The sequence below is a fragment of the Streptomyces sp. NPDC006261 genome, from assembly GCF_040613515.1.
GTDB lineage: Bacteria > Actinomycetota > Actinomycetes > Streptomycetales > Streptomycetaceae > Streptomyces.
Genome location: NZ_JBEXSI010000009.1, coordinates 1 through 169,804, shown reverse-complemented (window position 1 = coordinate 169,804; position 169,804 = coordinate 1). Strand labels below are relative to the sequence as shown.

Sequence of the window (169,804 nt, the reverse complement as noted above, 5' to 3'; positions counted from 1 at the left end):
AAGCAGGCCGGGGTATCAACATATCTGGCGTTGACTTTTGGCACGCTGTTGAGTTCTCAAGGAACGGACGCTTCCTTCGGTCCCGTTTCACCGGGGCCCTCCGGGCGCTTCCCTTCGTTCTTGCGTTTCCGACTCTATCAGACTCTTTCGTGTCCGATTCCCGGTCGAAGCGGGGTGCTTTCGAGGTTCTTCGCTTTCGCGTTTTCCCTTTCCGGCGGTTCCGACTTTACCAGACTCTTTTCCGTTCCGTTTCCGGTCCGAATTTGAATTCCGGTGGCCTGTGGAGTGGCCTTGCCTTTCGGCGGATCCGACTTTATCAGAAGAACACCGACTGAATGAACAGCCTGCGACTCAACACAAAGGGAATCATTTGGCTCTGCGGGATATTCCGAACTTCCCGGCACGAGCGAGATAGACACTATGCGCTTCACTCGAACTTGTCTAGTCCGAGGCAACCGTTTAAATCTACCTCCCCACATCTGCCGTGTCAACGGTTCTTGTGGGCGAAGAGGAGACTAGCAGCTCAGCGGGGGCGAACGCACACCGGTGGTCAGGCGGCGGAGGGAAGCTCGGCGCTGCGTTCGACCGCTGTGAGGTCGCCGGTGTCGCCGGCTCGCACAGCGCGGCGGCCCAGGATGTAGACGTACGCGAGAAAGGCCAGTTCAGCGGCGATGCCGATGGTGATCCGGGCCCAGGTCGGAAGGCCTGAGGGGGTCACGAAGCCTTCGATGAGGCCGGAGACGAACAGCACCAGGGCCAGGCCGATGGCCATGCCCAGTGCGGCGCGGCCTTGCTGGGCGAGGGCGGTTCGGCGTGAGAGGGGGCCGGGGTCGATCACCGTCCAGCCCAGGCGGAGCCCCGTACCGGCGGCGACGAACACCGCGGTCAGTTCGAGGAGGCCGTGCGGAAGGACCAGGCCGAGGAAGACGTCCAGGCGGCCTGCGGAGGACATCAGGCCGATGCCGACTCCGAGGTTGAGCATGTTGAGGAAGAGGATCCAGACCACCGGTATGCAGAGGAACGCGCCCAGGACCAGGCACATCGCGGCGGCCTGGGCGTTGTTCGTCCATACCTGCGCGGCGAAGGACGCGGCCGGGTGGCTGGAGTAGTAGGTCTCGTACTCCCCGCCCGGCCGGGTCATGGCGCGGAGGTCCTCCGGGGCGGCTATCGCCGCCTGGACCTCGGGGTGGGTACCGATCCACCAGCCCAGGAGCGCGGCCACCACCGTGGACAGCACCGCGGTGGGGACCCACCAGTGACGCGAGCGGTAGACCGCGGCGGGGAATCCCGTCGTGAGAAAGCGGGCCGCGTCGTGCCAGGAGGCCTTGCGGGTGCCCGTGACCGTCGCCCGGGCGCGGGCCACGAGCTGGGTCAGGCGGGTGGTGAGGATCGGGTCGGGGGTGGTCGACCGGAGCAGGGAGAGATGGGTGGCCGTGCGCTGGTAGAGGACGACGAGCTCGTCCGCCTCCGCGCCCGTCAGACGGCGCCCTCGGCGCAGGAGGTGGTCGAGGCGGTCCCACTCCGTGCGGTGGGCGGTGACGAAGACGTCGAGGTCCATGGGCGGCTGCTGCTCCAGGCATGGGTGCGTACGGGGCCGTACTACTGCGGCGCGCTGCAGGTCAGCTTGGCAGACTGGGGCCGACCGGGGCAGTGAAGGTCGGGAAGAGTGGGGGCGCGATGAGCGAGCTGGTGACCGGGGACGCCGTTGTCCTGGATCTGAGGCCGGCGAGGCTGCCGAGCCGGGCTCTGGCTGCGGCGATCGACCTGGCGGTGGTCTCCTGCGTCTTCGTGCTGGTCTCGGTCGTGGTGGGGATCGCCTCCGTGACCTTGGACGAGGCGGCCGTCGCCGCCGTCGGGGTCGCCTTGTTCCTGCTGGTGCTGATCGGGGGGCCGATCGCAGTGGAGACGCTGAGCCACGGCCGTTCCCTCGGGAAGCTGGCCTGCGGGCTGCGCGTGGTGCGGGACGACGGCGGGCCGATCCGGTTCCGGCACGCGCTCGTGCGGGGGGCGATGGGGGCCGTGGAGATCCTGATGACGTTCGGGGTCGTGGCCGCGATCGCGTCGCTGGTGTCGGCACGGGGGCGCCGGCTCGGTGATGTCTTCGCGGGGACGCTGGTCGTCCGGGAACGGGTGGCGGTCAAGCGATCGGTCGCCGTGCCGCCGCCTCCGCCGTGGCTGGTCGGCCGGTTCTCGCAACTGGATCTGTCCGCCGTGCCGGACGAACTCTGGCTCGCGGTACGGCAGTACCTCACCCGGATGCACCAGCTGGATCCCGGCGTCGGCCGGTCGATGGCTGTGCGGTTGGCCGACGAGTTGGTGACGCGGACAGGGATCGCTCCGCCGCAGGGAATCCCGGCTGCCGCGTTCCTGGCCGCGGTGGTTCATGAGCGGCAGGCGCGTGATGCCCGCCGGGTGTTCGCGGGAGCGCCGGGCGCGTCCTTTGCTGCACCGGCGCCTGCGGGCAGGGTGGCGGGGTCTACGGGCGGGACGGCCGGGCCTGCTGGGTCTGCCGGGTCCGTGGGATCTGCTGCGCCTGCCGGGCTTGTTGCACCTGCCCGTGTTGCTGGTCCTGGCGCGGAGGAGCAGAAGGGCGCGGGGGACTCCTCGGCGGGGTTCGCTCCGCCCGGTTAGTCGGAGGGCCCGGATGCTCGGGGGGACGGCGGGGTCTCCAGGTGCTCCAGCTCGATGCCCGGTGCAGCGAGGACGACGTCCCCGGCCATGTGAACGGTGTGCCGATCACCGGTGTCCAGGGCGCTGACCTGGTATTCGTCCACGATCAGGGGGCCGTTGTCAGTGGCGTGCGCTTCACTGTTCACCAGAGCCCAGGACTGGTCGTCGGTGCGCGGCGCGAGGACCGGGTCCGTGAAGGTGACCACGCGGACGCGGGTCTCGGGGGAATCGGAGGTGAGGCGCAGGAGTCGGGTCAGGGCGACGAGGAACGCCGGGGATGTTCCGGAGAAGGCGTGGGCTCGGACGTTGCCTTCGGTGGCGTGCGTGCCGGTCGGGTCGGTACGGACCCAGGTGACGCCTTCCAGGGCGGCTCCCCGTACCTGCCAGCTCGCGGAGTGGAGTTCGAGACGGATCGGCCGGCCGAGTTCGTCCAGGGCCAGGTCGACGGAGCCCAGGTGGTCGCCCGAGGGGGACGTGGTCTGGGAGACGTAGCGCCAGCCGGAGGGGCCTGGGGCGCAGTGGAAGTGTTCTTCGCCGAGGGGGGTGTGATCGTGGAGATCGTGGAGCGAATACCTGCCGCGGGGCATGGGGTCCTTCGGGTTCCTCGGGCTGTGCGGGGGCGGTAGCCAGGGCCGGTGACGGGACAAGCCCCCGACACGGGGGTGCGGGGGCCTGTCTCGTCACTGCCGGCCCCTGGCTGCTGCCGCTTGCGCTACGTGCTGCTGCTGAGGCCTGGTGCCGTGCGGCGGCCAGGGGGGATGGTGCCGGTCTCCCTGGCCGCCGACGGTGCCGGATCAGTAGCGGTAGTGGTCGGGCTTGTACGGGCCGTCGACCTCGACACCGATGTACGCCGCCTGCTCGGGGCGGAGCGTCGTGAGCCGGACTCCGAGGGCATCGAGGTGGAGGCGGGCGACCTTCTCGTCCAGGTGCTTGGGCAGCACGTAGACGTCGGTCGGGTACTCCTCGGGCTTCGTGAAGAGCTCGATCTGCGCGAGGGTCTGGTCGGCGAAGCTGTTGGACATCACGAACGACGGGTGGCCGGTCGCGTTGCCGAGGTTCAGCAGGCGGCCCTCGGAGAGCACGATGAGGACCTTGCCGTCGGGGAACTTCCAGGTGTGGACCTGGGGCTTGACCTCGTCCTTGACGATGCCGTCGATGGCGGCCAGGCCGGCCATGTCGATCTCGTTGTCGAAGTGGCCGATGTTCCCGACGATGGCCTGGTGCTTCATCTTGGCCATGTCCGAGGCCATGATGATGTCCTTGTTGCCCGTCGTGGTGATGAAGATGTCGGCCTGCTCCACCACGTCGTCGAGGGTGGCGACCTGGTAGCCGTCCATCGCCGCCTGCAGCGCACAGATCGGGTCGATCTCCGTGATGATCACGCGGGCGCCCTGGCCGCGGAGGGACTCCGCGCAGCCCTTGCCCACGTCGCCGTAGCCGCAGACGACGGCGGTCTTGCCGCCGATCAGGACGTCGGTCGCGCGGTTGATGCCGTCGATCAGGGAGTGGCGGCAGCCGTACTTGTTGTCGAACTTCGACTTGGTGACAGCGTCGTTCACATTGATCGCGGGGAACAGGAGGGTGCCGTCACGGTGCATCTCGTAGAGGCGGTGGACACCGGTGGTGGTCTCCTCCGTCACGCCGCGGATCTCGGACGCCAGCTGGGTCCACTTCTGCGGAGACTCGCCGAGGGTGCGGTTCAGCAGGGTGAGGATGTGGGCGTACTCCTCGCTGTCCGCCGTCGACGGGTCCGGGGCCGCGCCAGCCTTCTCGAACTCGACGCCCTTGTGGACGAGGAGGGTGGCGTCGCCACCGTCGTCCAGGATCATGTTCGGACCACCGGTGGGGGTGTTCGGCCAGGTCAGCGCCTGCTCCGTGCACCACCAGTACTCCTCCAGCGTCTCGCCCTTCCAGGCGAACACCGGGACGCCCGCGGGGGCCTCCGGGGTGCCGTTCGGGCCGACGGCGATGGCCGCGGCGGCGTGGTCCTGGGTGGAGAAGATGTTGCAGGAGGCCCAGCGGACCTCGGCACCGAGGGCCACGAGGGTCTCGATGAGCACGGCCGTCTGCACGGTCATGTGCAGCGAGCCGGTGACCCGCGCACCGGCCAGCGGCTGGGTGGCGGCGTACTCCTTGCGGATCGACATCAGGCCGGGCATCTCGTGCTCGGCGAGAGTGATCTCCTTGCGGCCGAAGGCGGCGAGGGAAAGGTCGGCGACCTTGAAGTCCTGGCGGTTGGTGACCGTCGTCATAACGGGGCTGCTCCTCGTGATGGGTCGAGGCGGGCTGTCTGGGCTGACTCTGCGGCGACGGACACACGAATGCCCGAGCGCGTTCGCAGTGCAGTCCGTCGGAGGCCCTCTGTCCCTCGCCCGGCTCGCGTCCGCGGACCGGTCGACCGCCATCAGCAGCGACGTCTGTTCCGTATCCGAATCTACACCGAACGGCCCAGTGACCCCCAGCCCGTTCGGTGAACCGGGCGTGTGTGAGGGGTCACCGGACTGATCGGGACCGGTGTGCGGTGGGTCAGTGGCCGAGATCCTTCGAGGTCCCGGGATCCGTCGGGGCCGGGGTATCGGGACCCGTCGGGGCTGGGGTGCCGGGCGTCTGGCCGGGGTTGGCGCCGGTCGCTGCGGCTTGCGCGTTGAAGATGTCCGGCTCCAGGTAGATGACCCGCGCGATCGGGACGGCCTCGCGGATCCGGTTCTCGGCGGCGTTGATCGCGTCGGCGATCTCGACCGCGGTGTCGTCGTGCTGGACCGCGATCTTCGCGGCGACCAGCAGTTCCTCGGGGCCGAGGTGGAGGGTGCGCATGTGGATGATGCCGGTGACGACGTCGCCGTCCACCACGGCCGCCTTGATCTTCTCGACCTCTTCGAGGCCGGCCGACTCACCGAGCAGCAGAGACTTCGTCTCGGCGGCCAGGATGATCGCGATGACGATCAGCAGGATGCCGATGCAGAGGGTGCCGATGCCGTCCCAGACGCCGTTGCCGGTGGCGAGGGCGAGGCCGACGCCTCCGAGGGCGAGGATCAGGCCGACGAGGGCGCCGAGGTCCTCCAGGAGGACGACCGGGAGTTCAGGGGCCTTGGAGCGGCGGACGAACTCGGTCCAGGAGCGGTCGCCGCGCGTCTGGTTCGACTCCTTGATCGCCATACGGAAGGAGAAGATCTCGGCGATGATCGCGAAGACCAGGACTCCGACCGGCCAGTACCAGGCCGTGATCTCGTGCGGGTCCTTGATCTTCTCGTAGCCCTCGTAGACCGCGAACATGCCACCGACCGAGAAGAGGACGATGGAGACGAGGAAGGCGTAGATGTAGCGCTCGCGCCCGTAGCCGAACGGGTGCTGCGGAGTGGCCTCGCGTTTGGCCTTCTTGCCGCCGAGCAGCAGAAGGCCCTGATTGCCCGAGTCGGCGAGCGAGTGGACGCTCTCCGCGAGCATCGACGAGGAACCACTGAAGAGGAACGCTACGAATTTGGCCACGGCGATCGAGAGGTTGGCGACAAGTGCCGCCACGATCGCCTTGGTTCCGCCGGACGCGCTCATGAGTGCGTGGTGTCCCTTCCTCGGTGTGCGGCGGGTGCTGCCGCGCTACGGCGGCACATTGTTGCAGCCACGGGGAGGGGCGGTGGATCAGGGCGCCACCGTGGCACGGAAGAGTGTGCCCGATCCGGCTGCTTCCACCGCCTCGGTGGCCGGTACGTAGACGGACTGCCCGGGGGCCAGGTCCAGTTCGCCGACTCGGACCGCGCCCGCGGTGCAGAGCAGGATCTGGGGTGTGGGGGCGGTCAGGTCGGCCGGTGCGGCCCCGGAGGCGAGGGTGTAGCGGGACAGGGCGAACTCGTCGACGGGGGTCTCGTACCGCTCTTCGCCGGAGGGTGACGCCTCGGGGCGCAGTACGCCGGGTTCGGTGGCCTCGAAGCGGACGATGCGCAGGAGTTCGGGGACGTCGATGTGCTTGGCGGTGAGGCCGCAGCGCAGCACGTTGTCCGAGTTCGCCATGATCTCGACGCCGAGGCCGTCGAGGTAGGCGTGCGGGACGCCGGCGCCGAGGAACAGGGCCTCGCCGGGCTGCAGCTGGACGTAGTTCAGCAGCATCGCCGCGAGGACGCCGGGGTCGCCGGGGTAGTTGTGGGCGATGCGGGCGTACGGGGCGTGGGCGCCGCCGAGGCGTTCCGCGGCGGTCGCCGCCTCGGCCACGGTGCCGGCCATCTCCGCCGGGTCGGCGCCGAGGATCGCCGTGAGCACCTCGCGGAGGGCGGCCTCCTCGGGGTGGGCGCGCAGGAGGTCCACGTACGGCTTCAGGGAGTCGACGCCGAGGGCCTCCATGGCGTCCGCCGCCTCGGTGGGCCTGCGGAAGCCGCAGAGCCCGTCGAAGGGGGAGAGGGCGCAGATGAGTTCGGGCTTGTGGTTGGCGTCCTTGTAGGTGCGGTGGGGGGCGTCGATCGGGACGCCCCGGGCCTCCTCGTCCGCGTATCCCTTGCGGGCCTGGTCCAGGTCGGGGTGGACCTGGAGGGAGAGGGGGGCGCCGGCCGCGAGCAGCTTGAGGAGGAAGGGGAGGCGGGGGCCGAACCTGGCGACGGTGGCGGCGCCGAGTTCCCCTTCGGGGTCGGCGGCGATGACGTCGGTGAGGGGCAGCTCTGTCTGCGCGGTGGCGGTCGTTGCCACTGTCGTTGTCGTGGGGCGGACTATGCGTGATGGGGCTCCGGGGTGCGCGCCCATCCACATCTCGGCCTGCGGTTCACCGGTGGGGGCGGTGCCGAGCAGGGCGGGGATGGCGGTGGTTGAGCCCCATGCGTAGGGGCGCACGGTGTTGGACAGCCGGTCCATGGAGTCGTCCTCGGGGTCGTGCGGGGGCGGGGAGCAGGGGGAGGGCGGTGCGCGGTGGGGTTGGGCCGTGGTCGGTGGGGCGAGGGGGTGGCGTGGTGGAGCCGTGCGGCGCGGTGGGGCCGTGCGGTGCCGTGCGGCGCGGTGGGCCCGTGCGGTGCCGTGCGGCGCGGTGGGCCCGTGCGGTGGCGCGCCTGTGTCAGGTGGGGGTTGCGGCCAGCGAGAGGTACACCGCTGCGAAGTCCGTGATCGCGAGCAGTTCGGCCAGGGTCTCCAGCTCGCTGCCCTCGTCCGGTTCCAGCTCGCTGACCGGGGTGTCGTGGCCGAGCGCCAGTTCCCTGGCCGCCGGGTAGGCGCTGAGGCCGCCCGTGGGGCGGTCCCGGAGGAGGACGACTCTGGCTCGCAAGGTCTCGCCCTCGTCCACCCGGTCCCGGAAGAAGTCGTCCGGGTCCGCGCCGGCCGCGAAGTCCCCCGCGAGCAGGGTGCCGTGCGAGGGCAGCGCCTCGGGGAGTTCCGCGGCGAGGGCGGGGCGGCCCGCGAGCTCGGACAGTATGGCGGCGAAGCGGCGGCCGACCGGGCCCGCTGCCTCACCCTCCGTCCACAGCAGCGGCAGGCTGTCGGCGAGCTCGGCGGCGAGTGTCTTGGCCGGGTTGCTGTACGTGGCGATGGCCGGGCCGCAGCGCTCCGCGGTGCGGTCCAGGCGGTCGGCCACCTTCTGCAGCTCCTCGGCGGGGGCGGTAACCAGTCCCACCCGGTCGAGCAGGGCCAGCAGCGGGGTGAGCAGCGCCCACAGGGTGCCGGGGCCGGCGGCCGAGGTCTCCGCGTCGTACTCGCCGTGGGGGGCGGCCGCCATCGGTGCCACCAGGCCGTGCACGCCGTCCACCGCTTCGCGCAGCGGGGAGCGGGTGGGGGCGACGGCGACCACGGTGCAGCCTCGGCGGTACGCCTGCTCGGCGAGGAGGGCGAGGCCCGGCTCCGAGCCGTCGGCGGTCGCGATGAGGAGGAGGTCCACGGAACCGGCCCAGCCGGGCAGGGTCCAGCGCAGGGCGCCCGGGGCGGGGGCGACGCCCGTGGGGTTGATCCGGGCCACGGGGGCGGCTGCGCCCGCCAGTGCGCCGATCAGGTCGGCGACGCCGGATGCGGCGGTGCCGGGACCGGCGACGAGGACGGCGCGGGGGCGGCCCTCCGGGTTCAGGCCGCCGATGCCGGCCTCGGCGGCGTGCCGGGCGGCGGTGCGGACCCGGGCGCCTGCCTCGGCTGCGCCGCGGAGCAGGTCGCGGCGGTCAGCCCTGGCCAGGGCTTCCGGGGCATCGAGCAAGGACTCGTCCAGCATGGCGGTGGGCCTCCGATCACCGGGTGGGGTGCGGGATGCGGGTGCGGGGTGGTGGCGGGGTGTGCCGGGGGTACGGGGGTGGGGTGCGGGGCCCTGTTCGGGGGTGCGCCCTGTCCGTCCGGGTCGGCGTGCCGCGGTTGCCCGTACGCGCTTCGCTCGCGGTCAGGCGGGGCGGCGGGCCTCGTCGACGAGGAGGACCGGGATGCCGTCCCGGACCGGGTAGGCCAGGCCGCAGTCGGCGCCGGTGCAGAGCAGCTCCGGGCTGTCGGCCGCGGTGCGGTCGTCGAGCGGGGAGTGGCAGGCCGGGCAGGCCAGGATCTCCAGGAGGCCGGCTTCGAGCGGCATGGGGTGGGTCCCTTCGAGCGGTGCGAGTTCTGATTCACGTGGATCAGGCGTCGTCAGCCTACCGCTGGGGGGACGGGGGCGCGGCCCGGCCGGGGTGGGGGGACCGGGGATGGGGCGGCGGGGCGGGGGGCGGGGGGCCGGGGGTGGGGTTGGCTGGGAGGGGTGCGGGCCGGGAGGGTGCGGGCCGGAAGGGGTGCGGCTGCGGATGGGGCGCCTGCGGCGGGCTGCTCCCCTACCCGCCCCTTCCCGAAACCGGGGCTGCGCCCCGGGCCCCCGTTGTCCTCAAGCGCCGGACGGGCTGAGGGGGCGGGGCTCCGCCCCGGACCCCGCTCCTCAAACGCCGGAGGGGCTGAGACAGCGAACCCCGGAAGGGCTGGGTGGCTGGTCCCACCAAGGCTGAGGCGGCCGGGCCCGGGAGGGCTGAGGCGGCCGGCGCCACCCGGCCTGGCTGGGGTGGCTGATCCGACCAAGGCTGGGATGGCCGGCCCCGCCCTGGCTGGGGTGGCTGGTCCCACCAAGGCTGGGAGGAGCCGACCGCGGGTGGCCTGGGGTGGCCTGCCCCGAGAGGCTCGAGGTCTCCCCCGGCCTGGCCGGGGTGGCCGGCCCCCGACTCGCCGCGGTAACCGGCCTCCGCCGGCTGGGGCCGCCGGGGCAGCTCGCTCAGGGCCTGATCAGGCTCAGTACCTCGTCCCGTACCGCCGTCATCGTCCGCTCGTCCCTCGCCTCCACATTCAGGCGCAGCAGGGGTTCCGTGTTCGAGGCGCGGAGGTTGAACCACCAGTCCGTGGACGTGACCGTCAGGCCGTCCAGGGTGTCGAAGGTGATGTCGTCGCGGGTGCTGTAGGCGGACCTGATGGCGGTCAGGCTGGCTTCCTGGTCGGCGACCGTGGAGTTGATCTCGCCGGAACCGGCGTAGCGGTCGTAGGCGGCCACCAGCTCCGAGAGGGGGGCGGTCTGGCCGCCCAGGGCGGCCAGGACGTGGAGGGCGGCGAGCATGCCCGTGTCGGCGTTCCAGAAGTCGCGGAAGTAGTAGTGCGCCGAGTGTTCGCCGCCGAAGATCGCGCCGTGCTCGGCCATCTCCGTCTTGATGAAGGAGTGGCCGACCCGGGTGCGGACCGGTGTGCCGCCGTTCTCGCGGACCACCTCGGGGACCGACCAGGAGGTGATCAGGTTGTGGATGACCGTGCCCTCGCCGCCGTTGCGGGCCAGTTCGCGGGCGGCGACCAGGGCCGTGATCGCGGAGGGGGAGACGCCGGCGCCCCGTTCGTCGACGACGAAGCAACGGTCCGCGTCGCCGTCGAAGGCGAGGCCGAGGTCGGCGCCCTCGGCGAGGACACGGGCCTGGAGGTCGACGATGTTCTTCGGGTCGAGGGGGTTGGCCTCGTGGTTGGGAAACGTGCCGTCGAGCTCGAAGTAGAGGGGGACCAGGTCGAGGGGGAGGCCCTTGAAGACCGTGGGGACCGTGTGGCCTCCCATGCCGTTGCCCGCGTCGACCACGACCTTCAGGGGGCGGATCGCCTTGAGGTCGACCAGGGCCAGGAGGTGGGCCGCGTAATCCGTGAGGGTGTCGCGTTCCGTGATCGTGCCGGGGGTGGGGGACGCGGAGGGCTGCGGGGCGCCTTCCGACCACTCCTCCACCAGCGTACGGATCTCCTTCAGGCCCGTGTCCTGCCCTACCGGGGCCGCTCCCGCCCGGCACATCTTGATGCCGTTGTACTGCGCGGGGTTGTGCGAGGCCGTGAACATCGCGCCCGGGAGGTGCAACGCCCCCGAGGCGTAGTACAGCTGGTCCGTCGAGCAGAGGCCGATGAGCGTGACGTCCGCGCCCCGGGCCGCCGCGCCCCGGGCGAAGGCGCCGGACAGCGCCGGCGACGTGGGGCGCATGTCGTGGCCGATCACGATCGCGTCGGCTGCCGTGACCTGGACGAACGCGGCTCCGAACAGCTCGGCCAGCGACTCGTCCCACTGGTCGGGCACCACGCCACGTACGTCGTACGCCTTCACGAGCTGCGACAGATCAGCAACCACGGCCGGTCCTCCTGGTGTTTACGGAGGGTCCAAACTACCCGGCCGGGTGGTTCCTCAAGAGGTGGCCTCAGGAGTCCGGGGAGCGCAGCACTCTCAGGTGGCCTCGGCGGGCGACCTCCACCGGGTCTGCGGCTCGGGGGCCCCTGCCTCCGCCGTCCGGCCCGCGGTCGTTCGGCCGGGCCGCTTCCCGTACCGCGTTGGCCAGGGCTTCGAGGTCGTCACCGCTGGGGTGCGCGGGTGCTGAGCCGTCGGAGAGGCGCACCACCTCCCAGCCGCGTGGCGCGGTCAGCCGCTCACTGTGCTCGGCGCAGAGGTCGTAGCAGTGGGGCTCGGCGTAGGTGGCGAGCGGGCCGAGGACCGCAGTCGAGTCGGCATAGACGTACGTCAGTGTCGCGACGGCAGGGCGGCCGCACGCGGTGCGCGAACAGCGACGTACAGGGCTCACGATGTTGGACGGTACCGCACTCTTGAGCGGGCTGCGACGACTCTCCCCCGGCTCACCCCGCCGTGTCGCCCTGTGGTCCTCGACCCGCTCCGCCTCCAGCGGCCCTCCTGACCTGCGTCGCGGCGGGCGCCTGGTGCTGGGCCGGTGGCCCCGACGGGCGCGCGCCGGGGCCGATACCTGCGTTCCGCTCACCGGCGATGATCGGATCAGGGGCCTGAAAACGGCTCAACCTTGGCCTGAATGTCCAACTCGGGACAGGTGGCCCACACCGGCGCGGGACGACCGGAATGTTCCGGCCGGGGGGAAACGGTCGCGGGCCGTGTCCTCGACATGATCGGGCCGTGCCGGGGAGCGTTACGCTGCGTCGGTGATGGACAGCTCCGTACCTTCCCCCCACCCGTTCGAGCCGCGGCCGCGGCGCCGTGACCGACATGGCCGCGGTATGCGGGGTCCGGTCGCGCCACCCCAGGTGCCGCTGTCGGCCAGCCGGGGCGAGGTCTTCCGCGATCTGGTCCAGGACTCGGTGGAGCGGCTGGAGCGGCGCTGGCCCCAGCTGGCCGAGGTGGACTTCGTCGTCATGGACGTGCCCACCGATCTGGAGGAGAGCGTTCCGCTCGGCGGCGCCGTACCGGCGGCCAAGGGCCGGCCCGCGCAGATCGTCGTCTACCGGCGGCCCGTCGAGATCCGCACCAAGAGCCGCGACGAGCGTGCCCTCCTGGTCCACGAGGTCGTCGTGGAGCAGGTCGCCGAGCTGTTGGGGCTGGCCCCGGAGTCCGTCGATCCGCGGTACGGACAGGACTGAGCCCCTCCCGTACCGGCGCCTGTGCCCGGGCCCGTGCCCGTCGGGCCCGTGCCGCTCAGTCGTCCAGTACCGACAGGTCCTGCCGCGCCGACGGCACCACCACCGTGCCGCCGTCGTCCGGCAGCGTCTGCACCGTGAACATCTGGACGCCGCCCTCCGGGAGGACCAGCGCCCGTGACGCGTGGACCGGGCCGCCCGACACCGTCTCCACGGTCAGCGCGTACGCGCCCTTGAATCCGGCCGGGGGCTTCGGGGTGACGGCCATCGTCGTACCGGCCTTGACCGTGTACGTCTCGACGGCCGCTTCGCCGCCCCCGCTCCCCGCCGACGTGGTCACCTTCACCTCGGCCGTGGCACCGGGTGCGGTCAGGGAGAGCGTGGAGCCCTTGGCCCGGTTGTCGGTGACGCTCGCCCGGGCGCCCACCGGGCCGGTGGCCGGGATGTAGGCGTACTCCTGCTTGGCGCCGGTGCCCCGGACCACCTGCAGGGCGGCGACGATGGGGGTCGCCCGGTTCTTCTCCACGGGGCTGAGGCGCAGGGAGCCCGGTTCGCCCCGGGTGATGTCCTTCAGGTCGACCGTCGCGGTCATCCCGGACTTGATGTGGAGGGTGTCGTTCCCCGCCGGGGCGAACGTCGTGTTCTGCCCCATCAGCTGGATCTTCACATCCGCGTCGTTCTCGCCGGGCGCGAATGCCACCAGCTGTACGGAGGTGGCGTCGGACGGGATGCCGGGCATCACCAGCGTGCCGGAGGGGTCCGCCGCCGCTGTGAGCCAGTCGGTGCCCGAGCCGTCGTCGGCGGTCAGGAGGACCGCTCCGACCCGGCCGGAGCGCGTGGTGACGTGGGCTGTCAGGTCGTTGACGGCCTCGTCGGTGAGGGTGGAGAGCAGGAGCGCGACGCTGGAGCGGGCAGGCACGGTGATGCCGTCGCCGACCTCGGAGGTGACCGCGCCCTTGGCGCCGTACAGCTCGATGTCGGCCACGGCCGCGCTGTCGTCGGGGTTCGTGAGGTGGAGGTAGTCCTGGCGGGAGCGCGCGGTGCTCGCGCCCGGGAACCAGAAGTCGGTGTCCGGGGCGGTGCAGCTGACCCCGAGGAGTCCCCGGGCGCCGCCCGCGGTGACCGTGGTCGTCTGCTGGGCTGCCCAGCCGGGGGCGAGCGTGCCGGTGGCCGTGCCGACGAGGGCCGGGGCGTCCGAACCGTTCGCCTCGGCGAGGACCGGCTTCCCGGGCTCCTTCACGGCGAGGACCGGCTTGTCGGCCTTCGCCCGTGCCTTCTTCGCCGCCTCCTCGATCTTCTTGGCCTTCTTGGGGTCCGTCTCGGCCTCGTCGTCGAGGACCGGCAGGGCCGGCTTCAGCTCGGCGCTGTCCTTCGCGCCCTCGCCCTTGCCGGTCTCCTTGCCCGTCTCTTGGCCGGACGGGGTGAACGAGGTGTACGTCGTCTCCGCGAGGTCGGAGGTGCTGGGCGCCGGGCAGACCAGACTGGAGCGTTCGACCGGCAGCGAGGACGCGGTCGCGGTCTCTTCGGCGGCCGGGCCCTCGGGTGCGTTGAGCGAGGCGAAGCCGGTGATGGCGGCCAGGGCGACGGTGCCCGCGATGAGGGACAGGTGGGTGGACTTCACTCGGACTCGCCTCGCGATGCGTTACGGGTCTGCCAGGGGGCCTGGCCCGGGGTGTCGGGGTCCTCGCCGTTCTCGGCGGGGCGCTGGGCGGGATCGGCGTACGGGGGCTGCTCCCCGGTGTACTGCCCGTACTGGTCGTACTGGCTGTACTGGTCGTACTGATCGGGGCTGCCGTACTGGTCGGAGCCGCCGTACTGGTCGGGGCTGCCGTACTGGTCGGGGCTGCCGTACTGGCCGCTGCCGTCGCCCTGCTCGCCGCCGTACTGCTGCTGCGGCTGCTGTTGCCGTCCGTACGGGTCCTGGTAGCCGGAGCCGGCGGAGTAGCCGGTGTCCTGCTGGGTGTACGGGTCCTGCTGGTACGCGGCGTAGTCCGACTGCCGGTAGGAGGTGGCGGCAGCCTGCTCGTCGGCGCCCTGGTACTGGGTGCCGTCCCACTCCCCGGGGCTCTGCTGCGGGAGCGCCGCGTAGCCGCCTGTGGTGTCCTGCTGGTCGTAGCCGCCACTCTCCGGGAACGGGCCGGCGCTCTGCTGGTCGGGGATGTACTCCCCCGCACCGGCTGTCCCTACGGGTGCCGAGGGCGGCGGGGGCGGGATCTCGCCGGTTCCGTCGGCCGGATGGCCGTCCCCGTCGGTCTCGGCCGCTGCCGCCTCCGCCTCGGCCGCCGCGCGGAGCCTGCGGGCCCGGCGGCCGTCGCCGTCGGCCGCGTCGGCGGGGACGGCGAGCGCCTCCTCGGGCAGGTCGTCGTCGATCTCCCGGCGGCGGCCCGGCAGGGCCATGACCACCAGGACCACGGCGAGCGCGCCCTGCGCCCAGAGCCAGACGGTGTGGGTGAAGGGGGCGTCGTAGGTGAGGTCGAGGCGGCCGCCGCCCGCGGGCAGTTCGAAGCCCTGGGCCCAGCCGTCGACGGTCACCCGGGTCAGCGCCCGGCCGTCGACCGTGGCCTGCCAGCCGGGTGCGGCCTCGTCGGCGATCCGCAGGATGCGGCCCTCGTCGCCCGCCGGGATCTCGGAGTGGGCCTCCACGGGCCCGGAGCCGACCGGAAGGCGCTCGCCCTCACCGCCTGCCGGGACCACCATGACCCGGGCGACCTGCCGGTCCACCCGCCACAGGGCGCTGCCGTCCAGCTGGCTGAGGCGGCTGATGCCGGGAGTCGTGTCGAGGACGCGGCTCATCTGGCGCGGTGCTCCGTCGCGTACGAGGACGTACCGGATGGCGAAGTTGCCGAGCTGGCCGCCCTGGTCGGCGCCGGAGCCCGCGACCAGGTTGGCGACGACCTTGTCGAGGTGGCTGTTGGAGCCCGCCGCCTCGGTCAGCTCGCCGTCGCCGAGGCGGGCGCCGGAGCCGCGGACCAGGCTGTACGAGACGGACCCGGGCGAGGTTCCGCCCAGGACCAGGGTGCGCGCCTGGTCCTGGGTCGAGCTCTCCTCGGCCACGAACGCAGGCACCTGGACGGGGTCGCGGCGCTCCAGGGGGCCGTCGGCGCCGCCGATCATCCAGCCGAGGGCGGCGAGCGCCGGGGCGAGTCCGGCGGCCAGGGCGATCAGGACCGCGACGGGCTGCCGCCAGCCGAAGCTCTGCTCGGCGACCCGGACCCGGGCACCGTCCGCACCGACGAGCGCGGCGGCGATCAGGGCGGCGCCGTAGACGAGGGTGGCGGGTCCGGCCCAGGTCGAGCCGTTGGCGAGCGCCGCGAAGAGCAGGCCGGTGAGCGCGGTGGCCCAGGCGGCCCGGACGGCGAACTGCCGCTCGCCGCGCAGCAGGGCGGCGAGCGCCGCCAGCACGATGCCGAGCAGCAGGATGCCGCCCGCCGCTTTGGGGCCGCCGGGGCTGATCCCGAGCAGGTCGAGCGCCGAAGCCGTGCCCGTACCGACGTCCAGGCCCGCTTCGCGCAGGAACGCGGACGGGTCGGTGAGGAGCGTGAGCGACCAGGGGGCCAGCGCCAGCATCGGGGTGCCGACGGCGGCGAGGAAGCGGAGCCCGTACGCCGCGATGTCGCGGCGGCGCAGCGCCAGCACGCCGAGGCCGAGCACCACGGCGAGCGGCCAGACGACCGGGGTGAACGCGGTCGTGACCGTGAGGAGTAGGGCGTACGCCCAGGTCGCGCGCCAGCTGCCGCGCGGCGCGTCCGGGTCGGTGCCGTCGCGGAACCCGTGGGCGGCGACGGCCGCGCGGGCGATCAACGGCAGCAGGACGAGCAGGACGGCGGTCCCGAGGCGGCCGGTGGCCAGGGCGCCGGTCGCGGCGGGCAGGAAGGCGTACGCGACGCTCGCCCAGGCCCGCAGCAGCCGCGACGGGAGCAGCGGCCGGGAGGCGAAGTACGCGGTGAGCCCGGCCAGGGGGACCGAGCAGACCAGCAGTACGGCGACGGCGAAGCCGGTGGAGCCGAGGAAGAGGGCCGACAGGGCGGCGAGGAGCGCGAGGTAGGGCGGCGCGGCCTCGGTGGAGCCGGTGGAGATCGTGTGCCAGGCGTCCGCGTACCGGCTCCAGAGCTCGCCGGCCTCCGCGGGGGCGGGCAGCAGGGCGCCGCCCGCGAGGGAGCCGCCGGTGAGCAGGTTGCGGCAGGCGATGAGGGAGACCACGAGCAGCAGCGCGAAGAGGACCGGGCCCGGCTTGCGGCCGATTCTCTTGAGCCGCGCGAACTGGTCGACCTCCAGGAAGTCGGCGTCGTCGCCGCCGGGGCCGGACTCGACGGCCCCGTGTCGCGAACCGCTCGACTCGGCCTCGCCCTTGCTGCCGAGGTTGCCCGCGATCTGTTCGACGGTGGCGCGGACGGTTGCGCCCGGCGGCGGGAAGAGGGCGCGCAGTTCGGCCGCGTCGACCACGCTCTTTCCGCGGTCGCGGCGGGCGGCCAGGATGCGGCCGGGCCGCAGCAGGGTTCCCAGGAGGCCGGTGACCTCGTCGAGTGCCTGGCCCGGGACCTTGCCGACGAGGTAGGCGAGGGTACGGAGGAGGGTGCCGACGACGAGCCGGAGCAGGACCCAGGGAAGGGCCTTGCCGCGCGCGTTGACGAGCATCGTGTAGGCCGCGCCGGCCTTGTCGACGCGGTGCGGGCCGGCGACCGAGCGGCCGGCGCAGTCGATGGGGCGGCGCTCGCGGGCGGATGCCTCGGCGTGGCGCAGGACGGCGTCGGGGGCGACGAGGACCCGGTGGCCGGCGAGGTGGGCCCGCCAGCACAGGTCCACGTCGTCGCGCATCAGCGGGAGGCTGCGGTCGAAGCCGCCGAGCTCCTCGTAGACGTCGCGGCGGATGAGCATGCCGGCGGAGGAGACGGAGAGGACGGTGCGGACCTGGTCGTGCTGGCCCTGGTCCTGCTCGCGGCGGTCCAGGCCGGTCCAGCGGCGGCCGCTGTTGGCGATGGAGACGCCGACCTCGAGGAGCTGCTTGCGGTCGTACCAGCCGCGGAGCTTGGGCCCGACGATGGCGGCGTGCCGGTCTGTGTCGACGACGCGCAGCATCTCGGCGAGCGCGTCCGGCTCGGGTGCGCAGTCGTCATGGAGCAGCCAGAGCCACTGGACCGGTTCGCCGTGCGGCAGCTCCGGCAGGTCGTAGTTCTCGTCGACCCAGGCCCGGGTGACCGGGTCCCAGCCGCCGGGGCGCTTGAGGTAGGGCAGGTCGTCGGGGGTCAGCGCCCCGGCGGTGCGGACCGCCTCGTCGACGGCCGTGCCGAAGCTCGTACGGCGGGCGAGGTGCAGGACGCGGTCGCCGCCGAGCGCCTCCGTGACCAGCCGGGCGGAGTCGTCGGCGCTGCCGGTGTCGGCGGCGACGGCGTTCTGTACGGGGCGTTCCTGCCCCAGCAGCCCGGCCAGCACGTCGGGCAGCCAGCGCGCGCCGTCGTGGGAGACGAGCACGGCGGTGACGACGTGCCGGGGGAACTCTGGGGCGGCGGCGGCCGCGTTCGGCGCCGCCGAGTGGCTGTGCACGGACATCGAGGTACGGGCCCTCCGGCCGGGTCCGGGGGCGTATCCCCGGGGGCTGCATCGGTGTACACGCGCGCCCCGGCGGGGCGTTGGCGCATCTCGGACGGGGCCCCACACTAACGGTACGGATCCGTCGGGGTGGTCCGGAGCGGGTGAACGCCCCTGGGGCGCGGGGGGCGCGTACATGCCGACGGCCCGTCGCCCGCTCCCCGGGGATGGGGGCGTTGGGCGACGGGCCGTCGGTCGTGGTCCTGGGGAGCCCTGCTCGGGAAAGGGCTGCCGGGGCCGGGCGGAGCGGTGGGAACGGATGAGATGCCTGCATCACGGCCGTCTTGAGGCGGCCGGACCGCAGCCCTTTCCAGGTGCCTGGACCGCAGCCCTCCGTGAGGGTGGCTAGATCGCTGCCTTCTTTAGGCGCCGTCGTTCACGTTCGGAAAGTCCGCCCCAGATGCCGAAGCGTTCGTCGTTGGCCAGCGCGTACTCGAGGCACTCCGACCGCACCTCGCAGGCGAGACAGACCTTCTTGGCCTCGCGGGTGGATCCGCCCTTTTCGGGAAAGAAGGACTCGGGATCGGTCTGGGCGCACAGTGCGCGCTCCTGCCAGCCGAGTTCCTCGTCCGCGTCCTCGACCAGCAGTTGCTGGAACAGCTCGGTCATGTGCGCCCCTCGTCTGTCTCTTGCGTCCCGTGATGCGGCCGTTACTGGTTGCGGCCGAACAACACGAGTGAAATTACAAGTGTGTATCTCCAAGCCAGTCAAGCGAGGATCTGCTATTGGCCCAGGGATTCACTCTGCGGAACCAAGCGTATGCGTTAAGTGTTCAAATCACCAAAAACCTGACATATGCCACAGACTTCACTCCATCACGCCTTCCCTCGGTCAAGACGATCAGGGGTCCCCTTGCGTTGCGATTCGATCACTGTAGCGATCAAGATCACAGTCAGGTCACGACCCCTCGGTCGTGTTTAGAGGTGCGGGTGATGCGCCATGTCTCCGCCCTTGGCAGTGAGCAAACCTTTCTCCTCACGCGACAACCGGAAGGGGTGAAACATCGCTCGCATATCGAGCATCGGGTTGACAGGGAGCGATTCAGCCGGTCTCCTTGATCTCATGTCAGCGATCGCAGCGATGCACGTCACCCACGTCCGTGGGTTCCGTAGCGCTGTCCAGGCTCGCTGTTGCTGTTCCAGCTGTCACAGCTGTTGATGCCTTAGTGCTCCAGCTCTGATCCAGCCTTCTTTCCGTTCTCCCGGATCCCCCCGCAGCTCTTCCGTGGCTGCGACGCTCCACGCGACTCCCCCGCACGCGCATCCCCCATGCCGAGGAATCACCGCATCCCATGAACAGCGACAGCGACCTTCAGATCGCCGGCGACATCCTTGAGGTCCAGCACCTCCTGCAGCCCGCCCGCGAGCATCCCTCCACCGTCTCCGAGTTCGTCGGACTCGCCCGCTCCATCGCGGCCGACCGCGCACGCTGGGCCGGACTCGTCCGGTACGACGCCACGACCCGTTGGTACCACCGGCTCCAGACCGGTCCCCAGGCTCCCGGCTCCACTCGAACGGGAAAGGCCCCGCCCGGTTACGAGGTGTGGCTGCTCAGCTGGGTCCCCGGACAGGGCAGCGGACGCCACGACCACGGCCGCTCCTCCGGGGTACTGACGGTCCTGGAAGGCGAGTTGACCGAGCACACCGAGCGCGGGAGCCGGGCTCTCGGCACCGGTGCGCAGCGCGCCTTCGCCTCCGGGTACGTCCACGAAGTGGTCAACGACTCGCTCGAACCGGCCGTCAGTCTGCACATCTACCACCCGGGTCTGACCGAGATGCCGATGCACGCCGCGCAATGCGCCCCGACGGCCGTGGATGTCGTACCCGCCTGACAAACTGCTGTGCATGCGCATTGTTGTTCTGGCCGGTGGTATCGGTGGTGCTCGTTTTCTGCGTGGCCTCAAGCAGGCCGCGCCCGACGCGGACATCACGGTCATCGGCAACACGGGTGATGACATCCATCTGTTCGGGCTGAAGGTCTGCCCCGACCTCGACACCGTGATGTACACCCTCGGCGGTGGCATCGACGAGGAGCAGGGCTGGGGGCGGACCGACGAGACCTTCCAGGTCAAGGAGGAGCTCGCGGCGTACGGGGTGGGGCCCGGGTGGTTCGGTCTCGGCGACCGCGACTTCGCGACCCACATCGTCCGTACGCAGATGCTCGGCGCGGGCTATCCGCTCAGTGCGGTCACCGAGGCGCTCTGCGCCCGCTGGCAGCCCGGGGTGCGGCTGCTGCCCATGTCCGACGACCGGGTCGAGACGCACGTCGCCGTCGAGATGGACGGTGAGAGCAAGGCCATCCACTTCCAGGAGTACTGGGTGAAGCTGCGCGCCTCCGTCGAGGCGCAGGCGATCGTGCCGGTCGGGGCGGAGCAGGCCAAGCCGGCGCCGGGCGTGCTCGAGGCCATCGGCTCCGCCGACGTCATCGTCTTCCCGCCGTCGAACCCGGTGGTCTCCATCGGCACCATCCTCGCCGTGCCCGGGATCCGGGAGGCCATCGCCGAGGCCGGGGTGCCGGTCGTCGGCCTCTCCCCCATCGTCGGGGACGCCCCCGTGCGGGGAATGGCGGACAAGGTGCTCGCGGCCGTGGGCGTCGAGTCGACGGCGGCCGCTGTGGCCCAGCACTACGGGTCGGGGCTGCTGGACGGGTGGCTGGTCGACACGGTGGACGCCGGTGCGGTCGGCGAGGTCGAGGCGGCGGGCATCCGCTGCCGGGCGGTGCCGCTGATGATGACGGACGTGGACGCGACCGCGGAGATGGCCCGACAGGCGCTGGAGCTGGCCGGAGAGGTGCGGGCGTGAGCGCGGACCCCGAGGCCGGTGGCGGGTCCGCGCCTTCCTTCCGCGTGTGGGCCCTGGACGGGATGCCCGAGGTGCGCGCCGGCGACGATCTCGCCAAGTTGATCGCCGGGGCCGAACCGGGGCTGGTCGACGGTGACGTCCTGCTCGTCACCTCGAAGATCGTCTCCAAGGCCGAGGGCCGGATCATCCAGGCCGCCGACCGCGAGGCCGCCATCGACGCCGAGACCGTACGGGTCGTGGCGCGGCGCGGTGCCCTGCGGATCGTGGAGAACCGGCAGGGTCTCGTCATGGCCGCCGCCGGGGTCGACGCCTCGAACACTCCGGCCGGGACCGTGCTCCTGCTGCCCGAGGACCCCGACGCCTCCGCCAGGGCCGTCCGGGACGGGCTGCGGGACACCCTCGGCGTCGAGGTCGGCGTCGTCGTCACGGACACCTTCGGGCGGCCCTGGCGCAACGGTCTGACCGATGTCGCGATCGGGGCGGCGGGGGTGCGCGTGCTGGACGATCTGCGCGGCGGGACGGACGCGTACGGCAATCCGCTCAGCGCCACGGTCGTGGCGACGGCGGACGAGCTGGCCGCCGCCGGGGACCTGGTCAAGGGCAAGGCGGCGGGGCTGCCGGTGGCTGTGGTGCGGGGGTTGCCTCATGTGGTGTCCCCTGACTCCGTGGGCGACTCCGGTGCGCGGGCGCTGGTGCGCGGTGCGGCCGACGACATGTTCCGGCTCGGGACGTCGGAGGCCGTGCGCGAGGCGGTGACCCAGCGGCGTACGGTGCGCGAGTTCAGCGACGAGCCGGTGGATCCGGGGTCCGTGCGGCGGGCGGTGGCGGCGGCGGTGACGGCACCCGCGCCTCATCACACGACGCCCTGGCGGTTCGTGCTGCTGGAGTCCGCCGAGTCGCGGACGCGGCTGCTGGACGCGATGCGGGACGCCTGGATCGCGGATCTGCGGCGTGACGGGAAGAGCGAGGAGTCGATCGCGAAGCGCGTGCGGCGCGGGGATGTGCTGCGCAACGCGCCGTATCTGGCGGTGCCGTGCCTGGTGATGGACGGCTCCCACGCGTACGGGGACGAGCGGCGGGACACGGCGGAGCGCGAGATGTTCGTGGTCGCGGCCGGGGCGGGGGTGCAGAACTTCCTGGTGGCGCTGGCCGGTGAGCGGTTGGGGTCGGCGTGGGTGTCCTCGACGATGTTCTGCCGAGAGGTGGTGCGGGAGGTGCTGTCGCTGCCGGACTCTTGGGATCCGTTGGGGGCGGTGGCTGTGGGGCATGCGGTGGGGGTGGCCCGGGAGCGGGCTGTCCGGGATGCGGAGGACTTTCTCACCGTGCGGTGAGGTGGGGGGGGCGCGGGGGCCCGGGTGCGGGGTGCGAGGTGCGGCCGCTGCGCGGGGCGTGTCCCCTACCCGCCCCTTCCCGAAACCGGGGCTCTGGCCCGGGCCCGCCTGTGTCCTCAGGCGCCGGAGGGGCTGGGGTTTCGTAGCTCCGCCCCGGACCCGCTGCTCAGGCGCCGGACGGGCTGGGGTTTCGTGGCTCCGCCCCGGACGCGCTGCTCAGGCGCCGGACGGGCTGAAAATGGGCGGAGGGGCTGGGAAGAGCAAGGGCTGCGATCGGCAGCCCTACAGCGCCGCGATGTTTCGCGGTGTCATCCTCGGGCCCCGGCGCTCCGGGATGCGGCCCGACAGCAGGATCAGGCGCGCCGCCCGGTGGCGCTGGCCCTCGTACGGGGTCAGCAGGGTCAGCATCTCCTCGTCGTCCGCGTGGCGGTTGTCCGCCAGGGCGTGGCCCACGATGCCGGGGAGGTGGTAGTCGCCCACCGTCACCGCGTCCGGGGCGCCGTTGGAGCGCTGGAGGGTTTCGGCGGAGGTCCAGGGGCCGATGCCGGGGATCAGTTCCAGGCGGGCCGTGGCCTCGGGGAGGGGCATCGAGGACGCCTCCTCCAGCCTGCGGGCCACCCGTACCGCCCGCAGGATCGTGGCGGAGCGCTTGGTGTCGACGCCCGCCTTGTGCCACTCCCAGGACGGGATCATCCCCCAGGTCCGCGCGTCCGGCATGACGTGGAGGCCCAGCTCGGCCGTGGGGCCGGGGGCGGGGGTGCCGTAGCGGCGGACCAGGAGGCGCCAGGCGCGGTACGCCTCGTCCGTGGTGACCTTCTGCTCCAGGATCGAGGGGATCAGCGACTCCATCACCAGGCCCGTGCGGAGCAGCCGCAGGCCGGGGCGGCGGTGCCGGGCCACGGCGAGCAGGCGGTGGTGCGGGGTGAAGGCGTCCGGGTCGTCATCGGCGCCCAGGAGCGTGGGGAGGCCGGCCAGCAGCCACTCCGCGCCCGGGCCCCAGGCCCGCGCCCCGATCCGGTCGCCGCGCGCCGCCACCCGCAGGGTCCCGGGGCCCTCCGGCGTGCGGGTGGCCCGCCAGAACGTGCCGCCCGCCGTCATCCGGAACGTGGGGTCGGCCGGGCCCCTGCGCAGCGGGCTCAGCACCAGACGCAGGTCCAGCGGGCCCGGCGGGGTCCACTCCCGGGTCAGGAACGTCTCATCGCCCCGCGCCGTCGGCGCTGCCTGGTGCGGCAGCGCCGGGCGCGCGGTGCGGGGGGCGAATCGTCCTGCCACGGGTGGGGCCTCGGGGGTTCTGGGTGCTGAAGGTGTCTTCTTGAGGGTACGGGGCCGAGCCGCCCTACTGGTCCGACGAGAAGCGGATCGCGGCGTCCGGGAGGACCGCCCCGCACCAGATCCTGACCCCGTCGCGCAGTTCGTTGTCCGCGCCCACCCGGGCGCCGTCCCCGATCACCGCGCCGCTCAGCACCGTACGGCTGCCGATCCTCGCACCCGCCCCGATGAGCGAGTCGGTGACGACCGCGCCCGCCTCGACCACCGCTCCGGCCAGGACCGCCGAGCCGTCGATCCTCGCGCCCGCGCCGATCACCGCGTCGGCGCCGATCACCGTGCCACCGGTGAGCTTGGCGTCGGGGGCGACGGTGGCCGTCTCCAGGACCAGGCGGTCACCGCAGCGGCCCGGAACGGCCGGGGAGGGGGCGCGGCCCAGGACCAGGTCGGCGGAACCGCGTACGAAGGCCTGCGGGGTGCCGAGGTCCAGCCAGTACGTGGAGTCGACCATGCCCTGGAGGTGGGCTCCGGAGGCGAGCAGACCGGGGAAGGTCTCGCGCTCGACGGAGACCGGGCGGCCCTCGGGGATGGTGTCGATGACCGAGCGCCGGAAGATGTACGCCCCGGCGTTGATCTGGTCGGTGACGATCTCCTCGGGCGTCTGCGGCTTCTCCAGGAAGGCCGTGACCCGGCCCGTCGCGTCCGTCGGTACGAGACCGAAGGCGCGCGGGTCCTCCACCCGGGTCAGGTGGAGCGATACGTCCGCCCCGGAGTCGTTGTGCGAGGTGACCAGGGCCCGGATGTCGAGCCCGGTCAGGATGTCGCCGTTGAAGATCAGGACGGGCTCGTCCGGTCCGGAGGACAGCTTGGCCGCGACGTTGCGTATGGCGCCGCCGGTGCCGAGCGGCTCCTGCTCGGTGACGTACTCGATGTGCAGGCCGAGCGAGGAACCGTCGCCGAAGTACGGCTCGAAGACCTCGGCCAGGTAGGACGTGGCGAGCACGATGTGCTCGACCCCGGCCGCCCTGGCCCGCGCCAGCTGGTGGGTCAGGAAGGGGACCCCCGCCGCCGGGACCATCGGCTTCGGGGTGTGCACCGTGAGCGGGCGCAGCCGGGTGCCTTTGCCACCGACCAGGAGGATCGCTTCTTTTGCCTCTGTCACAGCACCGTCTCTGCTTCCTGCTGGGGCCTGGCCTGGGTATATGGCTGGCCAGTCTAAGCAGACCGGTCCGACATGAACCGGTCAGCGGCCCTGCAGTTTGGCGGAGCTGGTCCTGGCCTTGCCGAGCTTCTTGTAAAGACGCGCTCCGGGGCATTCGGTTGCGAAACCGTCCCGATGGCCCGCGATCACGTTCATGCTCACCTTCACACCCGCCTTGTACTTGTTGCTCCCGCCGGAGACGAGGGTCACCTTTCCCTTGGGGTTGGCGCCGAACAGCCCGAGCTTCCAGGCCGTGAGCTTGGAGACGGCCGTGACAGCGGCGGCGGGCGGGTTGGTGGAGGCGTAGGAGCCGAGTACCGCGATGCCCATCGTGTTGGTGTTGAAGCCCAGGGTGTGCGCTCCGAGGACCGCCTTCGTGACGCCGCCGGCCCGGCCCTCGTAGATGTTTCCGCACTTGTCGACGGCGAAGTTGTAGCCGAAGTCACGCCAGCCCATGCTCTTGACGTGGTAGCGGTAGATGCTGCGGAGCACCGAGGGTGCCTGCTTGCAGCTGTAGTTGTTGCCGGTCGCACTGTGGTGCACGAAGGCCGCCTTGACCGTCTTCGTGTACCCGAAGTTCTTCTCGCGGAGCCTCTCGTCGGCGCCCCAGCCCTTGCGCGTCACGATCTTCGGCCGTGGGCCGATGTACGGCTTCGCGCCGGGCGCCAGGTTCACCGACTCCAGCGTCTCCGCCTGGGTGAGGGCGGGGATGACGGTCGCGCCGAGCTCCGCGAGTTCCGCGTTGACCGCCGAGGCCGCGGCGATCTCGGCCGTCAGGACCTCCGGCAGGGCGGCGGCGGTCGGCGGGGTGTCCGCGAAGACGGCGGGGACGGCAGCCCGGCCCGCCGGGCCGCCGCGGACGGGCTTGGGTGCGGAGGCCTCGCCGGCGTCCTCTCCGGGGTCGACGAGCTCCAGGCGCATCCCTTCCGGGAGCGGTGCGGGGGTGGCCGCGCGGTCCTGCGGGTCCGAAGACCCCGGGGCCTCCGGAGCTTCCGGACGTACGCGTACCTCCACGCCGTCCGAGTCGCCGACCCACAGCGGGGCCGTCGCACCCCGCACCGCACGCCCCTCGCGCTCGGCGCTGCCGAGGTCGGCGGCGTGGTCGGCGTTGTGCGTCTCGACGTCCTGCCAGTCGGACCAGCGCGTGGTGCCGGTGGCCCGGGTCCGGACCTGGACCGTGCCGTGCAGCTCGGCCTCGGCGTCGTCCCAGACCACGCCCACCAGGGAGAAGGGGCGGGCGTCGCGCTGGGGCACGCCCTGGGCCGCCGGTGCTCCCGCGACCCGGTTCGAGGGGACGGGGAGGGGCTCCAGGGGCAGCGACTGCGTCGAGCCCGCCGGTTCGGCCGCGGATGCGGCGGCGCGGGGTTCGGAGGTGTCGGTGGTGCCGGGGGCGTTCGTACGGGGCTCGGAGGTGCCGGACGTGTTGGTGCGGGGTTCTGTGGTGTCGGGGGCGGGTGTGTCGGGAGTGGGCGTGTCGGGGGCGGGAGCCTTCCTCGTCGTCGCTTCGGCCTGCACCGAAGGCGGTCCCGCACCCGGTGACGCCGGGGACGTGGAGGGGGGCGGGGCCGTGGCGGAGACGGAAGCGGGGGCGGATGCCGCTGAAGTGGCGAGCGGCAGAGTGAGGACCGCTGCGCAGGTGACGCCGACTGAGGTGACAACTAGTGCACGCATACGCATGATCCTGGCCACAACCAGACAACTCCGGCTACTCGTCCCGAAAGCCGCATCTGATGCCGTGTCCGCCGAACCGGTGTACGTGACACCCGTTCAGCCCGCCCCGCAGAGCCTCCCCGCGTACTCTTGCGCGGATGAACTCCAGCGACCGAACCGCCGCCGACCTGCTGCGATCCGCCCTCGCCGCGGACCCGGCCCGCCCCCTGGTCACCTTCTACGACGACGCCACCGGAGAACGCGTCGAACTGTCGGTGGCCACCTTCGCCAATTGGGTGGCCAAGACCGCCAATCTGCTCCAGAGCGACCTCGCCGCCGAGGCCGGCGACCGGCTCGCCCTGCTCCTCCCCGCGCACTGGCAGTCCGCGGTCTGGCTGCTCGCCTGCTCCTCGGCCGGGGTCGTCGCCGACGTCCAGGGTGACCCGGCCGCCGCCGACCTCGTCGTGAGCGGGCCGGACACACTGGAGCGGGCCCGCGCCTGCCGCGGTGAGCGGGTCGCGTTGGCCCTGCGCCCGCTGGGCGGCAGGTTCCCGCAGCCACCCGAGGGCTTCGCCGACTACGCGGTGGAGGTGCCGAGCCAGGGCGACCGCTTCGTCCCCTTCGTTCCGGTGGACCCGGACGCTCCGGCACTGGCCGTGGGCGGGGTGGAGCTGACCGGTGCGCAAGTCGTCGCGAAGGCCCGCGAGGATGCCGAGGCCCTCGGGCTCGTACCGGGGTCCCGGCTGCTGACCGGGCACACGTACGACACGTGGGAGGGGCTGAGCACCGGGCTCCTCGCGCCGCTGGCCTCCGGCGGCTCCGTGGTCCTCTGCCGCCACCTCGGGCAGCTCGGTGCGGAGGGCCTGGCGAAGCGCGTCGAGAGCGAACGGGTCACCAGCACGGCGGTATGACAAGCGCCCCGAGGTGCACTCGTCCGGCCCACAGCGGGCCGAGCCCCCGGTGACGATCGCCGAGGGGGGTAGATGATCGGCGGTACAGACCACTCTCTGGGCAGTGCACAACCAAGCGTGAGGTTCAGCCGTCTACTCCTGCGACCGGCGGCCCATCGCGCCGCCGAACGTGAAGGATGGACGCAGACGTGACCGACAGTGCTGGCACGCCGGCCGACCCGGACCTCCCGGCCGGGGACACGCCGCAGGACAGGTCGCAGGAAGAGCCGGAGGCCACGGACTCGAAGGCAGAGCCCGAACCCGGGAACGACGTGCCTCAGGGCGAGGCCACGAACGCCGGTGGCGGCGCCGGCCCCGACGCCTCGCAGGACTCCGGCGACGAGGGCAAGGCCGAAGCCGGCGAAGGCAGCAGCGAGGGCGACAGCGGGGACAGGGACACCCCCCAGGACCGCAGCGACAGCGACGGCGGCAGCGGGGACGGCGACCAGGGCGGCAGCGACGGTGAGAGCCGCGCCGCAGGCGTACAGACCTGGGCCGACCACCCCAAGGACGGCAGCGCCTCCCGGCGGAAGCGGCCCTGGCTGCGCTGGGCAGCCCTCGCCGCCTCGTTCCTCGTGCTGATCTCCGCGGGCGCGGGCTGGTGGCTGTACAAGAAGCTCGACGGCAACATCACCACCGACACCAGCGCCGCCGCAGAGCTGAAGGTGTACGAGAAGGAGCGGCCCACCCCGGTCGTCATGGATGCCCAGAACATCCTGCTCATCGGCTCGGACAGCCGGTCCGGCGACAACCGCGAGTACGGCCGTGACGACGGCGGCAGCCAGCGCTCGGACACCACGATCCTGCTGCACCTCGCGGCGGACCGGAAGAGCGCGACGGCGGTGTCCCTGCCGCGCGACCTGATGGTGGAGGTCCCCAACTGCCGCACCGGGGACGACAAGGAGACCCGGGAGCGGTTCGCCCAGTTCAACTCGGCGTTCGAGCTCGGCGGCACCGCCTGCACGATCCGTACGGTAGAACGGCTGACCGGCATCCGGATCGACCACCACATGGTCGTCGACTTCAACGGGTTCAAGGACATGGTCGACGCCGTGGACGGGGTCGAGATCTGCCTCAAGGAGCCGATCGACGACAAGGACGCGCGCCTGGAGCTTTCGGCCGGGCGCCAGACGCTCAACGGCGAGGAGGCGCTCGGCTACGTACGGGCGCGCAAGACACTCGGCGACGGCAGCGACACCGAACGGATGGAGCGCCAGCAGCGGTTCCTCGGCGCCCTCGTCAACAAGATGCAGAGCAACGGCGTCCTGCTCAACCCGACCCGGCTCTACCCGGTCCTGGACGCGGCGACCAAGTCGCTGACGACCGACTCAGGTCTCGACTCGCTGCGGGACCTGTACGACCTGGTGCGGAGCATGCGGGACGTGCCGACCGACCAGGTGCAGTTCCTGACCGTACCCCGGCAGCCGTACCGCCAGAACACGAATCGGGATGAACTCGTCGAACCGGACGCGAGCGAACTCTTCAAGCAGCTGCGCGAGGACAAGCCCGTCGCGGTGGTTCCGGCGGAAGAGCTCAAGGAGAAGGAAGAGGCCCGGGACGGAAAGCCGGACGACACCGGCTCCGGCTCCGTCTCCGAAAGCCCGACCCCAGCACCTACCTACTCGGGCTCGAGCGCCGCGGACGACCTGTGTGAGCAGTAAAGCAATCACCAAGACATAGAAGGCAATCGGCACTTAATGGGAAGAATGACCGGTTGTAAGGAGGGTGGTGTGGGTCACGCACGTCGCTCCTTTACGAACGGGGCGGATAGTGTGACGCGATCCGGTGCTTCCGGCCAACAGGTCGTGCACTGCCGGAGCGAAGGAACGAGCGCCTTGCCGGGGGAGGGCGCCTCGCGTGGCACCGACGGAGGACTCAGGCAACCGTGGATGCGCAAAGCCGTGGGCGGGCGGACGATATCGACCCCGCAGACCAGTGGGTGCTCAACCCGCACACCGGCAATTACGAACTGCGACTGGACCAATCCGCAGGGGAGTCGCCGGTCACCGCGCGTACGGCCACTGCCGAGGATTCCGGCCGCCGCGGCGATGCGCGGACCAGCGCTCCGCGTGACGGCCGTGAGGGTTCCGGCCGGCGCGGGACCAACTCCCCCGAGGTGCCCGGCCAGCGCAGCCGCCGGTCCTCCCAGAGTGGCGGGCGCGGCGCCGAGGCCACGGCCACCGCGGGGCGCCGCAAGCGCAAGGCTCCGAAGGCGCGCAAGAAGAAGGCACTGATGTGGACGGGCGGGGTGACGGCGTTCCTCGTCCTCTCTGCCGGGGTGGGCGCCTACATCCTGTACGAGAAGCTCAACGGGAACATCGACGCCATCGACATCGGCGACCAGGGCAACAAGAACGTCCTCAGCGACGGTCCGATGAACATCCTGATCATCGGCACCGACAAGCGCACCGGCAAGGGCAACGAGGGGTACGGCGACAAGGGCAGCGAGGGCCACGCCGACACCACCATCCTGTTCCACGTCTCCGAGGACCGGACCAACGCGACGGCGATGAGCATCCCGCGCGACCTGATGACCGAGATCCCCGAGTGCGAGACGAAGGAGCCGGACGGCACCTCCACGATCATCCCCGGCACCCCGAACGAACGCTTCAACACCAGCCTCGGCCAGAACGGCCGTAATCCCGGCTGCACCATGAAGACGGTCGAGAACGTCACCGGCGTCAAGCCCGACCACTTCATGATGGTCGACTTCAACGCGGTCAAGGAGCTGACCACCGCGGTCGGCGGCGTCGAGGTCTGCATGGCCAAGCCGGTCGACGACCCGAAGTCGCACCTGAAGCTGCCGCAGGGCAAATCGGAGGTACAGGGCGAGATGGCCCTGGCCCTGCTGCGCACCCGGCACAGCTTCGGCAACGAGAGCGACCTCGACCGGATCAAGGTGCAGCAGCAGTTCCTCGCCTCGATGATCCGCGAGATGAAGTCGAGCGACACCCTGACCAACCCGAAGAAGCTGTACACGCTGGCCGACGCGGCCACCAACGCGCTGACGGTCGACACGGGCATCGGCGACGCGAAGAGGCTGATGACGCTGGCCCAGGAGATCGGCAAGGTCGACACGAAGAACATCACCTTCCTGACGATGCCGGTCATAGACAACCCGGCCGAGCCGAAGCCCATCACCGTGGTCGTGGACCCGGTCAAGGGTGAGCAGCTCTTCGCGATGCTGCGCTCCGACACCTCGCTCACCGAGGTGAAGCAGAAGGAGAAGGCCGCCAAGGGCAAGCAGGCGGCCCTCCTCAAGGGCCCGAAGGCCGCGCCCGCCGACGTACGTGTGGATGTCCTCAACGGCGGTGAGATCTCCGGCGCCGCGGGCGCGACCGTCACCTGGCTGCAGAACCAGCAGGGCGTGCTGAAGTCCACGAACAAGGCCAACGCCCCCGAGAAGACCAGGAAGACGACCCTGGCCTACGCGCCCAACCAGGCCGACCAGGCCCGCGCGCTCGCCGAGATGATGGGCCTGCCCGCCGCGGCCATGAAACAGGGCACCGCCGACGCCGGGGAGCTGGAGGCGATGGTGCTGACGCTGGGGGCGGACTTCAAGGGCGCGGGCATGCCCATCACGGGACCGGCGAAGATGCCGGAGGACGTCGAGAAGTCGAGCGCGGACAAGGCGGTCTGCGCCAAGTGACACCGAGTCACCGCGTCACAGCGGAAATCTGAACAGCATGGGGGGGTCCGGTGGGACGGAGCAGTACGCACGGGGAGGGGACACGGTCACGCGTCCGTCACGCGGATCGGCCCGGTGGGGACGAGGGCGGGGACGGCGGGGGCCGTACGCGCCTCGAGAGCGGTGACGGCGGCGCGGGCGATCCGGCCGCGCAGGCGGCCGGCGACGGCCCGGGCCGTCGGGCCGGGTCGCGGGGCAGGAACACCCAGGGCCGGAGCAGCCGCCGCGCCCCGAAGAGCGGCAGACAGCGCGCCTTCCGCTGGATCTCCTCCGTACTCACCCTGCTGATACTCGGCACCGGTGGGGCCGGTTATCTCTACTACGAGCACCTCAACGGCAACATCAGGAAAGGGGACCTGACCCTCGGAGACCGGCAGATGGCCGACCACAAGGCCAACGCCGCCGGGCAGACCCCGCTCAACATCCTGCTCATCGGCTCCGACGCCCGGGACTCCGCGGAGAACCAGAAGCTGGGCGGCGCGAAGGAGACCTTCGGCTCCCCTCCGCTCGCCGATGTGCAGATGCTGCTCCACCTCTCCGCGGACCGCTCCAACCTCTCCGTGGTCAGCATGCCGCGCGACACCATGCTGAAGATGCCCAAGTGCACGGCCCCTGACGGTGAGGTCTTCCCGGCCAGCACGGTGGACGTACAGACCAACCAGAGCCTGCGCCGCGGTGGTCCGGGCTGCACGGTGGCCGCCTGGTACGAGCTGACCGGCATCCGGATCGACCACTTCATGATGATCGACTTCGCCGGTGTGGTCTCGATGGCCGACGCGATCGGCGGCGTCCCGGTCTGTGTGACCGCCAACATCCACTCACGCGGCGCCAACGGCCGCGGTGGTTCCGGGCTGAAGCTGGAGGCAGGCACCCACTCCGTCCAGGGCGAGCAGGCTCTCCAGTGGCTGCGCACCCGCTACGGCTTCGAGGACGGCAGCGACCTCGCGCGGGCCAAGGCCCAGCACCAGTACATGAACTCGATGGTGCGTCAACTGCGCAAGGGCACCAAGCTCACCGACCCGGCGAAGCTGATGAACCTGGCCGAGGCCGCGACCACCGCGCTGACGGTCGACAAGGGGCTCGACACGGTCAAGAAGCTCTACGACCTGGCCGAGGAGCTGAAGAAGGTCCCGACGAAACGCATCACGATGTCGACCATGCCGAACGTGTACGGAACCGGCGTCAACCGCGGCCGGGTCTACCCGAAGGCGGGCGACGCCGAGCAGCTGTTCCGGATGGTCCGCGAGGACATGCCGCTGGACGGCAAGGCGTCCAAGCGGAAGAAGGTGGAGCCGAAGGACCCGTCGGCGCCGGTCGGCGAGATCGCCGTGGCCGTACGGAACGGGACCGCCACCGACGCGCTCGGCCCGGTCTCGGGGCGTGCGGGTGACGTGGAGAAGCTGCTCAAGGAGTCGGGCTTCGCGAAGGCCACCATCGACCCCGACAACGTGGCGGGCTCGACACGGACGGCCATCCTGTATCCGAGCGCGGATCTGGAGGGCGACGCCCAGGCGGTCGCCAAGGCACTCGGCATCCCGGTCTCGCAGGTGAAGAGGTCGACCGACGTCTCCGGCATCTCGCTCGCCGTCGGCGCCGACTGGCGCGAGGGCGGGGCCTACCCCGTCTCCAAGGGCACGGAGAAGACCCCGGACTCGGCGGGGGCCCAGAACGGCGAGGAGGAGGGCTGCATGAAGGTCGACCCGAAGTACACATGGTGACCCGATAGCGGAACGTACGTATGCGAAGGGTCCCACCGGACGGCACCGGTGGGACCCTTCGCGTACGGAACCGGCCGGATCAGACCGTCTCGCTGCTGCTGCTACTGCTCGCCAGCGACGGGCGGCGGCTCGCGATGACCCGCTTCGCCAGGGAGCGCGGGCTGGTGAGGAAGCCGAAGCCCCAGCACATGTGCATGGTCGCCAGCGCCACGGGAATCTGCGCGCGGGCCTTCAGCGGGAGCCCCTTGCCGGCGGGCAGCGACCCGGCGACGATCGCGGCCACGTACCCGCCGGGGACGAGAAGCGCCCACGGGGTGACGGCCGCGCCGAGCACCAGGCCCGCCGCGATGGCGACGACGGCGGTCGGCGGGGCCAGGTAGCGCAGGTTGATGGAGCCGGAGTGGTAGCGGGCGACGACGTGGCGCCAGCGGCCGTAGTCCTTGTACTGCTTGGCGAGCGCCTTCACCGAGGGGCGCGGGCGGTACTGGACCTTCAGCTCGGGTGAGAACCAGATCAGCCCGCCGGCCTCGCGGATCCGGAAGTTCAGCTCCCAGTCCTGGGCGCGGATGAACTCCACGTTGTAGCCCTCCGCCTGCTCCAGCGCCTCGCGCCGGAAGACGCCCAGGTACACCGTCTCGGCCGGGCCGGCCTGGCCGCCGGTGTGGAAGGCCGCGTTGCCGACGCCGATCCTCGAGGTCATCGCGGCGGCGACGGCGTCCTCCCAGGCGTTCTCGCCCTCGGCGTGCATGATGCCGCCGACGTTCTGCGCGCCGGTCTCCTCCAGGAGGCGGACGGCGGTCGCGATGTAGTTCGGCGAGAGCATGCCGTGGCCGTCCACGCGTACGACGACGGGGTGGCGGGAGGCCTTGATCGCCGCGTTGAGGGCGGCGGGGGTGCGGCCCGTGGGGTTGGGGACCGTGTGGATCCGGGAGTCCTCGGCGACCAGCTCGGCGGCGATCTCGTCCGTGCGGTCGGTGGAGGGGCCGAGCGCGATCACGACCTCCATCTCACCGGCGTACTCCTGCTCCAGGATGTGCCGGACCGAGTTCCTGAGATGGCGTTCCTCGTTGAGCACCGGCATGATCACGGAGACGGCGGGGTACTGCGCGGCAGACATGTGGTCCTCAGGGGGTCCTCGGGGGCGCCAGGGGTTCCGCGCCCAGGAGGCGGGCACCCCGGGAGGGGGCGTTATTCGGCCGCCACGTTACCGCGAACGGGGGACACCGGTGCGCGCGCCGCAGGGTGGTGGGCCGGGGCGGAGATCGTATGGGCCTACCGTGCGATGGTCCCGTTGCACCGCAGGTGTCTACGTCGGTCGGCACACCGCAGCGGCGCCGCCGTCGACCGACACACCGCAGAGGTGTCTCCCCCCGTGCACCGCGGAGGTGTCTCCCCCCGTGACCGCCCCCCGCCCACCGCAGCACCCGCCCCGCCCCCGCGCCACTCCCCCGCGCCGCCGTCCACCGCAGGGTGCCCGGCCCGTCCGCTCACGGAAGCAGGACGAGCGGCCGCGCTGGGGCATGCGGGTGGCCACCGGGCTCTCGGTGCTCGTACTGGGCGCGGGTGGGATCGGTCACGCCGTGGTGAGCAGCCTGGAGGGCGGGATCAGCCGGGTCGACCCCTTCAAGGACATGAAGAACCGCCCCCAGTCCGGGCACGGGACCAATCTGCTGCTCGTGGGCACGGACGGCCGGGACACCATCACCGAGGCGGAGAAGCAGAAGTACAAGCTGGGCGGCGCGCCCTGCCACTGCACCGACACGATCATGCTGGTCCACCTCTCGGCCGACAAGCAGCGGGCGAGCGTCGTGAGCCTCCCCCGGGACAGTTACGCGGAGGTCCCCGCCCACACCGACCGCACCACCGGCAAGAAGCACGACAGCCACCCGGTGAAGCTGAACGCCGCCTACGCGGAGGGCGGGCCGACGCTGACCGTGCGGACGGTCGAGCACATGACAGGCGTCAAGGTCGACCACTATGTGGAGGTCGACTTCACCAGCTTCATGAAGACGGTCGACGCGGTGGGCGGGGTGCAGATCTGTACGGCCCGGCCGATGAAGGACTCGTACACCGGACTGGACCTGCCCGCCGGTACCCATCAGCTCGACGGCGGCAAGGCGCTCCAGTACGTACGCTCCCGCCACGTCGACGTGGCGTCCGACCTGGGCCGGATGCAGCGCCAGCAGAGGTTCATGGCGGCGCTGATCAAGCAGGCGACGAGCAACGGGGTGCTGCTGAACCCGGTGCGGTTCCAGCAGGTCTCCGCCTCCGTGCTGGGCTCGGTCCGGGCGGACAAGGGGTTCGGTACGGAGCAGATGCTGGCGCTCGGCAAGGCGATGAAGGACTTCAGCCCGGCCTCGTCCGAGTTCACCTCCGTGCCCATCGGCAACCCCAGCTTCCCGGTCAAGGGCATCGGCTCCACGGTCCAGTGGGACGCGGCGAAGGCGAAGAAGCTGTTCCAGGCGCTGCGCGAGGACAAGCCGCTGACCCCGTCCCCGCCCAAGCCCGCGGCAGGCGCGCCGAAGCCGGCCCAGGCCGTGCTGGTGGACGTGGCACCGGAGGAGATCCGGGTGCAGGTCTACAACGGCACCTCGAAGGACGGCCTCGGCAAGGACGTGGACTCCGGCCTGCGCGCGACCGGCTTCAACACCACGGAAGCCCCGCTCAACGGCAAGCTGCGTGACCTGGCACGGACGCTCGTGACGTACGACCCGCGCTGGGACCGGTCGGCGAAGTCGCTGGCCGCCGCGTTGCCGGGGAGCGAGCTGAAGGCCGTGCAGGGGCAGGGCCCCACGATGGAGGTGACGGCCGGATCGGACTTCACGAAGGTGCGGCCGGTGCGGGCGGAGAACAAGCAGACGGGCGACTTCGCCACGGTGACGGGCGACGAGGTGGTCTGCCCGTAGGGCGCTCCGGGAGCTGCGGTCTCAGTCGTCGATGCCGTCGGCGACGCGCTTCTCCCGCAGCTCCTTGATCGCCCGGCGGCGCGCGAGGCGGTGGGTGCGCCGGATCTGCGCCTCCTGGTAGCGCCGCTTGTCGCGCTCGGTCTCGGGGATCACCGGCGGTACGCGGCGCGGCTTGCCGTCCCCGTCGACGGCGGCGAAGACGAGGTAGGCGCTGCCGACCTGCTGGGCGGGGGTCGACTCGTTCCAGCGCTCGGCCATCACGCGGACGCCGACCTCCATCGAGGAGCGGCCGGTCCAGTTCACCTGGGCGCGTACGTGAACGAGGTCACCCACCCTGACCGGCTCCAGGAAGACCATCTCGTCCATCGACGCGGTCACCGCGGGCCCGCCGGAGTGCCGTCCGGCCACGGCGCCCGCCGCGTCGTCGACCAGCTTCATGATCACGCCACCGTGCACCGTACCCAGGAGGTTGGTGTCGCTGCCGGTCATGATGTGGCTGAGGGTCGTGCGGGACGCGGCGGTGGGCTTGCCCGGAATCTCTTCTTGCGAGCGCTCCGAGCGGGTGGCCTGATCTGTCATACAGTCCACCTTATGCGCGGGCCCGGATCCCGCAGAATGCATCAGCTTCGCAACAGCCCTGGTGCGATTTCCCTTACACCCTGTAATAGCCGTGGGTCGGGACGGCACACTGTTCGGATGAACGATTGGCCCGATCGACGGACCGGCGACCGCAGCGAGCGCTATGGGCGGGGCAGTGCCGGCCCCCAGCCCGAGAGCGCCCGGGCGATGCCCCACATCCAGCGCCGCCCGGCCCCGCCGCAGAGGCCGCAGGTTCCCCCGCAGAGCCAGGGGTACGACGACCGCTACCCGGCCGGCTCCCCCGGTTACGGCAACAGCCCCGAGCCCGGCTTCGACAGCGGTTACAACACCGGCCAGGTCTACGGCGGAGGCGCGGGCGGTGGCGGCGGTCGTGGTGGCGGGGACGCAGGTTACGTCCATGGCCGCCCGGCTCCGGACTGGCGCCGCCGGATCAAGCTCGGCGCGCTGACCCTGGTCGTCGTCCTCCTCGTGGTCTCGGTCTCCACGTACTTCTGGGCCGACTCCAAGCTGAAGCGCGAGGTCGACCTCGCCAAGGTCATCGAGCGACCGGAAGCGGGCGACGGGACGAACTACCTGATCGTCGGCTCCGACAGCCGTGAGGGCATGTCGGCCGAGGACAAGAAGCGGCTGCGCACCGGTTCCGCCGAGGGCAAGCGCACCGACTCGATGATGATCCTGCACGACGGCTCCAGCGGCCCGACGCTGGTCTCCCTGCCGCGCGACTCCCAGGTGGAGATCCCCTCCTTCAAGGGGTCCGAGTCCGGCAAGATGTTCCAGGGCACCGGCCGCCAGGTGAAGCTGAACGCCGCGTACGCCGAGGACGGACCCGAACTGCTCGTGCGCACGGTCGAGTTCAACACCGGGCTGCGCATCGACCACTACGTCGAGATCGGCTTCGGCGGCTTCGCGCAGATCGTGGACGCGATCGGCGGGGTCGAGATGGACATCCCGAAGGCCTTCAAGGACAAGAAGTCCGGCGCCGACTTCCAGGCCGGTAAGCAGACGCTGAACGGCGAGCAGTCCCTGGCCTTCGTCCGCACCCGGTACGCGTTCGCGGGCAGCGACCTGGACCGTACGAAGAACCAGCAGAAGTTCCTCGCGGCGCTGGCGAGCCAGACGGCGACCCCGTCCACGGTCCTCAACCCGTTCAAGCTGTACCCGACGATGGGCGCGGGCCTGGACACCCTGATCGTGGACAAGGACATGTCGCTCTGGTCGCTGGCCAACATGTTCTTCGCGATGAAGGGCGTCACGGGCGGCGACGGTACGTCGATGAACATGCCGATCTCCGGCAGCTCCGGCGGCAACCTGGTCTGGGACAAGGCCAAGGTGAAGCAGCTCGTGCAGCAGCTGAAGAACGACGAGAAGGTCACGGTCAAGGGCAACTGACGCCGGCCCCGCAGGGCCATCGCGGGGGGGGCGCCGCCTACTTGGGTCCCGTAGACGATGTTCCCCCTCCTCGTCCATGAGGGGACGGATCTGGGAGGGGCCGTAGTCGTCCGTGTCGGACGGGCGCGGCTTCTCCGGCCCCGTCGGGCCCGACGCGCTCCACGCGCTCCACCCGCACGACCCCGTACCGGCGCCCCCGCGCCGCCCTGCCGTGCGGTCTCCACCACCAGGCCGCCGCCAGGGCGGGAAGTCCTGGAAGCCCTTCCCCGGGACGCCGAGGACGTGCCAGAGCGTCTCACCGACCTTCTCGGTGTCGAAGAGCCGGGAACACGGGACGAGCGAGGTCACCTCCTCGGCCACCGCGTCACGCGGCAGGCCCCTTCGGCTCCAGGCCCGCGAAGTCCTCGTGGAGCGCGTCGAGATGTCGGCCCGTCGGTTCGCCGGCCGGGTCCAGCTCCGCCAGCCGCCAGCCCGGCAACTGCTCCTCCACCTCGGCGGGCAGCGATCCGTCCGCCGGGTCGGCCAGGGCGTACAGCACGCCGAACGCGGTCTCCCGAGCCACCTCGCGGGCCAGGTCGCCGAGGTCTTCGGGGGTGAGTCCGGCGGCGAGGGCGCGGTCGACGGCCCCGGCGGCCACGCCCTCGCTGCGATAGGCGGCCACCCAGCGGGACGCCTCCGTGCCCCAGGCGTCGACGTCCTGCCACACCGTCCGCAGGAACCGGTAGCGGGCGAGCTGCGGGAGCCCCTCCTCGGCCTCGGATTCGGCCCAGTCCGGCGCGTCGCCGTCCGCTCCCAGGGCGCGGAAGAGGGCGGTGAGCCTGTCGAGTTCGGTCATGAGGTGGGAGGGTACCGGCCGAGGTCCGGGCGGAGACCGAAGGAGCCGGACGGATGGGCCTGCCTGGACCGATGAGTTTCGGCGGGGTGCGCGGTCAGTACATCCGTAAGAGTTGGTGCCCCAAGGGCCGCCCGCCACGAGACACCCGTACAAGATTCCCAGGAGCCCCCGATGCGCACTCTGATCAGCACCGCCTTCGTCTCCCTCGACGGCGTCGTGGAAGCCCCGGGCGGCGAGCCCGGCTACCGGAACTCGGGGTGGACCTTCAAGGACGCGGAGTTCCTCCCGGAGGCGTACGAGATCAAGGGCCGGGAGCAGGAGGAGGCGGGCGCGCTGATGATGGGCCGGGCCAGCTACGAGGCGTTCAGTCCGGTGTGGCCGGCGATGGAGGAGTTCGCCCGGTACAGGGTGATGCCGAAGTACGTCGTCTCCACCACGCTCAAGGAGGACGACCTGGTCCCGGAGTGGGGCGACACCACGATCCTGCGCTCGCTCGACGAGGTCGCCGCCCTGAAGGAGACCGAGGGCGGACCGGTCATCATCCATGGCAGCGCCGCCCTGAACCACGGCCTGTCGGACGCCGGCCTGATCGACCGCTACCACCTGCTCGTCTTCCCGCTCCTGCTGGGCGCGGGCAAGCGTCTGTTCAGCGCGACGGACAAGGACGTCCAGAAGCTGAAGCTGGTCGAGTACGAGGCGTATGCGAACGGCATCCAGAAGAACGTGTTCGATGTCGTGCGCTGACGTCCGGGCCGGGGCACACCTGCGGCCCCCGGCATGGAGCCGGGGGCCGCAGGGACAGACAGCGAAAGGCCTTACGGCAGGTTGCGCGCCATCACGATGCGCTGGACCTGATTCGTGCCTTCATAAATCTGGGTGATCTTGGCGTCGCGCATCATGCGCTCCACCGGGTAGTCCCGCGTGTAGCCGTAGCCGCCCAGCAGCTGGACCGCGTCCGTCGTGACCTCCATGGCCACGTCGGAGGCGAAGCACTTGGCCGCCGCGCCGAAGAAGGTCAGGTCGCCGTCGACGCGCTGGGACTTGGCGGCGGCGGAGTAGGTGAGCTGGCGGGCCGCCTCCAGCTTCATCGCCATGTCGGCGAGCATGAACTGGATGCCCTGGAAGTCGGCGATCGGCTTGCCGAACTGCTTGCGCTCCTGGACGTACCCCTTGGCGTAGTCCAGCGCGCCCTGGGCGATGCCGAGGGCCTGGGCCGCGATGGTGATGCGGGTGTGGTCCAGGGTCTTCATCGCCGTGGCGAAGCCCGTACCCTCCTCGCCGATCATGCGGTCCGCGGGGATGCGGACGTTGTCGAGATAGACCTCGCGGGTCGGGGAGCCCTTGATGCCGAGCTTCTTCTCCGGGGCACCGAAGGAGACGCCCTCGTCGGACTTCTCGACGACGAACGCCGAGATGCCCTTGGAGCGCTTGGTCGGGTCGGTGACCGCCATGACCGTGTAGAACTCGGAGACGCCCGCGTTGGTGATCCAGCGCTTCACACCGTTGAGGACCCAGAAGTCACCGTCACGCACGGCCTTGGTCTTCATGCCCGCCGCGTCCGAGCCGGCGTCCGGCTCGGAGAGCGCGTACGAGAACATCGCGTCGCCCTTGGCCAGCGGGCCCAGGTACTTGCGCTTCAGCTCCTCGGAGCCGGAGAGGATCACCGGGAGCGAGCCGAGCTTGTTGACGGCCGGGATCAGGGAGGAGGAGGCGCAGGCGCGGGCCACCTCCTCGATCACGATGACCGTGGCGAGCGCGTCGGCGCCGGCGCCGCCGTACTCCTCCGGTACGTGGACGGCGTGCAGGTCCGAGGCGACCAGGGCGTCCAGCGCCTCCTGCGGGAAGCGGCTCTCCTCGTCGACCGCGGCGGCGAAGGGGGCGATCTTCGTCTCGGCGAGCGCGCGGATGGTCTCGCGGAGCATGTCGTGCTCCTCGGCCGGACGGTACAGGTCGAAATCGGTCGAACCCGCCAAGACGCTCACTCCCCAGATGCTAACTACCGTTAAGTAACCCAATTTTAGTGCGGAAGCCCCGGCACGGCATACGTGAGTGCCACGTGAGCTTCGTGACAGGGGTCGGGCAAAGAGGGCGGTAAGTGGCGGATCGGGTGGAGAGAGGTGGGGTCACCCGCCACGACTATGCTCGGTTCGCACGTCTATCCGCACCTCCCAGGAGCATCCATGGCCCTCAGGATCACTGTGATCGGCACCGGCTATCTCGGCGCCACCCATGCCGCCGCCATGGCCGAGCTGGGCTTCGAGGTCCTCGGGCTCGACGTCGTACCGGAGAAGATCGAGCTGCTGTCCGCCGGGCGCGTGCCGATGTACGAGCCGGGGCTCGAGGAGATCCTCCAGAAGCATGTCGCGGGCATCGAGGGCTCCACGGGGCGGCTGCGCTTCACCACCTCCTGGGAAGAGGTCGGGGACTTCGGTGACGTGCACTTCGTCTGTGTGAACACCCCGCAGAAGCACGGCGAGTACGCCTGCGACATGAGCTACGTCGACAGCGCCTTCGAGTCCCTCGCCCCGCACCTCACCCGACCCGCCCTGGTCGTCGGCAAGTCGACCGTCCCCGTCGGCTCCGCCGCCCGCCTCGCCGCCCGCCTCGCGGAGCTGGCCCCGGCCGGCACGGACGCCGAGCTGGCCTGGAACCCGGAGTTCCTGCGCGAGGGCTTCGCCGTCAACGACACCCTGCACCCCGACCGGATCGTCGTCGGCGTCGAGAGCGAGCGGGCCGAGAAGCTGCTGCGCGAGGTGTACGCCGTGCCGGTGGCCGAGGGCTCTCCCTTCGTCGTCACCGACTTTCCGACCGCCGAGCTCGTGAAGACTTCCGCCAACTCCTTCCTCGCCACCAAGATCTCGTTCATCAACGCCATGGCCGAGGTCTGCGAGGCCGCCGACGGGGACGTCGTGAAGCTCGCCGAGGCCATCGGGCACGACGAGCGGATCGGGAAGAAGTTCCTGCGGGCCGGGATCGGGTTCGGCGGCGGCTGCCTGCCCAAGGACATCCGGGCCTTCATGGCGCGCGCCGGTGAGCTGGGCGCGGACCAGGCGCTCACCTTCCTCCGCGAGGTCGACTCCATCAACATGCGACGCCGCGGCCACATGGTGGAGCTGGCCCGGGAGGCCGTGGGCGGCGGTTCGTTCCTCGGCACCCGGGTGGGCGTCCTGGGCGCCGCGTTCAAGCCGGACTCCGACGACGTACGCGACTCCCCCGCGCTCAACGTGGCCGGGCAGATCCACCTCCAGGGCGGCCAGGTGACCGTCTTCGACCCCAAGGGGATGGAGAACGCCCGCCGCCTGTTCCCGACGCTCGGTTACGCCGACTCCGCGCTGGAGGCCGTGCGCGGCGCGGACGTGGTGCTGCACCTGACGGAGTGGCGCGAGTTCCGCGAGCTGGACCCGGCGGAGCTGGGCGATGCGGTGTCCCGCCGGATCATCCTGGACGGGCGGAACGCCCTGGACAGCGCGGTGTGGCGCGAGGCCGGGTGGACGTACCGGGCGATGGGGCGACCGAAGGCCTGAGTGCCGCCACTCCCGCGCCGGATGTGCCCGCACTCCAGCGCCGGGATGGGGTAGGCGTTGTCCCATGCCGCAACAGGGCGGCGATCACCGGGAGGTATACGTCATGCCCATCGCCACACTCGGCGCCGTCGTGCTGGACTGCCCCGACCCCATCGCACTCGCCCGCTTCTACGCCGCCGTGATCGGCGGCACCATCAAGGAGGACGAGGGCCGCTGGGTCGACCTCGTCGACGCCCCGGGCACCCCGCTCGCGTTCCAGGCCGCGCCCGGTTTCGTACCGCCGCAGTGGCCCCGGCCCGACGGCGCCCAGCAGTTCCACCTGGACCTGACCGTGGAGGATCTGGACGCGGCGGAGCGGGAGGTGCTGGCGCTGGGGGCCCGGCCGCTGGACACGGAGGACCGGAAGCGGACCTTCCGTGTCTACGCCGACCCTGCCGGGCACCCGTTCTGCCTCTGCGCCTGCTAGATCGAGGGGAAGGGGCGTGCGGCGCGTGGTGATCGCGCGTCCGGTGGACAGGCTGGAACCATGGACGACTCTCCCTGCTGGATCACCACCCCCCTCACCGGCGCCCTCGTGCGCGGCGCGCTCGACCTGGAGCGCACCGCGCGCGGCGGCCTCCTCCCGCACCGGCTGCCCGCCCGGGCCCGGGCGCAGTTCGGCGGTGACGAGCAGGTGGCCCAGGCGGAGGCCCAGCCCTCCGGCGTACGGCTCGTGTTCCGCACCCGGGCCACCGCCGTCGAGCTGGACGTCCTGCGCACGGTCGTGGCCTACCGGGGTGTTCCGCCCCGCCCGGACGGCGCGTACGACCTGCACATCGACGGGGAGCCGGCCGGGCGGGCCACGGCGAGCGGGGGCGATCTGCTGATGGTGGACCTGGGTGACGGCTCGCGGGAGACGTTCCCCGGTCCGGTCGGCACCGTGCGGTTCGACGGACTGCCAGGGCGGGAGAAGGCCGTCGAGCTCTGGCTGCCGTACACCGAGATCACCGAGCTGACGGCCCTGCGCACCGACGCCCCAGTCGTGGCGGTGGAGCCGGGCGGGCGGCGGGTGTGGCTGCACCACGGCAGTTCGATCAGCCAGGGATCCGCCGCGGACAGCTCCGCCACCGCCTGGCCCGCCCTGGCCGCCGCCGCGGGGGGCGTGGAGCTGGTCAACCTGGGCCTGGGAGGCAGTGCCCTGCTCGATCCGTTCACCGCGCGCGCCCTGCGGGACACCCCCGCCGACCTGATCAGCGTCAAGATCGGCATCAACCTCGTCAACCTGGACGTGATGCGGCTGCGCGCCTTCGGCCCGGCCGTGCACGGGTTCCTCGACACCATCCGCGAGGGGCACCCGACCACGCCCCTGCTGGTGATCTCGCCCGTCCTCTGCCCCGCCCAGGAGGACACTCCCGGACCGGCCGCCCCGGAGTTCAGCGAGGAGGAGGCGCAGTTCACCGCGTTGGGGGACCCCTCGGAGGCGGCATTCGGGAAGCTGACCCTGCGGGTCGTACGGGAGGAGCTCGCCCGGATCGCGGAGGAGCGGTCGGGCGAGGATCCGGGGTTGTCCTACCTGGACGGCCTCACCCTGTACGGCGAGGCCGACTTCGCCGAGCTGCCGCTGCCCGACCGGCTCCACCCGGACGCCGCCGCGCACCGCCGTATGGGCGAGCGTTTCGCGGCGGTCGCCTTCGGTCCGGGGGGGCCGTTCGCCGCCACCCCTAGGAGGCGTCCGCCCACGCGGGATCGATGAGACGCCCCCTAGCGCGGGCGCCGCGCGTCCAGCTCCGTGATCGTCGCGTGGGAGGGGCCGCGCGTGGCCTGCTCGTCGCGGGCCACGGCTTCCGCGTCGCGCAGGACCCGTACGGCGTTCCGCCAGGTCAGCTTGGCGAGCTCGCCCTCCGACCAGTTACGGCGGAGCAGCTCGGCGATCAGGTTCGGGTAGCCGGAGACGTCCTCCAGGCCGTAGGGGGTGAAGGCCGTGCCGTCGTAGTCGCCGCCGATGCCGATGTGGTCGACGCCCGCGACCTCGCGCATGTGGTCGAGGTGGTCGGCGATGGTCGCGACGGTGGCCTGGGGGCGGGGGTGGGCCGCCTCGAAGTCCTCGTGGATGCGCATCGCCTGCGGGGTGGTGTCCAGGTGGTGCAGGCCGTGCTCGCGCATGTTGCGGTCGGCCGCCTGGGTCCAGGCGACGGCGGCGGGGAGCACGAACTTCGGGACGAAGGTCGCCATCGCGACCCCGCCGTTGGCCGGGAGCGCCGCCAGCACGTCGTCGGGGATGTTGCGCGGGTGGTCGCAGACGGCCCGGGCCGAGGAGTGCGAGAAGAGCACCGGCGCCGTGCTGGTGGCGATCGCGTCGCGCATGACGCCGTCCGCCACGTGCGAGAGGTCGACCAGCATGCCGATGCGGTTCATCTCGCGGACGACCTCGTGGCCGAAGGCGGAGAGGCCGCCCAGGCGGCGCAGGTCGGTCGCGCTGTCGGCCCAGTCAATGTTGTCGTTGTGGGTGAGCGTCATGTAGCGGACGCCCAACGCGTACAGGGCCCGCAGGGTGCCCAGCGAGTTGTTCATGGAGTGGCCGCCCTCGGCGCCCATCAGGGAGGCGATACGGCCCTCGGCACGGGCCTTCTCCAGGTCGTCGGCGGTGAGCGCGCGCCGCAGGTGCGTCGGGTGGCGGGCGATCAGCTCGGCGACGATGTCGATCTGTTCCAGCGTGGCGCTGACCGCCGCGTCGCCGGTCAGGTCGGTGCGCACGTAGACGGACCAGAACTGGCCGCCGACCCCGCCGGCCCGCAGCCGGGCCAGGTCGGTGTGGAGCAGGCCGCGCTGGTCGGCGGCGATGTCCCGGGCGTCCAGGTCGTAGCCGACCTGCTCGCGCAGGGCCCAGGGGAGGTCGTTGTGGCCGTCGACGATCGGGTGGGCGGCGAGGAGCTCGTGCGCGCGGGCGAGGTGGTCCATGGCCGGCCCCTACTTTCCGAAGCCGAAGGAGTCGAGGCCCTGGACCTTGGCCCGCAGGCGCTTGCCCTTCTCCGTGGCCTGGGCGTTCAGCTCCTGCAGGAACTCGCCCATCCGCTCCTGGAGGGCCGGGTCGTGCGCGGCCAGGATCCGGGCGGCCAGCAGGCCCGCGTTGCGCGCACCGCCGACCGAGACGGTGGCGACGGGGACCCCGGCGGGCATCTGGACGATGGAGAGCAGGCTGTCCATGCCGTCCAGGTACTTCAGCGGCACCGGCACGCCGACGACCGGCAGCGGGGTGACCGAGGCCAGCATCCCGGGCAGGTGGGCGGCCCCGCCCGCGCCCGCGATGATCGCCCGCAGACCGCGGCCCGCCGCCTCCTCGCCGTACGCGATCATCTCGCGCGGCATGCGGTGGGCGGAGACGACGTCGACCTCGTACGGGATCTCGAACTCGTCGAGCGCCTTGGCCGCCGCCTCCATGACGGGCCAGTCGGAGTCCGAGCCCATCACGATGCCGACGAGGGGGGCGCTGCCGGTGGCGGAGCCGGTGCCGGGGGAAGTCATTCGGTGATCGTTCCTCGCAGGTAGTCGGCCGCGTGCCGGGCGCGCTCCCGCACGTCCGCCAGGTCGTCGCCGTAGGTGTTGACGTGGCCGACCTTGCGGCCGGGCTTCACGTCCTTGCCGTACATGTGGATCTTGAGCTGGGGGTCGCGGGCCATGCAGTGCAGGTACGCCTGGTACATGTCCGGGTAGTCACCGCCCAGGACGTTGCACATGACCGTCCAGGGGGCGCGCGGGCGCGGGTCTCCGAGGGGGAGGTCGAGGACCGCCCGTACGTGGTTGGCGAACTGGGAGGTGATAGCGCCGTCCTGGGTCCAGTGGCCCGAGTTGTGCGGGCGCATGGCCAGCTCGTTGACCAGAATGCCGGGGGTCCCGTCGTCGCCGCGGGTCTCGAACAGCTCCACGGCCAGGTGGCCGACGACGTCCAGCTCGGCGGCGATGCGGAGCGCGAGCTGCTGGGCCTCGCCGGCCAGCTCCTGGGACAGGTCGGGGGCGGGGGCTATCACCGTGTCGCAGACCCCGTCGACCTGGACGGACTCGACCACCGGGTAGGCCACGGCCTGGCCGTGCGGCGAGCGGACGATGTTGGCCGCCAGCTCCCGTACGAAGTCGACCTTCTCCTCCGCGAGGACCGGGACCCCGGCGCGGAACGGGTCGGCCGCGTCCGCCTCGGAGCGGACCACCCACACGCCCTTGCCGTCGTACCCGCCGCGCACGGTCTTGAGGATGACGGGGAAGCCCCCGACCTCCTCCGCGAACGCGGCGGCGTCGGCCGGGTCGCCCACGATGCGGTTACGGGGGCAGGGTGCGCCGATCTCCGTGAGCCTGGCGCGCATCACCCCCTTGTCCTGCGCGTGCACCAGGGCATGGGGGCCGGGGCGCACGGGGATGCCGTCCGCCTCCAGGGCCCGCAGGTGCTCGGTGGGCACGTGCTCGTGGTCGAAGGTGATCACGTCGCAGCCCTGCGCGAAGGCGCGCAGCGTCTCCAGGTCGCGATAGTCGCCGATGACGACCTCGCTGACCACCTGGGCCGCCGAGTCCTGGGGCGTGTCACTGAGGAGCTTGAATTTCAGGCCGAGGGGGATACCCGCCTCGTGGGTCATACGGGCGAGCTGACCGCCGCCGACCATGCCGACTACCGGGAACGTCACACCCCCAGGGTATCGGGCGCGCCGGGCGGCCCGGGACGCCGTCCGGGTACCGTCCCCGGCGGGCTCCCGGGCATCACCGGGGCTTCACACGGGAGCGCTGGTTAGCATGGCGGAGTTGACGGAACCGTCGACGCCATCGAACGGACGGACTGAGCGATCACCATGAGCGAACGGGGCGCACTGCGGACCCGGCTTGATCTGCTGGCCCGGGAGGTCGCCAAGTTCGGCGCGGTCGGTGCGGTGGGACTGCTGGTCAACATCCTTGTCTTCAACCTGCTCCGGCACACCACCGACCTCCAGGTCGTCCGGGCGAGCGTGCTGGCGACCTTCGTCGCCATCCTCTGCAACTACGTCGGCTTCCGCTACTGGACCTACCGGGACCGGGACAAGACCGGCCGGACCCGTGAGCTGACCCTCTTCGTGCTGTTCAGCGCGGCGGGCGCGGTCATCGAGAACGGCGTGCTGTATGTCGCGACGTACGGCTTCGACTGGAACACCCCGGTCCAGAGCAACTTCTTCAAGATCCTCGGCATCGGGATCGCGACCCTCTTCCGCTTCTGGTCCTACCGGACGTGGGTCTTCAAGGCCCTCCCCGCCGCCCAGCCCCTGCCCGACGAGGAGGCCGTGCCCCGTGCGGAACGGTTTCTGGCGCAGCGGCGGTCGACGGAGACCGTAGAGCCCGATCCCGTACGGAACTGACGCCTTCACCGAGTCCCCGCTCAGCGCACCGGGCGTTCGTGGTCCTTGCGGTCCAGCGGGATGCGGCTGAGGAAGAGTGCGAAGACCGCCGGCTGCTGCTGGAGCAGTTCCAGCCGGCCGCCGTCCGCCTCCGCCAGGTCCCGGGCGACGGCCAGGCCGATCCCGGTGGAGTTGCGGCCGCTGATCGTCCGCTCGAAGATCCGCGCCCCCAGCTCGGCCGGGACGCCGGGTCCCTCGTCGGTGACCTCGATGACGACCTGGTTGCCGGTGACGCGGGTGCGCAGGGCGACCGTGCCGCCGCCGTGCATCAGCGAGTTCTCGATCAGCGCCGCCAGGACCTGGGCGACCGCGCCCGGGGTGCCGACCGCCCGCAGCCCGTGCTTGCCCGAGCAGACCAGCGCGCGGCCCGTTGAGCGGTAGGCGGGGCGCCACTCCTCGATCTGCTGCTTGATGACCTCGTCCAGGTCGAAGACGACGGCGGAGCCGGTCCGCGGGTCCCGGGAGTTGGTCAGCAGCCGCTCCACGACGTCGGTGAGGCGCTCGACCTGGGTGAGGGCGATGTTCGCCTCCTCCTTCACCGTCTCCGGATCGTCGGTCACCGAGATCTCCTCGATCCGCATGGAGAGCGCGGTGAGCGGCGTACGCAGCTGGTGCGAGGCGTCCGCGGCCAGCCGGCGCTCGGCGGTCAGCATCCGGGCGATCCGCTCGGCGGAGGAGTCCAGGACGTCGGCGACCCGGTCCAGCTCGGGCACCCCGTACCGCTTGTGGCGCGGGCGGGGGTCGCCGGAGCCGAGGCGCTCGGCGGTCTCGGCCAGGTCGGTGAGCGGGGAGGCGAGCCGGTTGGCCTGGCGTACGGCGAGGAGCACGGCCGAGATGATCGCGAGCAACGCCACCGCGCCGATGATCAGGAGCGTGCGCCCGACCTCGCGGGTGACAGCCGAGCGGGACTCCTCGACGGTGACCTTCTCGCCCTGCTCACCGGTCTCGGTGGCGCGCAGGACGCTGCCGGTGGGGCGCTCACCGACGGAGATGGGGGTCCGGCCCGGGATCTCGATCAGCGCGAACCGGTTGGGGTCGATCTGCTCGGACAGCACCCCGGAGTTGATCACCTCGTCACCCAGCAGCCGGCTGTCGACCACGCTGATCAGCCGCAGCGCCTCGGATTCGACGCTCTCCTGGGCGCTGGCGCTGATGGTGCGCGTCTCCACGATGACGAGGGAGACGCCGAAGACGGCGATGACCACGAGCACCACGGCGAGCGTGGAGTTGATCAGCCGGCGGCGCATGGCCGCCGGTTCTGTCGTGGTCCTTCTTCGAGAGGCTGTTCGTCGTCAAGAGGCATGGGTGCTTCGTACGTCAGCTCTTCTCGAACCGGAAGCCGACGCCCCGGACCGTGGCGATGTAGCGGGGATTGGCCGCGTCGTCACCGAGCTTCTTGCGGAGCCAGGAGATGTGCATGTCGAGCGTCTTCGTAGAGGACCACCAGGTGGTGTCCCAGACCTCGCGCATCAGCTGGTCGCGGGTCACGACCCGGCCGGCGTCCCGGACCAGCACCCGCAGCAGGTCGAACTCCTTTGCGGTGAGCTGGAGTTCCTCCTCGCCCATCCAGGCCCGGTGCGACTCGACGTCGATCCGGACGCCGTGGGTGGCCGGCTGCGCGGCGGACTCGGTGGCACCGCGCCGGAGCAGGGCGCGGACCCGGGCGAGGAGCTCGGCGAGGCGGAAGGGCTTGGTGACGTAGTCGTCGGCGCCCGCGTCCAGGCCGACCACCGTGTCGACCTCGTCGGCGCGGGCCGTCAGCACCAGGATCGGCACGGCGTGGCCGTCGGCACGGAGGCGGCGGGCGACTTCGAGTCCGTCCATCCCGGGCAGCCCCAGGTCGAGGACCACGAGGTCGATGCCGCCCTGGAGCCCGGCGTCGAGCGCCGTCGGGCCGTCCTGGCGGACTTCGACCTCGTAACCCTCCCGACGCAGTGCGCGGGCCAGTGGCTCCGAGATGGATGCGTCGTCCTCGGCGAGCAGTACACGGGTCATGGACCGATGGTAGTCCGGTCGGGAGGTCCGAGGTGAGGCCCGCGCCACCACCTGCGGGTCCCCGGCGAAATCCCGGCATGGACCTTTGAATATGGGAGCCTGGTTCCACTATCGCCTGTGATCCATGTCTCAAGTCCTTCCATATGCCGCTGTGTCGTGTCGTATGGTGTCCCGACGCCTGTTGCACTACTGAAGGACCTTTGGGCCGCCATGAGCGCCAAGGGTCTCTTCTGTGTGTCGGGTCGGTTCACGCCGGCCCATGTTGAGTGAATGACCTGTGAGCCGGGCCCGGAGCGTGCGAACGCGCCGGGCGTGGATCCCGACGCGGTACTTCCCCGCCCCGCCGCCGAACGCTCCGCCCGGAGCCCGGCCCCGGGGCGAATCCCCCTCAGGCGTGGGGTGGGGTGCGGCCGCGCCCGGTGCCGGCTACCCCCCACCGGGCGCGCACCGCTCACGAGGCGAGCGCGTCCCGACCAGCAAGGATCGATCATGGCGTCCAGCCTGACGAAGGACTCGGCCGGTTCCGGCGAGAAGACCTTCTTCGGCCACCCCCGCGGCCTGGCCACACTCTTCATGACGGAGATGTGGGAGCGCTTCAGCTACTACGGCATGAGGGCACTGCTCCCGCTCTACCTGATCGCGCCCGGTGGGCTCGACATGAACCCCGCCACAGCGACCGCGATCTACTCGGTCTACGTGTCGCTGGTGTACCTGCTCGCCATGCCCGGCGGCTGGTTCGGCGACCGGGTCTGGGGCCCGCGCAAGACCGTCGCCATCGCCGGCGGTGTCATCATGCTCGGCCACCTGACCCTGGCGCTGCCCACCGAGGGCACGTTCTTCGCCGGTCTGGGCCTCGTGGCCATCGGCTCCGGTCTGCTGAAGTCCAACATCTCGACGATGGTCGGCCACCTCTACGACGGCCCGGAGGACCCGCGCCGCGACGGTGGCTTCACCATCTTCTACATGGGCATCAACATGGGTGCGTTCGCCGCGCCCCTGGTGATCGGCACCGTCGGTGAGAACGTCAACTGGCACCTCGGCTTCGCCCTCGCCGCACTCGGCATGGGCCTCGGTGTGGTCCAGTTCCTGCTCGGCACCCGCCACCTGAACGAGCGCAGCCTGATCGTCCCGAAGCCGCTCTCCAGGGACGAACGCGCCTCGACCCTGCGCAAGTCGATGATCTGGCTCGGCATCGCGGCCGTCTTCTACATCGGTACGGTCGTCACCGGCGTCTACACGCTGAACTGGCTGCTGGTCCCGATCACCGTCGCCGGTCTCGTCATCCCGGTGATGGTCCTGGTCCGCATCAAGCGCGACAAGGAGCTCAGCGAGGCCGAGCAGTCGAAGATGTCCGGCTACATCTGGTTCTTCGTGGCCGCCGCCATCTTCTGGATGATCTACGACCAGGGCGGCTCGACGCTGGCGATCTTCGCCGAGTCCTCGGCCGACAACAGCGTCTTCGGCTGGGACTTCCCGGTCTCCTGGTACCAGTCGGTCAACCCGGTCCTGATCATGGCGCTCGCGCCGGTCTTCGCCGCCTTCTGGCTGGCGCTGAACCGCCGCGGCAAGGAGCCGAGCACGATCGTGAAGTTCAGCTCCGGCCTCGTTCTCGTCGGCGCCTCGTTCTTCGTCTTCCTGATGCCGCTGACCATCGCGGGTGACGGCCACAAGGCCGCCGCGATGTGGCTGGTCGCGATCTACTTCATCCAGACCGTCGCCGAGCTGACGCTCTCGCCGGTCGGCCTGTCGGTCACGACGAAGATGGCTCCGGCGAAGTACGCGAGCCAGATGATGGGTGTCTGGTTCCTCGCGGTCACCGCCGGTGACTGCACCACGGGCCTGCTCTCGCTGGCCGGAGTGGGGCTCAACGGCACCGGCGTGGTGGCCATGGAGGCGACGCTCGCCGTGGTCGCCGGTATCGCGATCTTCATGTACCGCGGCAAGGTCAAGCAGCTCATGGGCGACGTCCGCTGACGTCGTACTACCCGTAGCGCAGGGGCCGCCTCACCGACATGTCCCGGTGAGGCGGCCCCTGCGCCTTGTGCCGGTGGCTCAGCGCGTGGAACGCAGCCTCCGCCACGGGGTGAACGTGAACACCGCGCCGCCCAGCAGGATCGCCGTACCCGCGACCAGGCCGAGCGCGCGCAGGGCGCCGTCGCCCTCGGCACCGGTGGCGGCCAGGCCGCCGCCCGAGTCCGTACCGCCGCCGGACGCCGCTGCTCCGCCCGAGCCGGCCGTGCCGCCTCCGCCGGAGCCCGTGCCGCCGGACGCGCCGCCCGGCTGGGCGGAGGTGTCCAGCTCCAGGGAGACCGCGACACCGGCGGGCGGGGTGCAGGTCGTCGTCGTACCGGCGGCCATCACCGTCAGGACGCCCGGACTGAGCGTCGACTTCCCGCTCGCTCCGGGCTCGTACGTGCCGGTGAGGTCCGGGATCTCGATCGGGGCACCGGTCTTGATGACCTCCTTGTTCAGCGGCCCCTCGACCGTGACCGTGCCCTTGTCGGCCCCGCCGAGTCTGACCTCCATGGAGGGCTTGACCTGGTCGGCCGGGATGTCGATCGGGCTGTCCATCACGGACTTGCCGAACTCCACGGTGAGGTCGTAGCCGCCGCCGTCCTTCTTGGCGCTGATCCGGACGGGGGAGGTGGCGTTCTTGTCGCCGATGGGGGTCTTGCAGGCGTAGGCGACGGACACCTCCTTGCCGGGGAAGTCGGTCTCACCGCCGCTGCCGCCGGTGCCGCCGGTGCCGGTGCTGCCGCCGGCGGTGGTGGTGCCTCCGGTCGTGGTGACGCCATCGGTGGTGCCGCCGTCGGTGGTGCCCCCGGCTGCGCTTCCGCCGGAGTCGCCGCCTCCGGTCGTGGTGCCGCCCGTGGTCGTGGTGCCTCCTGTATCCGTGCCCCCCGTCGTCGTACCCCCGGAGGCCGTACCTCCGGAGGCCGTACCTCCGGATGTGGTGCCGCCCGTGCTGGAGCCCTCCTCCGTCACCTTGATCGTGGCGCCCGGCCGGACCGTCTCCTTCGGGGCGCACTTGGTGTCCGTGGAGATCGGCTTGGAGACGTTGATGTTGTACGCGCCCGGGGTCAGCGTGATCTCCCCGGCCTTCTCCAGCTTCAGCTTGGCCGTCATGTCGGGCAGCAGCATGGGGCTGTTCTTGGGGATGGGCGGGTTCCGCCGCGGGCCCTCCAGCTTCAGCTCGCCGCTCGCCGCACCGCCCAGCGTGATCGTGCCGGTCGGCTTCACCGTGTCCTTGCCCAGGTCCAGCACGTCCGGGTTCTTCGACGCGGCCTCGACCGTCTTCCAGACGACCTCGATCTCGTCGCCGACCTTCGCCTCGGCCGGGACGGTCAGCAGCACCCTCGTGGTGCCCTGGACCGGGGGCAGTCCCGAGATCAGCGGCGGAACGCACTCCGTCGCATAACTGACCTCGGCGGCCTGGGCCGGGCTCGCGGCCAGCACGATGCCCGCGCCGCCGAGCATCAGCGCGATTCCGGCCGCGCTCATCCTCCGTTGCGTGTCCACGCTTGTCCCTTCGTCGTGGGTGGGGGTCGGTTCTCCGGCGGTGCGGAACGCCGTTTCTCTGACGGTGCGGAGTCCTGGGTGAACCACGGCAGCACGGCCGGGGTGGGCGGCGCCTGGGTTGCGGGCGTACGCGTACGGTGCGCGTGGCGGGCAGCCGGGCCGGCGGGGCGGGGGCGGGCCTTGTCCACGGCGGCCATGCCGATACGGAAGACGGCGGCCGGGACGACCAGGCAGAGCAGCACCCAGAAGAGCGGGACGCCCCACGGACGGCTCACCCCCCACGGCTGTTCGGCCAGCACCTTCGTCCCGTACCGCAGGGAGACCTGGTAGTCGCCGTGCGCGCCGGCGGAGAGTCCGACCGGCAGCTTGATCTGCGCCTTGCCCCCGGGGGCGACCGTGCCGCTCCACTGGCGTTCCTCCCACTGCGGGGCGTAGACGCCGTGCGCCGTGCCGATCTCGAAGACGGGGTCCTCCACGGGTTCGGACCCCAGGTTGCCGACGGTGAAGACCAACCGGCGGGCGGGCGGGGCGCCGAACCAGGTGAGCAGCGAGCTCTCGCCCTCCAGCCGGGTGGTGGCCAGCACCGCGAGCCTTCCTTCGTCGGCCGGGGGCGGCAGCGGAGCCGTGGGGTGACCCGCAACTGCGAACACCGTGTCGACCAGAGCCTGTTCGCCGGTCACCGCGGCGACGTGCACCACGCAGGGGCAGGGCTCGGGCGGCTCGGCCACCGGCAGCTTCTTGCTGAAGGAGCCCCTTTTGTCGGTGGTGACGGCCCGGCCGTCGGCGTTGGCGCAGGAGTTGGTGCCGCCGATCACGCCCCGCTCCGGGGTGGACCGGCCGCAGATCAGGAGCATCAGCAACGCCTCGGAGCGCCAGCCGCCGCCCTTGACGGTGAGCTCACCGCCCTTGCCAGCCTCCTTCTTGGAGAGGGTGACGGACGGGGCGTCGCCTTCGGCCGCCTGCGCCGCCGGGGCGGTGACCGGGGCCGCCAGGGCCAGGAGAACGGCGAGGAGGAGCAGGAGAGTCGTCGGTGCGGTGCGGTGCCGGGCGACTGTCCGGCCAGTCGTCGGCCGAGCGGCTCCTCGGCCAGTCGCCGGCCGGGCGGCTCTTCGGTCGGCCGTCGCCGCGGTGCGTGGGGGCGGCCTGCCTCCGGGGTGCTGCGTCACGATTCCGCTCCCGCCTTCGCCAGGGGCCGTGCTTCTTCGGTCGGTTGCAGGTCTCCGACCGGTTGCGGCTCCTCGCCGTCGTCCGTTCCGGCCGGGTGCGGCCCGCCCCGGGTACGCCGCCGGTACGCCCCCGTGCCGAGCACAGCCAGTACGCCGAGCACCAGCAGCCCGCCCCCGGCGACCGGCGCCACCGGGACGTACGCCGCCGAGGCCACCGCCTCGTCCCGCGCCCCGCCCTCCGCGGCGACCCGCAGCCGTACGGTGACGGAGCCCAACGCCGGTGCCTGCGGCCAGGGTTCGGTGAGCTCCACCCGACGGCCGGGGGCCAGCTCCACCTGCAGCTGCCGGGCCGGGCGGTCCAGCGGCGTACCGAACACCCCGTCCGCGCGCACGGCCAGCCGCGGCCGCAGGGGCGTGTTGCCCCGGTTGACCAGGGCGTACCGGATGGTCCGGCCCGACACCTCGACGTCCTCCACGGTGAGCGCCGCCAGGGTGAGGCCGCCGACCCGCACCCGTACCGTCACGTGTCTCTCCTCGCCCCCGTCGGCCGCCGCCACGATCTCCCCCACGAGGTCGCCCGGCGTCGCGTTGCCCGGCAGGGCCAGCGCGAACGGCACGTCGGCGCGGGTCCGGGCCGGCACGGTGACCGTGTCCGCCGCGAACCGGAGCCACGGCCCGGCCCGGCCGTCGCCCCGCAGCCGTACGGTCAGCGGGACGCGGGCGGGGTTGGTCACCGAGAGCCGGTCCTGGAGCACCGCCGTGGGGGCGCCCTCCAGATAGACGTACGGCCGGGTGTCCCGGCCGGTGCTCCCGCCGCCCGCGGGCCGGGCCGTCCAGCCCGCCGGGGCCCCGGGGCCGCCGTCGGCCGCCGCAGGAGGTGCGAGGAGCAGTGCCAGCAGCAGGGCGGCGAGCAGGCGCAGGTACAGGGTCGACGGCAGGCGTACGTGCCGGGTCGGCGGCGGCATGGGCGGCTCCCTCACACTGACGGTTGCGGCGTTCAGCCCGTGGGGCGCTGTCCTCGCCGGGTCAGCCAGAGCACTCCGGCCGCCCCGGTCAGCAGGACGGTCCCGCCGAGCGCGCCGAGTGCCGCCGCGGAGTCGAGCGGGCCGGTCTTCGGCAGTTCACCGCCGCCGGAGGCAGTGCCTCCGGCCGTCGTGGAGCCTCCGCCGGAACCGCCCGTGGAGGCTCCCGAGCCGCCGGCGCCCTCGACGTGCAGCTGCAGGGAGGGGGCGGGGCTGTTCTTCGGCGTACAGGTCGTCGTCGTGCCCAGCGCCTTGATGGTGAGCACCCCCGCGGTGAAGGTGACCTCGCCACTCTTCTTGGGCGCGTAGGTCCCCGACAAGTCACTGATCTTGATGGGGGTGTTGGCCGGAATCGCCTCGGCGTTCGCCGGTCCCGAGACCTGGACCTTCCCCGTCTCCGCACCGCCCACCTCGATCACCGCGCTCGGGTTCATGGCCCCCTTGCCCAGCTCGACCGGGCTGGAGGAGACGCCCTTCTGGAAGGACATGGTGAGCTTGTGACCGTTGCCGCTCTTGACGCTCTTGATGTCTATGGGCGAGACGGCTGCCTTGGGCCCGATCGGCGTCTGGCACTGGTAGTTGACGTCCACGACCTCGGCGTGGGCGGCGGGCGCGGCCATCAGGACCACCGAGCCCGCCATCGCGGTGGTGAGCGCGGCCGTCAGCGCGAGAGCTGTCCGCTTCTGGTTCGACACCTCGTGTTCCCCTCATGCCGGACGTCGCCGCGCGCCACGACCCGTACGGGCGCACGTTGCTGACGACGCATCAGATTGGGCGCTCAAGGTACGCCCGGGGCCTGATGGAGGGAAGACAAAGAGCGCGCCGGATCGGCGCGCTCCTCGATGTGCGGAATGCCTCTGAGCTAGGCGTGTGCGGGATGCCTCCGGGTTACGCGGGGGCGGCGAGCTCCGCCCAGACGGTCTTGCCCGGCATCTCCGGCGTGCGCTGCACGCCCCAGTCCAGGCAGAGGCGTTGCACGATGAACATGCCGTGTCCGCCGGGGCGGCCGGCGCGGTGCGGCGTTCGGGGGGCGGGCTGGCCGGTCCCCCGGTCGACGACCTCCACCCGCAGCGCCTTGGGCGTACGGCCGATCCGGAGCTCTTCGGGACCCTCGGCGTGCAGACAGGCGTTGGTCACGAGCTCGGAGACGACCAGCAGGACGTCCTCGGCCGCGGCCCGGCGGTCCGCGCTGGAGGCCGGGAGCCAGCCCCAGTCGTGCAGGGCCTGCCGGGCGAAATCACGGGCCATCGGGACGATGCCGCTGGCCTGCCCGAGTGAGAGCGTGCGCCACTGCCGCTCGGCCGGAACGGGCGAGGCTGCGCCCGCTCCTTCCGGCTCGCGGCCGAGGTCGCCCGGCGGATGCTGCCGGGTGGTGCTCATCAGCGCTTCACCTCACCGATTCGCCATGTCGCCATGTCGCGATTGAACAGAAATGATCAGTTACCGACTGTGCCGGATCTTTGCGGGATGCCGACGGGGGTCTCCTGCCCGGCCGCACCCTTACGACACCCACTTCGGGCTGCCGATCGCTCAACACGGCCGCCATCCGGGACGACGCGCGAGCGCACCGTAAGGACCTAGGTCCGTAGAGCGTCTTCGAGCGTGGCGTGGACGGTGAAGACCGCCTCCGCGCCGGTGATCTCGAACACTCTCGCCACGACCGGTTGCATTCCGGCCAGATGAACCCCTCCTCCGGCCGCCTCCGCCTTGAGGCGGGCGCCGAGAAGCACGTTCAGCCCGGTGGAGTCGCAGAAGTCCAGGCGTGAGCAGTCCACCACCAGGCGTGACCGCCCTTGCTCGACCGCGCTCTCCAGGGGCTCCCGCAGCAGATCGGCGGTGTGGTGATCGAGCTCACCCACCGGAGTCACGACCTCGCTGTGCCCCTCGGTCCGGGCCTCGACCTGAAGCCGACCCCGGTTCGCACTGCCGACCGTCCCGCGGTCCATGCCCATGTACCTCTTCGCCGTCCGTCACTGTGCGCGTCACCGCCTGTGCGGCTGTATGCAGAGCCGCCGCCGACGTGCGTAAAACAGTACGCGTTTCGTACGCCACGCGGTAGTCGGAGACCTCAACAAACCGGACATATGCGGTTAATTGGCGCTTGTAACTGCTGGCAGGAACCGGGTATGGGTAGAGGGACACCTGAAACACGACCGGCTTTGGAGGCGCCGCTTCACCGCAGGAACACGTATGGGCATCGGCAGCCATATGCCGAGAACGATGGAGGAGACCATGTCACCCCGGCTCGACGAAGCGCGTACCCCCAACGCGTCGTCGGCATGTCCTCAGGGACCGACCAATTCCGACTCCCCCGCCGCGACCGCCGTTCCCGGCCCGCGCACCAGCTCCACCACCAGCACCATCAGCACCACCCCTGACTCTTCCGGCGAGGGGCTTGAGGGCTTCACGGGGCTCCTCACAGGGCTCGAAGGACTGCCCGAGATCCCGCCCTACGCCGAAATCGGAGCTCTGGACGCCAGGGCCCTGTCGAAGACGCTCTTCGAGCGCCTCGAATCCCTCGAAGAGGGCACGCACGAGTACGCGTACGTCCGCAACACCCTCGTCGAGCTCAACCTCGCGCTCGTCAAGTTCGCCGCCTCCCGGTTCCGCTCGCGCAGTGAGCCGATGGAGGACATCGTCCAGGTCGGCACCATCGGCCTGATCAAGGCGATCGACCGGTTCGAGCTGAGCCGCGGTGTCGAGTTCCCGACGTTCGCGATGCCGACCATCGTCGGCGAGATCAAGAGGTTCTTCCGCGACACCAGCTGGTCCGTGCGCGTCCCGCGCCGGCTCCAGGAACTCCGGCTCGACCTGGCCAAGGCGGGGGACGAGCTCTCCCAGCAGCTGGACCGCGCGCCCACCGTGGCGGAGCTGTCCGAGCGCCTCGGCATCACGCCGGACGAGGTCGTCGAGGGCATGTCCGCGAGCAACGCGTACACCGCGAGCTCGCTGGACGCCAAGCCCGAGGAGGACGACAGCGAGGGCGCCCTCACGGACCGCATCGGCTACGAGGACCACGGGCTCGAAGGCATCGAGTACGTCGAGTCCCTGAAGCCGCTGATCGCCGCACTGCCCTCGCGGGACCGCATGATCCTCTCGCTCCGCTTCGTCAGCAACATGACGCAGTCGGAGATCGGTGAGGAGCTGGGCATCTCGCAGATGCACGTGTCCCGGCTGCTCTCGCGGACTCTGGTCAAGCTCCGCAAGGGGCTGACCCTGGAGGAATAGCCGAACCCGGTCCGCCGCCCTCCACGGGGCCGCGCGGGCCGGTGCCGAGCATGCGGAAGGACCCGCTCCTGTACGTATCCACGTATCCAGGGCGGGTCCTTCCGCGTGTCCGCCCTCACGGCCGGGCCCCGGACCGGCTACTCACCTCGTTGAGTACGCGCCCTCACGCGCCGGGCCCTGCGGCCTCCCAGCGTTCGATCATGAACTCGTTCCGCCCTGTCCCCCCTCCCCGCGGGTCGCGCGCCGCCCGTACCGCCGTCGGCGTCGCCGTGCTGCTCGGCGTCGCGGCGCTCGCCTGGCTGTGGAACGGCCCCTGTATCCGGCCGCCGACCCCGACCGTCGCCGTCCGGCTGAAGGCGGAGGCCGGGCAGGTGTACGCCGCGGCCGCGCTGCCCGGCCGGCCGGTGGTGGGGCCCGCCCGGGTGGAGACGCGCGCCTGCTACTACCGGTGGACGTGCGCTGGTACTACGGGACGGGGACGTACTCGGTCAGCGTCTACGCCGACTGCGGCAAGCTTCCCGACGGCTTCGACGAGCATGACTGGCCGGAGGGCGAGTGGGACCCTCGCGATGCCCCTTCTACTCCACCCGCTCCCCGCTCCGCCACACCGCGCTGACCAGCGGGACGCCCGGGCGGTAGGCGAGGTGGACGTGGCTCGGGGCGTCCAGGAGGACCAGGTCGGCGCGGGCTCCGGGGGTGATCCGGCCGATGTCCGTGCGGCGCAGGGCCGCGGCACCGCCCGCGGTGGCGGACCAGAGTGCCTCGTCGGGGGTCATCCCCATGTCGCGTACGGCCAGGGCGACGCAGAACGGCATGGACGAGGTGAACGACGAGCCGGGGTTGCAGTCCGTGGAGAGCGCGACGGTGGCCCCCGCGTCCAGCAGGCGGCGGGCGTCGGGCCAGGTGGCGCGGGTGGAGAACTCGGCGCCGGGGAGCAGCGTGGCGACCGTGTCGCCCTGGCCCAGCGCGTCCACGTCCGCGTCGGTGAGGTGGGTGCAGTGGTCGGCTGACGCGGCGTCGAGCTCGACCGCGAGCTGTACGCCGGGGCCGTACGTCAGCTGGTTGGCGTGGATGCGGGGGTGCAGCCCCTTGGCGCGGCCCGCCGTGAGGATGGCGCGGGCCTGGTCGCCGTCGAAGGCGCCGCGTTCGCAGAAGACGTCGATCCAGCGGGCGTGCGGGGCGCAGGCCTCCAGCATGGGGCCGGTGACCAGGTCGACGTACCCGGCCGGGTCGTCGGTGTAGTCCGGGGAGACGACGTGGGCGCCGAGGTAGGTGACCTCGTCGGTGTGGCGGGAGGCGATGCGCAGGGCGCGGGCCTCGTCCTCGACGGTGAGGCCGTAGCCGGACTTGGTCTCCAGGGTGGTGGTGCCCTGGCGCAGGGCCTCGGCGAGGTAGCGGGCGACGTTGTCGGAGAGCTGCTCGTCGGAGGCCTGGCGGGTGGCGGCGACCGTGGTGCGGATGCCGCCCGCGGTGTAGGGCTGCCCGGACATCCGGGCGTTGAACTCCTGGGTGCGGTCGCCCGCGAAGACGAGGTGCGAGTGGGAGTCGACGAAGCCGGGGATCATGGCCCGGCCCGCCGCGTCGAGGACGTTGTCAGTGGCGGGTGCTTTGCTTGATTCACCGGTCCAGACGATGCGGTCGCCCTCGATGACGACGGCCGCGTCCTGGATCAGGCCCAGGGGGGTCCCGTTGCCGAGGGAGGGGTCATTGGTGACCAGGCTGGTGATGTGCGTGACGGCGGTGGTCGTCATCTGGAGAGTGTTCTCCTTGCGTTCCGGGGGGTCCGGGGAGTGCGGAGCTCTTGCGCGTCCGGGCGGGTCCGGGGTCAGTGGTGCAGGGCTGCTACTGCCGCCGCGAGCCCTCCTGGCACGTCCTCGATCAGCGCGTGGCGGCCGTCGCGGACGATGTGGCGGCCTGCCACGACCGTGTGCCGCACATCAGCGGCGGAGGCGGCGAATACGGCGGTCTCCGCTGCCAGCCGGGGCACCGGTCCCGCCGTTCTGACGGAGTCCAGGGCGATGGTCGTCAGGTCGGCGGGGGCGCCCGGTTCGACGACGCCCGCGTCGGGGCGGCCGAGTGCGGCGTGCCCGTCGGCGGAGGCCGCCCTCAGCAGGGCGGCGGCCGTCCAGTGGCCCCGGATGTGCGTGCGCAGCCGCTCGTTGAGCTCCATCGCGCGCGCCTCTTCGAAGAGGTCGATGACGGCGTGGCTGTCGCTGCCCAGCGAGAGCGGCGAGCCGGCCTTCTGGAGGGCGGCGGCGGGGCCGATGCCGTCGGCGAGGTCGCGTTCGGTGGTGGGGCACATGCAGGTGCCGGTGGCGGAGGAGCCGAGCAGTGCGATGTCCTCCTCCGTCAGATGCGTGTTGTGGATGCCGGTGGTGCGCGGGCCGAGGACGCCGTGGTCGGCCAGCAGCCGGGTGGGGGTGCGGCCGTGGGCGGCCCGGCAGGCGTCGTTCTCCGCCGTCTGCTCGGAGAGGTGGACGTGGAGGGGGGCGCCCCGCTCCTCGGCCCACGCGGCGACGGTGGCCAGCTGGTCGGCCGGGACCGCGCGGACGGAGTGGATGGCCGCGCCGATCAGGGTGTGGTCGTCACCCTTGAGGAGGGAGGCGCGCTCGGCCCAGGCGTCGGCGGTGATGTCGGAGAAGCGCAGCTGGTGCCGGTTGGGCTTCTCGCCGAATCCGGCGGCCAGGTAGGCGGTGTCCAGCAGGGTGATCCGGATCCCCGCCTCGGCCGCCGCCGCGATCAGCGCCTCGCCCATGGCGTTGGGGTTGGCGTAGGGCGTGCCGCCGGGCGCGTGGTGCAGGTAGTGGAATTCGCCGACGGAGGTGATGCCGGCCAGGGCCATTTCGGCGTACGTGGCGCGGGCCAGGTCGAAGTAGGTGTCCGGGGTGAGCCGGGAGGCCACCTGGTACATCAGCTCGCGCCAGGTCCAGAAGGTGCCGGAGCCCACCTGGGCCGTGGCCCGCAGGGCCCGGTGGAAGGCGTGGGAGTGGGCGTTGGCCAGGCCGGGGAGGGTCAGCCCCTGCAGCACCGTGGCGCCGGGCGGGGGCGTCCGGGCCCCGGTCCTGACCCCGGCGATGCGGCCGTCGGCGACCTCCACGGTGACGTCGGGCTCGACATGGGTCCCGAGCCAGGCGTGGTCCATCCAGTACGTGGCGGTGACGGGCCCGCCCGCCGCCCGGGTTGTCAGCTGCACGCGAGACCTTCCAGTACGTCGGCGAGTGCCCGCACCCCGGCCGTGCAGTCGTCCTCGGCGGCGTGTTCGGCCGGAGAGTGCGAGATTCCGGTGGGGTTCCGTACGAAGAGCATGGCGGTGGGCACCGAAGCGGACAAAATACCCGCATCATGGCCCGCGCCGGTGCCGAGGACGGGGACCGGGCGCCCCGTGTCGCCGCTCCCCCCCAGGATCTTGGCGAGTTCGTCGCGCAGGGCGTGCTCGAACTCGACCACGGGAGTGAAGGACTCCCGTACGACATCGAGGTCGATCCCGGCCCGTTCGGCGTACTCACGGGCGGCACGCTCGATACCGGTGACGACGGCGTCCAGGGTGGCCTGGTCGGCCGCGCGGGAGTCCAGCCAGCCACGGACGAGGGAGGGGATGGCGTTGACCCCGTTGGGCTCGACCGCGATCTTGCCGAAGGTGGCGAGGGCGCCGGTGAGTTCGGCCTCGCGGCGGGCGGCGAGCACGGTCTCGGCGTACGTGAGCATCGGGTCGCGGCGGTCGGCCAGGCGGGTGGTGCCCGCGTGGTTGGCCTCGCCCCGGAAGTCGAAGCGCCAGCGGCCGTGCGGCCAGATGGCGGAGGCGATGCCGACGGGGTCGCCGGTCAGGTCCAAGGCGCGGCCCTGCTCGACGTGGAGTTCGACGAACGCGCCGATACGGGCGAGCCGTTCCGGGTCGGGGCCGATGGCCCCGGGGTCGTATCCGGCCGACTCCATGGCGGCGGGCAGGGTCGTCCCTTCCGCGTCCCGGAGGCGGTGGGCGTCGGCGACGGTGAGCTGTCCGGCGGCGAGCCGGGATCCGACACAGGCGAGACCGAAGCGGGCGCCCTCCTCGTCACCGAAGTTGGTGATCGCCAGGGGGCGGGTGAACACGGCGCCCCGGCTTCGGAGTTCGTCGAGCGCGGCGAAGGAGGAGACCACGCCCAGCGGCCCGTCGAAGGCGCCGCCGTCCGGTACGGAGTCCAGGTGCGAGCCGGTGACGACGGCGTCGCCGGCCAGGGGGTCGCCGAGCCAGGCCCACTGGTTGCCGTTGCGGTCCCTCTCGTAGGTGAGGCCCCGCGCCTCGGCCTGCGTACGGAACCAGGCCCGGCAGTCGAGGTCCGCCGCCGACCAGGCGTACCGCCGGTAGCCGCCGCTGCCGGGGTGGCGGCCGACGGGGGCCAGCTCGCGCCACATGGAGAGGAAGGAGTCACCCGTACGCCACTGCTCCCGGGCGCCGGAGGAGGCGGCGGATGCGCCCGTAGGCATCAGTTGCCCTCCGCCATCGGGACGCGTACGCCCTTGTCCGTGGCGACGGACTCCGCGATGTCGTAGCCGGCGTCGACGTGGCGGATGACGCCCATGCCGGGGTCGTTCGTCAGGACGCGGCGGATCTTCTCGCCCGCGAGCTCGGTGCCGTCCGCGACGGTGACCTGGCCCGCGTGGATGGAGCGGCCCATGCCGACACCGCCGCCGTGGTGGAGGGAGACCCAGGAGGCACCGGAGGCGACGTTGACCATGGCGTTGAGGAGCGGCCAGTCGGCGATGGCGTCGGAGCCGTCGAGCATGGCCTCGGTCTCGCGGTACGGGGAGGCGACCGAGCCGCAGTCCAGGTGGTCGCGGCCGATGGCCAGCGGGGCGGCCAGTTCGCCGCTCGCCACCATGTCGTTGAAGCGTTCGCCGGCCTTGTCGCGCTCGCCGTAGCCGAGCCAGCAGATGCGGGCGGGCAGGCCCTGGAAGTGGACGCGTTCGCCGGCCATCTTGATCCAGCGGTGCAGGGACTCGTTCTCCGGGAAGAGCTCCAGCATCGCCCGGTCGGTCTTGTGGATGTCGGACGCCTCGCCGGACAGGGCGGCCCAGCGGAAGGGGCCCTTGCCCTCGCAGAAGAGGGGCCGGATGTAGGCGGGAACGAAGCCGGGGAAGTCGAAGGCCCGGTCGTATCCGGCGAGCTGGGCCTCGCCGCGGATGGAGTTGCCGTAGTCGAAGACCTCGGCCCCGGCGTCCATGAAGCCGACCATGGCCTCGACGTGGCGGGCCATCGACTCGCGGGCGCGCTGGGTGAAGTCGGCGGGCTTCTCGGCGGCGAGGGTGGCCATCTCGTCGAAGTCGACGCCGAGCGGGAGGTAGGCCAGCGGGTCATGGGCGCTGGTCTGGTCGGTGACGATGTCGACCGGCGCGCCCTCGGCGAGCATCCGGGGCAGCAGTTCCGCCGCGTTGCCGAGGAGGCCGATGGAGAGCGGGCGGCGGGCGTCGCGGGCCTCGACGGCGAGCTGGAGCGCGTGCTCCAGGTTGTCCGCCTTGACGTCCAGGAAGCGGTGCTCGATGCGGCGCTCGATGGCGCGCGGGTCGCAGTCGATACAGATGGCGACGCCGTCGTTCATGGTGACGGCGAGCGGCTGGGCGCCGCCCATGCCACCGAGCCCGGCGGTCAGCGTGATCGTCCCGGCCAGGGTGCCGCCGAACTTCTTCGCGGCGACGGCGGCGAAGGTCTCGTAGGTGCCCTGGAGGATGCCCTGGGTGCCGATGTAGATCCAGGACCCGGCGGTCATCTGGCCGTACATGGTGAGGCCGAGCGCCTCCAGGCGGCGGAACTCCTCCCAGTTGGCCCAGTCACCGACCAGGTTGGAGTTGGCGATCAGGACGCGCGGCGCCCACTCGTGGGTCTGCATGACGCCGACCGGCCGCCCGGACTGGACGAGCATCGTCTCGTCCTGCTTGAGCGTCTGGAGGGTCCGGACCATCGCGTCGAACGAGCGCCAGTCGCGGGCCGCCTTGCCCGTGCCGCCGTAGACGACGAGCTTGTCGGGGTGCTCGGCGACCTCGGGGTCCAGGTTGTTCTGGAGCATGCGCAGGGCGGCTTCCTGCTGCCATCCCAGGGTGCTGAGGGCGCTGCCGCGCGGCGCTCGTACGGGGCGGGGTCCTGACATGGCGGTGCCTCCTCGCGACGGTGAACATCTATTCACATCCTGAGGCGCTGAATAGTCGTAGTCAACAGGCGCGGTTCGCGGCACGCCCGGGAAAGCGTCTCCCGTCCCGTCGCACGCCCGTCCCGAGGCACCGACGAGCACGCCCGGCACACCCGCACCCGGCGTCGGTTTTCCGCCGAAACCCTGCGCGCCGGTCGCCCTGTTCACGGCACCGACTCGGCGCCGATCGACCTCGTGACGGCCTCGCGGCTCTGCTACGGCATGACCGACGCGCGTGCCGCCGCCCGGGACGGACAAGGTGCCGACGGGCCGGCCCTGGCGAGCCCGCTCGACGGCCGGGGCACCGAGGTGTACGTACGCGCCGGGATCCTGCCGCTGATCGGCATCGGGCCGTGCGCGGTGGACAAGGCGGTGATGACGGCCCGCGAGAAGTCGGGCACCGTGGAGGGCCGACGGAACGTCACCTCGCGTCCCGGCCAATGGAATCGAGCCGCTCCTTTACACCCCTCGGCGCATGTACCAAAGGAAAATGCCAGAACCTCCCCCTGCCCTGAGCACGTTGCGTAGCCTCAGGGTCACAGCCGTACGCCGCGTCGGGAGGGGAATCCGCGTGCCCGGAATCGACGAGTGCCTGCTCGAAGTCATGAGGCTGCCCGGCGCCCGGGGCGCCTCGGTGGTCGACTGGACGAGCGGCCTCGCGCTCGGCACCATCGGCGAGTCCCCCAACGGCGACCACGAGGCGACGGCGGCCGAGACGGCGGAGGTCGCCCGGATGACCGCCGAACAGCCCGCCTTCGCCCGCCTCGCTCCAGGAGGCGGAACCGAACGCTCCGGGGAAGCGCCGAGCACCCCCGTCGAGGACGTCATCGTCACCACCCAAGACGGTTACCACATGCTCCGCTTCGTCGAGACGGCTTTCGACAGCAGCGTCTTCCTCCATCTCTGGCTGAGCCGCTCCGAGGGCAACCTCGCGATGGCCCGGTTGCGTCTGGGCGAGCTGGCCGAGCGGCTGGTGCTGGCATGAGCGCGATAGCCGCCGACCGCGGCGCCCCGGAGACGGACCGGCTCCCGGTCCTCTCCCCGATGCTCCAGCGCCTCGCCGCCGAACGGGCCACCGGTGCCCTGATGCGCGACCGGGGCACGCTCTACCTCGCCGACGGCCAGGTGGTGCACGCCGAGAGCCCCGCCACCCCCGGCATCGACGTCCTCCTCACCACCGGCGGCACGCTGCGGCACGAGGGCTGGTGGGACGCGGTGGCGCAGGCCGGGGCCGGACAGCGGGTCGGCCGCTATCTAGTGGACAGCGGTCATGTGCCGGGCGGGGCACTGGAGTTGTGTCACCTGGGCGCGCTGTACGACGCCGCGTTCTTCGCCCTCGCCCCGACCGGGACACCCGCCCGCTTCCGTTACGGGGTGTCCCACTGGATCGGTCCGGTGCGCCCGGTCCCGGTGGCCGCCGTCCAGCGCGAGACGCTGCGCAGACGGGAGCTGCTGGACCGGATCTGGCCCGACGCCGCCTGCGACAGCGCCCCGGTCGTCCGGGCGCCGGCGCACCCGGGCGACAGCCCCGTACCCGCCCGCCAGCGCGCCGTCCTGGAGCTGGCCGACGGCGGGCGTACGGCCTCGGACATCGCCCAGGCACTGGGCCGTTCGGCATTCCACATCCTGGTCGACCTGCGGCGGCTCGCCGCGGCCGGCCTGGTGGAGCCGGTCCGCGCGCAGCCATTGCCCGCCGCCGCCTCGCCACACGGCCGGATCACGCTCCCAGAGGTGACGGCCGACCCCGATATCGCCCTGCTGCGCCGGCTCCGAGACGCATTGGAGGCCCTGTGATACGCGCGCTCAGACAGCGTGCCGGGAGGAGACAGCTGATGGTTCCCGAGGCCGAGACGCGCGGTGTCCTCGACGAGCTCCAGCGGTTACGGGCCCGGGTCCCCCTCCTCGCCGGGGCACTGGCCGCCTCCACCGACGGACTGGTCCTCGCCCACGACACCCCGGGCATCGAGGCCGAGGGCGTCGCCGCCCTCACCGCCGCCGCGCTCGGCGTCTCGATCCGGATGACGGAGGCCACCGGCCGCGGCGGCTTCCGGGAGCTCCTGGTCCGCGGCGAGAGCGGCTACATCGCCACCTACGCCGCCGGCTCCTCCGCCGTCCTGACCCTGCTGGCCGAGGACCGCATCAACGTCGGCCGGCTCCACCTGGAAGGCCGCCGCGCGGGCGCCCGGATCGGCGAACTCGTCGACACCGCCCTGGAACGCGCCGAGCGCACGCCCCCCATGCCCCGCACCGCCCCAGCGCGCGGCGCCCCCAACCGCACGCTCCCGCAGCGCCCCACGTAACCGCCTCCCCCACCCGTACGCCCCAGACCACCGGGACTCACGCCATCACGCGGAACCCCACGTCACTCACACAGAAACGGACCCGGTCGCCGCGACCGGCCACGGAAAGGAAACGAGCCTCCATGGCGAACACCGAAGCGTCACTGAAGGAAGCGATGAGCTCGATCGAGGGCACCACGGGTGTCGCCCTCGTCGACTACACGAGCGGAATGGCCCTGGGCACGCTCGGCGGCAGCAAGGACTTCAACCTGGAGGTCGCCGCCGCGGGCAACACCGACGTGATCCGCGCCAAGCTCCGCACCATGGAGCACCTGGGGCTCAAGGAGGAGATCGAGGACATCCTCATCACGCTGGGCACCCAGTACCACCTGATCCGGCTGCTCAAGACCCGGGGCAGCAACGGCCTCTTCCTCTACCTGGTGCTGGACGCGAGCCGGGCGAACCTGGCGATGGCCCGCCACCAGCTGAAGAAGATCGAGGCGGAGCTGGAGATCTGAGTCTCTGGAGGTCGGACCTCGAGCGGGGAGGTCCAGACGCGCGCAGGTCCACATGCGCAGAGGTCCGGCCTCACCGGCGGCGACGCCGCGCCCCTCCCGGCGCGGCGTCCCCCGCCGCCGGCCCCGTCGTGCGGTGCCCTCGCACCCGCTTCGCGACCGGGCTGCCGCGCCCGGCCCGATCGGTGCGCACCCAGTACAGGGCGTCGTCCCGCCGCTCCCGCTGCCCGATCCGCACCGCCTTGGCCCAGAGGCCGGCCCCCGCGCCCGCGAGCACCAGGCCGCCGGCGCCCGGCAGCGCGAACGAGGACACCACCGCCACCACGAACGCGCCCAGCAGCCACCACCGGTGCCCGCGCCGCCACACCCGTACGGTCACGGCCCGGTCCTGGAGGAAGTCACCGCGCCCCGCCCGGGTGGCCCCCCGCGCCAGCTCCGCGTACCGACCGCCGCGCGCCAGGACCACGACGGCGGCGGTCACGATGAAGAGCGCCGCCCCCGCCAGCAGTCCGATCCGGCGCCCGGTCAGCCCCGGTACGAACGCTCCCGCGGCGGCGGCCACCAGCCCGGCCCACCACAGCGGGGCCGCTCCGGCCCGCACGATCACGGCCACTCTCGCCAGCGACTGTCCTCCGCGCCCCACGTCCGTACCCCTCTCGCTCCATGCCCGCCGGTACCTGTGCCGGTCGTTCCGGTCGCGGAGATTAGCGGTCGCGGATGAGGGCCGCGTGAGAATCCGCGACATCGGCGGACTCCGCGTCGCGGGCCCTCACTCCACGAAGAGGCCCCGCGCCGCCGCCCGTACGTCGAACTCCTCCAGCCGAGCCTGGGCGTCGGGCAGTTCGTCGCACATCGCCTCCAGCAGCACCCGCCCCAGCAGCATCGGCGCGCAGACGGTGTCGAAGGAGAGACCGGAGCCGATGGCCGCCGGGAGGAGCAGGTCGCTGTGCTTGGCGACGGGCGCGAAGGCGGAGTCGGCGACGGTGACGACGGTGAGCCCCTGCTCCCCGGCGTACGCCAGCGCCTGCACGCACTCCCTGGGGTGGCGCGGCAGCGCGAAGCACATCAGGGCGGTGGCTCCTGCCCGGCGGGCGGAGTCGATCCGGTCCAGGAGCATGGAGCCGCCCTCGTCGAGGACGCGTACGTCGGGGTGCACCTTGGCGGCGAAGTAGCCGAACCCGCGCGCCTGCGAGGAGGCCGCGCGCAGCCCCAGCACGGGCAGCGGCCGGGACCCGGCCAGCAGGCGGCCCGCCCGCTCCACGGGCCCGGGGTCGGCGAGGAGGTCCGAGAGGTGCTGGAGGTTCTCGATCTCGGCGCGGACGGCCTGCTGGTACTCGTTGTACGTCTCCCCCGCCTCCTCCTGCTCCGCGTCGGCGGGCGCGACCTCGCGCAGGTGGCGGCGGAGCGCCGGGTAGCCGTCGAAGCCGAGGGCGACGGCGAAGCGGGTGACGGAGGGCTGGCTGACCCCGGCGAGCTCGGCCAGCTCGACGCTGGAGAGGAACGGCGCGTCGGCCGCCCGGCGGACCATGCAGTGCGCGATGCGCCGCTGGGTGGGCGTGAGCCGGTGCCCCTCGAAGAGCTGCTGCAACCGCGCGGCGGGGCTGCTCCCACTCATGCTGTCCCCTTGCTGGATCCTCGCTGGACCCGTCGCGCCACGACCGGCGTCGCGCCACGGTCGGCGCCGACGGATCCATTCAGCCAGGAAGGCTCCTGCATGTCCATATGCAGCGGGTGGACGGGCGGCCTCCCGGCCGGGATATACGGGGGTTAGCCCCCGTGCTCCGTCCCGCCGCCGCTCGTAACGTGAACGGGTATGGAAGCCCGTGACCACGAGATCGAGAAGGAGCTCGCCGCCACCCTGCAGGCGCGCGGCGAGCTGGGGCCGGAGTACGAGTCCGCGCTCATCGACTCGTTCCTGGAGAAGGTCGAGCAGCGCCTCGACGCCACCATGGACCGCCGGGTCCGGCGCCACCTCGCCGAGCAGCAGGTGACGGCCGCCCGGGACCCCCGCTCCGTACGGCCGCCGTCCGCGGCCGGGGCACCACCCGGCTTGGGGGAGCGGTTCGGGTTCGGGGTCGTCTCGCTCGTGCTGGCCGTCCCGCTCTCCGCGATCGGGGTCGTCAACGCCGGCATCGAGGGCCTGGTGGCGACCTGGCTGGGGATCGTCGGGGTGAACGCGGTCCACGCGGCGCGCAGCGGGGGCCTGTTCCGGCAGCGGGAGCGGCGCGCGGCCCCGGCCTCGGAGTGGCGGGAGTGACCGGGTGACGTCGCCGCGTAGGTGACGCAGCCTGGAACGACCGCGCGGCCGGGCCCGCGAAGGGCCCGGCCGCGCGAGGCATGTCGCGGGGGCCGCCGCACCCCCGGTGGCCCGGGGGGCGGGACGACGGCGGTCCCCGCGAAGGACGCGGTCCGGGTCAGGGCCGGATGCCCGCGTCCGGGCGACGGTGGAGGTCCGGGAGCCGCTCCGTAGTCCGGTGTCGCCGTTCTGGGTGCCGGCGGGTCTCCCTGCCGGCACCCACCAATGTGCCGCAGCCGTATTAAGCGGGTGCTGCGCGGACGTGACGCGCTCGTACCGTTTTCGCGAAGCCCCGGTCCGGCCGGTCAGACCTTCGCGGACCCGGCGTCCTTCGCGAGGAACGCCAGCACGTCCTGCCTGCTCACGACGCCCTTGGGCTTGCCCTCGACCAGGACGATCGCCGCATCCGCACCATCGGCACCACTGAGCGCGGCCATCAGGTCCTCGACCGGCTCACCCGAGCCCACCTGCGGCAGCGGGGCCGACATGTGCTTCTCCAGCGGGTCGCCGAGCGAGGCGCGCTGGGTGAACAGGGCGTCCAGCAGCTGCCGCTCCACGACGGAGCCGATGACTTCGGCGGCCATCACGTCGGGGTGTCCGGCGCCCGGCTTCACGATCGGCATCTGTGAGACGCCGTACTCGCGCAGGACGTCGATCGCCTGGCCGACCGTCTCGTCCGGGTGCATGTGGACGAGGGAGGGCAGCGGGCCCTCCTTGAAGTTCAGCACCGCGCTGACCTGCGGGGAGGAGCTGGTGTCCTCCAGGAAGCCGTAGTCGGCCATCCACTCGTCGTTGAAGATCTTGCTGAGGTAGCCGCGGCCGCTGTCGGGCAGCAGCACCACCACGACGTCGTCCGGGCCGAGCCGCTTGGCGACCTCCAGGGCCCCGACGACCGCCATGCCGCAGGAGCCGCCGACGAGCAGGCCCTCCTCCTTGGCGAGGCGGCGGGTCATCTGGAAGGTGTCCTTGTCGGAGACCGCGACGATCTCGTCGGTGACGCTCGCGTCGTAGGCGGAGGGCCAGAAGTCCTCGCCGACGCCCTCGACGAGGTACGGACGGCCGGAGCCGCCGGAGTAGACCGAGCCCTCCGGGTCGGTGCCGATGACCTGGACGGCGCTGTTGCTGATCTCCTTGAGGTAGCGCCCGGTGCCGGTGATCGTGCCGCCGGTGCCGACGCCCGCGACGAAGTGGGTGATCTTCCCTTCCGTCTGCTCCCACAGCTCGGGACCGGTGGTCTCGTAGTGCGAGCGCGGGTTGTTCGGGTTGGAGTACTGGTCCGGCTTCCAGGCCCCGGGCGTCTCGGTGACGAGGCGGTCGGAGACGTTGTAGTACGAGTCCGGGTGCTCCGGGTCAACCGCGCTGGGGCAGACGACGACCTCGGCCCCGTACGCGCGCAGCACGTTGATCTTGTCCGTGGACACCTTGTCCGGGCAGACGAAGATGCACTTGTAGCCCTTCTGCTGGGCGACGATCGCGAGGCCGACGCCCGTGTTGCCGCTGGTCGGCTCGACGATGGTGCCGCCGGGCTTGAGCTCACCGCTCTGCTCGGCCGCCTCGATCATGCGCAGGGCGATGCGGTCCTTCACCGACCCGCCGGGGTTGAAGTACTCGACCTTGGCCAGGACGGTCGCCTGGATGCCTGCCGTGACGTTGCGCAGCCTCACCAGCGGGGTGTTGCCGACAAGAGTGATCAGCGAATCGTGGAATTGCACCGTGTACTCCGGGATCTCCGAGATGGTCCGGCCCAGAGTATGCGTACGAGCCGGACGATGCGTACGTACGGGCTCCGCCCCGGGAGAGGGAGGCCGAAAAAGGCGGCCGGATACGGAGCGTACGGGCCCGGAGACGCGCGGTGCGATTGGGCGGCGCACCTCACGGGGCAGGTAGGTACATGTAGGGCGGTACGGCGAGAAGGAGGTGGACCGGACTGTGTCGAGAGCAAGGGTGGCACGGCGGATCGCGGCGGGCGCGGCTTACGGCGGTGGCAGCATCGGACTGATCGGTGCGGCGGCCGTCGGCGTGTTCCTGGCGGAGGTCCAGCTCGCGAAGAGGCAGGTGGGCGGTAACACGGCACCGGTTCCGCCGAGCGCGGACGGGCGGTACGGGGTGGCGTTCGCCGGCCCGAACGATCCGTTGCGGCTCGGGATGCTCGGGGACTCGACGGCCGCGGGCCAGGGGGTGCGGCGGGCGGGGCAGACCCCGGGGGCGCTGCTCGCCTCGGGGCTGGCGGCGGTGGCCGAGCGGCCGGTGGACCTGCGGAACGTGGCCCTGCCGGGAGCGAGGTCGGACGATCTGGAGCGGCAGGTCTCCCTGCTGCTGGCGGACCCGGCCCGCACCCCGGATGTCTGCGTGATCATGATCGGGGCGAACGACGTCACCCACCGGATGCCCGCCACCCAGTCGGTGCGCTGTCTGACGACGGCCGTGCGCAGACTGCGGACGGCGGGGGCGGAAGTGGTCGTGGGGACCTGCCCGGACCTGGGCACGATCGAGCCGGTCTACCAGCCGCTGCGGTGGCTGGCCCGACGGGTGAGCAGGCAGCTGGCGGCGGCTCAGACGATCGGCTCGGTGGAGCAGGGCGGGCGCACGGTGTCGCTGGGCGACCTGCTGGGCCCGGAGTTCGCGGCGAACCCGCGTGAGCTGTTCGGGCCGGACAACTACCACCCCTCCGCCGAGGGGTACGCGACGGCGGCGATGGCGGTGCTGCCGACGCTCTGCGCGGTGCTGGGCCTGTGGCCGGAGTCGGACCGGCTGGACGGCTCGCGCCGCGAGGACATCCTCCCGGTGGCCAAGGCGGCCTCCCAGGCGGCCCGCGAGGCCGGTACGGAGGTCACGGGGGCCCGCGCGCCGTGGGCTCTCCTCAAGCACCGCAGGAGGCGGCGTCTGCCCGCCTCCACGGAAACGGAACCGGCGGCGCCCCATCCGCACCCGGACACGGCGCACGGGCACAGATAGGACGTTCCGGACCAGCCGGGCCCGGCCCTGAACGGGCCGGAGGACCCGGCAGGCCAGGGGGCTGAGCAAGCGCTTAGAAAAGAGTCCCGCATCACACGGCCTGCCGGGTGACCCCGGCGATACGCCCGGGTAGCTTCCAAGGGAGTTCCCCCCGTCCACCCTGCTTTCCAGCCCTCATGGAGCCGCGTGATGCCCGAAGCCGTGATCGTCTCTGCCGCCCGTTCGCCGATCGGCCGCGCCTTCAAGGGGTCCCTCAAGGACCTGCGCGCGGACGACCTGACCGCCACGATCATCCAGACCGCGCTGGCCAAGGTTCCCGAGCTGGACCCGAAGGACATCGACGACCTGATGCTGGGCTGCGGCCTGCCCGGGGGCGAGCAGGGCAACAACCTGGGCCGCATCATCGCTGTTCAGATGGGGATGGACCACCTTCCCGGCTGTACGGTCACCCGCTACTGCTCCTCCTCGCTGCAGACCAGCCGGATGGCGCTGCACGCGATCAAGGCGGGCGAGGGTGACGTCTTCATCTCCGCGGGCGTCGAGATGGTGTCCCGCTTCACCAAGGGCAACTCCGACAGCCTCCCGGACACGCACAACCCGCTCTTCGCCGAGGCCGAGGCCCGCACCGCCGCACGCGCCGAGGAGTCCGGCGCCGACTGGCACGACCCGCGCGAGGACGGCATCGTCCCGGACGCGTACATCTCGATGGGGCAGACGGCGGAGAACCTGGCCCGGTCCAAGGGCGTCACCCGTCAGGACATGGACGAGTTCGGCGTACGGTCGCAGAACCTCGCCGAGGAAGCCCTGAAGAACGGCTTCTGGGAGCGGGAGATCACCCCGGTCACCACCCCCGACGGCACGGTCGTCTCCAAGGACGACGGCCCGCGCGCCGGCGTCACGCTGGAGGGCGTGCAGGGCCTCAAGCCGGTCTTCCGCCCCGACGGCCTGGTCACCGCGGGCAACTGCTGCCCGCTCAACGACGGCGCAGCCGCCCTGGTGATCATGTCCGACACCAAGGCGCGCGAGCTGGGCCTGACCCCCCTGGCCCGGATCGTCTCCACCGGCGTCTCCGGCCTCTCCCCCGAGATCATGGGCTACGGCCCGGTCGAGGCCAGCAAGCAGGCGCTGAAGCGGGCCGGCCTCACCATCGGCGACATCGACCTCGCCGAGCTGAACGAGGCGTTCGCCGCCCAGGTCATCCCCTCCTACCGGGACCTCGGCCTGCCGCTGGAGAAGGTCAACGTCAACGGCGGCGCGATCGCGGTCGGCCACCCCTTCGGCATGACGGGCGCCCGCATCACCGGCACGCTGATCAACAGCCTCCAGTTCCACGACAAGCAGTGGGGCCTGGAGACGATGTGCGTGGGCGGCGGCCAGGGCATGGCGATGGTGATCGAGCGCCTGAGCTAGGACCTTGAGCTGAGCCTCCACGGCCTGGGCTTGCTCACGCGCCGCATGGCCTCCCTCACCGCGGGGTGCCCGAATCCCACCGAGCCCCGACCGTGACCGAATCTCCCCCAGGATGTGATCTGCGTCCCGGGGGAGAGTCGTTTTCCCAGGTCACAGCAGATATGGGGGTAAACCCAGGACCGAAAGACCTGTCCATTTCGTGACGTAATGCACTGACAGCCGGTACGGGTACAGGCCAAGCTGATGTAGGAAGTCGGGGGTATCGATTGAAACCGGGAGTTGTCAGTGAGCGCCATGTCATTTGCCCTGTTGCTGACCACCGCCGCTGCCACGGCCGTCGGCGCCGCCGCGCTGCATGCCGCTCACGGGCTGCGCAAGCAGGTCGCGGGCCTGCGCACGGAGCTGGCCGAGGGCCGGGCCCCCGGTGCGTCGGTGCCACCGCAGAGCCGTAGTGCCGCCACTCCCCCCGAGGAGATACGCGCGGCCGTGGCCGAGGCGCTGGCCGAGGAGCGCGAGCGCGAGCTGGCCGAGGCGCGTGCCTTCTGGGCAGCCCAGGAGGCCCGCGACGCGGCGGACGCCCCGTCCCTGCTGGGCGGGATGCCCGTGCTCGGTGAGGACGCCCCGTTCTACCTTCCGCGCCAGGCCGACTTCGCGGGCCTGGAGTCGCTGGACCTCGAATCGGCCGAGGCGATGGAGGAGCTGGCGGAGCTGAGCGAGCGGACGCTGGCGGAGCACGAGGCCGGTGAGTTCGCCGGTGAGTTCATGGACCTTCCGGAGATCGCGGACCACCCCGAGGACTCCCCCGAGCTGGCCGCGGCTCGCCGCCGCCACCCCTCGCACCCGGACTTCGTCCCCGTACAGACGCCGGTGGTCACCGACCACGAGCGCACCGTGAGCCGCCTGGAGGAGCTGGCCGACCTGGCCACCGAGCTCACCGATGTGCGGCCGGGACCGCTGGGCACGCTCGATGTGTACGTCTTCGCCGACGGCACCACGCTCTGCATGACCCCCGGCCACCGCGAGACGGCCGAGCGGCTCGCGGACGCGCTGCGGGCGGGCCGGCAGCCGGTGCTGCTGGGCGGTTCGGGTGTCTCCGGCGCCTACGCGCTGACCTTCTCCTGCGGCGAGGACAACGTCTACATCCTGGCGGACCGCGTCATCGCCTCGTTCTGACCTGCGCCTCGTTCCGAGCTGCGCCTCGTTCCGACCGGACCGTCACGGTCTCCCGGGCGCGGGCCCGGCTACGCGAACGCCCGCGCCGCCGCTTCCTCCACGTACCGCACGGCCTCGTCCAGCTCCCCGGGCGGGGCCGTCATCAGTGCCACGGCCAGATCCCGCCCGGCGACGGCGAGTTGGTCGCCCACGGCGAACATCCCCGCGTCCGGCAGCACCCGCGGCTCCGTTCCGGGGCTCTCGAAGCGCTGGGAGCGTACGGCGAGTTCGCGGGCGGCGGCCAGCGCCTCGGCGGCCGCACCGCGCTGGAGGCGGCTCTGCGGGGCGGAGCGCAGCCGGTCGGCGAAACGGTCCACGGCCAGGATCAGAGGCGTCGTATCGAGCACGCGCACGACCCTACGCGCCCCTTCCGCATGGTTGCCAACGGCCGGACGCTCGGGCACGGTGCCGGGACGGAACAGCAACGCGCACCGCGTCGGAGTCGCAGGCCGCTCCGCCCGTGACACCCCGCACACGGAAGGGCCCGCAGGCATCGCGCCTGCGGGCCCTTCCGTGGTGCTTCCCAGCTCACCTCACCGGTGCGTCACCGGTCAGTCGTCGCCGCTGAGGATGGCGACCAGGCGCAGCATCTCGATGTAGATCCACACCAGGGTCACGGTGAGGCCGAAGGCGGCCAGCCACGCCTCCTCGCGCGGAGCGCCGTACGCGATGCCGTCCTCGACCTGCTTGAAGTTGAGGGCGAGAATGCACGCGCCGATCACGATGGCCACGATGCCGAAGACGACACCGAGGGCGCCGCTGCGGAAGCCGAGGCCGTCGCCGCCGCCGAACACTGCGAACAGCAGGTTGACCATCATCAGCAGCATGAAGCCGATGGCGGCGGCCATCACGAAGCCGTAGAAACGGCGCGTGACCCGGATCAGACCGGTGCGGTAGGCGATCAGCACACCGGCGAAGACCGCCATCGTGCCGAGCACCGCCTGCATCGCGGCGCCGGGGGCGACGTAGACACTGACGATGTTGCTGACGATGCCGAGGAAGACACCCTCGAACGCCGCGTACGTCAAGATCAGCGGCGGCGAGGGCCGGCGCTTGAACGAGTTCACCAGCGACAGCACGAAGCCGATGATCGCGGCACCGATGGCAACGCCGATGGCGGTGCTGACGTTCGCCTGGTCGACCGGCATGACCCACCAGGCGATGGCGGCGGCCACGACGACCAGACCGAGCGTCATCGCCGTACGCGTCACCACGTCGTCGATGGTCATCGCGTCGGTGCGCGCCGGCGCCGGAGCACCGGGCTGGGTGCCCTGCTGGGCGTAGGGGTTGGTGGCGTACGGGTTTGCGGCGGTGCCCTGCGCGAACGGGTTGGCCCCCGTCGCGGCGGCCCCGGCCTGCGGCGCCGCGTTGAAGCCCGCGTGGCCGTTGTCGCGGCTGAACCCCCGTCGCGAGAAGACCGGGTTGCTGCTCCTCATCTCACTCCTCCATGGCCACACTGCGCGGCCTTGCGACAAGAGTAATGGGTAGGCAAAAGAAGCACCCGATGCCGGAGGAGGATCTTTGTCACCGTCGTCCGCAGGTGACGGCGAGGCCTGTGCGGGCAGGATCCGGAGATCTGTCCGCTCAGGGGCTACGGGGAGGACCGTCCGGGTCACGCTCCGTACTGTGCGTGGTGCCCGGAGCCGGACTCGAACCGGCACGCCCCCGAGGGGCAGCGAGGTTTAAGCTCGCCGTGTCTACGTTCCACCATCCGGGCGTGCCGCGCGGCTCCGCGTTGGCAACTGACCCTATCCGGGGGCGTCCCCCGATCAGCGGAACAGTGGCGCGATGTTGTCCTATTTTATTGACCGCTTGAGGGACCGTCAGCACTTTCGCGCGGCCTCACCACGCGCCCGCACCGGATCCCGGCCGACAGGACCCCCTGCGGGATTGACGGAAAGTCGCCGCACTCGTACGGCCCAATGCGCCAGGTGCGCGCCATGCCTCGCCAGGGGGTGCGCCACCCTCGGGATCCGGGGCGTCGGGAGCGGCCCCCGTTCTGGGTGCGGGGACGTCATCGCCGCCGGAGGGCAGCGGTCACCCTGAGTCACAGGGCCGCCCCTCGGAGGAAGCGTCGGGGTCGGTGTCATACCCGAGGAGGACGGCTTCACCCTTGTGATGCGACTCAAGAGGGCCACGGGAACGGGCATCGGGAGTGACGACTCGGGGCGATCGGGACGTGACGATGGAGTAGTCCCCAAGGCACCGCCGTCAGCGCGGGCCGCGTCACCCCCGTATGCATCCGCATCACCCGAACCAGGAGCGTCCCTGTGACCACCACTCCCACCGTTCACCGCGCCACCGCGGTGGCTGCCCGCGCCACGGAGCTGTCGAAGGTCTACGGCGAGGGGGAGACACAGGTCGTCGCCCTGGACCGGGTGACCGTGGACTTCCCGCAGGGAGAGTTCACGGCGATCATGGGCCCCTCGGGCTCCGGCAAGTCGACGCTGATGCACTGCGTGGCCGGTCTCGACAGCTTCAGCAGCGGTTCGGTGCGCATCGGCGACACCGAGCTGTCCACGCTGAAGGACAAGCAGCTCACGCAGTTGCGCCGGGACAAGATCGGCTTCATCTTCCAGGCCTTCAACCTGCTGCCGACACTCACCGCGCTGGAGAACATCACCCTGCCGATGGACATCGCGGGCCGGAAGCCCGACGCCGCGTGGCTCCAGAAGGTCATCGACATGGTGGGGCTCTCGGACCGGCTGAAGCACCGGCCCACCGAGCTCTCCGGCGGCCAGCAGCAGCGTGTCGCCGTGGCCCGTGCCCTGGCCTCGCAGCCCGCGATCATCTTCGGTGACGAGCCGACCGGAAACCTGGACTCCCGCTCCGGCGCCGAGGTCCTGGGCTTCCTGCGCAACTCGGTGCGCGAGCTGGGCCAGACCGTGGTGATGGTGACCCACGACCCGGTGGCCGCCTCCTACGCGGACCGGGTGATCTTCCTCGCGGACGGCGCGGTCGTCGACCAGATGATGCACCCGACCGCCGACGGGGTCCTCGACCGGATGAAGGCGTTCGACGCGAAGGGCCGCACGAGCTGACGCCGGTGGCGGGTCAGAACGGCCGCCGCACCAGCTGACGCGAGCGGCCCGCAGCGCCCAGGCCCCGCTATCCGCGTCCCCGTCCCCCTTCCGGAACCCATCCCAGGACACTCAGACATGTTCCGTACCGCCCTGCGCAATGTGCTCGCGCACAAGGCCAGGCTGCTGATGACCGTGCTCGCCGTCATGCTCGGCGTAGCGTTCGTCTCCGGCACCCTCGTCTTCACCGACACCCTCGGCAACGCCTTCCGCAACCAGTCCGCCAAGAGCTACGACGACGTCGCCGTCGCCGTGGAGACCTACGCCGGCGGGCGCGACGACAAGACCCCCGGCCTCGACGCCGCCACCCTGGACAAGATCCGCGACGTGGACGGCGTGGCCTCCGTGACCGGCCGGGTCAACGGCTTCGCCGGTGTCGCCGACCCGGACGGCAAGCTGATCGGCAACGGCTGGTCCAACACCGGTGCCAACTTCGCCCCCGGCAAGGACGGCAAGGACGGCGCGTACGACTTCACCCAGGGCAGCGGCCCGGTGAAGAACGGCCAGATAGCCCTCGACAAGGACACCGCGGCCAAGGGCAAGTACCGCGTCGGCGACCCGGTGCGGGTCGCCACCAACGGCCCGGTGAAGGAGTACACCCTCTCCGGTGTCTTCACCACCGAGGACGGCGCGGTCAACGCGGGCGGCAGCCTGGTGCTGTTCGACACCGCGACCGCCCAGAAGCTCTATCTGAAGCCCGGCGTCTTCCAGAACGCCACCGTGAGCGCCGCCGCCGGCGCCTCCGACCGGAAGCTGCTGGACGCCATCACGCCGCTGCTGCCGGAGGAGGCCACCGCGCAGACCGGCAAGGCGCTCGCGGACGAGCAGGCACGGCAGATCGAGTCGGGCCTCAGCAGCCTCAACGCCATGCTGCTGGCCTTCGCGGGCATCGCCCTCTTCGTCGGCGTCTTCCTCATCGCCAACACCTTCACCATGCTGGTCGCCCAGCGCACCCGTGAGCTGGCCCTGATGCGGGCCATCGGCGCCTCCCGCCGCCAGATCAAGCGCTCGGTGCTGGTCGAGGCCGGCGTCGTAGGAACGCTCGCCTCCGTCATCGGCTTCGCCCTCGGTCTGGGCCTCGCCACCGGGCTGCGCTCCGCGATGGGCCTCCTCGGCGGCAAGATCCCGGCCGGACCGCTGGTCGTCTCGCCCACCGCGGTCGGCTCCGCCTTCGCCGTCGGCATCCTGATCACCGTCCTGGCCGCCTGGCTGCCCGCCCGCCGGGCCGCGAAGATCGCCCCGGTCGCGGCGATGAGCAGCGTGCACGCCACCGCCTCCGTCAAGTCCCTGGTCGTACGGAACTCGATCGGCGGCGTCATCGCCCTCCTGGGCGCGGTGGGGATCGTCGGCGGTGCGGCGACCGGCGGGGAGAGCGGCCGGTACATGGTCGCGGCCGGTGCCTTCCTCGCCCTGATCGGCGTCATCATCCTGATCCCGCTGCTCTCCCGCCCGGTCATCGCCCTCGTGCGGCCGTCGATCACCAAGCTGTTCGGCGTCTCCGGGAAGCTGGCCTCGCAGAACGCGGTCCGCAACCCCCGGCGTACCGGAGCCACCGCCTCCGCTCTGGCGATCGGGCTGACCCTGGTCACCGGCATCTCGGTGCTCGGCGTCACCCTCGGCCAGGCCATCGACAAGATGACCACGGACAACATCAAGGCCGACTACATGGTCTCGATGGCCAGTGGCGACTCCCTCGACGAGTCGGCGCTCACCGCCCTGTCGAAGGCGGACGGCGTCTCCGCGCTCTCCCCTCAGCAGTCGACGTACTTCGAGATCGACGGGGAGTACCAGTCCGCCTCCGGCGTCACCCCGGGCGATGTGGAGAAGGTCTTCTCGCTGGACACCGTCTCCGGCTCGCTCGCCTCGCTGAAGGAGGGCCAGGTCGCCGTCGGCTCCAAGGCGGCCGAGTCGAACGGCTGGAAGACCGGCGACACCCTCCCGGTGACGTTCGACGACGAGAAGAAGGGCAAGCTGACGATCGGGGCGGTCTACAAGGAGAACGAGTTCCTGCAGACTTTTGTGATCCCGAAGGAGCTCGCCGACCGGCACAGCGCCGCCTCGCGCCCCGAGATCCGCGAGATCTGGATCAAGACGGACGGCGGCGCGAGCAAGGCCAACGAGCAGTCCATCGTGGACGCGCTCGGCGACAACCCGGCGATGAGCGTCATGGACCGGCAGGACATCCGTGACATGTTCGGCGGCTTCGTGAACACCGCGCTGAACATCATGTACGGGCTGCTCGCCATGGCCCTGCTGATCGCGGTCCTCGGGGTCGTCAACACCCTCGCGATGTCGGTCTTCGAGCGCCAGCAGGAGATCGGCATGCTGCGGGCGATCGGGCTCGACCGGGGCAAGGTCAAGCGCATGATCCGCCTGGAGGCCGTCGTCATCTCGGTCTTCGGCGCGGTGATCGGGGTCGGCCTCGGCGTCTTCCTCGGCTGGGCGATCGGCCAGACCCTGGCCGCCGACATCCCCGGCTACGCCCTGGTCATCCCGTGGGACCGCCTCGCGCTCTTCCTGGTCCTGGCCGGTCTGGTGGGCGTCCTCGCCTCGCTGTGGCCCGCCCGCAGCGCCGCGAAGCTCAACATGCTGACGGCGATCAAGACCGAGTAGCCGGAGCTCCCGGGGACCGGGACGGGACAGGGACGACGAGGGGCCGGTGCACCGCTGGAAGGCGGAGCACCGGCCCCTCGCCCGTACCGGAGGCGTACGCATGCGGTCAGCTCAGGGACGTACGGTCAGCCGTCCGCCTCCTCCGTCCAGGCACGGGTGCGCAGCGGCAGCCGGGAGCCGCCGCCCTCCAGCGGGCGCACCGCGAGGATCTGGTTGACGCCGATCTTGTTGTGCTCGAAGGAGAGCGCGGATGCGGCCATGTAGAGCCGCCAGACCCTGGCCCGGCCCGGGGACGTGGCGCGTACCGCCTGCTCCCAGTGGCGCTCCAGGTTGGCCACCCAGCGGCGCAGGGTCAGCGCGTAGTGCTCGCGGATGGCCTCCACGTCCCGGGCCTCGAACCCGGCCTCCTCCAGGGTGGTCAGGGTGCGGCCGAGGGGGGCGAGTTCGCCGTCGGGGAAGACGTAGGAGTCGATGAACGCGTCGATGCGGTAAGCGTCCTCGTCCCTCTCGGGGCGACGGGCGATCTGGTGGTTCAGCAGGCGTCCGCCGGGCTTGAGGAGCGCGTAGAGGTCCTCGGCGTACTCGCGGTAGCGTACCGAGCCGACGTGCTCGGCCATCCCGATCGAGGAGATCGCGTCGTACGGTCCGGGTGGGGTACCCCCTGTTCGAGCGGAGCCGAGAGCTCGGGGAAGGACGTCCCGGTAGTCCTGGACGCGGATCTCGATCCGGTCGGCCAGCCCCTCCTCGGCGATGCGCTTGCGGGCGTGGGTGGCCTGTTCCTGGGAGAGGGTGATGCCGGTGACGTGCGCCCCGTACGCCCGGGCCGCGTGGATGGCCATGGAACCCCAGCCGCAGCCGACGTCCAGGAGGCGGTCGCCCTCCTTCAGGGCGAGCTTGCGGCAGACCAGGTCGAGCTTGTCGCGCTGGGCGTCCTCCAGGGTCCCGCCGTCCTGCCAGTAGGCACAGGAGTAGACCATGGACGGGCCTAGGACCAGGGCGTAGAAGTCGTTGCCCACGTCGTAGTGGTGGCTGATGGCCTCCCTGTCGCGCCGCTTGGTGTGCAGCGGGCCGGTGCGGCGGCGGACCTCCTCGGCGGGCGGGGCGGGCGGCGGCCAGGGGCCGGCCAGCCGGAGGAGGCCGGCCGCGAAGGCGCGGACGGCGGGGTCGCGGACCGGGTGGACGGCGTCCTTGGCGTCGGCGCCCCGGTCCCACAGGAGCCCGGCGATCCGGTCGAGCGCCTCGTACAGATCGCCCTCGACATCGATCTCCCCGGCCACCCAGGCGCGGGCCAGACCCAGTTCGCCGGGCTTCCACAGGAGTCTGCGCAGGGCGCGGCGGTGGCGGATCACGAGGACGGGGGCGCCGGGCGGACCCGCTTCGCTGCCGTCCCAGGCGGACGCGGACCGGTAGGGGTTCCGAGAGCAGCTCTTCGGCAAGAGCGGTCAGCCGCGATGCGACGCGTGCCATGGCGCACACCTCCGTGGTGGTGTTCCCGACGAACACAACAAGCCCGATGCGTACGTACGTGCCCAGAGTCCCGCCGTGGCAGGGACCGGTGCCACGACGAGGTACTTCTGTGTCAACTCTCCCTCCACGCTCCGTCATCCCGCTACCGGGCAACGAAAGGGCAAAACGCGCGCCCGCCCGCGGTGGACACGGCCACGGATACGCCGAAGGGGCCGTCCGCACCACGGATGGCGGACGGCCCCTTCGGGCGTCGTACGGTGCGCTCCTCGCGGAGCGCTTCACCGGGAGGTCAGGAGGCCTTGGCCTTCTCGCCCTCGGACTTGGCGGCCACGGCCGGAGCCGGGGCCGGCTTGGCGGCCTCGTAGAACTCCTCGCGCGGCGTCTCCATGGCGCCGAGCGAGACGACCTCGCGCTTCAGGAAGACCGCGAGCGTCCAGTCGGCGAAGATCCGGATCTTACGGTTCCAGGTCGGCATCGCCATGCCGTGGTAGCCGCGGTGCATGTACCAGGCGAGACGGCCCTTGAGCTTGATCTTCACCTTGCCCATGACGATCATCGCGACGCCCTTGTGCAGGCCGAGACCGGCGACCGCACCCTTGTTGGCGTGGCTGTACTCCTTCTGCGGAAAGCCCCGCATGCCGGAGATCACGTTGTCGCCGAGGACCTTCGCCTGACGCAGCGCGTGCTGGGCGTTGGGCGGGCACCAGGCGTTCGGGTTGCCGGCGCGGCGGCCGATCATGTCCGGCACCTGGGCGTTGTCGCCCGCGGCCCAGATGTAGTCGGTGCCCTGCACCTGGAGCTTCTCGGAGGTGTCCACGTGACCGCGGGGGCCGAGCGGCAGACCGAAGCGGGCGAGCGCCGGGTTCGGCTTCACACCGGCGGTCCACACGATGGTGCTGGAGTCGACCTCCAGGCCGTTCTTGAGCATCACGTGGCCGTCGACGCAGGAGTCCATGGAGGTGGAGAGGTAGACCTCCACGCCGCGGCTCTCCAGGTGCTCCTTGCCGTAGGCGCCCAGCTTCGGGCCGACCTCGGGAAGGATCTTGTCGGCGGCGTCGACCAGGATGAAGCGCATGTCCTCGCGCTTCACGTTGGTGTAGTACTTCGCCGCGTCGCGGGCCATGTCCTCGACCTCGCCGATGGTCTCCGCGCCGGCGAAGCCGCCGCCCACGAAGACGAACGTGAGCGCCTTGCGGCGGACGTCCTCATCGGTAGTGGAATCAGCCTTGTCCAGCTGCTCCAGGACGTGGTTGCGCAGGCCGATGGCCTCCTCGATGCCCTTCATGCCGATGCCCTGCTCGGCGAGGCCGGGGATCGGGAAGGTACGGGAGACCGCGCCCATCGCGATGACCAGGTAGTCGAAGGGCAGCTCGTAGGCCTCGCCGACGAGCGGCGCGACCGTGGCGACCTTGCGGTCCTGGTCGATGGTCGTGACACGACCGGTGAGAACCTCAGCCTTGGGCAGCACGCGTCGCAGCGGGACGACGACATGCCGAGGCGAGATGCTGCCTGCGGCAGCTTCGGGGAGGAAGGGCTGGTACGTCATGTACGACCGCGGGTCGACGACCGTGACGGTCGCCTCTCCGTATCGCATCTTCTTCAGAATGCGACGAGCTGCGTACAGGCCTACGTACCCACCGCCTACAACGAGGATCCTGGGACGCTCCGTGGTGCTCATGCCATCGAGTATCCACCTCGTCCCGGAGGGGTGCTCGTGAGCCCCTTCACAAGGATTCACCCACCCTCTGCTACACTTCGCCGCCCACGTGACCCAGGTCATGACCCCGCACGGGAACCGCAACACCCCGGGAAACGTTCCCGACCGCCTGTGAGCTGGCCCTTGGCCCTCCAGGAGTGCCGCATCGGCACCACTCTCCACGCCAGCGCAGCACCCCCGGAACGCGCCCGTACGCCTTTCACGAGGCCCCTCGAATGGCCCGGGCGGCCCTTGCGGACCCGAACTTCACCCAACAGGGCCGAAATCCTTGTGAAGAAGTTCACGAACTTCGTGGCGGCGCGTCCCTGGAAGGGCCCCCGAGCGGATGACCAGGGCCGTGACAGGGCTCAGAAGTGCACCTGACGCTGCGGCTGAGCGGGCAGGAGGCGGGGCACGGCCCGGACGTAGAGCACCATGCCGACGACCTCGACGAGGGTCTGTGCGACCACGACTACGGCGGCGATCGCGTACCGGTCGGGGAGGGACAACGCCAGGGGAAGCACCACCAGGGAGTTACGGGTCGCCCCACTGAAGACCACCGCCCGCCCGCCGGGCACGTCCAGCCGGAAGAGCAGGGCCACCGCCTTCCCTGCGAAGGCCAGCACCACCAGGAACGCCGCGTAGAAGGGGACGACCGCAGCGACGTCGGTGAGGTTCCCGCCCACCTTCGGCACCTGGGAGGCGACGACGACCAGCAGGGTCGCGGCCATCAGCGGGATCATCGCCGTGGTCGCCGCGTCCGACACCTTCCGCCCGCTCTCCCGCCGCCCCGCCCAGGCCTGCAGCCCCCAGGCCAGCGCGAGCGGGATGACGATCAGGAAGGCGAACGCCTCCAGGAACGGCCCAACCTCCACGATGCCGGCGAGCCCGGCGCCGAGGAACACGTACAGGAACCCCGGCAGCAGCACCATCTGCGCGACCAGCAGGACCGGCGTCACGGCGAGCAGCCGGCGGGCCGAGCCCCCGGCGAGACCGCTGAAGACGATCACGTAGTCGACGCACGGGCAGAGCAGCACGAGCAGCACGCCCAGGCGCACCGCCCGGTCGGCGGGCAGGAACGTGAACAGCGCGGCGACGACGAGCGGCACCACGACGAAGTTCACCACCAGCGCGGCGGAGAGGAAGCGCCCGTCGCGCAGCGAGCGCAGCAGCTCGGCCGCCGGGACCTGAAGGAAGGTCACGAACAGCAGCGCGCCCAGGACGGGGTTGATCAGGTGCTCGAGCCCCGGCCCGGCGGAGGGGGCAGCGAGACCGAGGAGGGCGCCCAGGGCCATCGCGACGAGATGGATGGCGACCTGGCGGTGTTCCATCTTCTCGACGGCCCCGCTCGGTGCGTCGGTCATGTCGTGCGACCCCATGGGCTGTTACGCGGCGCTCCAGGCGATCCCGTCCAGGATGTCGTCCGAAGCGCTACTGAGGTTCCTCTGCCGCATTCCAGGCGATCCCGTCCAGGATGTCGTGCTCGCTGACGACGACCTCGTGCGCGCCCGTCCGCTCCATCACGGCGAGCAGGACGAGGGCGCCCGCCGCGATCACGTCGACCCGGCCCGGGTGCATCACGGGGATCGCGGCGCGCTCCTCGTGGGTCGACTGGAGGAGGTGCTCCGTGATCGCGCGGACCTGGCCGCGGGAGACCCGGGAGTGGTGGATGGCCTCGGAGTCGTACTCCTCCAGCTCCAGCGCGATCCCGGCGATCGTGGTGACCGTGCCCGCCAGGCCGACGAGCGTGGCCGCCTCGGTGAGCTGCACGGTTCCCGCGGCCACGTCGAGGGCGGCGTCGATGTCCGCGCGGATCGCGGCGACCCGCTCGTGGGTGGGCGGGTCCACCACGGCCCCGTCCGCGACCAGGTGACGCTCGGTCATGCGCACGCAGCCGATGTCCACGGAACGGGCCGCGTCCACCTCGTCCGAGCCGAGCACGAACTCGGTGGAACCGCCGCCGATGTCGACGACCAGATACGGCTTCGCCAGGTGGTCGCCGCCGGCCAGCTCCCTGGTGGCCCCGTCGAAGGAGAGCTGCGCCTCCTGGTCGCCGGTGATCACCTCGGGCTCCACGCCCAGGATGTCCCGGACGCCGGAGACGAACTCCTCGCTGTTCTCGGCGTCGCGGGAGGCGGAGGTGGCCACGAAGCGGACGCGTTCTGCGCGCAGCTCCTCGATCACCGTGGCGTACTCGCGGCAGGCCGCGAAGGTGCGCTCCAGCGCCTCGGGGGCGAGCCGGCCGGTCCTGTCGACGCCCTGGCCGAGGCGGACGATCGTCATCCGCCGGTCCAGCTGGGTGAAGGAGCCGGTGGCGGGGTCCGCGTCGGCGACGAGGAGCCGGATGGAGTTCGTACCGCAGTCGACGGCGGCGACCCTGGTCATGCGCCCTGCCCTTCCGTGGAGCCGTCGAGGGGGCGTGCGGTGAAGTGGCCGCCCTCGCTCGCCTCGGTGCACGGCGTGACGCACGCGCCCTTGGCCCACCACTCCGGCAGCATCGCGATGGCCTCGTCGCCCAGCGGGTTCACCCCGGGCCCGGCGGCCAGCGAGTGGCCGACCAGGACGTGCAGGCACTTCACCCGGTCCGGCATGCCGCCGGCGCTCGGGAAGCCCTCCAGGACCTCGATGGCGTCGCGGCGGGTGATGTAGTCCTCGTGCGCGGCCCGGTAGGCGGCGGCCAGCTCCGGGTCGGTCTCCAGACGGGCCGTCATCTCCTTCATGACCCCGTTCGCCTCCAGCGTGCCGATCGCCGAGGCCGCCCGGGGGCAGGTCAGGTAGTACGTCGTCGGGAACGGCGTGCCGTCCTCCAGACGGGGCTGGGTCTCCACCACGTCCGGGTTGCCGCACGGGCAGCGGTGCGCGATGGCGCGCAGGCCGCGCGGCGGACGGCCGAGCTGCTGCTCGAACGCGGCGATGTCCGCGTCGGTGGGCTTGGTGGACTCGGTCTGCGGAGGGGGCGTTTCCATGCCTGCCTTGGTTCTGCTCGAAAGCTCGTCGGAGGGAAGGGAAAGGTCGTCGGAGAGAAGGGGCGTCAGTCGCGGTCGGCGCTGTCCACGCCGTCCCAGACGTTCGAGTGCCAGGGGCGGTGGTTCGCGCCCGGCTCCCCGCGGCGGTCCTCGCCCGCGTCGGGGTCGGCCACGGTGTAGCCGGTCTCCCCGGGAAGTACGTAATGAAGGTGCTGGCGGGCCAGGCGCATGATGTAGGCGTCGTCCTGGAGCCGCGCCTTCTCGTCCCGCAGCTCCTCGGTGCGCTGCGCCGCCTGGCGCGAGAGCCGCTCCTGCTCGGCGATCTCGTCGCGCTGGGAGACGTACTGACGCATCGGGTAGGCGAGCGCGACCACCAGGGAGCAGACCACCAGCGCCAGGAACGCGGCCCGGCCGGTGAGCCGGGAGCGGCGGGCCTGGCGGCGGTTCTGGGAGCGGTACACGCGGGCCGCGGTCTGCTCGCCGAGCAGTCGCAGCCTGGTCGCGGTGGAGAACCGGTCGCGGTCCTTCCCGGCCATGTCTCCCGCCTCCCCGTTACGCACGTCCGTCCCCGCACACGGTACGGGACCGGGTGCGGGGACGGGCGGAGGCTACCGTCTCGGGGCTGCGGGTCAGCCCTGAGAAGGGATCAGCCCTTGAAGCGCGGGAAGGCGGAACGGCCCGCGTACACCGCGGCGTCGTCGAGGATCTCCTCGATGCGCAGCAGCTGGTTGTACTTGGCGACGCGGTCCGAGCGGGCCGGGGCGCCGGTCTTGATCTGGCCGCAGTTCACGGCGACGGCGAGGTCGGCGATGGTGACGTCCTCGGTCTCACCGGAGCGGTGCGACATCATGCACTTGAAGCCGTTGCGCTGGGCCAGCTCGACGGCGTCGAGGGTCTCGGTCAGCGAACCGATCTGGTTGACCTTGACGAGCAGGGCGTTGGCGGAGCCCTCCTCGATGCCGCGGGCCAGGCGCTCCGGGTTGGTGACGAAGAGGTCGTCGCCGACGATCTGGACCTTGGCGCCCAGGCGGTCGGTGATGACCTTCCAGCCGGCCCAGTCGTCCTCGTACAGCGGGTCCTCGATGGAGACCAGCGGGTACGCGGAGACGAGCTCCTCGTAGTACTCGGTCATCTCGGCGGCCGAGCGGGACTTGCCCTCGAACTCGTAGACGCCGTCCTTGTAGAACTCGGACGCGGCGACGTCGAGCGCGAGCCCGATGTCGCGGCCCGGGACGTAACCGGCCTCCTTGATGGCCTCGACGATGAGGTCCAGGGCGGCGCGGTTGGACTCCAGGTTCGGGGCGAAGCCGCCCTCGTCGCCGAGTCCGGTGGACAGGCCCTTGGTCTTGAGGACCTTCTTCAGCGTGTGGTAGACCTCCGCGCCCCAGCGCAGGGCCTCGGAGAAGGACTCCGCGCCGATCGGGGCGATCATGAACTCCTGGATGTCCACGTTGGAGTCGGCGTGCGAGCCGCCGTTCAGGATGTTCATCATCGGAACGGGCAGCAGGTGCGCGTTCGGGCCGCCGAGGTAGCGGAAGAGCGGCAGGTCGGACGCCTCGGATGCGGCGTGCGCGACGGCGAGCGAGACACCGAGGATGGCGTTCGCGCCGAGCGAGGCCTTGTTCTCGGTGGCGTCCAGGTCGAACATCGCCTGGTCGATGAGGCGCTGCTCGGTGGCGTCGTACCCGACGAGCTCCGGGCCGATCTGCTCGATGACGGCGAGGACGGCCTTCTCCACGCCCTTGCCCATGTAGCGGTTGGGGTCACCGTCGCGAAGCTCGATGGCCTCGAACGCACCGGTGGAGGCGCCGGACGGAACGGCAGCACGGCCCGTGCTGCCGTCGTCGAGGCCAACCTCGACCTCGACCGTGGGGTTGCCCCGGGAGTCGAGGATTTCCCTGGCTACGACGACGTCGATGGACGGCACGAGGCATCTCCTTCTGGGATATGACGCTGGTTGTGCAGGGTCACTGTGGCCTTGCGACACGAGCCTAACCGGCCCGGCCGTGTCAGTCGGCCGACCGCCCGTCTCCTGGGACGAAAAAGGACCCAAGGGTCAGCATCACGGGACAAATCTCTAGAAATCTACTAGGCAGTAACAAGTGTTGACGACAAGAGGTGAACGCATCCCCCCCTCGCATCCCCCTCGCGCGGCTCGCCTCCCTCCCACGGAAAGACCCCGGCCCGGCACGCACGGGGGAGAGCGCGCCGGGCCGGGGAGCCGTGCGAGGGAGGGTGCCGCCGGACCCCCTCCCTCCGGGGAGGAGAGGCGGCTGTTACTTCAGGTGGAGCTGCTGACCCGGGAAGATCAGGTCCGCGTCCTTGACGATGTCGTCGTTGAGCTTGAAGAGCTTGCTCCAGCCGCCCTTGACGCCTTCCTTCTGAGCGATCTTGCTCAGGGTGTCGCCGGGCTCGACCTTGTACTCGCCGTCGCCCTTCTGGACCTTCTCACCGGTCGGGGTGGTGACGGTCTTCTTGGAGCTCTCGGCCTTGGGGGCGGCCGGGGCGGTGCGCTGCTCGCTGCGCGTGGTGGGCTGCTCGGCCTTGCGCTCGGGCTGCGCCTTCTCGGGCTTGCTCGCGGACTGGCCGGAGCCGGTGTTCACGCCCGGGTCCACACCGTCGTTGGTGAGGCCGCCGGCGCCGGCGCAGGCCCAGGCACCCGGACCCTGCATGTCGAGGAGCTTCTCGGCGGTGGCGATCTGCTGGTCCTTGGAGGCCAGGTCGGCACGGGAGGCGTACTGCGTACCGCCGGCGGCGGCCCAGCTCGACTGCGAGAACTGCAGCCCGCCGTAGTAGCCGTTGCCGGTGTTGATGGACCAGTTGCCGCCCGACTCGCACTGGGCGACGGCGTCCCAGGTCTCGACGGAGGCGGCGGAAGCGTTGGTCGCGCCCATCAGCGGGACGGCGACGGCGGCACCGGTGATGCCCGCGAGGGTGGCGAAACGGACGGTCTTCGAGGGGCGGCGGTGCTTGCCCTTGCTGTTAAGCAGCATGGAACGAATCTCCTCACCGACGCCTACGAGGTGAGCTGTCGGGTTCGGGCTGATGAGTTGCCCGGTCGCGCGACCTTGCACGCGACTTCACCCCAAGCCGTTCCCGTGCGTCCCGACTTCGAAGGGACTGCCCTTCGAAGGGGCTGCACGGACCCGGCGGCCTACCTGGGTCCCCCGCTCCTGCCTACGGCGCTTTACGCGTCTGTTCCCTTCGACCGACGGCAGGATTCGGCGTGACGGTCGACGGGGCCCGCGGTGCGAGCGGTTCCGACCGTAAACACAGGCAACCCCGACATTCAAAGATGGACATACTAGTCCAATTGGCGCTTACTTGCTCACCCTGACGGATCGTTTCCGCAGGTCGGAGGGGATCTGCACCGTGCGGGCGGACGCGACACGCCAGTTGCAGCAAAGAGACCCATGTCTCACTTACGCATAAGTGGACATAGGTCTCTGAACTACCCGCGATTTTGGGGTGTTTTCCCGAATTCGATCAGTTGGCGGCGGGCGCCTCGGCGCTCGCCCCGGCGCTCGCCCCGGCACCTTCCCCGGCGCTCTGACCCAGACCCAGATCCAGGCTCTGGCCGGGCAGGATCAGGTCCGGGTCGGAGCCCAGGAGGTCCTTGTTGGCCTCGTACAGGCCGGTCCAGCCCTGGGGAAGCTCCTGGGCGTCGGCGATGGCCCAGAGGCTGTCCCCGGGCTGCACGGTGTAGCCGCCGTGGGCGACCGCACTGCCGTCACGCGCGTCACCCTCGCCCCGCGAGGCGTGCCGGCCGGACTCCCGGGGGCCGTCCCCCCGGCCGACCGCACCGGTCTCCTCTGGGGCGGGAGTGCCCCGATGCTTGCCGCCGGTGCGGTCGGCGCCCTCGGAGGCGTCGGGGGCGGAGGCGGAGGGCTGCGAGGCGTCAGGAGACCCAGGGGTTCCGGTCTTTCCGGTTGCCGGGGGCGCGGAAGGCTTCACCGAGGGGTCGAGCGTGTCGCCGCCCTTCTTCTCACCCTTGCCGCTTCCGCCCGCCTGACCGGTCGAGCCCGTGGTGTCGGTCGAGCCCGTCCTACCGGTCGAACCCGTGCCGGAACCTTCCCGTTCACCCTTTCCACCCGCTTCGTCCGAGGGTGCGGTCGTCGGATCCTGGGTGGGGTCGGCGGAGGGCGCGGTACCGGGGTCGACACCGGGCAGGCTGCCGTCCACCGCGAGGCCCGAGATCACCGCGCAGCTCGGCCACGCCTGCGGCCCCTGGTCGCGCAGGACCTCCTCGGCGACGGATATCTGCTGCGAGCGGCTGGCCAGGTCGGCCCGCTCCGCGAAGGCGTCGCCGCCGTACGCCGACCAGGTCTCCTGCGAGAACTGGAGCCCGCCGTAGTAGCCGTTGCCGAGGTCGGCACTCCACATGCCGCCGCTCTCGCACTCCGCGACCCGGTCCCAGGTGGTGGCGTCGGCTGCGTGTGCGCCCGCCGCGCCGAGGAGCGGAATGGCGATGGCCGATCCGGTCACGCCTGCGGCGACGACGATGGCGGGTGCCTGACGAGGGCGGCGGTGTCTGCCGTTCGCGGAGCCCATGGGGTATGCCTTCCGTGCGACTGACAAGCAGGAACTGAGGAGCATGAAGCTGTTGAACAAGTGACGGACGGGCCAAGAGTGAACAGTGGCCGACGCGTCGAACCGTGAACCTAGCGGGACTCGAACGCATGTCACAAGTCGATGCAGCGCAGATCACGTGAAAGTCACAGAGGTGACCGCGTGTCACTTTTTTCGAGGCGGCGTCCGGGCTCGAATTCCACCGGCAGGGTGCGCAGTCCGCGCATGATGAGCCCGCCGCGCCAACGCAAATCGGCCGGTTCCGCAGCAAGTCGCAGGCCAGGAAGGCGTCTCAGCAGCGTCGCCACCGCGGCCTGGCCCTCCAGCCGGGCCAGCGGTGCTCCCAGGCAGTAGTGGATGCCGTGACCGTAACCGAGGTGCTGATTGTCACTCCGTGAGAGGTCGAGCACGTCCGGATCCACGAACCGGTCCGGGTCCCGGTCGGCCGCCGCCAGCACCACGAGCACCGGGTCCCCGGCCGCGATCCCCCGCCCGCCGAGCGTCAGCGCCTCGGTGGCGTACCGCCAGGTCGCGAGCTCCACCGGCCCGTCGAACCGGAGCAACTCCTCGATCCCGGTGGCCAGCAGCGCGCTCTCCCCCGCCGCCAGGGATGCCTCAAGCCGGGCGCGCTGCTCGGGGTGGCGCAGCAGGGCGTACGTGCCGTTGCCGATGAGGTTGACCGTCGTCTCGAAACCGGCGAAGAGCAGGATGAAGGCCATCGCCGCGGCCTCGTTCTCGGTGAGGTGCTCGCCGTGGTCACTGGCCCGGATCAGCCCGGAGATCAGGTCGTCCCCGGGATTCTCCCTCTTCCGGTGGATGAGTTCGGCGAGATAGCCGCGCATCTTCTTCACCGACCGGGCCACCCCGCCGCGCGGCCCGCCGCCGTGGCGGATCATCATGCCCGCCCAGTCCCGGAAGTCGTCCTGGTCCTCGCGCGGGACGCCGAGCAGCTCGCAGATGGCGTAGATGGGGAGCGGGAAGGCGAAGTCGTGGATCAGGTCCGCCTTCCCCTCTTCGACGAAGCGATCGATGAGCCGGTCCGTCAGCTCCTGCACCCGGGGCGCGAACTCCGCCACCCGGCGCGGGGTGAACGCCTTGGAGACGAGCCGGCGCAGCCGCGTGTGGTCCGGCGGGTCGATGTTGAGCAGATGCGTCATCAGCTCCGCCGCGCGCTCCCCCGGGATCCCCGTCTTCCCCTTGGCCGCCGCGGACCCGGCGTGGTTCGCCGGGTTCTTGGAGAGCCGCGCGTCGGCGAGCGCCTGCTTGGCGTCCCCGTACCGGGTCACGAGCCACGCCTCGACCCCGCTGGGCAGCGCGGTGCGGTGCACGGGGCTGTGCTCGCGGAGCCAGGCGTAGGCGGGGTAGGGGTCGGTGGCGAACTCCCAGGTGAAGAGTCGGGGGGCGTCTTCGGGCGTCGAGGAGGTGTTGTGGGGGCAGGCGGGGGTGTCGGTCACTCCCTGACGGTATCGGGCGGGGTGACGGGTCCTCCGCCCTCCGCCGCCACGATCGCGTCCCTATAAGCGCGCGCCGCCGCGCGCAGGGCGGCCTCCGGGTCCGTGCCGTTCGCCTCGGCGCGTACGGCGAGGGCGAGGAGCTCGTAGCCGATGGTGTCGCCGGTGGGAAGGGGGACGTCGAGTCCGGCCGTACGGACGCGGCTGCCGAGCTTCGCGGCGAGGGCCAGGCCGGGCTGGCCGAGGGGGATGCCCTCGGTGACCGAGGTGCGCTGCTTCTCGATCGCCTTCGTGCGCAGCCAGTGCGCGTGGACGTCCTCCGGGGTCTCGGCGCTCTCGTCGCCGAAGACGTGCGGGTGGCGGTGGATCAGTTTCTCGACGAGTCCGCCCGCCACGTCGTCGACGGCGAACGGCTCCTCGGGATCCTCCTCCGCGATGCGCGCGTGGAAGACGACCTGGAGCAGGACGTCGCCGAGCTCCTCGCGCAGCTCGTCCCGGTCGCCGTCCTCGATCGCCTCGACCAGTTCGTACGCCTCCTCGATGGCGTACTTGGCGAGGCCCTCGTGCGTCTTCTGCGAGGTCCAGGGACACTCGCGGCGGATCCGGTCCATGACCTGGACCAGGTCCAGGAGGCGGGCGCCGGGCAGGTCGTACGAGCCGGGGAGCAGCTCCAGGTCCGGCATGGCCACCCGGCCCGAGCCGCCGAGCCGGGCCAGGCCGTCGGTCAGCCGGCTGTCCCCCTCACCACCGGCCAGGACGACGACGCTCCGGCCGCCCGCGCAGGCGGCGACCAGCTCGTCGGCGGAGGGCGCCGCGTGCTCGACGCGGACGCCCGCCTCGCGGAGGTAGGGCAGCTGCGGGTGGTCCGGGTCGGGGTTGAGGACCTGGTCGGCGGCGTGCAGCGTCTGCCAGGCCGGCCAGGAGAGCAGGCCGGGCGCGACCCGGTGGCTGGCGGTGAGCAGGACGATACGGCCGGGGTCGCCGGGGGTGGCACTGGGCGTGCCGGGGGCTTCAGCGTTCACCCGGCGAACCTACCCGGCACGCCACCGGGTCAGGCGCCCGGCGGGTGCCCGAACGGCAACCGGCTCAGGCACCTGCCTGCGGGTCCTGCGGTGCGAACTCGGTGACCTGGGTGATCCACGGCGCCTTGTAGGTGCCGAGCTGCATCTTCTGGTCGTCCCAGGCGCCGAAGCGCGGGTTCACGTCGATCTTCAGCTGCTTCGACGCCTTGGTCAGCGCCTCGCCGACGACCTGCTGGCCTGCGGGGGTGCCGAGGTCCGCGCCGAGCGCCTTGGCGAGCTTGGGGAGCAGGACCTCCTGACGCATGTCGCCGTCGATCTGGTCCGGGGCGACCCAGCGCTGCTGGAGCATCATCGCCCGCAGCTGCTCCTCGCCGCCCGCCTGGGCGCGGCTCGCTGTCCGGGCCTCCTGGATCTCCTTGCGGGTGACGGTGACCCCGGCGTCCTCGGCGGCCTTGTCCAGGATCCGGTCGAAGATCAGCCCGTGCAGCTTGGCGCGGTTCAGCTGGCCGGACTTGTTGACCAGCTGGGCGGCCTCGGGCGAGCTCTCCTGAGCGGCGCGGACGTCGGCCGCCTGCGCCTGGACCGCCGAGACCTCGATCCGCTCGCCGCCCACGACGGCGGCGGCGCCGGGGTGGGCCTCGTTGCCGCAGGCGGCCAGGAGTGGGGCCGCGAGCAGGGTTGCGGCGGAGACGGCGAGCGCGGTGCGACGACGGCGGTGCAAAGGAGCCTCCCGTGGAGAGTTTGTGCATCGGTGCACAAGCCTTGCGGTGATCGATGGTAGGCAGTGGATGTGATCGGTGCCACTGATTCGACCAACGATTCGGGAGGAGTTGGGGATGTGGGGCGGCCGGCCCTCTGGAATCAGCCGCCCCGGACGTCCTGCTGGTGGCTGAGGCGGCGGCGCAGGTCGGCGGGGAGCGGGTGGTGCGGCCCGTACGTGCGCTCCGCGTCGTACAGCAGCGCCTGGAGCTGGGCGCGGCCCGCCGTGTGGTCCCCGACCGCGAGCAGGAGCTGCCCGATGCGGTGGCGGATGTCGAGGGCCCGGCCGGGGTCGGTGGTGACGGCCCCGTAGGCGTTCTCGTAGTACGGGAGGACCGCGCGGTACTCGCCGAGCGCGGCCGTGGCCTCGCCTAGCTGTTCCAGGCACTGGGCGGCGTCGTATCGGAACTGGAGGACCTGGGCGTCGGCCGGCCCGGTCTCGGTGGTGCGGTCCTCCGCGAGGCGGCGCAGCTCCGGGAGGGCGCGACGGTACTGCCCGTCGTCCATCAGCGTCGCCGCGTACTGCTTGCGCAGGATGCGGACGACCGGGGAGTGCTCGCCGTGCTCGGCGGCGGCCGCCGGGAGGATAGCGCCGAGGATGTCCACGGCCTGGGTGATCCGGCCCTCCCCGAGCAGCTTCTTGACCTCGTCCACGGCCTGCGCGACGTCCGGCCGGGCGGGCGGCGGGGTGAAGGAGGTCGGCGGTGTGAGGGGCGGGGCCGAGGAGAGGAGGGAGGCGACGGCGGGCCAGGGGGTGGTGCCGGCCTGGGCCTGCGACGGTACGGACGCGGGTACGGGCGCGGAGGCTGGGGTCGCGGCCCGGTCCGGCCAGGGGGCGTGCGGGCGCAGGAAGGGGCGGGTCGGGTCGAGGGGCCCGGCGGGACTGCCGTGCTTGGGCAGCAGCGGAGCCAGTTCCTCGTACACCTCCTGCGCGGAGGCCGGCCTTTTCTGCGGGTCCTTGGCGAGCAGCCGCAGCACGAGCGCTTCCAGCGCGGCGGGGACCTCGGGCCTGCCCTGCCGGACGGGGAGCGGCGGCTCGTAGAGGTGGCGGTGCAGGACGCCGAGCGCGGTGGACCCGGCGAACGGCACGTCACCGCTGAGCAGTTCGTGCAGGACCACCCCGAGGGCGTACAGATCGGTGTACGGGCCGACCGCGCCGCCCATCGCCTGCTCGGGAGCCATGTAGGCGGGGGAGCCGATCGGCGAACCGGTGTGCGTGAGGCGGGTGGTGTCCGTGTCGAGGACGGAGGCGACGCCCAGGTCGAGGACGGTCACGGAGCCGTCGGGCCGGACCATCACGTTCCGGGGCTTCAGGTCGCGGTGCACGATCGGCACCGCGTGCACCGCGCACAGGACCGCGCAGAGCTGCGCGGCGACCGCGACGGCCCAGGGCCAGGGGTACGGGTCCTGCTCGGCGAGGTGGTCGGCGAGGTCGGCGCCCTCCACGTACTGCATGACGAGGAAGAGGTCGTCACCGTCGCTGCCCGCGTCGTGGACAGTGACCAGGCCGGGGTGGTCGACCTGCGCGGTGACCCGGCACTCGCGGACGAACCGGCGGCGCAGCTCGTCGGCGGCGGCGCTGCCGGTGGGCCCGGCGACCCGGTCCGGGCGCAGCAGCTTCACGGCGACGCGGCGGTCCAGGCGCTGGTCGTACGCCGTCCACACCTGGCCCATGCCGCCCTGGCCGAGGATGGTGGCCAGCTCGTACCGCCCGGCGATGACCCGGTTGCTCACCGGCCTTCGCCCTCCTTGCGGAGGTAGTCGCTGAGCTCGTCCAGCTCGGCCCGGACCTGGTCGAGGCGCTGGGGCGCGGGCGAGGGCGGCGGGGTCGGGACGGTGTACGGGTTCGGGGTGGGCGGTGGCGTCGGGTGCTGGACCTGGGGCTGGACGGGCGCCCGGTTCTGCGCCTGGGCGGGCGGGTGCGGGGGGACGGCCGGTCGGTACGGGACCGTCGCGGAACCGGCCACGGGCCGCTGGGTGCCGTACGGTCCGGGCGCAGCGAAGTGCCGCGTCTCCATGATCAGGTAGTACGTGATGACGCCAACCAGGATCGCTATGAGCCACCCGACGCCGATCAGGGCCTGGGCGTCCGTCGTCTCGTCCTCCTCGGGCAGGCCCGCGAAGAACGCGAACAGGCCGATGGTGAGGACGACCGTCACCGCCAACAGCCACCAGTCACGCGACTTGCGAGTGACGACCGCGAGCCTCAGCATCGCCACCCACCCGAGGAAACCGCAGCTCAGCACGGTCAGCACAACAAAGAGCGCGCGCAGCGTGATGAGCGTCCCCGAGGACGGCCGGGGCGTCGGCGGCTGTTGCGGCGGATAGCCGTAGCCGTGCATGTGCTGCTCCTGGGAGGCGTACGTGAGTCGGGCATGTGAGGTGAGCGTATACACCGCCGCCGACAGACCGTCCCCGGTTGTGACCAACCAATTGCCTATGAGGTCACCGGGGCGTGACCGTACCGTCCGTCAGCCCGTCGTACATCCCCCTCACCAGCTGCCCGCCGAGCCGTCCGGCCGTCCGCAGGGCGTCCTCGAACGCGGCGAGCGCGCGGAACTGTTCCCCGTACCGCTGCTGTTCGGCCAGCGGCAGCCGGGGCAACTGGAGGCGGCGGGCGTCCAGCCGGGCGGCGGTGGAGGCGTAGCTGCTGGCCTGCCGGTGGTTGGCGGTGCCGCGGAGGAACCCGGCGAGGAACCAGGGGTCGATGGCGGCCGGGTCAGGGCGCAGAAGCTGGAGGTTGCGGCCGAGCGCGGCTCCCGCAGTCGCCTCGTCGACGACCCGGGCGACGGATCCGCCGCCGAGGACGGGGACGATGACGTCGCCGGGTTGGAGGAGGGCGGGGTCGTCGGGAGTGGGGGCTCCGGTGCCGGTGGGGGGCGGGGCGGGGGTTCCGGAAGGGGCCGTGCCGGCGAGGACGTCGTGCTCAGTGAGGACGGGGGCGGTGCCGGTGCCTGCATATGAGGCTGCGCCCGTACCTGTACGCAGCAACAGTGCTCCCGCGCGGGCGAGTTCACCGACGGTGGTGAGCGGCCAGCGGGCCGGGGCGGAGAGCTCGGCAGGCGGCGGGGTGAGGTGGGCGGTGAGGCGCAGGGTGTCGGCCAGCTTCTCCCGTACGTCTTCGAGACCGGCCGCTCCGCCCCCTGCGGCGGGCCGGGGCAGATGGCGGGCGGGGGCCAGGTCCACGTCGTCGTCGAGGAGTTCGATAACGGGGACGACGCGGCTGACCCCGGGGTGGTCCGCCCGGTCGCGCCAGGCGTCGAGTACGGCGGCGTGCACGGCGGGCCAGTCCAGCCGGTCGCGCCCGCCGCTCGTCTGCGTTCCCGTCGTCGTACCCGGCTCAGCGGGGTCCGTGATGTCGACGAGGAGAATTTCGGGGACGGGGTGGAGCGCGCCGCCCGGCTTGCGGAGGACCCAGAGGTGGAGCGGGATGCCGTACGGGGGTGCGGCGCCGGCCGGCAGGGCGATCACCGCGCGCAGGGCGCCCCGGCGCAGGAGGTCGGCCCGGATGCGGCGGCCGGAGCGGCGGGAGGCGGCGGCGGGCGGCATCAGGAGGACGGCGGTGCCGCCTGTGCGCAGACGGGCCAAGGCGTGCTGGACCCAGGCCAGTTCGGACTCGGTGCGGGCGGGGAAGCCGTACTCCCAGCGCGGGTCGTAGGCAAGTTCGTCGTGGCCCCAGTTGCGGTCGTTGAACGGCGGGTGGCAGAGCACGGTGTCGGCCGCGAGCTGCGGGAAGGCGTCGGCGCGCAGGGCGTCGCCGCCCCGTACGGTCCGGGCCGGGGCGCTGCGCGGCGAGCCGTCGCCCTGGAGGACGAGGCGCAGGGCGGTGAGCGCGGCGAGGGAGGGGTCCGCCTCCTGGGCGAGGAGCTCGGCGGGCCCGGCGACGGCGCGCAGCAGGGTCCCCGTACCGGCGGCGGGGTCCAGGACGCTGCGGACGGGCCGTCCGCCGCCGCCCGGTGGGTGTGTGTCCTTGCCGGTCTCCGCGAGGGCGGCCATCAGCTCGGCGAGGCCGGGGGGCGTGAGCGTGTACTGACGCGGGTTGGCGTCGAGTTGCCGACCGAGCAGGAACTCGAAGGTCTGCCCGGCCCCGATCCCGGCGGCCAGGTCGGCGGCGGCGCGGAGGAGCGGGACGGAGGGGAGTAGGGCGTCGGCGGAGGGGGTGGGGACGGCACGGGTGATGTGAACAGCCGAGGCGTCGCTGAGAACGCCCGCAGCGTTGTGAACTCCCCCCGCGGCGGGTGGACCAGCAGCCGGTGAGTCGACGGAGAGCCGACCGGCAGCGGCATCACCGTCCGCTGGCGGCGCGTGGCCCGGCGGGACGGGAGCGCCGCTGCGGGCCCGTGCCCCCGCGTCAGGGTCGAGCCGGGCGCCGAGCACCTCCTCCATCGCGTGCGGCAGCACGGCGGCCATCCGCTCATCGGAGACGGCGGTCAGCTCCAGCCACACGGACGGCCGGTCGCGGACGAGCAGCAGGGCGCAGCCGGTGTGGACCAGGGCCGTGACAGCGCCCTCCGGGTGGCCGGCCGTCTGCTGCCAGACGCGTTCACGGAGGGGGACCTCGGCGAGTTTCCCCTGGTCGCGCAGCCACTGCTCCACCTCGGGCAGCGCAAAGGAAGGGCTGGTCCCGGTGCCTCCGACGGGCTTGGGAAAGTCGGCGTGGCGCCGCCGCCAGTTGCTGACGGCGGCCCGTCCGACTCCCGCGAGACGCGCGATCCCCGCCGCGGTCACCTCTGTCGCCTGCTCCGGCACTGACTGTCTCCCCGCTTCGCCCGCGCTGCTCGGTCCGCCCGGCCCAGACCGCCCAGGTCTGCTCACGCTGTCCGACGCCGTCCAACGCTGTTCACACTGTGTCGCGAGCATAGCGACTTACTCGGGCGACACCCAGGAGTAGCGTTGCCCGATCCGTTACACCTTAGTCATGTTGACTCGGTTCACAAGCTCTGTTGTTATTACCTCGTTCGCACACCTGATCACCTCCCTCACCCATTCACCGGAGCTTCCGCCATGCGTCTCGTCACCCGTATCGCCGTCAACACCGTCTGCGCGACGGCTCTCCTGGCCCTCGTCTCCTGTGGCGCGGGCGCCGACAGCGGTCCGTTCGGGGACCTTTCGGGGCCCGAAGTCACCAACAAGGCCCTCACCACGACGAAGAAGGCGGAGTCGATGCGGCTCTCCCTCGACTTGCTCACCAAGGACGGCCGGATCAAGGCAGATTTCTCGAGCAGCACGTCCGGGGAGTGCACGGGGACCATGTCCATGAGCCCGAAGGGGACCGTGGAGATCATCAAGACCGGCGACACCGTCTACACCAAGTACGACGAGGCGTTGCTGCGCCAGGAGAGCGAGGGAGAGCCCGCGGAGGAGGTCGACGCGACGGTCAAGCTGCTGGCGGGCCGCTGGATGGAGTCGAAGGCGTCCGACCCGGACACCAAAGACATGATCGAGTTCTGCGACCTGCAGGGGCTGCTGAAGAGCATCGAGGCGAACGACACCGAGGCACAGAAGGCCGGCGAGGCGAAGGTCGACGGAAAGCCCGCCCTGCGGCTGACGGAGAAGGACGGCAAGGAGACCCACACGTTCCTGGTGGCCACCGAGGGCGACCCGTACATCCTGCGGATCACGTCCAAGGGCGGCGAGGAGCCGATGACGCTGAACCTGTCGCAGTTCAACCAGCCGGTGGTGGCGAAGAAGCCCGCGGCGAAGGACATCGTCGACCTGGGGCAGTGACGTCGGCCCAGGTGACGCGCGCCACCAGGTGCGGTGCCCGCTCCAGGTGAAGTCCACCTCGGCGGCGGGCGGAACCCGGATGCGCCGCCCGGGAAGCGCAGGTTCCGGTAGATCTCGTCGTGGTGGGCGATCGACGCCCCCGGCGCGGCGTGCGGGCCGGGGCCGGGCCGGAGTGACGTGGTGTGGGCGTCGGTGACGAGCACCACGTCGTAGCCAAGGCTCAGCGCCCGCCGCGCGGTGGACTCCACGCAGATCTCGGTGGCGAACCCGGTGACGACGGCCTCGGTGACGCCCATGCCCCGCAGCGTCGCGTCGAGGCCCGTGTCCAGGAAGCTGTCCGGGCTGGACTTGGGGACGACCGCCTCGTCCTGCGCGGGCGCGAGTGCGGGGGCGTGTGCCGGCCCTCGGCCCCCGGCTCCAGTTCGTCGTCCTGGTGCTGGGCCGTCACCACCGGTACGCCGGCCGCCCGGGCCCGTTCCCGGAGCCCGGCAATTGCCGCGACGGTCGCGGCGCCCTGGTGGGCGATGGCCACCAGGGCGTTCTGCATGTCGATGACGAGGAGGGCGGGGTGCGCGGCACGGGCACACACGCTAGGGCCGACGGGTGGATGGCGCACCGGAGTTACGGAGCGTCGGATTCCCCGGACGCCGCCTCACCACCAAGGGCGCGACCTCACCGCCGGGTCGCCCCCTCACACCCGGTGCCGCACCCACACGTTCGGCTCGGCGTAGAACGCGTACCCGTGCGCGGGCGAACAGTGCACCGGCACCAGCGCGCCCGGCACCTCCACCGGACCCTCCGTGTCGAACGGCAGCCCGGTCCACCCCCGCCACTGCTCGAGCGTCCCGCTCACCGTCATCGACACCGGGGCCACCGAATCCACGACCCCGCCCGCCCGGACATGGACCCGCAGCCACGGGTCCTCGGGCAGCCCGTCCTCGGCGCGGGTGAGCCGGGCGTACTCCTCCATCGGCAGCGTGGCCCGCAGGTGCTTGCCGCTCGGCCGCACGGGCGCGACGACCTCGCCGAAGCCGTGCCGCCGCGCGTTCTCCCGCATCGCGGCCAGCATGCGGCCCGAGATCCCCTTGCCCTGGTGGCCGGTGGCCACGGTGATCTCGAGCGCGCCGACGGTGTCGGGAGTCCGTCCGCGCCGCAGGTCCGAGAACGCCCACAGCAGCATCCGGTCCCAGCCGTCGGCGGGGAGCTTCCCGCGCCCGGGGGCGTTCAGCTCGAAGGGGACGCTGTAGGCGCGGGCGATCACGGTGCCGTCCGGTGCGGTGGCGACCAGTACGTACTGCGGGAACTCGACGGCCAGCCGCCCGAAGTTGGCCCAGCCGACGATGTCCTCCAGGACGAACTCGGGCCAGTTGTCCGGCATCCGGTCCAGGGCGTCGGTGAGTTCGGGTCGCTCGGCGAGCGTGGTGATGTGCAGTTCCATGCGGCCGACCTTAACCAGGCCGCACCGCCTGCGACCAGGAGTTTTCGACGCACCGGCCGGGAGGAGGCCTGCCCGGCGACCACGCGTGGAAAGCCCCGGAACCCACCGCAAACCGGCGGAACCGTGAGGTGTCCATGTCGCGTCCCCACCCGTGACTTCGTACCCGTGCACCACGTGATGAGGAGCAGCACCATGAGCCAGCCAGGCAGTACGCCGTCCCGCCCCCGGAGAGGAGCCGGGTGTCTGCAGAGCCTGTTGGTGCTCGCGGTGATTCTCGGCCTGGGCTACGGCGCGTTCAAGGTCTTCGGTGACAAGGACTCCTCCTCGTCGTCCTCGTCCCCCTCCTCCGCCTCGGACGGCAAGGGCGGTTCGTGGGAGGTCGGCGACTGCGGAGGGCCGGACCCGGAGAACAAGCCGGACGGCTACCGCGCGTTCGACTGCGACGACGCCGAAGCGACCTTCGAGGCGCTGGAGATCAAGAGCGCGAGCATCATGCCCAACGCGATCCAGTGCCCGGCCGGAACCGACCTGATCATCCAGGTCTCCCGGGTCTTCGGCTCCGGCGACAACAAGAAGAGCAGCGGCATCCCCACGAACACCGTCTGCGGCCGGAACCTGACCGGTGACCACCCCGGGGACGCGGGCGCCGGCGGCGGGCAGCTGGTGAAGGGCGACTGCATCACGTCGACCGCCAAGGAGATCGCCTGCGCCTCGGCCGGGTCGGACGCCTTCAAGGTGCTCGACCTCGTCAAGGAGAAGGAGGAGTGCCCGGCGGCGACCACGGAACCGATGCAGCTGATGATGGCGATGGGCCGGCCGTACGACGTGATCTGCGGCGGCAAGGTCTAGTCGCCATCCGGCGGGACCATGGACCGTGGTCCCGCCGGGCGGCCGGCTCAGCCCCCGCACCGGGCGAGCATGGCCTCATGTCCGGCGCGGTGACGGGGAGTTCGTACTTCAGCGAGACCTGGGCGAACCGCACCGCGTAGGAGCAGCGGACCGGCGTGACTCGCCTCCAGCCGTTTTGGCCCCCGAGGACCGGCAGGGGGACCGGGGCCTCGCACTCAGTCCATGAGCGCTCAGACCTTGCCAATGCCGAGGGTGTTCTCACCGGGCAGCATCCCTGAGCCGATGGTCTCCGACCACGGCTCCCCCAGCAGCTCCGCGAGCCGCACGCGCCCCTCCTCCCCCAGAGCCCGCCACGGCGCGGCGGCCTCCTCGTCGGTGCGCAGCTCCACCTTCGCGCGCAGCTCGCGCCCGGCCTCCGTGGCCGTTCCGTCCGCCGCCAGCAGCCCGCGCTCCTGGAGCCGGCGCCGAGCCTCGCCCCACTCCTGCTCGCCCCAGCCGCGGCTCGCGAAGACCTCAGGGCGGGCGGCGCCGACCGCCGCGAAGGAGACCAGCGACTCGACCGGGTCGAGACCGGCCGCTTGGAGCGCGGCGATGTGCCCGTCGCCCCGGTGCTCGCGCAGGACGGTCGCCGCGTGCCAGAGGGCGAGGTGCGGGGCGTCCGGCCAGGGCAGGGCGGAGTTGGCGGGGCCGAGGGCACCCGGGACACCTGGGGTCGTCGACTCCGCCGCCCGCCGAGCCAGCGCGGCGGCCTCGGCGAAACCGGCCCCCTCCACCCGCCGGTCCCCGAACAGCGCCCGGTATGACCGGTCGACCGCCCGCAGCCGGGCCGCGAGTACGGCCTGGAGCGGGGCGGTCGCCCAGCTCGCCGGTACGTAGCGCGCCACCGCCGCCGGAGCGAAGCTGTGGAACGTCCGCACCACTTCGTCCGCCCCGGCCGCACCGAGCGGAGCCGCGCGCCAGGCGAAGTAGCTCGCCCAGCGCTCCTCGGTGTCGTACCCCAGCGCGGCGGCCTCCCCGAAGGCCTCGGGGGCGTAGTACAGGACGGCGTGCAGGGGCTCCAGGAGGTGCCACATCTGCCGCACGCGGGCTGCTTCGCCGGTCATGATCTCCGCCTTCTCTCCCGCCCTTCCCGACCGGGAAGGGCGCATCTTGCCAGTGACAAGACCGAGTCTCCAGCATGCGCGCACCGCCAGAACTTGTCAATGACTAGATGACGGCTAGAGTGGCGTCATGAGCAGCAGTGGCAACGAGCGCACCTACCACCACGGCGACCTGCGGCGCGCCATCCTGGCCGCCGCCCTCGACGTCATCGCCGCGAACGGTCCGGCCGCCCTGAGCCTGCGCGACCTGGCCCGCCGGGCCGGCGTCTCGCACGCCGCTCCGGCGCACCACTTCAAGGACCGCACGGGCCTGCTGACCGCCGTGGCCGCCGAGGGGTACGCCCTGTTCGCCGACGCCCTGGCCGGGGCTTCGGACCTGCGGGAGCGGGGCGTCACGTACGTACGGTTCGCGGCGACGCACCCCGCACACTTCCAGGTGATGTTCCAGCCGGACCTCTACCGCACCGACGATCCGGAGCTGCTCGCCTCCAAGGCGCGGGCGACCGAGGCGCTGCGCGCGGGCGTGGCGGACCTCCCGCCGGGCGGCCGGGGCGGGGACGACCGGCTCGCGGGGGTGGCCGCCTGGTCCCTGGCGCACGGCTTCGCGACCCTGCTGCTCAGCGGCAACCTGGCGGAGGCGATGGAGGGCCGGGAGCCGGAGGCGGTCTTCCGGTCCCTCACGGGCCTGATCTTCACTCCTGACAGCCGGGGCGGCGACTGACGACGGACGGACGGCGGGCCGACGTACAGCGGACTCCAGGCCTACGACCCCAGAATCGTCGTGAGGAACTCCCCCGTCCACGACAGCAGTTCGCGCCCCACCACCGGCTTCCCGCCGATCCTGCCCGTCGTCGGGCGCGGGACCAGGATCTGGTGGGCGGTCGGCTTGATGACCGTCTTGGGGTGCAGGCGCTTGAGGCGCAGCTCCTGGGACTCGCGGAGCTCCACCGGGGCGAAGCGGATGTTGGAGCCCTGGAGGACGACCTCGCCGACTCCGCAGGCGCGGGCCAGCATGCGCAGGCCGGCCACCAGCAGGAGGTTCTCGACCGGTTCGGGCAGGGGGCCGTAGCGGTCGGTCAGCTCCTCGCGGACCGCGCGGATGTCGTCCTCCGACGTGGCCTGGGCGATCGCGCGGTACGCCTGGAGGCGCAGCCGCTCGCCGGGGGCGTAGTCGTGCGGGACGTGCGCGTCGACGGGGAGCTCGATCTTGACCTCCAGCGGGGGCTCCTCCTCCACGCTGCCGTCCATCTGGGCCCGGTAGTCGGCGACCGCCTCGCCGACCATGCGGATGTACAGGTCGAAGCCGACGCCCGCGATGTGGCCGGACTGCTCGCCGCCGAGCAGGTTGCCGGCGCCGCGGATCTCCAGGTCCTTCATCGCCACGTACATGCCCGCGCCCATCTCCGTGTGCTGGGCGATCGTGGCCAGGCGCTCGTGGGCGGTCTCCGTCAACGGCTTCTCGGGGGGGTAGAGGAAGTAGGCGTAGCCCCGGTCCCGGCCTCGGCCCACCCGGCCTCGCAGCTGGTGGAGTTGGGAGAGGCCGAAGTTGTCGCCGCGCTCCACGATCAGCGTGTTGGCGTTGGAGATGTCGATGCCGGACTCGACGATCGTCGTGGAGACCAGGACGTCGAACTTCTTCTCCCAGAAGTCCACCACCACCTGTTCCAGGGACTGTTCGGTCATCTGGCCGTGTGCTGTCGCGATGCGCGCCTCGGGGATGATCTCGCGGAGGCGGGCGGCGGCCCGGTCGATGGACTCGACCCGGTTGTGGATGTAGAACACCTGGCCCTCGCGCAGGAGTTCACGCCGCACGGCCGCGCCGATCTGCTTCTCCTCGTACGGGCCGACGAAGGTGAGCACCGGGTGGCGCTCCTCCGGCGGGGTGGTGATGGTGGACATCTCGCGGATGCCGGTGACCGCCATTTCCAGCGTACGGGGGATGGGCGTCGCGGACATGGTGAGGACGTCGACGTTGGCGCGGAGCTTCTTCAGCTGCTCCTTGTGCTCGACGCCGAACCGCTGCTCCTCGTCCACGATGACCAGGCCCAGGTCCTTGAACTTGGTGTCGGCCGAGAAGAGGCGATGGGTGCCGATGACCAGGTCGACCGAGCCGTCCTTCAGGCCCGCGAGGGTTGCCCTGGATTCGGTTTCCGACTGGAAGCGGCTCAATGCCCTCACGTTGACGGGGAACTGCGCGTACCGCTCGGTGAACGTGCCGAAGTGCTGCTGGACCAGGAGGGTGGTGGGGACCAGGACCGCCACCTGCTTGCCGTCCTGCACCGCCTTGAAGGCCGCGCGGACCGCGATCTCCGTCTTGCCGTAGCCGACGTCACCGCAGACCAGCCGGTCCATCGGGACCGTCTTCTCCATGTCCTCCTTGACCTCGGCGATCGTGGAGAGCTGGTCGGGCGTCTCCGCGTACGGGAACGCGTCCTCCAGCTCCCGCTGCCACGGGGTGTCGGGGGCGAAGGAGTGGCCGGGGGCCGCCATCCGGGCGGAGTACAGCTTGATCAGGTCGGCGGCGATCTCCTTGACCGCCTTCTTCGCCCGCTGCTTCGTCTTCGTCCAGTCGGCGCCGCCGAGCCGGTGCAGGGTCGGAGCCTCGCCGCCCACGTACTTGGTGACCTGCTCCAGCTGGTCGGTCGGGATGTAGAGCCGGTCGCCGGGCTGGCCGCGCTTGGCGGGGGCGTACTCGACGAGCAGGTACTCGCGGGTCGCGCCCTGGACCGTGCGCTGGACCATCTCCACGTACCGGCCGACACCGTGCTGCTCGTGGACGATGTAGTCGCCCGCCTCCAGCGTCAGCGGGTCGATCGTCTTCCTGCGGCGGGCCGGCATCCGGCCCAGGTCCTTGGTGGCGGTGCGCTGGCCGGTGAGGTCCGTCTCGGTGAGCACCGCGAGCTTCAGCGCCGGGTCGACGAAGCCCTGGTCGATCGCCCCGCAGGACACGTGGACGACGGAAGGGGCGATCTCGGCGAGGTCCGGCACGAACCGGGCCGCGATGCCCTCGCCGCCCAGCACCTCGACCGTACGGGTGGCGAGCCCCTGGCCCTCGGTGACGTAAACCGTGCGCCAGCCGTCGGCCAGCCACCCCTTGGTGTCGGCGAGCGCCCGGGCGGTGTCGCCCCGGTACGCCTCCGGAGCGTGCATCGACAGCTTGAGCGTGTCCTCGTCGTGGTCGGCGTCGTCGGCCGCGAACGGGGAGGTCGACCACCACATCATCCCCAGCTCACGGGCCCGGTCCCGGACGTCCGCGATGCTCCGCAGCGAGGCCGCGCCCACGTCGATCGGGGCCTCGCCGCCGCCCGCCGTCGCCGCCCACGACGCCTGGAGGAACTCCTGACTCGTGGCGACCAGATCGGACGCCCGCGTACGGACCCGCTCCGGGTCGCAGACCAGCGCCATCGCTCCCTTGGGCAGGACGTCGATCAGCAGCTCCATGTCGTCCACCAGGACCGGGGCCAGCGACTCCATGCCCTCGACCGCGATGCCCTCCGCGATCTTGCCGAGCAGCTCGCCCAGCTCCGGGTGCGCCTCGGCGAGGGCGGCGGCCCGCTCCCGTACGTCGTCGGTCAGCAGCAGCTCACGGCAGGGCGGCGCCCACAGCCCGTGGTCGGCGACCTCCAGGGACCGCTGGTCGGCGATCTTGAAGTACCGGATCTCCTCGACGTCGTCGCCCCAGAACTCCACCCGAAGGGGGTGCTCCTCGGTCGGCGGGAAGACGTCCAGAATCCCTCCCCGTACGGCGAACTCGCCCCGCTTCTCCACCAGCTCCACCCGGGAGTACGCGGCGGCCGCCAGCGCGTCCACCACCTGCCCCAGGTCCGCGTTCTGCCCGCTCGTCAGTGCCACGGGCTCCAGCTCGCCGAGCCCCTTGACCTGCGGCTGGAGCACGGAACGGACCGGCGCGACGACCACCGAGACCGGCCCCGTCTCCGGGTCGTCCTCGCGCGGGTGGACCAGGCGCCGCAGCACGGCGAGGCGGCGGCCCACGGTGTCCGAGCGCGGCGAGAGGCGCTCGTGCGGCAGGGTCTCCCAGGACGGGAACTCCGCCACCGTGTCCGGCGGCAGCAGCGTCCGCAGGGCGGCGGCCAGGTCCTCGGCCTCCCGGCCGGTCGCGGTGACGGCCAGCACGGTCCGGCCGGTCTGCCGGGCCAGCGCGGCCACGGCGAACGGCCGGGCGCCGGGCGGACCCACCAGGTCGACGTGCATGCGGTGACCGTCGGCGGCGGCCTTCACCGCCTCGGCGATCGCCGGGTCCGTTACGACGAGATCCAGCAGACCGTGCAGGCTCATAGGGGCATCCGTCCGGGTCATGAGGTGGTGAGGTGTCCCGGCAGCCGGCTGCTGCCAGGGGGCAACGCGAAGGGCCCGACACGTGGGACGGGCCGGGGGTCTCCAGACTACGACCCGCCAGTGACAGCCGCTCCCGCAGCCGGGGTGGCGGCGGTGTACCGGGCGGGCCCGGTGGGGGGTCTCCAGGGGTGCCCGTTCGGGCGCCCCGGCCGGTACGCGCGGCGGCGGACCGGGTCCGTCCGTCGCGTCACCACCACCGCTCACCGCCGGTCGCCCACCGTTCATCTCCGCGGGCCACACAGTTCTGTCCGGGGTCCTCACAGGAGTGATCCCACCGTCTAGTCTGTGGCCGACCATGGCACGAACGGTTTCCGACGGATCACCGGCGCGGACAGGGTTCCACCAGTTCCACCGGCCGCGACAGCGGGCGGCGACCAGCTCCGCAGGGCGGCCCCCCGCGGTGCACGGACTCAAGCGGACACCAGGTATCGGCTTTCGGGAGCGTACGTGGGTGAGAACGAGATGGCGGCTTTCGGGGTCTCCGATGCCGAGGAAGAGATCTACCGCCACTTCCTGCGCAACCCCTCCACCTCCCCCGACGACCTCCACCTCCTGCTCCACACCGAGCCCGGGCAGGCCCGCGCCCGGATCGACCGGCTCCGGGAGCTGGGCCTCCTGCGGGTGGAGGACGGCGGCCGTCGGATAGCGCCCGTGGATCCGGAGACCGCCCTCTCCCGCCTGGTCGATCTGCGGCTCCACGCGCTCCACCAGGAGCTGCGGCGCGTCACCCGGTCGCGGCACGTCATTGATGGTCTACGCGCGGAGCAGGGCGCCCGGACACCCCCTCCGCAGGGCGTCGAGCAGCTGGAGGGGCTCACCCGGATACGCAGCCGGATCGACGACCTCGCCTTCTTCGCCCGGGACGAGATCCTCTCCGTCGAGCCGTACGTCCGGCTCTCCCCGGAGAACATCGCCCGCTCCAGACCGCTGGACCTTCGCTGCCTCAGACGCGGCGTCCGGATCCGCAACGTCGTCTCCAGCGTCGCCCTCAAGGACCCGCCGACCGCCGCCTATCTGCGGGAGCTGTCCGAGCACGGGGCGTCGATCCGGGTCACGGCGGACACCACGGAACGGCTCCTGGTCTACGACCGCCGCGCCGCCCTCGTCCCGCTGGACCCCCGCGACACCTCCCGGGGCGCGCTGCTCGCCCACCGCAGCGGTCTGGTCTCCGACACCATCGCCCTGTTCGAGAGGATCTGGGACCAGGCCGAGGAGCTGTCCCTGACCGACGGGGCGAGCGGCGCGGACCGCGAAAGCCTCTCCGCCATGGAGCGGCGGGTACTGGTGGCGATGTGCACGGTCGGCAAGGACGAGGCCGGGGCCCGTGAGCTGGGGGTGTCGGTGCGGACCTACCGGCGGTACGTCGCCGAGCTGATGCAGACCCTCGGTGCCGCCAGCCGCGCCCAGGCCGCGCTGCTGGCCCGGGAGCGGGGGTGGATCTGACGGGGCCCTCGCAGGGGCGCGGTCAGGACTCCTCCGTCAAACGGGCGAGGAGCGCGGCGAGCACGACGACGTCCGGGCCGTCCGCGAGGGCCGGCGGGCCGAGGAGCTGGAAGCGCGTCACGATCGACGCCCCCTGTCCGCCGTGACCGGCGGGTCCTGTCGGGGAACGGGGTGGACAACGGGTTCGGCCCCGGGGCGTTTGGAGGAACGCCCCGGGACCTGCCGGTCATCCTACGGTGAGCCCCAGCTGTTCAAAGGCCCGTTCAGACGCCTGCACAGAGGCCTTCACAGAGGCCCGTTCAGATGCTTCTGCACAGGGTGGGACCTCACCCGTCCGTCGCGATGGCGTTGAGGACGTTCATCCGGCCCGCCCGGAAGGCCGGGACGAGTGCGGCGAACAGTCCGACCAGCGCCGAGCAGGCGAAGACCGTGAGGATCGTCGGCCACGGGATCTCCAGGACCTTCAGACCCTCCAGAGCCAGCAGCTTCTGGGCTGCGGTGCCCCAGCCCATCCCCAGGCCCAGTCCGAGCAGCGCACCGAAGAGGGCGATGACCACGGACTCCAGGCGGATCATGCGGCGGAGCTGGCGGCGGGAGAGGCCGATGGCCCGCATCAGGCCGATCTCCCGGGTCCGTTCGACCACGGAGAGGGCGAGGGTGTTCACCACACCGAGCACCGCGACGATGATCGCGAGGGCGAGCAGGCCGTAGACAATGTTCAGCAGCTGGCCGACCTGGTTCTTCAGGTCCTCCTTGAAGTCGGCCTGGTTCTGCACCTTGTAGACCGGGTACTCGGCGAGCGCGCTCTTGAGGGCCGCGTACGCCTCCTTCTCCTTGCCCTCCTCGGCCTTGCCGAACATCGCCACGTTCTGCGGCATCTGGTCGGCGGCGATGTAGGAGGCCGCCGTGGTGATGTTGGTGTACATCGCGCCGCGGTCGATGTTGGTGTCGTCCGAGGTGATGGCGGCGACCTTCAGCTTCGCGCTCTCCCCGGACGTGAACGCGATGGTGAGGGTGTCCCCGACCTTGACGCCGTGCTTCTCGGCGTAGTCCTCGCCGACCGACATGGCGTTCTTCTCGTACGCCTTCGCCAGGTCGCCGGAGAGGGCGGTGCGGCGGACGTCCTGCTGGTACGTCGGGTCGGTGGCGGTGACGCCCTCGTCGACCGTCTTGCCGTTCGGGGCGGTGATCTTCGCCTTGATGTACGTGTAGTCCGTCAGGTGCTCCAGGCCGGGCACGGCGTGCAGCGCCTCGGCGGCCTGGGGCACGATCGGGCGGCCCGCGCCGCTGTCCTGGACGATGAAGTCCGCGCCGACCGACTTGTCGAGCTCCTCGGTGGCCGAGGCCACCATGGAGGAGCCGACGACGGAGAGGCAGGCCACCAGGGCGAGCCCGATCATCAGGGCCGCGCCGGTCGCCCCCGTACGCCGGGGGTTGCGCAGCGCGTTGCGCTCGGCCAGCCGGCCGACCGGGCCGAAGAGCCGCAGGACGACCACGCTGAGGACCCGGACGACGACACCGGCCAGCAGCGGGCCGATCACGATGAAGCCGATCAGGGTCAGCAGCACACCGACGGCGAGGAACCCCGAGCCCTCGGTGGCCTTGTCGGCCTGCGTCGTCGCCCACAGGGCGGCGCCGCCGGCCCCGGTCAGGACGAGGCCGATCCCGGCCCTGATCCAGCCGGACTTGGCGTCGGCCGGGGTCCCGGCGTCGCGGAGGGCGGCCATCGGGGAGACCTTGCCGGCCCGGCGGGCCGGGATGTACGCGGCGAGGACGGTGACGACGACACCCAGCACGAGGCCGATCACGGGGGTCGTCCAGGCGACGGTGAGGTCCCTGGTGGACAGCTCCATGCCCACGGCGCCCATCAGCTTCATCAGGCCGACGGCGAGTCCGATACCGGCGGCGACACCGAGGAGGGAGCCGACGATGCCGAGGAGGACCGCCTCCAGCAGCACGGACCGGTTGACCTGCTTGCGGCTGGAGCCGATGGCCCGCATCAGGCCGATCTCGCGGGTGCGCTGGGCGACCAGCATCGAGAAGGTGTTGACGATGAGGAAGATGCCGACGAGGAAGGCGATCCCGGCGAAGCCGAGCATCGCGTACTTCATGACGTCCAGGAAGGCGCCCATGGAGTCCTTGTTGGCGTCGGCGGCCTCCTTCTGGGTCTGCAGCTTGTACGCGGCGGAGCCGTCGAGGGCCACGGCCACGTTCTTCTTGAGCTGGGTGTCGCTGACGCCGCTCTCGGCGGTCACCAGGATCTGGGTGAAGACGTCGGGGGCGCCCAGCAGATGCTTCTGGGCGGTGGCGGTGTCGAGGTAGACGACGGCCGCGCCCGGATTGGTGACGGTGAAGGACGCGATACCGCTGATCTTCGCCTTGATGTCACCGGTGACGGCTATGGTGCGCAGCTCGTCGCCGATCTTCAGCTTGTGCTTCTTCGCGGTGTCACCGTCGACCATCATCTCGGTGGGGCCGCGGGGTGCGTGTCCGGAGGTGATCTCCATCGAACGCAGGTCGTTCTCGGTCCAGTTGCTCGCGATGGTGGGGGCGCCGGTATCGGAGCCCATGTTCTTGTTCTCGCTGTCGACGACGGTCACCGCCATCGAGAAGGCGGCCCCCTCCGCCTTCTTCACGCCCTCGGCCTTCTCGACCTGCTGGACGAGTGAGGCGGGCAGGGAGGCCGGCTTGCCGTTGTCGGGCTGCTCGTCGTTCTCCTGGGCGTCCTTCGGGCTGACCGTGACGTCCGGGGAGGACACGGCGAAGAGCTTGTCGAAGGTGGTGTTCATCGTGTCGGTGAAGACGAGCGTGCCGCAGACGAAGGCCACGGAGAGCAGCACCGCCACCGCGGAGAGGGCCATCCGGCCCTTGTGCGCGAAGAAGTTGCGCATCGAGGTCTTCCAGACAGTCATGACGTCCGCCCACGTGCGTCGAAGTGCTTCATGCGGTCGAGGACCTGGTCCGCGGTCGGGTTGTACATCTCGTCGACGATGGAGCCGTCGGCAAGGTAGAGCACCCGGTCCGCGTAGGAGGCGGCGACCGGGTCGTGGGTGACCATGACGATGGTCTGGCCCAGCTCGTCGACCGACTTGCGGAGGAAGGAGAGCACTTCGGCCCCGGCCCGGGAGTCCAGGTTCCCCGTCGGCTCGTCACCGAAGATGATCTCCGGCTGGGCGGCGAGCGCCCTGGCGACCGCGACACGCTGCTGCTGACCGCCGGAGAGCTGGGTGGGGCGGTGCTTGAGGCGCTCGGCGAGCCCGACGGTCTCCACGACCTGGCGCAGCCAGTCGGCGTCGGGCCTGCGGCCCGCGATGTCCATCGGCAGCGTGATGTTCTCCAGCGCGTTGAGCGTCGGGAGCAGGTTGAACGCCTGGAAGATGAAGCCGATCCGGTCGCGCCGGAGCTGGGTGAGCTTCTTGTCCTTGAGCTTGGTGATCTCGGTCTCGTCGAGGAAGATCTCGCCCGACGTCACCGTGTCGAGACCGGCCAGGCAGTGCATCAGCGTCGACTTGCCGGAGCCGGACGGGCCCATGATCGCCGTGAACTGCCCGCGGGCGATGTCCACGTCGACGTGGTCGAGCGCGACGACCCGGGTCTCCCCGCTGCCGTAGGCCTTGACGACCTGCCGCGCTCGCGCCGCGACGGCCGTACGCCCTCCAGTGCCCCCGTGCCTGGGAATGGTTACAGCCGTTGTCACGGTATGTCTCCTATATCGATTGATGACGTGCCGGTCGATGGCCTGCCGGTTGTCTGCCGGACCATGTCGATGGATGACTGGACGTCGTTGAGTACGGTCCAAGTCTGGGTTCAGCAAGCTGTCCGGCGCGATGGTGCCCAGCGCAGTCTTGAGGTGGGGTTTTCCCCACCCTCCCCCCTGCTGCCGGCCCCAGGCGCGACGTAAGAACAGGTTAAGGAAACGCCCTCGCTCTCCACGTCCTCCGCCGGGAGGAAGGGGCCCTGGCCACTATGAGGGGGTGCCCCCTAGGGGGAGTCGTCCTCCGGAGGGAGGCGGGGTCAGGGTCGCTCCGGGAACCGGGGGCCGGAAGCGTGGCGTCCACCGATGGGCATGAGCACCAACGGCCCGAAGGAGTTGGGATTGACCGCCACAGCCACCCGTTACCTCCATCTCGTCCGGCACGGCGAGGCGACACCGGACGAGAGCGGTCTGACGGAGAACGGCCGCCGCCAGGCCACCCTGCTCGGCCGCCGCCTCCAGGGCATCCCCTTCGCGGCGATCCACCGCCGACCGGGATGAGACAGTGCCCCGGGAGATACGTGCATAGGGAAGGAAAACCGGTGGGCGGCACGGAAGCCAGGAACGGCACGGGCGGTACGGACGGTGCGGAGGGCCCCGGAGACCCGCCCACCCCGGGCGGCACCCCCGTGCCGGCCGCCGGGCCACCCCCCGCCGCCCTCACCACCCCCCGGGGCCGCCGCCCCGTCGTCGCCGCCCTCATGCTCGGCATGGCGCTGGCCGCCATGGACGGCACCATCGTCTCCACCGCCGTACCCCAGATCGTCGGCGACCTCGGCGGCTTCGCCGTCTTCTCCTGGCTCTTCTCCGGCTACCTGCTGGCCGTCACCGTCACGCTCCCGGTGTACGGGAAGCTCTCCGACACCTTCGGCCGCAAGCCGGTCCTGATCGCCGGGATCATCCTCTTCCTCGTCGGCTCCCTGCTCTGCGCCGCCGCCTGGAACATGGGCGCTCTCATCGCCTTCCGCGTCATCCAGGGCCTCGGCGGCGGCGCCCTCCAGGGCACCGTCCAGACCATCGCCGCCGACCTCTACCCACTGAAGGAACGCCCGCGCATCCAGGCCAGGTTGTCCACCGTCTGGGCCACCTCGGCGGTCGCGGGACCCGTGGTCGGCGGGCTGCTCGCCGGGTACGCCGACTGGCGGTGGATCTTCCTCATCAACCTGCCGGTCGGCGCCATCGCCCTCTGGCTGGTCGTGCGCCACCTCCACGAGCCCGCACGCCCCCGTCCGCACACCCGCCCCCGTATCGACTGGGCGGGCGCCCTGGCCGTCTTCGCCACCGGCACCCTGCTGCTCACCGCCCTCGTCCAGGGCGGAGTCGCCTGGCCGTGGCTCTCGGCGCCCTCGCTCGGCCTGTTCGCGGCGAGCGCGGCGCTGGCCGCCCTGACCGTCGTCATCGAACGGCGGGCGGCCGAGCCGATCATCCCGGGCTGGGTCTGGCGCCGCCGCACGATCGCCTCGGTCAACCTGGCGCTGGGCGCGATGGGGCTGCTGATGGTCGCGCCGACCGTCTTCCTGCCCACGTACGCGCAGTCGGTGCTCGGCCTCGGCCCGATCGCCGCCGGGTTCGTGCTGTCCGTCATGACCCTGAGCTGGCCGGTCTCGGCGGCCCTCTCCGACCGGGTCTACAACCGCATCGGCTTCCGGCTCACCGCCATCATCGGCATGAGCGCCGCCCTGCTGGTCCTGCTGGCCTTCCCGCTGCTGCCCTACCCCGGTGAGCCCTGGCAGCCCGCCCTGATCATGCTGCTGCTCGGCGCGGCCCTCGGCCTCTTCCAGCTCCCCCTGATCGTGGGCGTGCAGTCGACGGTGGGGTGGGCGGAGCGCGGTACGACGACGGCGTCCGTCCTCTTCTGCCGCCAGGTCGGCCAGAGCATCGGCGCGGCCGTCTTCGGGGCCGTGGCGAACAGTGTGCTGGCCGCACGCCTCCTCGACGCCCCCGTACCCGGCCTCCCCGACGACCTGGACGCGGTCGCCCGCACCCTGGAGGACCCGGGGGCGCTCTCGGCGGCGGCGACGGACCACCTGCGGCGGGCGGTGGACGCGGCGGTGGACCACGTCTACACCGGCGCGGCCGGGGCGGCGGCCCTGGCCCTGCTCACCCTCATCGCCCTCGCGCCACGCCGCTTCCCGGTCATCAGCGAGGCGGCCATCGACTCGCCGGAGGCCCGCCCGGGCGACCCGCCCGGCGCGAGGTGAGGGCCGCCGGCTGCGGTTGCACCCGCGACCTCAGACGCGGCGGACCCGCCAGAGCCACGCCGCCGTCGCGGACGCCAGGACGAGCGCCGCCAGGTTGGCCACGAGGGCCGGGCCGCCACCCGCAGGCCCGGCGTCGGACAGGTTCCAGACGGTCATGGCGACGCTCGGCAGGCCGAAGGCGAGCAGGAAGCCGACGACCTTCCGGCCTGCGGTCCAGTGCACCGAGGTGCAGAGAAGGACCGCGCCGGTGATGCGCACCAGACCGCCGACCAGCGGGCCGCCGTCGTCGGGGAAGGCCATCCCGAAGAGCTGCGCGAGGGCCAGCATCAGGAGCGGAACCAGGGGGTGCACCTTCCCGCGCCGGACGGGTGCGCCGGATCCGCCCCAGGCCGGGGCGGCGGTGCTCCCCGACTCGGCCAGCGCCGTGGCCGCGATGGTCCGGGGGTCGCCCAGCTCCGCGAGGATCTCGCCGATGACGGCGTCGGGGCGCTCGGCGCGCGTCACCTCGATGTGTTCCGCGAGGTCGGCGAGGAGTTCCTGACGGCGGTCGGCGGGAAGGGCGGAGGCCTCGCGCTCCACGGCCGAGAGATAGTCGCGTACGGGGTCCTGAGAGGTCTTCATGCGAGGTCTCCGGTGGAAGGGTGCGGGGTGGCCAGGAAGGTGTCGACGGCGTCGCGGAAGCCGGGCCAGACACGGGTGAACTCGTCGAGCGCGGCCCGGCCGCTGTCGGTGAGCGCGTAGTAGCGGCGGGGCGGCCCGGAGGCCGACTCCTGCCAGGTGGTGGTGACCAGGTCGTCACGGCGGAGCCGGGAGAGCAGCGGGTAGACCGTGCCCTGGCTGGTGGCCAGGGCACCGGATTCCTCCAGCGCCTGGAGGAGCTCCACGCCGTAGCGGGGGCGGTCGCGCATCAGAGCGAGTACGCAGTACTCCAGGACGCCCTTGCGCAGCTGGGCGGCCGCCCGGGCCTGCTTGCTCGAATCATCTGGTCCCATGCGATGCAAGGTACCTGGTCGAACAAGTTGATGGGAAGGGGGCCCTCATTCCGCCGCGGTCTCCTGGGGTCGTACGCCAGCCTCCTGGGGTCGTACGTCAGCTTCTTGCAGCCGCCCGGCCGCCACCTCCGCCCACACCGTCTTCCCGATCGGGTTGCGCGGCTCCCACCCCCACCGCGACGCCAGGCACTCCACCAGGAACAGCCCGCGCCCCGACTCCCGGTCGGCCGTCGGCAGCACCGCCTCCTCGGGCGTCCGGCCGAGCCGCGCGTCCGCAACCTCGATCCGGAACCGGCTCGCGGCCCCCTCGTAGTCCACCCGCACCGCGAACTCCCTTCCCGGCGTACTCCCGTGCCGCACCGCGTTGGCAGCGAGCTCCGCCACCACCAGCGCCACGGTGCACGACGCGTCCGCCATCGGCCCGAACCCCCACTGCCCCAACTGCCGTACCACGGCGTGCCGCGCCTCCTGCGCGCCCTGCGGCGTGGAGGGGAACTGCCGGGACAGCGAGCCGTAACCGTTGCCGTCGAGCCCGAAACCGCGCGCGGCGGGCGGGTCCTCCTGTCGCCCGTCGGTCTCCGTCGCCGTCGTCGTCCTCTTGCCGCTCATGCCGGTCATCCGCTCGCTCGACGCTCCTCACGTCACCCGCACGTGCGGGTTCCGTGACGTTCCGTACTCAAGAGTCGGCCGTCCGCCCTAGCCTCGAAAGGTGACAGCGCCTTACCTCGCAGGCCGTAAGGAACGGAAGTGACGCCGTGGCCAAAGCAATTGACCCGCAGGCCTCCATGGCCGCCCTCTTCGGCACCCGTGTGCGCAAGCTCCGCGAGGCGGCCGGACTCACCCAGACCGAAGTGGGTGCCCGCACCCACGTGGTCGGCAGCCGCATCACCCAGATCGAACGCGCGACCGGAGCGAAACCGACGCTGGAGCTGACCCGGTCCCTGGACCGGGAGCTGGTGGCGGACGACCTGTTGATCGACCTGTGGCCGTTCGTACAGCGGGAGGCCTTTCCGGACTGGTCGCAGGCGTTCATCGCCTACTCGGCGCGGGCCAAGGTGATCCGCGAGTATGCCTCGCACGCCGTGCCTGGCCTGCTGCAAACCCCGGAGTACGCGCGGGCGTTGCTGAGCGTCGGCTACTCGCTGCGGGACGCCGACCATCTGGAGGAACGCGTCACGGCCCGGCTCGACCGCCAGAGGCGGCTCACCGGTCCGGACCGGCCGCACCTGTGGATCATCCTCGACGAGGCCGTGCTACGTCGGCCGGTCGGGGGAAAGGCGGTGATGCGCGGCCAGTTGGAGAGGCTGCTCCGGCTGGCCGAGGAGCCCGGCATCACCCTTCAGGTGCTGCCGTTCGACCAGGGCGAGCACGGCTCGCTGGGCGGCTCCCTGACCGTGCTCGTCATGCCGGACGGCTCCGAAGTGGCCTACACCGAAGGCGCGCACAACGGTCAGCTGACCGAGGAACCGGACGAGGTCGAACGGTTCGTTCTGACCTACGATCAGCTCAGGGCGATGGCGCTCCCGCCGTTGATGTCGCTCGACCTGATCCGATCCGTGCTGGAGGCCGATTACCGTGGAAGCCGCGTCCCGTCCCGACCTGACCGCCGCCGCCTGGCGCAGCAGCAGCTACAGCAACCAGGAAGGCGGCAACTGCGTGCAGGTGGCGGACGGATTCCCCGGCGTCGTCCCCGTCCGTGACAGCAAGGACCCGGGCGGCCCCGCACTCGTCCTCCCCGCCACCGCCTGGACCGCCTTCATCGACGCCGTGACCGCCGCATAGGCCGCGCACGCCCCTCGGGAACGCGGCGATCGCCCCGGATCGCCGCGTTGGTAGGCTGTCGCGCCGCCTGCCGCCCGTAGGAGCCGCGCAGTTGGCACCCACCGCCCGCCCAGTCACGAGGTGCCCGTTGAACGCAGGTCGCAGCAGGAGCCCCAAGAGCGGAAGAACCGGCGTCGTCGCCGCCGTCGCGGGAGCCGTGGTCCTCACCGCGCTGACCGCCCCGCCGGCACAGGCCGCGCCCACCGGGCTCGCCGTCACGGACGTCGTCGTCAACAAGGGCAAGCCCATCGTGGTCGGGACCTCGGACATCAAGCAGCCCTCCATCACGTTCCGCATCACCTTCCCCCCGGGGTACACCACCGAGAAGCCGTTGATGTACGACGCGTACCCGTTCCTCTACCACGGGACGACGGCCGCGAAGGGTGAGCGCGGCGGGCTCCGGGTGGGGGGATGGGTCTGCTACGAGACCGTCGCCCGCTCCGCCCGGTGCGAGGGCACGATGTTCATCGACCCGCGCTACGACCTCGACGCGAACAACGACGCCACCCAGTGGAAGATCGGCCTCGCCCTGCGCCTGTACAAGACCGACGGGCAGCTCAAGGCCGAGGAGTTCAAGACGGCCCCCGGCACCGTCCAGCTCAAGCGCTGGGGCAAGGCCACCGTCAACGCCTCCCCCGAGCCGGTGAAGAAGGGCAAGAAGCTCACCGTCACCGGGAAGCTGACCCGCGCCGACTGGGCGAAGCACACGTACACCGGGGTCGCGGGCAGCGCCAGGCTCCAGTTCCGCAAGAAGGGCAGCTCGGCCTACACCACCGTGAAGACGGTGAAGTCGAACTCCACCGGCGCCCTGAAGACCTCCGTCACCGCCTCGGTGGACGGCTACTGGCGCTGGACCCACAACGGCTCCTCCACCACGGGTCCCGCCACCTCCTCCGCCGACTACGTCGACGTCCGCTGACGACCCGGTCCCGTAACGCCGTGCCGTCCGCCGAACGCGAGCAGACCGGGCCCGCCTGGGGCACCTTCCTGGAGCTGGAATCCCCCGACAAGGGGCCGCTGCACGCGCGGCTGACCCGGGCACTGCGCACCGCGGTCACCGGCGGGCGCCTCGCCGCGGGCAGCACTCTCCCCCCGAGCCGGGTGCTGGCGGCGGACCTGGGATGCTCACGGTGGGTGGTGACCGAGGCGTACGCCCAACTCGTCGCCGAGGGCCACTTCGAGGCCCGCAGCGGCTCGGCCACCCGCGTACGGGCCCCTACCAACGGCTCCGTACGCGGTGGCGCGAGGGAGGGCGGGGGCCGCTGGGTCCCTCGGTACGACCTGCTGCCGGGCGTCCCCGACCTCCGCGCGTTCCCGCGTAAGCGGTGGGCCGACATGGTGCGCGCGGCGACCACCGAGCTGACCTGGGACGAGCTGGGCTACCCCGACACGGCGGGGCTGCCACGGCTGCGCCGACAGCTCGCCGCCTACCTCGCGCGCGGGCGCGGCGCCCGGGTGGAGCCCGGACAACTCGTCGTCTGCGCAGGCACGTTGGACGCGGTCATGCGGCTGTGCCGGGGGCTACGGGCTGCCGGGCACACCCACGTGGCGGTCGAGGACCCCGGCTGGACACAGCTGCGGCTCACCGTGGCGGCCGCCGGGCTGACGCCCATCCCGGTACCCGTGGACGCGGACGGGCTGCGGGTCGACCTCCTGCGCCGGGCCACCGGCGTCCGGGCCGTGATCGTGGCCCCGGCCCACCAGTTCCCCACCGGCGTCGTCCTCGCCCCCGCCCGCCGCGCCGGACTCGCCGACTGGGCACGGGAGGTGGACGGCCTGGTCATGGAGGACGACTACGACGCCGAGTTCCGCTACGACCGCCATCCCGTGGGCGCTTTGCAGGGGGTCGCGCCGGAGCATGTCGCCCTGCTCGGTTCGCTGAGCAAGACGCTTTCCCCCGCCGTACGGCTGGGCTGGATCGCCGCTCCCGAGCGGTGGACCGCCGCCCTCACCGCGAAGGACACCGGGGGCACCCCGCCGCCCGTCATCGACCAGGACGCCTTCACCCGCTTCGTCTCCTCCGGCTCGTACGACCGCCATCTGCGGGCCTCCCGCCTGCGCTACAAACGCCGCCGCGACCATCTCCTTCGCGAACTCGCGGCCCGGCTGCCCGGACAGCCCGTCGGCGGGGCGGCCGCCGGGTTCCACCTGCTGCTGCCCCTGAGCGACTGCCCGGCGGGCGCGGTGGTGGACGAGGCCGCACGGGCGGACGTACGCCTGGCGAGCCTGGACGACTACCGTGCCGTCCCGGGCGAGGCGGAAGCGCCGACGGCCTCCGCCCTCGTCGTCGGCTACGGGAACCTCACCGACCAGGCCGTGCCGGACGCCGTCCAGCGCCTGGCCCGCGCCATCGAACGCGTACGGGCCCACGAGCACGGCCACTGACCACCTCCGTCAGGCGGCGGCCGGAGCCGGGCTCAGCGCCGCCGTGTCCAGGCGCTCCTTCAGCTGCCCCGGCAGCTCCAGCTCCACCGCCCCCAGGATCTCCTCCAACTGCTCCACCGAACTCGCCCCCACGATCGGGACCACCGGCCGGTCACCGGCCATCAGCCAGGCCAGCACCACCTGGTTCACGCTCGCCCCCAGCTCGTCGGCCACCTCGCCGAGCACCGCGAGGCGCCGCACAGTGCCCGGGTGGTCGTACGCCTCCGGCAGCGGCCTGTCCGGCCGCGTGTAGGCGCCCGAGATCAGCGACGAGTACGCCATGAGCGTCATGTCGGCCTCGCCCCGCACATAGTCCAGCAGCTCCTGCGTGACGTGCACATGGCCGGTCTCGGGCAGCCCCAGGTCGAAGCGCGGCTGGAGGTAGGAGTAGCGCTGCTGCACGCACGTGTACGGGGTCATCCCGGCCGCCCGGGCCGTGGCACGGGCCCGCTCGGTCAGCCAGGTCGCGTGGTTCGAGCAGCCGAGCACGTCCGCCTTCCCCGCCCCGACCAGCGCGTCGAACGCCTCGACCGTCTCCTCCAACGGGACGGTCCGGTCCTCGACATGGGCCCAGTACACGTCGATCCGCTCCGTGCCGAGGCGCCGCAGGCTGTCCTCCGCCGCCTTGCGGATGACGGGCCCCGACAGACCCTCGGCCGTCTCCAGTCCGGTGCCCGGCACGGTGGGCCGGGCACCCGTCTTGGTGGAGATCAGCACCTGGTCGCGCAGGGCCGGGCCCCGGGCGGCCAGCCACCGGCCGAGGGTGGCCTCGCTCTCGTCGCCGGTCCCGCCGGGCGCCCAGAACGCGTAGTTGTCGGCGGTGTCGAGGAGGTTGCCGCCCGCCTCCACGAACCGGTCCAGGATGGCGAAGGACGTCTCCTCGTCGACCGTCGTGCCGAAGGGCAGCGTACCCAGGGACAGGGCACTGGCCAGGGGACCGGTGGGTCCTCCGATACGGCGTCGCAGCATGCGGAACTCCTCGGGGTGTCCGGTTCTCGCCCCGGGCGGCGCCCGGCGGAACTGGCACCACCGTAGGCACCGAACGGATCGGTATCCCGGTCCGATTCCGCGGCGACAAACCAGACCGCTCGCTCCCCGGAACCGCTTGCCCCCGGACCGCTCGCCCCGGGGGGCACCGGCCGCGCTCAGCCCTCCCCCGCCCCCGCCGTCACCCGCCCCGTCAGCGCCGCCAGTGAGCTACGGACGTGCGCCATGTGCGCCTGGGCCTCCTCGCGGCCCTCCTCGTGCTCCCGCAGTACGCGCTCGGTCTCCCGGACGATCCGCTCCTCGCGCACCCGGGCCTCCGCCAGGATCTCCGCCGCCCGCGCCTCCGCGTCCTCCTGGCCGTGGCGCGCTGCCTCCCGGGTCTCCGCGAGGGCGCGGGCCGCCTCCGCGAGCAGGGCCTCCGCGCGCTCGGTCAGCTCCTGGTGGCGCGCCTCCAACTCCGCTTCGGCCGCGGCGATCTCGGCCTCGGCGGCCTGGTGGCGCTCCGCGTGCTCCTGCTCCTGGTGGGCCAGCACACTCGCCGTACGGCTCCGGGTCTGCGCCATGGCCTCCTCGGCCGCCCCGCGCACCTCCTCGGCCTCCTCGCGGGCCGCGGCGAGCACACCCTCCGCCTCCCGGACCGCCCCGGCGACCCGCTCCTCCGCCGCCGCCACCGCGGCCTCCCGCACCGCGTCGCCCGCCTCCCGCGCCGCGTCCGCCAGAGCCCGGCCCGCCACCTCGGCCGCGTCCGCCAGCTCCTGGCCCGCCGCCTCCGCATCCGCCCGCAGGGAAGCGGCCTGCTCCTCGGCCAGCGCCAGAAGGTGCTGCGCCCGCTCCCCCAGCTCCGCGTAATCCTGCTCGGGCAGCCCCGCCACGGTCTCCGCCAGCCGGGCCGCCTCCGCCGCCAGCTCCTGCGCCAGCCGCTCCAGCCGCACCACCTCCGCGAGCGCCGTGTCCCGCTCCGCCGACCTGGCCGCCACCGCCCGGTCCACCTGCTCCGGACGGTAACCACGCCCCCGCACACCGACCACGTCGAACGCGGACACCGGTCCAGCACTCATAGCCTGAAGCCCCTCTGCGACATACGGACACGCGGACGCACACGGGTCTCCCCGCGATACGTCAAGGATGCGGCAATTGGGGCCGGAAGTCGGAATCGATCAGGCGCTTTCAGGACGCAATGCGACCGGCGTCACACGCCCGGTACGCCACGAGGCACCCGATCCGTCCCCGGACCAGGTGCCTCGTACGACATCTACCGGCCAGCGGTACGGATCAGAGCAGACCGTCCCACATCTGCTCCAGCAGCACCGACCACCAGCTCTCCGGCGACGCCAGCGCCGCCGGATCCAGCGCCACCAGCTGTGCCTGGAAATCGACGGTCCAACGGCCCGCCTGCTCGGGGGTCAGCCCGAACCGGAGCCGCCACATCCGGCCCAGCAGCGCCATCGACCGCACGAACTCCGGCAGCCCCGTGTTCACGAACTGCGGCGCCACCGACTGGCCACCCGCACCCGCCTCCACCGGCACGGCCACGATGTTCGCCGTCCCGTACTGGACACAGATCGCCCGCCCGAAGTCCGTACCCATCACCAGGTACGACCCAGCATCCGGCGCCGCCTGCACCTGGCGCTGCACCGCCAGCTCACCCAGCGTCGGCACCACCGGCTGCCCCGGCTGCGCCCAGAAGAACGGCCCGAAATCGGCGGGCAGCCCCGCCCACACCAACGTACGGGCGACGATCTCGGGCACACCCTGACGCGACACCGCACGCTCATCGAACCGCAGGATCCCCTGCGGACCGAACGCCTGCAGCAACTCCTCGGCCACCGCCTCCGGCGGCAACGCCGGCGCGGGCGGCAACTGCGGCAGCGCGGCCCGCAGCGGAGCCGGCCGCGCCGGGCCGTCCGCCACCTGGTGCAGCTCACCCTGATGCGTCAGCAGATGCTGCATGCCCTGCTGACGGCTCGCGTGATCGGTGCCGTACGGCGCCACGCTGGTGATCCGCACCTGCGGCCAGGTCTCCCGGATCATCCGGGCGCAGTACCCGCCGGGCAGCTCACAGGACTCCAGCTCCGTGTGCAGCTCGATCACCTGCTGCGGCGGCACGTTCATCGCCCGCAGCTCGTGCAGCATCTGCCACTCGGGGTGCGGAGTACCCGGCGCCGAACGCCGGATCAGCTGCTGCTCACTGCCGTCCGGAGCCCGGAACCGCAACACCGCCTGGTAGCCCGGACCCACGGTCGGCAGACCGCTCGGCTGCTGCGGATAGCCGTACGCCGGCGGCGGCGGGGTGTGCGGGCCGCCGGACTGAGGCGTCTGCGGTACGGGGCCGTGGGCACCGCCCTGCGGAGCACCGGGCGGACCGGGCGGACCCGGAGGACCGGGAGGACCCGGGGGGTTGGGCGGGCCGGGGACCGGGATCGCGCCGGAGCTCGCGAACATCGTCTCGGCGTGGTGCATCCCGCCGGGGGGCGGTGTGGAGCCGGGCGGAGGCCCAGGAGGCCCAGGGGGCCCCGGCGGCCCGGGCGGCTGCGGGGCACCGGGGACACCGGGAGGGCCCGGGGGCAGCGGAGCTCCCGGGGCCCCGGGAGGGCGGGGCGTGCCCGAGGACGGGACACCCGCGCCGATGCTGCTCCCGTCGGCGAGCATCGTCGCCGCGTGGTGGACTCCGCCGCCGCCCGGAGGCGGCGTGGAGCCCGGCGGCGGGCCGGGAGGAGCGGGCGGGCCGGGCGGCGGGGTGGCGCCGGGCGGGCCGAGCTGGGAGACCAGCTGCGTCGGGATGTACCCGCCCGCCGGAGCACCGGGCGCACCCGGGCCCGAGGGCGGCGGCGTCGCACCCGGGTGTACGCCGGGGATCCCGGGCGCACCGGGCGGCGGCGGGGTCGCCGAACCCGCCCCACGCGAACCGCGCGGCGGGACCACGGCCTTGCTGGTCGCCGCGTCCGCGATGTCCCCGGCACCCGGGGAGGAGGCCTGCGGGCCCGCGGAGTCCGGGGCGCCCTGGCCGGGCCTGAGCGTGGGAGCAACCTGCGTACGCGGCAGCCGGCTGCCCCCCGACATCAGCGCGGTCGGCGCCTCCGCCGACACCACCGGTGGCGGGGCCTCCTCGTCGTCCGTCCCCGAGAGCGGCGGAGCGAACACCGTCGCGGGCAGCGGAACGGCCCCGTCGTCGGAGTCGAAGGAGTTGGTGTCCGTACCGGCCCACGGGGTCGCGTCGGCGGGCACGCCATCGGAGGCCGTGGGCTCGTAGGCCGCCCCGCCCGCGCTGCCGCCCGCGGCGGGCCAGGAGGTGGAGGAACCACCGGAAGAAGGGGCGGGAGCGGGAGTGGCCGGGGCCGGTACCGCGTCCGCAGGGGCGGGCGCGGGCTCATCGGCGGGGGCGGGCGCGGACGTCCCGCCCGACGCCGGGCCTGACGCACGCCCGGCCGGCGTCGGAGCCGACGGTGACACCGATCCGTCGGAAGCAGAAGCAGAGGCGGAAGCAGAAGCAGCCGCGTCCGCCTCCTCCTCCGCCGCCCGCCGCTCCGCCCGGTGGTCCGGGATCCCCAGCTTGTCCGCCGCCTCCTGCAGCCACTCCGGAGGCGTCAGCAGGAACGACGTCTGGTTCAGATCCACCCGTTGCGGCGGCTCCGGCGCGGCGGCCGGCGCACCCGCCGGAGCCCCGTACTCCTCCTCGTACCGCCGGATCACCTCACCCACCGGCAGCCCCGGCCACAACGTCGCCTCGCCGCTGTCCCGGGCGATCACCAGCCGCTGACGACCACCGTCCGAGACCGGACCCTCCGCCCGGTCCTCGGCCCACACCACGAACCCCAGCTCGAACTCACGGACCCGGACCTCACGGTGCTGGTACGCGGGCACGTCACCGTTGACCCACTCGTCCGCCCGCTCCTGCGCCTGCGCGAAAGTCACCACCGCGCTCACCCCTCCACCGGGACGGCGCGCGCGAAGCCACCGTCCACCATCAGGTTCGCCACCGTCTCCAGCTCCGGCGGGTTGCCCGCCAGCCGCTGGAGGAAGACGTCGAAGTCCGCACCGCAGGGCAGCAACAACCGCTCCACGCGCTCCTGCACGCTCCAGCCGTCCTGGTCCCGGGCATCGTCGTACGGGCAGAACCACACCGAACCGACGTCCTGCCCCCGCACCTTCACGGCCAGGATCCCGCCCTGGGCGAAAGCGACGCCCAGGTAGTCCTTGGTGAAGTGGTCCCGCAGACACTTGTTCACGTACACCAAGTCGTTCACAGCCGCCTCGTCACGCACCGTGAAGAACGGCTGGTCCACCAGCAGCCCCAGCTCGGCATCCAGCGCGGCCCCGACGGGGGCCGAACCGCCCGCCGCCTTGAGGAAGGAGCGGTAGGCGCCCGGCAAGCGGTAACCGAGATCCTCCTCGACGCCCTGGACCTGCTGCTCGCTCACCGCGACCGCACCCTTGGGCAGCCGGAAATGCGCCGGACGGGTCTCCTGCAACGGGCGCGTACCCCGCCGGTTCTGGTCCACCTCCGCCGTCGCCAGACCACCGTGATGACGCAGCAGCGCCTTCACCTCGACCGGCACCAGCTCCATCCGCCGGCCACCCGACACGTGGTGCCAGGTCCAGCCGTGCGGCGTCGCCACCGCCTCGATCGTGTCCCACAGCTCATGGCCGGACGCCGCCATCGCCGCGTTCGCCGACACGTAATCGGTCAGCCGCAGCTCGTCGACACCGAACCCCTGCGGAGGGTCGGCGATCTCGGCCGCGGCCCGCGCGTACGGCGAGAAATCCGGATGGCCGCCGTCGCCCACACGCACACCTCTGGGATGGCGGGACGCCCGGACCGGGTCCGGGAAGTGCACGACCTGACCGGCATAGGCCGCGTTCGGTGGCACGGCTTGCTGCCCGAGCCGACCTGTCGTCATGGCGGTTGCCCCCTGCTGCGTCTGGTGGTTCCGCACAGCCTAAGCGGTGGGGCAACAGGGGGTCCCGCCCCGCCGATTCCGTCACCGACGGTCACATTCACGTGACGGTGAGGCGACGGTCCCGCACCTTCCGGCGACACGCGCACACGTTTCCCCCACCCAGCTTCCCCACCACCCTGCACATTTGGCAGGCTGTCCCCGCAACTCGGGGGATTGCAGGGAGGGACGACCGCACCATGCATTCAGCACAAACAGTCACCAATGGAACATCAGGGGACCCGCGACTCAACTGGAGCAGCACCGAGACCAGCCGCACGCCTCACCTGCTCCACCGCCGCGACGGGATCCTCCCCGCCGTGGCCGCCGCGCTGTCCGTACGCGGAGAGACACTCACCTGCACCGCCGGCAAGGGGGACCAGCCGCCGGCCCTGCACCCGCTCATCCAGGATTTCCTCGACACCCTCACCAGCGGCCAGCGCGAACGCTTCACCGGCCGCTGCCCCGAGGCCATACTGCTCTCCCGGCAGCTCACCGCCACCGAGAGCGGCCGCTCCAAACGCGCCCAGCGAAAACCCCTGACCAACGGGGAAGCCCGCCGCGCGCTCAAACACTCCCGGCTCACCGCCCGCCGCATCCGCGAGGACGGCGACCCGCTCCACGGAAGCTACGCACCACCCTGCCGATCCTGTTCGGCGCTCCTCTCCCACTTCGGCGTACGCCCCGTCGACCTCACCACCACCGGCGCCGCGACCACCGCCGAGAAGGGCTGACCGCCCACCGATGCACGACCAGCACCCGCACCTTCCGCAGCAGCAGCACAACTCCACCCGCTTCCCCGTCGCCGTCGACGCCGCCCTGCGCACAGCGGGGTGGCAACCCGGCCGCTGGGACATCCGGCAGGCCGAGGAATGGGCCGACGCCCTGCGCGCCCACACCTCGCCCGCCGGGCACCGGCACGCGGTCTTCCCGGCGGCGGTCGAGGCCTGGGCGGAGTTCGGGGCCCTGCACATCACGGCGACCGCACCGGGCCGGCACATCGCACCCGCCGCCGTCCGCATAGACCCGCTGCACGGGCTGCACCTCGCCCGCACACTGGGCGACCTGGGACGAGCCCTGGAGACGGAGGTCGCCCCGCTGGGGGCGGAGGGCGAGGAACAGGCCGTCCTCGCGATCGACACCGAGGGACGGGTCTACGGCATCGACCACACGGGCGACTGGTTCCTGGGCCAGGACATCGACGAGGCCCTGGCGACGCTGATCACGGGGACGCAACCGGCACGCCTGTCCAGCCCGCCCGGCTGACGCGGCCCAGCGACCGACCGGCCCATCCGGCTGACGCGGACCCGACCGACCGGCCCAGCCCCTCCGGCCGCCTCAGCCGGACGGGCCGGAAGCGTCCGGCAGCACCGCCGACACCCGGAACCCGCCCGCGTCCGTAGGACCGGACACGAACACACCCCCCAGCCCCAGCACCCGCTCCCGCATCCCCACCAACCCGTTCCCCCCGCTCGGCAGCCCCGCATCCGCCGCCGCCGCGTCCGAAGGACCGTTCTCCACCTGCATCGCGACCTCGGCCCCCCGATGCGCCAGCCGCACCCACGTCTTCGCCCCCGCCGCATGCTTGTGCACGTTCGTCAGCGCCTCCTGCACCACCCGGAACGCCGTCTGCTCGACCTCCGGCGCATACGGACGCAGCTCACCGTCCACCGACAGCTCCACCACCATCCCCGCCTGCCGCGACTGCGCCACCAGCGCCTCCAGCTCGCTCAGCCGAGGCCCGTCCTCCGACGCCGCCGCCGCGGCCGCCGCAGCCGCCTGCCCCACCGACGCCAGCGGAACCGCACCCCCACCCGCCGCAACAGGCGCGATCAGCGCATCCCCGCTCCGCAACACCCCGAGCATCTCCCGCAACTCCGTAAGCGCCTGCCGCCCCATGTCCCCCACCAGCGCCGCGTTCCGCACCGCCTTCGCCGGGTCCTTCGGGGCGACGGCCTGAAGCGCCGCAGCATGGACCACCATCAAGCTCACCCGGTGGGCCACCACGTCATGCATCTCCCGCGCGATCCGGGTCCGCTCCTCCGTCCGCGCCCACTCGGCCCGCTCCTCCGCCCGGTCCGCCAGCAGCGACAGCTCCCGCTCCAGCGAGTCCGCCCGCTCCCGCAGGCTCTCCATCAGACGGCGCCGCGCCCCTATGTAGAGGCCGAACAACACGGAGGGGGCCGTCAGCCCCACCGACATGAAGACGGACACCAAGGGCACATACCAGTCCCCCGGCCCGAAATCAGCCTGCTCGGCAACGCTCTGGCGCAGCCGTACATAGGTGACGATGAACGTCCCCACCAACGACATCCCCGCCAGGACGACGGTGATCCGGCGCGGCACCTCGGATGCGGCCAGCGTGTACAGGCCCACCAGGCCCATCAGGAAGCCCATCTCGGCAGGCGTCGTCGCGATCGAGACCAGCACCACGGCGATCGGCCACCGCCGCCGTACGAGCAGCACCGAACCCGCGAGCAGCCCGAACACCACACCCACCGGCGTCGGCAACCCGGTGTTCCCGGCGAAATCAACCCCCTCCAGGCCACACTCCAGCGCCGATACCAGCGCCAGTCCCACGTCCAGGGCGACACTGCGCCGCCGTTCCCACCACCAGTAGCCGCGGGTGGTCGATCCCGCCGCCTCCCGGTCTGCCCCCGTTGCGGTCATGGCATCCAGCCTACGGGCGGCCGCATCCCATTTTCCGGTGACCGGCAACAGCACGTTCCGCGTTCGAACGAGCACGAAACACGCGCCGATCGCCCGAAATGGCGAATCGACCGCGTTTTCGACCCGAGCGTCCGCATACCGGACGACGCTCTTCCTATGACCGAGACCCCAAGCAAGTACGCCGACTTCGAGGGCCTCCGAGCCCAGGCGGTGGCGCTGCGCCAGGAAGGGCTCAGCCGCGTCAGATCCGCGACCGCCTCCAGGTCGACAACAACGACCTCCTGAACCGCCTCCTCCAGGGGGACCGCACCGGAGTGGACGAAGCGGCCCCGCGCCAAGGACCCCTCAGCCCTGGAGTACTGGGCAGACCTCGCGAAGACGGATGGCGCATCGTTCGGCAAGACCACGCTCAAGAAGCACAACCCGAAGCCCAACCGCAAGAACGTCGGCACGGGCTATCGGGGGTGTCCGGTCATCCAGGTCCAGCAAAGCGCTGACCTCTACCGTCGCATCGAGGGGTGATGGTGCGGCATAGTAGGCGGCAGCGTTTTCGGGTGAGGTCTCTCTCTGCCCGGCTGACGCGTGTTCCGCCGTAGTGTAATTGGCAGCACGGCACCCTTTGGAGGTGTTCGGTCTAGGTTCGAGTCCTAGCGGCGGAGCGACTTCGCGGGCCCCGACCACACCGGTCGGGGCCCGCCCCCATTCCCCGCCGAAACACCCCCGGTATCCTGCGGATGACCACCACCCGAAGCCGAAGGGCACATCCGTGAGCGCAACCAGCCCGGCAGCCGTCGTCGTCCTCGCAGCGGGTGAGGGCACCCGTATGAAGTCGAAGACACCCAAGGTCCTGCACGAGATCTCCGGGCGCTCGCTCGTCGGACATGTCGTCGCCGCCGCCCGTGAGCTGGACCCCCAGCACCTCGTCGTGGTCGTCGGTCACGCCAGTGAGCAGGTCACCGCGCACCTGAACGCCGGCGCCGCCCCCGTGCGCACCGCCTTCCAGGCCGAGCAGAACGGGACCGGGCACGCCGTCCGCATGGGGCTCGAAGAGCTCGGCGGGTCCGTCGACGGCACCGTGATCGTCGTCTGCGGCGACACCCCGCTGCTCTCCGGCGAGACGCTCGGCGCGCTCGCCGCCACCCACGCGGCCGACGCCAACGCGGTCACCGTCCTGACCGCCGAGGTCCCGGACTCCACCGGTTACGGGCGCATCGTGCGCGACGCGGCCTCGGGTGCGGTCACCGAGATCGTCGAGCACAAGGACGCCACCGACGAGCAGCGGGCGATCCCGGAGATCAACTCCGGGGTGTTCGCGTTCGACGGGTCGCTGCTGGCCGACGCGCTGGGCAAGGTGCGCACCGACAACAGCCAGGGCGAGGAGTACCTCACCGATGTGCTCTCCATCCTGCGCGAGGCGGGCCACCGGGTCGGGGCGTCCGTGGCGGGTGACCACCGGGAGATCCTCGGCATCAACAACCGGCTCCAGCTCGCCGAGGCGCGTCGGCTGCTGAACGAGCGGCTGCTGGAGCGGGCGATGCTCGCGGGCGTGACGGTCGTGGACCCGGCGTCCACGATGATCGACGCGACCGTGACGTACGAGCGTGACGCGGTCGTGCACCCGGGGACGCAGCTGCTGGGGACGACGCATCTCGCGGAGGACAGTGAAGTGGGGCCGAACTCGCGGCTCAAGGACACCGTCGTGCACGCCGGGGCCCGGGTGGACAACTCCGTGACGGACTCGGCCGAGGTCGGTCCGGGGGCGTCCGTGGGGCCGTACGCGTATCTGCGGCCGGGGACGCGGCTGGGGACGAAGGCCAAGGCCGGTACGTACGTGGAGATGAAGAACGCCACGATCGGCGAGGGGACGAAGGTCCCGCATCTCAGCTACGTCGGTGACGCGACCATCGGTGATCACACCAACATCGGTGCGGCCAGCGTCTTCGTGAACTACGACGGGGTGGCCAAGCACCACACGACGATCGGATCCCACTGCCGTACCGGTTCGGACAATATGTTTGTGGCACCCGTCACGGTCGGGGACGGGGTCTACACCGCCGCCGGGTCGGTCATCACGAAGGACGTCCCCTCCGGTTCGCTCGCCGTGGCGCGGGGCCAGCAGCGGAATATCGAGGGTTGGGTGGCCCGGAAGCGTCCGGGCAGCGCCGCGGCTCAGGCTGCTCAGGCGTCGCCGCAGGGAGCCGACGGCGAAAGCTGACCGGAATCAGGTGCGCCGGTGACGGCGTACCGTGATAGATGCTCACCCATTTCGGCTGGCTCGTTGCACATCGGGACCTATGCGTGCAGCGCCAGATACACGTCTGAGGAGACTGTGCTGTGACCGGGATCAAGACGACCGGCGAGAAGAAACTGATGCTCTTCTCCGGCCGCGCCCACCCCGAGCTGGCCGAGGAGGTCGCACATCAACTGGGTGTCGGTCTCGTGCCGACGAAGGCCTTCGATTTCGCCAACGGTGAGATCTACGTGCGGTTCCAGGAGTCGGCACGTGGCGCGGACTGCTTCCTGATCCAGAGCCACACGGCTCCGATCAACAAGTGGATCATGGAGCAGCTGATCATGCTGGACGCGCTGAAGCGCGCGTCGGCGCGTTCGATCACGGTGATCGTGCCGTTCTACGGGTATGCCCGTCAGGACAAGAAGCACCGTGGCCGTGAGCCGATCTCGGCGCGCATGGTGGCGGACCTGATGGCGACGGCGGGTGCGGACCGGATTCTCACGGTCGATCTGCACACGGACCAGATCCAGGGTTTCTTCGACGGTCCGGTGGACCACCTGTTCGCGCTGCCGATCCTGGCGGACTACGTGGGCGCGAAGGTGGACCGTTCCAAGCTGACGATCGTGTCGCCGGACGCGGGCCGTGTGCGGGTCGCCGACCGCTGGTGCGACCGGCTGGACGCGCCGCTGGCGATCGTGCACAAGCGCCGTGACAAGGACGTGCCGAACCAGGTCTCCGTCCACGAGGTCGTCGGTAACGTCGAGGGCCGGGTCTGTGTGCTGGTCGACGACATGATCGACACGGGTGGCACGATCTGTGCGGCCGCGGACGCGCTGTTCGCGCACGGTGCGGAGGACGTCATCGTGACGGCGACGCACGGTGTGCTGTCGGGTCCGGCGGCGGACCGGCTGAAGAACTCGAAGGTGAGCGAGTTCGTGTTCACGGACACGCTGCCGACCCCGGGTGAGCTGGAGCTGGACAAGATCACGGTGCTGTCGATCGCGCCGACGATCGCGCGTGCGGTGCGTGAGGTGTTCGAGGACGGTTCGGTGACGAGCCTCTTCGAGGAGCAGGGCTGACAGGGGGATCGACAACGGGCCCTGTGGCCCGCTGTTGATCCACTTTGGGGGACGGCCTCCACGCCGGGTAGACTCACCGAGTTGCTCGGCGAGGGAGGCCGTACCTGTGTGTACGGTGCTCCGTTATCGACGCGCTCTTCGTAGCAGGCCTGTCGTGGGCCGGGTGACCGTTCGAGATCCGTTTCCGACGGTTTCCGTCACCTGACGAGGAGTGCAACCATGGCTGAGATCAAGCTCGCCACCGAGGTCCGTACCGAGTTCGGCAAGGGCGCTGCCCGCCGTATCCGTCGTGCCAACCAGGTCCCCGCGGTCGTCTACGGCCACGGTGCCGAGTCGGTCCACATCACGCTGCCGGGTCACGAGCTGCTGCTCGCGCTGCGTACGGCCAACGTGCTGATCGGTCTGGAGATCGACGGCAAGGACACGCTGGTCATCCCGAAGGCCGTGCAGCGTCACCCCCTCAAGGGCACCATCGAGCACGTCGACCTGCTGACCGTGAAGCGCGGCGAGAAGGTCAACGTCGAGATCGCGGTGCACGCCGAGGGCGACCTGGCGCCGGGTGCCAACCTGCTCGAGTTCGTGCTGAACACGCTGCTCGTCGAGGCCGAGGCCACCCACATCCCCGAGTCCGTGACGGTCTCCGTCGCGGGCCTGGACGCCGGTGACTCGATCTCCGCCAAGGACATCCCGCTGCCGAAGGGCTCCGTGCTCGCCGGTGACGAGGACGCGATCGTGATCCAGGTCGTCTCCGCGCAGGCCGAGGAGCCGTCCGCGGAGGGCGAGACCGAGACCGTCGAGGCCTGAGCCCTCGCCGCTCCCGTTCGGCCTGCTTGACGCTTCACCTGCTTGACGTTCCACCTGCTTGACTGACGGGGTGGTGGTTCCCTTCCGGGGGAGCCGCCGCCCCGTTTGCCTGTGCCATGAGTCGTATGCCGTATGTGAGGAGACCGAGCGCTGATGTCCGACGCCACCGACCCCTGGCTCATCGTGGGCCTCGGCAATCCCGGCCCCGAGTACGCGGCGAACCGGCACAACGTCGGGTTCATGGTGGCCGATCTGCTGGCCGAGCGGATCGGCGGGAAGTTCAAGCGGGCGCAGAAGGCGCAGGCGCAGGTGGTGGAGGGGCGGATCGGTCCGCCGGGTCCGGGGAGCCGGCGGGTGGTGCTGGCGAAGCCGATGGCGTACATGAATCTGTCGGGCGGGCCGGTGACGGCGTTGCGGGACTTCTACAAGGTGCCGTTGGACCATGTCGTGGCGGTCCACGACGAGCTGGACATCGATTACGGGATGTTGCGGCTGAAGCTGGGGGGCGGGGACAACGGGCACAACGGGCTGAAGTCGATGACGAAGTCGATGGGTCCGGGTTATCACCGGGTGCGGTTCGGGATCGGGCGGCCGCCGGGGCGGATGCAGGTCGCGGATTTCGTGCTGAAGGATTTCGGGTCGGTGGAGCGCAAGGAGCTGGCGTTCCTGGTGGACCGGGCGGCGGACGGGGTGGAGTGTCTGTTGGCGGAGGGGCTGGAGCGGGCGCAGAGCGCGTACAACTCCTGACCGGCCGCGCGGATGGGTCCGACTGTACGATCGCGGCTCATGACATACGTCCGTAGCGTCGCGGTGGTCCTGGTCATCCTGCTCCTGCTTGTCGCGGGAGTCTGGGCCTCGTGGGAGTCGGCGCACCACGTGCTGCTGCCCAAAGGGCGGCAGCACGGTGTTCTCACGGTGGCCGCGTGCGGTGAGCAGATGTGTGACGGCCGTTATGTTCCCGACGGTGAAGGTCCGCCGCGCGCTGCGGTGACCATCGAGCGGTCGGTGGCGGTTCACGCAGGCCGGGGGCTGCCTGTGGTGGTGAAGCCGGGCACGGATGTGGCGGTCCGGACGGGGTGGGGTGGAGGTCTGCACGCCTGGTTGCCGCTGGGCGGGGCGATGCTGCTGGCGGCCCCGCTGGCGGCGGGTGGTCTGCGGGCGACGCGGACGGCGTGGTCGCTGGCGGGGGCCGGCGGGGTGCTCGTGGTGGCGACGTTCCTCGCGGTGTGACCGTGGTCCCGGGGGAGCCGCGATTGTTATGAACTGGCGGGCCGGGGCGGATCGGGGGGCGGCTAAGATGCCCCTTCGCCGCCCTCCACGGCAAATTTCACCTCTCAGATGGACGAGTGCCCATGCAACGCTTCCTGACTCCGTTCGGTGCGCTGGTCGCTGCCGTGACGACCTGTCTCGTGCTGGCCCCGGCCGCCGCAGCCACGGACGGCCCGAACCACCCGACCCTGCGCCAGCAACTTCCTTTGACTGCAGCCGAGTTCGCCGACGGGAAGGCCTCTGAGGAGTGCCCGGGCGTCCCGGCCGACAAGGATGGCTGGCATTTCATCCTCCCTGGCAACTCCGCGATCTTCACCAAGCTGACGGTCACTTTCGAGCCGGGCGGCGAGCAGGAGATCACGGTCTTCGGGCCGCCCAAGGACGACCACGCCTACGCCATCTCCGAGCCGGGTGCCGAGCTGACCGCGATCAGTGCGGAGATCAAGGGCACGGTCAAGCACAACAAGTTCAACCTGTCGCACACCTGCCCGGCCTCGGTGACTCCGACGCCGTCGGGCACCCCCACCGACACCCCCACCGACACCCCGACGGACACGCCGACGAGCACCCCGACGGACACGCCCACCGGCACTCCGACGAGCACCCCGACCGACGAGCCGGGCTCGACCCCGTCGGCCACCGCTCCGGCCACGACCACGCCGGAGTCACCGGGTGTGGCTCCGTCCGCCTCGGAGAGCGCGGGTACGGGTACGGGTACGGGTACGGGCACCGGCACCGGCGACCTGGCCGAGACCGGTTCCAGTGTCCCGGTGGGCGTCTTGGCCGCCACCGCCGTCGCCCTCGCTGGTGCCGGCGCCTTCCTGGTGACCCGCCGCCGCAAGACGCAGCAGTCGGCCGCCCAGGGCTGATACCCGGGGCCGAGGGCCGCACCGCACCCACGCGATGCGCTCCTGAGGCCCCACCGAGACGATCTCGAACCGCTCTCCGCCTGCCGGTCCCCTGCCGAGGCGGCACGGGACCGGCCGAGACGCCGGAGTGCCCCCGCCGACCGGGTCGGCGGGGGCACTCCGGCGTTCCGTGGGTCAGCCGGTGTTGCGCAGGCCCGCCGCGACGCCGTTGACGGTGAGCAGCAGGGCGCGGGCCAGGAGCGGGTCGGGCTCTTCGCCGCGTGCGGCGGCCTGCCGCTGGCGGGCGAGCAGGGAGACCTGGAGGTAGGAGATCGGGTCCAGGTAGGCGTCGCGGATGGAGAAGGTCTGCTGGAGCACGGGGCTGGTGCCGAGCAGTTCGGTGGAGCCGGTGACCTTGAGGACTTCCTTGACGGTCAGCGCGTGCTCGGTCTCGATGGCGTCGAAGACGTGCTTCAGCTCGTCGGGGACCAGCGTGTCGACGTAGTGCCGGGCGATGCGCAGGTCGGTCTTGGCGAGGGTCATCTCCACGTTGGAGAGGAAGTTCCGGAAGAAGTGCCACTGCTCGTGCATCTCTTCGAGGACGGTGTCGAGTCCGGCTTCGCGCAGGGCCTTGAGGCCGGAGCCGACGCCGTACCAGCCGGGCACGATCTGTCGCGACTGGGTCCAGCCGAAGACCCACGGGATGGCGCGCAGGCCGTCGAGCGAGACGCCCGAGCCGGGGCGGCGGGAGGGCCGTGATCCCAGGTGCAGGTCGGCGAGCTGGTCGACGGGGGTGGAGGCGAGGAAGTACGCGGGCAGGTCCGGGTCCTCGACGAGCTTGCGGTAGGCGATGTGCGCCGCGTCGGAGACGGTGTCCATGGCCGCGTCCCAGCGGGCCAGGGCCTCGTCGGACTGGCGGGGCGAGGTGTGGAGGGCGGAGGCCTGGAGGGTGGCCGCGACGGTCAGTTCCAGGTTCTCGCGGGCGAGGGCGGGGATGAGGTACTTGTCGGAGATGACCTCGCCCTGTTCGGTCACCTTGATCTCGCCTTCCAGCGTTCCCCAGGGCTGGGCGAGGATCGCGTCGTGGGAGGGGCCGCCGCCGCGGCCGACGGTGCCGCCGCGGCCGTGGAAGAGGCGCAGGCGTACGCCGTAGCGGTGGGCGACGTCGCGGAGGCGGCGCTGGGCGCGGTGGATCTCCCATTGGGAGGTGGTGATGCCGCCGAACTTGGAGGAGTCGCTGTAGCCGAGCATGACCTCCTGGACGTCGCCGCGGAGGGATACGAGGCGGCGGTAGGAGGGGTCGGCGAGCATCTGGTCGAGGATGACGTCGGCGGCCTTGAGCTCGTCGGTGGTCTCCAGGAGCGGGACGATGCCGATCTTGGCCCAGCCGGCGTGGAGGTCGAGGAGTCCGGCCTCGCGGGCGAGGACGGCGGCGGCGAAGACGTCGTCGGCGCCCTGGCACATCGAGATGATGTAGGACTCGATGACTTCGGGGCCGAAGCGTTCGAAGGCTTCCTTGATGGTGTGGAAGACGCCGAGGGTCTTCTCGCCGGCTGCGTCGAGCGGGGCGGGGGTGGGGGCGAGGGGCCGGCGGGAGCGGAGTTCCTTGGCGAGGAGCTTCTGCCGGTAGTCGCGGGGCATGTCGGCGTAGCGCCAGGACTCCTCGCCGAGGCGGTCGAAGAGCTGGCCGAGTGCGTGGTGGTGGGCGTCGGCGTGTTCGCGTACGTCCATGGTGGCGAGCTGGAGGCCGAAGGCGGACAGGGTGCGGATGGTGCGGTCCATGCGGCCGTCGGCGAAGAGGCCGCCCTTGTGCTCGCGCAGGGAGGTCTGGATGAGGGCGAGGTCGGCGATGAGTTCGGAGGTGCCGAGGTAGTCGCAGCCGGGGCGGTGGGGGGTGCCCTTGGCGAGGCGCTCGCGGGTGTTGACGAGCTTCTGCCGGATGCAGGTGGCCTTGAGGCGGTAGGGCTCCTCGGCGTTCAGCCGCTTGTAACGGGGGCTGATGTCGGGGAGGCGTTCCAGGTCGGCCTGGAGGGAGGTGAGGAGCTCGTCGGTGGCTCCGGTGTAGCGGATGGAGTTGGAGAGCAGGCCGCGCAGGTAGTCGATGAGTTCGAGTGCGTCGGTGATGCCGTGCTCGTGCTGGAGGATGAGGACGTCCCAGGTGACGGCGGGGGTCACGTTGGGGTTGCCGTCGCGGTCGCCGCCGATCCAGGTGCCGAAGGTAAGGGGGCGGGTGCCGGCGGGGAGTTCGACGCCGACGCGTTCCAGTTCGGCGGCGAGGTCTTCGAGGACGTCGCCGACGGCGCCTGTGTGGAGCTCGTCGAGGTAGTAGATGGCGTTGCGGGCCTCGTCGGCGGGCTCCGGGCGGACGACGCGCAGTTCGTCGGTCTGCCAGATGAGGTCGATGTTCTCGGCGAGCCGGAGGTCGTGGCGGCGGCGGTCGGCCTCGATGACCGGGGTCTCGAGCAGTTCGGCGATGCGGCGGAGCTTGTTGAGGACGGAGCGGCGCGCGGCCTCGGTGGGGTGGGCGGTGAAGACCGGCCGGACGTTCAGGTTCTTGACGGTGGCGCGCAGGTGCTCGGGGTCGGCGTCCTTGAGCCGGTCGGCGGTGCGGGCGAGGAGCCCGCCTTCGGCGGCCCGGCGGTCGCGCATCTCGTGGGCGCGGTGGACCTGCTCGGTGACGTTGGCGAGGTGGAAGTAGGTGGAGAAGGCGCGCACGAGCTGTGCGGCGGTCTCCAGGTCGGTGTCGCCGAGGAGTGCGGCCGCCGCTTCGCCGTCGGTGCGGGTCAGGGCGCGTACCCGCTCGACGAGGTCGAGGAGTTCCTGGCCTTCCTGGCGTACGAGGGTCTCGCCGAGGAGGTCGCCGAGGCGGCGGATGTCGGCGCGCAGCTCGGGGCTGGCGGCGGGGGTCTGGTCGGCACTGCTCACAGTGTGCGGCTCCTTGCAGTGAATGAGGAGGTGCGTCGCTTCGGCGTCTCCCGGTGGTGGTGCTGATGGCGGTGGGAGAGCGCGTGGCGGGGTGCGGGGCCCTGCGGCAGGCAGCGGTGCTGTTGCCACGCCCCGACGAGCGGGTGCGGACCGCGCTGTCCGACCCTTCCAGGATAGGTGTCGTCGCCTTCGGTGTGTCCGCAGCCCTGGCGGGGGTACACGGATGCCGTCGACAGGGGTGCCCTACCCCGCTGCGGGTGTGGGGTACCGCGGGTGACGGGCTGGACCGGCTTCTCGTGTTGTGGGGCCCGTCACTGTCATACTTACCAAGCCGTAGGTTACGGAACCGTAGCCATGGCCGTCCTGGTACCGCTCCCTCACTCCCCAGGGGATTCCGTATGCCGTCCGCTTCCGATGTGATCGACGAGACCGGTCCGTCCGGCTCCCCTTCCTCCGGCCTTCCGCCCGCCACGCTCGGCGGGGACAAGAAGAGGTCGATCGAGCAGTTCGCGCTGCTGGCGTTCATCGTGGTGCCGTTCGTCGCCCTGGTGGCCGCGGTGCCGCTGGCGTGGGGCTGGGGGGTGAGCTGGCTCGACATCGGGCTGATGGTGGCGATGTACTACATCGGCTGCCACGGGATCACGATCGGTTTCCACCGGTACTTCACGCATGGTGCGTTCAAGGCGAAGCGTCCGCTGCGGATCGCGCTGGCCGTGATGGGTTCGCTGGCGGTGGAGGGGCCTCTGGTGCGGTGGGTGGCCGATCACCGCAAGCACCACAAGTTCTCCGACGCGGAAGGTGACCCGCATTCGCCGTGGCGGTTCGGGGAGAGCCTGCCGGCCCTGATGAAGGGCCTGTGGTGGGCGCACATCGCGTGGATGTTCGATGAGGAGCAGACCCCGCAGCAGAAGTACGCGCCCGATCTGATCAAGGACCCGGCGATCCGGGGCATCTCGCGCCACTTCCTCTCCTTCACGATCGTCTCGCTGGCGATTCCGCCGCTCGTGGGCGGTCTGGTGACGATGTCGTGGTGGGGTGCGGCGACGGCGTTCTTCTGGGGTTCGCTGGTACGGGTCGCGCTGCTGCACCACGTGACGTGGTCGATCAACTCGATCTGCCATGCGGTCGGCAAGCGCCCCTTCAAATCCCGTGACCGTTCGGGGAACGTGTGGTGGCTCGCGGTGCTGTCGTGCGGCGAGTCGTGGCACAACCTGCACCATGCGGACCCGACGAGTGCGCGGCACGGTGTGATGCGGGGGCAGATCGACTCCAGTGCCCGGCTGATCCGCTGGTTCGAGCAGCTGGGGTGGGCGTACGACGTGCGGTGGCCGGATGCGGCCCGTATCGACGCCCGGCGCGCCCCCCTACCGGCCGACCCGGCATGATTGACGACGTGGCGACCGACGGCAGCAGCGAGAAGAGCAGACCGACCTCCTCCCGGCGGGTCCGGCGGGTCCGGATGACCGGGAAGGAGCGCCGCGAGCAGCTGCTGGACATCGGCCGCGCCCTCTTCGCCGACAAGGGGTTCGAGGGCACGTCGGTGGAGGAGATCGCGGCCCGCGCCGGGGTCTCCAAGCCGGTGGTGTACGAGCACTTCGGCGGCAAGGAGGGCCTGTACGCGGTGGTCGTCGACCGCGAGATGCGCCGGCTGCTGGACATGGTGACGGGGGCGCTCACGGCGGGTCATCCGCGGGAGCTGCTGGAGCAGGCGGCGTTCGCGCTGCTGGATTACATCGAGTCGTACACGGACGGTTTCCGGATCCTGGTCCGGGACTCCCCGGTGGCGCAGTCGACGGGCACGTTCGCGTCGCTGATCAGCGATATCGCCACGCAGGTGGAGGACATCCTGGGCCTGGAGTTCAAGGCCCGCGGCTTCGACCCGAAGCTGGCGCCGCTGTACGCGCAGGCGCTGGTGGGGATGGTGGCGCTGACCGGCCAGTGGTGGCTGGACGTCCGCAAGCCGAAGAAGGCGGAGGTCGCGGCGCACCTGGTCAATCTGTGCTGGCACGGGCTGGAGAACCTGGAGTCGAAGCCGCGGCTGATAGGGCACCGGAAGAGCTGACCGACCGCCGTCACCCTTCCCGGGCGCGTGGCACGTTGTGATGACGGTTGGGGATTACGCGACCGCCGGCATCCCGAACTTCTGGCTGGTGGACATGACGGGCGCCGACCAGCATCCCGTCGTGCGGGTCTACGAGCTGGATCCGGTGACGAGGGCGTACGCGCTGACCGGGGTCCGTCACGACCGGCTGAAGACGGGCGTGCCGTTCCCCGTGGACATCGACACCCCCGCTGACGCGCTCAAGGAGCTGTAGGCCTCACGCGGCGTCGGCGTCCGGCTCTTCCGCGTCGGCGTCCGGCTCGAGGAACTCCAGGCGGTTGCCCGCCGGGTCGTGGGCGTAGAAGCGGCGGTGGCCGGGGAGGTTGTCGTCCCATTCCGTCGGGACGCCGTGGGCCTCCAGGCGGGCCGCGTACGCCACGATCCCGGTGACGCGCAGGCCCGGGTGGGCCTTCTTCGCGGGGCGGAAGTCCTCCTCGGTGCCCAGGTGGAGCTGGACGGGACCGGCGGCGAACCAGCAGCCGCCACGGGCGGCGAGCACCGGGGGTTTCGGGATCTCCGTCATGCCCAGGGCGCCGGCGTAGAAGGCGCGCAGGGCGTCCTCGGAGCCGGGCGGGGCGGCGAGCTGTACGTGGTCGACGGCGGCGAGGCCCACGAAAGCGGTCACGGCTTCTCCTTGCGAGCGACGGCGAAGATGCGGCGGAACGGGAAGACCGTGCCGTACGGGCCGGGCGGGTACGCCTCGCGCAGCAGGTCGCGGTATGCGGTGACGAACGCGTCGCGGGCCTCGGGGTCGTCGGCGAGGGCGGTGAGGACGGGGCGCAGGGCGGTGCCCTTGACCCAGTCGAGGACGGCGTCGTCGCCGTGCAGGGTCTGGAGGTAGGTGGTCTCCCAGACGTCCGCAGTGCAGCCCAGGTCCCGTAGGAGGGCGAGGTAGTCGGTGGGGTCCAGGACGGCGGCGGTGCGGTCGCCGGTGCCGTGGAGGCGGGGGCGCCAGCGGTCGGAGTCGCGGAGCTGGGCCAGGAGGGTGTGGCTGGGGGCGGTGAAGTTGCCGGGGACCTGGAAGGCGAGGGTGCCGCCGGGGGCGAGGGCGTCGATCCAGCGGGGGAAGTACGCGGTGTGGCCGGGGATCCACTGGAGCGCGGAGGTGGAGACGATCAGGTCGTACGTCTCGGTGGGCGCCCAGGTGGCGGCGTCGGCCTCGGCGAAGTCGAGGAGGGGCGGGCGGGCGTGGGCGGCGGCCTCGGCGAGCATCTGCGGGGAGATGTCGTAGCCGGTGATGCGGGCGTCCGGCCAGTGGTCGGCGAGGAGGGCGGTGACGTTGCCGGCACCGCAGCCGAGGTCGGCGATGCGGGGTGCGGGGCGGCCGGGGAGGTCGCCGATCCGGGCCAGGAGGTCGTGGAAGGGACGGGTGCGGTGGTCCGCGTGACGCAGGTACTGCTGCGGATCCCAGGTGGGCTCGTTCGTGGGCGTCGTGGGCGTCGTCGGTGTCATGGGAACAGGATCACGCCCAGAATATCTTGATGTCAAGACACTTGAATTCAAGAGACTTCACGTCGACAGACCCTCTACACTGATCCACATGGAGGACGAGGTCGACCGACTGGTCGCAGCATGGCGCCGGGAGCGCCCCGACCTCGACGTGGAACCACTCGAGGTGCTCAGTCGCGTCTCCCGCCTGGCACGCCACCTCGACCGGGCCCGCCGCATAGCGTTCGCCGAGCACAACCTGGAGCCGTGGGAGTTCGACGTACTGACCTCGCTGCGCCGCGCGGGGCCCCCGTACCAGCTCTCCCCCGGGCAGCTGCTGACCCAGACCCTGGTCACCTCGGGCACGATGACCAACCGTATCGACCGGCTCACCAAGAAGAACCTCGTCGAACGGCTCCCCGACCCCAGCGACCGCCGCGGCGTCCTCGTCCGGCTGACCTCCGAGGGGCGCGACAAGGCCGACCAGTCGCTGGCCGGGCTCCTCGACCAGGAGCGGGCCATCCTCGGCGAGCTCTCCCGCCGCCAGCGCGGTGAGCTGGCCGGGCTGCTACGCCAGTTGACCGCCCCGTTCGACAACATCCCCGGCTAGCCGGACCGTTACGGGCTCCGCCGGGCCGACCCCGGCCCGCCGGGCGAGCGCCACGGCGGCCAGCGTCGAGTGGACCCCGAGCTTGCCCAGCACGTTCTGCATGTGCGTACGGACCGTGTGCGGGGAGAGGAACAGCCGCTCCGCGACCGCCTTCCTGCCCAGCCCCGCCACCATGCAGCGCAGCACCTCGCGTTCGCGGGGGGTCAGGGACTCCACCAGCTGCTCGCTCTCGGTGCGGTGCTTGCGGGCCGTGGTCAGCTCCCGCAGGACCCCGGTGAGCAGGGCGGGCGGCAGGTGCGTCTCGTCGCGCAGCACGCCCCGGATCACCGTGAGCAGCCGCTGCAGCGAGCAGTCCTTGGCCACCCACCCGGAGGCTCCCGCCTGGAGCGCCCGGGCGGCGCACCGCGGGTCGTCCTTCTCCGCGAGCACCACCGAGCGCACTCCGGGCCGGGCCGCGCGGACCCCGGCCACCAGCGAGATGCCGTCGACCAGGGCCGCCTCCTCCTGCCGGGGTACGGGCACGGCCGGAGCGCCGCCGGTGACCAGGGCGCCGAGCTCGGCGTCGACCAGGATCACGTCGTACGGGCGCGCCTCGGCGGCCGCGCGCTCCAGTGCGCGCAGGGCGGCCGGGCCGCTGCCCGCCGCCGCCACGTCCACGTCCGGTTCGGCCGCGAGGGCCGCCGCGAGCGATTCGGCGAAGATGCGGTGGTCGTCGACCACCAGAACCCGGATTCGAGCCACAGAGAGACCCCCATCAGCGGGGGCGGACAGCTGCGGGTACGGCGTCCGGAACGTCCGGCCGGCCCGTGGCCCGCCTTCCGGGTGGACCGGGGTGGAACGACCGCCGTCGTCCGCACCGCCTGCCACCCCGCTCCGGGCGCCGTACCCGACTCTCTCGCCCCCTGATTCGGCACCGGCCCCCACCGGTGCTGGGATCAGCGTACGGGCGGGGGCCGGAGGGGGAGGGCTGTTCGCGGAACTGATGGCCCAGGGGGATCCCAGGGTGTTTAGGGTGGGGTTCATGTTCCGTCTTGAGACAGAAGTAGACAAAGAACGTCGCATTCTGCTGAGCGGGCGTCTGCACCAGGACAATGTGAAGGCCTCGCCCGGCCTGCGCGCACTGCTCTCCACCTCCGCCGAGCACGAAACCCCGCTGGAGGTGTGGGCCTCGGATGAGCACGGCGCCCTCGCCGGCGGGCTGACCGGCCGGACCTGGGCGTACTGGCTCCATGTCGACCTGCTCTGGGTCGACGCCCGTCACCGCGGCTCCGGCCTCGGTTCCCAGCTGCTCGCCGAGGCCGAGCGGGTGGCCCGCACGGAGCGGGCCTGCACCCGCTCCCGGCTGGAGACCTGGGACTTCCAGGCCCCGGACTTCTACCGGAAGCAGGGGTACGTGGAGATCGGCCGGGTCGAGGACTACCCGCCCGGCGTCACCGAGTTCATCCTCACCAAGCAGCTCTGAACGCGCCCCGCCCGAAACGGAATTCAGCTCAGACGGCGCGCACCCGCCGACGGGACCGCGGCGAAGATCCCCGGCGCCGCGTGCCCTGCCCCGGCGAACGCCTTCGTGACGGCCTCGGCCACCGCGTCGGCCACCGCCGCCTCTGCCAGCACGATCGCCGAACCGCCGAAGCCGCCGCCGGTCATCCGCGCTCCGAGCGCCCCGGCTTCCCGCGCCGCCTCGACCGCGAGGTCCAACTCGGGGCAGGAGACCCGCAGATCGTCGCGGAGCGAGCGGTGGCCCTCGTCCAGGACCGGGCCCGCCGCCCGCACCTCGCCCGCGTCGAGCAGGGCGATGACCTGCTCGACCCGGCGGTTGTCGCCGACGACATGGCGTACACAGCGGATGACGGACTCGTCCGCCCCGGCGTCCGTGAGGGTGGCCAGGGCCGCGTCGAGACCGTCGTACGGGAGGTCGCGCAGGGTGGGTATCCCGAGGAGCCGGGCGCCCTCCTCACAGCCGGCCCGGCGCTCCGCGTACGCCCCGTCGCCGAGCGCGTGCTTGACCCGGGTGTCGACGGCCAGGAGCGTGAGGCCCTGGGCGGCCAGGTCGAAGGGGACCTGGCGCAGGGTGAGGTCGCGGGTGTCCAGGTGCAGGGCGTGGCCCTCGGTGCAGCAGGCCGAGGCCATCTGGTCCATGATCCCGCAGGGCACACCGACGAAGTCGTTCTCGGCGCGGCGGCCGATGACGGCCAGCTCGGGCCCGCTCAGGCCGAGGTGGAACAGGTCGCTGAGCGCGAGCGCCGTGACGATCTCCAGAGCGGCGGAGGAGGAGAGCCCGGCGCCGGTGGGGACGGTGGAGGTCAGCGCGATGTCCGCCCCGGTGACCGGATGGCCGGCCTCGCGCAGCGCCCAGACCACGCCGGCCGGGTAGGCGGCCCAGCCGTGGCCGGAGTGCGGGGCCAGCTCCTCGACGCGCAGGGAGACGACTGCGCCGGGCACGTCGGAGGAGTGCAGCCGCAGGAGACCGTCGGTGCGTGGGGAGACGGCGGCGCGGGCGGTGTGCGGGAGGGCGAGCGGCATGACGAAGCCGTCGTTGAAGTCGGTGTACTCGCCGATGAGGTTCACCCGTCCGGGTGCCGCCCAGACGCCGTGGGGTTCACCCCCGTACAGCTCGGTGAAGGTGGCGGCGGGGTCGGGCCCGGCCTGTTCGACGGTCTCGGTCATGGGGTGGTGGACTCCTCTCTGCGGGTGAACTCCCAGGCGTCGGCGACGATTCCGGCCAGGTCGGCGCGGGACGGCTGCCAGCCGAGGCGTTCGATGGCGGTGGCGGCGGAGGCGACGAGGACGGCCGGGTCGCCACCGCGGCGCGGGGCGGGGGTCTCGGGGACCGGGTGGCCGGTGACCTTGCGGACGGTCTCGATGACCTCGCGGACCGAGAAGCCGTTGCCGTTGCCGAGGTTGCAGATGAGGTGCTCGCCGGGGGCGGCCGCGTCCAGGGCGAGGAGGTGGGCCTCGGCGAGGTCGGCGACGTGGATGTAGTCGCGGACGCAGGTGCCGTCGGGGGTGGGGTAGTCGTCACCGTAGACGGAGATCGACTCGCGCTTGCCCAGGGCCACTTGGAGGACGAGCGGGATGAGGTGGGACTCGGGGGAGTGGCGCTCGCCGCAACTGCCGTACGCCCCTGCCACGTTGAAGTAGCGCAGCGAGACGGCGGCCAGGCCGTGGGCGGTCGCCTCGCCGCAGATCATGTGGTCGACGGCGAGCTTGGAGGCGCCGTACGGGCTGGTGGGGGCGGTGGGATCGGTCTCGGTGATGGGGCTGGAGACCGGTTCGCCGTAGGTGGCGGCGGTGGAGGAGAAGACGAGGGTGCGGACCCCGTGTTCACGCATGGCGGCAAGGAGGGCGGTGGTGCCTCCGACGTTGTTGACCCAGTACTTCTCCGGCTCCACGACGGACTCGCCGACCTGGGAGTAGGCGGCGAAGTGCAGGACCCCGTCGTAGGAGGGGCCGAGGTGGCGGGCGGCGTCCTGGATGCGGCCCTCGATGAACGTGGCGTCGGCCGGGACGCCCGCGCGGAAGCCGGTGGAGAGGTCGTCCAGGACGGTGACCGCGTGCCCGGCCTCCAGCAGGTGCTGGGCGACCACGCTGCCGACGTATCCGGCGCCACCGGTGACCAGGTACTTCTTCCGGGCATCGCCCGGGCTCCGCGGGTCGTTCGCGTTCGGGGGGTTGCTCACTGGCTCGCTACCTCTCGCAGTCGTTGGGCCGCGGCCTCCGGCGGCACGTCGTTGATGAACACACCCATGCCGGATTCGGAACCCGCGAGGAACTTCAGCTTGCCGGAGGTACGGCGAATGGTGAAAAGCTCCAGATGGAGGGCGAAGTCCTCCCGCCCGGCAACCCCGAACGGCGCCTGGTGCCAGGCGGAGATGTACGGGGTCGGCGGCTCGCCGGGTCCGAAGATCCGGTCGAAGCGCCTCAGGAGTTCCAGATAGACCTGTGGGAACTCCGTCCGCGCCGCCTCGTCGAGTGCGGGGAGGTCGGGGACGCGGCGGCGGGGGTGCAGGTGGACCTCGTAGGGCCAGTGCGCCGCGTACGGGACGTGGGCGATCCAGTGGTCGGTGGCGAGGACGACCCGCGTGCCCTCCTTCTCCTCGCGGGCGACCACGTCGTCGAAGAGGTTGCCCCCGGTCTCCTCGCGGTGGCGGGCGGCCGACCGGAGCATCAGCTCGGTGCGGGGGGTGACGAAGGGGTAGCCGTAGATCTGGCCGTGCGGGTGGCCGAGGGTGACGCCGATCTCGGCGCCGCGGTTCTCGAAGCAGAAGACCTGGGTGACCTGGTCGAGTGCGGAGAGTGCGGCGGTGCGGTCGGTCCAGGCGGCGAGGACGAGCGCGGCCTGCTCCTCGGTGAGGTCGGCGAAGGACGCGTCGTGGTCGGAGGTGAAGCAGACGACCTCGCATCGGCCGGAATCGCCGGCGAGGGAGGGGAAGCGGTTCTCGAAGACGGCGACGTCGTAGTGGCTGTCGGGGATCTCGCTGAGGCGCCCGTCCCGCGTGGGGCAGAGCGGGCAGGCGTCGGCCGGCGGGTGGTAGGTGCGGGCCTGGCGGTGTGAGGCGACGGCGACCGCGTCGCCGAGCAGCGGATCGCGCCGGACCTGGGAGGAGGTCGACACGGCATCCAGCGGGCGCCGGTCGACGGCGTCGCGGACGGTGCCGTCCGCGGAGTCGTAGTAGATCAGCTCACGGCCGTCGGCCAGGCGCGTAACCGTCTTCTTCACCAGGGTCCTCCACCCACTCCCCCAGCCAACATAAACGCACATAACAAATCACAAGCGAACACCCTCGTCAAGGGTGGTCGCCTGACCCGACCTGCGGCTCTGCGCGGGACGGCATACCCGAACATGTCCCTGCACTCGATCACGAACGAACAAAGAACCCCAACGGAACTGGCTGAAGCTCCGCCCGACGCGGGCTGACCCGCCGCCGGCCGTACCGCAAGGGGCCCTACGTCACCCGCTCCGGCCGGGGACGTACGGCCCCTGCGGCGCACCGCAGTCGCCGCCGTCGCCGCTTCTGTTGCCCGCCGCCCGGTCCAGCAGCCCCGTACGGGCCGCGAGGGCGGCCGCCTCCAGCCGGGAGCCGACGCCCAGCTTCATCAGGACCCGCTGCACGTGCGTACGGGCGGTGCTCGGCGCGATCCGCATCCCGGCCGCGATCAGCCGGGTGTCCTCGCCCTCGGCGACCCGGACCAGGACCTCCGCCTCGCGCGGGGTCAGCATCTGGAGCAGGCGGCGGCCCTCGTCGTCGGGCTGGGCCGCCGGGTTGAGCAGCTCGGCGAAGGCGCCGCGCAGCAGCTGCGGGGCGACGGCGCTCTCCCCCGCCCGCGCCTTCAGCATCGCCCGCTCGACGCCCTCGATGCGCTCGTCGTGCCGGACGTACCCCGCCGCCCCGGCCGCGAAGGCCGCGGCGATCCCGCGCGGGCTCGGCACCGGCCCCAGGACCACCACCGCCACCTGCGGGCGCTCCTGGCCGATGCGCACGATCGGGTCGAAGACCCCCGGCGCGGCGGGCGACGCCGTACCGAAGAGGCAGACCTCCGGGGCCCTGCTGACCACCAGCTCCGCCGAACCGGACGTCGGGGCGGCCGCCGCGAGCACCCGGTGCCCGCGCAGTTTCAGCGCCGAGGCGAGTGCCTCGGCGAGCAGGCGGTGATCATCGACCACCATGAGCCGCACGCTCATCGATCAAGCTCCAAGTGCCCGTGTACGCCCTGGATACCGGCCCCCGGGCTCCTGACCCGGCAACGTACACGCTTGTTCGACGCCGTGTGCCCCTTACGGGGGAGAAGCTCCCCGGAGTGCCGATTTCTGCGTCATTCAGGGCCACTTGAAGGCCGCAGGCGTGACGGAAAACGATCAGCCCTGCCAGTCGGTGATCAACTGGCAGGGCTGCTCGGAAAGTTGAACGGTGTGGAGCGGTCAGTCGGTGCGGAAGCCCACCGCGAGGTAGAGCTTCTCGTCCGCCTGGCTGTCGCGGCGCTCGCTGATCAGCTGCTTCGAGAGGAAGAGGCGGCCCTCGCCGTAGAGGACTTCGGAGCGGTCGGCGGTGAACGCGGTCTCCGCGTCCCGTACCGACTCGTCGCTCGGGTTCTCCATCAGCAGCGTCTGCTTGAAGGTCTCCCCGTCGATGGACACGACCTGGCCGCCCTTGTCGTACGGAGGCCGCTTGTACGCGATGACGTTGGTGCCGTCCATCCGGAGCGGGGTCAGGCTGTAGCGGTCACCCGCGTCGGCCCGGCCGCCGAGCAGCTTGCCGGTGGCCAGGTCGAAGGCGACCACCTCGTTGGTGTCGCCGTACTCGCTCGTACCGTCGTGGTCCTCGGTCGGCAGGTAGAGCCGGTTGTTGCCGACGACCGCCCCACGGCAGCTCTCGACGTCGGTGGAGCCGCAGCGCGCCGCGTACTTCTCCGCGTCGGCGGAGATGCGCACGATCAGCTTGCCGGTCGCCGCGTCGATCGAGAAGAAGTCGGAGATGCCGCTGCCGTCGTTGGCGGTGTCGCCGACGTTGGCCGCGACCACCAGCGGCTTGGTGGAGACGATGGACGCGTAGTCGACGCCGGCGGGCATCTGGTACGAGGAGAGCGGTGCTCCGGTCGCCGGGTTCAGCGCCTGGATCTGGAGCTGCGGGCTGTCGTACGAGCCGCACTTGCGCACCACGGCGAGGGCTTCACCGCCCGCGTACCCCGTGTCGTAGCAGCGGTCGGCGCCGACCTTCGGCTTCCAGAGCTCGGCGCCGTTCTCCAGTTTGAAGGCCGCGCCGCCCGAGGTGCCGCCCGCGGCGACGGTGCTCCCGCTGAGCGTGACCTCGTCGAACTGGACCGGCCGGTCGCCGCCGGTGGCGGTGGTGACGGACTTGCTCCACAGGAGTTTCCCGGCGGCCAGGTCGATCGCGCCGACCTGGTTGCACGCGGGGTACTTCTTCTCCTTGGTCGGCGCGCCCTCCTTGAAGAGGATCGCCGACTTGTAGTCCTTGGTCATGTGGCGGGAGGCACCGCAGACCTCGCCGGGGACCGGCACGGACCAGAGCTTGGTGCCCTTGTCCCGGTCGTGGGCGACGACCTCGTTGACGCCGGACTTCACGTACGCCTTGTCGGTGAGCCAGGAGCCGTTGACCGAGGTGACCGAAGCGACCTCCGGCTGCAGGAGCTGGAAGGCGACCTTGGAGCCGGTGTTGTCGGGGGCCTTCTCGCTGCCGCCGGCCAGGCCGCCGCCCTTGTCCTCACCTCCCTTGTCCTCACCGCCACCGGTGGAGCCGGACGTGGAGGCCTGGTCGCCCTTGTCGTCGTCGCCCCGGGTGGAGGCGTAGACGACGGCCGCGCCGATGATCAGGACCACCGCGACGGCCGCGGCGACGATGATCTGCATCTGGGTGCTGAACGTCTTGCCGCCGCCGCTGCCGCCCTGGCCGGGCTGCGGAGCGCCGTACATCGGCTGGGTGGGGTAGCCGTAGCCCTGCTGCGGCATGCCGGGCTGGCCGGGCTGGCCGGGGGCGCCCTGCGGGTAGCCGTAGCCGGGCTGCTGGGCCTGCGGGTAGCCGTACCCGTTGGGCTGCGGGGCCGGAGGGGTCGGGTAGCCGCCCTGCGGTGCGCCGTAGCCTCCGGCGGGCGGGGTGGGCGGGGCCGCGGGCGGGGGCTGCTTGGCGAAGGGGTCCGCGGGCGGCGGGGCCGGCTCACCGAACCCACCGGGCGGCGGGTCCTGAGGGGCTCCGAAGCCGCCGGAGGGCGGGTCCTGAGGGGCTCCGAAGCCGCCGGAGGGCGGGTCCTGAGGGGCTCCGAAGCCGCCGGAGGGCGAGTCCTGAGGGGCTCCGAAGCCGCCGGAGGGCGAGTCCTGAGGGGCTCCGAAGCCGCCGGAGGGCGGGTCGGCCGGAGGGCCTGCGGGAGGGCCGGCCGGGGGCTGGTTCGGCGGCTGGCCAGGGGGCTGGTTCGGCGGCTGGGGCTCGCTGGGCGGCTGCTGCGGCGGCTGGGTCATCGCGTACGTACCTCGGGAGATCTGTGGGGGCGGGGTCGCGTCCGGCCGGGAGGGGCCGGATGCCTTCGGATGCCGTCGTGAGCGGTCACTTGCTGAACACCAGCGCCGTCGTCTGCTCCATCTCGCCGTCGTCGCGGCCGGAGATGCGCTTGGGGAGGATGAAGGAGCGGCCGTCCCGGTACACGGTGTTCAGACCCCCGAAGAGGCTGTTCTCGATCCGGTTGGTCCCCTCCGGGTGCTGGAGCAGGACGCTGGTGGAGCCGCCCGTCGGCGGGATGGTGAGGATGGCGCCGGGCTTGTCGTACCGGGGCTCGGCGTAGAGCAGCACCTTGCCGCCCTCCATCCCGATCGGGCTCACGGTGCGCTCGGCCGGAGCGGGCACCGTCCACTTGGGCTTACCGGTGTTCAGGTCGAAGGCGACGACCTTGTTCGTCCGCGCGGAGCCGGTGCTGTCGGCCTTGGTGGCCATGTAGAAGCTGTTGGCGTCGGCGGCGACCCCGGAGCAGCCTTCGAGCTGCTGGCCGAAGATGCTGAGCAAGCCGCCGCAGTTGGCCACGACCATGTCGCCCTTGGCGGGGCTCATCTGGGACCGGAGCTTGCCGTTGTCGGTGAACGCGGCGACCGACCACTGCTTCTTCTTCTTGTTCTCCAGCGAGACCACGAGCGGGCTCACCGAGTAGGTCTTCTTGATCTCCCAGCCGCGCGGCGGCTGGTAGGTCCACTTGGCCTTGCCGGTGACCGGGTCCAGCTCCTGCAGCTGGTGCTGCGGGTTGTCGATGTCGTCGTTACGGCAGTTGGCGGCGGCGATCAGCTTCGGGCCGCCGGCGAAGGCGAAGGTCTTGCAGTTGCCGTCGGGGGTGCCGAACAGCTGCTTGCCGTCGCTGACCCGGTAGGCGCTGGAGTAGCTGGTCCGTCCGGCGGTGACCGTGTTCCCGCTGATGGCGAGGCCGATGTCGGAGATCAGGTCGAAGGCGCCGCCCTTCTTGACCTCGGACTTCCAGCCGGCCTTGCCGGTGTTGAGGTCGATCATCTGCATCACGGAGCAGGTGGACCGGTCCGTGGTGCCGTTCTGGATGCCGATGACGATCTTGCCGTCGGGGGAGACGGTGTTGGGGGAGGCGCAGATGTCGGCGGGGAGCGCGACGGTCCACTTCTTCTTGCCGTCGGCGACGGAGTAGCCGGAGACCCCGCGGTACAGGGCCGTGACAACCGTGTCGCCGACGAACCAGGGGCCGCGGATCTCACCACCGTTACGCGGGAGGTCGATCTCGTTCTTCTGGAGCCAGGCGACCTTGGCCTCGCCCGGCTTGCGCCCGGCGTTGAGGTCGTCGTCCGTCTCCCGGCCGCCGCCGGTGCCGTCGCCCTCGTCGATGGAGGGGGACGCGCTGGGCGTCTCGGACGCCTTGGCGTCGTCGCTGGGGCCCGCTATCGGCTTCTTGGGGTCGTCGCCGCTGTCGCTCACCACGTACCAGGCGCCCGCGCCGACGAGCAGGACGACGGCGACGGCCGCCGCGGCGAGGACACCGGTCTTCCCCTTGAAGGGGCCGCTGCTGCCGGGTCCGCCCGGGGCGGGGGCGCCGGGGTACTGCTGCTGCGGGTAGCCGTAACCGGGCTGCGTGGGCTGGCCGTAGGGACCGGGAGCCGGCTGGCCGTAGCCGCCGGGGCCGGGAGCCGGCTGGCCGTAGCCGCCGGGGCCGGGAGCCGGCTGGCCGTAGGGGCCGGGCTGCTGACCGTACGGGCCGGAGGGCTGCTGGCCGTAGGGGCCGGGGGCCTGGCCCGGTGCCTGGCCCGTTGCCTGGGGGTAGCCGTAGCCGGGCTGCTGAGCCGGGGGCGTCTGCGGGTAGCCGTACGCCGGGCTGCCCGGGGGCGGCGTCTGCGGCGGGCCGGCCGGGGGCTGGGGCGGCTGGGCGGGCGGGCCGGGCGGGGCCTGCGGCGGCTGGTCCCGCGGAGGCTGAGGAGTCCCCTGCGGCGGCTCCTGCGGAGCTCCGAAGCCCCCCTGCGGCGGTTGCTGGCTGGGCGGCTGGCTCATCAGCACGTCCCCCTTCGTGCGGGCCGGTGCCCGATCCGGTCTCCCCCGCGATTCCGGGAGGGTGCAATCCCTCTCGGAAAGGAGCGAATCGGGCATGGCTTCCGCGGTGTTACGACAGTCGGGCGGGGCTTCTTTGTACCACCCGCCCGCTGTCGGACACCGGATCGGTCCGCCCCCTGTTCCCAAGGGAGAACCGCGTTGTGATGCGCCCGTTACGACCGGCGGAAAGTGACGGTCGGTCACCGGAGTCGAGCGTCGCGCGGACCACCCGTCCGCGCCGTGCTGCGCTCAGGCGTCCTCGGCCAGCTCCAGCCAGCGCATCTCCAGCTCGTCGCGCTCGGTGACGAGTTCGCGGAGCTCGGCGTCGAGCCCCGCGACCTTCTCGAAGTCGGTGGCGTTGTCCGCGATCTGCTTGTGCAGCGCGGTCTCCCGGGTGGAGAGCTTGTCGAGCTGCCGCTCGACCTTCTGGAGCTCCTTCTTCGCGGCGCGGGCCTCCTGCGCGGAGACGGCGGGCGCCGCCGGGGCGGAGGAGCCGCGCGCGGGGGCGGGAGCGGCGGAGGGGGTGGCCTCCTCCTCCATGCGCCGCCTGCGTTCCAGGTACTCGTCGATGCCGCGCGGCAGCATGCGCAGGGCGCGGTCACCGAGGAGCGCCATGACCTTGTCCGTGGTCCGCTCGATGAAGAAGCGGTCGTGGGAGATCACGATCATCGACCCGGGCCAGCTGTCGAGGAGGTCCTCCAGCTGGGTGAGGGTCTCGATGTCCAGGTCGTTGGTGGGCTCGTCGAGGAAGAGGACGTTGGGCTCGTCCATCAGCAGCCGCAGGATCTGGAGCCGGCGGCGCTCACCGCCGGAGAGGTCGCCGACGGGCGTCCACTGCTTCTCCTTGGTGAAGCCGAACTGCTCGCAGAGCTGGCCCGCCGTCATCTCGCGGCCCTTGCCGAGGTCCACCCGGTCGCGGACCTGCTGGACGGCCTCCAGGACCCGGAGGTTCGGGCTGAGCTCGGTGACCTCCTGGGAGAGGTAGGCGAGCCTGACGGTCTTGCCGACGATGACCTTCCCGGCGGCGGGCTGCTCGTCGCCCTGTGTACGGGCGGCTTCGGCGAGGGCCCGCAGCAGCGAGGTCTTGCCCGCGCCGTTGACGCCGACCAGGCCGATCCGGTCGCCGGGGCCGAGCTGCCAGGTGAGGTGGGTGAGGAGGGTCTTGGGCCCGGCCTGGACGGTCACGTCCTCCAGGTCGAAGACGGTCTTGCCGAGGCGGGCGTTGGCGAACTTCATCAGCTCGCTGGTGTCGCGCGGGGGCGGCACGTCGGCGATGAGCTCGTTGGCGGCCTCGATGCGGTACCGCGGCTTGGAGGTGCGGGCGGGGGCGCCGCGGCGCAGCCAGGCCAGCTCCTTGCGCATGAGGTTCTGCCGCTTGGACTCCTCGGTCGCGGCGATCCGCTCGCGCTCGGCGCGGGCGAAGACGTAGTCGCTGTAGCCGCCCTCGTACTCGTGGACGGTGCCGCGCTGGACGTCCCACATGCGGGTGCAGACCTGGTCGAGGAACCACCGGTCGTGGGTGACGCAGACGAGGGCGGAGCGCCGGGTCCGCAGGTGGCCGGCGAGCCAGGAGATGCCCTCGACGTCGAGGTGGTTGGTGGGCTCGTCGAGGACGATCAGGTCCTGCTCGTCGATGAGGAGCTTCGCCAGCGCGATACGGCGGCGCTCGCCACCGGAGAGCGGGGCGATCACGGTGTCGAGGCCGTGCTCGAAGCCGGGCAGGGCAAGGCTCCCGAAGAGCCCGGTCAGCACGTCGCGGATCTTGGCGCTGCCCGCCCACTCGTGGTCGGCGAGATCGCCGATGACCTCCTGGCGGATGGTCTTCACCGGGTCCAGGGAATCGTGCTGGGTGAGGACGCCGAGGCGCAGCCCGCCGTTGTGGGTGACGCGGCCGGTGTCCGCGTCCTCCAGCTTGGCGAGCATCCGGATGAGGGTGGTCTTGCCGTCGCCGTTGCGGCCCACGACACCGATCCGGTCGCCCTCGGACACCCCGAGGGATACACCGTCGAGCAGGGCACGGGTGCCGTACACCTTGCTGACCTGCTCGACATTGACCAGATTGACGGCCATTTCACTCCTGCCTAGGGGGTTGATCGACCTTCCCAGGGTACGGCGCGGCGGAGGGGGGTCGGTGGCACGGGCTCGGCACGGGGAAAGCTGAAGCACGGCTTCCACGGGTAACTGGTCCCGCCGCGTCACCGACGAGCACCGGCTCCTCTACAAGGTGGTCGATGACGAGGTCCGCGTCGCTGCCTGCCGCTACCACTACGGCCACTGACCCCTACCGCACACCCGGCCCCCGTCCCGCCCGCTCCACCAGCAGCCAGCCGCCCAGGGTCATCCCGACGGCGGCCGGGGCGGTGACCGGAACCGCGACCGCGACGAGCAGGGCCGTGCGGCCCTCCAGCAGGCCGGCGAAGCCGACCGTCGAGGGCCCGAGGACGCCGAGCAGGCAGAGCGTCGCACCGAGGGCCGCGAGGGGACCGTGGCCCTGGACGGGTGCGGCGGGGGCCGGGCGTTCGAAGGTGCGGAAGGCGGCGACCAGTGCGGCCGTGAGAGCGGCTGCGGCGGCCAGTCGCAGCGGGGTCCGGGCCCAGTACGCGAACTGGTGATCTTATGCGCATACGTTCGCGGCGGGCGAGGGGGCGGCGGCAGGGTACGGGTACTCACTTCGCAGCCTGAGTACGCGGGACGGCGGCGGAGCACCGGTGGGAGGGGTGGAGGTCCGCGCAGCCCTTCCGCGTACCGCGGAGGAGATCCAGGCAGCCGTCCGCGTACCGCGTGGGAGTTCCGGGCAGACCTTCTTCGTACTGCGGAGTGGACCTGGACAGGTCCCCGCTTGCCACGTGAACAACGACAAAAGGCCACCGCCGTTCCCGAGAGACCGGAGTACCAGCACCGTGCGGAACCCTCGCCGCCTCGCCCCCTTGGCTCTCGTCGGCGTGCTCGCCCTGGCCGGATGCTCAGGTGACGCACAGACTGACGACAGCACGCCGGTAACCGCGCCCGCCACCATCGACCCGCCCACGGCCACAGCCACGCCCACACCAACGGCTTCGGCTGCCCCCACGGTGGCCCCCTCCCCGCCCCCCGCGCCCGATCCCGTCATGCCCGCCCTGCACAGCAGGACCTACGAGCAGGCGCAGGCGGAGTTCACCCGCCGGGACATATCCGCCGCCCGCCTGACGGCCGCCGCCCAGCACAAGGACGTCACCCTCCCCCGGGACCACGGCGACTGGTACATCTGCGACACCAGCCCCCGGCCCGGCGACCCGCTCACGGCCGCCACCACGGTCACCGTCAGGCTCGCGAAGGACTTCAGCGACTGCACGACCAGCTTCAACGGCTACCTGTACGAAAAGAACGACCCGGCCTCCACACCCTGAGCCGTTTGCCGGAACGGCAACTTCTCGTGCGGATCCCGGCAGGCGGTGGCAACACTGGGCGGGCACCCCGACGGCGCGTGTACGCGACAGCGCGCATCCCTGCAGAAGGAGCCCGCCCGATGAACACCCCTGACACGACCGGCGGCACCGACGCCCGCACCTCCTGGGACGGCGTCTACGCGGCCCGGCCCGTGGCCACCGCCCCCCGGCCGAACGTCCGGCTCACCGAGACGGTCGCGGACCTGCCGCCCGGCGACGCGCTGGAGCTCGGGTGCGGTGAGGGCGGCGACACGTTGTGGCTCGCGCGCCAGGGGTGGCGCGTCACCGCCGTCGACCTCTCGGCCGTGGCGGTCGAGAGGCTCACGGCCCTGGCCCGCTCGCTCGGCCTGGGCGACCGGGTCACCGCCGAGCGGCACGACCTGGGCGCGTCCTTCCCGGAGAGTCCCGAGGACGGGTTCGACCTGGTCACCGCCCACTATCTGCACACCCCGTACGACCTGGACCGGGCGGCCGTCCTGCGCCGGGCGGCACACACGCTGCGGCCGGGCGGGCGGCTGCTGGTCGTCGACCACGGTTCGACCGCGCCCTGGTCGTGGAACCAGGACCCCGACGTGCGCCACCCGAGCCCGCAGGAGGTCGCCGACGGCCTTTCTCTCGACCCGGCGGCCTGGACGGTGGAGCGGGCCGACGCGCCTCGCCGGACCGCGACCGGCCCGGACGGCACCACGGCCGAGGTCACCGACCACATCCTCGTCGTCCGCCGCACCGCCGCCTGACGGGTGCCGGGCCACGTACGTCCCGCGAACGCGAAGGAGACCCGCCATGGCCACCCGTGACCGCCGCCGTGACACCCCGCCGCCCCGGACCGGCGGCAGCGAGGCCGAGACCCTGCGCGGGTTCCTCGACTACCTGCGGACCTCGGTCGCCGCGAAGGCCGAGGGCGCGCCGGAGCCGGAGGTACGGACGGCCGCCGTGCGCTCGGGGACGAACCTGCTCGGCCTGCTCAACCACCTGACGTACGTCGAGCGCGCGATCTTCCTCGGGGACCAGGTCACCGACTGGCAGGCCACGTTCCGGGCCGCGCCGACGGACAGCGTGGCCGAGGTCGTCGCCCGCTACCGTACGGCGGTCGAGAGCGCGAACGCCGTCCTCGACGGGTGCGCCGACCTGGCCGCACCGGTCCCCCGGCCGGAGTCGGGGAAGCCCGCGCCCAGTGTCCGGTGGGCGCTCACCCACATGATCGAGGAGACCGGCCGGCACGCCGGTCACGCGGACATCCTGCGTGAACTGATCGACGGTTCGACGGGCCGCTGAGCCCCCTCAGCGGCTCACGAAGACGCCGTCACCACGTGCGCACCCCGCGCCGGAGCCGGTGCCACCCGCGCGTTCCGGCAGGTCCCCGAAGCCAGCAGCGCGTCGGCCACCTTGAGGGCCGCCGACTCGTCCGCGACCAGGAACGCCGTCGTCGGCCCGGACCCGGAGACCAGGGCGGCCAGCGCCCCCGCCTCCGTGCCCGCCGCGAGGGTGTCGGCGAGGGAGGGGCGCAGGGAGAGCGCGGCGGGCTGGAGGTCGTTGCTCAGAGCGGCCGCGAGTGCGCCGGAGTCGCCGGAGCGCAGGGCGGCCAGCAGCGCGGGCGAGGCGGTCGGCTCGGGGACGTCCGCCTCGGCCGTGAGCCGGTCGAACTCCCCGTACACCGCGGGCGTGGACAGCCCGCCGTCCGCCACCGCGAAGACCCAGTGGAAGGCCCCGCCGGCCTCGACCGGGGTCAGCTTCTCGCCGCGTCCGGTGCCGAGCGCGGCCCCGCCGACCAGGCTGAAGGGCACATCGCTGCCCAGCTCGGCGCAGATGGCCAGCAGCTCGTCGCGGCTCGCGCCGGTCCCCCACAGGGCGTCGCACGCGACCAGGGCGGCCGCCCCGTCGGCGCTGCCGCCCGCCATGCCGCCCGCGACCGGGATGTCCTTGGCGATGTGCAGGTGGACGGCGGGTGTGATGCCGTACCGCTCGGCCAGGGCCACGGCGGCGCGGGCGGCGAGGTTGGTGGCGTCCAGCGGGACCTGGGCGGCGTCCGGGCCGGAGCAGGTGATGCGCAGCTCGTCGGCGGAGGTCGCGGTGACCTCGTCGTACAGGCCGACGGCGAGGAAGACGTTGGCCAGGTCGTGGAAGCCGTCGGGGCGGGCGGCGCCCACGGCGAGCTGGACGTTGACCTTGGCGGGGACGCGGACGGTGACAGCCGTGCTGACAGGATCCACAGGGCTCACGGGGACACCTCCGGCTTGTGCTCCGCGATGGCCGCGAACTCCTCCACCGTCAGCGCCTCCCCGCGCGCCTGCGGCGAGACCCCGGCGGCCACCAGCGCCGCCTCGGCGGCGGGCGCGGAGCCGGCCCAGCCGGACAGGGCCGCGCGCAGCGTCTTGCGGCGCTGGGCGAAGGCCGCGTCCACGACCGCGAAGACCTCGGCGCGGCTCGCGGTGGTGGCGACGGGCTCGGTGCGGCGGACGAGCGAGACGAGGCCGGAGTCGACGTTCGGGGCGGGCCAGAAGACCGTGCGGCCGATGGAGCCGGCGCGCTTGACGTCGGCGTACCAGTTGGCCTTCACCGACGGCACGCCGTAGACCTTGTTGCCCGGGCGGGCGGCCAGCCGGTCGGCGACCTCGGCCTGGACCATGACGAGGGTCCGCTCGATGCTGGGGAAGCGCTCCAGCATGGTGAGCAGGACGGGCACGGCCACGTTGTACGGGAGGTTCGCGACGAGCGCGGTGGGCGCGGGGCCCGGCAGCTCGGTGACCTGCATCGCGTCGGAGTGGACGAGGGCGAAGCGGTCGGCGCGCTCCGGCATCCGGGCCTGGACCGTGGCGGGCAGGGCGGCCGCGAGCACGTCGTCGATCTCGACCGCGATCACCCGGTCCGCAGCCTCCAGCAGCGCCAGGGTCAGCGATCCGAGCCCGGGGCCGACCTCGACGACGGTGTCGTCCGGGCGGACCTCGGCGGTGCGCACGATCCTGCGGACCGTGTTGGCGTCGATGACGAAGTTCTGACCGCGCTGCTTCGTCGGGCGTACGCCCAGCTTCGCTGCCAGGTCGCGGATGTCTGCGGGGCCCAGGAGGGCGTCGGGCTCTGTGCTGCTCACCCGGTAAGCCTACGGCCGCAGTGCGGCCACGGACTCGCCCCCCGCTGTAGGTAGAGCTTCTTCGCCCGGTACGTCTGCTCGGCGGCGGGCGCGTCCTGGGGCCGCCCGCTGCCGCCGAGGGACTGCCAGGTCCGGGTGTCGAACTGGTACAGCCCCCCGTACGTCCCGCTCGGGTCCACCGCCCCCGCCCGCCCGCCGGACTCGCAGGCGGCGAGCGCGGACCAGTTCAGCCCGTCCGCCCCGGCCACCGACGCGGGCCGCTGCCGGGTGCCGGTGCGCACGACGCGGCTGACCGGCCGGTGGACCAGCTCCTCGGCGGCCCTGCGGGGCTCCTGCCGTACGCCGTTGACGGTCCGGACGGCGTAGGTGACCCGGCGCACGCCGTTGCGGCCCGCGCGCTCCACGACCTCGGTGCCCCGGAACAGCTCGGGGTCCTCGCTCCGCTCCACGGCGTACGGGACGCTCTCCTCGCGCACCTCCTGGGTGTCGGTGATCCGCATGACGGAGATCGTCTGGCCGTCGCGCGGGAAGGCCGCGGGGCCGACGGAGGTGGTGTCCTGGCCGTGCAGGGTGATGCCCGCCTGGGCGAGGGCCTCTCGGACGGTGGCGGCGTTGGTGCGCAGGGTGCGTTCCTGGCCGTCGGCCATGAAGGTCACGGTGCGTTCGGTGCGGACGGTGAGGGTGAGGCCGGTGCGGGCGATCCGGGCGGAGCGGGAGGCGGAGAGGTACGCCCCCTCGACGCGGACCCCGAACTCGCGCAGGGCCCCGTCCACGGTGTCGGCGGTCGTCCAGACCCGGCGGTGGTGGCCGTCGACGGTGAGGTCGACGGGGCGGCCGTAGCGGACGGTGACCTCGTCGCCGTGGTCGAGTCCGGTGCCGGGAGCCGGGGAGATGTGGTCGTGGGCGCCGACGGTGACGCCCTCGTCCGCCAGGAGCTCGGTGACGTCGTCGGCGAAGGTGTGCAGGGTGCGGGGCGTGCCGTCGACGTCCAGCCGGATCGCCTTGTCGTGGGCGACGAACGCGGTGGTGCCGCCGGCCAGGAAGGCGACGACGAGGGCCTTGGGGACGAACCGCCGCAGCGTCTCGGGGTTCCCGGCGAACGTACGGCGGCGCTTGGCGGCCCGCCGGGCGTCGGCGCGGGTGGGACGTGGGCGGGGCACCGCGGGGGCCGGCCCGGCCAGCGGGGTGTCGAGAACCGTCGGAGCGTGTGCCGCGGGGGCAGGGGCGGGCGGGCGGGGACCGTCCGTGAAGACCCCGTCGGCCACGGTCAGCTGCTGGTGGAACGCGCCGGGGAAGGTACCGGGGGAGGACACCGGCGCCGGGGCGGGAGGCGGCGGCGCCAGTGCCGTCCGCCGTCCGCCGCGCGCCGCCCGGTGACTGCCCTGCGAAGTGCTCACGCCGCTCCCGAAGATCCGCCCGCCACCCCCGTGTGCGCCGGGGACGATAGCGGAGCCGCGGTGACTCTCCAAAGCGACACGACTACACACCGTCGTGGAGAGCGTGCCTGACGGGATCAGAAGTCGAACGCCCGTGCCGTGTTGTCGTAGATCGCGGCGGCCAGCGTGTCCTCGTCCAGCCCCTTCACCTCGGCCATGGCGCGGAGCGTGACCGGGATGAGATAGGGGGCATTGGGCCGTCCGCGGAACGGGGCGGGGGTGAGGAAGGGCGCGTCCGTCTCGACGAGGACCAGCCCGGTGGGGGCGACCGCGAGCGCGTCGCGCAGCGGCTGGGCGTTCTTGAAGGTCACGTTGCCGGCGAAGGACATGAAGTACCCGGCCCGCGCGCAGATCCGGGCCATCTCGGCGTCCCCGGAGTAGCAGTGGAAGACGGTCCGCTCGGGCGCGCCCGCGTCGGCCAGGACCCGCAGGACGTCCGCGTGCGCGTCCCGGTCGTGGATGACCAGGGCCTTGCCGCGCCGCTTGGCGATCTCGATGTGGGCCCGGAACGACTCCTCCTGGGCGGCGATGCCCTCCGGGCCCGTACGGAAGAAGTCCAGGCCCGTCTCACCGACCCCGCGCACGTGGTCGAGGGCGGCCAGCGCGTCGATCTCCGCCAGCGCGTCGTCCAGCGCCGCCTTGCCGCCGGGCTCCCTGGCCCCCCGGCGCGCGGTGCCGTCGGTGCCCTCGACGTACCCGTGCACAATGCGCGGGGCCTCGTTCGGGTGCAGGGCGACCGAGGCGTGGACGGCCGGGTGGGCGGCCGCGGTCTCGGCGGCCCACCGGGAGCCGGCCACGTCGCAGCCCACCTGGACCACCGTCGTGACGTTCACCGCGGCCGCCCGGGCGAGGGCCTCCTCGACGGTGGAGTCCTGCATGTCCAGGTGGGTGTGGGAGTCGGCGACCGGGACCCGGAGGGGTTCGGGCAGCGGCGGGGCTTCGGTACGGCTCATACGGACGACTCTACGAGGGCCCGGTTCACCGGCGTACGAGGACCGGGGTCCGCACGCGGGGAGGCGCCACCGGTGACGCCGGGCCCGGCTTTCATGCCCCCGTCACCTGCGGTGGAAGGGGTGGAGCAGGTCAGACAGCCGCCAGTGGCGGTCGGAGGGGCGGGCGGCCGGGACCTTCGCGGCGTCCGGCTTCGTGCTCCGTGGGGTGTGCAGGAGCTGCTGGGCACCGGCCACCCGGCCGGCCCGCATGATGCGCACCACGTGTCCGTCGCAGTTGGTGCAGGTGGGTGTGGAGAGCGGGGACGGCACACGCTCACCGCCGGCCGTGTAGACGACGAACTCGTGGCCGTGGACGTCCACGTGGTGCTCTATCTCGTAGGACTGCTCCCAGCCGTACCCGCACCGCATGCAGGCGAAGGCGTACGCCTCATGGACGGTGGTCGCTGCGATCTCGCTCATACCCGCTCCTCTTGTCCGCCGGTCATGCACTCCGGGGATGGCCGACCCGCCCGAGGGGTTCGAGCAGGCGGCCCGTTCCCTCCAGTGGACACCCGCGCACGGGCGGACGCACCAGCTCAGAGCCGATGTTGGTGCGTTCTTGGCCTCCTTTTGCCGCCCTTTGCCGCCGCATGGCCCGCGACAGGCCGACCCGTGACCGGCGGACTGGACAGCCGGTGACCGACGGACCACCATGCGCCCCCGAGCGCGCCCGTCACCGGGGTGAATGCGCCCGCGCACCACCCCTGCGCCACCCCCCGCAATTTCGCCGAATTCCCGACCTCCTATCACCCGTTCGCCGCATGAATTCACCATTCAATTGAATCCCCCATTACCACGGATGCCGGGCCCCGATTTGCGACGTCCCCATTCCTCCCTTTCACTCGGAACGTACGTCAAGCGTGACTCGGTACGTACATCAACCCGATTTCCCACAGGATGGGGAGCACCCATGTACACCACGGACACCACTGCCACCGACATCGAGCTCGACCTCGACGCCGCACTCAACCCGGGCGAGGTCGAAGGTCTGTACCGCGACTCCCGCGAGTGCGCCTACCTCGCGCTTCTCGCCGGCGGCGGCGCCCTGCTGCTTTCGCCTCCGACCCCGCGCCCGAAGAAGGGCTGAACGTCGGAACATGGACCAGACACATGCTTCGTCCCCGCTAGCGGGTGCCGTGCATGACCTGGCAACGGAGGTGGTCCTCGCTCTTCGGAGCGGGGACCACCTCGCCACGGTATGCGGCGCGGCAGGAATCGACGAGGAGAACCGGACCGGAATTGCGGCCGCGCGGGTCATCGGTGCCGATCTGCTGCTGCCGAGCGTTCTGTACGGGCGTCATCCGCATCCCGGGGATGTCGCCGTGCTCGACCGGGCGGTACGGGAATTCCCGCCCAAGCCCGATGCTCCGGCCGCCACGGCCTGGAGCCACTGGCACATGATCTCCACGCTCCAGCGGATGGCACCGCCCCCGGGCACGACGGGCGCGGCTGCCCCAGGAACCTACGAGGAGCCCGACGGCGCCTGGCTGGAGCAGGCGCCCTGGCAGTCCTTCACCCACCAGCTCTCGGTGCTCGCGCCCCTCGCCGTGCCGGCCGCCCCCTCGGCCGTGCAGCGGGCCGCGGCGGCGCGGGCGGTCGACCTCTCGCGCGGCTTCGTCCGGGCGGTGCGGCGGCGCGACTGGCTCCAGGCGGCGGGCGCGGGCCGCTGGCTCGCGGCGATCGGCGGCGAACCGGCGACCCTGGGCCTGGAGCGCGGCCTGGACTTCGTCGAGCTGATGGGCGGCCACGACCCCCGTGTCACCCTGCACATCCGGGCGGCCCGGCTGATGGCCGAGGCGAGGGCGCGATGACGACGACCGCGACGCAGGGGCCCAAAGGGCGCCCGGACCCCGGCGGCCGCCCCGGTGTCCCGCCCCGCACGGCCACCCACGCCCACCCCGGCCAGGCTCCCGGGGATCACGCCTCCCCCGGCGCCGCGCTCGCCGTCCTCCCGCACGTCCTGCGCACCGCCCTCGCCTGGACCGACGCCCACCGGGCGGAGTTCGCGCTCCCCGACGACGTCCTGGACCCCCGCACCCAGGTCAACGCCACGCTCAAACCCCTCGGCGAACTGGCCCAGCTCTGCTCCACGGTCCGCGCCGCCACCGCCCCCGGCACCTCGGAACACGGGGTGGCCGGGGACCTCGTCACGTACGCCTGGGAGCAGGTGTCCCGAGGCGACCTCCTGCTGGACCTGCTGCGCACCGAGCCCTTCGCGGCCTACCCGTACGAGATCTACGCCGCCTTCGCCGGGTACGGGCTGCGCCATGAGGGGTTCGAGGCCCTGGCCCGCCCGCTCACCGCGACCCGCGCCTGGGCCCACACCGAGCAGCACGCCAACCGGCAGCTCGGGCTGATCAACTCCGAGCGGCGGGTGGGGGTGGTGACCCACACGGACGCCGGCGGGGTCCTGTCCCGGACCTGGCTGGGCGGGCTCTCGGAGCCGTGGACGTTCGAGGGCCCGTCCGGCTACGCCCTGACCCACACCGTCTTCCACCTCACGGACTGGGGCCGGATGCCCGACCGGGTGCCGGAGAAGACGGACGCGTACCTGCGGACCTGGCTGCCCGCGTGGGCCGACGGCTGTCTGGAGAGCGGCCAGTGGGACCTCACGGGCGAGCTGCTCGCAGTCGGCGCCTCGCTGCCGGGCCCGGCGCCGCTGGAGCTCATGGACGCGGTGTGGCCGGCGCTGGCCGGCGTCCAGCACGCGACCGGCTGCGTGCCGGAGACCGGCGTACCGGTTCAGGAGCCCGCGCCGGACCCGTACCCCTTCATCGACTGCTACCACTCCACGCTCGTCACGGCCTTCGCGGCGGCTCTGTCGCTCAGGTCGCTGCGGTCGCCGGGGCGGACGGACAGGACAACTCCCGGCCGGGAAAGGCACACCCCATGACCAGCGGCATCCAGCAGATCCACGACGTCGGCGCGAAGGCCCTGGGCTGGCTGTACGAGCACCGGGAGGGTTTCCGGCTGGAGGCCGACCCGGCCCCGGAGGCGGGGATGCTGGACCGGTTCAAGCCGCTCGGCGAGCTGGCGCTGATCGGGAAGGTCATCTTCCGCGAGGGCGTGGCGGGCTCCCAGCAGTCCGCGCTCGCGCACAAGCTTCTGGACCACGCCTGGCACGAGCTGCTGGGCTCCGGGGCGCGGCTGCTGGAGGGTCAGCGGCGCGAACCGCTCTCGCCGGTGCCGCTGGAGGTCTACGTACCGTTCCGGGAGCTGGGCTACCGGCAGCCGGACCTGGAGTCCGCGATCCGCCTCAACCACCGCCTGGCCAGCTGGGCGGGGCTGGAGGTGCTGCCGGTGCGGCGGCTGGGGCTGAGCGCGATCGAGCGGCGGTTCGGGGTGGAGCCGAGCGTTCCGGAGACCGCGGCGCTCGCCCACACCTGGCTGGCGCGGCGGCCCGAGCCGTGGACGGTCGAGGGTCACATCGGCTACGACATCACGCATACGGTCTTCCACCTGACGGACTGGGGCGAGAAGCCCGCGGACCTTCCCGTCGACATCGCCGATTACCTGGAACTCTGGCTGCCTGCCTGGCTGGACGACTGGCTCGACCTGAAGCGGTGGGACCTGCTGGGCGAACTGCTGGTGGTGGACGCCTGCCTGCCCTCGCCCACGCTGGACGCGGCGGCGTGGCGGGGGTTCGCGCAGGCGCAGCAGCCGGACGGGGCGATGCCGGTGGTGGGCGGGATGCCGGAGGGGGACGAGGAGTCGGTGTTCGACCTGGTCTACCACCCGACGCTGGTCGCCGCGTTCGCCTCGGCGCTGGCGCTGTCCCGCGCGCTGTCCGACCTGAGCGCCGAACCGGCTCCGGCATGACGGACGTCACGGCGGCGCCGGTGGACGCTGTGAGTGACGACTCGCCGACCGCTCGCTTCCTCGCGGAGGCGGCCAGGGCGGTCGACGCCCCGGACGTGGTGCTCGCGATGAGCCGGGGCGGAGTCCGTACGGTCCACACGGGCGGCAGCGCGGAGCCGGGCCCGGTCGCCCGCGAGCGCCTGCACTACGAACTGGGCTCGGCGTCCAAGCCGTTCGCGGGGCTGCTGCTGGCCCGGCTGGTGGCGCAGGGCCGGGTGCGGTACGAGGACCGGGCGGCGGACCTGCTGGCCCCGGGCCTCCCGGTGCACCCGGCGGTGCGCCGGATCACGCTGCGCCATCTGCTCACCCACACCTCGGGGCTGCCGGGCCTGCCCGCCGACTTCTACCCGCAGGCGGTGCCGCGCTGGTCGACGGACCCGTACGGCAACTACCCGGCGGACCGGGTGGTCCGGGCCTTCCTCCGGGCCCGCCCGCGCCACCGCCCCGGCACCCGCTGGCACTACTCGAACTTCGCGGTCTCCGTCCTCGGCCACACCCTGGCCGCCGCCACCGGAACGCCGTGGGAGGTGCTGCTGCACCAACAGGTCCTGGCCCCACTGGGCCTGGAGGCCACGCTGCTGCGGCCGGGCCCGGACGGCACCGACGCGACGGGCCACCGCCGCGACGGGACCCCGCTGCCGGCGCTGGACACCGGGGGCTTCACGGCGGCGGGGGCGCTGCGGTCCACGCCGCTGGACCTGCTGACGTTCCTGGAGGCGCATGGGGGCGGAGCTCCGGGCTCCCCGACCGACCCCGCACTGAGCACCGCGCTCACCGAGGTGACCCGCCCGGTGCTGCGGCGGGGCTGGCGCCACGCGCACACCCACACGCTGACGTGGTTCCAGCACCCGTCCCCGTACGGCCCTGTCCTCTTCCACGCCGGAGCCACCCTCGGCCAGCAGGCGTTCCTCGGCTTCCGCCCGGAGACGGGCCTGGCGGTGGTGGCGACGGCGACGCGGCGGGTGCACCGGGCGGACACGTTCGTGGCGGCGGCGTACGGGCTGCTGACGGAAACGCCGTAAGCGCTGAGGCTTCTGCGGCGCCTTCTCGGCAGCGCCAAGGCTTCTTCTCGGCAGCGCTAAGGCTTCTGCGGCGCCTTCTCGGCGTTCTTGGCGGCCACCACCGCGTCGAACACCTCCCGCTTGGGCACCCCGGCGGCGGCGGCGACAGCGGCGATGGCCTCCTTGCGCCGCTCCCCCGCCTCCTCCCGCACCCGCACGCGCCGCACGAGCTCCTCGGCGTCCAGCCCTTCGTCGCCGGAGTCGGTGGCGCCTTCCACGACGACGGTGATCTCCCCGCGTACGCCCTCGGCGGCCCACACGGCCAGCTCACCGAGCGGACCGCGCTTGACCTCCTCGTACGTCTTGGTCAGCTCACGGCAGACGGCTGCGCGCCGCTCGGCGCCGAAGACCTCGGCCATCGCGGCGAGGGTGTCGTCGAGCCGGTGGGGAGCTTCGAAGAAGACCATGGTGCGCCGCTCGTCGGCGTTCTCCCGGAGCTTGGAAAGCCGCTCACCGGCCTTGCGCGGGAGGAACCCCTCGAAGCAGAACCGGTCGACGGGCAGCCCGGAGAGGGCAAGGGCGGTCAGCACCGCGCTGGGCCCCGGTACGGCGGTGACGCGGATGTCCTTCTCCACCGCGGCGGCGACGAGCCGGTAGCCGGGATCGGAGACGGACGGCATCCCGGCATCCGTGACGAGCAGCACACGGGCACCACCGACCAGGGCCTCGACGAGCTCCGGCGTCCTGGCGGACTCGTTCCCCTCGAAGTAGGAGACGACACGCCCCGAGGTGTGGATGCCGAGCGCCTGGGTGAGCCGGCGCAGCCGCCGGGTGTCCTCGGCGGCGACGACGTCGGCCCGCTCCAGTTCGGCGGCCAGGCGTGGCGGGGCGTCCGCCACGTCACCGATGGGGGTCCCTGCGAGTACGAGCGTTCCAGTCGTTCCAGTCACATCAGCCATCCTCGCAGCACGCGCAGCACCCTTCGCACAGATGCGTTCCCTACGATGGCGCGGTGACGAGTACCGCGCCCGAGACCCAGCGGGGCCAAGACGCCGGGGACCCGCTCGGCGAACAGCCGACCTCCTGGCAACGGCGGCTGCGCCGCTTCGGCCATGTTCCCCGCCCGGAGACCCCTCTCCGCGACCGGCTGGACCCGCCGTACGCACGGCCGGGACGGCAGGTTTGGTCGGTACTCGCGGTGCCGCCGCACGTGGCCGACCGGCTGGTGCGGTGGTCGGGCTGGGGCGGCCCGCTGCTGGTGACCCTCGTGGCGGGGCTGCTGCGGTTCTGGCGGCTGGACCGGCCGAACGCGGTGATATTCGACGAGACGTACTACGCGAAGGACGCGTGGGCGCTGGTCAACCAGGGGTACGAGGGGTCGTGGCCCAAGGACGTGGACAAGCTGATCCTGAAGGATCCGTCCTCCGTCCCGATCCCGACCGACCCGGGCTATGTGGTGCATCCGCCGGTCGGCAAGTGGATCATCGGGTTCGGTGAGCAGCTGTTCGGCTTCACGCCGTTCGGCTGGCGCTTCATGGTGGCGGTGCTCGGCACGATCTCGGTGCTCCTTCTCTGCCGGATCGGCCGACGGCTGTTCCGCTCGACGTTCCTGGGCTGCCTGGCGGGCCTGCTGCTCGCGGTGGACGGGCTGCACTTCGTGATGAGCCGGACCGCGCTGCTCGACCTGATCGTGATGTTCTTCGTGCTGGCGGCGTTCGGGTGCCTGGTGGTGGACCGGGACCGGTCCCGCCGCCGCCTCGCCGACGCCCTGCCGGTGGACGAGGAGGGGGTGCTGCGCCCGGACGCCCGGATCGCGGAGACCCTCCGGCTGGGCTGGCGGCCGTGGCGGCTGGGCGCGGGCGTGATGCTGGGCCTGGCGTTCGCCACGAAGTGGAACGGCCTCTACGTGCTGGCCGCGTTCGGCCTGATGACGGTGTTGTGGGACGTGGGCGCACGGCGCACGGCAGGCGCGGCACGGCCGTACAGGGCCGTTCTGCGCCGGGACCTGCTCCCCGCCTTCTTTTCCACGGTGCCCGTGGCGATCGTCACGTACATCGTGTCCTGGACCGGCTGGATCGTCACGGACAAGGGCTACTACCGCAACTGGGCGGCCACGGAAGGCAAAGGCTCGCCCTGGAGCTGGCTCCCGGATTGGCTGCGGAGCCTGTGGCACTACGAGAACCAGGTGTACGACTTCCACGTCGGCCTGACCTCGGGCCACACCTACGAGTCGAACCCCTGGAGCTGGCTGGTCCTGGGCCGCCCCGTCTCGTACTTCTACGAGGAACAGACGGGCTGCAAGGAGTCGTCCACGGGCAAGTGCGCCGCCGAGGTCCTGGCCATCGGCACCCCGCTGCTCTGGTGGCTGGCGTGCTTCGCCCTCGCGTACGTGGTGTGGCGCTGGCTCTTCCGCCGCGACTGGCGGGCCGGCGCGATCGCCTGCGGCGTGGCGGCGGGCTGGGTGCCCTGGTTCTTCTACCAGGAACGCACGATCTTCCTCTTCTACGCGGTGGTGTTCGTCCCGTTCCTCTGCCTGGCGGTCACGATGATGCTGGGCGCGATCGTGGGCCCGGCGGCGGGCACGGGCGCCCGCGCCGACCTGGGCCTCACGTCCAAGGACCCGACGGGCGAACGCCGCCGCACCCTGGGCGCGATCGCGGCGGGCGTGCTGGTGCTCCTGATCATCTGGAACTTCATCTACTTCTGGCCGCTGTTCACGGGGACGTCGATCCCGGAGGACCTGTGGCGGGACCGGATGTGGCTGGACACGTGGGTGTAGCTGGGAGAACGGCGGGCCCGGCACCTGAGGGTGCCGGGCCCGCCGTGGTCGTTGGTGGTGGCTGCTGCTCGTGGGCCGTCCGGTGACGGCCCACAGAGTTCATCCGCCGTGCTGAGCCGGAGACTCTCGCCTGCACGTTCCGGGTCCCTCGAACGTGCCGCCGCCGCCGGACATCAGCCGGTGCTGGGGGCCGCTTCAGCCGTCGCCGGTGCTGGGCTGCTTACATCGGCGTAGTAGTGCCTTCGCCCATAGCGTCAGGCCGACAAGAGACAGAATCACCGCTCCTCCGATGACCACAGGGATGGCCCCTATGAGAAGGAATGTGACCAATAGCTCTGCCCACGTCGGCTCCTCGCCCATCGTCCTGCCGCTTTGCTCCATGGACACCACGACGCGGGCAAGCAACAGCTAGTTCCCGATGGGCGCAGGGAAGTGCGGGCGTTGACGCGGAAGGAAAGGTGGCACGACATGCGGGCGCCGCGATCAGCGTCACGTCCGCTCCCAGCGCGTCCACATCACCCCGCCCCGCGTC

The 169,804-nt window shown here is 71.8% G+C and carries 142 protein-coding genes, 2 tRNA genes, 8 pseudogenes and 1 riboswitch; of the genes and pseudogenes, 64 read left to right on the top strand and 88 right to left on the bottom strand.

Annotated features, from left to right (window positions below):
• Positions 1-550: 550 nt before the first annotated feature.
• Positions 551-1,558, bottom strand: a complete 1,008-nt coding sequence (locus tag ABZ154_RS08265) for a stage II sporulation protein M (protein ID WP_356830208.1) — start codon at positions 1,556-1,558, stop codon at positions 551-553.
• 119 nt (positions 1,559-1,677) lie between these two features.
• On the opposite strand from ABZ154_RS08265, the gene ABZ154_RS08260 reads away from it, so the two are divergent.
• Positions 1,678-2,631, top strand: coding sequence for an RDD family protein (locus ABZ154_RS08260; protein WP_356830206.1), 954 nt, complete (start codon positions 1,678-1,680; stop codon positions 2,629-2,631).
• On the opposite strand, the gene ABZ154_RS08255 is transcribed toward ABZ154_RS08260, so the two are convergent.
• The 8 genes from ABZ154_RS08255 to ABZ154_RS08220 form a co-directional block, all read right to left on the bottom strand.
• Positions 2,628-3,257 (bottom strand): hypothetical protein, encoded by a 630-nt coding sequence (locus tag ABZ154_RS08255; protein WP_356830204.1) that lies wholly within the window; start codon positions 3,255-3,257, stop codon positions 2,628-2,630. The two genes, ABZ154_RS08260 and ABZ154_RS08255, sit on opposite strands and share 4 nt — an antisense overlap.
• A 207-nt stretch (positions 3,258-3,464) precedes the next feature.
• On the bottom strand, positions 3,465-4,922 hold the full coding sequence (gene ahcY, locus ABZ154_RS08250) for an adenosylhomocysteinase (protein ID WP_356830202.1): 1,458 nt from the start codon (positions 4,920-4,922) through the stop codon (positions 3,465-3,467).
• A gap of 274 nt (positions 4,923-5,196) precedes the next feature.
• Complete coding sequence (locus ABZ154_RS08245) at positions 5,197-6,219, bottom strand: cation diffusion facilitator family transporter (protein WP_356830200.1); 1,023 nt, start codon at positions 6,217-6,219, stop codon at positions 5,197-5,199.
• Between the two features lie 87 nt (positions 6,220-6,306).
• Positions 6,307-7,503 (bottom strand): mannose-6-phosphate isomerase, class I, encoded by a 1,197-nt coding sequence (gene manA, locus ABZ154_RS08240; protein WP_356830198.1) that lies wholly within the window; start codon positions 7,501-7,503, stop codon positions 6,307-6,309.
• Positions 7,504-7,699: 196 nt separating this feature from the next.
• On the bottom strand, positions 7,700-8,833 hold the full coding sequence (locus ABZ154_RS08235; protein ID WP_356830196.1) for an SIS domain-containing protein: 1,134 nt from the start codon (positions 8,831-8,833) through the stop codon (positions 7,700-7,702).
• A 162-nt stretch (positions 8,834-8,995) separates the two neighbouring features.
• Positions 8,996-9,178, bottom strand: coding sequence for a Trm112 family protein (locus ABZ154_RS08230; RefSeq protein WP_356168503.1), 183 nt, complete (start codon positions 9,176-9,178; stop codon positions 8,996-8,998).
• 660 nt (positions 9,179-9,838) lie between these two features.
• Entirely contained in the window at positions 9,839-11,206 is a 1,368-nt protein-coding gene (locus ABZ154_RS08225) for a phosphomannomutase/phosphoglucomutase (protein ID WP_356830194.1), read from the bottom strand.
• A 67-nt stretch (positions 11,207-11,273) separates the two neighbouring features.
• Entirely contained in the window at positions 11,274-11,651 is a 378-nt protein-coding gene (locus ABZ154_RS08220; RefSeq protein ID WP_356830192.1) for a DUF3499 domain-containing protein, read from the bottom strand.
• Positions 11,652-12,093: 442 nt separating this feature from the next.
• Between ABZ154_RS08220 and ABZ154_RS08215 the strand changes: the two genes are divergently transcribed.
• Entirely contained in the window at positions 12,094-12,453 is a 360-nt protein-coding gene (locus ABZ154_RS08215; RefSeq protein WP_356830190.1) for a metallopeptidase family protein, read from the top strand.
• Positions 12,454-12,508: 55 nt separating this feature from the next.
• On the opposite strand, the gene ABZ154_RS08210 is transcribed toward ABZ154_RS08215, so the two are convergent.
• The 3 genes from ABZ154_RS08210 to ABZ154_RS08200 all read right to left on the bottom strand — a co-directional run bounded on the left by ABZ154_RS08210 (position 12,509) and on the right by ABZ154_RS08200 (position 18,645).
• Positions 12,509-14,071: a DUF5719 family protein gene (locus tag ABZ154_RS08210; protein ID WP_356830188.1), complete on the bottom strand. Its 1,563-nt coding sequence runs from the start codon at positions 14,069-14,071 to the stop codon at positions 12,509-12,511.
• Positions 14,068-17,997, bottom strand: a complete 3,930-nt coding sequence (locus ABZ154_RS08205) for a glycosyltransferase (protein ID WP_356830186.1) — start codon at positions 17,995-17,997, stop codon at positions 14,068-14,070. Before ABZ154_RS08205 ends, ABZ154_RS08210 begins: the two co-directional genes overlap by 4 nt.
• Before the next feature lie 384 nt (positions 17,998-18,381).
• On the bottom strand, positions 18,382-18,645 hold the full coding sequence (locus ABZ154_RS08200; RefSeq protein ID WP_014046372.1) for a WhiB family transcriptional regulator: 264 nt from the start codon (positions 18,643-18,645) through the stop codon (positions 18,382-18,384).
• Positions 18,646-19,327: 682 nt separating this feature from the next.
• Between ABZ154_RS08200 and ABZ154_RS08195 the strand changes: the two genes are divergently transcribed.
• Genes ABZ154_RS08195 through ABZ154_RS08185 form a run of 3 tightly spaced genes read left to right on the top strand, consistent with a single transcriptional unit; the run spans position 19,328 to position 22,168 of the window.
• Entirely contained in the window at positions 19,328-19,867 is a 540-nt protein-coding gene (locus ABZ154_RS08195) for a cysteine dioxygenase family protein (RefSeq protein WP_356830184.1), read from the top strand.
• A gap of 13 nt (positions 19,868-19,880) precedes the next feature.
• Entirely contained in the window at positions 19,881-20,837 is a 957-nt protein-coding gene (gene cofD, locus ABZ154_RS08190) for a 2-phospho-L-lactate transferase (protein ID WP_356830182.1), read from the top strand.
• Complete coding sequence (locus tag ABZ154_RS08185) at positions 20,834-22,168, top strand: coenzyme F420-0:L-glutamate ligase (RefSeq protein WP_356830180.1); 1,335 nt, start codon at positions 20,834-20,836, stop codon at positions 22,166-22,168. The genes cofD and ABZ154_RS08185 overlap by 4 nt, the downstream gene beginning before the upstream one ends.
• A gap of 282 nt (positions 22,169-22,450) precedes the next feature.
• On the opposite strand, the gene ABZ154_RS08180 is transcribed toward ABZ154_RS08185, so the two are convergent.
• From ABZ154_RS08180 to ABZ154_RS08170, 3 genes are all read right to left on the bottom strand, one after another.
• Complete coding sequence (locus tag ABZ154_RS08180; RefSeq protein WP_356830178.1) at positions 22,451-23,440, bottom strand: DNA-3-methyladenine glycosylase 2 family protein; 990 nt, start codon at positions 23,438-23,440, stop codon at positions 22,451-22,453.
• Between the two features lie 64 nt (positions 23,441-23,504).
• Positions 23,505-24,596, bottom strand: a complete 1,092-nt coding sequence (locus ABZ154_RS08175) for an NDP-sugar synthase (protein WP_356830176.1) — start codon at positions 24,594-24,596, stop codon at positions 23,505-23,507.
• 81 nt (positions 24,597-24,677) lie between these two features.
• Positions 24,678-26,306: an N-acetylmuramoyl-L-alanine amidase gene (locus ABZ154_RS08170; RefSeq protein WP_356830174.1), complete on the bottom strand. Its 1,629-nt coding sequence runs from the start codon at positions 26,304-26,306 to the stop codon at positions 24,678-24,680.
• 137 nt (positions 26,307-26,443) lie between these two features.
• On the opposite strand from ABZ154_RS08170, the gene ABZ154_RS08165 reads away from it, so the two are divergent.
• The 4 genes from ABZ154_RS08165 (at position 26,444) to ABZ154_RS08150 (ending at position 32,641) form a co-directional block, all read left to right on the top strand.
• Complete coding sequence (locus tag ABZ154_RS08165; RefSeq protein ID WP_356830172.1) at positions 26,444-27,196, top strand: TIGR03089 family protein; 753 nt, start codon at positions 26,444-26,446, stop codon at positions 27,194-27,196.
• Positions 27,197-27,372: 176 nt separating this feature from the next.
• Positions 27,373-28,896, top strand: coding sequence for an LCP family protein (locus ABZ154_RS08160; protein WP_356830170.1), 1,524 nt, complete (start codon positions 27,373-27,375; stop codon positions 28,894-28,896).
• Positions 28,897-29,351: 455 nt separating this feature from the next.
• Entirely contained in the window at positions 29,352-30,884 is a 1,533-nt protein-coding gene (locus ABZ154_RS08155) for an LCP family protein (protein WP_356830224.1), read from the top strand.
• A gap of 50 nt (positions 30,885-30,934) precedes the next feature.
• Positions 30,935-32,641 (top strand): LCP family protein, encoded by a 1,707-nt coding sequence (locus ABZ154_RS08150; protein WP_356830168.1) that lies wholly within the window; start codon positions 30,935-30,937, stop codon positions 32,639-32,641.
• 79 nt (positions 32,642-32,720) lie between these two features.
• On the opposite strand, the gene ABZ154_RS08145 is transcribed toward ABZ154_RS08150, so the two are convergent.
• Positions 32,721-33,758, bottom strand: a complete 1,038-nt coding sequence (locus ABZ154_RS08145; RefSeq protein WP_356830166.1) for a glycosyltransferase family 2 protein — start codon at positions 33,756-33,758, stop codon at positions 32,721-32,723.
• A 403-nt stretch (positions 33,759-34,161) separates the two neighbouring features.
• Between ABZ154_RS08145 and ABZ154_RS08140 the strand changes: the two genes are divergently transcribed.
• Positions 34,162-35,547 carry an LCP family protein gene (locus ABZ154_RS08140; RefSeq protein ID WP_356830222.1) on the top strand — a complete coding sequence of 462 codons (1,386 nt, stop codon included), beginning with the start codon at positions 34,162-34,164 and terminating at the stop codon, positions 35,545-35,547.
• Between the two features lie 21 nt (positions 35,548-35,568).
• Here ABZ154_RS08140 and ABZ154_RS08135 read toward each other — a convergent pair whose 3' ends face one another.
• Positions 35,569-36,126 (bottom strand): acyl-CoA thioesterase, encoded by a 558-nt coding sequence (locus tag ABZ154_RS08135; RefSeq protein WP_356830164.1) that lies wholly within the window; start codon positions 36,124-36,126, stop codon positions 35,569-35,571.
• Positions 36,127-36,243: 117 nt separating this feature from the next.
• Between ABZ154_RS08135 and ABZ154_RS08130 the strand changes: the two genes are divergently transcribed.
• Entirely contained in the window at positions 36,244-37,536 is a 1,293-nt protein-coding gene (locus tag ABZ154_RS08130) for an LCP family protein (protein ID WP_356830162.1), read from the top strand.
• A 364-nt stretch (positions 37,537-37,900) separates the two neighbouring features.
• On the opposite strand, the gene ABZ154_RS08125 is transcribed toward ABZ154_RS08130, so the two are convergent.
• The gene (locus ABZ154_RS08125; protein ID WP_356830160.1) at positions 37,901-38,371 is read right to left on the bottom strand and encodes a hypothetical protein; all 471 of its coding nucleotides are present in this window, start codon (positions 38,369-38,371) and stop codon (positions 37,901-37,903) included.
• 171 nt (positions 38,372-38,542) lie between these two features.
• Here ABZ154_RS08125 and ABZ154_RS08120 point away from each other — a divergent pair, with 171 nt between their 5' ends.
• Positions 38,543-39,115 carry a dihydrofolate reductase family protein gene (locus tag ABZ154_RS08120; RefSeq protein ID WP_356830158.1) on the top strand — a complete coding sequence of 191 codons (573 nt, stop codon included), beginning with the start codon at positions 38,543-38,545 and terminating at the stop codon, positions 39,113-39,115.
• Between the two features lie 71 nt (positions 39,116-39,186).
• Here ABZ154_RS08120 and ABZ154_RS08115 read toward each other — a convergent pair whose 3' ends face one another.
• Positions 39,187-40,344, bottom strand: a complete 1,158-nt coding sequence (locus ABZ154_RS08115) for an acyl-CoA dehydrogenase (protein WP_073879277.1) — start codon at positions 40,342-40,344, stop codon at positions 39,187-39,189.
• Between the two features lie 207 nt (positions 40,345-40,551).
• Between ABZ154_RS08115 and ABZ154_RS08110 the strand changes: the two genes are divergently transcribed.
• The 3 genes from ABZ154_RS08110 (at position 40,552) to ABZ154_RS08100 (ending at position 43,627) form a co-directional block, all read left to right on the top strand.
• Positions 40,552-41,895 (top strand): UDP-glucose/GDP-mannose dehydrogenase family protein, encoded by a 1,344-nt coding sequence (locus ABZ154_RS08110; protein ID WP_356830156.1) that lies wholly within the window; start codon positions 40,552-40,554, stop codon positions 41,893-41,895.
• 103 nt (positions 41,896-41,998) lie between these two features.
• The gene (locus ABZ154_RS08105; protein WP_356830154.1) at positions 41,999-42,361 is read left to right on the top strand and encodes a VOC family protein; all 363 of its coding nucleotides are present in this window, start codon (positions 41,999-42,001) and stop codon (positions 42,359-42,361) included.
• A gap of 60 nt (positions 42,362-42,421) precedes the next feature.
• A complete protein-coding gene (locus ABZ154_RS08100) occupies positions 42,422-43,627 on the top strand; it encodes a GDSL-type esterase/lipase family protein (RefSeq protein ID WP_356830152.1) in 1,206 nt (401 codons plus the stop codon).
• 8 nt (positions 43,628-43,635) lie between these two features.
• Here ABZ154_RS08100 and ABZ154_RS08095 read toward each other — a convergent pair whose 3' ends face one another.
• From ABZ154_RS08095 to ABZ154_RS08085, 3 genes are read right to left on the bottom strand one after another with little or no spacing between them, the layout of a single operon-like run.
• On the bottom strand, positions 43,636-44,832 hold the full coding sequence (locus ABZ154_RS08095) for a dipeptidase (RefSeq protein ID WP_356830150.1): 1,197 nt from the start codon (positions 44,830-44,832) through the stop codon (positions 43,636-43,638).
• Between the two features lie 9 nt (positions 44,833-44,841).
• Positions 44,842-45,396, bottom strand: a complete 555-nt coding sequence (gene purE, locus ABZ154_RS08090) for a 5-(carboxyamino)imidazole ribonucleotide mutase (RefSeq protein WP_356830148.1) — start codon at positions 45,394-45,396, stop codon at positions 44,842-44,844.
• Positions 45,393-46,544: a 5-(carboxyamino)imidazole ribonucleotide synthase gene (locus ABZ154_RS08085; protein WP_356830146.1), complete on the bottom strand. Its 1,152-nt coding sequence runs from the start codon at positions 46,542-46,544 to the stop codon at positions 45,393-45,395. The genes purE and ABZ154_RS08085 overlap by 4 nt, the downstream gene beginning before the upstream one ends.
• Positions 46,545-46,706: 162 nt before the next feature.
• On the opposite strand from ABZ154_RS08085, the gene ABZ154_RS08080 reads away from it, so the two are divergent.
• Positions 46,707-47,243, top strand: a complete 537-nt coding sequence (locus ABZ154_RS08080; protein ID WP_356830144.1) for a GtrA family protein — start codon at positions 46,707-46,709, stop codon at positions 47,241-47,243.
• A 20-nt stretch (positions 47,244-47,263) separates the two neighbouring features.
• Here the strand turns inward: ABZ154_RS08080 and ABZ154_RS08075 are convergent, their stop codons facing one another.
• Together ABZ154_RS08075 and ABZ154_RS08070 are read right to left on the bottom strand one after the other, a co-directional pair.
• The gene (locus ABZ154_RS08075; protein ID WP_356830142.1) at positions 47,264-48,529 is read right to left on the bottom strand and encodes an ATP-binding protein; all 1,266 of its coding nucleotides are present in this window, start codon (positions 48,527-48,529) and stop codon (positions 47,264-47,266) included.
• A 70-nt stretch (positions 48,530-48,599) separates the two neighbouring features.
• Entirely contained in the window at positions 48,600-49,277 is a 678-nt protein-coding gene (locus ABZ154_RS08070; RefSeq protein ID WP_356830140.1) for a response regulator transcription factor, read from the bottom strand.
• Positions 49,278-49,766: 489 nt separating this feature from the next.
• Between ABZ154_RS08070 and ABZ154_RS08065 the strand changes: the two genes are divergently transcribed.
• On the top strand, positions 49,767-51,251 hold the full coding sequence (locus ABZ154_RS08065) for an oligopeptide:H+ symporter (RefSeq protein ID WP_356830138.1): 1,485 nt from the start codon (positions 49,767-49,769) through the stop codon (positions 51,249-51,251).
• A gap of 78 nt (positions 51,252-51,329) precedes the next feature.
• Here the strand turns inward: ABZ154_RS08065 and ABZ154_RS08060 are convergent, their stop codons facing one another.
• The 6 genes from ABZ154_RS08060 to ABZ154_RS08035 form a co-directional block, all read right to left on the bottom strand.
• A complete protein-coding gene (locus tag ABZ154_RS08060) occupies positions 51,330-52,778 on the bottom strand; it encodes a hypothetical protein (RefSeq protein WP_356830136.1) in 1,449 nt (482 codons plus the stop codon).
• Positions 52,775-53,815, bottom strand: coding sequence for a hypothetical protein (locus tag ABZ154_RS08055; protein ID WP_356830220.1), 1,041 nt, complete (start codon positions 53,813-53,815; stop codon positions 52,775-52,777). The genes ABZ154_RS08060 and ABZ154_RS08055 overlap by 4 nt, the downstream gene beginning before the upstream one ends.
• 143 nt (positions 53,816-53,958) lie before the next feature.
• Entirely contained in the window at positions 53,959-54,927 is a 969-nt protein-coding gene (locus ABZ154_RS08050) for a hypothetical protein (RefSeq protein WP_356830134.1), read from the bottom strand.
• A gap of 32 nt (positions 54,928-54,959) precedes the next feature.
• Complete coding sequence (locus tag ABZ154_RS08045) at positions 54,960-55,679, bottom strand: peptidase (protein ID WP_356830132.1); 720 nt, start codon at positions 55,677-55,679, stop codon at positions 54,960-54,962.
• A 193-nt stretch (positions 55,680-55,872) separates the two neighbouring features.
• Positions 55,873-56,364, bottom strand: a complete 492-nt coding sequence (locus ABZ154_RS08040; protein ID WP_356830130.1) for an ATP-binding protein — start codon at positions 56,362-56,364, stop codon at positions 55,873-55,875.
• A gap of 197 nt (positions 56,365-56,561) precedes the next feature.
• A complete protein-coding gene (locus tag ABZ154_RS08035) occupies positions 56,562-56,930 on the bottom strand; it encodes an STAS domain-containing protein (RefSeq protein WP_356830128.1) in 369 nt (122 codons plus the stop codon).
• Between the two features lie 286 nt (positions 56,931-57,216).
• Between ABZ154_RS08035 and ABZ154_RS08030 the strand changes: the two genes are divergently transcribed.
• Complete coding sequence (locus tag ABZ154_RS08030) at positions 57,217-58,212, top strand: RNA polymerase sigma factor SigF (protein WP_356830218.1); 996 nt, start codon at positions 57,217-57,219, stop codon at positions 58,210-58,212.
• A 578-nt stretch (positions 58,213-58,790) separates the two neighbouring features.
• On the opposite strand, the gene hutI is transcribed toward ABZ154_RS08030, so the two are convergent.
• The 4 genes from hutI to hutU form a co-directional block, all read right to left on the bottom strand.
• On the bottom strand, positions 58,791-59,963 hold the full coding sequence (gene hutI / locus ABZ154_RS08025) for an imidazolonepropionase (RefSeq protein WP_356830126.1): 1,173 nt from the start codon (positions 59,961-59,963) through the stop codon (positions 58,791-58,793).
• A 74-nt stretch (positions 59,964-60,037) separates the two neighbouring features.
• Positions 60,038-61,405, bottom strand: a complete 1,368-nt coding sequence (locus tag ABZ154_RS08020; protein WP_356830124.1) for a formimidoylglutamate deiminase — start codon at positions 61,403-61,405, stop codon at positions 60,038-60,040.
• A complete protein-coding gene (locus tag ABZ154_RS08015; protein WP_356830122.1) occupies positions 61,396-62,676 on the bottom strand; it encodes an allantoate amidohydrolase in 1,281 nt (426 codons plus the stop codon). Before ABZ154_RS08015 ends, ABZ154_RS08020 begins: the two co-directional genes overlap by 10 nt.
• Positions 62,676-64,334, bottom strand: coding sequence for a urocanate hydratase (gene hutU / locus ABZ154_RS08010; protein ID WP_356830120.1), 1,659 nt, complete (start codon positions 64,332-64,334; stop codon positions 62,676-62,678). Before hutU ends, ABZ154_RS08015 begins: the two co-directional genes overlap by 1 nt.
• A 234-nt stretch (positions 64,335-64,568) precedes the next feature.
• Between hutU and ABZ154_RS08005 the strand changes: the two genes are divergently transcribed.
• The 5 genes from ABZ154_RS08005 to ABZ154_RS07985 all read left to right on the top strand — a co-directional run bounded on the left by ABZ154_RS08005 (position 64,569) and on the right by ABZ154_RS07985 (position 67,170).
• On the top strand, positions 64,569-64,901 hold the full coding sequence (locus ABZ154_RS08005) for a hypothetical protein (RefSeq protein WP_356830118.1): 333 nt from the start codon (positions 64,569-64,571) through the stop codon (positions 64,899-64,901).
• A gap of 43 nt (positions 64,902-64,944) precedes the next feature.
• Complete coding sequence (locus ABZ154_RS08000; protein ID WP_356830116.1) at positions 64,945-65,358, top strand: hypothetical protein; 414 nt, start codon at positions 64,945-64,947, stop codon at positions 65,356-65,358.
• Positions 65,355-66,167, top strand: coding sequence for a winged helix-turn-helix domain-containing protein (locus ABZ154_RS07995; RefSeq protein WP_356830114.1), 813 nt, complete (start codon positions 65,355-65,357; stop codon positions 66,165-66,167). The genes ABZ154_RS08000 and ABZ154_RS07995 overlap by 4 nt, the downstream gene beginning before the upstream one ends.
• 38 nt (positions 66,168-66,205) lie before the next feature.
• The gene (locus tag ABZ154_RS07990; protein ID WP_015608984.1) at positions 66,206-66,673 is read left to right on the top strand and encodes a roadblock/LC7 domain-containing protein; all 468 of its coding nucleotides are present in this window, start codon (positions 66,206-66,208) and stop codon (positions 66,671-66,673) included.
• Positions 66,674-66,795: 122 nt separating this feature from the next.
• A complete protein-coding gene (locus tag ABZ154_RS07985) occupies positions 66,796-67,170 on the top strand; it encodes a hypothetical protein (protein WP_356830112.1) in 375 nt (124 codons plus the stop codon).
• Between the two features lie 70 nt (positions 67,171-67,240).
• Here the strand turns inward: ABZ154_RS07985 and ABZ154_RS07980 are convergent, their stop codons facing one another.
• Both ABZ154_RS07980 and ABZ154_RS07975 read right to left on the bottom strand, forming a co-directional pair.
• Entirely contained in the window at positions 67,241-67,780 is a 540-nt protein-coding gene (locus ABZ154_RS07980; RefSeq protein ID WP_356830216.1) for a hypothetical protein, read from the bottom strand.
• Positions 67,781-67,936: 156 nt separating this feature from the next.
• Complete coding sequence (locus ABZ154_RS07975) at positions 67,937-68,782, bottom strand: MurR/RpiR family transcriptional regulator (protein ID WP_356830110.1); 846 nt, start codon at positions 68,780-68,782, stop codon at positions 67,937-67,939.
• A gap of 198 nt (positions 68,783-68,980) precedes the next feature.
• On the opposite strand from ABZ154_RS07975, the gene ABZ154_RS07970 reads away from it, so the two are divergent.
• Positions 68,981-69,424, top strand: a complete 444-nt coding sequence (locus ABZ154_RS07970) for a hypothetical protein (protein WP_356830108.1) — start codon at positions 68,981-68,983, stop codon at positions 69,422-69,424.
• 344 nt (positions 69,425-69,768) lie between these two features.
• On the opposite strand, the gene ABZ154_RS07965 is transcribed toward ABZ154_RS07970, so the two are convergent.
• Positions 69,769-71,175 carry a cystathionine beta-synthase gene (locus tag ABZ154_RS07965; protein ID WP_356830106.1) on the bottom strand — a complete coding sequence of 469 codons (1,407 nt, stop codon included), beginning with the start codon at positions 71,173-71,175 and terminating at the stop codon, positions 69,769-69,771.
• A gap of 232 nt (positions 71,176-71,407) precedes the next feature.
• Between ABZ154_RS07965 and ABZ154_RS07960 the strand changes: the two genes are divergently transcribed.
• The 3 genes from ABZ154_RS07960 (at position 71,408) to ABZ154_RS07950 (ending at position 75,001) form a co-directional block, all read left to right on the top strand.
• On the top strand, positions 71,408-72,418 hold the full coding sequence (locus ABZ154_RS07960) for an SGNH/GDSL hydrolase family protein (RefSeq protein ID WP_356830214.1): 1,011 nt from the start codon (positions 71,408-71,410) through the stop codon (positions 72,416-72,418).
• Between the two features lie 189 nt (positions 72,419-72,607).
• Entirely contained in the window at positions 72,608-73,828 is a 1,221-nt protein-coding gene (locus ABZ154_RS07955) for an acetyl-CoA C-acetyltransferase (RefSeq protein ID WP_151512393.1), read from the top strand.
• Between the two features lie 294 nt (positions 73,829-74,122).
• Complete coding sequence (locus ABZ154_RS07950) at positions 74,123-75,001, top strand: hypothetical protein (RefSeq protein ID WP_237667073.1); 879 nt, start codon at positions 74,123-74,125, stop codon at positions 74,999-75,001.
• A gap of 68 nt (positions 75,002-75,069) precedes the next feature.
• On the opposite strand, the gene ABZ154_RS07945 is transcribed toward ABZ154_RS07950, so the two are convergent.
• The 3 genes from ABZ154_RS07945 to ABZ154_RS07935 form a co-directional block, all read right to left on the bottom strand.
• Positions 75,070-75,387: a hypothetical protein gene (locus ABZ154_RS07945; protein WP_356830104.1), complete on the bottom strand. Its 318-nt coding sequence runs from the start codon at positions 75,385-75,387 to the stop codon at positions 75,070-75,072.
• 204 nt (positions 75,388-75,591) lie between these two features.
• Positions 75,592-76,476, bottom strand: a complete 885-nt coding sequence (locus ABZ154_RS07940; protein WP_356830102.1) for a Bax inhibitor-1/YccA family protein — start codon at positions 76,474-76,476, stop codon at positions 75,592-75,594.
• Positions 76,477-76,671: 195 nt separating this feature from the next.
• Positions 76,672-76,757, bottom strand: a tRNA-Leu gene (locus tag ABZ154_RS07935).
• Positions 76,758-77,310: 553 nt separating this feature from the next.
• Between ABZ154_RS07935 and ABZ154_RS07930 the strand changes: the two genes are divergently transcribed.
• A complete protein-coding gene (locus ABZ154_RS07930; protein WP_356830100.1) occupies positions 77,311-78,081 on the top strand; it encodes an ABC transporter ATP-binding protein in 771 nt (256 codons plus the stop codon).
• A 117-nt stretch (positions 78,082-78,198) separates the two neighbouring features.
• Complete coding sequence (locus tag ABZ154_RS07925) at positions 78,199-80,733, top strand: FtsX-like permease family protein (protein WP_356830098.1); 2,535 nt, start codon at positions 78,199-78,201, stop codon at positions 80,731-80,733.
• A 125-nt stretch (positions 80,734-80,858) separates the two neighbouring features.
• Here the strand turns inward: ABZ154_RS07925 and ABZ154_RS07920 are convergent.
• From ABZ154_RS07920 to ABZ154_RS07850, 15 genes and pseudogenes are all read right to left on the bottom strand, one after another.
• Positions 80,859-82,200: pseudogene (locus ABZ154_RS07920) on the bottom strand (cyclopropane-fatty-acyl-phospholipid synthase family protein).
• 289 nt (positions 82,201-82,489) lie between these two features.
• Positions 82,490-83,878 (bottom strand): NAD(P)/FAD-dependent oxidoreductase, encoded by a 1,389-nt coding sequence (locus tag ABZ154_RS07915; RefSeq protein WP_356830096.1) that lies wholly within the window; start codon positions 83,876-83,878, stop codon positions 82,490-82,492.
• 386 nt (positions 83,879-84,264) lie between these two features.
• Entirely contained in the window at positions 84,265-85,260 is a 996-nt protein-coding gene (locus ABZ154_RS07910) for an arsenic resistance protein (protein WP_356830094.1), read from the bottom strand.
• A gap of 67 nt (positions 85,261-85,327) precedes the next feature.
• The gene (locus ABZ154_RS07905) at positions 85,328-86,281 is read right to left on the bottom strand and encodes a Ppx/GppA phosphatase family protein (RefSeq protein WP_356830092.1); all 954 of its coding nucleotides are present in this window, start codon (positions 86,279-86,281) and stop codon (positions 85,328-85,330) included.
• Positions 86,278-86,862, bottom strand: coding sequence for a DUF501 domain-containing protein (locus ABZ154_RS07900; RefSeq protein WP_356830090.1), 585 nt, complete (start codon positions 86,860-86,862; stop codon positions 86,278-86,280). The genes ABZ154_RS07905 and ABZ154_RS07900 overlap by 4 nt, the downstream gene beginning before the upstream one ends.
• Before the next feature lie 65 nt (positions 86,863-86,927).
• The gene (locus ABZ154_RS07895) at positions 86,928-87,398 is read right to left on the bottom strand and encodes a septum formation initiator family protein (RefSeq protein WP_356830088.1); all 471 of its coding nucleotides are present in this window, start codon (positions 87,396-87,398) and stop codon (positions 86,928-86,930) included.
• Between the two features lie 110 nt (positions 87,399-87,508).
• Positions 87,509-88,789 (bottom strand): phosphopyruvate hydratase, encoded by a 1,281-nt coding sequence (gene eno, locus ABZ154_RS07890; protein WP_356830086.1) that lies wholly within the window; start codon positions 88,787-88,789, stop codon positions 87,509-87,511.
• 349 nt (positions 88,790-89,138) lie between these two features.
• Positions 89,139-89,855: a transglycosylase family protein gene (locus tag ABZ154_RS07885; protein WP_356830084.1), complete on the bottom strand. Its 717-nt coding sequence runs from the start codon at positions 89,853-89,855 to the stop codon at positions 89,139-89,141.
• A 5-nt stretch (positions 89,856-89,860) separates the two neighbouring features.
• A riboswitch (cyclic di-AMP (ydaO/yuaA leader) is annotated at positions 89,861-90,057 on the bottom strand.
• Positions 90,058-90,348: 291 nt separating this feature from the next.
• Positions 90,349-91,413, bottom strand: coding sequence for a transglycosylase family protein (locus ABZ154_RS07880; RefSeq protein WP_356830082.1), 1,065 nt, complete (start codon positions 91,411-91,413; stop codon positions 90,349-90,351).
• 164 nt (positions 91,414-91,577) lie between these two features.
• Positions 91,578-92,885, bottom strand: coding sequence for a cytochrome P450 (locus ABZ154_RS07875; protein ID WP_356830081.1), 1,308 nt, complete (start codon positions 92,883-92,885; stop codon positions 91,578-91,580).
• The gene (locus tag ABZ154_RS07870; RefSeq protein WP_356830079.1) at positions 92,882-93,904 is read right to left on the bottom strand and encodes a nucleoside triphosphate pyrophosphohydrolase; all 1,023 of its coding nucleotides are present in this window, start codon (positions 93,902-93,904) and stop codon (positions 92,882-92,884) included. Before ABZ154_RS07870 ends, ABZ154_RS07875 begins: the two co-directional genes overlap by 4 nt.
• 64 nt (positions 93,905-93,968) lie before the next feature.
• Positions 93,969-94,625 (bottom strand): SurA N-terminal domain-containing protein, encoded by a 657-nt coding sequence (locus ABZ154_RS07865; protein WP_356830077.1) that lies wholly within the window; start codon positions 94,623-94,625, stop codon positions 93,969-93,971.
• A gap of 140 nt (positions 94,626-94,765) precedes the next feature.
• On the bottom strand, positions 94,766-96,397 hold the full coding sequence (locus ABZ154_RS07860; RefSeq protein ID WP_356830075.1) for a protein kinase: 1,632 nt from the start codon (positions 96,395-96,397) through the stop codon (positions 94,766-94,768).
• Positions 96,394-97,005, bottom strand: coding sequence for a hypothetical protein (locus ABZ154_RS07855; protein WP_356830073.1), 612 nt, complete (start codon positions 97,003-97,005; stop codon positions 96,394-96,396). The genes ABZ154_RS07860 and ABZ154_RS07855 overlap by 4 nt, the downstream gene beginning before the upstream one ends.
• A gap of 103 nt (positions 97,006-97,108) precedes the next feature.
• Positions 97,109-99,412, bottom strand: coding sequence for an N-6 DNA methylase (locus tag ABZ154_RS07850; protein WP_356830071.1), 2,304 nt, complete (start codon positions 99,410-99,412; stop codon positions 97,109-97,111).
• Between the two features lie 255 nt (positions 99,413-99,667).
• Here ABZ154_RS07850 and ABZ154_RS07845 point away from each other — a divergent pair, with 255 nt between their 5' ends.
• The gene (locus ABZ154_RS07845) at positions 99,668-100,390 is read left to right on the top strand and encodes a hypothetical protein (RefSeq protein WP_356830069.1); all 723 of its coding nucleotides are present in this window, start codon (positions 99,668-99,670) and stop codon (positions 100,388-100,390) included.
• Between the two features lie 233 nt (positions 100,391-100,623).
• Here the strand turns inward: ABZ154_RS07845 and ABZ154_RS07840 are convergent.
• Both ABZ154_RS07840 and ABZ154_RS07835 read right to left on the bottom strand, forming a co-directional pair.
• A pseudogene (locus ABZ154_RS07840) lies at positions 100,624-100,937 on the bottom strand (isochorismatase family protein); the annotation flags it as partial.
• Between the two features lie 144 nt (positions 100,938-101,081).
• Entirely contained in the window at positions 101,082-101,828 is a 747-nt protein-coding gene (locus ABZ154_RS07835; protein WP_356830067.1) for an N-acetyltransferase, read from the bottom strand.
• Positions 101,829-102,020: 192 nt separating this feature from the next.
• Between ABZ154_RS07835 and ABZ154_RS07830 the strand changes: the two genes are divergently transcribed.
• A complete protein-coding gene (locus ABZ154_RS07830) occupies positions 102,021-102,677 on the top strand; it encodes a hypothetical protein (protein ID WP_356830065.1) in 657 nt (218 codons plus the stop codon).
• A gap of 47 nt (positions 102,678-102,724) precedes the next feature.
• Here the strand turns inward: ABZ154_RS07830 and ABZ154_RS07825 are convergent.
• Together ABZ154_RS07825 and ABZ154_RS07820 are read right to left on the bottom strand one after the other, a co-directional pair.
• Positions 102,725-102,831, bottom strand: a pseudogene (locus ABZ154_RS07825) (HNH endonuclease); the annotation flags it as partial.
• Positions 102,832-102,907: 76 nt separating this feature from the next.
• Positions 102,908-103,780, bottom strand: a complete 873-nt coding sequence (locus tag ABZ154_RS07820; protein WP_356830063.1) for a hypothetical protein — start codon at positions 103,778-103,780, stop codon at positions 102,908-102,910.
• A 127-nt stretch (positions 103,781-103,907) separates the two neighbouring features.
• Between ABZ154_RS07820 and ABZ154_RS07815 the strand changes: the two genes are divergently transcribed.
• Positions 103,908-104,498, top strand: coding sequence for a TetR/AcrR family transcriptional regulator (locus ABZ154_RS07815; RefSeq protein WP_356830061.1), 591 nt, complete (start codon positions 103,908-103,910; stop codon positions 104,496-104,498).
• Positions 104,499-104,539: 41 nt separating this feature from the next.
• Here ABZ154_RS07815 and mfd read toward each other — a convergent pair whose 3' ends face one another.
• On the bottom strand, positions 104,540-108,073 hold the full coding sequence (mfd, locus tag ABZ154_RS07810; protein ID WP_356830059.1) for a transcription-repair coupling factor: 3,534 nt from the start codon (positions 108,071-108,073) through the stop codon (positions 104,540-104,542).
• Between the two features lie 507 nt (positions 108,074-108,580).
• Between mfd and ABZ154_RS07805 the strand changes: the two genes are divergently transcribed.
• Complete coding sequence (locus ABZ154_RS07805; RefSeq protein ID WP_356830057.1) at positions 108,581-109,576, top strand: helix-turn-helix transcriptional regulator; 996 nt, start codon at positions 108,581-108,583, stop codon at positions 109,574-109,576.
• Between the two features lie 326 nt (positions 109,577-109,902).
• Here the strand turns inward: ABZ154_RS07805 and ABZ154_RS07800 are convergent, their stop codons facing one another.
• Positions 109,903-112,488: an FtsX-like permease family protein gene (locus ABZ154_RS07800; protein ID WP_356830056.1), complete on the bottom strand. Its 2,586-nt coding sequence runs from the start codon at positions 112,486-112,488 to the stop codon at positions 109,903-109,905.
• Positions 112,485-113,273 carry an ABC transporter ATP-binding protein gene (locus tag ABZ154_RS07795; RefSeq protein WP_356830054.1) on the bottom strand — a complete coding sequence of 263 codons (789 nt, stop codon included), beginning with the start codon at positions 113,271-113,273 and terminating at the stop codon, positions 112,485-112,487. The genes ABZ154_RS07800 and ABZ154_RS07795 overlap by 4 nt, the downstream gene beginning before the upstream one ends.
• 399 nt (positions 113,274-113,672) lie before the next feature.
• On the opposite strand from ABZ154_RS07795, the pseudogene ABZ154_RS07790 reads away from it, so the two are divergent.
• Positions 113,673-113,816: pseudogene (locus tag ABZ154_RS07790) on the top strand (histidine phosphatase family protein); the annotation flags it as partial.
• A 56-nt stretch (positions 113,817-113,872) separates the two neighbouring features.
• Entirely contained in the window at positions 113,873-115,531 is a 1,659-nt protein-coding gene (locus tag ABZ154_RS07785; RefSeq protein WP_356830052.1) for an MFS transporter, read from the top strand.
• Positions 115,532-115,561: 30 nt separating this feature from the next.
• Here the strand turns inward: ABZ154_RS07785 and ABZ154_RS07780 are convergent, their stop codons facing one another.
• Genes ABZ154_RS07780 through ABZ154_RS07770 form a run of 3 tightly spaced genes read right to left on the bottom strand, consistent with a single transcriptional unit; the run spans position 115,562 to position 117,141 of the window.
• Positions 115,562-116,152, bottom strand: a complete 591-nt coding sequence (locus ABZ154_RS07780) for a hypothetical protein (RefSeq protein ID WP_356830050.1) — start codon at positions 116,150-116,152, stop codon at positions 115,562-115,564.
• Positions 116,149-116,523, bottom strand: coding sequence for a PadR family transcriptional regulator (locus tag ABZ154_RS07775; RefSeq protein ID WP_356830048.1), 375 nt, complete (start codon positions 116,521-116,523; stop codon positions 116,149-116,151). Before ABZ154_RS07775 ends, ABZ154_RS07780 begins: the two co-directional genes overlap by 4 nt.
• Positions 116,524-116,568: 45 nt before the next feature.
• Positions 116,569-117,141 (bottom strand): ATP-binding protein, encoded by a 573-nt coding sequence (locus ABZ154_RS07770; protein WP_356830046.1) that lies wholly within the window; start codon positions 117,139-117,141, stop codon positions 116,569-116,571.
• Between the two features lie 167 nt (positions 117,142-117,308).
• Between ABZ154_RS07770 and ABZ154_RS07765 the strand changes: the two genes are divergently transcribed.
• The 4 genes from ABZ154_RS07765 to ABZ154_RS07750 all read left to right on the top strand — a co-directional run bounded on the left by ABZ154_RS07765 (position 117,309) and on the right by ABZ154_RS07750 (position 120,729).
• Positions 117,309-118,223, top strand: coding sequence for a helix-turn-helix transcriptional regulator (locus ABZ154_RS07765; protein WP_356830212.1), 915 nt, complete (start codon positions 117,309-117,311; stop codon positions 118,221-118,223).
• Positions 118,186-118,305, top strand: coding sequence for a DUF397 domain-containing protein (locus tag ABZ154_RS07760; protein WP_356830044.1), 120 nt, complete (start codon positions 118,186-118,188; stop codon positions 118,303-118,305). The genes ABZ154_RS07765 and ABZ154_RS07760 overlap by 38 nt, the downstream gene beginning before the upstream one ends.
• A 127-nt stretch (positions 118,306-118,432) precedes the next feature.
• Entirely contained in the window at positions 118,433-119,263 is an 831-nt protein-coding gene (locus ABZ154_RS07755) for a hypothetical protein (RefSeq protein ID WP_356830042.1), read from the top strand.
• A gap of 20 nt (positions 119,264-119,283) precedes the next feature.
• Entirely contained in the window at positions 119,284-120,729 is a 1,446-nt protein-coding gene (locus ABZ154_RS07750; protein WP_356830040.1) for a PLP-dependent aminotransferase family protein, read from the top strand.
• A gap of 9 nt (positions 120,730-120,738) precedes the next feature.
• On the opposite strand, the gene ABZ154_RS07745 is transcribed toward ABZ154_RS07750, so the two are convergent.
• The 4 genes from ABZ154_RS07745 to ABZ154_RS07730 form a co-directional block, all read right to left on the bottom strand.
• Positions 120,739-121,737 (bottom strand): aldo/keto reductase, encoded by a 999-nt coding sequence (locus tag ABZ154_RS07745; protein WP_356830038.1) that lies wholly within the window; start codon positions 121,735-121,737, stop codon positions 120,739-120,741.
• Positions 121,738-121,913: 176 nt separating this feature from the next.
• A complete protein-coding gene (locus ABZ154_RS07740) occupies positions 121,914-122,813 on the bottom strand; it encodes a cellulose-binding protein (protein ID WP_356830036.1) in 900 nt (299 codons plus the stop codon).
• 214 nt (positions 122,814-123,027) lie between these two features.
• Positions 123,028-125,679 carry an SUKH-4 family immunity protein gene (locus ABZ154_RS07735; RefSeq protein WP_356830034.1) on the bottom strand — a complete coding sequence of 884 codons (2,652 nt, stop codon included), beginning with the start codon at positions 125,677-125,679 and terminating at the stop codon, positions 123,028-123,030.
• Complete coding sequence (locus ABZ154_RS07730; protein ID WP_356830032.1) at positions 125,676-126,653, bottom strand: SMI1/KNR4 family protein; 978 nt, start codon at positions 126,651-126,653, stop codon at positions 125,676-125,678. The genes ABZ154_RS07735 and ABZ154_RS07730 overlap by 4 nt, the downstream gene beginning before the upstream one ends.
• 236 nt (positions 126,654-126,889) lie before the next feature.
• Here ABZ154_RS07730 and ABZ154_RS07725 point away from each other — a divergent pair, with 236 nt between their 5' ends.
• Both ABZ154_RS07725 and ABZ154_RS07720 read left to right on the top strand, forming a co-directional pair.
• Positions 126,890-127,423, top strand: a complete 534-nt coding sequence (locus tag ABZ154_RS07725) for a YwqJ-related putative deaminase (protein ID WP_356830030.1) — start codon at positions 126,890-126,892, stop codon at positions 127,421-127,423.
• A gap of 10 nt (positions 127,424-127,433) precedes the next feature.
• Positions 127,434-127,955 carry an SUKH-3 domain-containing protein gene (locus tag ABZ154_RS07720; RefSeq protein ID WP_356830028.1) on the top strand — a complete coding sequence of 174 codons (522 nt, stop codon included), beginning with the start codon at positions 127,434-127,436 and terminating at the stop codon, positions 127,953-127,955.
• Positions 127,956-128,027: 72 nt separating this feature from the next.
• On the opposite strand, the gene ABZ154_RS07715 is transcribed toward ABZ154_RS07720, so the two are convergent.
• Positions 128,028-129,359: a histidine kinase gene (locus tag ABZ154_RS07715; RefSeq protein WP_356830026.1), complete on the bottom strand. Its 1,332-nt coding sequence runs from the start codon at positions 129,357-129,359 to the stop codon at positions 128,028-128,030.
• 156 nt (positions 129,360-129,515) lie between these two features.
• On the opposite strand from ABZ154_RS07715, the pseudogene ABZ154_RS07710 reads away from it, so the two are divergent.
• From ABZ154_RS07710 to ABZ154_RS07675, 8 genes and pseudogenes are all read left to right on the top strand, one after another.
• Positions 129,516-129,881, top strand: a pseudogene (locus ABZ154_RS07710) (hypothetical protein).
• A gap of 64 nt (positions 129,882-129,945) precedes the next feature.
• Positions 129,946-130,018 (top strand) — tRNA-Gln (locus ABZ154_RS07705).
• Positions 130,019-130,125: 107 nt separating this feature from the next.
• Positions 130,126-131,574: a bifunctional UDP-N-acetylglucosamine diphosphorylase/glucosamine-1-phosphate N-acetyltransferase GlmU gene (gene glmU / locus ABZ154_RS07700; protein WP_356830024.1), complete on the top strand. Its 1,449-nt coding sequence runs from the start codon at positions 130,126-130,128 to the stop codon at positions 131,572-131,574.
• Positions 131,575-131,693: 119 nt separating this feature from the next.
• The gene (locus tag ABZ154_RS07695) at positions 131,694-132,671 is read left to right on the top strand and encodes a ribose-phosphate diphosphokinase (RefSeq protein WP_015609053.1); all 978 of its coding nucleotides are present in this window, start codon (positions 131,694-131,696) and stop codon (positions 132,669-132,671) included.
• A 219-nt stretch (positions 132,672-132,890) separates the two neighbouring features.
• Entirely contained in the window at positions 132,891-133,475 is a 585-nt protein-coding gene (locus ABZ154_RS07690) for a 50S ribosomal protein L25/general stress protein Ctc (RefSeq protein ID WP_356830022.1), read from the top strand.
• Between the two features lie 153 nt (positions 133,476-133,628).
• Complete coding sequence (gene pth, locus ABZ154_RS07685; protein ID WP_356830020.1) at positions 133,629-134,222, top strand: aminoacyl-tRNA hydrolase; 594 nt, start codon at positions 133,629-133,631, stop codon at positions 134,220-134,222.
• A gap of 39 nt (positions 134,223-134,261) precedes the next feature.
• Positions 134,262-134,705, top strand: coding sequence for a hypothetical protein (locus tag ABZ154_RS07680; protein ID WP_356830018.1), 444 nt, complete (start codon positions 134,262-134,264; stop codon positions 134,703-134,705).
• Between the two features lie 122 nt (positions 134,706-134,827).
• Positions 134,828-135,613, top strand: a complete 786-nt coding sequence (locus tag ABZ154_RS07675; RefSeq protein ID WP_356830016.1) for an LPXTG cell wall anchor domain-containing protein — start codon at positions 134,828-134,830, stop codon at positions 135,611-135,613.
• A 174-nt stretch (positions 135,614-135,787) separates the two neighbouring features.
• Here the strand turns inward: ABZ154_RS07675 and ppc are convergent, their stop codons facing one another.
• Complete coding sequence (ppc, locus tag ABZ154_RS07670) at positions 135,788-138,517, bottom strand: phosphoenolpyruvate carboxylase (protein WP_356830014.1); 2,730 nt, start codon at positions 138,515-138,517, stop codon at positions 135,788-135,790.
• Between the two features lie 398 nt (positions 138,518-138,915).
• On the opposite strand from ppc, the gene ABZ154_RS07665 reads away from it, so the two are divergent.
• From ABZ154_RS07665 to ABZ154_RS07655, 3 genes and pseudogenes are all read left to right on the top strand, one after another.
• Positions 138,916-139,902 (top strand): fatty acid desaturase, encoded by a 987-nt coding sequence (locus tag ABZ154_RS07665; protein WP_356830012.1) that lies wholly within the window; start codon positions 138,916-138,918, stop codon positions 139,900-139,902.
• Entirely contained in the window at positions 139,899-140,579 is a 681-nt protein-coding gene (locus ABZ154_RS07660) for a TetR/AcrR family transcriptional regulator (protein WP_356830010.1), read from the top strand. Before ABZ154_RS07665 ends, ABZ154_RS07660 begins: the two co-directional genes overlap by 4 nt.
• Before the next feature lie 55 nt (positions 140,580-140,634).
• Positions 140,635-140,832: pseudogene (locus tag ABZ154_RS07655) on the top strand (Uma2 family endonuclease); the annotation flags it as partial.
• Between the two features lie 3 nt (positions 140,833-140,835).
• Here ABZ154_RS07655 and ABZ154_RS07650 read toward each other — a convergent pair.
• Together ABZ154_RS07650 and ABZ154_RS07645 are read right to left on the bottom strand one after the other, a co-directional pair.
• A complete protein-coding gene (locus ABZ154_RS07650; RefSeq protein WP_356830008.1) occupies positions 140,836-141,243 on the bottom strand; it encodes a VOC family protein in 408 nt (135 codons plus the stop codon).
• Positions 141,240-142,070 carry a trans-aconitate 2-methyltransferase gene (locus ABZ154_RS07645; RefSeq protein ID WP_356830006.1) on the bottom strand — a complete coding sequence of 277 codons (831 nt, stop codon included), beginning with the start codon at positions 142,068-142,070 and terminating at the stop codon, positions 141,240-141,242. Before ABZ154_RS07645 ends, ABZ154_RS07650 begins: the two co-directional genes overlap by 4 nt.
• Before the next feature lie 88 nt (positions 142,071-142,158).
• Between ABZ154_RS07645 and ABZ154_RS07640 the strand changes: the two genes are divergently transcribed.
• Positions 142,159-142,656, top strand: a complete 498-nt coding sequence (locus ABZ154_RS07640; protein ID WP_356830004.1) for a MarR family transcriptional regulator — start codon at positions 142,159-142,161, stop codon at positions 142,654-142,656.
• Here ABZ154_RS07640 and ABZ154_RS07635 read toward each other — a convergent pair.
• Positions 142,615-143,397: a response regulator transcription factor gene (locus ABZ154_RS07635; protein WP_356830002.1), complete on the bottom strand. Its 783-nt coding sequence runs from the start codon at positions 143,395-143,397 to the stop codon at positions 142,615-142,617. The two genes, ABZ154_RS07640 and ABZ154_RS07635, sit on opposite strands and share 42 nt — an antisense overlap.
• Before the next feature lie 280 nt (positions 143,398-143,677).
• On the opposite strand from ABZ154_RS07635, the gene ABZ154_RS07630 reads away from it, so the two are divergent.
• Positions 143,678-144,118: an N-acetyltransferase gene (locus tag ABZ154_RS07630; protein WP_356830000.1), complete on the top strand. Its 441-nt coding sequence runs from the start codon at positions 143,678-143,680 to the stop codon at positions 144,116-144,118.
• A gap of 23 nt (positions 144,119-144,141) precedes the next feature.
• On the opposite strand, the gene galK is transcribed toward ABZ154_RS07630, so the two are convergent.
• The 7 genes from galK to ABZ154_RS07595 form a co-directional block, all read right to left on the bottom strand.
• The gene (gene galK / locus ABZ154_RS07625; protein WP_356829998.1) at positions 144,142-145,323 is read right to left on the bottom strand and encodes a galactokinase; all 1,182 of its coding nucleotides are present in this window, start codon (positions 145,321-145,323) and stop codon (positions 144,142-144,144) included.
• Complete coding sequence (galE, locus tag ABZ154_RS07620) at positions 145,320-146,336, bottom strand: UDP-glucose 4-epimerase GalE (protein ID WP_356829996.1); 1,017 nt, start codon at positions 146,334-146,336, stop codon at positions 145,320-145,322. Before galE ends, galK begins: the two co-directional genes overlap by 4 nt.
• Positions 146,333-147,376 (bottom strand): galactose-1-phosphate uridylyltransferase, encoded by a 1,044-nt coding sequence (gene galT / locus ABZ154_RS07615; protein ID WP_356829994.1) that lies wholly within the window; start codon positions 147,374-147,376, stop codon positions 146,333-146,335. The genes galE and galT overlap by 4 nt, the downstream gene beginning before the upstream one ends.
• 231 nt (positions 147,377-147,607) lie before the next feature.
• Positions 147,608-148,339 (bottom strand): LuxR C-terminal-related transcriptional regulator, encoded by a 732-nt coding sequence (locus ABZ154_RS07610; RefSeq protein ID WP_356829992.1) that lies wholly within the window; start codon positions 148,337-148,339, stop codon positions 147,608-147,610.
• A 237-nt stretch (positions 148,340-148,576) separates the two neighbouring features.
• A complete protein-coding gene (locus ABZ154_RS07605) occupies positions 148,577-150,625 on the bottom strand; it encodes a PQQ-binding-like beta-propeller repeat protein (RefSeq protein WP_356829990.1) in 2,049 nt (682 codons plus the stop codon).
• Between the two features lie 85 nt (positions 150,626-150,710).
• Positions 150,711-152,654 (bottom strand): PQQ-binding-like beta-propeller repeat protein, encoded by a 1,944-nt coding sequence (locus ABZ154_RS07600; RefSeq protein ID WP_356829988.1) that lies wholly within the window; start codon positions 152,652-152,654, stop codon positions 150,711-150,713.
• A gap of 288 nt (positions 152,655-152,942) precedes the next feature.
• Positions 152,943-154,763: an ABC-F family ATP-binding cassette domain-containing protein gene (locus ABZ154_RS07595; RefSeq protein ID WP_356829986.1), complete on the bottom strand. Its 1,821-nt coding sequence runs from the start codon at positions 154,761-154,763 to the stop codon at positions 152,943-152,945.
• A 106-nt stretch (positions 154,764-154,869) separates the two neighbouring features.
• On the opposite strand from ABZ154_RS07595, the pseudogene ABZ154_RS07590 reads away from it, so the two are divergent.
• Positions 154,870-154,971, top strand: a pseudogene (locus tag ABZ154_RS07590) (type II toxin-antitoxin system YoeB family toxin); the annotation flags it as partial.
• Between the two features lie 3 nt (positions 154,972-154,974).
• Here the strand turns inward: ABZ154_RS07590 and ABZ154_RS07585 are convergent.
• A pseudogene (locus ABZ154_RS07585) lies at positions 154,975-155,295 on the bottom strand (acyltransferase); the annotation flags it as partial.
• A 505-nt stretch (positions 155,296-155,800) separates the two neighbouring features.
• On the opposite strand from ABZ154_RS07585, the gene ABZ154_RS07580 reads away from it, so the two are divergent.
• The 3 genes from ABZ154_RS07580 to ABZ154_RS07570 all read left to right on the top strand — a co-directional run bounded on the left by ABZ154_RS07580 (position 155,801) and on the right by ABZ154_RS07570 (position 157,393).
• Positions 155,801-156,079 (top strand): PASTA domain-containing protein, encoded by a 279-nt coding sequence (locus tag ABZ154_RS07580; protein WP_356829984.1) that lies wholly within the window; start codon positions 155,801-155,803, stop codon positions 156,077-156,079.
• Between the two features lie 119 nt (positions 156,080-156,198).
• Positions 156,199-156,855 (top strand): class I SAM-dependent methyltransferase, encoded by a 657-nt coding sequence (locus ABZ154_RS07575; RefSeq protein ID WP_356829982.1) that lies wholly within the window; start codon positions 156,199-156,201, stop codon positions 156,853-156,855.
• A gap of 46 nt (positions 156,856-156,901) precedes the next feature.
• On the top strand, positions 156,902-157,393 hold the full coding sequence (locus ABZ154_RS07570) for a DinB family protein (protein WP_356829980.1): 492 nt from the start codon (positions 156,902-156,904) through the stop codon (positions 157,391-157,393).
• A gap of 14 nt (positions 157,394-157,407) precedes the next feature.
• Here the strand turns inward: ABZ154_RS07570 and ABZ154_RS07565 are convergent, their stop codons facing one another.
• The 5 genes from ABZ154_RS07565 to ABZ154_RS07545 form a co-directional block, all read right to left on the bottom strand.
• Positions 157,408-158,337, bottom strand: a complete 930-nt coding sequence (locus ABZ154_RS07565; protein ID WP_356829978.1) for a 4-(cytidine 5'-diphospho)-2-C-methyl-D-erythritol kinase — start codon at positions 158,335-158,337, stop codon at positions 157,408-157,410.
• Positions 158,334-159,206: a 16S rRNA (adenine(1518)-N(6)/adenine(1519)-N(6))-dimethyltransferase RsmA gene (gene rsmA / locus ABZ154_RS07560; RefSeq protein WP_356829976.1), complete on the bottom strand. Its 873-nt coding sequence runs from the start codon at positions 159,204-159,206 to the stop codon at positions 158,334-158,336. Before rsmA ends, ABZ154_RS07565 begins: the two co-directional genes overlap by 4 nt.
• Positions 159,203-160,366: a ubiquitin-like domain-containing protein gene (locus ABZ154_RS07555; RefSeq protein ID WP_356830210.1), complete on the bottom strand. Its 1,164-nt coding sequence runs from the start codon at positions 160,364-160,366 to the stop codon at positions 159,203-159,205. Before ABZ154_RS07555 ends, rsmA begins: the two co-directional genes overlap by 4 nt.
• Before the next feature lie 353 nt (positions 160,367-160,719).
• The gene (locus tag ABZ154_RS07550) at positions 160,720-161,595 is read right to left on the bottom strand and encodes a TatD family hydrolase (RefSeq protein WP_356829974.1); all 876 of its coding nucleotides are present in this window, start codon (positions 161,593-161,595) and stop codon (positions 160,720-160,722) included.
• Positions 161,596-161,697: 102 nt separating this feature from the next.
• A complete protein-coding gene (locus tag ABZ154_RS07545) occupies positions 161,698-162,054 on the bottom strand; it encodes a hypothetical protein (protein WP_356829972.1) in 357 nt (118 codons plus the stop codon).
• A 490-nt stretch (positions 162,055-162,544) separates the two neighbouring features.
• On the opposite strand from ABZ154_RS07545, the gene ABZ154_RS07540 reads away from it, so the two are divergent.
• From ABZ154_RS07540 to ABZ154_RS07520, 5 genes are read left to right on the top strand one after another with little or no spacing between them, the layout of a single operon-like run.
• Positions 162,545-162,721 (top strand): hypothetical protein, encoded by a 177-nt coding sequence (locus ABZ154_RS07540; RefSeq protein ID WP_356829970.1) that lies wholly within the window; start codon positions 162,545-162,547, stop codon positions 162,719-162,721.
• Between the two features lie 10 nt (positions 162,722-162,731).
• Positions 162,732-163,445 carry a hypothetical protein gene (locus ABZ154_RS07535; protein WP_356829968.1) on the top strand — a complete coding sequence of 238 codons (714 nt, stop codon included), beginning with the start codon at positions 162,732-162,734 and terminating at the stop codon, positions 163,443-163,445.
• Positions 163,442-164,527 carry a hypothetical protein gene (locus ABZ154_RS07530; protein WP_356829966.1) on the top strand — a complete coding sequence of 362 codons (1,086 nt, stop codon included), beginning with the start codon at positions 163,442-163,444 and terminating at the stop codon, positions 164,525-164,527. The genes ABZ154_RS07535 and ABZ154_RS07530 overlap by 4 nt, the downstream gene beginning before the upstream one ends.
• A complete protein-coding gene (locus ABZ154_RS07525; RefSeq protein WP_356829964.1) occupies positions 164,524-165,453 on the top strand; it encodes a hypothetical protein in 930 nt (309 codons plus the stop codon). Before ABZ154_RS07530 ends, ABZ154_RS07525 begins: the two co-directional genes overlap by 4 nt.
• Positions 165,450-166,514 carry a serine hydrolase domain-containing protein gene (locus ABZ154_RS07520; RefSeq protein WP_356829962.1) on the top strand — a complete coding sequence of 355 codons (1,065 nt, stop codon included), beginning with the start codon at positions 165,450-165,452 and terminating at the stop codon, positions 166,512-166,514. The genes ABZ154_RS07525 and ABZ154_RS07520 overlap by 4 nt, the downstream gene beginning before the upstream one ends.
• 56 nt (positions 166,515-166,570) lie before the next feature.
• Here the strand turns inward: ABZ154_RS07520 and rsmI are convergent, their stop codons facing one another.
• Positions 166,571-167,452, bottom strand: a complete 882-nt coding sequence (rsmI, locus tag ABZ154_RS07515; RefSeq protein ID WP_356829960.1) for a 16S rRNA (cytidine(1402)-2'-O)-methyltransferase — start codon at positions 167,450-167,452, stop codon at positions 166,571-166,573.
• Between the two features lie 53 nt (positions 167,453-167,505).
• Between rsmI and ABZ154_RS07510 the strand changes: the two genes are divergently transcribed.
• Complete coding sequence (locus ABZ154_RS07510; RefSeq protein WP_356829958.1) at positions 167,506-169,272, top strand: phospholipid carrier-dependent glycosyltransferase; 1,767 nt, start codon at positions 167,506-167,508, stop codon at positions 169,270-169,272.
• The last annotated feature ends 532 nt before the right edge of the window (positions 169,273-169,804 follow it).

Excerpts from the sequence above, each read along its gene's own strand:
- ABZ154_RS07985 (WP_356830112.1), top strand. The coding sequence starts at position 66,796 with ATGGCGAACACCGAAGCGTCACTGAAGGAAGCGATGAGCTCGATCGAG.
- ABZ154_RS07675 (WP_356830016.1), top strand. The coding sequence starts at position 134,828 with ATGCAACGCTTCCTGACTCCGTTCGGTGCGCTGGTCGCTGCCGTGACG.
- ABZ154_RS07880 (WP_356830082.1), bottom strand. The coding sequence starts at position 91,413 with ATGGGCTCCGCGAACGGCAGACACCGCCGCCCTCGTCAGGCACCCGCC.
- ABZ154_RS07645 (WP_356830006.1), bottom strand. The coding sequence starts at position 142,070 with ATGACACCGACGACGCCCACGACGCCCACGAACGAGCCCACCTGGGAT.
- ABZ154_RS08140 (WP_356830222.1), top strand. The coding sequence starts at position 34,162 with ATGCGGGTGGCCACCGGGCTCTCGGTGCTCGTACTGGGCGCGGGTGGG.
- ABZ154_RS07580 (WP_356829984.1), top strand. The coding sequence starts at position 155,801 with ATGCCCGCCCTGCACAGCAGGACCTACGAGCAGGCGCAGGCGGAGTTC.
- ABZ154_RS07950 (WP_237667073.1), top strand. The coding sequence starts at position 74,123 with ATGTCATTTGCCCTGTTGCTGACCACCGCCGCTGCCACGGCCGTCGGC.
- ahcY (WP_356830202.1), bottom strand. The coding sequence starts at position 4,922 with ATGACGACGGTCACCAACCGCCAGGACTTCAAGGTCGCCGACCTTTCC.
- ABZ154_RS07835 (WP_356830067.1), bottom strand. The coding sequence starts at position 101,828 with ATGGAACTGCACATCACCACGCTCGCCGAGCGACCCGAACTCACCGAC.
- ABZ154_RS08265 (WP_356830208.1), bottom strand. The coding sequence starts at position 1,558 with ATGGACCTCGACGTCTTCGTCACCGCCCACCGCACGGAGTGGGACCGC.
- ABZ154_RS07915 (WP_356830096.1), bottom strand. The coding sequence starts at position 83,878 with ATGAGCACCACGGAGCGTCCCAGGATCCTCGTTGTAGGCGGTGGGTAC.
- ABZ154_RS08060 (WP_356830136.1), bottom strand. The coding sequence starts at position 52,778 with ATGAGCGCGGCCGGAATCGCGCTGATGCTCGGCGGCGCGGGCATCGTG.
- ABZ154_RS07600 (WP_356829988.1), bottom strand. The coding sequence starts at position 152,654 with ATGAGCCAGCCGCCCAGCCAGCAACCGCCGCAGGGGGGCTTCGGAGCT.
- pth (WP_356830020.1), top strand. The coding sequence starts at position 133,629 with ATGTCCGACGCCACCGACCCCTGGCTCATCGTGGGCCTCGGCAATCCC.
- ABZ154_RS08165 (WP_356830172.1), top strand. The coding sequence starts at position 26,444 with ATGAACTCCAGCGACCGAACCGCCGCCGACCTGCTGCGATCCGCCCTC.
- galK (WP_356829998.1), bottom strand. The coding sequence starts at position 145,323 with ATGACCGAGACCGTCGAACAGGCCGGGCCCGACCCCGCCGCCACCTTC.
- ABZ154_RS07970 (WP_356830108.1), top strand. The coding sequence starts at position 68,981 with ATGGAAGCCCGTGACCACGAGATCGAGAAGGAGCTCGCCGCCACCCTG.
- ABZ154_RS07990 (WP_015608984.1), top strand. The coding sequence starts at position 66,206 with ATGGTTCCCGAGGCCGAGACGCGCGGTGTCCTCGACGAGCTCCAGCGG.
- ABZ154_RS07905 (WP_356830092.1), bottom strand. The coding sequence starts at position 86,281 with ATGACCAGGGTCGCCGCCGTCGACTGCGGTACGAACTCCATCCGGCTC.
- ABZ154_RS07770 (WP_356830046.1), bottom strand. The coding sequence starts at position 117,141 with ATGACCGGCATGAGCGGCAAGAGGACGACGACGGCGACGGAGACCGAC.
- ABZ154_RS08100 (WP_356830152.1), top strand. The coding sequence starts at position 42,422 with ATGGACGACTCTCCCTGCTGGATCACCACCCCCCTCACCGGCGCCCTC.
- ABZ154_RS07845 (WP_356830069.1), top strand. The coding sequence starts at position 99,668 with ATGCGTCTCGTCACCCGTATCGCCGTCAACACCGTCTGCGCGACGGCT.
- ABZ154_RS07775 (WP_356830048.1), bottom strand. The coding sequence starts at position 116,523 with ATGGGACCAGATGATTCGAGCAAGCAGGCCCGGGCGGCCGCCCAGCTG.
- ABZ154_RS08205 (WP_356830186.1), bottom strand. The coding sequence starts at position 17,997 with ATGTCCGTGCACAGCCACTCGGCGGCGCCGAACGCGGCCGCCGCCGCC.
- hutI (WP_356830126.1), bottom strand. The coding sequence starts at position 59,963 with ATGACGACCACCGCCGTCACGCACATCACCAGCCTGGTCACCAATGAC.
- ABZ154_RS07610 (WP_356829992.1), bottom strand. The coding sequence starts at position 148,339 with ATGAGCGTGCGGCTCATGGTGGTCGATGATCACCGCCTGCTCGCCGAG.
- ABZ154_RS08125 (WP_356830160.1), bottom strand. The coding sequence starts at position 38,371 with ATGACCGAACTCGACAGGCTCACCGCCCTCTTCCGCGCCCTGGGAGCG.
- manA (WP_356830198.1), bottom strand. The coding sequence starts at position 7,503 with ATGGACCGGCTGTCCAACACCGTGCGCCCCTACGCATGGGGCTCAACC.
- ABZ154_RS07820 (WP_356830063.1), bottom strand. The coding sequence starts at position 103,780 with ATGACCGGCGAAGCAGCCCGCGTGCGGCAGATGTGGCACCTCCTGGAG.
- ABZ154_RS08105 (WP_356830154.1), top strand. The coding sequence starts at position 41,999 with ATGCCCATCGCCACACTCGGCGCCGTCGTGCTGGACTGCCCCGACCCC.
- ABZ154_RS07550 (WP_356829974.1), bottom strand. The coding sequence starts at position 161,595 with ATGAGCCGTACCGAAGCCCCGCCGCTGCCCGAACCCCTCCGGGTCCCG.
- ABZ154_RS08245 (WP_356830200.1), bottom strand. The coding sequence starts at position 6,219 with ATGAGCGCGTCCGGCGGAACCAAGGCGATCGTGGCGGCACTTGTCGCC.
- ABZ154_RS07715 (WP_356830026.1), bottom strand. The coding sequence starts at position 129,359 with ATGACCGCAACGGGGGCAGACCGGGAGGCGGCGGGATCGACCACCCGC.
- ABZ154_RS07895 (WP_356830088.1), bottom strand. The coding sequence starts at position 87,398 with ATGGCCGGGAAGGACCGCGACCGGTTCTCCACCGCGACCAGGCTGCGA.
- ABZ154_RS08235 (WP_356830196.1), bottom strand. The coding sequence starts at position 8,833 with ATGCTGGACGAGTCCTTGCTCGATGCCCCGGAAGCCCTGGCCAGGGCT.
- ABZ154_RS08065 (WP_356830138.1), top strand. The coding sequence starts at position 49,767 with ATGGCGTCCAGCCTGACGAAGGACTCGGCCGGTTCCGGCGAGAAGACC.
- ABZ154_RS08120 (WP_356830158.1), top strand. The coding sequence starts at position 38,543 with ATGCGCACTCTGATCAGCACCGCCTTCGTCTCCCTCGACGGCGTCGTG.
- ABZ154_RS08200 (WP_014046372.1), bottom strand. The coding sequence starts at position 18,645 with ATGACCGAGCTGTTCCAGCAACTGCTGGTCGAGGACGCGGACGAGGAA.
- ABZ154_RS08135 (WP_356830164.1), bottom strand. The coding sequence starts at position 36,126 with ATGACAGATCAGGCCACCCGCTCGGAGCGCTCGCAAGAAGAGATTCCG.
- ABZ154_RS07925 (WP_356830098.1), top strand. The coding sequence starts at position 78,199 with ATGTTCCGTACCGCCCTGCGCAATGTGCTCGCGCACAAGGCCAGGCTG.
- ABZ154_RS07520 (WP_356829962.1), top strand. The coding sequence starts at position 165,450 with ATGACGGACGTCACGGCGGCGCCGGTGGACGCTGTGAGTGACGACTCG.
- hutU (WP_356830120.1), bottom strand. The coding sequence starts at position 64,334 with ATGTCAGGACCCCGCCCCGTACGAGCGCCGCGCGGCAGCGCCCTCAGC.
- ABZ154_RS07780 (WP_356830050.1), bottom strand. The coding sequence starts at position 116,152 with ATGAAGACCTCTCAGGACCCCGTACGCGACTATCTCTCGGCCGTGGAG.
- ABZ154_RS07660 (WP_356830010.1), top strand. The coding sequence starts at position 139,899 with ATGATTGACGACGTGGCGACCGACGGCAGCAGCGAGAAGAGCAGACCG.
- ABZ154_RS07630 (WP_356830000.1), top strand. The coding sequence starts at position 143,678 with ATGTTCCGTCTTGAGACAGAAGTAGACAAAGAACGTCGCATTCTGCTG.
- ABZ154_RS08015 (WP_356830122.1), bottom strand. The coding sequence starts at position 62,676 with ATGCCTACGGGCGCATCCGCCGCCTCCTCCGGCGCCCGGGAGCAGTGG.
- ABZ154_RS07570 (WP_356829980.1), top strand. The coding sequence starts at position 156,902 with ATGGCCACCCGTGACCGCCGCCGTGACACCCCGCCGCCCCGGACCGGC.
- ABZ154_RS07525 (WP_356829964.1), top strand. The coding sequence starts at position 164,524 with ATGACCAGCGGCATCCAGCAGATCCACGACGTCGGCGCGAAGGCCCTG.
- ABZ154_RS08095 (WP_356830150.1), bottom strand. The coding sequence starts at position 44,832 with ATGGACCACCTCGCCCGCGCGCACGAGCTCCTCGCCGCCCACCCGATC.
- ABZ154_RS07910 (WP_356830094.1), bottom strand. The coding sequence starts at position 85,260 with ATGACCGACGCACCGAGCGGGGCCGTCGAGAAGATGGAACACCGCCAG.
- ABZ154_RS07595 (WP_356829986.1), bottom strand. The coding sequence starts at position 154,763 with ATGGCCGTCAATCTGGTCAATGTCGAGCAGGTCAGCAAGGTGTACGGC.
- ABZ154_RS07605 (WP_356829990.1), bottom strand. The coding sequence starts at position 150,625 with ATGACCCAGCCGCCGCAGCAGCCGCCCAGCGAGCCCCAGCCGCCGAAC.
- ABZ154_RS08170 (WP_356830174.1), bottom strand. The coding sequence starts at position 26,306 with ATGCGTGCACTAGTTGTCACCTCAGTCGGCGTCACCTGCGCAGCGGTC.
- ABZ154_RS08130 (WP_356830162.1), top strand. The coding sequence starts at position 36,244 with ATGAACGATTGGCCCGATCGACGGACCGGCGACCGCAGCGAGCGCTAT.
- ABZ154_RS08080 (WP_356830144.1), top strand. The coding sequence starts at position 46,707 with ATGAGCGAACGGGGCGCACTGCGGACCCGGCTTGATCTGCTGGCCCGG.
- ABZ154_RS07690 (WP_356830022.1), top strand. The coding sequence starts at position 132,891 with ATGGCTGAGATCAAGCTCGCCACCGAGGTCCGTACCGAGTTCGGCAAG.
- ABZ154_RS07765 (WP_356830212.1), top strand. The coding sequence starts at position 117,309 with ATGGCCGCCCTCTTCGGCACCCGTGTGCGCAAGCTCCGCGAGGCGGCC.
- ABZ154_RS07955 (WP_151512393.1), top strand. The coding sequence starts at position 72,608 with ATGCCCGAAGCCGTGATCGTCTCTGCCGCCCGTTCGCCGATCGGCCGC.
- ABZ154_RS08260 (WP_356830206.1), top strand. The coding sequence starts at position 1,678 with ATGAGCGAGCTGGTGACCGGGGACGCCGTTGTCCTGGATCTGAGGCCG.
- ABZ154_RS08215 (WP_356830190.1), top strand. The coding sequence starts at position 12,094 with ATGCGGGGTCCGGTCGCGCCACCCCAGGTGCCGCTGTCGGCCAGCCGG.
- ABZ154_RS07540 (WP_356829970.1), top strand. The coding sequence starts at position 162,545 with ATGTACACCACGGACACCACTGCCACCGACATCGAGCTCGACCTCGAC.
- ABZ154_RS07940 (WP_356830102.1), bottom strand. The coding sequence starts at position 76,476 with ATGAGGAGCAGCAACCCGGTCTTCTCGCGACGGGGGTTCAGCCGCGAC.
- ABZ154_RS08195 (WP_356830184.1), top strand. The coding sequence starts at position 19,328 with ATGAACAGCGACAGCGACCTTCAGATCGCCGGCGACATCCTTGAGGTC.
- ABZ154_RS08255 (WP_356830204.1), bottom strand. The coding sequence starts at position 3,257 with ATGCCCCGCGGCAGGTATTCGCTCCACGATCTCCACGATCACACCCCC.
- ABZ154_RS07815 (WP_356830061.1), top strand. The coding sequence starts at position 103,908 with ATGAGCAGCAGTGGCAACGAGCGCACCTACCACCACGGCGACCTGCGG.
- ABZ154_RS08110 (WP_356830156.1), top strand. The coding sequence starts at position 40,552 with ATGGCCCTCAGGATCACTGTGATCGGCACCGGCTATCTCGGCGCCACC.
- ABZ154_RS08035 (WP_356830128.1), bottom strand. The coding sequence starts at position 56,930 with ATGGACCGCGGGACGGTCGGCAGTGCGAACCGGGGTCGGCTTCAGGTC.
- mfd (WP_356830059.1), bottom strand. The coding sequence starts at position 108,073 with ATGAGCCTGCACGGTCTGCTGGATCTCGTCGTAACGGACCCGGCGATC.
- ABZ154_RS07535 (WP_356829968.1), top strand. The coding sequence starts at position 162,732 with ATGGACCAGACACATGCTTCGTCCCCGCTAGCGGGTGCCGTGCATGAC.
- ABZ154_RS08230 (WP_356168503.1), bottom strand. The coding sequence starts at position 9,178 with ATGCCGCTCGAAGCCGGCCTCCTGGAGATCCTGGCCTGCCCGGCCTGC.
- rsmI (WP_356829960.1), bottom strand. The coding sequence starts at position 167,452 with ATGGCTGATGTGACTGGAACGACTGGAACGCTCGTACTCGCAGGGACC.
- ABZ154_RS07745 (WP_356830038.1), bottom strand. The coding sequence starts at position 121,737 with ATGCTGCGACGCCGTATCGGAGGACCCACCGGTCCCCTGGCCAGTGCC.
- ABZ154_RS07800 (WP_356830056.1), bottom strand. The coding sequence starts at position 112,488 with ATGACTGTCTGGAAGACCTCGATGCGCAACTTCTTCGCGCACAAGGGC.
- ABZ154_RS08040 (WP_356830130.1), bottom strand. The coding sequence starts at position 56,364 with ATGAGCACCACCCGGCAGCATCCGCCGGGCGACCTCGGCCGCGAGCCG.
- purE (WP_356830148.1), bottom strand. The coding sequence starts at position 45,396 with ATGACTTCCCCCGGCACCGGCTCCGCCACCGGCAGCGCCCCCCTCGTC.
- ABZ154_RS07830 (WP_356830065.1), top strand. The coding sequence starts at position 102,021 with ATGAGCCAGCCAGGCAGTACGCCGTCCCGCCCCCGGAGAGGAGCCGGG.
- ABZ154_RS07665 (WP_356830012.1), top strand. The coding sequence starts at position 138,916 with ATGCCGTCCGCTTCCGATGTGATCGACGAGACCGGTCCGTCCGGCTCC.
- ABZ154_RS07725 (WP_356830030.1), top strand. The coding sequence starts at position 126,890 with ATGCATTCAGCACAAACAGTCACCAATGGAACATCAGGGGACCCGCGA.
- cofD (WP_356830182.1), top strand. The coding sequence starts at position 19,881 with ATGCGCATTGTTGTTCTGGCCGGTGGTATCGGTGGTGCTCGTTTTCTG.
- ABZ154_RS08075 (WP_356830142.1), bottom strand. The coding sequence starts at position 48,529 with ATGCGCCGCCGGCTGATCAACTCCACGCTCGCCGTGGTGCTCGTGGTC.
- ABZ154_RS07680 (WP_356830018.1), top strand. The coding sequence starts at position 134,262 with ATGACATACGTCCGTAGCGTCGCGGTGGTCCTGGTCATCCTGCTCCTG.
- ABZ154_RS07740 (WP_356830036.1), bottom strand. The coding sequence starts at position 122,813 with ATGAGTGCTGGACCGGTGTCCGCGTTCGACGTGGTCGGTGTGCGGGGG.
- ABZ154_RS07975 (WP_356830110.1), bottom strand. The coding sequence starts at position 68,782 with ATGAGTGGGAGCAGCCCCGCCGCGCGGTTGCAGCAGCTCTTCGAGGGG.
- ABZ154_RS07530 (WP_356829966.1), top strand. The coding sequence starts at position 163,442 with ATGACGACGACCGCGACGCAGGGGCCCAAAGGGCGCCCGGACCCCGGC.
- ABZ154_RS08160 (WP_356830170.1), top strand. The coding sequence starts at position 27,373 with ATGGACGCAGACGTGACCGACAGTGCTGGCACGCCGGCCGACCCGGAC.
- ABZ154_RS08050 (WP_356830134.1), bottom strand. The coding sequence starts at position 54,927 with ATGCCGCCGCCGACCCGGCACGTACGCCTGCCGTCGACCCTGTACCTG.
- ABZ154_RS08030 (WP_356830218.1), top strand. The coding sequence starts at position 57,217 with ATGTCACCCCGGCTCGACGAAGCGCGTACCCCCAACGCGTCGTCGGCA.
- ABZ154_RS07640 (WP_356830004.1), top strand. The coding sequence starts at position 142,159 with ATGGAGGACGAGGTCGACCGACTGGTCGCAGCATGGCGCCGGGAGCGC.
- ABZ154_RS07855 (WP_356830073.1), bottom strand. The coding sequence starts at position 97,005 with ATGCACGGCTACGGCTATCCGCCGCAACAGCCGCCGACGCCCCGGCCG.
- ABZ154_RS07575 (WP_356829982.1), top strand. The coding sequence starts at position 156,199 with ATGAACACCCCTGACACGACCGGCGGCACCGACGCCCGCACCTCCTGG.
- ABZ154_RS08070 (WP_356830140.1), bottom strand. The coding sequence starts at position 49,277 with ATGACCCGTGTACTGCTCGCCGAGGACGACGCATCCATCTCGGAGCCA.
- ABZ154_RS07995 (WP_356830114.1), top strand. The coding sequence starts at position 65,355 with ATGAGCGCGATAGCCGCCGACCGCGGCGCCCCGGAGACGGACCGGCTC.
- ABZ154_RS07720 (WP_356830028.1), top strand. The coding sequence starts at position 127,434 with ATGCACGACCAGCACCCGCACCTTCCGCAGCAGCAGCACAACTCCACC.
- ABZ154_RS07545 (WP_356829972.1), bottom strand. The coding sequence starts at position 162,054 with ATGAGCGAGATCGCAGCGACCACCGTCCATGAGGCGTACGCCTTCGCC.
- ABZ154_RS07730 (WP_356830032.1), bottom strand. The coding sequence starts at position 126,653 with ATGACGACAGGTCGGCTCGGGCAGCAAGCCGTGCCACCGAACGCGGCC.
- ABZ154_RS08145 (WP_356830166.1), bottom strand. The coding sequence starts at position 33,758 with ATGTCTGCCGCGCAGTACCCCGCCGTCTCCGTGATCATGCCGGTGCTC.
- ABZ154_RS07900 (WP_356830090.1), bottom strand. The coding sequence starts at position 86,862 with ATGGAAACGCCCCCTCCGCAGACCGAGTCCACCAAGCCCACCGACGCG.
- ABZ154_RS07885 (WP_356830084.1), bottom strand. The coding sequence starts at position 89,855 with ATGCTGCTTAACAGCAAGGGCAAGCACCGCCGCCCCTCGAAGACCGTC.